This is a genomic window from Micromonospora sp. NPDC049004, assembly GCF_040649315.1.
Lineage (GTDB): Bacteria > Actinomycetota > Actinomycetes > Mycobacteriales > Micromonosporaceae > Micromonospora.
The window spans coordinates 411,097-627,797 of sequence record NZ_JBEZFG010000002.1 but is presented as its reverse complement, the minus strand read 5'-3'; the positions used below and the strand labels follow the sequence as shown (position 1 = coordinate 627,797).

The 216,701-nt window shown below is 72.0% G+C and carries 208 protein-coding genes, 4 tRNA genes, 1 pseudogene and 1 riboswitch; of the genes and pseudogenes, 108 read left to right on the top strand and 105 right to left on the bottom strand.

Annotated features, from left to right (window positions below; all coding sequences use genetic code 11):
• Positions 1-153 precede the first annotated feature (153 nt).
• The 3 genes from dnaJ (at position 154) to AB0B97_RS07700 (ending at position 2,120) form a co-directional block, all read left to right on the top strand.
• On the top strand, positions 154-1,341 hold the full coding sequence (dnaJ, locus tag AB0B97_RS07710) for a molecular chaperone DnaJ (protein WP_234583112.1): 1,188 nt from the start codon (positions 154-156) through the stop codon (positions 1,339-1,341).
• Positions 1,342-1,371: 30 nt separating this feature from the next.
• Positions 1,372-1,812, top strand: a complete 441-nt coding sequence (locus AB0B97_RS07705; RefSeq protein WP_234583207.1) for a helix-turn-helix transcriptional regulator — start codon at positions 1,372-1,374, stop codon at positions 1,810-1,812.
• A 119-nt stretch (positions 1,813-1,931) separates the two neighbouring features.
• A complete protein-coding gene (locus tag AB0B97_RS07700; RefSeq protein ID WP_357491502.1) occupies positions 1,932-2,120 on the top strand; it encodes a hypothetical protein in 189 nt (62 codons plus the stop codon).
• 83 nt (positions 2,121-2,203) lie between these two features.
• Here the strand turns inward: AB0B97_RS07700 and AB0B97_RS07695 are convergent, their stop codons facing one another.
• The 4 genes from AB0B97_RS07695 to AB0B97_RS07680 all read right to left on the bottom strand — a co-directional run bounded on the left by AB0B97_RS07695 (position 2,204) and on the right by AB0B97_RS07680 (position 4,915).
• Positions 2,204-2,635: a hypothetical protein gene (locus tag AB0B97_RS07695; protein WP_234583114.1), complete on the bottom strand. Its 432-nt coding sequence runs from the start codon at positions 2,633-2,635 to the stop codon at positions 2,204-2,206.
• Positions 2,636-2,845: 210 nt separating this feature from the next.
• Complete coding sequence (locus AB0B97_RS07690) at positions 2,846-4,051, bottom strand: cation:proton antiporter (protein ID WP_234583115.1); 1,206 nt, start codon at positions 4,049-4,051, stop codon at positions 2,846-2,848.
• A 5-nt stretch (positions 4,052-4,056) separates the two neighbouring features.
• Positions 4,057-4,557: a TrkA C-terminal domain-containing protein gene (locus AB0B97_RS07685; protein ID WP_234583116.1), complete on the bottom strand. Its 501-nt coding sequence runs from the start codon at positions 4,555-4,557 to the stop codon at positions 4,057-4,059.
• 136 nt (positions 4,558-4,693) lie between these two features.
• On the bottom strand, positions 4,694-4,915 hold the full coding sequence (locus AB0B97_RS07680) for a winged helix-turn-helix domain-containing protein (protein WP_357491499.1): 222 nt from the start codon (positions 4,913-4,915) through the stop codon (positions 4,694-4,696).
• A 277-nt stretch (positions 4,916-5,192) separates the two neighbouring features.
• On the opposite strand from AB0B97_RS07680, the gene AB0B97_RS07675 reads away from it, so the two are divergent.
• Positions 5,193-5,456 carry a hypothetical protein gene (locus AB0B97_RS07675; protein ID WP_357491497.1) on the top strand — a complete coding sequence of 88 codons (264 nt, stop codon included), beginning with the start codon at positions 5,193-5,195 and terminating at the stop codon, positions 5,454-5,456.
• 158 nt (positions 5,457-5,614) lie between these two features.
• On the opposite strand, the gene AB0B97_RS07670 is transcribed toward AB0B97_RS07675, so the two are convergent.
• Positions 5,615-6,751, bottom strand: a complete 1,137-nt coding sequence (locus tag AB0B97_RS07670) for an epoxide hydrolase (RefSeq protein ID WP_357491495.1) — start codon at positions 6,749-6,751, stop codon at positions 5,615-5,617.
• Between the two features lie 84 nt (positions 6,752-6,835).
• On the opposite strand from AB0B97_RS07670, the gene AB0B97_RS07665 reads away from it, so the two are divergent.
• The 9 genes from AB0B97_RS07665 (at position 6,836) to AB0B97_RS07625 (ending at position 15,113) form a co-directional block, all read left to right on the top strand.
• Positions 6,836-7,480, top strand: coding sequence for a helix-turn-helix domain-containing protein (locus tag AB0B97_RS07665; RefSeq protein WP_357491493.1), 645 nt, complete (start codon positions 6,836-6,838; stop codon positions 7,478-7,480).
• 86 nt (positions 7,481-7,566) lie between these two features.
• Entirely contained in the window at positions 7,567-10,158 is a 2,592-nt protein-coding gene (gene clpB / locus AB0B97_RS07660) for an ATP-dependent chaperone ClpB (RefSeq protein ID WP_357491491.1), read from the top strand.
• A 112-nt stretch (positions 10,159-10,270) separates the two neighbouring features.
• Entirely contained in the window at positions 10,271-10,651 is a 381-nt protein-coding gene (locus AB0B97_RS07655; RefSeq protein WP_357491489.1) for a hypothetical protein, read from the top strand.
• Positions 10,652-10,835: 184 nt separating this feature from the next.
• Entirely contained in the window at positions 10,836-11,438 is a 603-nt protein-coding gene (locus AB0B97_RS07650) for a DUF4178 domain-containing protein (RefSeq protein WP_234583122.1), read from the top strand.
• 89 nt (positions 11,439-11,527) lie between these two features.
• Positions 11,528-12,412, top strand: a complete 885-nt coding sequence (locus tag AB0B97_RS07645; protein ID WP_357491487.1) for a hypothetical protein — start codon at positions 11,528-11,530, stop codon at positions 12,410-12,412.
• 72 nt (positions 12,413-12,484) lie between these two features.
• Entirely contained in the window at positions 12,485-13,150 is a 666-nt protein-coding gene (locus tag AB0B97_RS07640; RefSeq protein ID WP_357491485.1) for a hypothetical protein, read from the top strand.
• A 10-nt stretch (positions 13,151-13,160) separates the two neighbouring features.
• Positions 13,161-13,970, top strand: a complete 810-nt coding sequence (locus AB0B97_RS07635; RefSeq protein WP_357491483.1) for an SDR family oxidoreductase — start codon at positions 13,161-13,163, stop codon at positions 13,968-13,970.
• Between the two features lie 168 nt (positions 13,971-14,138).
• Positions 14,139-14,678, top strand: coding sequence for an orotate phosphoribosyltransferase (gene pyrE, locus AB0B97_RS07630; RefSeq protein WP_357491481.1), 540 nt, complete (start codon positions 14,139-14,141; stop codon positions 14,676-14,678).
• Between the two features lie 57 nt (positions 14,679-14,735).
• A complete protein-coding gene (locus AB0B97_RS07625; RefSeq protein WP_007454255.1) occupies positions 14,736-15,113 on the top strand; it encodes a metalloregulator ArsR/SmtB family transcription factor in 378 nt (125 codons plus the stop codon).
• A gap of 169 nt (positions 15,114-15,282) precedes the next feature.
• Here AB0B97_RS07625 and AB0B97_RS07620 read toward each other — a convergent pair whose 3' ends face one another.
• Together AB0B97_RS07620 and AB0B97_RS07615 are read right to left on the bottom strand one after the other, a co-directional pair.
• Positions 15,283-16,104 (bottom strand): VTT domain-containing protein, encoded by an 822-nt coding sequence (locus AB0B97_RS07620; protein ID WP_234583127.1) that lies wholly within the window; start codon positions 16,102-16,104, stop codon positions 15,283-15,285.
• Positions 16,105-16,242: 138 nt separating this feature from the next.
• Positions 16,243-17,799, bottom strand: a complete 1,557-nt coding sequence (locus tag AB0B97_RS07615; protein ID WP_357491478.1) for an LPXTG cell wall anchor domain-containing protein — start codon at positions 17,797-17,799, stop codon at positions 16,243-16,245.
• A gap of 181 nt (positions 17,800-17,980) precedes the next feature.
• Here AB0B97_RS07615 and AB0B97_RS07610 point away from each other — a divergent pair, with 181 nt between their 5' ends.
• Complete coding sequence (locus AB0B97_RS07610) at positions 17,981-18,466, top strand: SigE family RNA polymerase sigma factor (RefSeq protein ID WP_357491476.1); 486 nt, start codon at positions 17,981-17,983, stop codon at positions 18,464-18,466.
• Positions 18,463-19,527, top strand: a complete 1,065-nt coding sequence (locus AB0B97_RS07605; protein WP_357491474.1) for an LCP family protein — start codon at positions 18,463-18,465, stop codon at positions 19,525-19,527. Before AB0B97_RS07610 ends, AB0B97_RS07605 begins: the two co-directional genes overlap by 4 nt.
• Before the next feature lie 4 nt (positions 19,528-19,531).
• Here AB0B97_RS07605 and AB0B97_RS07600 read toward each other — a convergent pair whose 3' ends face one another.
• A complete protein-coding gene (locus AB0B97_RS07600; RefSeq protein WP_234583131.1) occupies positions 19,532-19,744 on the bottom strand; it encodes a hypothetical protein in 213 nt (70 codons plus the stop codon).
• A 122-nt stretch (positions 19,745-19,866) separates the two neighbouring features.
• Here AB0B97_RS07600 and AB0B97_RS07595 point away from each other — a divergent pair, with 122 nt between their 5' ends.
• Positions 19,867-20,250, top strand: coding sequence for a phage holin family protein (locus AB0B97_RS07595; protein WP_357491471.1), 384 nt, complete (start codon positions 19,867-19,869; stop codon positions 20,248-20,250).
• Between the two features lie 136 nt (positions 20,251-20,386).
• Positions 20,387-21,412 (top strand): class II fructose-bisphosphate aldolase, encoded by a 1,026-nt coding sequence (gene fbaA, locus AB0B97_RS07590; protein WP_234583133.1) that lies wholly within the window; start codon positions 20,387-20,389, stop codon positions 21,410-21,412.
• Between the two features lie 50 nt (positions 21,413-21,462).
• On the opposite strand, the gene AB0B97_RS07585 is transcribed toward fbaA, so the two are convergent.
• Entirely contained in the window at positions 21,463-22,656 is a 1,194-nt protein-coding gene (locus AB0B97_RS07585) for a hypothetical protein (RefSeq protein WP_357491469.1), read from the bottom strand.
• A gap of 247 nt (positions 22,657-22,903) precedes the next feature.
• Between AB0B97_RS07585 and AB0B97_RS07580 the strand changes: the two genes are divergently transcribed.
• Positions 22,904-23,332 carry a DUF3151 domain-containing protein gene (locus AB0B97_RS07580; protein WP_234583135.1) on the top strand — a complete coding sequence of 143 codons (429 nt, stop codon included), beginning with the start codon at positions 22,904-22,906 and terminating at the stop codon, positions 23,330-23,332.
• 46 nt (positions 23,333-23,378) lie between these two features.
• Here AB0B97_RS07580 and AB0B97_RS07575 read toward each other — a convergent pair whose 3' ends face one another.
• Positions 23,379-25,748 carry a chromosome partitioning protein gene (locus tag AB0B97_RS07575; RefSeq protein WP_357491467.1) on the bottom strand — a complete coding sequence of 790 codons (2,370 nt, stop codon included), beginning with the start codon at positions 25,746-25,748 and terminating at the stop codon, positions 23,379-23,381.
• 71 nt (positions 25,749-25,819) lie between these two features.
• Complete coding sequence (locus tag AB0B97_RS07570) at positions 25,820-26,890, bottom strand: hypothetical protein (protein ID WP_357491465.1); 1,071 nt, start codon at positions 26,888-26,890, stop codon at positions 25,820-25,822.
• Between the two features lie 124 nt (positions 26,891-27,014).
• Here AB0B97_RS07570 and AB0B97_RS07565 point away from each other — a divergent pair, with 124 nt between their 5' ends.
• From AB0B97_RS07565 to purD, 3 genes are all read left to right on the top strand, one after another.
• Positions 27,015-28,304 (top strand): adenylosuccinate synthase, encoded by a 1,290-nt coding sequence (locus AB0B97_RS07565; protein WP_234583138.1) that lies wholly within the window; start codon positions 27,015-27,017, stop codon positions 28,302-28,304.
• Positions 28,305-28,516: 212 nt separating this feature from the next.
• Positions 28,517-29,446 (top strand): type IV toxin-antitoxin system AbiEi family antitoxin domain-containing protein, encoded by a 930-nt coding sequence (locus AB0B97_RS07560; protein ID WP_357491462.1) that lies wholly within the window; start codon positions 28,517-28,519, stop codon positions 29,444-29,446.
• A 101-nt stretch (positions 29,447-29,547) separates the two neighbouring features.
• Positions 29,548-30,798 carry a phosphoribosylamine--glycine ligase gene (gene purD, locus AB0B97_RS07555; RefSeq protein WP_357491460.1) on the top strand — a complete coding sequence of 417 codons (1,251 nt, stop codon included), beginning with the start codon at positions 29,548-29,550 and terminating at the stop codon, positions 30,796-30,798.
• A 10-nt stretch (positions 30,799-30,808) separates the two neighbouring features.
• On the opposite strand, the gene AB0B97_RS07550 is transcribed toward purD, so the two are convergent.
• The 3 genes from AB0B97_RS07550 to AB0B97_RS07540 all read right to left on the bottom strand — a co-directional run bounded on the left by AB0B97_RS07550 (position 30,809) and on the right by AB0B97_RS07540 (position 34,235).
• On the bottom strand, positions 30,809-32,371 hold the full coding sequence (locus AB0B97_RS07550; RefSeq protein WP_357491458.1) for an AMP-binding protein: 1,563 nt from the start codon (positions 32,369-32,371) through the stop codon (positions 30,809-30,811).
• Between the two features lie 195 nt (positions 32,372-32,566).
• A complete protein-coding gene (locus AB0B97_RS07545; RefSeq protein WP_357491456.1) occupies positions 32,567-33,781 on the bottom strand; it encodes an acyl-CoA dehydrogenase family protein in 1,215 nt (404 codons plus the stop codon).
• 1 nt (position 33,782) lies between these two features.
• On the bottom strand, positions 33,783-34,235 hold the full coding sequence (locus AB0B97_RS07540; RefSeq protein ID WP_234583143.1) for an SCP2 sterol-binding domain-containing protein: 453 nt from the start codon (positions 34,233-34,235) through the stop codon (positions 33,783-33,785).
• Positions 34,236-34,303: 68 nt separating this feature from the next.
• Here AB0B97_RS07540 and AB0B97_RS07535 point away from each other — a divergent pair, with 68 nt between their 5' ends.
• Positions 34,304-34,942 carry a TetR/AcrR family transcriptional regulator gene (locus tag AB0B97_RS07535; RefSeq protein WP_357491454.1) on the top strand — a complete coding sequence of 213 codons (639 nt, stop codon included), beginning with the start codon at positions 34,304-34,306 and terminating at the stop codon, positions 34,940-34,942.
• Here the strand turns inward: AB0B97_RS07535 and AB0B97_RS07530 are convergent.
• Positions 34,917-35,582 (bottom strand): VTT domain-containing protein, encoded by a 666-nt coding sequence (locus AB0B97_RS07530; protein WP_357492083.1) that lies wholly within the window; start codon positions 35,580-35,582, stop codon positions 34,917-34,919. The two genes, AB0B97_RS07535 and AB0B97_RS07530, sit on opposite strands and share 26 nt — an antisense overlap.
• Before the next feature lie 170 nt (positions 35,583-35,752).
• Between AB0B97_RS07530 and AB0B97_RS07525 the strand changes: the two genes are divergently transcribed.
• Both AB0B97_RS07525 and AB0B97_RS07520 read left to right on the top strand, forming a co-directional pair.
• Positions 35,753-36,904, top strand: a complete 1,152-nt coding sequence (locus AB0B97_RS07525; RefSeq protein WP_357491452.1) for a histidine kinase — start codon at positions 35,753-35,755, stop codon at positions 36,902-36,904.
• Complete coding sequence (locus tag AB0B97_RS07520) at positions 36,901-37,542, top strand: response regulator transcription factor (protein WP_357491450.1); 642 nt, start codon at positions 36,901-36,903, stop codon at positions 37,540-37,542. The genes AB0B97_RS07525 and AB0B97_RS07520 overlap by 4 nt, the downstream gene beginning before the upstream one ends.
• Positions 37,543-37,582: 40 nt before the next feature.
• Here AB0B97_RS07520 and AB0B97_RS07515 read toward each other — a convergent pair whose 3' ends face one another.
• Positions 37,583-38,203 (bottom strand): DedA family protein, encoded by a 621-nt coding sequence (locus AB0B97_RS07515; protein ID WP_357491448.1) that lies wholly within the window; start codon positions 38,201-38,203, stop codon positions 37,583-37,585.
• A gap of 59 nt (positions 38,204-38,262) precedes the next feature.
• The gene (locus tag AB0B97_RS07510; protein WP_357491446.1) at positions 38,263-39,234 is read right to left on the bottom strand and encodes an SMP-30/gluconolactonase/LRE family protein; all 972 of its coding nucleotides are present in this window, start codon (positions 39,232-39,234) and stop codon (positions 38,263-38,265) included.
• Between the two features lie 108 nt (positions 39,235-39,342).
• Here AB0B97_RS07510 and AB0B97_RS07505 point away from each other — a divergent pair, with 108 nt between their 5' ends.
• A complete protein-coding gene (locus AB0B97_RS07505) occupies positions 39,343-39,855 on the top strand; it encodes an Lrp/AsnC family transcriptional regulator (RefSeq protein WP_357491444.1) in 513 nt (170 codons plus the stop codon).
• Here AB0B97_RS07505 and AB0B97_RS07500 read toward each other — a convergent pair.
• The 6 genes from AB0B97_RS07500 to AB0B97_RS07475 all read right to left on the bottom strand — a co-directional run bounded on the left by AB0B97_RS07500 (position 39,843) and on the right by AB0B97_RS07475 (position 46,255).
• On the bottom strand, positions 39,843-41,105 hold the full coding sequence (locus AB0B97_RS07500) for an adenylosuccinate synthetase (RefSeq protein WP_357491442.1): 1,263 nt from the start codon (positions 41,103-41,105) through the stop codon (positions 39,843-39,845). The two genes, AB0B97_RS07505 and AB0B97_RS07500, sit on opposite strands and share 13 nt — an antisense overlap.
• Complete coding sequence (locus AB0B97_RS07495; RefSeq protein ID WP_357491440.1) at positions 41,102-42,061, bottom strand: hypothetical protein; 960 nt, start codon at positions 42,059-42,061, stop codon at positions 41,102-41,104. Before AB0B97_RS07495 ends, AB0B97_RS07500 begins: the two co-directional genes overlap by 4 nt.
• Before the next feature lie 9 nt (positions 42,062-42,070).
• On the bottom strand, positions 42,071-43,042 hold the full coding sequence (locus AB0B97_RS07490; RefSeq protein ID WP_357491438.1) for a serine/threonine protein kinase: 972 nt from the start codon (positions 43,040-43,042) through the stop codon (positions 42,071-42,073).
• Positions 43,039-43,791, bottom strand: a complete 753-nt coding sequence (locus tag AB0B97_RS07485) for an NUDIX domain-containing protein (RefSeq protein WP_357491436.1) — start codon at positions 43,789-43,791, stop codon at positions 43,039-43,041. The genes AB0B97_RS07490 and AB0B97_RS07485 overlap by 4 nt, the downstream gene beginning before the upstream one ends.
• An 80-nt stretch (positions 43,792-43,871) precedes the next feature.
• Positions 43,872-44,909, bottom strand: coding sequence for a MaoC/PaaZ C-terminal domain-containing protein (locus tag AB0B97_RS07480; protein WP_357491434.1), 1,038 nt, complete (start codon positions 44,907-44,909; stop codon positions 43,872-43,874).
• Positions 44,909-46,255, bottom strand: coding sequence for a 3-oxoacyl-ACP reductase (locus AB0B97_RS07475; RefSeq protein ID WP_357491432.1), 1,347 nt, complete (start codon positions 46,253-46,255; stop codon positions 44,909-44,911). The genes AB0B97_RS07480 and AB0B97_RS07475 overlap by 1 nt, the downstream gene beginning before the upstream one ends.
• 55 nt (positions 46,256-46,310) lie before the next feature.
• On the opposite strand from AB0B97_RS07475, the gene AB0B97_RS07470 reads away from it, so the two are divergent.
• On the top strand, positions 46,311-47,603 hold the full coding sequence (locus tag AB0B97_RS07470; RefSeq protein ID WP_357491430.1) for an acetyl-CoA C-acetyltransferase: 1,293 nt from the start codon (positions 46,311-46,313) through the stop codon (positions 47,601-47,603).
• A gap of 54 nt (positions 47,604-47,657) precedes the next feature.
• Here the strand turns inward: AB0B97_RS07470 and AB0B97_RS07465 are convergent, their stop codons facing one another.
• Positions 47,658-49,979, bottom strand: a complete 2,322-nt coding sequence (locus AB0B97_RS07465) for a PKD domain-containing protein (RefSeq protein WP_357491428.1) — start codon at positions 49,977-49,979, stop codon at positions 47,658-47,660.
• 173 nt (positions 49,980-50,152) lie between these two features.
• Between AB0B97_RS07465 and purB the strand changes: the two genes are divergently transcribed.
• Positions 50,153-51,577, top strand: a complete 1,425-nt coding sequence (purB, locus tag AB0B97_RS07460; protein ID WP_357491426.1) for an adenylosuccinate lyase — start codon at positions 50,153-50,155, stop codon at positions 51,575-51,577.
• Between the two features lie 103 nt (positions 51,578-51,680).
• Here the strand turns inward: purB and AB0B97_RS07455 are convergent, their stop codons facing one another.
• Both AB0B97_RS07455 and AB0B97_RS07450 read right to left on the bottom strand, forming a co-directional pair.
• Positions 51,681-52,244: a YbjQ family protein gene (locus AB0B97_RS07455; RefSeq protein WP_234583158.1), complete on the bottom strand. Its 564-nt coding sequence runs from the start codon at positions 52,242-52,244 to the stop codon at positions 51,681-51,683.
• A gap of 23 nt (positions 52,245-52,267) precedes the next feature.
• Positions 52,268-52,951, bottom strand: coding sequence for a DUF1986 domain-containing protein (locus AB0B97_RS07450; RefSeq protein ID WP_357491424.1), 684 nt, complete (start codon positions 52,949-52,951; stop codon positions 52,268-52,270).
• A 356-nt stretch (positions 52,952-53,307) separates the two neighbouring features.
• On the opposite strand from AB0B97_RS07450, the gene purS reads away from it, so the two are divergent.
• From purS to AB0B97_RS07430, 4 genes are read left to right on the top strand one after another with little or no spacing between them, the layout of a single operon-like run.
• Positions 53,308-53,571: a phosphoribosylformylglycinamidine synthase subunit PurS gene (gene purS / locus AB0B97_RS07445; RefSeq protein WP_007454310.1), complete on the top strand. Its 264-nt coding sequence runs from the start codon at positions 53,308-53,310 to the stop codon at positions 53,569-53,571.
• Positions 53,568-54,251: a phosphoribosylformylglycinamidine synthase subunit PurQ gene (gene purQ, locus AB0B97_RS07440; protein ID WP_234583160.1), complete on the top strand. Its 684-nt coding sequence runs from the start codon at positions 53,568-53,570 to the stop codon at positions 54,249-54,251. Before purS ends, purQ begins: the two co-directional genes overlap by 4 nt.
• Before the next feature lie 46 nt (positions 54,252-54,297).
• Positions 54,298-56,952, top strand: coding sequence for a phosphoribosylformylglycinamidine synthase subunit PurL (gene purL, locus AB0B97_RS07435; RefSeq protein ID WP_357491422.1), 2,655 nt, complete (start codon positions 54,298-54,300; stop codon positions 56,950-56,952).
• A 4-nt stretch (positions 56,953-56,956) separates the two neighbouring features.
• Positions 56,957-57,712 carry a 2-phosphosulfolactate phosphatase gene (locus AB0B97_RS07430; protein WP_357492081.1) on the top strand — a complete coding sequence of 252 codons (756 nt, stop codon included), beginning with the start codon at positions 56,957-56,959 and terminating at the stop codon, positions 57,710-57,712.
• A gap of 188 nt (positions 57,713-57,900) precedes the next feature.
• On the opposite strand, the gene AB0B97_RS07425 is transcribed toward AB0B97_RS07430, so the two are convergent.
• Positions 57,901-59,943 (bottom strand): hypothetical protein, encoded by a 2,043-nt coding sequence (locus AB0B97_RS07425; protein ID WP_357491420.1) that lies wholly within the window; start codon positions 59,941-59,943, stop codon positions 57,901-57,903.
• A 190-nt stretch (positions 59,944-60,133) separates the two neighbouring features.
• Here AB0B97_RS07425 and AB0B97_RS07420 point away from each other — a divergent pair, with 190 nt between their 5' ends.
• From AB0B97_RS07420 to amcA, 5 genes are all read left to right on the top strand, one after another.
• The gene (locus AB0B97_RS07420) at positions 60,134-60,457 is read left to right on the top strand and encodes a sterol carrier family protein (protein ID WP_357492079.1); all 324 of its coding nucleotides are present in this window, start codon (positions 60,134-60,136) and stop codon (positions 60,455-60,457) included.
• Positions 60,458-60,625: 168 nt separating this feature from the next.
• A complete protein-coding gene (gene purF, locus AB0B97_RS07415; RefSeq protein ID WP_357491418.1) occupies positions 60,626-62,164 on the top strand; it encodes an amidophosphoribosyltransferase in 1,539 nt (512 codons plus the stop codon).
• Positions 62,165-62,225: 61 nt separating this feature from the next.
• Complete coding sequence (gene purM, locus AB0B97_RS07410) at positions 62,226-63,380, top strand: phosphoribosylformylglycinamidine cyclo-ligase (protein ID WP_357491416.1); 1,155 nt, start codon at positions 62,226-62,228, stop codon at positions 63,378-63,380.
• 126 nt (positions 63,381-63,506) lie between these two features.
• Complete coding sequence (gene amcB, locus AB0B97_RS07405; protein WP_357492077.1) at positions 63,507-64,610, top strand: cyclophane-forming radical SAM peptide maturase AmcB; 1,104 nt, start codon at positions 63,507-63,509, stop codon at positions 64,608-64,610.
• Positions 64,579-64,815, top strand: coding sequence for a multiple cyclophane-containing RiPP AmcA (gene amcA, locus AB0B97_RS07400; RefSeq protein ID WP_234583167.1), 237 nt, complete (start codon positions 64,579-64,581; stop codon positions 64,813-64,815). Before amcB ends, amcA begins: the two co-directional genes overlap by 32 nt.
• Positions 64,816-64,959: 144 nt before the next feature.
• Here the strand turns inward: amcA and AB0B97_RS07395 are convergent, their stop codons facing one another.
• Positions 64,960-65,175, bottom strand: a complete 216-nt coding sequence (locus AB0B97_RS07395) for a DUF3073 domain-containing protein (RefSeq protein WP_007454329.1) — start codon at positions 65,173-65,175, stop codon at positions 64,960-64,962.
• A 307-nt stretch (positions 65,176-65,482) separates the two neighbouring features.
• Positions 65,483-66,565, bottom strand: a complete 1,083-nt coding sequence (locus tag AB0B97_RS07390) for a Glu/Leu/Phe/Val dehydrogenase (RefSeq protein WP_357491413.1) — start codon at positions 66,563-66,565, stop codon at positions 65,483-65,485.
• Between the two features lie 196 nt (positions 66,566-66,761).
• Between AB0B97_RS07390 and AB0B97_RS07385 the strand changes: the two genes are divergently transcribed.
• Together AB0B97_RS07385 and AB0B97_RS07380 are read left to right on the top strand one after the other, a co-directional pair.
• A complete protein-coding gene (locus AB0B97_RS07385; RefSeq protein ID WP_234583169.1) occupies positions 66,762-67,601 on the top strand; it encodes a hypothetical protein in 840 nt (279 codons plus the stop codon).
• A 250-nt stretch (positions 67,602-67,851) separates the two neighbouring features.
• On the top strand, positions 67,852-68,061 hold the full coding sequence (locus AB0B97_RS07380) for a BldC family transcriptional regulator (protein WP_007073996.1): 210 nt from the start codon (positions 67,852-67,854) through the stop codon (positions 68,059-68,061).
• Positions 68,062-68,126: 65 nt separating this feature from the next.
• On the opposite strand, the gene AB0B97_RS07375 is transcribed toward AB0B97_RS07380, so the two are convergent.
• Complete coding sequence (locus AB0B97_RS07375) at positions 68,127-68,516, bottom strand: PPOX class F420-dependent oxidoreductase (RefSeq protein ID WP_234583170.1); 390 nt, start codon at positions 68,514-68,516, stop codon at positions 68,127-68,129.
• A 55-nt stretch (positions 68,517-68,571) separates the two neighbouring features.
• Between AB0B97_RS07375 and AB0B97_RS07370 the strand changes: the two genes are divergently transcribed.
• Complete coding sequence (locus AB0B97_RS07370) at positions 68,572-69,351, top strand: class I SAM-dependent methyltransferase (RefSeq protein WP_357491410.1); 780 nt, start codon at positions 68,572-68,574, stop codon at positions 69,349-69,351.
• A 42-nt stretch (positions 69,352-69,393) separates the two neighbouring features.
• Here AB0B97_RS07370 and AB0B97_RS07365 read toward each other — a convergent pair whose 3' ends face one another.
• Positions 69,394-69,696, bottom strand: a complete 303-nt coding sequence (locus tag AB0B97_RS07365) for a hypothetical protein (protein WP_234583172.1) — start codon at positions 69,694-69,696, stop codon at positions 69,394-69,396.
• A gap of 179 nt (positions 69,697-69,875) precedes the next feature.
• On the opposite strand from AB0B97_RS07365, the gene AB0B97_RS07360 reads away from it, so the two are divergent.
• Together AB0B97_RS07360 and AB0B97_RS07355 are read left to right on the top strand one after the other, a co-directional pair.
• Entirely contained in the window at positions 69,876-70,733 is an 858-nt protein-coding gene (locus tag AB0B97_RS07360; protein WP_357491408.1) for a 3-hydroxyacyl-CoA dehydrogenase family protein, read from the top strand.
• A complete protein-coding gene (locus tag AB0B97_RS07355; RefSeq protein ID WP_357491406.1) occupies positions 70,730-71,473 on the top strand; it encodes an enoyl-CoA hydratase/isomerase family protein in 744 nt (247 codons plus the stop codon). The genes AB0B97_RS07360 and AB0B97_RS07355 overlap by 4 nt, the downstream gene beginning before the upstream one ends.
• A 66-nt stretch (positions 71,474-71,539) precedes the next feature.
• Here AB0B97_RS07355 and AB0B97_RS07350 read toward each other — a convergent pair whose 3' ends face one another.
• Positions 71,540-72,883 (bottom strand): ABC transporter substrate-binding protein, encoded by a 1,344-nt coding sequence (locus AB0B97_RS07350; RefSeq protein ID WP_357491404.1) that lies wholly within the window; start codon positions 72,881-72,883, stop codon positions 71,540-71,542.
• 155 nt (positions 72,884-73,038) lie between these two features.
• Here AB0B97_RS07350 and AB0B97_RS07345 point away from each other — a divergent pair, with 155 nt between their 5' ends.
• The gene (locus AB0B97_RS07345; protein ID WP_357491402.1) at positions 73,039-73,428 is read left to right on the top strand and encodes a hypothetical protein; all 390 of its coding nucleotides are present in this window, start codon (positions 73,039-73,041) and stop codon (positions 73,426-73,428) included.
• A 52-nt stretch (positions 73,429-73,480) separates the two neighbouring features.
• Here AB0B97_RS07345 and AB0B97_RS07340 read toward each other — a convergent pair whose 3' ends face one another.
• Positions 73,481-73,942: a hypothetical protein gene (locus tag AB0B97_RS07340; protein WP_357491400.1), complete on the bottom strand. Its 462-nt coding sequence runs from the start codon at positions 73,940-73,942 to the stop codon at positions 73,481-73,483.
• A 126-nt stretch (positions 73,943-74,068) separates the two neighbouring features.
• Between AB0B97_RS07340 and AB0B97_RS07335 the strand changes: the two genes are divergently transcribed.
• A complete protein-coding gene (locus AB0B97_RS07335) occupies positions 74,069-74,773 on the top strand; it encodes a DUF2786 domain-containing protein (protein ID WP_357491398.1) in 705 nt (234 codons plus the stop codon).
• A 90-nt stretch (positions 74,774-74,863) separates the two neighbouring features.
• Here AB0B97_RS07335 and AB0B97_RS07330 read toward each other — a convergent pair whose 3' ends face one another.
• From AB0B97_RS07330 to AB0B97_RS07290, 9 genes are all read right to left on the bottom strand, one after another.
• Positions 74,864-75,385 carry an SRPBCC family protein gene (locus AB0B97_RS07330; protein WP_357492075.1) on the bottom strand — a complete coding sequence of 174 codons (522 nt, stop codon included), beginning with the start codon at positions 75,383-75,385 and terminating at the stop codon, positions 74,864-74,866.
• Between the two features lie 2,002 nt (positions 75,386-77,387).
• Positions 77,388-77,461: transfer RNA gene (locus tag AB0B97_RS07325), tRNA-Phe, on the bottom strand.
• Positions 77,462-77,560: 99 nt separating this feature from the next.
• Positions 77,561-77,634, bottom strand: a tRNA-Asp gene (locus tag AB0B97_RS07320).
• Positions 77,635-77,665: 31 nt separating this feature from the next.
• Positions 77,666-77,738 (bottom strand) — tRNA-Glu (locus AB0B97_RS07315).
• A 150-nt stretch (positions 77,739-77,888) separates the two neighbouring features.
• On the bottom strand, positions 77,889-78,689 hold the full coding sequence (locus AB0B97_RS07310) for a polysaccharide deacetylase family protein (RefSeq protein WP_357491396.1): 801 nt from the start codon (positions 78,687-78,689) through the stop codon (positions 77,889-77,891).
• 74 nt (positions 78,690-78,763) lie between these two features.
• Positions 78,764-79,708 carry a MerR family transcriptional regulator gene (locus AB0B97_RS07305; RefSeq protein ID WP_357492073.1) on the bottom strand — a complete coding sequence of 315 codons (945 nt, stop codon included), beginning with the start codon at positions 79,706-79,708 and terminating at the stop codon, positions 78,764-78,766.
• Entirely contained in the window at positions 79,698-80,318 is a 621-nt protein-coding gene (gene idi, locus AB0B97_RS07300) for an isopentenyl-diphosphate Delta-isomerase (RefSeq protein ID WP_357491394.1), read from the bottom strand. Before idi ends, AB0B97_RS07305 begins: the two co-directional genes overlap by 11 nt.
• Positions 80,315-81,796 (bottom strand): phytoene desaturase family protein, encoded by a 1,482-nt coding sequence (gene crtI, locus AB0B97_RS07295; RefSeq protein WP_357491392.1) that lies wholly within the window; start codon positions 81,794-81,796, stop codon positions 80,315-80,317. The genes idi and crtI overlap by 4 nt, the downstream gene beginning before the upstream one ends.
• Before the next feature lie 28 nt (positions 81,797-81,824).
• On the bottom strand, positions 81,825-82,967 hold the full coding sequence (locus tag AB0B97_RS07290; protein ID WP_234583184.1) for a polyprenyl synthetase family protein: 1,143 nt from the start codon (positions 82,965-82,967) through the stop codon (positions 81,825-81,827).
• Between the two features lie 64 nt (positions 82,968-83,031).
• On the opposite strand from AB0B97_RS07290, the gene AB0B97_RS07285 reads away from it, so the two are divergent.
• Positions 83,032-83,955 (top strand): phytoene/squalene synthase family protein, encoded by a 924-nt coding sequence (locus tag AB0B97_RS07285; RefSeq protein ID WP_234583185.1) that lies wholly within the window; start codon positions 83,032-83,034, stop codon positions 83,953-83,955.
• Positions 83,952-85,274: a deoxyribodipyrimidine photo-lyase gene (locus AB0B97_RS07280; protein WP_357491389.1), complete on the top strand. Its 1,323-nt coding sequence runs from the start codon at positions 83,952-83,954 to the stop codon at positions 85,272-85,274. Before AB0B97_RS07285 ends, AB0B97_RS07280 begins: the two co-directional genes overlap by 4 nt.
• 12 nt (positions 85,275-85,286) lie before the next feature.
• On the opposite strand, the gene AB0B97_RS07275 is transcribed toward AB0B97_RS07280, so the two are convergent.
• Positions 85,287-86,363 carry a serine hydrolase domain-containing protein gene (locus AB0B97_RS07275; protein ID WP_357491387.1) on the bottom strand — a complete coding sequence of 359 codons (1,077 nt, stop codon included), beginning with the start codon at positions 86,361-86,363 and terminating at the stop codon, positions 85,287-85,289.
• 90 nt (positions 86,364-86,453) lie between these two features.
• Between AB0B97_RS07275 and AB0B97_RS07270 the strand changes: the two genes are divergently transcribed.
• The 8 genes from AB0B97_RS07270 to AB0B97_RS07235 all read left to right on the top strand — a co-directional run bounded on the left by AB0B97_RS07270 (position 86,454) and on the right by AB0B97_RS07235 (position 101,398).
• Positions 86,454-87,929: an FAD-dependent oxidoreductase gene (locus AB0B97_RS07270; RefSeq protein ID WP_357491385.1), complete on the top strand. Its 1,476-nt coding sequence runs from the start codon at positions 86,454-86,456 to the stop codon at positions 87,927-87,929.
• A 95-nt stretch (positions 87,930-88,024) separates the two neighbouring features.
• Positions 88,025-89,029, top strand: coding sequence for a LacI family DNA-binding transcriptional regulator (locus AB0B97_RS07265; RefSeq protein WP_357491383.1), 1,005 nt, complete (start codon positions 88,025-88,027; stop codon positions 89,027-89,029).
• A gap of 346 nt (positions 89,030-89,375) precedes the next feature.
• The gene (locus AB0B97_RS07260; RefSeq protein WP_234583190.1) at positions 89,376-90,755 is read left to right on the top strand and encodes an extracellular solute-binding protein; all 1,380 of its coding nucleotides are present in this window, start codon (positions 89,376-89,378) and stop codon (positions 90,753-90,755) included.
• A 129-nt stretch (positions 90,756-90,884) separates the two neighbouring features.
• Positions 90,885-91,793 (top strand): sugar ABC transporter permease, encoded by a 909-nt coding sequence (locus tag AB0B97_RS07255; RefSeq protein ID WP_234583191.1) that lies wholly within the window; start codon positions 90,885-90,887, stop codon positions 91,791-91,793.
• An 11-nt stretch (positions 91,794-91,804) separates the two neighbouring features.
• A complete protein-coding gene (locus tag AB0B97_RS07250; protein ID WP_234583192.1) occupies positions 91,805-92,692 on the top strand; it encodes a carbohydrate ABC transporter permease in 888 nt (295 codons plus the stop codon).
• 142 nt (positions 92,693-92,834) lie between these two features.
• Complete coding sequence (locus tag AB0B97_RS07245; RefSeq protein ID WP_357491381.1) at positions 92,835-94,457, top strand: glycoside hydrolase family 13 protein; 1,623 nt, start codon at positions 92,835-92,837, stop codon at positions 94,455-94,457.
• Positions 94,458-94,603: 146 nt separating this feature from the next.
• Positions 94,604-97,510: a discoidin domain-containing protein gene (locus tag AB0B97_RS07240; protein WP_357491379.1), complete on the top strand. Its 2,907-nt coding sequence runs from the start codon at positions 94,604-94,606 to the stop codon at positions 97,508-97,510.
• 186 nt (positions 97,511-97,696) lie between these two features.
• Positions 97,697-101,398 carry a discoidin domain-containing protein gene (locus AB0B97_RS07235; protein WP_357491377.1) on the top strand — a complete coding sequence of 1,234 codons (3,702 nt, stop codon included), beginning with the start codon at positions 97,697-97,699 and terminating at the stop codon, positions 101,396-101,398.
• Position 101,399: 1 nt separating this feature from the next.
• Here AB0B97_RS07235 and AB0B97_RS07230 read toward each other — a convergent pair whose 3' ends face one another.
• Positions 101,400-102,200 carry a crotonase/enoyl-CoA hydratase family protein gene (locus AB0B97_RS07230; RefSeq protein ID WP_357491376.1) on the bottom strand — a complete coding sequence of 267 codons (801 nt, stop codon included), beginning with the start codon at positions 102,198-102,200 and terminating at the stop codon, positions 101,400-101,402.
• A gap of 197 nt (positions 102,201-102,397) precedes the next feature.
• Here AB0B97_RS07230 and AB0B97_RS07225 point away from each other — a divergent pair, with 197 nt between their 5' ends.
• A complete protein-coding gene (locus AB0B97_RS07225; protein WP_234583197.1) occupies positions 102,398-103,252 on the top strand; it encodes a Rieske 2Fe-2S domain-containing protein in 855 nt (284 codons plus the stop codon).
• A 573-nt stretch (positions 103,253-103,825) separates the two neighbouring features.
• Here AB0B97_RS07225 and AB0B97_RS07220 read toward each other — a convergent pair.
• The 12 genes and pseudogenes from AB0B97_RS07220 to AB0B97_RS07165 all read right to left on the bottom strand — a co-directional run.
• Positions 103,826-104,848: pseudogene (locus tag AB0B97_RS07220) on the bottom strand (LysM peptidoglycan-binding domain-containing protein); the annotation flags it as partial.
• 14 nt (positions 104,849-104,862) lie between these two features.
• Positions 104,863-105,294, bottom strand: a complete 432-nt coding sequence (locus tag AB0B97_RS07215) for a pilus assembly protein TadG-related protein (protein WP_357491374.1) — start codon at positions 105,292-105,294, stop codon at positions 104,863-104,865.
• The gene (locus AB0B97_RS07210; protein ID WP_357491373.1) at positions 105,291-105,758 is read right to left on the bottom strand and encodes a TadE/TadG family type IV pilus assembly protein; all 468 of its coding nucleotides are present in this window, start codon (positions 105,756-105,758) and stop codon (positions 105,291-105,293) included. Before AB0B97_RS07210 ends, AB0B97_RS07215 begins: the two co-directional genes overlap by 4 nt.
• Complete coding sequence (locus AB0B97_RS07205) at positions 105,755-106,201, bottom strand: TadE family protein (protein WP_357491371.1); 447 nt, start codon at positions 106,199-106,201, stop codon at positions 105,755-105,757. Before AB0B97_RS07205 ends, AB0B97_RS07210 begins: the two co-directional genes overlap by 4 nt.
• A gap of 7 nt (positions 106,202-106,208) precedes the next feature.
• Complete coding sequence (locus AB0B97_RS07200) at positions 106,209-106,412, bottom strand: hypothetical protein (protein ID WP_234583202.1); 204 nt, start codon at positions 106,410-106,412, stop codon at positions 106,209-106,211.
• A 25-nt stretch (positions 106,413-106,437) separates the two neighbouring features.
• A complete protein-coding gene (locus AB0B97_RS07195; protein ID WP_234583210.1) occupies positions 106,438-107,307 on the bottom strand; it encodes a type II secretion system F family protein in 870 nt (289 codons plus the stop codon).
• A 37-nt stretch (positions 107,308-107,344) separates the two neighbouring features.
• On the bottom strand, positions 107,345-108,247 hold the full coding sequence (locus AB0B97_RS07190; RefSeq protein ID WP_234583203.1) for a type II secretion system F family protein: 903 nt from the start codon (positions 108,245-108,247) through the stop codon (positions 107,345-107,347).
• A gap of 4 nt (positions 108,248-108,251) precedes the next feature.
• Positions 108,252-109,793 carry an ATPase, T2SS/T4P/T4SS family gene (locus AB0B97_RS07185; RefSeq protein ID WP_357491369.1) on the bottom strand — a complete coding sequence of 514 codons (1,542 nt, stop codon included), beginning with the start codon at positions 109,791-109,793 and terminating at the stop codon, positions 108,252-108,254.
• On the bottom strand, positions 109,783-110,583 hold the full coding sequence (locus tag AB0B97_RS07180) for a ParA family protein (protein ID WP_234583205.1): 801 nt from the start codon (positions 110,581-110,583) through the stop codon (positions 109,783-109,785). The genes AB0B97_RS07185 and AB0B97_RS07180 overlap by 11 nt, the downstream gene beginning before the upstream one ends.
• Before the next feature lie 2 nt (positions 110,584-110,585).
• Entirely contained in the window at positions 110,586-111,245 is a 660-nt protein-coding gene (locus AB0B97_RS07175; protein WP_357491367.1) for an SAF domain-containing protein, read from the bottom strand.
• 46 nt (positions 111,246-111,291) lie between these two features.
• Positions 111,292-112,197 (bottom strand): hypothetical protein, encoded by a 906-nt coding sequence (locus AB0B97_RS07170; RefSeq protein ID WP_357492069.1) that lies wholly within the window; start codon positions 112,195-112,197, stop codon positions 111,292-111,294.
• A gap of 47 nt (positions 112,198-112,244) precedes the next feature.
• Positions 112,245-112,811, bottom strand: a complete 567-nt coding sequence (locus tag AB0B97_RS07165; protein ID WP_357491365.1) for a hypothetical protein — start codon at positions 112,809-112,811, stop codon at positions 112,245-112,247.
• A 696-nt stretch (positions 112,812-113,507) separates the two neighbouring features.
• On the opposite strand from AB0B97_RS07165, the gene AB0B97_RS07160 reads away from it, so the two are divergent.
• Positions 113,508-114,215 (top strand): A24 family peptidase, encoded by a 708-nt coding sequence (locus AB0B97_RS07160; RefSeq protein WP_357492067.1) that lies wholly within the window; start codon positions 113,508-113,510, stop codon positions 114,213-114,215.
• A 174-nt stretch (positions 114,216-114,389) separates the two neighbouring features.
• Here the strand turns inward: AB0B97_RS07160 and AB0B97_RS07155 are convergent, their stop codons facing one another.
• From AB0B97_RS07155 to AB0B97_RS07135, 5 genes are all read right to left on the bottom strand, one after another.
• The gene (locus tag AB0B97_RS07155; protein ID WP_357491363.1) at positions 114,390-115,016 is read right to left on the bottom strand and encodes a phosphatase PAP2 family protein; all 627 of its coding nucleotides are present in this window, start codon (positions 115,014-115,016) and stop codon (positions 114,390-114,392) included.
• A gap of 401 nt (positions 115,017-115,417) precedes the next feature.
• Positions 115,418-116,395 carry a zeta toxin family protein gene (locus tag AB0B97_RS07150; protein WP_357491362.1) on the bottom strand — a complete coding sequence of 326 codons (978 nt, stop codon included), beginning with the start codon at positions 116,393-116,395 and terminating at the stop codon, positions 115,418-115,420.
• Between the two features lie 17 nt (positions 116,396-116,412).
• Positions 116,413-116,685 carry a hypothetical protein gene (locus AB0B97_RS07145; RefSeq protein WP_357491360.1) on the bottom strand — a complete coding sequence of 91 codons (273 nt, stop codon included), beginning with the start codon at positions 116,683-116,685 and terminating at the stop codon, positions 116,413-116,415.
• Between the two features lie 7 nt (positions 116,686-116,692).
• Positions 116,693-117,421, bottom strand: a complete 729-nt coding sequence (locus AB0B97_RS07140) for a histidine phosphatase family protein (protein WP_357491358.1) — start codon at positions 117,419-117,421, stop codon at positions 116,693-116,695.
• 62 nt (positions 117,422-117,483) lie between these two features.
• Positions 117,484-117,948, bottom strand: coding sequence for a hypothetical protein (locus AB0B97_RS07135; protein ID WP_234588520.1), 465 nt, complete (start codon positions 117,946-117,948; stop codon positions 117,484-117,486).
• A gap of 141 nt (positions 117,949-118,089) precedes the next feature.
• Between AB0B97_RS07135 and AB0B97_RS07130 the strand changes: the two genes are divergently transcribed.
• The gene (locus AB0B97_RS07130) at positions 118,090-118,887 is read left to right on the top strand and encodes an SAM-dependent methyltransferase (RefSeq protein WP_357491357.1); all 798 of its coding nucleotides are present in this window, start codon (positions 118,090-118,092) and stop codon (positions 118,885-118,887) included.
• A 72-nt stretch (positions 118,888-118,959) separates the two neighbouring features.
• Positions 118,960-120,123, top strand: a complete 1,164-nt coding sequence (locus tag AB0B97_RS07125) for a low temperature requirement protein A (RefSeq protein ID WP_357491355.1) — start codon at positions 118,960-118,962, stop codon at positions 120,121-120,123.
• Positions 120,124-120,255: 132 nt separating this feature from the next.
• Here AB0B97_RS07125 and AB0B97_RS07120 read toward each other — a convergent pair whose 3' ends face one another.
• The 3 genes from AB0B97_RS07120 to AB0B97_RS07110 form a co-directional block, all read right to left on the bottom strand.
• Positions 120,256-122,277 carry an ABC transporter permease subunit gene (locus AB0B97_RS07120; RefSeq protein WP_357491353.1) on the bottom strand — a complete coding sequence of 674 codons (2,022 nt, stop codon included), beginning with the start codon at positions 122,275-122,277 and terminating at the stop codon, positions 120,256-120,258.
• Positions 122,274-123,704, bottom strand: coding sequence for an extracellular solute-binding protein (locus tag AB0B97_RS07115; RefSeq protein WP_357491352.1), 1,431 nt, complete (start codon positions 123,702-123,704; stop codon positions 122,274-122,276). Before AB0B97_RS07115 ends, AB0B97_RS07120 begins: the two co-directional genes overlap by 4 nt.
• Before the next feature lie 255 nt (positions 123,705-123,959).
• A complete protein-coding gene (locus tag AB0B97_RS07110; RefSeq protein WP_357491350.1) occupies positions 123,960-124,730 on the bottom strand; it encodes an IclR family transcriptional regulator in 771 nt (256 codons plus the stop codon).
• Between the two features lie 217 nt (positions 124,731-124,947).
• On the opposite strand from AB0B97_RS07110, the gene AB0B97_RS07105 reads away from it, so the two are divergent.
• The 7 genes from AB0B97_RS07105 to AB0B97_RS07075 are packed head-to-tail and all read left to right on the top strand — an operon-like array spanning position 124,948 to position 130,557.
• Positions 124,948-125,499: a sigma-70 family RNA polymerase sigma factor gene (locus AB0B97_RS07105; protein WP_357491349.1), complete on the top strand. Its 552-nt coding sequence runs from the start codon at positions 124,948-124,950 to the stop codon at positions 125,497-125,499.
• On the top strand, positions 125,496-126,302 hold the full coding sequence (locus tag AB0B97_RS07100; protein ID WP_357491347.1) for a zf-HC2 domain-containing protein: 807 nt from the start codon (positions 125,496-125,498) through the stop codon (positions 126,300-126,302). Before AB0B97_RS07105 ends, AB0B97_RS07100 begins: the two co-directional genes overlap by 4 nt.
• An 11-nt stretch (positions 126,303-126,313) precedes the next feature.
• Positions 126,314-127,114, top strand: a complete 801-nt coding sequence (locus AB0B97_RS07095) for an ATP-binding cassette domain-containing protein (RefSeq protein ID WP_234588531.1) — start codon at positions 126,314-126,316, stop codon at positions 127,112-127,114.
• Complete coding sequence (locus tag AB0B97_RS07090; protein ID WP_357491346.1) at positions 127,111-128,433, top strand: hypothetical protein; 1,323 nt, start codon at positions 127,111-127,113, stop codon at positions 128,431-128,433. Before AB0B97_RS07095 ends, AB0B97_RS07090 begins: the two co-directional genes overlap by 4 nt.
• On the top strand, positions 128,430-129,002 hold the full coding sequence (locus AB0B97_RS07085) for a hypothetical protein (protein WP_357491344.1): 573 nt from the start codon (positions 128,430-128,432) through the stop codon (positions 129,000-129,002). Before AB0B97_RS07090 ends, AB0B97_RS07085 begins: the two co-directional genes overlap by 4 nt.
• Positions 129,003-129,053: 51 nt before the next feature.
• Positions 129,054-130,256 carry a hypothetical protein gene (locus tag AB0B97_RS07080; protein WP_357491343.1) on the top strand — a complete coding sequence of 401 codons (1,203 nt, stop codon included), beginning with the start codon at positions 129,054-129,056 and terminating at the stop codon, positions 130,254-130,256.
• 16 nt (positions 130,257-130,272) lie between these two features.
• Positions 130,273-130,557 (top strand): hypothetical protein, encoded by a 285-nt coding sequence (locus AB0B97_RS07075; RefSeq protein WP_357491341.1) that lies wholly within the window; start codon positions 130,273-130,275, stop codon positions 130,555-130,557.
• Positions 130,558-130,618: 61 nt separating this feature from the next.
• Here AB0B97_RS07075 and AB0B97_RS07070 read toward each other — a convergent pair whose 3' ends face one another.
• The 3 genes from AB0B97_RS07070 to AB0B97_RS07060 form a co-directional block, all read right to left on the bottom strand.
• Positions 130,619-131,362: a hypothetical protein gene (locus AB0B97_RS07070; RefSeq protein WP_357491339.1), complete on the bottom strand. Its 744-nt coding sequence runs from the start codon at positions 131,360-131,362 to the stop codon at positions 130,619-130,621.
• Between the two features lie 125 nt (positions 131,363-131,487).
• Positions 131,488-131,913, bottom strand: a complete 426-nt coding sequence (locus AB0B97_RS07065) for a nitroreductase/quinone reductase family protein (RefSeq protein ID WP_234588539.1) — start codon at positions 131,911-131,913, stop codon at positions 131,488-131,490.
• Positions 131,910-132,689, bottom strand: coding sequence for a glucose 1-dehydrogenase (locus tag AB0B97_RS07060; protein WP_357491338.1), 780 nt, complete (start codon positions 132,687-132,689; stop codon positions 131,910-131,912). The genes AB0B97_RS07065 and AB0B97_RS07060 overlap by 4 nt, the downstream gene beginning before the upstream one ends.
• Positions 132,690-132,796: 107 nt before the next feature.
• On the opposite strand from AB0B97_RS07060, the gene AB0B97_RS07055 reads away from it, so the two are divergent.
• On the top strand, positions 132,797-133,414 hold the full coding sequence (locus AB0B97_RS07055; protein ID WP_357491336.1) for a TetR/AcrR family transcriptional regulator: 618 nt from the start codon (positions 132,797-132,799) through the stop codon (positions 133,412-133,414).
• Between the two features lie 42 nt (positions 133,415-133,456).
• Here AB0B97_RS07055 and AB0B97_RS07050 read toward each other — a convergent pair.
• Positions 133,457-133,531: transfer RNA gene (locus tag AB0B97_RS07050), tRNA-Lys, on the bottom strand.
• Positions 133,532-133,739: 208 nt separating this feature from the next.
• Here AB0B97_RS07050 and AB0B97_RS07045 point away from each other — a divergent pair.
• Both AB0B97_RS07045 and AB0B97_RS07040 read left to right on the top strand, forming a co-directional pair.
• A complete protein-coding gene (locus AB0B97_RS07045) occupies positions 133,740-134,042 on the top strand; it encodes a hypothetical protein (RefSeq protein ID WP_357491335.1) in 303 nt (100 codons plus the stop codon).
• A gap of 129 nt (positions 134,043-134,171) precedes the next feature.
• Positions 134,172-135,254, top strand: a complete 1,083-nt coding sequence (locus AB0B97_RS07040) for an NAD-dependent epimerase/dehydratase family protein (RefSeq protein WP_357491334.1) — start codon at positions 134,172-134,174, stop codon at positions 135,252-135,254.
• Positions 135,255-135,384: 130 nt separating this feature from the next.
• Here AB0B97_RS07040 and AB0B97_RS07035 read toward each other — a convergent pair whose 3' ends face one another.
• The 7 genes from AB0B97_RS07035 to AB0B97_RS07005 all read right to left on the bottom strand — a co-directional run bounded on the left by AB0B97_RS07035 (position 135,385) and on the right by AB0B97_RS07005 (position 141,449).
• Entirely contained in the window at positions 135,385-136,581 is a 1,197-nt protein-coding gene (locus AB0B97_RS07035; protein ID WP_357492065.1) for a hypothetical protein, read from the bottom strand.
• Positions 136,582-136,685: 104 nt separating this feature from the next.
• Entirely contained in the window at positions 136,686-137,435 is a 750-nt protein-coding gene (locus tag AB0B97_RS07030; protein ID WP_357491332.1) for a ZIP family zinc transporter, read from the bottom strand.
• A 42-nt stretch (positions 137,436-137,477) separates the two neighbouring features.
• Positions 137,478-138,668, bottom strand: a complete 1,191-nt coding sequence (locus AB0B97_RS07025) for a GNAT family N-acetyltransferase (RefSeq protein ID WP_357491330.1) — start codon at positions 138,666-138,668, stop codon at positions 137,478-137,480.
• A gap of 90 nt (positions 138,669-138,758) precedes the next feature.
• On the bottom strand, positions 138,759-139,451 hold the full coding sequence (locus AB0B97_RS07020) for a hypothetical protein (protein WP_357491328.1): 693 nt from the start codon (positions 139,449-139,451) through the stop codon (positions 138,759-138,761).
• Positions 139,448-140,293: an ATP-binding cassette domain-containing protein gene (locus AB0B97_RS07015; protein ID WP_234588551.1), complete on the bottom strand. Its 846-nt coding sequence runs from the start codon at positions 140,291-140,293 to the stop codon at positions 139,448-139,450. Before AB0B97_RS07015 ends, AB0B97_RS07020 begins: the two co-directional genes overlap by 4 nt.
• Positions 140,290-140,628 (bottom strand): PadR family transcriptional regulator, encoded by a 339-nt coding sequence (locus tag AB0B97_RS07010; protein ID WP_357491326.1) that lies wholly within the window; start codon positions 140,626-140,628, stop codon positions 140,290-140,292. The genes AB0B97_RS07015 and AB0B97_RS07010 overlap by 4 nt, the downstream gene beginning before the upstream one ends.
• A 101-nt stretch (positions 140,629-140,729) precedes the next feature.
• Positions 140,730-141,449: a protein phosphatase 2C domain-containing protein gene (locus tag AB0B97_RS07005; RefSeq protein ID WP_234588555.1), complete on the bottom strand. Its 720-nt coding sequence runs from the start codon at positions 141,447-141,449 to the stop codon at positions 140,730-140,732.
• A 62-nt stretch (positions 141,450-141,511) separates the two neighbouring features.
• Between AB0B97_RS07005 and AB0B97_RS07000 the strand changes: the two genes are divergently transcribed.
• Positions 141,512-142,567 carry a LuxR C-terminal-related transcriptional regulator gene (locus AB0B97_RS07000; protein ID WP_357491323.1) on the top strand — a complete coding sequence of 352 codons (1,056 nt, stop codon included), beginning with the start codon at positions 141,512-141,514 and terminating at the stop codon, positions 142,565-142,567.
• A 7-nt stretch (positions 142,568-142,574) separates the two neighbouring features.
• Here AB0B97_RS07000 and AB0B97_RS06995 read toward each other — a convergent pair whose 3' ends face one another.
• A complete protein-coding gene (locus AB0B97_RS06995) occupies positions 142,575-143,135 on the bottom strand; it encodes an XRE family transcriptional regulator (protein WP_234588557.1) in 561 nt (186 codons plus the stop codon).
• Between the two features lie 55 nt (positions 143,136-143,190).
• On the opposite strand from AB0B97_RS06995, the gene AB0B97_RS06990 reads away from it, so the two are divergent.
• A complete protein-coding gene (locus AB0B97_RS06990; protein WP_357491321.1) occupies positions 143,191-144,423 on the top strand; it encodes a benzoate/H(+) symporter BenE family transporter in 1,233 nt (410 codons plus the stop codon).
• Positions 144,424-144,466: 43 nt separating this feature from the next.
• Here the strand turns inward: AB0B97_RS06990 and AB0B97_RS06985 are convergent, their stop codons facing one another.
• The 4 genes from AB0B97_RS06985 to AB0B97_RS06970 form a co-directional block, all read right to left on the bottom strand.
• On the bottom strand, positions 144,467-144,835 hold the full coding sequence (locus AB0B97_RS06985; protein WP_234588559.1) for a hypothetical protein: 369 nt from the start codon (positions 144,833-144,835) through the stop codon (positions 144,467-144,469).
• Positions 144,836-144,914: 79 nt separating this feature from the next.
• Complete coding sequence (locus AB0B97_RS06980; protein WP_357491318.1) at positions 144,915-145,166, bottom strand: hypothetical protein; 252 nt, start codon at positions 145,164-145,166, stop codon at positions 144,915-144,917.
• Between the two features lie 81 nt (positions 145,167-145,247).
• Positions 145,248-145,721 carry a large conductance mechanosensitive channel protein MscL gene (mscL, locus tag AB0B97_RS06975; RefSeq protein ID WP_234588566.1) on the bottom strand — a complete coding sequence of 158 codons (474 nt, stop codon included), beginning with the start codon at positions 145,719-145,721 and terminating at the stop codon, positions 145,248-145,250.
• A gap of 39 nt (positions 145,722-145,760) precedes the next feature.
• Positions 145,761-146,477: an FCD domain-containing protein gene (locus AB0B97_RS06970; RefSeq protein WP_234588561.1), complete on the bottom strand. Its 717-nt coding sequence runs from the start codon at positions 146,475-146,477 to the stop codon at positions 145,761-145,763.
• 176 nt (positions 146,478-146,653) lie between these two features.
• Between AB0B97_RS06970 and AB0B97_RS06965 the strand changes: the two genes are divergently transcribed.
• A complete protein-coding gene (locus AB0B97_RS06965; protein ID WP_357492063.1) occupies positions 146,654-147,805 on the top strand; it encodes an MFS transporter in 1,152 nt (383 codons plus the stop codon).
• A 13-nt stretch (positions 147,806-147,818) separates the two neighbouring features.
• On the opposite strand, the gene AB0B97_RS06960 is transcribed toward AB0B97_RS06965, so the two are convergent.
• Positions 147,819-148,175, bottom strand: coding sequence for an STAS domain-containing protein (locus tag AB0B97_RS06960; RefSeq protein WP_007454464.1), 357 nt, complete (start codon positions 148,173-148,175; stop codon positions 147,819-147,821).
• 165 nt (positions 148,176-148,340) lie between these two features.
• On the opposite strand from AB0B97_RS06960, the gene AB0B97_RS06955 reads away from it, so the two are divergent.
• Genes AB0B97_RS06955 through AB0B97_RS06930 form a run of 6 tightly spaced genes read left to right on the top strand, consistent with a single transcriptional unit; the run spans position 148,341 to position 153,929 of the window.
• Positions 148,341-149,201, top strand: a complete 861-nt coding sequence (locus AB0B97_RS06955; RefSeq protein ID WP_357491316.1) for an STAS domain-containing protein — start codon at positions 148,341-148,343, stop codon at positions 149,199-149,201.
• Positions 149,201-149,611 (top strand): STAS domain-containing protein, encoded by a 411-nt coding sequence (locus tag AB0B97_RS06950; protein WP_234587807.1) that lies wholly within the window; start codon positions 149,201-149,203, stop codon positions 149,609-149,611. The genes AB0B97_RS06955 and AB0B97_RS06950 overlap by 1 nt, the downstream gene beginning before the upstream one ends.
• Entirely contained in the window at positions 149,608-150,027 is a 420-nt protein-coding gene (locus AB0B97_RS06945) for an ATP-binding protein (protein ID WP_234587805.1), read from the top strand. The genes AB0B97_RS06950 and AB0B97_RS06945 overlap by 4 nt, the downstream gene beginning before the upstream one ends.
• Positions 150,015-151,031, top strand: a complete 1,017-nt coding sequence (locus AB0B97_RS06940; protein ID WP_357491313.1) for an ATP-binding SpoIIE family protein phosphatase — start codon at positions 150,015-150,017, stop codon at positions 151,029-151,031. Before AB0B97_RS06945 ends, AB0B97_RS06940 begins: the two co-directional genes overlap by 13 nt.
• Positions 151,028-152,389: an ATP-binding protein gene (locus AB0B97_RS06935; protein WP_357491311.1), complete on the top strand. Its 1,362-nt coding sequence runs from the start codon at positions 151,028-151,030 to the stop codon at positions 152,387-152,389. The genes AB0B97_RS06940 and AB0B97_RS06935 overlap by 4 nt, the downstream gene beginning before the upstream one ends.
• Position 152,390: 1 nt before the next feature.
• Entirely contained in the window at positions 152,391-153,929 is a 1,539-nt protein-coding gene (locus AB0B97_RS06930; RefSeq protein ID WP_234587802.1) for a SpoIIE family protein phosphatase, read from the top strand.
• Positions 153,930-153,966: 37 nt separating this feature from the next.
• Here the strand turns inward: AB0B97_RS06930 and AB0B97_RS06925 are convergent, their stop codons facing one another.
• A complete protein-coding gene (locus AB0B97_RS06925) occupies positions 153,967-154,779 on the bottom strand; it encodes an AraC family transcriptional regulator (protein ID WP_357491309.1) in 813 nt (270 codons plus the stop codon).
• Between the two features lie 31 nt (positions 154,780-154,810).
• Here AB0B97_RS06925 and AB0B97_RS06920 point away from each other — a divergent pair, with 31 nt between their 5' ends.
• The 4 genes from AB0B97_RS06920 to AB0B97_RS06905 all read left to right on the top strand — a co-directional run bounded on the left by AB0B97_RS06920 (position 154,811) and on the right by AB0B97_RS06905 (position 158,307).
• Entirely contained in the window at positions 154,811-155,389 is a 579-nt protein-coding gene (locus AB0B97_RS06920; RefSeq protein ID WP_357491307.1) for a TIGR03086 family metal-binding protein, read from the top strand.
• Between the two features lie 163 nt (positions 155,390-155,552).
• A complete protein-coding gene (locus AB0B97_RS06915) occupies positions 155,553-156,089 on the top strand; it encodes a PadR family transcriptional regulator (protein ID WP_234587799.1) in 537 nt (178 codons plus the stop codon).
• Positions 156,086-156,787: an ABC transporter ATP-binding protein gene (locus tag AB0B97_RS06910; protein ID WP_234587798.1), complete on the top strand. Its 702-nt coding sequence runs from the start codon at positions 156,086-156,088 to the stop codon at positions 156,785-156,787. The genes AB0B97_RS06915 and AB0B97_RS06910 overlap by 4 nt, the downstream gene beginning before the upstream one ends.
• The gene (locus AB0B97_RS06905) at positions 156,784-158,307 is read left to right on the top strand and encodes an FtsX-like permease family protein (protein ID WP_357491304.1); all 1,524 of its coding nucleotides are present in this window, start codon (positions 156,784-156,786) and stop codon (positions 158,305-158,307) included. The genes AB0B97_RS06910 and AB0B97_RS06905 overlap by 4 nt, the downstream gene beginning before the upstream one ends.
• A gap of 35 nt (positions 158,308-158,342) precedes the next feature.
• Here AB0B97_RS06905 and AB0B97_RS06900 read toward each other — a convergent pair whose 3' ends face one another.
• Together AB0B97_RS06900 and AB0B97_RS06895 are read right to left on the bottom strand one after the other, a co-directional pair.
• Positions 158,343-158,528, bottom strand: coding sequence for a hypothetical protein (locus AB0B97_RS06900; RefSeq protein ID WP_357491302.1), 186 nt, complete (start codon positions 158,526-158,528; stop codon positions 158,343-158,345).
• A 153-nt stretch (positions 158,529-158,681) separates the two neighbouring features.
• Positions 158,682-160,778 carry a S9 family peptidase gene (locus AB0B97_RS06895; RefSeq protein WP_357491300.1) on the bottom strand — a complete coding sequence of 699 codons (2,097 nt, stop codon included), beginning with the start codon at positions 160,776-160,778 and terminating at the stop codon, positions 158,682-158,684.
• Between the two features lie 96 nt (positions 160,779-160,874).
• Here AB0B97_RS06895 and AB0B97_RS06890 point away from each other — a divergent pair, with 96 nt between their 5' ends.
• Positions 160,875-162,233 (top strand): FAD-binding oxidoreductase, encoded by a 1,359-nt coding sequence (locus AB0B97_RS06890; RefSeq protein ID WP_357491298.1) that lies wholly within the window; start codon positions 160,875-160,877, stop codon positions 162,231-162,233.
• A gap of 22 nt (positions 162,234-162,255) precedes the next feature.
• Here AB0B97_RS06890 and AB0B97_RS06885 read toward each other — a convergent pair whose 3' ends face one another.
• On the bottom strand, positions 162,256-164,325 hold the full coding sequence (locus tag AB0B97_RS06885; RefSeq protein WP_357491296.1) for a SpoIIE family protein phosphatase: 2,070 nt from the start codon (positions 164,323-164,325) through the stop codon (positions 162,256-162,258).
• Positions 164,326-164,680: 355 nt separating this feature from the next.
• On the opposite strand from AB0B97_RS06885, the gene AB0B97_RS06880 reads away from it, so the two are divergent.
• Together AB0B97_RS06880 and AB0B97_RS06875 are read left to right on the top strand one after the other, a co-directional pair.
• Entirely contained in the window at positions 164,681-169,048 is a 4,368-nt protein-coding gene (locus AB0B97_RS06880) for a HAMP domain-containing protein (protein WP_357491294.1), read from the top strand.
• Positions 169,045-169,599, top strand: coding sequence for a response regulator (locus AB0B97_RS06875; RefSeq protein WP_357491292.1), 555 nt, complete (start codon positions 169,045-169,047; stop codon positions 169,597-169,599). Before AB0B97_RS06880 ends, AB0B97_RS06875 begins: the two co-directional genes overlap by 4 nt.
• 9 nt (positions 169,600-169,608) lie before the next feature.
• On the opposite strand, the gene AB0B97_RS06870 is transcribed toward AB0B97_RS06875, so the two are convergent.
• The gene (locus AB0B97_RS06870; protein ID WP_234587782.1) at positions 169,609-170,106 is read right to left on the bottom strand and encodes a helix-turn-helix domain-containing protein; all 498 of its coding nucleotides are present in this window, start codon (positions 170,104-170,106) and stop codon (positions 169,609-169,611) included.
• 92 nt (positions 170,107-170,198) lie between these two features.
• On the opposite strand from AB0B97_RS06870, the gene AB0B97_RS06865 reads away from it, so the two are divergent.
• Both AB0B97_RS06865 and AB0B97_RS06860 read left to right on the top strand, forming a co-directional pair.
• Positions 170,199-171,095, top strand: coding sequence for an ABC transporter ATP-binding protein (locus AB0B97_RS06865; protein WP_357491289.1), 897 nt, complete (start codon positions 170,199-170,201; stop codon positions 171,093-171,095).
• Positions 171,092-172,705, top strand: coding sequence for an ABC transporter permease (locus AB0B97_RS06860; RefSeq protein WP_357491287.1), 1,614 nt, complete (start codon positions 171,092-171,094; stop codon positions 172,703-172,705). Before AB0B97_RS06865 ends, AB0B97_RS06860 begins: the two co-directional genes overlap by 4 nt.
• A gap of 118 nt (positions 172,706-172,823) precedes the next feature.
• Here AB0B97_RS06860 and AB0B97_RS06855 read toward each other — a convergent pair whose 3' ends face one another.
• Positions 172,824-173,159 (bottom strand): STAS domain-containing protein, encoded by a 336-nt coding sequence (locus AB0B97_RS06855; RefSeq protein WP_007454492.1) that lies wholly within the window; start codon positions 173,157-173,159, stop codon positions 172,824-172,826.
• Between the two features lie 164 nt (positions 173,160-173,323).
• On the opposite strand from AB0B97_RS06855, the gene hemL reads away from it, so the two are divergent.
• From hemL to ccsB, 6 genes are read left to right on the top strand one after another with little or no spacing between them, the layout of a single operon-like run.
• Entirely contained in the window at positions 173,324-174,664 is a 1,341-nt protein-coding gene (hemL, locus tag AB0B97_RS06850) for a glutamate-1-semialdehyde 2,1-aminomutase (RefSeq protein ID WP_357491285.1), read from the top strand.
• 3 nt (positions 174,665-174,667) lie between these two features.
• Positions 174,668-175,315 (top strand): histidine phosphatase family protein, encoded by a 648-nt coding sequence (locus AB0B97_RS06845; protein WP_234587777.1) that lies wholly within the window; start codon positions 174,668-174,670, stop codon positions 175,313-175,315.
• On the top strand, positions 175,315-175,884 hold the full coding sequence (locus AB0B97_RS06840) for a TlpA disulfide reductase family protein (protein WP_234587774.1): 570 nt from the start codon (positions 175,315-175,317) through the stop codon (positions 175,882-175,884). The genes AB0B97_RS06845 and AB0B97_RS06840 overlap by 1 nt, the downstream gene beginning before the upstream one ends.
• The gene (locus AB0B97_RS06835) at positions 175,884-176,711 is read left to right on the top strand and encodes a cytochrome c biogenesis protein CcdA (protein WP_234587772.1); all 828 of its coding nucleotides are present in this window, start codon (positions 175,884-175,886) and stop codon (positions 176,709-176,711) included. The genes AB0B97_RS06840 and AB0B97_RS06835 overlap by 1 nt, the downstream gene beginning before the upstream one ends.
• The gene (locus AB0B97_RS06830; protein WP_234587770.1) at positions 176,711-178,366 is read left to right on the top strand and encodes a cytochrome c biogenesis protein ResB; all 1,656 of its coding nucleotides are present in this window, start codon (positions 176,711-176,713) and stop codon (positions 178,364-178,366) included. The genes AB0B97_RS06835 and AB0B97_RS06830 overlap by 1 nt, the downstream gene beginning before the upstream one ends.
• On the top strand, positions 178,366-179,343 hold the full coding sequence (gene ccsB / locus AB0B97_RS06825; protein WP_357491282.1) for a c-type cytochrome biogenesis protein CcsB: 978 nt from the start codon (positions 178,366-178,368) through the stop codon (positions 179,341-179,343). The genes AB0B97_RS06830 and ccsB overlap by 1 nt, the downstream gene beginning before the upstream one ends.
• Positions 179,344-179,413: 70 nt before the next feature.
• Here the strand turns inward: ccsB and AB0B97_RS06820 are convergent, their stop codons facing one another.
• The 3 genes from AB0B97_RS06820 to AB0B97_RS06810 form a co-directional block, all read right to left on the bottom strand.
• Positions 179,414-180,775 carry a hypothetical protein gene (locus AB0B97_RS06820; protein ID WP_357491280.1) on the bottom strand — a complete coding sequence of 454 codons (1,362 nt, stop codon included), beginning with the start codon at positions 180,773-180,775 and terminating at the stop codon, positions 179,414-179,416.
• A 73-nt stretch (positions 180,776-180,848) separates the two neighbouring features.
• On the bottom strand, positions 180,849-181,124 hold the full coding sequence (locus tag AB0B97_RS06815; protein ID WP_357491278.1) for a hypothetical protein: 276 nt from the start codon (positions 181,122-181,124) through the stop codon (positions 180,849-180,851).
• A gap of 180 nt (positions 181,125-181,304) precedes the next feature.
• The gene (locus AB0B97_RS06810; RefSeq protein WP_357491276.1) at positions 181,305-181,781 is read right to left on the bottom strand and encodes a MarR family winged helix-turn-helix transcriptional regulator; all 477 of its coding nucleotides are present in this window, start codon (positions 181,779-181,781) and stop codon (positions 181,305-181,307) included.
• Positions 181,782-181,855: 74 nt separating this feature from the next.
• Between AB0B97_RS06810 and AB0B97_RS06805 the strand changes: the two genes are divergently transcribed.
• Positions 181,856-182,410 (top strand): carboxymuconolactone decarboxylase family protein, encoded by a 555-nt coding sequence (locus tag AB0B97_RS06805; protein WP_357491274.1) that lies wholly within the window; start codon positions 181,856-181,858, stop codon positions 182,408-182,410.
• Between the two features lie 4 nt (positions 182,411-182,414).
• Here AB0B97_RS06805 and AB0B97_RS06800 read toward each other — a convergent pair whose 3' ends face one another.
• Entirely contained in the window at positions 182,415-183,290 is an 876-nt protein-coding gene (locus AB0B97_RS06800; RefSeq protein ID WP_357491272.1) for an alpha/beta hydrolase, read from the bottom strand.
• Positions 183,291-183,582: 292 nt separating this feature from the next.
• On the opposite strand from AB0B97_RS06800, the gene AB0B97_RS06795 reads away from it, so the two are divergent.
• The gene (locus AB0B97_RS06795; protein WP_357491270.1) at positions 183,583-185,043 is read left to right on the top strand and encodes a menaquinone biosynthesis decarboxylase; all 1,461 of its coding nucleotides are present in this window, start codon (positions 183,583-183,585) and stop codon (positions 185,041-185,043) included.
• The gene (gene mqnP, locus AB0B97_RS06790; protein ID WP_357491268.1) at positions 185,043-185,954 is read left to right on the top strand and encodes a menaquinone biosynthesis prenyltransferase MqnP; all 912 of its coding nucleotides are present in this window, start codon (positions 185,043-185,045) and stop codon (positions 185,952-185,954) included. The genes AB0B97_RS06795 and mqnP overlap by 1 nt, the downstream gene beginning before the upstream one ends.
• On the opposite strand, the gene AB0B97_RS06785 is transcribed toward mqnP, so the two are convergent.
• Positions 185,951-186,913 (bottom strand): terpene synthase, encoded by a 963-nt coding sequence (locus tag AB0B97_RS06785; protein WP_357491266.1) that lies wholly within the window; start codon positions 186,911-186,913, stop codon positions 185,951-185,953. The two genes, mqnP and AB0B97_RS06785, sit on opposite strands and share 4 nt — an antisense overlap.
• A 161-nt stretch (positions 186,914-187,074) precedes the next feature.
• On the opposite strand from AB0B97_RS06785, the gene AB0B97_RS06780 reads away from it, so the two are divergent.
• Positions 187,075-187,704, top strand: a complete 630-nt coding sequence (locus AB0B97_RS06780) for a UbiX family flavin prenyltransferase (protein ID WP_357491264.1) — start codon at positions 187,075-187,077, stop codon at positions 187,702-187,704.
• A gap of 100 nt (positions 187,705-187,804) precedes the next feature.
• Here AB0B97_RS06780 and AB0B97_RS06775 read toward each other — a convergent pair whose 3' ends face one another.
• Positions 187,805-188,071 (bottom strand): BldC family transcriptional regulator, encoded by a 267-nt coding sequence (locus tag AB0B97_RS06775; RefSeq protein ID WP_007454516.1) that lies wholly within the window; start codon positions 188,069-188,071, stop codon positions 187,805-187,807.
• 269 nt (positions 188,072-188,340) lie between these two features.
• Between AB0B97_RS06775 and AB0B97_RS06770 the strand changes: the two genes are divergently transcribed.
• From AB0B97_RS06770 to AB0B97_RS06760, 3 genes are read left to right on the top strand one after another with little or no spacing between them, the layout of a single operon-like run.
• A complete protein-coding gene (locus tag AB0B97_RS06770; RefSeq protein WP_234587753.1) occupies positions 188,341-188,799 on the top strand; it encodes an Lrp/AsnC family transcriptional regulator in 459 nt (152 codons plus the stop codon).
• Between the two features lie 56 nt (positions 188,800-188,855).
• Positions 188,856-189,686 carry an SDR family oxidoreductase gene (locus AB0B97_RS06765; protein WP_357491261.1) on the top strand — a complete coding sequence of 277 codons (831 nt, stop codon included), beginning with the start codon at positions 188,856-188,858 and terminating at the stop codon, positions 189,684-189,686.
• Positions 189,687-189,717: 31 nt separating this feature from the next.
• Positions 189,718-190,809, top strand: a complete 1,092-nt coding sequence (locus tag AB0B97_RS06760; RefSeq protein ID WP_357491259.1) for a PLP-dependent cysteine synthase family protein — start codon at positions 189,718-189,720, stop codon at positions 190,807-190,809.
• A gap of 72 nt (positions 190,810-190,881) precedes the next feature.
• Here AB0B97_RS06760 and AB0B97_RS06755 read toward each other — a convergent pair whose 3' ends face one another.
• The 4 genes from AB0B97_RS06755 to AB0B97_RS06740 form a co-directional block, all read right to left on the bottom strand.
• On the bottom strand, positions 190,882-191,502 hold the full coding sequence (locus tag AB0B97_RS06755) for a putative glycolipid-binding domain-containing protein (RefSeq protein WP_234587810.1): 621 nt from the start codon (positions 191,500-191,502) through the stop codon (positions 190,882-190,884).
• A 108-nt stretch (positions 191,503-191,610) separates the two neighbouring features.
• Entirely contained in the window at positions 191,611-193,449 is a 1,839-nt protein-coding gene (locus AB0B97_RS06750) for a DEAD/DEAH box helicase (RefSeq protein WP_357492060.1), read from the bottom strand.
• A gap of 361 nt (positions 193,450-193,810) precedes the next feature.
• Complete coding sequence (locus AB0B97_RS06745) at positions 193,811-195,577, bottom strand: hypothetical protein (protein WP_357491257.1); 1,767 nt, start codon at positions 195,575-195,577, stop codon at positions 193,811-193,813.
• 112 nt (positions 195,578-195,689) lie between these two features.
• Complete coding sequence (locus AB0B97_RS06740; protein WP_357491255.1) at positions 195,690-197,228, bottom strand: C40 family peptidase; 1,539 nt, start codon at positions 197,226-197,228, stop codon at positions 195,690-195,692.
• 237 nt (positions 197,229-197,465) lie between these two features.
• Between AB0B97_RS06740 and mqnE the strand changes: the two genes are divergently transcribed.
• From mqnE to AB0B97_RS06725, 3 genes are all read left to right on the top strand, one after another.
• Positions 197,466-198,635, top strand: a complete 1,170-nt coding sequence (gene mqnE / locus AB0B97_RS06735) for an aminofutalosine synthase MqnE (protein WP_354853815.1) — start codon at positions 197,466-197,468, stop codon at positions 198,633-198,635.
• 23 nt (positions 198,636-198,658) lie between these two features.
• A complete protein-coding gene (locus AB0B97_RS06730; RefSeq protein WP_357491253.1) occupies positions 198,659-199,096 on the top strand; it encodes a hypothetical protein in 438 nt (145 codons plus the stop codon).
• Between the two features lie 62 nt (positions 199,097-199,158).
• Positions 199,159-199,437, top strand: coding sequence for a DUF4229 domain-containing protein (locus tag AB0B97_RS06725; protein ID WP_357491251.1), 279 nt, complete (start codon positions 199,159-199,161; stop codon positions 199,435-199,437).
• A gap of 109 nt (positions 199,438-199,546) precedes the next feature.
• On the opposite strand, the gene AB0B97_RS06720 is transcribed toward AB0B97_RS06725, so the two are convergent.
• On the bottom strand, positions 199,547-200,884 hold the full coding sequence (locus AB0B97_RS06720; RefSeq protein WP_357491249.1) for a C39 family peptidase: 1,338 nt from the start codon (positions 200,882-200,884) through the stop codon (positions 199,547-199,549).
• 213 nt (positions 200,885-201,097) lie between these two features.
• On the opposite strand from AB0B97_RS06720, the gene AB0B97_RS06715 reads away from it, so the two are divergent.
• From AB0B97_RS06715 to AB0B97_RS06700, 4 genes are all read left to right on the top strand, one after another.
• The gene (locus AB0B97_RS06715; protein ID WP_357491247.1) at positions 201,098-202,975 is read left to right on the top strand and encodes a M14 family metallopeptidase; all 1,878 of its coding nucleotides are present in this window, start codon (positions 201,098-201,100) and stop codon (positions 202,973-202,975) included.
• Positions 202,976-203,151: 176 nt separating this feature from the next.
• Positions 203,152-203,216, top strand: a riboswitch (cobalamin riboswitch).
• Between the two features lie 109 nt (positions 203,217-203,325).
• A complete protein-coding gene (locus tag AB0B97_RS06710) occupies positions 203,326-204,255 on the top strand; it encodes an ABC transporter substrate-binding protein (RefSeq protein WP_357491245.1) in 930 nt (309 codons plus the stop codon).
• 31 nt (positions 204,256-204,286) lie between these two features.
• Positions 204,287-205,384 (top strand): iron ABC transporter permease, encoded by a 1,098-nt coding sequence (locus tag AB0B97_RS06705; protein ID WP_357491243.1) that lies wholly within the window; start codon positions 204,287-204,289, stop codon positions 205,382-205,384.
• Positions 205,385-205,431: 47 nt separating this feature from the next.
• Positions 205,432-206,226 (top strand): ABC transporter ATP-binding protein, encoded by a 795-nt coding sequence (locus AB0B97_RS06700; RefSeq protein ID WP_357492058.1) that lies wholly within the window; start codon positions 205,432-205,434, stop codon positions 206,224-206,226.
• Here the strand turns inward: AB0B97_RS06700 and AB0B97_RS06695 are convergent.
• The 5 genes from AB0B97_RS06695 to AB0B97_RS06675 all read right to left on the bottom strand — a co-directional run bounded on the left by AB0B97_RS06695 (position 206,198) and on the right by AB0B97_RS06675 (position 209,725).
• Complete coding sequence (locus AB0B97_RS06695; protein ID WP_357491241.1) at positions 206,198-206,971, bottom strand: VOC family protein; 774 nt, start codon at positions 206,969-206,971, stop codon at positions 206,198-206,200. The genes AB0B97_RS06700 and AB0B97_RS06695 overlap by 29 nt on opposite strands.
• 93 nt (positions 206,972-207,064) lie before the next feature.
• Positions 207,065-207,802: an ABC transporter permease gene (locus tag AB0B97_RS06690; protein WP_357491239.1), complete on the bottom strand. Its 738-nt coding sequence runs from the start codon at positions 207,800-207,802 to the stop codon at positions 207,065-207,067.
• A gap of 11 nt (positions 207,803-207,813) precedes the next feature.
• Complete coding sequence (locus AB0B97_RS06685; RefSeq protein WP_357491237.1) at positions 207,814-208,767, bottom strand: ABC transporter ATP-binding protein; 954 nt, start codon at positions 208,765-208,767, stop codon at positions 207,814-207,816.
• Positions 208,764-209,090 carry a transcriptional regulator gene (locus tag AB0B97_RS06680; RefSeq protein ID WP_234584813.1) on the bottom strand — a complete coding sequence of 109 codons (327 nt, stop codon included), beginning with the start codon at positions 209,088-209,090 and terminating at the stop codon, positions 208,764-208,766. Before AB0B97_RS06680 ends, AB0B97_RS06685 begins: the two co-directional genes overlap by 4 nt.
• Positions 209,087-209,725 (bottom strand): transporter, encoded by a 639-nt coding sequence (locus tag AB0B97_RS06675; RefSeq protein ID WP_357491235.1) that lies wholly within the window; start codon positions 209,723-209,725, stop codon positions 209,087-209,089. Before AB0B97_RS06675 ends, AB0B97_RS06680 begins: the two co-directional genes overlap by 4 nt.
• Positions 209,726-209,807: 82 nt before the next feature.
• Between AB0B97_RS06675 and AB0B97_RS06670 the strand changes: the two genes are divergently transcribed.
• The gene (locus tag AB0B97_RS06670; RefSeq protein ID WP_357491233.1) at positions 209,808-210,470 is read left to right on the top strand and encodes a hypothetical protein; all 663 of its coding nucleotides are present in this window, start codon (positions 209,808-209,810) and stop codon (positions 210,468-210,470) included.
• A gap of 71 nt (positions 210,471-210,541) precedes the next feature.
• On the opposite strand, the gene AB0B97_RS06665 is transcribed toward AB0B97_RS06670, so the two are convergent.
• A complete protein-coding gene (locus AB0B97_RS06665; protein ID WP_357491231.1) occupies positions 210,542-212,920 on the bottom strand; it encodes an AAA family ATPase in 2,379 nt (792 codons plus the stop codon).
• A gap of 697 nt (positions 212,921-213,617) precedes the next feature.
• Positions 213,618-214,868: a DUF222 domain-containing protein gene (locus tag AB0B97_RS06660; RefSeq protein ID WP_357491229.1), complete on the bottom strand. Its 1,251-nt coding sequence runs from the start codon at positions 214,866-214,868 to the stop codon at positions 213,618-213,620.
• Between the two features lie 353 nt (positions 214,869-215,221).
• Between AB0B97_RS06660 and AB0B97_RS06655 the strand changes: the two genes are divergently transcribed.
• Together AB0B97_RS06655 and AB0B97_RS06650 are read left to right on the top strand one after the other, a co-directional pair.
• Positions 215,222-215,800: a winged helix-turn-helix domain-containing protein gene (locus AB0B97_RS06655; protein ID WP_357491227.1), complete on the top strand. Its 579-nt coding sequence runs from the start codon at positions 215,222-215,224 to the stop codon at positions 215,798-215,800.
• 43 nt (positions 215,801-215,843) lie between these two features.
• Positions 215,844-216,701: MFS transporter (locus AB0B97_RS06650; RefSeq protein ID WP_357491225.1), on the top strand; the 858-nt coding region annotated here is incomplete at its 3' end.

Here is a 216,701-nt window from a genome sequence, read left to right as displayed (position 1 = left end):
GCGGCTACCCGCTCGGTGTGCGGCTGCTGCGCCCCGCGGTGGTCGCGGTCGCGGATCCGCAAGCGCGCTATACTGTCACCGCCCGGTCCCGTCCCCCGCACCGCGGTGGACGGGACGGCCGGGCCACGACTGTCGGAAGGGGGTGGTGGACCGGTGAGTTCGAAGGACTGGCTCGAGAAGGACTTCTACGCCGTGCTCGGCGTGGACAAGGCCGCCTCCGCGGATGACATCAAGAAGGCGTACCGCAAGCTGGCCCGGGAATCGCACCCGGACCACAATCCGGGCGACCCGAAGGCCGAGGAGCGGTTCAAGGCCGTGTCCGAGGCGTACAACGTGCTGTCGGACGCCGGCCGTCGCCGGGAGTACGACGAGATGCGGTCGCTGTTCAGTTCCGGCGCGTTCCGGCGTAACGCCCGGGCGGGCGGCCAGCCGGGCGGGGTGCCGTTCGACGTTTCCGACCTGTTCGGTGGTGGTGCCGGCGGTGGTGGTGACCGCCGCTTCGGCGGGGCCGGCTTCCAGGACCTGTTCAGCTCGATCTTCTCGGGCGGGCAGGCCGGTGGGCAGGCCGCTCCGCGTGGGCCCGCGCGCGGCCGGGACGTGGAGACCGAGGTGGCTCTGGACTTCGGCGACGCGGTGCGCGGGGTGACCCTGCCGCTGACGTTGCGCGCCCCCGGCGTCTGCGACACCTGCCACGGCAACGGCGCCAAGCCCGGCACCCAGCCGCGTACCTGCCCGGTCTGTCACGGGGCCGGGGTCACGACCCGCAACCAGGGGTCGTTCAGCTTCTCCGAGCCGTGCGGCAACTGCCAGGGCGTCGGCACCGTGGTGGAGGAGAAGTGCCCGGAGTGCCACGGCAGCGGCGGGGTCACCAAGACCCGCACGATGAACGTGCGCTTCCCGGCCGGTGTGGCCGACGGGCAGCGCATCAGGCTGGCCGGGCGCGGTGAGCCCGGTGAGCGTGGTGGCCCGGCCGGCGACCTCTTCGTACACGTCAAGGTCCGGCCGGACGAGCTGTTCGGGCGTACCGGAGACGATCTGACGTTGACCGTGCCGGTGACCTTCGCGGAGGCCGTGCTCGGCACGGACCTGCGGGTGCCAACGCTCGACGGCGCGGTGACGCTGCGGGTTCCGCCCGGCACGCCCAGCGGGCGGGTGCTGCGGGCCCGGGGCAAGGGTGTGGTCCGCCGCGACGGGCAGGCGGGTGATCTGCTGGTCACCCTGGACGTGGTGGTGCCGGCCCGGCTGTCGGACGAGGCGCGGGCGGCGCTGGAGGCGTTCGCCGAGCAGAGCCCGCCGGCGGCGCGGGAACATCTCGACGCCCGGGTGCGTCGGGTCGGTTAGTCCGGTGGGATGGACGCGGAGGTGAGCGGGATGTCGGGCGAGTTCCTCGGTTCGGGTGACCCTGCCTACGAGGCCAAGGTGCTCATGATCTCGGTGGCGGCACGGATGGCGGGGATGCACCCGCAGACGCTGCGCCAGTACGACCGGTTGGGGCTGGTGCAGCCCGGCCGGGCTGCCGGCGGTGGCCGTCGGTACAGCGTCCGGGACGTGGTGCTGCTGCGCGAGGTGCAGCGGCTCAGCCAGGACGACGGGATCAACCTGGCCGGCGTCAAGCGGATCATCGGGCTGGAGCGGTTGCTGGAGCAGGCGCAGCAGCGGGTCGCACGGCTGGAGGCGGAGCTGGACGCCGCGTACCGCCGGGTGGCCGAGCTGGAGTCGCTGGCCCGCTTCCCGGGCCAGGATCTGGTACCGACCAACCGCACGTCCACCGCGCTGGTGGTCTGGCGTCCCCGCCGTACACCCGACCGCTGAACCTGCTTCTCGGCCTGGTCCGTGCCGGAATTTCCGGCGCGGGCCAGGCCGTTTCCGTTAGCCTGTCGATACGGGTCCTATCGCCTTAATTCGGGCCTATCGGCGCGGTTGGGGGAGCGATGACGGAACCGGCGAAGAAAGTGGCCCAGCAGACGGAGGACCGGCTGGAAGACCTGGCCGACACCGTCCGGGAGAAGTTCGACAAGGTGACCGAGGGCAGTTTCCGGGACCGCATCAGCGAGGGGCGGTTCGCCGAGCAGTCCGACGGCGACCACCGCCGAGCCGAGACCGAGCGCAAGCAGGACTGATCCGGTAACCGACGTGCGGGCCGGGACCCACGGGGGGTCCCGGCCCGTTCGCCTCTGCTTGCTTGCTTAGCCGGGACGCGGCCTCAGCCGAGGCGGCGGTTCTCGCGGACCAGGCCGCCCTCGCACCAGTCCCGGTAGACGAAGAGATCCGGCCGGGCCAGCAGGACGCGGCCGTTGTGCGCCCAGATCCTCATCAGCTCGTCGCCGTCGCGCTCGGCCTGCTCGACCAGCTTGCGGAAGCGGCGCTTGGGATGGGCCCGGAAGTTCGTCCGGATGCCGTCCGCGGCGTAGATGTAGAGGCAGTGCAGCGCGAAGCGCCGCGCGGGGCAGGTCGGGTCCATCGCCAGCTCGAAGAGCGTCAGCACCAGGCGGTCGCCGGAGACCAGGAGGTCCCAGTCGGGTGGCATGGAGGACAACGGCACCGAATCGGGCTGGTACGCCCAGGCTCGCAACTCCGCCGGCGTCGGATCGACGGGGTTGGCAAAGCCGTGGAACGTCGACTCCTGCACGCTCACCGGCCAACCTTCCGCTCTCGCCCGCGTCTGGCAACGCTGCCTGCGGACCGTGGCTGCTGGGGCGAAACGGTAACCCGCCGCCGGGTGCTGCGGTAGTACCCGCAGGGAGCAATTCGGCATCCGCCGGCCGGCCCGGCCCCGAACGGCCGTTCGGGTGTCCTGGCCAGCGCCGCCACCGCGCCCACCGGGGCGCGGCGGCGGCGCTGAGCGTCAGTCGTGGACCGGCACCGGCTCCCGCCGCTGGGCCGCCGCGCGGTTGCGCAACCACCGCTTGAACCACGGGAAGTCGGGCAGTCGAGCCAGGATCGGCCCGGTCACCACGGTGATCAGGACGTACGTCGCGGCGAGCGCGGCCAACCGCGGCTCGACGCTACCGGCCGCCACCGCGAGCCCGGCGATGACGATCGAGAACTCTCCTCGGGGTACGAGGGCCAGTCCGGCTCGCCAGCGACCGGGTTCGGCGATGCCGACGCGGCGGGCCGCGAGGTAGCCGGTAAGCGTCTTCGTCGCCATGGTGACCACGGCCAGCGCGAGCGCCGGCAGCAGCACCGGCGGGATCTCCCGTGGGTCGGTGACCAGACCGAAGAAGACGAAGAACACCGCGGCGAACAGATCCCGCAGTGGCGAGAGCAGTTCGGTGGCGTGGTGGGCCACCGGACCGGAGAGCGCGATGCCGACCAGGAACGCGCCGACCGCCGCCGACACCTGCAGCTTCGCAGCGATGCCCGCGATCAGCAGGGTCAGGCCGAGTACGCCGAGCAGCAGCGCCTCCGGGTCCTTCGCCGACAGGGCGGACGAGATGAGGTGGCCGTACCGGATGGCGACCACCAGCACGATCAGCACCGTGGCCACCGCGACGGTGAGCGCGATGCCGCCGCCGAGCAGGCCGGTGCCGGCCAGTACGGCGGTGACCAGCGGCAGGTAGAGCGCCATCGCCAGGTCTTCGATCACCAGGACCGAGAGGATCACCGGGGTCTCCCGGTTACCGAGGCGGCCGAGGTCGGCGAGGACCTTGGCGATCACCCCCGAGGAGGAGACCCAGGTGATGCCGCCGAGCACCAGGGCGGCCACCCAGTCCCAGCCGAGCAGCAGGGCGAAGATGGCGCCGGGTAACGCGTTGAGGACGCCGTCGATCAGACCGGCAGGTGCCGCCGAGCGGAGGTTGCCGACGAGCTCGTTGGCCGAGTACTCCAGGCCGAGCATCACCAGCAGCAGGATGACGCCGATCTCGGCGCCGACCGCGAAGAACTCCTCGCTGGCGGCGAGCGGAAGCAGCCCGCCGTGCCCGAAGGCGAGCCCGGCGAGCAGATAGAGGGGGATGGGCGAGAGGCCGACCCGGCGGCTGAGTCGGCCGAGGAGCCCGAGCAGCAGCAGCAGCGCGCCGACTTCGACGAGCAGTGTGGTGGATTCGTGCATCCGCCTCAGCCGTCCGGGTCACTGTCGGCGAGGATGGCGGACACGCCGTCGAGACCCTGACGGGTCCCCACGACGACCACCACGTCACCGGCCGCGAAGCGGAAGGATGGCTCGGGCGACACGTTCACATTGCCGTCGCGCAGCACCGCCACGATCGAGGCGCTGGTGCGGGTGCGAGCCTTGGTGTCACCGAGCATCCGGTTGACGTACCGCGAACCGGCCGGGATGGCGATCTGCTCGGTGAGCAGACCGGCAGCCTGCTCGCGCAGCCCGGACAGCTGACCGAGCATCAGCGACGCGCCGAGGATGTCGGCCAGCGCCTCCGCCTCGTCGTCGGTCAGCGGGATGTCCGCCTGGCAGGAGTCGGGATCATCCGGGTCGTAAAAGACAAGATCACGGCGGCCATTGCGGTGGGAGACCACGCCCAGGCGGCGTCCGGACTCCGTCACCAGATCGTGGCGTACCCCGATCCCCGGTAAGGCGGTCTGCTCGACACGTACTCGCACCCGCCCAGGCTACCGCGAGGTGAACGGCACACAGATCTTGGAAGGTTCCGCCCGGCGCCCTTGATCAACACCAGATCGCCGATATCGCGGTATCCCGGGCGGCGGGACACCCCGGGATCAGCGATCCCGTGTCGATCTACTTGGGGTCGGTGACGTAGGTGCCCTTGCCCTGGTGTCCCTCGATCAGGCCTTCGGCCTGCAGGATCAGCAGGGCCGACCGGACGGGCTCGGCGGACACGCCGTAGTGCGCGGTCATCTCGCGCAGCGAGGGCAACTTGTCACCGGGCGAGTATTCGCCCGAGCTGATCTTGTCGCGGATGTCCTGTGCGATGCGCTGGCGGTCGGAAATTCGGGGCATGGGGCAACTCCTGGTAGGCCCCAAGATCCTCCCATGCGCTCGACCGGTAGGCCAACACTTTGCGTGCTAAGCATGGTCACTGCTTGTCCTGCAATGCTTTGCATTGTATGTTGACCTCACGGACGCTCGGGAGCGGAAAGCCTGGTAGGCAACCGGCCTCCTCGGCCGGGTCGTCCGTGTCACCGCTGGCACGGCCGTGCGCTCCCCTCGGGTGACCGGCCGTGCCAGCGATCCCTGCGAGGAGGACGACGCTCATGCCTGACCTGGTACGACGCTGATGACCGGGCGGTTCGTCATCCACCTGCCGATCTCGGCGCCCGATCTGGCGCGGGCCAAGATGCTGGGTCGGACGGCCGGACGCTCGCTGGCCTTCCTCGTTCGGATCGACCTCGGCGGGATCACCGTCTCCACCGAGGACGATCAAGGGGTTCGGCACTGGGTCTTCTGCGACCGGCGGCTGGATGGTGGTCGTCGCTGCGTGCTCCGGGCTGACCACGAGACGCCCTGCACCGCCCGCCTCCCCCGCCGGGCCGGCGGCTGACGGCGGCCACTGCCGGAGTTGATCGACTCGGTTTCGGCGATATCGGGGTGTCCCGGGGGCCGGATACCCCGTTTTCCAGGACGACGTGTCGATCTACCGGCCGTGCACGCGCCAGCGCCCGCCCCGGAGACGGGCGGGCACTGGCGGCACGGGCCTGGTCAGCGGAGGCTGGCGAAGAACTCGCGGATGTCACCGACCAGCACGTCGGTGGCCTGGTGAGCGGCGTAGTGACCGCCGACGTCGCCGCGTCCATCGACGTCACTCTCGTACGCCGTCCAGCGGACGATGTTCGCGTGGTCCCGTTCGGCGAAGCGGCGGATGGACTGGAAGTCGCCGGGGAACATGGCCAGCGCCGTCGGTGTCGTGGTCGGCTCGGACGGCTGCTGATCGGCGTGCGCGTCCTCCCAGTAGAAGCGGATCGCCGAGGCGGCAGTGCCGGTGAACCAGTAGAGCGCCACGTTGGCCAGGACGAAGTCGTCGTCCAGGCTCTCGTCGAAGAGTTGCGCGTTCCAGGCGAGCAGCCCGACGGGCGAGTCGGCCAGTCCGTACGCCAGGGTCTGCGGCTGCTGGCTGTGCACCTGGTTGAAGGAGAACTTGTTCTCGTAGAACCACTGGAGGTGTCCGAGCGCCGCCTGGTCCGCCTCGGACAGCCCGGCGAACTCGGCCGGGTCGCCGGACGGGAACGAGAAGAGTTGGGTGACGTGCACGCCGAGGACGTGCTCGGTGTCGATGCGGCCCAGCTCCGGCGCGATCATCGAGCCGGCGTCGTTGCCGACCGCGCCGTAGCTGTCGTACCCCAGGCGGTTCATCAGCTCGGCCCAGGCGCGGGCGGTGCGGAAGCGGTTCCAGCCGGCGCTGCGGGTGGGGCCGGAGAAGCCGTAGCCGGGCAGCGACGGGATGACCAGGTGGAAGGCCGGCGCGGCCGGGTCGGTCGGCTCGGTGAGCGGGCCGATCACGTCCAGGTATTCCAGCACCGAGCCCGGCCAGCCGTGGGTGAGCACCAGGGCGGTGGCGTCCGGCCGGGACGACCGGACGTGCAGGAAGTGGATCTGCTCACCGTCGATCTCCGTGACGAACTGCGGGTGGGCGTTCAGCCGGGTCTCGACGGCCCGCCAGTCGAACCCGTCCCGCCACCTGTCGGCGAGCGCGCGCACCCGGCCGGCGCTCATCCCGTACGCGTCGCCGGCGCCGGGCAGCTCGGCCGGCCAGTTCGTGCGACCCAGGCGGGCGGCCAGGTCGTAGAGGGCGCTCTGCGGGATCTCGACGCGGAACGGACGGATCGCGGTGCCGGTCATCTCGAACTCCTTCGGAACGGAATGTTTCGTTCTGCAACGACAGTAGCAGACCGGAACGATCCGTTCCACTGCTATCCTCTGGTCATGTCGACGACGCCCCCCAAGGCCCTGGCCGGTCGCCGTGCCCAGGCCGCCCGCAACGACGAGGTGATCCTCGAAGCCGCCCGCGCGGTCTTCCTCGACGACCCGAAGGCGCCGATCGCCGCCGTCGCGGACCGCGCGGGCGTCGGCATCAGCGCGCTCTATCGGCGGTACGCGGGCAAGGAGGCCCTGCTGCGCCAGCTCTGTCACGACGGGTTGCGCCGCTACATCGCCGTGGCCGAGGAGGCGCTCGCCGAGCCGGACGACTGGACCGCGTTCGCCGGGTTCCTCGCCGCTGTGGTCGACGCCGACGTGCACTCGCTCACCGTCCACCTGGCCGGCACCTTCACGCCGACCGAGGAGATGGGTCGGGACGCGCTGCGCGCCGGCGAGCTGGCCACCGCGCTCGTCGAGCGGGCGCACGCCAGTGGGCGACTGCGGCCCGACGTGGTCGTACAGGACCTGGGGCTGGTGCTGGAGGCGTGCGCGGCGGTGCGCGTACCCGATGCGGAGCGGGCCGCCCAGCTGCGCCGCCGGCAGCTCGCGGTGCTGATCGGCGGCCTGTCGACGACGCCGGACTCCGATCCGCTGCCCGGCCCGCCCCCGGCGGCCGGGGAGTTCGACTGGCGGTGGCGGCTCCGGGAGTGACGGCCGTCACAGCGGTAAGGTTGAGCGGAATACGCTCAACTCTGGTTGTGTCCAACCCAGTGGACAACGCCGATCCGGGGGAGCCCATGAACACCGAGAAACTGACCACCAAGAGCCGCGAAGCCATCACCGGCGCCGTCGCGCTGGCCAACCAGCGTGGCCACGCCACAGTCGAGCCCTGGCACCTCCTGCTGTCCCTGCTGGACACCGACGGCTCGACCGCCGCCGGCCTGCTGCGCGCCGTCGGGGCCGACCCCGCCGAGCTGCGCCGGGCCGCCCAGCGGGCGGTCGACGCCCTGCCGGCCGCGCGGGGCTCCAGCCTCGCCGAGCCCACCCTGGCCCGGGAATTCGTCAACGCCATCGGCGCCGCCGAGCAGATTGCCCGGCCGCTGGGCGACGAGTACACCTCCACCGAGCACCTGCTCGCCGGCCTGGCCCGGGTGGGCGGCGCGGTGTCCGACTCGCTGAAGTCGGCCGGCGCCACCGAGGAAGCCCTGGTCGCCGCCTTCCCGACCGTCCGGGGCGGAGACCGGCGGGTCACCACCGCCGACCCGGAGCAGACCTACCAGGCGCTCACGAAGTACGGCGTCGACCTGACCGCCAGCGCTCGCGACGGCAAGATCGACCCGGTGATCGGCCGGGACTCCGAGATCCGCCGCGTCATCCAGGTGCTCTCCCGGCGTACGAAGAACAACCCGGTGCTGATCGGCGAGCCCGGTGTCGGCAAGACCGCCATCGTCGAGGGCCTCGCCCAGCGGATCGTGGCCGGCGACGTCCCCGAGTCGCTGCGCGACAAGAAGCTGGTCTCGCTGGACCTCGGCGCGATGGTCGCCGGCGCGCAGTACCGCGGCCAGTTCGAGGAGCGGCTGAAGTCCGTCCTGGAGGAGATCAAGAACTCCAACGGGCAGGTCATCACGTTCCTCGACGAGTTGCACACGGTCGTCGGCGCCGGCAAGGGCGAAGGTTCGATGGACGCCGGCAACATGCTCAAGCCGATGCTGGCCCGCGGTGAGCTGCGGATGGTCGGCGCCACCACGCTGGACGAGTACCGCGAGCACATCGAGAAGGACCCGGCGCTGGAGCGGCGCTTCCAGCCGGTGCTGGTCGGCGAGCCGACGATCGAGGACACCATCGGCATCCTGCGTGGGCTCAAGGAGCGCTACGAGGTGCACCACGGCGTCCGGATCACCGACGCCGCGCTGGTCGCCGCCGCGACGCTCTCCGACAGGTACATCACCGACCGGTTCCTGCCGGACAAGGCGATCGACCTGGTCGACGAGTCCGCGTCCCGGCTGCGGATGGAGATCGACTCCCGCCCGGTCGAGGTGGACGAGATCGAGCGGGCGGTCCGTCGGCTGGAGATCGAGGAGATGGCGCTGGCCAAGGAGCCGGACGCCGCGTCCGCCGAGCGCCTGGCGCGGCTGCGCCAGGAGCTGGCCGACAAGCGCGAGCAGCTCACCGTGCTCTCCGAGCGCTGGCAGACCGAGAAGAGCCACATCACCAAGCTCTCCACTGCCAAGGAGGAGTTGGAGCGCCTGGGCGGCGAGGCCGAGCGGGCCGAGCGGGACGGGGAGCTGGAGCGTGCCGCCGAGCTGCGCTACGGCCGGATCCCCGCCCTGAAGGTCGAGCTGAAGCAGGCCGAGGAGGAGCTGGCCCAGCTCCAGGCCGACGGCGCGATGCTCAAGGAGGAGGTCGGCGCGGACGACATCGCCGCGGTGGTCGCCTCGTGGACCGGCATTCCGGCCGGTCGCCTGCTCGAAGGCGAGACGGCGAAGCTGCTGCGGATGGAGGAGTCGCTGGGCGGCCGGGTGGTCGGCCAGGCCGAGGCCGTGGGCGCGGTGTCCGACGCCGTACGCCGGGCACGGGCCGGTGTCGCCGACCCGGACCGCCCGACGGGCAGCTTCCTCTTCCTCGGCCCGACAGGTGTCGGCAAGACGGAGCTGGCCAAGGCGCTCGCCGAGTTCCTCTTCGACGACGAGCGGGCGATGGTCCGCATCGACATGAGCGAGTACGGCGAGAAGCACTCGGTGGCCCGCCTGGTCGGTGCCCCGCCCGGTTACGTGGGCTACGAGGAGGGCGGGCAGCTCACCGAGGCGGTGCGCCGCCGGCCGTACTCGGTGATCCTGCTGGACGAGGTGGAGAAGGCCCACCCCGACGTCTTCGACGTGCTGCTCCAGGTGCTCGACGACGGTCGGCTCACCGATGGTCAGGGCCGCACGGTGGACTTCCGCAACGCGATCCTGATCCTCACCTCCAACCTCGGGTCGTCGGTGATCAGCGATCTGACGCTGGCCGAGGAGCAGCGCCGGGAGGGCGTCCTGGCAGTGGTCCGGTCGCACTTCAAGCCGGAGTTCCTCAACCGGCTGGACGACATCGTGGTCTTCGCCGCGCTGCGTGGGGACGATCTGCGCTCCATCGTGGACATCCAGCTCGACCGGATGCGGCGGCGGTTGGCCGACCGGCGGCTCGGCCTGGAGATCACCGATTCCGCGCGTCAGTGGCTGGCGGAGCACGGCTACGACCCGATCTACGGTGCCCGCCCGCTGCGCCGCCTGGTCCAGACCGCCATCGGCGACCAGTTGGCCAAGGCCCTGCTGAGCGGATCGATCCGAGACGGCAACACGGTCAAGGTAGACCTCACCCCCGCCACCAACACCCTGACGGTAACCCCAGCCTGACCCCGCCCTGATCACGGTGATCAAGAGGTTTGCGTCATCGGAACGTCTTCTCATGACGCAAACCTCTTGATCAACAGGGTGAGAGGTGGGCGGGGAGGGAAAGGGTTGGGGCATGTTCGGGATGCGTAAGGCTTGGGAGCGCGAACTCGGTGCGGCGGTGGACGAGCTGGTCGCCGCCGACACGCTTGCCTTCGGTGGGGTGGGGATCGCCGGCGCGACCCTGCCGGTGACCGAGGCGTACCAGCGCGTCGAGGCCGCGCTCGACGACCACCCCGAGGAGGTACGCCGGCAGCTCGACCGGCTGCTCGCCAAGGGGTCACCCGCCGGTCGGGCGTACGCGGCGACGCTGCTGGAGCGCGTCGACCCGGCGGCGGCCCGAGCGGCGTGGACGTCGCTGCGGGACGACCCCACCGAGTTCACCACCTTCGTCGGGTGCGTCATGGGGCGCTCCACCCTCGGCGACTACGCCACCCAGCGACTCGCGGCGGCGTGACCCGCCCGGGTCGTGCAACCCGGCCCATCCGGCACGGCGGAGTGGCGCGAACCCAGGCATCCACAATGACCACGGCCGGCGACACCCCGGCTGCCGTCGGTAGCTGAGCTTTCGGTCACGACGCGACTCATTTCGGTGCGCGAGGTTGTTACCGTCTGCGCCGACGTACCTGGGGAGGTGGTCGGTGGACGGGTCGCAGGCGTACCTGGTGGCGGCGGTGGTCGTACTCATCGTGGTCGTGCTCGTGATCGTCGTGCGAGCCCGGCGGCGGGCCGCGGCCCGGCCCACCGGGGTGCCACCGGCCGCCCGACCCACCCTCGACGGCGCCAACCGACTGGCGCCGGGTGATCGCGTGCGGATCGGCCAGCGGGAGTACGTCGTGAGCGGCACCATCCGCCTGGTCGAGGGGGACTGGAGCTGGGTGCAGCACCTCCTCGACGACGCCTCCGGCACGCCACACCGGCTCTCCGTCGAAGGCGACGGCGACCCCGAGCTGGAACTTGTGCTCTGGACCGCCCAACCCGGCGCGACCGTCACCCCCGGCGCCCCGACCATCGACCTCGGCGGGCTGCGCTACACCTGGGCCGAGACCGGGCAGGCCCGCTACACCGCCACCGGCGAGACCGGCCTGCCCTCGGCCGGGACCATGCGCTACCACGACTACCAGTCGGGCCCGAACGCCCGGCTCTCCTTCGAGGCGTACGGCGAAGAGGGCTGGCGGGTCGCCCGCGGCGACCTGCTCGACCCCGCCGATCTGGCGATCCGACCCACCGGCGACGGGCGCTGAGCGACCCGACGCGCCCGCCGCCTTCGGCACGGCATGCCGGACTGGCCGGTTGCCGATACGGTGTGGGCCCGATCTAGGGAAGGAGAATCGTGGTCGATTCCCAGAGCACGCCGGCCCGCCAGCGGCCATCCACCGTGACGATTTCCAGCTATCTGCTCTACCTGTTCCTGGCGTGCCAGGTGATCAGTCTCATTGTCACCCTCTCCACCATCGGCAAGACCCGGGACGTGCTCCGCGACGTCTACTCGACCAGTACGGCCGAGGGCGCGGACCAGGTGGCGAACTTCGTCTTCGCGTTCGCCCTCGGCGCCGGCATCCTCGTGCTCCTGCTCGCGGTCGTGCTGGCCGTGCTGGCCATCTTCAACAACCGTGGTAGCAACGGTTCGCGCATCACCACCTGGATCGTCGGCGGCATCATGGTCTGCTGCACGGGTGGCACCGTGCTCAACGGCGCGGGCGGCGGCAGCTTCACCACCGGTGGGAACACCAGCGGCGACATGCCGAGCAGCGAAGAGGTCCAGCGCCGCCTCGAGGAGGCGCTGCCGTCCTGGATCGCCCCGGTCAGCATCACGCTCGGCGTGATCAGCCTGCTCGCGCTGCTGGCGGCGCTCATCCTGCTGGCACTGCCCAAGTCGAACGAGTTCTTCCGCAAGCCCGCCGCGGCCTGGGAGCCCCCGACCCCCGGCACCAGCTACCCGGGCTACCCGCAGGCGTCCGGCCAGCCCGGCTACCCGCAGGCTCCCGGCCAGCCCGGTTACCCGCAGGCTCCCGGCCAGCCCGGTTACCCGGCGGCGCCCGGCCAGCCGGCCCATCCGTCCAGTGGCGAGCCGGGTTACCCGCCCAGTGGCGAGCCGGGCTACCCGTCGACGCCGGGCCAGGCACCCGGGTCGGAGCAGCCGCCGTCCGGCACCGACCGGCCGGACGACACGCCGCCGGCGGACCGCCCCGGCCCGACCCCGCCGTCGACCAGTTGACCGCTGGATAAGCACGACGCCGACGATCCCTCCGAGTAGGTTGCAACCCGACGCCTACCGGAGGGATCCGTCGTGTCGTACCCCCAACCGGCACCGCCCCGCCGGCCCGCCGTGGTCCTGCTGGCCTCGGCCGTGCTGCTGGTGATGGCGGTGGCCGCGCTCGCGTACACCGTCGTGGACCTGGCGGTGCTGGGCCGGACCGTGGACGCGTTCCGGGCTGCCGCTCGGGACACCTCGGCGACCCCGCAGCAGATCGACGACGTGGTGACCCTGCTGCGCGCGTCGGCGGCGCTGACCGCGGTGGTGGCGGCCCTCTCCGCGCCCGTGCTCGCCGGCCTGGCCCTCGGGCTGCTGACGGGCCGGCGGGGCGTACGGGTGGCCACCTGGGTGGTCTGCGGGCTCGGGCTGCTCGCGGGATGCTGCAGCGGGGCGGTGCTCGTCGGCGAGCGGGCCGCGCCGCTGCGGCTGGGCGCCGACGAACAAGCCACCGCCGAGCTGCTCGGCCTCATCTCGGACGCGTACCCGTCCTGGTGGATCCCGCTCAACGCCGGGCTTTCGGTCGGGCAGGCCCTCGGTTACCTTGTGGTAGCAACGCTGCTGACCCTGCCGGCGGCGAACGCCTGGTTCGGTCGACACCGCCCCACGTCACCCACCATGCCGTCCGCCCCACAGGCGTTTCCGCCCGCACCGCACCAGCCCCCGCCGGCGTCCGCCGCGCCCCCGTACCCGCCCAGGTGAGGACCCGCCCGTGACGCTCGATCCCACGACCGCTGAGCGACGGGCCCTGATCACCGGCGCCACGGCCGGCATCGGCGCTGCCTTCGCCCGACGTCTGGCGGCCGACGGTTGGCAGCTGGTGCTGGTCGCCCGGGACGCCGGCCGACTGGGCGAGGTGGCCGCGGAGTTGGGCTCCCGGCACGGTCGTGCCGTGGAGACGTTGTCGGCGGACCTGTCCACCGACGACGGCTGCGCGACAGTCGAGCAGCGGCTGACCTCCGACAGCCCCGTCCACCTGCTCGTCAACAACGCCGGCATCAGCCTGAACAAGCCGTTCCTGCGCTCCACAGCGGAGGACGAGGCGCGGCTGCTCCGGCTCAACGTGCACGCCGTCATGCGACTGACCCTGGCGGCGCTTCGACCGATGACCGAACGGCGCGACGGGGCAGTGATAAATGTCTCTTCGGTTGCGGGTTTTGGCGCGGTGATGCCCGGGTCGACCTACTCGGCCAGCAAGGCGTGGGTCACCAATTTCAGCGAGTCCGTCGGCCAGTCGGCACGCCCATTCGGTGTCCGGGTGATGGCTCTGTGCCCCGGCTACACCCGCACCGAATTCCACGAACGGGCCGGCATCAACATGTCGAAAACGCCTGAGTGGCTGTGGCTGCGAGCCGAGGATGTCGTCGACGACGCCCTACGTGACCTGCGGAAAGGCAAGTTGGTAAGCATCCCGGCATGGAAGTACAAGGTGGCGGTCGCCGGTCTGCGACACGCGCCGATCCGGCTGCTCCAGGCGGTCGCCCGCGACACCCGCAGCCGGATCGGCCGCGACGAGCACTGAACCGTCGGAGCCCGCCAGCGCCGAGAACGCCGTGGTCGGGCGTTGGCGCACCGCCTCCAGATCGGTCGCTGAGCGTAGTCGAACATCGCCAACCGTCGGTTCCTCGCGGGGCTGATCAGGGAGGGCCGTGCACACGCCGTTCAGACTTGCGCAGTAACCTCTATCGCCATGGGGGACCACGACGACCTGCGTAAATTCATTACCGACCTGGCTGTGGTCCACGGACGGGTCGTGCTCTCCTCGGGGCGCGAGGCAGACTGGTACGTCGATTTGCGGCGTGTCACGCTCCATCACCAGGCCGCTCCGTTGGTCGGTCGGGCGCTGCTCGATCTCACCGCCGACTGGGAGTACGAGGCCGTCGGTGGGCTCACCCTGGGCGCGGACCCTGTCGCGCTCTCGATGCTGCACGCCGCCGCTCCGACCGGCCGCGCCCTCGACGCCTTCGTGGTGCGAAAGGCGGGCAAGGCGCACGGTCTGCAGCGACGGATCGAGGGACCGGAGGTGGCCGGCCGCCGAGTGTTGGCGGTGGAGGACACGTCCACAACGGGCGGAAGTGTGTTGACCGCTGTCGAGGCGCTTCATGAGGCCGGAGCCGAAGTCGTGGGCGTGGCGGTTATTGTTGATCGAGGCGCCGGCGACGCGGTGCGAGCCGCCGGATTGCCGTACAGGGCGGCCTATACGTTGGCTGACCTCGGCCTTGTGGCGTAAAAGTTTGCCGATTCGGATCTGCTGATATGCAGGCGGATCGATGCTGCTGGTGGAAGGATGGAATACGTGGGAACTGCGTTGGCCGAAATGACAATGCCTCAGATCTCGCCGCTTGCCGGTGAGCCGATCGAACGTGCCGATGCCGAGCGTCTCGCGGGGGTCCTCAAGGCCCTCGCGGATCCCGCCCGGTTGCGGCTGCTCAGCCTGATCCAGTCGGCCCCCGAGGGCGAGGCGTGCGTCTGTGACTTGACCGCACCGCTCGGCCTCTCCCAGCCGACGGTCAGTCACCACCTGCGTATCCTCACCGAGGCCGGCTTGCTGGAGCGGGAGAAGCGCGGTGTCTGGGCGTACTACCGGCTGGTCCCGAGTGCGATCGCGACGATCGCCGACCTGCTGACCCCGCCGCGTAAGCGGGCCACCAAGAAGGCCCGCTGACATAGGCGCTGCGCACCGTCCCACGCCGGGGCGGTGTCCGGTGGCGAACCAGGGGTGGCGCCACCGGTAGGTGATACCTGCTCGTCCTCGGCCGCACCGCCGGAGGGCGGGCCTGACATGCCGACGGCCGACCCCCTCACCAGGGGGCCGGCCGTCGTCGTACCTGCGATCAGCGCTCCTGGCCGTGCCCCCGACGGTCGTGGTCGTGCGGGTGCTCGTCGTGGTCGAACTTCTCGCGTACCGCGTCGACCGCGCCCGCGGCGCTGGCCGCCGCGACCACCGCTACCGCCTCACCGCGCTTGCGCGCCCGCCGGTCACGCAGGAACTCGAAGAAGATCGGCAGCACCGAGATCAGGATGATCAGGGCGACCACCGGCAGGATGTAGTGGTCGATCTTGTCGCCGATGGCCTTGTAGATCCGGTCGGCCAGCAGGTAGCCGATCAGCAGGATGCCGTCCACCCAGAGCACCGCGCCGACGATGTTCCACATCAGGAACTGCCGGGCCGGCATGCCCAGCGCCCCGGCGACCGGGTTGAGGAACGTCCGCACGATCGGGATGAAGCGCGCGAGCACCACTGCCTTCGCCGGGCCGAACTTCTGGAAGTAGTACTCGGCCTTCTCGACGTACTCCTTCTTGAACAGCCGCGAGTTGGGCCGCTCGAACATCCGTCGGCCGTACCGCGCGCCGAGCCAGTGCCCCAACTGGGCGCCGAGGATCGCGCAGATCGGCCCGCCGATGAGCAGGCCGGCCAGCGAGAGCCGGGTGCCGTCACCGAAGATGGCGTCCGCCACCGGCGAGGCGGCCACGCCAGCGAGGAACAGCAGCGAGTCGCCGGGGAAGAAGAAACCCACCAGCAGGCCGGTCTCGGCGAAGAGGATCACCCAGACGCCCACCAGCCCGAAGGTCTGCAACAGGTCCTTGGGATCGAGCGGGTTCAGGGCGACGCTCTCCGTGAGAGCGCGGGTCTTCTCAGCTGTGTCCACGGCCACAAAGGGTACCGAAGCCCGGTGCCCGTACCGCGCCGGACCGGCCCCCACCACCCGCTGGCCGTAAACGGCGGTGCCCCGCCGACAAGCGTTGTCGGCGGGGCACCCGTGGTACGGGATGGAGCAGATTGTTCGGCTGGATCAGGCGACGAAGCGGGTCCGGCGGCGCTTGGCCACCAGGTAACCGCCCACGCCCGCGACGAGCAGCAGCGCGCCGATGCCGGCGATCAGGCCGGTCGACTGACCGGTGATCGGCAGCGCGCCACCGTCACCGCCACCCTCGCCGCCGCCGTTACCGCCGGCCGCACCCTTGATGGTGAAGGCCGCGGTGTCGTTCTTCGGGTTGAGGTCGGCGATGGTGGACCCCTCGCCTTCCAGGTTGAAGTGCAGCAGGTGAACTGAGCCCGGTGCGCCGGCCAGATTGTCGATGCGCAGCCCGAACTCGAAGACGGCCGCGTCGCCCTTGTGCAGGGTGTCGTACCAGAGGCAGAGGTAGGCGCGCGCGCCCGGATCGCCGTACCAGCCGACCATCTCGCCGTCCTTGAACGGCGAGCACTCGTCCGGCGCGGTCACGACGGTCGCGCCGGCCGGAATGGTGATTTCGGCGGCGGTCGTCAGCTCGCGGGGCGAGTACGTGTTGATGGCAGCCGGGCCGTTGTTGACGAAGCCGACCTTGGTGTTGACGGTCTTGCCTACAGCACCGGCAACCTCGGCCCCGGTGGCGGCAACGTCGGCCCGCTGGTTGCCGGTCACGGTCGCCGTGATCATCGTGACGTTGTTGCTCGGATCCTTGTCGGTCTGCTTGAGCTGACGGGCCTGCGTGGTCGGCGCCGGGACCAGGGTCAGCGCCGCGCCGGTGCCCTTTCGCCATTCGCCGGCCGGGAAGGGGAACTCCGCGAGGAACGCAGCCCAGTCGCCATCGGCGAACCACTCAGCCGAGCCGTACTGCTCGCCCGGTGCCCAGGCGTCCGGTGCGATCTTGAGCACGGACGACGAGTCCAACTGGACGACGGCTTCCGGCTCGATCTTCTGGTCCATCGCGCACTGGGCGAAGTTGGTGCCGAATGCGTAGAGGTAGGAGCAGTTCGAGTGCTGGGCCGCGGTGAGACCGGTGCCCGTCAGCAACAGGACAGCGCCGTTCGTCGTCTTGTCACCGACGTTCGCGACGCGCAGGGGCGCCTTCACGGACGCTCCTGGCGCACCCGAGACCTCAAGGACGTCGTCCGCCTTGAGATCCACGCCCTCGCCCACCTCGATCGTGGACGTGGCAGTGACATTCGCCCTGCCCTTGGAGGCCATGGTCAGGGTGAGGTCAGCCTTCTTGCCCACCGGCGCGGTGTCCTTGGCCTTGACGGTGAGGTCGAGGACATAGTCGATGGTCTCGGCACCCTTGAGATTGCAGGTGATGGTCGTTCCGGTCTGCGAGCAGCCGGCCACCGAGTCGGTCAGGGTGACCGTGGCGAAGTCGGCGACCGCAGAGCGGTCAACAGTGATGGTGAAGTTCTCCGGCAGGGCCTCGGCGAACGCCTGGAGCATGACGGACTTGGCCTCACCGCCGGGGGCGAGGAGGGCGTTGTTCGCGTACAGGAAGACCTCGTTCGAGGGCTCCTCGGCGAGGGCCGGGCTGGCGGAGGCGGCGACGAACGCGCCTGCGACGCCCAGGCCGGCGAGCCAGCGCCGAGTGGAGTGGGTGAGCATCAGGGGGATTCCTCCAGTAGGGGGATTCAGGTGCAGCCTGCGGATCTTAAGGAATCGCTAAGGTTCGCTGTCGCCCCTGATCACCGCTCGGTCGGCAACATGAACCGAAAGGTTGATCAGCGTCGCCGCAACGTTCAGGCCGTCCGCTCCCGTCATCTGAGGCAGGACCCCGGGAGGTGCAGTGACGTACGAGGAGTTCGCGGACACGCGGCTTGCCCCGCTGCTGCGGTACGCGGTGATGCTCACCGGCGATCCGCACCAGGCGCAGGATCTGGTGCAGGAGACGATGGTCCGGGTCCAGCTCAACTGGCGGCGGGTCGTCCGCGCGGACTCGCCCGAGCGGTACGTGCGCCGGATGCTCACCAACCAGTACGTCGACTGGAAACGCGGCTCGTGGATGCGCCGGGTGCTGCTGCGCGGGGAGCCCGACGAGTCCCTGCCGGCGTCGGTCGACCACGCCCAGTCCGCCGTGGACCGGGACCAGATCTGGTCGTGGCTGTCCCGGCTGCCGCGCCGGCAGCGCGCCACTCTCGTGCTGCGCTACTACGAGGACCTACCCGACGCCGAGATCGCCGAAATTCTCGGCTGCGCCGTCGGGACCGTACGTTCGTCCATCTCCCGGGCCCTGGCCACGCTCCGGGCCGAGTATGTGGAGGTTCGCTCATGATCGAGGATGACCTGCGGGCCGCCTTCGCCCGGCACGAGCCGCTGACCCCGCCGACCGGTCCGTTGCGGGCCGCCATCGACCGCCTGGCGATCGGCCGGCGTCGACGCCGTCGCCGCTGGCAGGCCGGTGGCACCGCGCTGGCCCTGCTCGGGGTGCTGGGGCTCGGGGTGCCGCTGTTGACTCCGGAGCGCGCGGGGCCGCCGCCGACCGCCGAGCTGCTCGGTGAGTCGGCTCGGCCGGCACCGTCCGGAGCGCTGAACATCCTGCTGCTCGGCATCGACGGCGACGGGCGGACGGCGGCACGCGCGGACGCGGTCCTGTTGGTGCACATCCCCGCCGACCGCAGCCGCCCCTACCTGGTGTCGCTGCCGCGTGACCTGGGGGTGCCGATTCCGGGCCAGGGAACCGACAAGCTGAACGCCGCGTTCCCGTTCGGCGCCGGTTTCACCCGTCCCGAGCTGACCAAGGGGTACGAGCTGACGCGTCGTACGGTGGCCGAGCTGACCGGGGTCCGGGTGGACGCCGGCGTGGTGCTGACGTACCGCGCGGTGCGCTCGCTTACCGACGCGGTCGGCGGGGTGCCGGTCTGCCTGCCTGAACGGGTTCGCTCCGTCCACACGAAGCGGGTCTTCCCGGCCGGCTGCCAACGTCTCGACGGCGCCGCGTCGGTCGACCTGCTCCGCCAGCGCTACGGTCTGCGAGAGGGAAGTCAGGACCGGGACCGCAACGCCCGGCTCTTCGCCGCCGGGCTGGTCCGCCAGAGCACCGACCAGGGCGTGCTCACCGATCCGGTACGCCTCGCCAAGCTGCTGACCACCGTCGGCCCGGACCTCGTCGTGTCACCCGACCGGGGGGCCCTGCTGGACCTGCTGCGGCTCGCCCCCACGCTGCGATCGGTGGAGCCGGTCGGGTTCGGCCTCCCGGTCGCCTGGCCGACCGGGACGGAGCGCTACCTGCGGACCGACCCGAAGCTCGCGCCGGAGTTCCTGACCGCGCTGCGGGACGACCGGCTCGGCGACTGGACGGCCCGGCACCCGAAGCTGGTCGACGAAGCCCGCTGAGCGGTCAGCGGTAGTCGTCCTCGTCCCCGGTGACCACCCGGGCCTGCTCCATGGCGTCCCAGTCGTCGACCTCCATGCCGCGCTGCGGCTCGACGTCGACGTGGGCCGGGTCGACCACGGTGGCCTGCTCGACCGCGTCGGCCGGCTCCGCCTCGGGGTCGCGTTCGTCGGCGGCGAGGTGGTCGCCGGGGGTGAAGTCCTCATCGGGCTGACCCATGGTCCCTCCCGGGTTCTCGGGGCACGATTCCCACCACCGTACGGGCTGCGTCGACGCGGCGCGCGGAAGCCGAGTCGGCGGAATCAACCCATGACGGCGCGCGCCGATGCCAGGATGGTGCCGTGGGCTTCCTCATCCGACTGGCGATCACCGCTGTCGCGTTGTGGGTGACCACCCTGATCGTGCCCGGCGTCGACGTGCACGGCCGTTCGGGTGGCAACACCGTGCTCACGCTGATCGTGGTGGCGCTCATCTTCGGCGTGATCAACGCGGTGCTCAAGCCGATCATCCGGGTGGTCGGCTGCGTGTTCTACCTGCTGACGCTGGGCCTGTTCGCGCTTGTCGTCAACGCGCTGCTCTTCCTGCTCACCGACCGGATCGCCCGCGGGCTCGACCTGCCGTTCCAGGTGGACGGCTTCTGGCCGGCGTTCTGGGGAGCCATCGTGATGACAGTGGTCACCTGGCTGATCACCGTCATCGTGCCGGACCGTCTGGACACCCGGTGAGCGGCTGACACCCCCCTCGGTTGGTCCTGCCCACCACACCTGCGGGATACTGCCGGGCGGAGGACAGCGCGGTCCGGCGCACAAGTGAACAACAGCGGCCAGCACGGCCGAGAGTGGTAAGTAAGGAGCGCATCACATGCCCATCGCTTCCCCCGAGGCCTACGCGGAGATGCTGGACCGCGCCAAGGCTGGCCGGTACGCGTACCCCGCGATCAACGTGACCTCCTCCCAGACGCTGAACGCGGCGCTCAAGGGCTTCGCCGACGCGGAGAGCGACGGCATCATCCAGGTCTCCACCGGTGGTGCCGAGTACCTGTCCGGTCCCTCGATCAAGGACATGGTCACCGGCGCGGTGGCGTTCGCCGCGTACGCGCACGAGGTGGCCAAGAAGTACCCGGTCAACATCGCGCTGCACACCGACCACTGCCCGAAGGACAAGCTGGACAAGTTCGTCCGGCCGCTGATGGGCATCTCGCAGGAGCGGGTGAAGCGCGGCGAGCAGCCGCTGTACCAGTCGCACATGTGGGACGGGTCGGCCGTGCCGGTCGCCGAGAACCTGCAGATCGCCTCCCAACTCCTCGACGAGGCCGCCAAGGGCAAGATCGTCCTCGAGATCGAGGTTGGCGTCGTCGGTGGCGAGGAGGACGGCGTCGAGAACGCCATCAACGACAAGCTCTACACCACGGTCGAGGACGGCCTGGCCATGGTCGAGGCGCTCGGCCTGGGCGAGAAGGGCCGCTACATGGCGGCGCTGACCTTCGGCAACGTGCACGGCGTCTACAAGCCGGGCAACGTCAAGCTCCGCCCCGAGATCCTCAACCAGATCCAGGAGGCGGTCGGCGCCAAGTACGGCAAGGACAAGCCGCTCAGCCTGGTCTTCCACGGCGGCTCGGGCTCCCTGCTGAGCGAGATCCGCGAGGCTCTCGACTACGGCGTGGTGAAGATGAACATCGACACCGACACGCAGTACGCCTTCACCCGGCCCGTCGCGGACCACATGCTCCGCAACTACGACGGCGTGCTGAAGATCGACGGCGAGGTCGGCAACAAGAAGCAGTACGACCCTCGTACCTGGGGCAAGGCCGCCGAGGCCGGCCTGGCCGCCCGGGTCGTCGAGGCGTGCGAGCACCTGCGCTCCACCGGCACCACGATGTCCAAGTAACGACGTACGCCCGACGGCCGGCTCTCCCCTCGGGGAGCCGGCCGTCGTCGTCAGGTGGTCAACAGGCGGACGGCCTCGTGGACGTCGTCGGTGAGGTGGATCGTCGACGACAGGTCGCCGAACGGCGAGGCGGCCAGCAGCGGACGCAGCAGCGCTTCCACCGGCAACTCCCGCGTCCAGTAGTCACGGTCCAGGAAGATGTACGCGCCGCTGGCCCCATCGGTGCCGTAGTAGGTCTTGGTGGCCGCCTGGAACACCTCCTGCACCGTGCCCGCCCGACCCGGCGCGAAGACGATGCCGCCCCGGGCGAGCCGCAGGATGGTGTCCTCCCGGATCGCGTTCGAGAAGTACTTGGCGATCCGCCCCGCGAACAGGTTCGCCGGCTCGTGCCCGTACAGCCAGGTCGGGATGGCCAGCCCGCCGGCCCGCGCCCACCCGGCGTCCCCGGCGCGCTGGCGGGGCACGCCCGCGTACCGCTGCCGGACCGTCAACGCCGCGGCCGTGTACCGGTGGTGGTCGGTGAAATCGGGCGCGGTGGCCAGCAGGTCGATCGCCGCGGTCAGGTCCGCCGCCGCGTGGTCCGCCAGGTACGCGCCGAGGTTCGCCGCCTCCATCACCCCGGGGCCCCCGCCGGTCACCACCAGCCGGTCGGCCCGCGCCAGCTCCCACCCCAGCACGGCCGCCATCCGGTACGCCGCACTGCCGCGCTGCACGGCGTGACCGCCCATGATGCCGACCACCGACTGCGGCCCGTACCCGCCCAGCCAGGCGCGGGTGGCGTCGGCGAGCGCGTTGTCCACGCCATGGTCGTGCAGCCGCTGACCGAGCGCCTCCTTCACGTCCGGCAGCGCCCCGCCGTGCGCCCGGTAGTGCTCGTACACCCGGGTGTCGTACATCCCGGTGAACCCGCCCTCGGCGAACCCGTCGGCGAGGTCGTCCGGCGTGTAGAGGTGCGACGGCTGGGTCGGGTACGGCAGCCCGGAGAACGGCGGCACCACGTTCGCGCCGCGCCGGACCAGGTCGGCGCCGACCTCCCGGGAGGCGAACCGGCAGCCGACGAAGAGCGTGCCGGTGACCTCGACGCCGGTCAGGTCGGGCACCGGGGTGAGGTCGAGGCGCAGGCCCTGCACGGTCAGCCCGGTCAGGCGGCCGGTGACCAGCTGCCGGTCGAACTCGTCCCGGGTCTGGATCTCGTCGGCGTGCAGGTGGGGCTCGATGACGTCGGTGGGAGGTGGGGTCGGCACCCGGCCATCCTGCCCCTTGGACGAGGCCCGCCAAACCCCGGGCGGGGTGGACGCGACAGGAGCCCGGTGGTCGTGGCCACCGGGCTCCTGCCTAACCGGTTCCTGGGGAGGCTCCGGACCATTAGTTGTAATGGAAAACACCTGGCCGCGGCATAGGCCGCAGGCGTGATGAACTCCTCAGCCGTTCAGCCGAACGCGTCGGCCGACCCGCTCGCGTGTCGCCCTGTCCAGCGGGTTGAATGGGGCGATGCAGAACCTTTTGCCGGAGCCACCGGCCACCCTCCTGCCCGCGAACGACGAGGCCGACGCCGCCCTGGCCGCCGCCCAGGAGGCCGGCACCGACGAGGCGTTCGCCGCGGTGGCGGCCCGCTTCCCGACCTTCAGCGCGGCCTGGGGTGCGCTCGCGGCCCGGGCGTTCGCGGCCGGCGCGGTGGTGACGGGGTACGCGTACGCCCGCACCGGCTACCACCGTGGCCTCGACCAGCTCCGCCGCAACGGCTGGAAGGGCCACGGGCCCGTGCCGTGGTCGCACGAGCCCAACCGGGGCTTCCTCCGCTGCCTGTACGTGCTCTCCCGGGCCGCCGACGAGATCGGCGAGGCCGACGAGGCGGCCCGCTGCGCCCAGTTCCTGCGGGACTGCGACCCGGCTGCGGCGGACGCGCTGGCCAGCAACTGACACCGCCGTCGAAGGCCGGCCCGGAGCCGGGCCGGCCTTCGACGGGCTACAACCCTTCGGCGACAGCGGCGGCGATCTTCAACCAGGCGTCCCGGGTGGCCGAGGAGAGCCCGCCGTACCGGATCGGCTCGCCGCTGTCGATGAGCCGCTCGTACGGCGCCAGCAGCACCGCCCTGGTCCGCGCCGCGAAGTGCTCCTGGATGGCCGGAAGGTCGATTTCCTTGCGCGACGGCGGCATCGACACCACGGTCACCGCCTGCCGGACCAGCCGCTGCCGGCCGCTCTGCTCCAGGTGGTCGAGCATCCGGGCGGCCGTCTCCGCCGAGTCGTTACGGGCCGACATGGTGACCACGAGCTGGTCGGTGGCGTCCATCGACGCCTGCCAGTTCTGCGCCCGCACGTTGTTCCCGGTGTCCACGAAGATCAGCTTGTAGAACCGGCTGACCACCTCGCGGATCTCGGCGAACGCGGCCGCGGTCAGCATCTCGCCACCGGTAGCCGACTCGTCCGAGGCCAGGACGTCGAACATCCCCTCACCCTGCGAGCGGACGTACTGTGATAGGTCACCGACCCGCCCGTGCGCGCCCTGGAACTGCCCGAGGTCGCGCAGCATGTCCCGCACGGTGCGGGAGTGGAAGTCCTGCTGGGCGCGCATGCCGAGCGTGCCCTGGGTCTCGTTGTTGTCCCAGGCCAGCACGTAGCCGCCACGCTTCTGCCCGAACGTCATCGCCAGCAGCAGGATGGCCACCGTCTTGCCGGCGCCGCCCTTCGGGTTCACCACTGTCACCTGCCGCAGCCCACCGAAGTTGCGGCGCACCATCTCGATGTCCCGCTTGAGCTCCTGCTCGTGCCGCCCCGGCGAGAGCCGGACCAGACCGATCTTGTTGACCACCGCGCGTACGCCCATGGTGGCCACCGGGTCGGCGGGCCGTACCTGCCGGCGGCGCGCGAAGTCCTCGGCCGTCGGCGCGGCAGTGGTCTCCGGAGTCCAGGTGGCGTCCGGGTAGCCGGTGGCCGGCACCCGCGCCACCGGGTCGGTCTCCTGGTACTGCTGAGGCGGCGCCGGTGGAACCGCAGCCGCGGCCTGCTGCCAGGGCGGCGGATACCAGCCCGGCGACGGCGGGAACGGCCCCGGCGGCGGGGTCGGCACCGCGCCCTGCTGCGGGGGCTCGACCGGCGCCGGGCCGGCCTGGCCGGGAATCGCCGGCGAGTACGTCTGACCGGCGTACGTCTGGCCGGCGTACGTCTGCCCCGCTCCGGTGCCCTGGTCGACGGCGGGCGGCGGTGGTGGAGGTGGAACGGGCGGCGCGGGAATCGGCGGCGGCGCGACGGTCGCCTGGTCCTCGGTCGACGGGGGTGGGCTGGCCGGACGCTGCGGCGGGTACGCCCAGGGCGACTCGGCCGCCGGCCGTGCCGCCCCGACGGCTGGGCCCTCCTCCCCGGTGCCGGTCGGTCCGCCAGACTGCGCTGCCGGCCCCGCCGCTGTCGAGCCTGCGGTGGTCGGGTCGGTGGTGGCCGGCCCTGCGGTGCTTGGGCCGGCGGTGCTTGGGCCTGCGGTGCTTGGGCCTGCGGCCGGCGGGCCTGCCGTGCCGGGGTCTGTCGTCACCGGCCCTGAGATGGGCGGGCCTGCCGGGGTCGGTCGGTCGGCGGGCGTGGCTGTTGCCGCCGGGCGGTCCAGGGAGAACGGCAGGTCCAGGTCCACGCCGCCCGACGCGGCGGGCGGATCGTTGACCGGACCGGGGACAGGCTCGTCGGCGGACGCCGCTCCGGCTGCGGTGTCTACCGCTCCGGTCGCGGTGCCTGCGGCTGCCGCTGGGGTGCCTGCGGCTCCGGTTGGGGTGGCCGTCGCCTCGGTTGGGGTGGCTCCCGGGCGCGTGCCGGTGGCTGGAGTGCCGGAGGTCGGCGGGAACGTGTCCCTACCCGGCCCGACGAGGGCACCCACCCCCGGCGGTACCGGTGCTGTCGACGGAACGGGAGGCACGGGCGGAGTGGCCGGCGCGGGTGAAGCGGTCGGCGCGGGTGGAGTTGCCGGCGCGTCGGCGGGTGGCCAGCTCGGCTGCGCCGGTGCCCAGCCCGTACGCGCGCCGTTCGGGCCGGTGGCTCCCCAGCCGCTCGGCGGCGGCACCGCCCCGGTCAGGGACGGGTAGTCCGACGGAGACGGCGGTGGCAGGGCCGCCGCCCCCGGCTGCCCGGGAACCGGCGGACGGCCGGTCGGCGGCGCGGCCACCGGCGGCGAGACGGCCGACGACGGCGCGGACGGCGGTGGGCCGCCCCGCTGCTCGGCGACCGCCGCCCACGGCGGCACCACGTCACCCGCGCCCTGCTCGGCCGGATCCGGTGGCCAGAGTGGTTCGATGTCCCGCTCCGGCACCGGCTGCTGGCCGGGCACCTGCGCCCGGTCGGCGTTCTTGTCCATTACGGTTCCTCCCCAGTCCTCCTGCGAGGATAGGCCCACCGGACGACCGGGGCCGGTCGACGCAGTCGGGGTCAGACCACCCAGACCGCCCAGGCACCCGGTTCGATCCACCAGGAGCGCTTGCGGGTCAGCTCACCCTCGACGCCATCGTCGAGGTAGGGCACCTTTCCCTCCCGGGGCAGCACCGACACGGCCCGTCCCCGGGCCCGCCGCACCTCCAGGCGTACCCGCTTGCGTCCCAACGCCGAGCGGACGACCACCGGGACGGCCACCGCGACCTCGACCTGGCCGTCGGCCGGGTCCGGCGCGGCCAGCAGCGCCACGTCGTCGAGCGACGCGTACCCGCCGGCGTTGCCGATCGCGCAGGCCAGCAGCGGTTCGTCGCCGTCGGTGAGGATGGCGTCGTCCACCTCCACCCGGGCCCGCCAGTGCAACGGGCGACCCGCATCATCGGCGGCGCCGAGCAGAGCGCCGTCCAGGGTCACCGAGCCGCCGTCGTTGCGCAGCAGATCCAGCCGGCGTGGCGTGCCGTCCAACACGGCGGCCGCCACGGCCACCGGATCGCGGGGCAGCCCGAGCTGCGCGGCCAGGTCCCGGTGGGTGCCGCCGTGTGCCGGATCGAGAGGGAGTACGGCGACCGGCGGCAGGTCGGGCAGGGTCCGGTCACCGCGCAGGTCAGCCGGACGGCGGCTCGGCGGTGGGGCGTACCGCCGGACGAGCCGGCGCAGCACGGCGCGCAACTGCCCGTCGCTTGCCGTGGCGACGACCAGCCGGGTCTTGCCGTCCGAATCCGGCCAGGTGAGACCGTCCGGGCGGGCCGGACCGTCGAGCTGGGCCAACACCGCGTCGATCTCCGCGTCCGAGCGGGCGGTGACCGTCTGCACCCGGGCGCCCCGGGCGGTCAGGGCATCGGCGCAGGCCAGCACCGGCACCCGGGGTCGATCGGTGGCGCACCGGTCGCCGTCGCCCGACGTCCCGCCGGGGTCGGTGCCGGCGTCGGTCGCCGTGCCACCGGCAGCCCCGTCCGACCCGTTGACGCCGGTGTCGGTCCCGGTCGCGCCGCCGCAGCAGGCCCCGCCGCTGCCACAGCCCCCGGGAGCGTCGCGCTCCGAGGAGAGAGTGAGCAGCACCACGTCGTACACGGAAGGAGCCTCCTGCCTCTCGACGCGACCCCTGCTGGTCGCGCCGTCACTACTTGTTAACCTGACACCCCGGGCTCGCCAACCGGTCGCCACCTGGCACCCGAGCCTTCTGGAGGCGGAAAAGATGCCAGCGATCGTGCTCATCGGCGCTCAGTGGGGCGACGAGGGCAAGGGCAAGGTTACCGACCTGCTGGGTGAGCGGGTCGACTACGTCGTGCGCTACTCCGGCGGCAACAACGCCGGGCACACGGTCATCACCCCGGACGGCCAGAAGTACGCGCTGCACCTGATGCCCTCCGGGGCGCTCTCGCCGAGCGCGATGATCGTCATCGGCAACGGCGTGGTCGTCGACCCGAAGGTGCTGCTCGCCGAGATCGACGGTCTCGCCGAGCGCGGGGTGGACGTGTCCCGGCTGCGGATCTCCGGCGACGCGCACCTCATCATGCCGCACCACCGGGCACTGGACCGGGTGGTCGAGCGGTACCTCGGCTCGTCCCGGATCGGCACCACCGGCCGGGGCATCGGCCCGGCGTACGGCGACAAGGTCGCCCGGATGGGCATTCGACTCCAGGACCTGCTCGACCCGGGCATCCTGCGCAAGAAGCTGGAACTCGCGCTGCGCGAGAAGAACCAGATGCTGTTCAAGGTCTACAACCGCAAGGCGATCGACCTCGAGGCCACCGTCGAGGAGTACCTGGAGTACGCGGAGCGGCTCAAGCCGTACATCGCCGAGACCCGGGCCATGCTCTGGGACGCGCTGGACCGGGGCGAGACGGTGCTGCTGGAGGGCGCCCAGGCGACCATGCTCGACATGGACCACGGCACGTACCCCTTCGTGACGTCGTCCAACCCGACGGCCGGTGGCGCCTGCGTGGGCGCCGGCATCCCGCCGACCGCGATCAACCAGGTGATCGCGGTGAGCAAGGCGTACACCACCCGGGTCGGCTCGGGCCCGTTCCCGACCGAGCTGTTCGACGCCAACGGCGCGCACCTGCGCAAGATCGGCGCGGAGTACGGCACCACCACCGGCCGGGAGCGCCGGTGCGGGTGGTTCGACGCGGTCGTGGCCCGGTACGCCTGCCGCCTCAACGGCGTCACCGACCTGGTCATCACCAAGCTGGACGTGCTCACCGGGCTGCCCAAGGTGCCGATCTGCGTCGGCTACGAGATCAACGGCAAGCGCGTCGACGACATGCCGATGAGCCAGACGGACTTCCACCACGCCACCCCGGTGTACGAGGAGCTCGACGGGTGGTGGGAGGACATCACCAAGGCCCGCACCGTCGACGAGCTGCCGGAGAACGCCCGCCGCTACATCGCCCGCGTAGAGGAACTCTGCAACACGAGGGTGAGCGTCATCGGCGTGGGCCCAGGCCGAGAAGAAAACGTAGTCCAACACCCCCTCCTCCCCTAACCCCAACCCACCCCGGGCCCCCCGCCCCCGCGCCCCCCGGCCTCCCGGCCCCCGCCCCGCCCCGGTGATCATGAAGTTATTGCCACCCGTTCCGGCGTGTCGTGGCAATAACTTCATGATCAACAAAGGCGGGGGCGCCTGGTTATCCACAGGGAAGCGCTGGTTGTCCACAGGGGTGTGTCTGGGGTTCCCCGGTGGGTCAGGGTGGCCGGGTGGATGCCTTGGACGCGGTACGGCGGGTTGCCTCCGCACGGGACGGGATTGTGACGCTCAGGCAGGCGCGAGCCGCCGGTTTCACCACCCACGAAGTGCAACGGCTCTGTCGCGCGGGCCGTTGGCGCGTCGTGGCGCGTGGCAGCTACCTGGTGGACGCCGACCTGTATGACGGGGTGCCCCGACGGGCGCGGATCAGGGCGGCGTTGGAATCCTTTGGGCCGTCGGCCGGCGCAGTGCTCGCAACAGCCGCCGAACTGCACGGGATGGCTGGTCTGAAGGCCACCGATGTGATCCACCTGTCGGTGCCTGGCCCGGTCGCCAGGCCAGCCCGGATCGCTCATCCGGAGGTGGTGGTTCATCAGCTGGTCGTTCCGTCCGGGCAGTTTGTCCGGGTGGACGGGCTCACCGTGACCGAACCGCTCCGGACCCTTGCCGACGTGAGCCTGCGGGTTGATCGTTTCTCGGCGGTGAGTGTGCTGGACTCGGCATTGAACCGTCGGTTGGTGACCGCCGAAGATCTGCTCTCCTTCCCGCGCCTGATCCGCGGGCGGCGTGGCGCGGTCGCGGCACGCGGCTTCCTCAGCGAGGTGGACGGGCGGGCGCAGTCGCCACTCGAGACGCGTGCCCGACTCCGATGCGTCGACGGCAGAGTGCCGCCCGATGCGCTGCAACTTGAGGTGCGTGACGACGACGGCTATCTGCTGGGCATCGGTGATCTCGCGTGGCGTCGCCACCGGATCATCGCCGAGGCCGATGGTCGAGGCCCGCACGGTCTGCCGGAAGCCGTGTTCGCCGACCGGCGACGCCAGAACCGCCTGGTGAACGCCGGCTGGACGGTCCTCCGATTCACCTGGCAGGACACCCTGCGCCCCGATTACATCCCGTGGACGGTCCGCCAGGCAATGGCCGCGGCCCGAGTTTGTTGATCATGAAGTTGTTGCCACGACACGCCGCGACAGCGGGCAATAACTTCATGATCACCGGCGCGATGCGCGGCGGTGGGTGGGGCGGCCAGTAGGATGCCGTCGTGCGGGTTCTCTTGGTGGGTGGTGGTGGGCGGGAGCATGCTCTCGCGCTCGGGTTGGAACGCGATCCGGCTGTTTCGGCGCTGATTGCCGCGCCTGGTAATCCGGGCATCGCCTCGGTTGCCGAGTTGCGGGCCGTCACCGCGACCGACCCGGCCGCTGTCGCCGCGCTGGCCGTGGAGACCGCGGCTGACCTGGTGGTGATCGGGCCGGAGGCGCCGCTGGTCGCCGGTGTCGCCGACGCGGTACGCGCCAAGGGCATCGCCGTGTTCGGCCCGTCGGCCGAGGCCGCCCAGTTGGAGGGCTCCAAGGCGTTCGCCAAGGACGTGATGACCGCCGCCGGTGTGCCGACCGCCCGGGCGTACGTCTGCACGGACGAGGAGACCACCGCGCGGGCGCTTGACGAGTTCGGCGCCCCGTACGTGGTGAAGGACGACGGTCTGGCCGCCGGCAAGGGCGTGGTGGTGACCGACGACCGGTCCGCCGCGTTGGCGCACGCCGCCGAGTGTGGCCGGGTGGTGATCGAGGAGTTCCTCGACGGTCCGGAGGTCAGCCTGTTCGTGGTCACCGACGGTGAGGCGGCGCTGCCGCTGCTGCCCGCACAGGACTTCAAGCGGATCGGCGACGGCGACACCGGCCCGAACACCGGCGGCATGGGCGCGTACGCGCCGCTGCCCTGGGCCCCGCCCGGTCTGGTCGACGACGTCATGCGCGACGTGGTCCACCCCACCCTGGCGGAGTTGCGCCGTCGGGGCACGCCATTCGCGGGCCTGCTCTACGTGGGCCTCGCGATGACCGCCGCCGGTCCTCGGGTGATCGAGTTCAACGCGCGCTTCGGCGACCCGGAGACCCAGGTCGTGCTCGCCCTGCTGGAGACCCCGCTGGGTGGGCTGTTGCACGCGGCGGCCACCGGCACGCTTGCCGAGCACCCGCCGCTGCGCTGGCGCGACGGCGCGGCGGTGACCGTGGTGGTCGCCGCGCAGGGCTACCCGGCCGCGCCGCGCACCGGCGACGTGATCACCGGCGCGGACCGGCCGGGCATCATCCACGCGGGCACCGCCCGCCGGGCGAGCGACGGCGCGTTGCTGTCCGCCGGCGGTCGGGTCCTCTGCGGTACGGCCACCGGCCCCGACCTGGCGAGTGCCCGGGATGCGGCGTACGCGTTGGTGGACGGGGTGGAGTTGGCCGGCTCGCAGCACCGCACCGACATCGCCACCGCCGCGGTCGAGGGTCGGATCACGATCCCGGGCTGAGGCTGGCGCCTCAGCCGTAGTAGCGGCGTAGTTCCCGGGCGAGCACCTTGCCGGTGGCGTTGCGGGGCAGGTACTTCACGAAGACCACGTCGCGGGGTACGGAGAAGCGGGCCAGGTAGCGCCGGACGTACTCGCGGACCGCCTCGGCGTCGAGGGTCTCGCCGGGGTGCAGGGCGAGGAACGCGGCCAGTCGCTGGCCGTACTCGGGATCGGGTACGCCGATCACGGCGGCCTCGCGGACCTGCGGTAGCTGGGCGAGCAGGTCCTCCACCTCGGATGGGAACACGTTCTCGCCGCCGGAGACGATCATGTCGTCGGCCCGACCGTCGACGAAGAGCAACCCGTCGGCGTTGAGCCGGCCGAGGTCGCCGGTGTCGAGCAGGCCGTCGCGGCTCTCCCGGCTGGCGCCGGAGGTGTAGCCCTCGAAGAGCATCTCGTTGCCGACGAAGATGCGGCCGACCTGACCTTTCGGTATCGGCTGGCCGTCGGCGTCGAGGATTTCCAGGCGGGTGCCGTGCGGTGGCCGGCCGGCAGTGGTGGGTGCCTGGCGCAGGTCCGGGGGACCGGCGATGGACGCCCAGGAGACCTCGGTGGAGCCGTAGAGGTTGTAGAGGACGTCTCCGTACACGTCCATGAACTTGGGGGCGAGCCCGCCGGGCAGTGCCGATCCGCTGACCGCGACGACCTTGAGTGCGGGGCGCGGGTCCGGTGGGGGCACTTCCAGCAGCCGTTGGAGCATCACGGGTACGGCGAAGAGGGCGTCGCAGCGGTGTGCCACCAGGGCGGCGAGCGTGGCGGCCGGGTCGAAGCGGCGGTGCAGCACGATGGTGGCCCGCAACGCGAAGCACACCTGCAGGGCGGCGAATCCCCAGGTGTGGAAGATTGGGGCGGCGATCAGCACGCGGTTCTTGGCGTGCAGCGGGATGCGGTCGATGATGGACACGAGTGGCCCGAAACCGCTGGGTGTGGGCCGGCGGGCGCCCTTGGGGGCGCCGGTGGTGCCCGAGGTGAGCACGATGATCCGGCCGTCGCGCTCCGGCGGGCGCAGCTCGCCGGGGAGCGCTCCGGCCACCAGTTCCTCGCGGGCGCGCTCGTCGAGGCGGGGCAGTTCGGCGGGGAGGCCGAGGACCCGTTCGGCGAACTCGTCGTCGTGCACCAGCAGCCGTAGCCGCTGCTCCTCGGCGACGGTGGACAGCTGGGCGGCGGAGAGCCCGGTGTTGACCAGGACCGCGTCGACGCCGAGCAGGGTCGCCGCGACGATGGTCTCGATCAGGCCGTGGTGGTTGCGGCACAGCACGCCGATCCGGTCCCCGGCCTGTACGCCGAGCCCGGACCGCATCGACCGGGCCATCCGTTCGGCCCGGTGCAGGAGCGCCTGGTAGGTCAGCTCGACGCCGTCCTCGTCGATGATCGCCGGTCGGCCGGGGTCTCGGGCGGCTGCCTGGCGTAGTTCGCCGGCGAGACTCCACCCCCAGGTGCGCAAGGCGTTGAGCTGCGAGGCGATTCGGACCGGGCGGCCCGGCGTGAGCAGCCCGCGACGGGTCAGCGTGGCGACGACGAACGGCAGGTCCATGCCGCAGACCTCCTTGGGGTGGTACGCGGACAGGCAGGTGACTCCCGTCCGGCAGGGCGTTCTTCCTTGATCATGCACCCGACGCGGCACCAGGCCCAGCCAGCATCGGCGTGGGGTGACGAAGACGGCACGGATAGGTAGGACGCCGCCCCTGGCCCGGCCGGCGGTCGGGCCAGGGGGTGGCTGACCGGAGGCTCAGCGGATCTGCGTGCCGGAGATCGCCCGGGAGATCACCAGTCGCTGGATCTCGGACGTACCCTCGAAGATGGTGTAGATCTTGGCGTCGCGGTACCAGCGTTCGACGGGGTGGTCGCGCAGGAAGCCGGCCCCGCCGAGCAGCTGCACCGCCTTCTCGGTGACCGACACCGCCACCTCGCCGGCCTTGAGCTTGGACATCGAGCCCTCGCCCGCCGTGAACGGGCGGTTGTTGCGGCCCATCCAGGAGGCCCGCCAGACCAGCAGCCGGGCCGCGTCAATCTCCGTCCGCATGTCGGCAAGCGCGAACGCGACAGCCTGGTTCTCGATGATCGGCCGTCCGAACTGGACCCGGTCCTTCGCGTAGTCCAACGCGTACTCGTAGGCGGCCCGGGCCACGCCGAGCGCCTGCGCGCCGACGGTGGGTCGGGACAGCTCGAAGGTGCGCATCGCGGCCTGCCCGCTGGCCCGTTGCCCGGAGCGGGCGCGGTCCAGGCGTTCCAGCAGGGCGTCGCGTCCGCCGAGCAGGCAGCGGCCGGGTACGCGTACCTCGTCGAGGAAGACGTCGGCGGTGTGGGACGCGCGCAGGCCGAGTTTGCGCAGCTTGCGGGTCGCGGCCAGGCCGGGGGTGCCGGGCGGTACGACGAACGCGGCCTGGCCCCGGGAGCCGAGCGTGGGGTCGACCGAGGCGGTGACCACGTGCACGCCGGCGATGCCGCCGTTGGTGGCGTACGCCTTCTGGCCGTTGAGCACCCACTCGTCGGTGGCCTCGTCGTAGACGGCCCGGGTGCGCATGGCGCCGACGTCGGAGCCGGCCTCGGGCTCGCTGGTGCAGAACGCGGCGACGGCCGGCGAGTCCACGTCGCCGAAGCACTGTGGCACCCACTCGACCATCTGGTCGGGGGTGCCGGCGCCGTAGATGGCGGCGACGGCGAGCGAGGTGCCGAAGATGCTCAGGCCGATGCCGGCGTCACCCCAGAAGAGTTCCTCGCTGGCGATCGGCAGGGAGAGCCCGGTCGGGTCGGCCCAGCAGGTGGCGAGGAACTCGAAGCCGTAGAGGCCGACTTTCGCGGCCTCCTGGATCACCGGCCACGGGGTGTCCTCGCGCTCGTCCCACTCGGCGGCGGCCGGGCGCACGACCTCGGCTGCGAAGCCGTGCACCCAGTCGCGTAGATCCCGCTGTTCCTCGTTCAGGTCAAGCGAGAACTCAGCCATGTCAGGCCTTGGGGATGTCGAACAGGTTGGCGATGTTGGCGGCGAGGCCGAGGTCGCCCTTCGCCTTCAGCTTGCCGGTCATGAACATCATCACCGGGTTGGCGCCACCGGAGACGATCTTCAGGAACTCGACCGGGCCCATGGTGAGGGCCAGCTTCGGGTCGTGCTGCGGAGTCTCGTTCACCTCGCACTTGCCGTCGGCGATGACCACCTCGTAGGTGTCGCTGCCGCCGTCCGGACGACCGGTGATGATCCAGTGGATGACCGCGTTGGTGGAGCCGGCCCGGTCCGCGCGGAACAGCGACGGCATCCGGCCGAACACCTCACCGAGGACCTTGCCGCGCAGGTCACCGGACATCACCTGGGCGATCTTGTCGTCCGGGGTGGACTTGACCAGCTGGGCGAACTCCTTGGGGCCGACGTTGGCGAAGGTGGCCGGGTCGAAGTCAGTCATGAGATGTGCCTTCCGGAAGATTTGGCTACTCGCGCGTAACCCTACGCACGAGTAGGTATGCTCGCAAGGTGTCCAGTGTCCCCGCCTTCAAGCGCCTGCCCCGCGCCGTCCGCGAGCAGCAGATGCTCGACGCGGCAGTGAAGGTCTTCTCCCGGCGCGGCTTCCACGCCGCAAGCATGGACGAGATCGCGGAGGACGCCGGCATCTCCAAGCCCATGGTGTACGCGTACCTCGGGACGAAGGAAGAGCTGTTCGTCGCCTGCCTGCACCGGGAGGGCACCCGGATGATGCAGGCCATCGCCGGCGCCGCCGCCCCCGACCTGCCGGCCGACGAGCGGCTGTGGCGTGGCCTGCGGGCGTTCTTCGGCTTCGTCGGCGCGCACCGCGACGGCTGGGCGGTGCTCTACCGGCAGGCCCGGGGCGAGCAGCCGTTCGCCGGAGAGCTGGCCAGCATGCGGGCCCGGCTGGTCGAGGTGGTCGCCGGGATGCTCGACCACGCGCTGCGCGCCGAGGGCCGCGAGATCGCCGCCATCGACCTGGAGGTCGTCGCGTACGCCCTGGTCGGCGCGACCGAGTCACTTGCCGACTGGCTCGCCGACCACCCGGACGCCGACCCGGAGAAGACGGCCACCCGGATGATGAACGTGGCCTGGCTCGGCGCCGCCCAACTGCTGCACGGCGTCACCTGGCGTCCGCCGGCCGACTGACGGTCCCGACGGAGGCAGCGTCGGTGCCCGGCTCGCCGGCCCGCGCCGCGCGGTGCCGCCCGTGGAGCCAGCGAACCACCTCGACGACCACAGTCACCGTCAGGGCGAGGCCCAGACCGAGCAGGAGGCCACGCAGCGGGTCCTGCTCGAAGGCCAGCCCGCCGACGTAGCCGACCAGCGCCGAGTAGAGCCCCCACGAGCCGGCGGCCAGCGCGTCGAAGGCCAGGAACCGTCGCCGGGGATAACGCACCGCGCCCATGGTGAGGGTGACCGCGGTCCGGCCGCCCGGGATGTAGCGGGCCACGGTGAGGATCAGACCGCCCCGGGTGGCGATCCCCCGCCGGGCCCGGTCGATGGCGGCCCGGCGTCGACCGTCGGACGGCAGCCGGTCGAGCAGTCGCCCTCCACCGCCCCGCCCGATGGCGTACGAGACGTGGTCGCCGACCAGCGCGCCGGCGGCGGCCACCACGATGACCGCCGGCAGGTACGGCGCTCCCGAGGCGGCGAACACCCCGGCCGTGATCACTGCCGTCTCGCTCGGCACGACCGGGAAGAAGCCGTCGAGCACGGCGATCGCGAAGATCGCCAGGTACACCCAGGGCGAGGACATCGTGTCGTGCAGCAGGGCCAGCAGATCCATGATCCCGATGCTCGTGCGGGCGGCGGCCGCTGCCATCGGCCAAGGGTCAGGTGGGCGGCACTACTTAGGTAGCGGCCGGCCCGGACCGCGCGTCGGGGTCATCCCCCACCTCACCCGGGTCCGGCGCCACGGGCCGGTGCGATCGGCCGGTTGAGCCCTAGGCTCGCTGGGTGGCCTCCAGCGCCCTCGCCCTCCGGCGGGTCGTCCACCGGTACGCCCCGCAGATGCTCGCCGTCCTGGTCGCCGCGGCCGTCTGGGCCAGCGCGACAGGTGACATCGGGGTCCGTTCGCCGCTGCCGGGCGCGGTCGTGCTGCTGATCGCGCTGGGCTCGGCGGGGGCGGCCGGCATGATCCGCGCTCGCCGCTGGCCGTTGTTCCTGGCCGCGGCGGTCGGCTGGCTGGTGCTCGCCGCGGCGGCCGCCGGGGTGCTGGCCTCGTACCAGGCGGGTCTGCGGTTACGCGGTCGCCAACTCGCCGGCTACCTCGCCGGTGCGGCACTGGTGCTGACCGGTGGGGTGCTGGTCGGCCTGGCGGTGGGTGGTGTACGCCGGATCACCACCGCCACCAGCGGCAACGTGCTGCTGCTCGCCGCCTGTCTGGTCGGGCTGCCGTTGGTCTTCGGCCTCTGGGTGCGGGCCCGTCAGGACACGCTCGCCGCTCTGCGGGACCGCGCCGAACGGCTGGAACGCGAGCAGGAGGCGCGCGCCGACCGGGTTCGCGCCGAGGAGCGGACCCGGATCGCCCGGGAGATGCACGACGTGGTGGCACACCGGGTCTCGCTGATGGTGGTGCATGCCGGCGCGCTGGAGGTGACCGCCGTGGACCCGGGGACCGTCGAGGCCGCCGCGCTGATCCGGACGACCGGCCGGCAGGCGCTCACCGACCTGCGCGAGGTGCTGGGTGTGCTGCGCCAGACCGACCCGGCGGTGACGCCGGAGCGAGGGCTCGACACCTTGGACGAGTTGATCGGGGAGTCCCGTGCCGCCGGGCTCCGGGTGTCCCGGCAGGACGAGGGCGTGCCGACGGCACTACCCGCGACGCTGGGGCGCACCGCGTACCGGGTGGTTCGCGAGGCGCTGACCAACGTGCGCAAGCACGCGGCCGACGCCGAGACGACGGTCTGTCTGCGCTATCTGCCCGACGGGCTGGAGGTGCTGGTCCGCAACGGCCCGTCCGAGGGGACGTCGGCGCTGCCCGGTGCCGGGCAGGGGCTGCTCGGGCTGCGTGAGCGGGTGGAGTTGCTCGGCGGCCGGTTGGAGGCAGCTCCCGTGGACGGTGGTTTCCTGGTCCGGGCCCTGATCCCGCTGGCGGGTGCGGCGTGATCCGGGTGGTGGTGGTCGACGACGAGCAACTGGTTCGTGCCGGGTTGCGGTTGATCCTGGAGGCCGCCGAGGACATCACCGTCGTCGGCGAGGCGGCCGACGGCGTTGGCGCGCTGGAGAAGGCCAAGCGGTTACGCCCCGACGTGGTGCTGCTCGACGTGCGGATGCCGGGCGTCGACGGGCTGACCGTCGCGCCCGAGGTGGTCGCCGCCGGCCCGAAGGTGATCATGTTGACCACCTTCGACCTCGACGAGTACGTACACCGGGCGCTGCGGGCCGGCGCGGTCGGCTTCCTGCTCAAGGACACCCCGCCCCGCGAGCTGGCCTCCGCCGTCCGGACGGTGGCCGCTGGGAACGCGATGCTCGCCCCGACGGTGACCCGGCGTCTGATCAGCTCGTTCGCCGAGCGTGGTCCGGCCCGCCGGGACGCGGCCCGGGAGCGGTTGGCGCCGCTTACCGAGCGGGAGTTGGCGATCGTCCGGGAGGTGGCGCGGGGGCTCGGCAACGCGGAGATCGCCCGGCGGCTGACGATGAGCGAGGCGACAGTGAAGGCACACGTCAGCCGGGCGCTGGCGAAACTGCACGCGGGCAACCGGGTGCAGCTGGCCATCCTGGTGCACGATGCCGATCTGCTGTGAGGCGTCCCGGGCGGCGACGCAGCGGACGACCGCGTGACTGTCAGCGGCGGGCGGCGGCCCGGCGGTGCGCTCGACGGCGCAGCCAACGGATTCCCTCCAGTCCGAACGTGATGATCAGCGAGACCCCCACACCGACCAGTACGCCCTTCACCGGCTCACGTTCGAAGGCCAGCCCGCCGAAGTAGCCGAGCAGCCCGCAGTACAGCGCCCAGGTGACCGCGCCGATGCTGTCGTACAGCAGGAACGCCCGGCGGGGATAGCGCACCGCGCCCATGGTGAGGGTGACCGCGGTCCGGCCGCCCGGCACGTAGCGGCTGGTGGTCAGGATGACGCCGCCGCGCCGGTCCACGGCCCGGCGGGCCCAGTCGGAGCCGGCCCGCCGCCGGCTGCCGTCGGGCAGCCGGGCCAGCCGGTGTGCCCCGCCGCCGCGACCGATGGCGTAGGAGATGTGGTCGCCGACCAGCGCGCCGACGGCGGCGCTCACGATCACCAGAGTCAGGCTGGGGTGCCCGTCGCTCGCCGCGAGCACCCCGGCGGTGATCACCGCGGCCTCGCCCGGCACCGCGGGGAAGAACGCGTCGACAGCGGTGAGCCCGAAGATCAACAGGTAGACCCACGGCGACGTGACCGTCCCACGGAGGAGGTCGAGCAGGACGTCCATGCCCCCATGCTCGGGGGCTCGGCGGCGGTCGGTGCCGCTTCGCCGACATTGCCGACTGGTCAGCCGAGCGCTGCCACCGTCGCTGTCATGGGCGACGAGGCGTCCGGGGGGAGTTGCGTCGCTGGCGGGTAGTGGGCGCCGTTGAAGGTGACTCGCAGCGTGTACACCGAGGTCCCGGCGGTGACGAACAGGTGGTTGCGCTTCGGGCCGCCGAACGTGAGGTTGGCTGCCGGTTCGGGTAGCAGCAGCTTGCCGATGAGGGTGCCGTCGGGGTCGAAGCAGTGCACGCCGTCCCAGGCTGCCGCCCAGACCCGCCCGACATGGTCGAGACGGAGGCCGTCGAACCGTCCGAAGTCACACTCAGCGAAGATCTTTCCGCCGCCGAGGGTGCCGTCGGCCGTGACGTCGAAGACGCGGATGTGGCTGGGCTCCTGCCGGGTGTCGGCGATGTAGAGCCGCTGCTCGTCGGCAGAGAACGCCAGGCCGTTGGGGCGGGAGAAGTCGTCCGCCACGACGCGTACGTCGCCGGTGGCGGGGTCCAGGCGGAACACGTAGCAGGCCCCGCCGAACTCACTGTCGCCCTTGTTGCCCTCGTAGTCGCCCTGGATGCCGTAGCTGGGGTCGGTGAAAAAGATCGTGCCGTCGGCGCGGACGACCACGTCGTTGGGGCTGTTGAACCGCTTGCCGTGGAACCGGTCGGCGAGCACCGTGACCGTGCCGTCGTGCTCGGTGCGGGTGACCCGCCGGTTGCCCTGCTCGCACGTGACAAGCCGACCCTGACGGTCCACGGTGTTGCCGTTGGCGTAGCCCGAGCCGTGGCGGTAGACACCGACGGCGCCGGTGGTCTCATCCCAGCGCAGCAGTCGGTCGTTGGGGATGTCGCTCCACACCAGGTAGCGGCCCGCCGGGAAGTAGGCCGGCCCTTCCGTCTTACGTGCGCCGCTGTGTAGCCGTTCGACAACGAAGTCGCCGTCGCAGCTGCGAAACCGCTCGTCCAGCAGGCGGAATTCGGCGGGAACAGTGTCGACCATCGCTGCGCCTCCCAAGCGCCGGGGGCTCATTCGGCAGAATGATATCTCTGCCATACTTGATATGGTCAACGGGAATTCCTCCCGAATCATATTCAGTAAGGTGTCCCGGTGGTAGATGACGTCGACCGCGCGCTGATAACGCAGCTTCAGCGCGACGCCACCCAGTCCTACGCGACGCTGGCCAGCGCGGTGGGTCTGTCCGCCGGCTCGGCCCATGAGCGGGTACGCAAGCTGCGCGAACGAGGCGTGATCCGCCGGAGCACCGTAGACGTCGATCCGGCCGCCGTGGGCCGTGGCGTGTCGGCCTTCGTGCTGGTCAGCGCAGACTCCTGGATGGGCGACGCCCCTACCCGGGACGCGCTTGTGGCCATCCCCGAGATCCAGGAGGCGCACATCATCGCCGGTGCGGCGTCCCTGCTGGTGAAGATCCGCACCGCGACCACCGAAGACCTGCAAGCGGCGCTGCGCCGCATCTTCGGCGTCGACGGGGTAACCGGCACCCAGGCCATGGTCGTGCTGGAGACGTTCTTCGAACGCCCGGTGAGCGTGGTCGAGAAGCCCGACAAACCGCGCCCGGTGGATGCGCGACCGCGTCCGGACCCCAGTCGTCAGACCGAGTGAACCAGCGCCGGTGGGGTGAGCAGCGGGCCGTGCGGGACCTTGTCGTCGGCGGTGGGGCCGTGCGAGGTCAGCACCACAGGTGTGCCCAGCTCCGCCCCCACCGCCTCGGCCCAGTCCGCCGGCGGGTCGTCGTACACCGGGCGGGAGCGCAGCAGGCGGTCGGTGAGCGCGGCCTGGCGGTCCAGGTCGCCGGGTGGGCCGGGGTCGAGCCGGTCGGTGGTGTCGTAGCGGCGGCAGATCCGCAGGTCGGGGCCGGCCAGGTCGAGGTGGGTCAGGGCCAGGCCGTCCACGCCCCCGGCCGCGGCGAGGGCGTACCGGTGGGCGACCGCGTCGAAGTGGCCGAACCGGAACCGGCCCTGCCACGGGTTCGTCGGGTTGTGCGGATCGGTCAGCGCCAGGCTCGGGTCCTCGGTCACCAGCGGGCCGGCCCCGTGCCGGGTGGTGACGATCCGCAGCACCCCGAGCCGGGTCAGGTCGCCGGCCCGGCCCGCCTCGGCGAGCAGGCTGTCGACGTTGGCGAACGTGGTGGTGCTCCACGTCGTGTACGGGTGGAAGCCGTGCCACTCGTCGAGCAGCACGCCCTGCGCGCCCTCGAAGACGCAGGTCCCGGCACGCAGCGCCCCGGCCAGCCAGCTCCCGTCGACGATGGCGACCCGCCCGGCGAACCCGGTGAACGCGGGCAGGCAGTCATCGACAGGTGGCGCGTCCAGCGGGCCCAGCTCGGCGGTCAGCCGGTCCCGCAGGGCAGTCAGCCGGCGGCGCAGCTGCGCGGGGCGGTGGCAGTCGGCGACGCGGGGCGCGTCGTCGGGGTGGGCGAGACCGTACGCGACGGCCTCACCCACCCCCAGCCCGCAGGAGCCGTGCCGGTCGGCGCCCCGGGCGATCTCCCGGGCGCGGTTGGCGGCCCGGTGGTACGGGGTGGCGAGCAGCGCGTCGGCGTCGACGGTCAGCCGGTCGAGCGCGTCGGGCACCCCGATCGTGGCGAGATGGTCGGCCTCGGCGGCCAGTGCCAGCGGGTCCACCACGACGTGCCGGGACAGGTGCGTACCGACACCAGGATGGAACGTGCCCGCGCCGAACTGCGCGAACGTGTGGTGCCGCCCGTCGCGCAGCACGACGTTGTGCGCCGCCTGCGCGCCCCCGTTGAAGCGGACCACCGTGTGCACCGGGCGGGTGGCGCAGAGCCAGTCCACGACCGTGCCCTTGCCGGCGTCGCCGAAGCCGAGGTCGACCACCGCCACGTGATTCACAGCCGGGTCACCCCGCCGGTGGTGTCGCGGAACGCCGGCAGCGTCGACATCTCGGCCCGCCGCCCCCGGCCGAGGCGGGCCAGGGCCTTCGAGACGGTGCCGGTGGCGCTGGAGCCGGCGTGGTCCAGGTGGCGAAGGCCCTCGTCCAGGTCGATGGCCTGCTCGCCGAGGCCGATGGTGAGCGCGATGGTCTCGCAGACGGCGTCGAGGTCGTCGAGCACCACGGCGTTCTGCCCGAAGAGGTCCCGCCAGAAGTCGAGCACCTTGGCGTTGCCGGCGTAGTGGCTGCCGGCGGGGAGCAGGTAGTAGGTGTCCCAGCGGCGGGTCACCTCGTCGACGACCTGCCGCAGCGGCACGTCTTCGGCGAGGTTGTCGCCGATCAGCCCGGCCACCTCACGAGCCTTCACCTGCGGGTACGCCAGCTCGTCGCCGATGATGAACAGGTAGCCGCGCCGGCCGCGCTTCTCCCAGTTGTCGGTGACGGTGTGCCGGGCCATGAAGTACAGGGCCAGCTCGTACGACTCGCTCATCTGCCCGCCGCCACCGCCTTCGAGGACGATCCGGCCGAGGTCGTCGTCCATCCGGTTGTCCGACTCGAACTGGCCGACCTGCAACGGAACCCGGTCGCAGGTGGCGTCGCCGATCGCGCCGAACATGATCTGCGGATCGCTGGCGTACCCCTGCCGTTGCAGCAGCCCGAGCAGCTGCGGCAGCTTGGTCTGCAGGGCGCGCGGCACCCTGCGCATGGAGCCGGTCACGTCGAAGAGCACAGCGATGGGCGTCGATCGCGGGTGCTCGTCGGAGTCCCGGCTCTCCCGGCTCGCGTCGCGGGGGTCGAGCGCGGGGTGCACGGTGCGCGCCCCGCTGTCGCTGTAGGAGAAGGCGCTCCGGCCGGTGGACCGGCGGTAGCGGTCGGCGGCGTCGTACACGTCGGTGGACCAGATTCCACTGCCCATGACAGCTCCTTAGGGGGTGAGGGTGAAGGGTCGGAAGGTGCGTGGCCCGTAGAGCCGGTCCAACACCTGGTCGAGTTCGCGCAGCAGTGCCCAGGCGTCGTCCGGTCGGGCGTCCAGGGCCCGCTGTCGGCAACCCTGAACGAAGGCGTGCAGCTCGCGGGGGGCGCGCGGGCCCATCAGCCAGCTCATGCAGCGGCTGGCCATCGCGATGTCGGTGCCCGGGCCGCAGGGCCGCTTGCCGGGGACCTCCTGCGGATACCAGTCCTGGTGGCCGGGCACCATGGCCGGGATCGTGCTGCCGACGGGCGCGGAGAAGCACCAGTCGACAAGCACCACGCCGTGTGCGGCCGGCTCGATCAGCACGTGTCGCGGCAGGACCGCGCCGTGCACCACGCCCGCCCGGTGGGCCAGGCCGAGCACCACCAGCAGCCGCCGCCACATCCAGGCCACGTCCCGGGCGTCCAACCCGTCGGGGTACGCGCGTCGCACCTCGTCGAGGTCGTGCAGGCCCGGCGCGGTGGCGAGCACGGTGATCCGCCGTTCGGCACCGGAGGTGGCGTCGCGGTGCGCGAACTCGTCGACGAGCCGAGGCACGTACGGCAGGTAGCGCGGATCGCCGCGCTCGGCGATGGTGCGCAGGGCGTGCGCCTCGCGGGCCATGAGGTCGTTGTCGGTGGGTCGTCGGGGGAGTTTGAGCAGGCGGTCGTCGCCCACGTCGTAGAGGTCGGCCAGGTCACCCGAGTGAGCAGGCGTGCCGAGGCGATAGTCGCCGAGGACTGTGACCTGCCGGGCCTGCCACCGGGTGGTGACGTGGATGAACGTGTCGAGGGCTTCGGCGCGTACCGCCGGGTCGGCCGGCAGGCGGTCGGGGTGCAGGGCCGCGACCAGCTCGCGGTAGCGGCGGGCCGGCTGGTCGGCGCCGAACAGGTCGGCGTCGGTGCGGGCGGCCGCGACCAGGCCGATGGCCTCGGTGGCCCTCACCGCACGGTCTCCTCGCGGGCGGGGCGCAGCAGCGCCGGGTGCAGCAGGCGGGCGTCGCCGGCCCGGTAGAGCCGTGCGCGTGGGCCGCCTCGGGCACCGCCGCGCTCGGTGCTGGCGCCGGTGCTTTCCACGAAGCCCGGCACGGAGAGCACCTTGCGGTGGAAGTTGCCGGCGTGCAGCGGGTGCCCCCAGACCGTCTCGTAGACGGCGCGCAGCTCGCTGATCGTGAACTCGGCGGCGAGGAAGCGGGTGGCGAGCGGCGTGTACTCCAGCTTGGACCGGGCCCGCTCCAGCGCGTCGTCGATGATGCGGCTGTGGTCGAAGGCGAGCTGCCGGCTGGTCAGCGCGGTCACCGGCAGCCAGATCGCCTCGTCGGCGTCGGTGCCGGCGGCCGGGTCCGGCAGGTCGGGTGCGAACGCGAGGTGGGCGATCGAGACGACCCGCATCCGCGGGTCGCGGTCGGGAGCGCCGTAACTGCCCAACTGCTCCAGGTGTACGCGTCGCAGCGCCTCCCCGCCGAGCCCGGTCTCCTCGGCCAGCTCGCGTCGAGCGCCGGCGGCCAGGTCCTCGTCGGGGCGGACGAAGCCGCCGGGCAGCGCCCAGTGCCCCGCGAAGGGCGCCTCGCCGCGTCGGATCAGCAGCAGGTGCAGCGCGTCGTCGCGGATGGTCAGCGCCACCACGTCGACTGTCACGGCGACCGACGGGTAGGCCCGTGGGTCGTACGCGGCCAGGAAGTCCTGCTCGTTCATCGGGTCTCTCTCATCTTGAGATTATCTCGCTCTGAGAACAACTTAGCGCATGCGAGCACCCCTGCCAAGAGGGGCGCTCGTCAGCGCACGAGACCCGCCAGGTGCGGCCGGCCGCGCGAGTCGTGCAGGGCGAATGCCCCGTCCGGCAGCAGGGTGAAGTTCACCGTGCTCGGCAGCGGTACGGGCAGCTTGAACGCCACCTCGACGGTGCAGGCGTCCGGCAGCCGCGTCTCCAGTGCCGCGAGACAGCGCGCCTTGCTCCACATGCCGTGCGCGATCGGCCGGCGGAAGCCGAACAGCCGCGCCCCGAGCCGGGAGGTGTGGATCGGGTTGTGGTCCCCGGAGACCCGCGCGTACTCGGTGCCCACGCGGGGTTCGACCCGCCAGCGGGCCGTGGCCGTGGGCGCGGGCGGACGCTCGCCCCGATCGCGCCCACCGGGTGTGCGGTCCCGACCCAGGTACGTCGAGACGCCGCGCCACACCTCCTCGCCGTCGACCGAGCCGACCAGCACCACGTCCACCTGCCGCCCCCGGTCGTGCGGACGCAGGTCCTGGGCGAACGTCGTGAAGTCGAGGGCCTCGTCGGCCATGATCGGGCGGTGCGTGGTGATCCGGTTGCCGACGTGCACCACACCGGTCAACGGGATGGGAAAGCCCGGCGCGGTCATCAGTCGCAGGGCCAACGGAAAGCCCAGGACGTGCGGGTAGGTCGCGGGCAGCCGATCGGTGAGCCGGAACCCGCAGACCCGGTCGTAGTCGGCCAGGTGGGCGCGGTCGGTCCGCACCCCGGCCACGGTGAACTCGACCGCCGGCAGGTCCGCCCCGCGCCGCCCACCGAGTCCGGGCAGCGCGCCGAGCGCGGCCCGCCGGTACAGCGCGCCGGGCGCGGGCATCCGGGGCAGTTCGACGCGCTCTCGGCTGCCCGGGCCGGCCGATCCGTGGCCGCTGAGCTCGCTTGTCACCTGGGCCGCCGACGCGCTCAGGTCGTGCGTCCGCTCGTCGGCGTCGAGGGCCTGCGGCCGGCGGATCGCGTCCAGTGTCTCGGACGACAGGATCTCGGTCGGGCCCTCGATCAGCTCGTGGACCGACAGGTCGTCCGGCTCTCTCCGTTCGCCCATCACGCCCCCAGCAGGCTCTGGCCACAGACCCGGACGACGTTGCCGCTGACCGCGCCGCTGGCCGGCCAGGCAAGCCAGCCGATCGTCTCGGCCACGTCCACCGGCAGCCCGCCCTGGGCCAGGCTGTTCATCCGCCGGCCCGCCTCCCGGACCACCAGCGGGATGCGCGCGGTCATCTGCGTCTCGATGAAACCCGGGGCCACCGCGTTGACACTGATCCCCCGGTCACGCAGGGCCGGGGCGAGCGAGTCGACCAGGCCGATCACGCCGGCCTTGCTGGTGGCGTAGTTGGTCTGCCCCCGGTTGCCGGCGATCCCGGCGATCGAGGAGACGCCGATGATCCGCCCACCGGCCGGGATCAGCTCCCGCTCCAGCAGTACGTCGTTGATGCGTTCCTGACTGGACAGGTTGACGTCGATGACCTGGTCCCACCGGTCGGCGTCCATCCGGCCGAGCGTCTTGTCCCGGGTGATGCCGGCGTTGTGCACCACCACGTCGACCCGGCCGTGCCGACTGGCCAGGTGGTCGGCGAGACGGGTCGGCGCGTGCGGCGCGGTCAGGTCGAGTTGGACTGCCGTACCGCCGATGTCGTTCGCCACCGCGGCGAGGGCGTCCCCGGCCGCCGGGATGTCCAGGGCAACCACCTGTGCGCCGTCGCGGGCGAGCACCTTCGCCAACGCCGCGCCGATGCCCCGAGCGGCCCCGGTGACCAGCACGACCTGCCCGTCCAGCGGGCGGTCCCAGTCGGCCGGCGCGCTCGCCCCGCCGGCGCCGACCCGGATGACCTGCCCCGAGACGTACGCGGACCGGCCGGACAGGAGGAACCGCACTGTCGATTCGAGGCCGGTGCCGGTGGCGTCGCGGGTCACCTGGACGAGCTGGGCGGTGGTGCCGCGACCGAACTCCTTGCCGATGCTGCGGACCAGTCCTTCCAGGGCGCGCTGTGCGGTCGCCGCACGCGGCGTCGGGCACTCGCCGGGCGGGGTGCCGAGCACGATCACCCGGCCACTGGGCAGCAGGGCCCGGGCGTGCGGGTGGAAGAAGTCGTAGAGCTGGCGCAGTTGCGTCGAGTCGGTGATCCCGCTGGCGTCGTACACCAGGGCGCCGAAGCGGTCCTGCGCTGCGGCCGTGCCGGTGTCCCGCAGCTCGACCCCGGCGGCGGTCAGGATTGTGGTGACCTGCTCGGCGAGCCGGCCGCCGTCGGCCGCGCCGAGCAGCGCCGGCCCGGGCAGCAGCGGGTCGCCGGGGTGGTGTCGGCGCAGTCGCGGCGGGTCGGGCAGCCCGAGGCGCTTGACCAGCGCGCGGCCGGCGGCCGATTGGACGAAGCTCGCGTACCTGTCGGTCATGGGCGTAGCCTACTGGCGAGTAGGGTTCGAGCAACACTTGTCGAGGAGGCGGATCGTGCAGAGCATCCGGCGGGTCGCGGTCATCGGGGGCAACCGCATCCCCTTCGCCCGTTCCAACTCCCGCTACGCGGACGCGTCAAACGCGGATCTGCTCGGCGCGGCGCTGGACGGTCTGATCGCCCGCTACGGGCTGGCCGGGCAGCGGGTCGGCGAGGTGGTGGCCGGGGCGGTGCTCAAGCACTCCCGCGACTTCAACCTCACCCGCGAGGTGGTGCTCGGGTCCCGGCTCGACCCGCACACCACCGCGTACGACATCCAGCAGGCCTGCGGCACCGGCCTGGAGGCCGCGATCCTCGTCGCCAACAAGATCGCCCTCGGGCAGCTCGACGTCGGCATCGCCGGCGGTGTCGACACGACCTCCGACGCGCCGCTCGCGGTCAACGAGGAGATGCGGCGCACGCTGCTCAAACTCAACTCCGCCCGGACGGTCGGCCAGCGGATGAAGATCGCCGCGAAGCTGCGCCCGCTCCAGCCGTTCAAGCCGGAGATCCCGCGCAACGCCGAACCGCGTACCGGCCTGTCGATGGGGGACCACGCCGCCCAGACCGCGCTGCGCTGGCAGATCGACAGGCGCGCGCAGGACGAGCTGGCCCTGCGCTCGCACCAGCGGTTGGCCGCCGCGTACGACAGGGGTTTCTTCGACGACCTGATGACGCCCTACCTGGGGCTCACCCGCGATCAGAACCTCCGCCCAGACACGAGCGTGGAGAAGCTCGGCACGCTCAAGCCGGTCTTCGGCACCCGCGGGCCGGACGCCGAACACGCCACCATGACCGCAGGCAACTCGTCGCCGCTCACCGACGGCGCGTCCACGGTGCTGCTGGCCAGCGAGGAGTGGGCCGCAGCGCACCACCTGCCGGTGCTGGCCTGGTTCAGCTGGTCCGAGACGGCGGCCGTGGACTTCGTGCACGGCGACGAGGGGCTGCTGATGGCCCCCGCGTACGCGGTGCCCCGGATGCTGGCCCGTGCCGGGCTGACGCTGCAGGACTTCGACTACTACGAGATCCACGAGGCGTTCGCCTCGCAGGTGCTGGCCACCCTCGCCGCCTGGGAGTCGCCGGAGTTCTGCAAGGACCGACTCGGCCTGGACGCGCCGCTGGGCGCGATCGACACCGACCGGCTCAACGTCAACGGCTCGTCGCTGGCCGCCGGGCACCCGTTCGCCGCGACGGGCGGGCGGATCGTGGCGACGCTGGCCAAGCTCCTGGCCGAGAAGGGCGGCGGACGCGGGTTGATCTCGATCTGCGCGGCCGGCGGCCAGGGCGTGACGGCGATCCTGGAGCGCTGACGGGCGACGCCCGCCCGGTTCTGTGCCGGGCGGGCGTCGTGTGTCGTGGACGGCTCAGCCGACTGTGAACTTCTCCCAGATGCCGATGGCCGGGCGATTGGCGATCAGTGGCTTCGACCCGGCGCCGTCTGCGGTGACGTAGCGGCCGTTGACGACGGCCTTGAAGCTCACCGTGCCGTCGCTGTTGCGGGTCATGGTGAACCGCTCCCAGGCGCCGACCGTGGGCCGGTTCGCGATCAGGGGTTTGGTGCCGGCACTCTCGGCCGTGACGAAGCGGTTGTTGGCGCGGGCGAAGAGGCCGACCTGACCGGCGCCGAGGTCGACCACGTCGAACCGCTCCCACGCGCCGGCGGTCGGCCGGTTCGCGATCAGCGGCTTCGCACCTGCGCTCTCGGCCACGACGTAGCGGCCGTTGACGCTGGCCTTCAGAGACCTGTTCGCGTCCGCGACCGGCACCTGGTGGAACTTCTCCCAGGGGCCGATGGCGGGTCGGTTGGCCGACAGGGCGACGGCTCCGCCGGGCTCGGCGGCGACGTACAGCCCGTTACTCGCCTTGAGGCTGACGGTGCCGTCGCTGTTTCGGACGACCGTGAACGCTTCCAGGGTGCCGACCAGCTGGCTGGTGGCGTTCAGCGTTGCCAGGTCGGATGGAGTCTGGGTGACGTAGAGGCCGCTGGCCCGGGACAGGAGGGCGACCTGACCGTTGCCGGCGTCCGCCAGGTCGTACTGCGCGGTCGCCGTCAACCCGACCTGGTTGGGCAGGAGGTTCGGCGCGGTGGTGCCGACGTAGCGGAGGTTGGACAGGGCGAGCAAGCCCACGGTCGCCGTCCGCCGCAGCACGCTCACCTTCTTGGTGCTGCTGCCCGACAGGCCGTCGGCGCCGCTGACGCTGACGGTGACGTCGTAGGTGCCCGGCGTGGCGTACTTGTGTGTGACGCGCGGGCTCGCCTGGCTGACGGAGGTGCCGTCGCCGAATGTGAACTCGTATCGATCGATCGGGACGAAGCCCGGCTGGGAGGCGGAGGCGTCCAGGCTGACCGTGCTCGTGCCGAGGTCCAGGGTCGCCTCGAAGGACGACACCGGATGCTTGGCCGGCTCCGTCGCGCCACGGTCGGCGTACGTGATCGGGCCGGCGCCGGTGTTCGGCACGGCCGGGTCGTCACGACGTGACAGGCCAGCGGTGTCGACTTCCTGGTAGCCGGGTGCCGCTGAGTTCGCCGAGTCGACGTTGTCCTGATTTCTCGTCGTTTCCCGGTCGTGTGCGGCCTGCCCGGAAACGGTGCGGAACCGGGTGAGCCCCATCAGGGTGCCGTTCCAGGAGTAGCTGGGCGCGGACGCGGCCCAGTGCCAGACGTTGTTGTACTCGATCACCGTGCCGGCCGGTGCCTCGTCGTAGACCCCGACCTCGACTCCTACGGGGGCCTGTCGATCGCAGTAGACCTGGGAGAAGGCGCCGTTGTTGCGGAGCACGTTGTTCTGGATCGAGACGCGGGAGGACGCCCCGTCGATCCGGACGCCGCCGAGGCAGCGATCCTGGATGTCGTTGTTCGCGATGGCCGTACCCGTGGCTCCGCGGTTGTGGATGCCGTAACCGATCCCGCCGAGAATTCGGTTGTTGGCCACCACCGTGTCGGAGGCGCCAGGGCCCACCTCGATGGCGGGGCCGGAGAAGCCGCCAACATCGCTGCCGAGGATGGTGTTGCGTGGCCCGTCGACGCGGATGCCCACGCTCCCCTCGGTAGCGGCTTGGATCGGCGTGGCGGACACCAGCACGTCGTCGACGACCACCCCGCTGGTGGCAGCATCCATGGTCAGCCCGCCGGGGAGGGCAGCTCCGGTGGCCCTGACCTCTTCCAGCAGCGCTCCCGTCACGTCGACGAGTCGGATGGCGGGCACCGTCGCGACGGCCGCCATCGTGAACCTGCCGCCCGCGACCAAAATGTTCGAGGCGTTGCGTAGGTCGAGGGCTGGCACGTCGGCCGCCCCGCTGACGTTGAACCCCTCGATGTGGATGTCGTGTTGCCCGTCGACGACCAGGCCGGCGGTCGGCCCGACAAGCGTGACCGACGCCCCGGAGGTCCTGGCGATGAAGGCGATCGACGCCTCCGGCGTGCCGCTGCGGGTGACGGTGACCCGCTCGGCGTAAAGGCCGGCGTCGACGTAGACCGTCGTGCCGGCGGTCACCACGGCAGCGGCAGCACCGATCGTGCAGAACGGCGCTGCTTCGGATCCGGGCCCCTGGTCGGAGCAGTTGGCGGCAGCCTTCTTGACGTAGAAATCCGTTGGTTCGACCGCTTGGGCGGGTCCGCCCGTCGCCAACAGGGTGCCGCCGGTCACCGCGGTCACGGTGAGACCGGCGAGGAGATTCTTGCGCATGCGTGCCCTCTGTCGAGGTGGAGGATCCGGCGTCGCCGGAGTCGGAGGGAAAAGATGATCCACTACCGGTGGGTAGCGCACGATCCTGGGCGACAAAACGGCCACGCGGTCCCACCGGCACCCGTGGTGGCCTCCTGGCCGGCCGGACCGCCGGGTAGGAGAGAATGAGGTACGTGACGACGATCCCGAACGTGCTCGCCAACCGGTACGCCTCGCCCGAGTTGGTCGCCCTCTGGTCACCGGAGGAGAAGGTCCGGATGGAGCGGCGGCTCTGGCTCGCCGTGCTCCGCGCACAGCGCGACCTCGGGGTGCCCGTGCCGGACGGTGTGGTCGAGGCGTACGAGCGGGTGCTCGACCAGGTCGACCTCGCGTCGATCGCCGAGCGGGAGCGGGTCACCCGGCACGACGTGAAGGCCCGCATCGAGGAGTTCAGCGCGCTCGCCGGGCACGAGCACGTGCACAAGGGGATGACCTCCCGCGACCTCACCGAGAACGTCGAGCAGCTTCAGGTGCGCGCCTCGCTGGAGCTGATCCGGGACCGGGTGGTGGCCACCCTCGCGCGGTTGGCGTGGCTGGCGTACGAGCACACCGAGCTGGTGATGACCGGCCGTTCGCACAACGTGGCGGCGCAGGCCACCACGTTGGGCAAGCGCTTCGCGTCGGCGGCTGAGGAGCTGCTCATCGCGTACGAGCGGCTGGAGGAGCTGATCGCCCGCTACCCGCTGCGCGGAATCAAGGGCCCGGTCGGCACGTCCGCCGACCAGCTCGACCTCTTCGACGGCGACGCCGACAAGGTGGCCGAGCTGGAGCGCCGCGTCGCCGAGCACCTGGGCTTCTCGCGGGTGCTGGACAGCGTGGGGCAGGTCTACCCGCGCTCGCTGGACTTCGACGTGCTGGCCGCCCTGGCGCAGACCGCCGCCGCGCCGTCGTCGCTGGCGACCACGATCCGGCTGATGGTCGGTCAGGAGCTGGTCACCGAGGGCTTCAAGCCGGGTCAGGTCGGCTCCAGCGCGATGCCGCACAAGATGAACACCCGTTCGTCGGAGCGGGTGAACGGCTTCGCGGTGATCATCCGGGGTTACCTGTCGATGGTCGGGGAGCTGGCCGGTGACCAGTGGAACGAGGGGGACGTGTCCTGCTCGGTGGTCCGCCGGGTGGCCCTGCCGGACGCGTTCTTCGCCGCCGACGGGCTGTTCCAGACCTTCCTGACCGTGCTCGACGAGTTCGGGGCGTACCCGGCGGTGATCAACCGGGAGTTGGAGCGCTTCCTGCCGTTCCTGGCGACCACCAAGATCCTGGTGGCGGCGGTGCGGCGCGGTGTCGGCCGGGAGGTCGCGCACGAGGTGATCAAGGAGCACGCGGTCGCCGTGGCGCTGGCCATGCGCGAGAAGGGCGCCCCGGAGAACGACCTGTTCGATCGCCTGGCCGCCGACGGCCGCCTGGGCCTGTCCCGAGCCGACATCGACACCCTGGTCGCGGACCGCTCCGCCTTCGTGGGAGCGGCACGATCCCAGGTGGAATCGATAACCCGCCGCATCACCAAGGTCGTGGAAACCCACCCGAACGCGGCAACCTACTCCCCACCTCCCATCCTGTAACCGCGCCGCCTTCCCTTGTTGATCAAGAGGTTTGCGTCATCTTTGATCTCCTGAATGACGCAAACCTCTTGATCCACCGGGCAAGGGCGGGGGCGGGCTGGGGTTACTCGCCGGTGGGGGTTTCTGCGGCTGTTCTCAGGTTGGGGGCGCTCGCCGGTTCGGCGATGCCGCCGAGGGATTCCGCGAAGGCCGGGTCGGTGGCGGTCTCTGCGGCCACCGCCGGCTGGTCGGCCGGCATGACCGGGGACATCGTGGGTACGGCGATGACCGCCGTGCCGTACGCGCAGATCTCCATCCACATCTCACCGCAGTCCCGGCTGTCGAAGCGCATGCCGATCACCGCGTTCGCGCCGAGGCGCAGGGCCTCCTCGCCGAGGCGGGTCACCGAGTCGGTACGCCACCGGGTCAGGTTGTCCGGTGCCATCGGGTCGTACGCGCCACCGCGCAGGTTCTTGACACCCTCGCGGTACGGGTTGCGCGTCCTGGCCATCGATGACACCACCTCACCGAGAATCTGGCGGATCTCGTAGCCGGGCAGTTGCTCTGTCGTCACGACCAGCACGGTTCCGATGCTGTCAGGAGTTGCGCGACCCGATCGTGTGCCGTGTTCACCTGATCGGATGCTGCAAAACGACGCGGCGCGGACGGTCGGCACGCCGCCGACCATCCGCGCCGACCGGGCGCTAACTGTCAGACACCGGCCACCGAGGTGATCCAGGCCCGGTTGTACGCGACACTGCCGTAGTTCTGGATGCTCGACCCGTCGGCGGTGGAGGCCACGCCGACCTGCTGGCCGTTGTAGAACTGTGGCCCGCCCGAGTCGCCCCGCCAGGCGTTGCCGTTGATCCGGGTGCTGCGGATCGCCTGCCCGCCGTACGCGTCGGTGGCACTGTTGCTGGTCACCCGGACGGTGGCGGTCTTGAGCTGGCTGGAGGCGTCGCACCCGCTGTAACAGGTCATGCCCCACCCGTAGATCGAGTTGGTCGAGTTGATCGGCGGGTTGCTGCTGGCCAGGGACACCGCCGAGGTGCTGACGGTGCTGGAGAGCCGCATGAGGGCCAGGTCGTTACGGGTGTAGGTGGCGCTGACGGTGCGGGTGACCCCGCCCGAGGCGCGGTAGACGCTGCCGACCCGGACCGACATCGTGCCGTTGATGCAGTGTCGGGCGGTGAGCACCCACTGCGCGGCGATCACACTGCCCGAGCAGGTGAACGAGCCGTTGCTGAACACCGCGGCCGCCCAGGGGGCGGACGAGACGGTGCCGCCGCCGATGATGGGTTGGGGGCCGGCCGGGGCGGCGGACGCGCCGGACGCGGCGGCGAGGGCGCCGACCAGCGCGGTGCTGATCAGGGCGAGCAGGGGACGAACGCGCATCGGTGGACTCCTTGGAGGGGCTGGGGCCCGGGGTCGCCGGGTGCCCGGTGGCGACAGCGGGAGGTCCCCGCCGCCACTGGCATCGAGCCATGTCGATGTACTCTAGGGCCGACGAGCATCGTTTTCAAGAAGCTCATCGAGATCAACCAATGTAACGATTCGGCTACCCAGCGCGCCGTATATGCCCTGCTGGGGCCGCCTGTCCCGCCCTGCCGGCCGCCCCCGCCGCCGGTTATGTGGATCACTGCCTGAACTGCGCCCGGCCGGTGCGTCCGCGGCGGTATCTGCCAGGTACGCTGGCTGCGCTCGCCCGTTGTGGGTCGGCACCCAACTGCGTACACAGTCAGGAGTGCCCAGTGCCTCGCGTCGTCGTCGACGTCATGCTCAAGCCCGAGATCCTCGATCCGCAGGGCCAGGCCGTCGCAAACGCGCTGCCCCGGCTCGGCGTCAGCGACGTCGCCTCAGTGCGGATCGGCCGGCGCATCGAGATCGACTTCACCGGTGAACCGGACCTGGACCGGGCCCGGGAGATTGCCGACAAGCTGCTCGCCAACCCGGTCATCGAGGACTTCACCGTCCGCCTGGTCGAGACCGACGAGACCGCGGACGCCCGCTCGTGACCGCCCGGGTCGGTGTGGTCACCTTCCCCGGCTCGCTCGACGACGGGGATGCGGCCCGCGCCGTCCGGATCGCCGGCGCCGAGCCCGTCCGGCTCTGGCACGGTGACCCGGATCTGCACGGCGTGGACGCGGTGGTGCTGCCCGGCGGCTTCTCCTACGGTGACTACCTGCGCTGCGGCGCCATCGCCCGGTTCGCCCCGGTGATGGAGACGCTCGTGGACGCCGCCCGGGGTGGCCTGCCGGTGCTCGGCATCTGCAACGGCTTCCAGATCCTCTGCGAGGCGCACCTGCTGCCCGGCGCGCTCACCCGCAACCAGCACCTGCACTTCCGCAACCGGGACCAGGTCCTGCGCGTCGAGTCGGCCGGCACGGCGTGGACCAACGCGTTCCAGCCCGGCCAGGAGATCCTCATCCCGGTGAAGAACGGCGAGGGCTGCTACGTCGCCGACACCGCGACGCTGGACCAGCTCGAAGCCGAGGGGCGGGTCGTCGCGCGCTACGTCGGCGGCAACCCCAACGGGTCGCTTCGCGACATCGCGGCCATCACGAACTCCGCCGGCAACGTCGTCGGCATCATGCCGCACCCCGAGCACGCGGTGGAGGCGCTCACCGGCCCCTCGCTGGACGGCCTGGGCTTCTTCACCTCGGCCCTCAAGCACCTGGTGGGGGCGCCCGCGTGAACGCGAGCAGTCGGTCAGGCGGGCACGAGCGCAGCGAGGAGAGGTCATGACCACCCATCCGGACCCGGTACGGGACACTCCGGAGGCGTACTCCGCCCCGGCGCAGCCGACCGAGCCGCCGGCGCAGCCCGCCGCCCCGTCCCAGCCGGCGACCGCCGACTGGACCGACGGCGTGGACACCGTGCCGCGCGCCGGTGGTACGCCGGGCGAGCTGCAGCCGTACACCGAGCTGGGTCTGCGCGACGACGAGTACGACCGGATCCGGCAGATCCTCGGCCGTCGACCCACCCAGTCCGAGCTGGCGATGTACTCGATCATGTGGAGCGAGCACTGCTCCTACAAGTCGAGCAAGGTGCACCTGCGTCAGTTCGGTGAGAAGGCCCCGCACAGCGACCGGATGCTCGCCGGCATCGGCGAGAACGCCGGCGTGGTGCAGGTCTCCGACGAGCTGGCAGTGACCTTCAAGGTCGAGTCGCACAACCACCCGAGCTTCGTCGAGCCGTACCAGGGCGCGGCGACAGGCGTCGGCGGCATCGTCCGGGACATCCTCGCCATGGGCGCCCGCCCGATCGCCGTGATGGACCCGCTGCGCTTCGGCGCGGCGGACCACCCGGACACCGCCCGGGTGCTGACCGGCGTGGTCGCCGGCGTGGGCGGCTACGGCAACTGCCTCGGCCTGCCCAACATCGGCGGCGAGCTGGTCTTCGACCCGTCCTACCAGGGCAACCCGCTGCTCAACGCGCTCTGCCTGGGTGTGCTGCCGGTCAGCCGGCTGCAGAACAAGGCCGCCGCCGGCCCCGGCAACGTCGTGGTGCTGATGGGCGCCAAGACCGGCCGGGACGGCATCGGCGGCGTGTCGGTGCTGGCCAGCGCCACCTTCGACGAGGGCAGCGAGGCCCGTCGCCCGGCCGTGCAGGTCGGCGACCCGTTCACCGAGAAGCTGCTGATCGAGGCGTGCCTCGAGCTGTACGACGGCCAGATGGTCGTCGGTATCCAGGACCTCGGCGGCGCCGGCCTGACCTGCGCGCTCACCGAGACCGCAGCGGCGGCCGGCACCGGCATGCGGGTCTGGCTGGAGCGGGTGCCGCTGCGCGAGCCCTCGATGGACCCGCACGAGATCCTGGCCAGCGAGTCGCAGGAGCGGATGCTGCTGGTCGTCGAGCCGGACAAGCTCGAAGCGGTGCTCAAGACCTGCGAGAAGTGGGGCGTGCTCGGCACCGCGATCGGTGAGGTCACCGCGCCCGAGCCGGACGGCCGCCCCGGCCGACTGCTGATCACCTGGCGGGACCACCTGGTCGTCGACGTGCCGCCGGGTTCACTCGTCGACGACGGCCCGGTCTACGCCCGGCCGATGCGGGAGCCGGCCGACCTGATCCTGCTCCAGGCAGACCGTGCCGAGACGCTGCCCCGCCCGGCCGACCCGGAGGCGCTGCGCGAGACCGTGCTGCGCATGATCGCGTCGCCGAACCTGGCCGACAAGACCTGGGTCACCGAGCAGTACGACCGCTACGTGCTGGGCAACACGGTGCTCGCGCAGCCGGAGGACGGCGGCGTGATCCGGATCGACGAGCGGACCGGGCTCGGTGTGGCGCTGTCGGTGGACGGCAACGGCCGGTACGCCCGGCTCGACCCGTACAACGGCACCAAGCTGGCCCTGGCCGAGGCGTACCGGAACGTGGCGGTGACCGGCGCGAAGCCGATCGCCGTCACCGACTGCCTCAACTTCGGCTCTCCGGAGGACCCGGGCGTGATGTGGCAGTTCGCCGAGGCCGTGCGCGGCCTCGCGGACGGCTGCCTGGAGCTGGGCATCCCGGTCACCGGCGGCAACGTCAGCTTCTACAACCAGACCGGCGCGGCGGCCATCCACCCGACCCCGGTGGTCGGTGTGCTGGGTGTGCTGGACAACGTGGCGGACCGGGTGCCGATGGGCTTCGTCCCGCGTCCCGGCGGCGAGCACGACCAGCTCTACCTGCTCGGTGAGACGAACGTCGAGCTGTCCGGCTCGGAGTGGGCCTGGGTGACGCACGAGCACCTCGGCGGCATCCCGCCGCAGGTCGACCTGCTCCGCGAGAAGGCGCTGGCCGAACTGCTGGCCGAGGCGGCCCGGGTGGGTCACCTCAGCTCGGCGCACGACCTGTCCGACGGTGGCCTCGCCCAGAGCCTGGTCGAGTCCTGCCTGCGCCGTGGCGTCGGCGCTCGGATCGCGGTGCCGGAGCAGTTCGCCGACGGTTCGATGCCGTTCGTGTACCTGTTCAGCGAGTCCGCCACGCGGGCGCTGGTGTCGGTGCCGCGGGGCCACGACAAGGCGTTCGCGGCGCTCTGCGCCGAGCGGGGGGTGCCGTTCGAGCTGATCGGCGTCACCGACCCGACCGGCGGCGCGCTGGAGGTGCACGGCCAGTTCCGGATCGGCCTGGACGAGCTGCGCGCCGCGCACACCGAGACGCTGCCGCGTCTCTTCGGCGGCGTTGCGGCCGTCGACGTGCCCGCGCCGGCCGCCGGCGTGGCGGGCGCGGTCGAGGCCGTGCCGCTGCCGGGTGCCCCGGCCGAGCCGGTGGACGCGTCGGAGGTGCTCTCCGAGCCGATCGCCTCGGCCGGTCCGTCCCCGCAGACCGGAGCTGTCGACCCGGTCGGGTCGGAGCAGCCGGGCGAGTCGTCCGAGTCTGACCCCGGTGCCGCCGAGCCGTCGCCTGACGAGCGCTGAGGCGTTGACCGCGGCCGTCTACGGCCAGCCCGGGTCAGGCGCCCGCTTCGACTGGGGCCTGACCGGGGCGGCCGAGCTCGGTCGGGTCTGCGCGGCGCTGGTGGTGGTGGACGTCCTCTCGTTCACCACCGCCGTCGAGGTGGCGGTCGCCCGGGGCATGCGGGTGCACCCGTTCCCGTGGGGCGAGCAGGCCGCCGAGTACGCGGTGCGGGTCGGCGCGGTCGCGGCGGTGGGCCGTCGCCGGGTGACAGCCGACCATCCGTGGTCGCTCTCACCCGCCGCGCTGAGCACCGCGCCCGTCGTGGCCGACCTCGTGCTGCCCTCACCCAACGGCTCCGCGATCAGCGCGGCCGCGAGCGCCACCGGCCTGCCGGTCGTCGCGGCGTGCCTGCGTAACGCGCGCGCCGTCGGGCGTTGGCTGCGCCGCCAGGGGTACGGCACGACGGACGCCCCCATCGGCGTCGTCGCCTCGGGTGAGCGGTGGCCGGACGGGTCGCTACGACCGTCGGTCGAGGACCAGCTCGGCGCGGCGAGCGTGCTGGACGCCCTGTCCGGTGTGCCGGGTGGCCTCTCCGTGGAGGCGGCCATGGCGCTCGCCGCGCTGGCCAGCACTCCGGACGTGCCCGCCGCGGTGCGCGGCAGCGTGTCCGGTCGCGAGTTGACCGAGAGCGGCTTCGGCGCCGACGTCGACGTCGCGGTCCGGGTGGGCGTGTCGGACGTCGTACCGGTCCTTCGCCAGGGCGTGTTCTCCGCCGCCTGACCGTCGCGGGTCGCCGGCCCGTGACACGCCCCCGCCCCCTCCCCGGCGATCATGAAGTTATTGCCCACGCGCCCGGCGTGTCGGGGTAATAACTTCATGATCGACAGGGTGTGGTGGGTGGGTGATAGCCGGAACGGCCGCCCGGGGGACCCGGGCGGCCGTTGTCGTATCTGTTGTGGTGGGGTCGTTCAGTCGTCCAGCCAGTCGAGGCGTCGGCCACCCCGCTCGGTGGGCGGCGGGTTGTCCGGCCGGGCCCGGCCGCCCTGCTGCTGTCCGTAGCCGGCCTGGTCGTAGCCCCGGTCGTCGTAGCCGCCGCGTTGCTGCGGGGCTTCCTGTCCGTAGCCGCCCTGGTCGTACCCGCCGGCCTGCTGCTGTCCGTAGCCGGCCTGGTCGTAGCCCCGGTCTTCGTAGCCGCCGCGTTGCTGCGGGGCTTCCTGTCCGTAGCCGCCCTGGTCGTACCCGCCACCCTGCTGCTGGCCGTAGCCGCCCTGGTCGTACGCGCTGGTCGGCTGGCCGTAGCCGCCGGCCGGCTCCGCCGACCGACCGCCGCCGTACGGGGCCGTCGGCTCGGGCTGGCCGTAGCCCGGCGCCTGCTCCGGCTGGTAGACGCCTGTGGCGTACGGGTCGGCCGGAGCCGGGTACTGGGTGCTGTCACCGGTGTACCGGCCGGTCGGCTCGTCGAAACGCTCGCCGTAGCCCGCCCCACCGGCGGGAGCGGGCGGGTAACCCGCGCCACCGGCCGGGGCCGTGTAGTCACGGCTGCCGTAGCCGCCACCGGAGGAAGGCGCGCTGCCGTAGCCGCCACCCGGGGCCGCGGCACCACCGTAGCCCGCCCCCGAGCCGGGTGCCGCGCCGTAGGCGTCCCCCGCCGGGCCGGCGCCGTAGCCGCCCCCCGGCATTGCCGTCGTGCCGTAACCGCCGCCCGAGGAGGGCGCGTTGCCGTAGCCACCACCGGCGCCGTAGCCGCCCGGGGCGGGCTCGTCGCCGTAGCCGGTGCCACCCCAGCCCTGCTGGTCTGCGGCGCCGTAGGGCTGCGCTGGCGCACCGTACGGGTCCGGAGGCACGTCGTCGACCACCGGGCGGTGCATCATCGTCGGCGCCTCGCTGAGCGCCGCGCCACCGACCATTGTCGGGTCGGGACCGCCACCGGCGGGGTTGACCACCCGGGTGCGGTCGTCCGCGCCGTGGAAGGCACCCCGGGCCGCCGGCACAGCGCCGGCCGCACCGGCCGCGCCAGCGGTCGCCGGCTCGTCATCGTCGTCGCCGCTCTCGCGGCGCTTCATCCAGAGCAGCACGATAGTGCCGACACCGGCCGCGACCAGCAGGCCGCCGAGCAGGATGATCAGGTACGACCCGAAGCCGCCGCCGTCGTCCTCGTTGGCGGCGTTCGCCGGGGCGCCCGGGCTGGCCTCCTCGGACGGCTGCTCCTCGCCGTCCTCCTCGGTCGCCTCCTCGGTGGGGACGGCCTCGGCGCTGGCGGACGGCGTGGCGCTGGGCGTCACCTCAACCTTGATCTCCAGGCTGATCCGCTGGCCGGTGATGGACTGCCCCGCGCTGGCGTTGAAGCTCTTGAACGCCTTGATGTTGTCGGAGGACGCGCCGAGGTCGATCCGCCCGGGAGTGATCGGAGCGGAGGTGCTGCCGGTGAAGCGGAAGTTGCCGCTGCCGTCGCTCAGGGCGTCGTAGCGGTGACCCCCGCTGTCCTGAAGGACGACGAAGGCGTTCGGCACCGCGGTGTTGTCGGCCTTCTTGACCACCTTGCCGGAGACCGACTTGACGGTCTGCGTCTGCTGCGGCGTCGGCGGTGCCGCGGCCTTGCCCTTGACGGTCAGCGAGACGTTGGCGGTGTCCGGGCCCGAAGGGGCCTCCACCGCCACCGTGATGTTGGTGGTCGCGTCGCCGGCGTTGTCGTTGGCCGCGATCCGGACCAGCACCGAGCCCTTCGGGCCGCCCAGGCCGCCGCCGGAGAGTTTGACATCGCCACAGCCACTGGCGCAGCTGACGCCGGACGGCAGCCCGGAGAGGCTGACCTTCGCCGACTCGTCGTTGTCACCGCCCGTGATGCGCACGGTGATCGTGGCGTCGCTGCCGGCGTTCACGGTGACCGAGCCGGGGGAGACGTCGACCTCTGCGGCCAGGGCTGGTGTGGCGGGGACGGCGAGCAGAGCGCCGGCAACCAGCGCTACGACCACACCGGCCCGCTGCTTCCAGGCACGTCGGTGTGTTGACACGTCCACCGCCTTCCGGGCTGACTTCCCTTGACCGGCGGGGCGCCGGGCCGGGGATCATCACGGTACGAATACGCCGTCGGCCACTATGCCTTGTCTGACTGGATCGGCGCGACCCAGGGCCAGCGTCGAGTGCTTCACCTGTGCGTCGTATCGTCCCGTCGTGTCCTCTCCGCACAGTAAGTCCGTCGCCGTGGTGGCGGCTTTGTCGGCGCTTGACGAGGGGCGTACGCCCGAACGGCCGGTACTCCGGGAGGCGGTCCGGTCCTTGTTGGCCGTCCTCGCGGAGCGCGCCCCCGGCCGATCGGTGGAGGTGCGCGTCCCACCATACGGTGCGGTCCAGTGCGTTCCCGGTCCTCGACACACCAGGGGAAACCCGCCGAACGTGGTCGAGATGTCGCCGCAGACCTGGTTGGAGTTGGCCGCCGGCCGGATCACGTGGGCCGAGGCGGTCACCGATGGTCGTGTTCAGGTGAGTGGCATTAGGGCGGACCTCTCGGCGTATCTGCCCCTCTAGCTGCACGGATGTCCGGGTGATCGTGACTCTCGGCAGGGAAATCGTGACTATCTGTATTGACGGCGACTCGCGTACACTGTCAGGCGACGACAGTGGTCCCGGCCGAGGAGTGTGGATCCGCACCGTGATCCCCGCCAGGCCGGTCCAGACCAGCATGAGGGAGCGGTAGTGCCCCGAGGCGACGGCCGGCTGAGCCACGACCTTGACCCCCAACGACCCGGCCCCCAGGACGCCTGCGGCGTCTTCGGTGTCTGGGCCCCCGGTGAAGAGGTCGCCAATCTGACCTACTTCGGCCTCTACGCCCTGCAGCACCGGGGCCAGGAGGCCGCAGGCATCGCGGTGAGCGATGGCTCGGGCGTGGTGGTCTACAAGGATCTCGGCCTGGTGGCCCAGGTCTTCGACGAACCCACCCTGGCCAGCCTGCGTGGCCACCTGGCGATCGGGCACGCCCGATACTCCACGACCGGCGCCTCCAACTGGGAGAACGCCCAGCCGACCATCCGGTCGACCAGTTCCGGCACGACAATCGCGTTGGCCCACAACGGCAACCTGGTCAACACCGCCGAGCTGGAGAAGGAGGTCGCCGAGCGCGGCCTCGTCGCGGACGGTTCGACGAACGACACCTCGCTGGTGACCATGCTGCTGGCCAGCCATCCGGACCTGTCCGTCGAGGCGGCCGCGCTCAAGGTCCTGCCGCAGCTGCGCGGGGCGTTCAGCTTCGTCTTCATGGACGAGTCGACGCTGTACGCGGCCCGCGACGCGCACGGTGTGCGCCCGCTGGTGCTCGGCCGGCTGGAGCGTGGCTGGGTGGTGGCGAGCGAGACCGCCGCGCTGGACATCGTCGGCGCCAGCGTGGTGCGCGAGGTCGAGCCCGGTGAGCTGATCGCGATCGACGAGGAGGGGCTGCGCTCCACCCGGTTCGCGTCGCCGGAGCCGAAGGGCTGCCTCTTCGAGTACGTCTACATCGCCCGCCCGGACGCGACCATCGCCGGGCGCAACGTGCACGCGGCGCGGGTGCAGATCGGCCGTCAGCTGGCCAAGGAGCACCCGGTGGAGGCCGATCTGGTCATCCCGGTGCCCGAGTCCGGCACGCCGGCCGCGATCGGTTACGCGGAGGCGTCCGGGATCACCTACGGCGCGGGCCTGATGAAGAACCCGTACGTGGGCCGCACCTTCATCCAGCCGTCGCAGACCCTGCGCCAGCTGGGCATCCGCCTCAAGCTCAACCCCCTGCGCCAGAACGTGCGCGGCAAGCGGCTGGTGGTCGTGGACGACTCGATCGTGCGCGGCAACACGCAGCGGGCCATCGTGCGGATGCTGCGCGAGGCGGGGGCGCTGGAGGTGCACGTCCGGATCTCCTCCCCGCCGGTCAGCTGGCCGTGCTTCTACGGCATCGACTTCGCCACTCGGGCGGAGCTGCTGGCCAACGGGTTGGACAACGACGGCATCCGGCGTTCCATCGGCGCCGACACGCTGGGTTACGTCTCGCTTCCTGGCCTGATCGCCGCGACCGAGCAGCCGAAGACCCGGCTGTGTCGGGCGTGTTTCGATGGGGAGTACCCGATCGAGCTGCCGGCCGGCAACCTGATCGGCAAGCACGTCCTCGAAGGGGTGGGCCGCCGGGTCGCCAACGCGACGCCGAAAGCCCCGGACAGCTTCGGCCCGCTCGTCGCCACTCCGGGCGGCGTGACCGCAAACCGCCCGTAGCACCAACCGGCGCGGCCCGGCCACCGCCGGCGCGGCACCGAGAACCACAAAGGGGAGAACCGTGACGCACGTGTCCGAGCGCAGCGGCGCAGGAAGCAGCCCGACCGGCGCTGGCGGCGACCACCAGCCGTGGACGGGCGGTGCGGGCCGTCAGGCCCGTAAACGCTCGGTCTCGTACGCCGACGCCGGGGTCTCCATCGACGCGGGCGACCGTGCGGTGGAGCTGCTCAAGTCGAAGGTGCGCCAGACCCGTCGCCCCGAGGTGCTGGGTGACCTCGGCGGCTTCGCCGGCCTGTTCCGGCTGGACACGAAGAAGTACAAGAGCCCGATCCTGGCGTCGTCGACCGACGGTGTGGGCACCAAGCTGGTGATCGCCCAGCAGATGGACATCCACGACACGGTCGGCATCGACCTGGTCGCGATGGTCGTCGACGACCTGGTGGCCTGCGGTGCCGAGCCGCTGTTCCTGCTCGACTACATCGCCACCGGCGAGGTCGTTCCGGACAAGGTGGCTGAGATCGGCGCGGGCATCGCCGACGGCTGCCGGTACGCGGGCTGCGCGCTGCTGGGCGGGGAGACCGCCGAGCACCCCGGTGTGCTGCGCCCGGACGAGTACGACATCTCCGCCACCGGCGTGGGCGTGGTCGAGGAAGCCGACATCCTCAGCCCCGAGCGGGTCGAGGTGGGCGACGCGGTGATCGCCATGCGCTCCTCCGGCCTGCACTCCAACGGCTACTCCCTGGTCCGGCACGTGCTGCTGGGCGCGGCCCGGATGCGTCTGGACATCGTGATCGACGACTTCGGTCGGCAGCGGACCCTGGGTGAGGAGCTGCTCACCCCGACCAAGATCTACGCGAAGGACTGCCTCAAGCTGATCGCCGAGGCCGAGGTGCGGACGCTGTCCCACATCACCGGCGGCGGCATCCCCGGCAACCTGGTCCGGGTGCTGCCGGAGCACGTCGACGCGGTGGTCAACCGGTCCACCTGGAAGCCGCAGCCGATCTTCGACCTGATCCAGTCGAAGGGCCGGATCGACGACCACGACATGGAGTCGACCTTCAACATGGGTGTCGGCATGTTCGCGATCGTCTCGGCCGAGGACGCCGACCGTGCGCTGGCCACCCTGACCGGCCGTGGGGTCGAGGCATGGCAGGCCGGCGAGATCATCGAGGGCACGGGCAACGTGCAGATGGTCGGTCAGCACACTCGCGGATGATCACGTTCCGGTGATCGTACGGGCACCTGATCAGGGCTTCACCCGAGTGGCCAGTGCCGCCTAGCCTGAAGGGCTCAGGCTGGGCGGAGGAGGGTGATGGCTGCCGCGGGACTGTCGTTCAGCGGGATGCGCGGTCTGGCCGCGGTCCCGTCGTACGTCGTCATGCAGCCGACCACCCTCTGCAACCTCGACTGCGCGTACTGCTACCTGCCGTTTCGGGCCGCTGACCGGCGGATGTCGGTGCCGGTGGCCGAGGCGGTGGCGGCGGCGGTCAACCCGTGGGCGGCGGCCGGCCGCTTCTCCGTCGTGTGGCACGGCGGCGAGCCGCTGGCCGCCGGCCGGGAGCACCTGGCCGCCCTGATCGCGCCCTTCGGGCCCGAGGTCGAGCACCACGTGCAGACGAACGCCACGCTGATCGACGACGAGTGGTGCGCCTTCTTCGCCCGCCACGAGGTGCGGGTGAGCGTGAGCGTGGACGGGCCCGCCGAGCGCAATGGCGACCGGGTCAACCGTGGCGGTCAGCCGGCGTACGAGAAGATCCTGCGTGGTGTGGCGGCGCTGCGCCGCCACGGGCTGCCCTTCTCGGCGCTGGCCGTGGTGTCCCGGCCGGCGCCGGGGCTCGCCGCCGAGCTGTACGACTACTTCCTCGGGCTGGGCTGCGACGTGCTGGGCATCAACATCGAGGAGACCGAGGGGGTCAACACCCGCGACAACAGCCATGACGCGGCGGCGGTGACGGCGTTCTGGGCCGAGTTGGTGTCGGCCTGGCGCAAGGAGCCGCGGATCCACCTGCGCGAGGTCGAGTGGTCGCTGCGGTACGCGGCTGCGGTGCTCGACGGCGCGGCGGACGGCGTGTTGCCCCGTCGGCTGGACCCGATCCCGACCATCGGGCACGACGGCTCGGTGACCGTGCTCTCCCCGGAGCTGGCCGGCTTCACCGATCCGCACTACGGCGACTTCAGCAGTGGGAACGTGCTGGCCACCCCGCTGGCCCGGATCCTGACGGACGCGGCGTCGACGCCCTGGGTGGGTGAGTTCCTGACGGGCGTGGAGGCGTGCCGGGCGTCGTGCCCGTACTTCGGCTTCTGTGGCGGCGGTCATGCCGCCAACCGTTACTTCGAGCTGGGGCGTTTTGACGGTACGGAGACCGAGCACTGCCGCAACAGCAAGATCCGCCTATTGGAGGGAGTGTTGGAGCATGCCCGAGACCACCAGTCACCGGCGGCCTGAGCGCGAAGCGGACGACCCCCCGGACGGAGTGACCGAACGGGTGCGGGAGGCCGCCCCCGGGCTCGTCGCGCTGCTTCAGGAGGCCGAGGACGCGCGGCGGCTGCGGGCGGAGGTGTCGGGCGGAGACGGCGTCAGCGCGGTCTGCGCCTGGAACCACTTCGAGAACATCCCGACCTTCTACAACTGGAACAACCGCCCGCGCTGAGGCCGGCCGTGATCAGGGGCCTGTCGGCCGGCCGGAGTTGACCTCCGGCCAGGGCAGGCCCCTGATGATCGGCACCGGTCTCGCTCCCGATGGGCACATGCGTGAGCACGCGGGGGTTACCGCGTGCTCAGCTGCGTCGAGAGGTCAGCGGGTCGGTCGGACCCAGGGATCCGGGTCGTCGTCCGCGTGATTCTCATCATCGTCGTCGACGAACTCTTTAGAGTCGTCGTCGAAGTGGTGCTCAGACTTACCAGCACCCGCCAGTTCGCGCTGCAAGGCGGTGAGGTCGGTGTTCGGGGAGTGGTACTTCAACTCCCGGGCCACCTTCGTCTGCTTGGCCTTAGCACGGCCGCGCCCCATGGCTCGACCCCCTCGCACAGAATGCGGGGCAGCCCGAAGGCGGGCCCCGATGACGTCAGGCATCTCTCGTGGCTCTTACGGTACATGGGGATGCCATCGTTCGGCACCTCGGGTTACCGTCAGCCGGCTCTGCGCGTCGCGGCGATCCGGCCGTCACCCAGTGTACCTGGTAAGGAGCGGAACGAGGAGCACCCGTGACACCGGACAAAACACGCCAAACTTGACCTGGGCTCAGCTTACCGAGCCGGACCGGCGTGGGAGGCCCGGAGGCGGATCCTGGTCGATCCGCCTCCGACTCCGAAAGGGATCAGCGCAGGTGGATCGTGCGCAGGCGACCGACCTCGGCCATCCGCCGCTCGGCCAGCCGGTCCGCGGCGACCGCCGGCGGCACGCCCTCGGCGTCCGCCAGGTGCAGGATCTCGCGGGTGGTGTCGTAGATCCCGGTGGCCCGCAGCTTCGCCCGCTCGAAGTTGAAGCCCTCGATCTCGTCGGCCACCTGGATCACGCCGCCGGCGTTGACCACGTAGTCGGGGGTGTAGAGGATGCCCCGGTCGGCCAGCAGCTTCTCGATGCCCGGGTGCGCGAGCTGGTTGTTCGCCGCCCCGGTCACCACCTTCGCGCGCAGCGCCGGCACCGAGTCGTCGTTCAGAGCGCCGCCCAGCGCGCACGGGGCGTACACGTCGATGTCCGCCGCGACCAGCGCGGTGGCGTCGTCCACCAGGCTGACCTCCGGGTGGTTCGCGCGCACCCAGGCCAGGGCCTTCGGGTTGACGTCGGTGGCGACCACCTCCGCGCCGTCCTCCAGCAGGTGCCCGGTCAGGTACTTGCCGACCTTGCCGAGGCCCGCCACGCCGACGCGCCGGCCACGCAGGCTCGGCGTGCCCCAGACGTGCTCGGCGGCGGCCCGCATCCCCTGGAAGACACCCCATGCGGTCAGGATCGAGGAGTCACCGGCGCCGCCGTGCTCCACGCTGCGGCCGGTCACGTACCGGGTCTCGCGGGCGATGATGTCCATGTCGGCCACGTAGGTGCCGACGTCGCAGGCGGTGTAGTAACGGCCGGCCAGCGACTCCACGAAGCGGCCGTACGCGCGCAGCAGCGCCTCGCTCTTGATCTGCTCCGGGTCGCCCCAGATGACGGCCTTGCCGCCGCCCAGGTCCAGCCCGGCGAGCGCGTTCTTGTACGCCATCCCGCGGGACAGGTCGAGCACGTCGGCGAGCGCGTCGTCCTCGCTGTCGTACGGGTAGAAGCGGGTGCCGCCGAGCGCCGGCCCCAGCGCGGTGGAGTAGATCCCGATGATCGCCTTGAGGCCGCTCTGCTTGTCCTGGCAGAAGACGACCTGTTCGTGACCTGTCGATATCGCGTCGTCGGTGCTCGCGAATACGCCCATGACTGGCTCCTGAAGGTGGTGTGCGTTCCTTGTGGGACGCGGACCTGGTGGACCCCGGCGGGGATGCTGCCGGTGCGGTCGAGCCTAGTATCGGCCGCCGTACGGCCGCCCGACGTGCCCGGCGTCATCCCACGTTGCGGCGCGTGTGGTCCGGCCGCTGGGCCCGTACGGGTGCGGTTCGTGGGAGGATCGCGCGGTGCCGTCGCTCTTCGCTTCATACCTGCGCGTGTACGAGCCGCTGACCGCCTTCGACCGGGACCGGCAGAGCTACTGGCGCCGCTACGTCTCGGAAGGGCGGGCGGTCGCCCCGGTCGAGGGCCCCGGCCGCCAGCGGACGGCGGTGATCGAAGCGCTGGGCGCGGGCTGGACCAGGCTGCCGGACCTGCCCGAGGAGGCGTACGTCCTGGAGACGGACGACGGCCTGCTGGTCTGCCCCTGGAACCTGCGCATCCGGGTCGCCGAGGCGGCGCTCAACGCCCGGGACGGGGTGCCCTCGGTGCTCGCCGACGCGTTCGTGCCGCCGGTGCTCGCCGGGCAGGCCAGGGCGGTCGTCGACGACTGGCGCAGCGGTGCCCGGGTGCTGGAGCACGGGGTGCCCCGGGTGCACGAGCAGATCGCCACCTGGGGTGTGCCGCTGCGGTGGTTCGTGCTCTTCGACCCGGCGGAACGGGACCTGGTCACCGAACCGGGCCGGCGGGCGCTGCGCTACCGGACGGAGATCTCCAAGGCCCGTCGCCGATCGTCGCGGGCGCTGTCGGTGCTGCGTAAGTCGGTGGGCGAGGCGCCGATCACCGAGGCGGTGGAGGAGGCGGCCCGCTGGCTGGAGGAGTTCCACCCGCGCTCGGTGGTGGAGCTGGACTACGGCGGCCTGGTCGCCCTGCTCTCCGACGAGACCCTCGCCGCGGACGACTCGCCGGAGCTGGTCGCCGGTGGCCTCGCGGGGCTGTCGCGCGGCGAGGCCGAGGAGGCGTCCGCCGCGTACGACAAGTTGGTGGCCCGGTGGCGTGCCGTACAGCTGCTGGAACGGTGCAACTGAGGCATTTCGCCCTAGGAGCGCTCCCAAGGCGAGGTTCCCTCGTAGTTGACGCATCACGAACCGTGATCATGAGTCCGAATAAGGTAGTTTCTGCCGTGTAAAAGTCGTAAAAATCGGGCATGGTTCATCCGTCCGTCTAGGGACCTTCATCCGTTCGGCCCATGTCGGACATCGGGGACTAGCCGGACCATGGGAGACGCGTCGGCCGGCGGGACCCCGGCCGATGTCTATACATGTGGAGGAGTGACCGATGGCATCGCGAACGCACGAACCAGAGCCGCTACTCACACCGGCCGAGGTGGCGTCGATGTTCCGTGTCGACCCGAAGACGGTGACCCGGTGGGCGAAGGCGGGCAAGCTCAGTGCCATCCGCACCCTGGGTGGCCACCGTCGATACCGCGAGTCGGAGGTCAGGGCGCTGCTGCAGGGTCAGATCCCGCAGCAGCGGCAGGGCGACTGAGCCGGCACGAGTTTTTTCCGACAAAGGGCGGTGGATCTCGATCCACCGCCCTTTGTCGTGCCGCCTCAGCGTTGCCCCTCGGTAAGCGTGACCCGGATGCCGACGGTGCCGCCCTCGCCGCGGCGCAGCCGGCTGCCGAGCAGGCTGAGGCGGCCGATCAGCCGGTACTTGTGCTTGAGCAGGTCGCGGACCCGGCCCGTGTCGCGGCCACCGTAGAGGGTCGCGTGGGCGGGCACCTCCGCCCCGTGCGGCCGGCCCCGGACGTCGCACGGGGCCACTGTCACCTCGCCGTTGTGGCGGATCCGCTTCACCTTCCCCGAGTCGGCCCGGGTCCAGACGGCCAACGCGTCCCCGTCGCGGACCGCCCAGACCGGGGTCGGCACCGCCCGACCGTCCTTGCGGAAGGTCGTGAGCAGGAGGTACTTCTCGGCCGACAGCCGGTCCAGCGTGGTCACGCCGCCCAGGATACGGCCGCTGCGGGCCACTGAGTGGCCAGATAGCGTGAACGTCGTGACGGGGGAGCCTCTAATCGGTGACGTGGTCGGCGAACTGCTGCGGGACGCGCTCGCCGTGGCAACCGGGGTCGGGCCCCGGCCCATGGTCGGCGGGCGGCTGCCCCGGCCGGTCATCGAGATCATCGAACGGGACGACGGCCTGATCAACGGGGCTCCGGCCGCGCACTACCTCGACGGGCCAGCCGACTGGCAGCCGTACGACCATCGGGCCGTCGACCGGGCGCGGGGCGAGACGCTGGACGTCGGCACCGGGGCCGGTCGGATCGCGCTGCTGCTCCAGGAGCGCGGCGTACCGGTCACCGGGCTGGACACGTCGGCGGGCGCGCTCGCGGTGAGCGGGCGTCGCGGCGTACGGCGGCTGGTGCACGGCACGGTGGACACGCACGTCGCCGACGGCCAGCGGTACGACACGTTCCTGCTGCTTGGCAACAACCTCGGGCTGTTCGAGGGGCGGGAACGGGCACCAAGGTTCCTGGCCGCGCTCGCCGCGCTGGCCCGACCGGGAGCGCAGATCATCGCGCACGGCACCAACCCGTACGGCACCCGCGACCCGCTGCACACCGGCTATCACGAGCGCAACCGCCGCCGTGGCCGGCTCGGTGGCCAGCTGCGCCTGCGGCTGCGCTACCGGGAGCTGGGCACCGAGTGGTTCGACTATCTGGTCTGCTCGCCCGACGAGTTCGCCGAGCTGGTGCACGGCAGCAACTGGCGGCTGACCGATGTGGACGAGCGCGACGCCCCCTACTACCTGGCCACCCTCCGCCTCGCCGGCTGACCGGCGAAGGGCCCCTCGTCGACGAGGAGCCCTTCGCGCGGATCAGACCTGGACGGTCGGGGGCAGGTTCTCGGGCGGGAGGCCGCCATCGCCGTCGACCACCTCGTCGGGGGTGCCGTCCTCGTCGATGTCGACCATGGTGATGTCCACCTTGCCGTCACCGTCGGTGTCGAACTGGAACAGGTCGGCCTTGCCGTCGCCGTCGGTGTCCACCACCCACACGTCGGTCTTGCCGTCGTTGTTGGTGTCGGCGCGCAGCAGGTCGACCCGCTCGTCGCCCCGGGTCTCCACGGTCTCGGAGTCGGTGCTCTCCCCGGTGGTGACGCTCTCCGGTGCCTGGCTCATCTCGATGCGGTCCTTCCCTCTGGGTTGACGGGCCGTACGTACCCGATCGCGCGCTCCCCCACGCATGGACGCGGTCGTCGTGCTGTCTAGGGTCGCACCATGAGCGAGCGGAGCGGGCCGAGGACCCGGGCCGGCGTGGCGGGGACCCCGCGCGCCACCGGGACGGACAGGGAGGCGTGATGAACGATCGTTTCGTGGTCGTCGGTGCGGGCACTATGGGGCTCGGCATCGCGTACGTGGCGGCCGGCGCCGGGCACACCGTCGAGCTGGTCGAGGTGGACCAGGCACGGGGCGCGACAGCGCTGACCCGGCTCGCCGACCTGTGGGAGCGGGCGGTGCAGCGCGGCAAGCTGACGGCCGACGAGGCCGCCGCGAACCGGGAGAGGGTGACGCTGCGTCCGAGCCTCGCCGAGGTCGCCGCCGCCCCGGCGGTGCTCGTGGAGGCGGTGCCCGAGCGGCTCGACCTCAAGCGGACGGTGCTGCGGGACGCCGCCGCGCTGAGCCCGGCCCTGCTCGCGAGCAACACGTCGAGCATCTCCATCGGCGAGTTGGCCGCTGGCCTGGACGCGCCCGAGCGCTTCCTCGGCCTGCACTTCTTCAACCCGGTCTGGGCGATGGCGCTGCTGGAGATCGTGGTCGGCCCGGCGACCGCCGAGGAGACCACCGCGGCGGCCGTCGCGCTCGCCGGCCGGCTCGGCAAGGACCCCGTCGTCGTACGCGACCTGCCCGGCTTCGCCACCTCCCGGCTCGGGGTCACCCTCGGGCTGGAGGCGATCCGGATGGTCGCCGATCAGGTGGCCAGCCCGGCCGACATCGACAAGGCGATGGTGCTGGGCTACCGGCACCCGATCGGGCCGCTGGAACTCACCGACCTGGTCGGCCTGGACGTGCGACTGGACATCGCCCGCACCCTTCAGGCCGCGTACGGGGACCGCTTCGCGCCGCCGCCGTTGCTCGAGGAGATGGTGGCCGCCGGCCGGCTGGGCAAGAAGTCCGGGCAGGGCTTCTACACGTGGGACGGCGGTGTGAAGCGGTGAGCGGTCTGCGGATCGAGGAGCTGCCGGATCGGCTCGTGGTGACGCTGGCCCGGCCGGAGAAGCGCAACGCCATCGACGCCGACCTGATCGCCGAGCTGCACCAGGTCTGCGCCGAGCTGGAGGCGCACCCCCGACTGCTGCTGTTGACCGGGGGCGCGGAGGGCATCTTCGCCGGTGGCGCCGATATCGGTCAGCTCCGCGAACGGGGCCGTACGGACGCGCTGGCCGCGATCAACTCGGCGGCCTTCGCCCGGATCAGGGCGCTGCCGATGCCGAGCGTGGCCGCCGTCGACGGGCCGGCGTTGGGCGGTGGCGCGGAGCTGGCGTACGCCTGCGATCTGCGGGTGTGCACGGCCCGGGCGGTCTTCGGCCAGCCGGAGGTGCGGTTGGGCATTCTGGCCGGCGCCGGCGCGACCCACCGGCTGCCCGCCCTCATCGGCGAGGGCCGGGCCAAGGAGCTGCTGTTCACGGGCCGGCGGGTGGACGCCGCCGAGGCGCTGCGCATCGGTCTGGTGAACCGGGTGGTGGACGAGCCCGGCGACCTGCTGACGGTGGCACACGGGCTGCTGGACGAGATGGCGCAGGGCTCCCCGCTGGCGTTGCGGCTCACCAAACTGGCGGTGGACGCGCCCGCCGCCGCACATCCGCAGCTCGACCTGGTCAGCCAGGCGGTGCTCTTCGAGGACGAGGAGAAGCACCGCCGCATGACCGAGTTCCTGGAGCGCCGCCGAGCCCGCTGAGGCACGAACGCAGGACGGCCGCACCGGCTCGGAAGCCGGTGCGGCCGTCGCGGTCCGCGGTGGTGCTCAGTGCCGGATCTGCACCCCGGTGTCGGCGAGGGCCCGGATCACCTGGGCCGACTCACCGAAACCGATGATGAGAACGGCGTCCGCGCCGAATTCCTTGATCTCCTTCGCGCCGCCGGTGAAGTCCACCGGCGCCGCCGAGGCGTCGGCCGGCGGGTCGTACGTGAGCAGCTTGAGTCGGTCGCCGGCGATGCCGGCCTTCTCCAGCTCGTCACGGACGGTGGCCTGGAGGCCCTCACCGTAGGAGTCCTTACGGGCGACGATGACGATCTTCTGCGACCCGTCGCGGAGGATCACGTCGGCAAGCGCCCGACCCTGCAGGCTGTCCGGCGGGGCGGTCCGGAAGTAGAGGCCCTTGTCCTCGACGTCGGTCAGGCTGGCGTCGGTGTTCGACGGCGAGAAGAGGATCTTGCCGGCCTTGACCACGTCCGGCAGCACCTCCCGGGAGATTCCCGAGCCGCCGGCGCCGATGATGATGCTGACCCCGTCCGCCACATGCTTGGCGACGGTCGCCTTGGCCACCGTCGTGCTGGTGCCGTCGTCGCCGTCCTTCCACGTCACCGGCTTGCCCAGGGCGCCGCCCGCGGCGTTGACCTCCCGGATCGCCAGCGCCGCGCCGGCCGCCATCGGCGGGTAGGCGATCGCCAGGTCACCGGTCTTCGGCAGCAGGCCGCCCACGATCAGCGGCTGCTGGGCGTCGGCGTCACCGGGTCGGGCCTTCTTCGCCTTCGGCGGCGTCTTGGTGCTCGCCGCGGACTCGGCGCCCGCGCCGACGAACTCGGTCTTACCGTCGTTGATCTGCTGGCCGTCGAAGGTCAGCGTGGCGTAGCTCGCGGTGGCCGGCTCACCCTTGTCGGTGAAACCGGCGCGGGTCAGCGAGACGCTGCGGTACTCGATGTCCTGCCCGGCCCGGGCCAACGTCAGGCAGGCGGCAGGGGTCTCGCACCGCTGACCGTTGTTGGTGACGCCGACGATCTGCTTGGCGATGGCGGCCGGGTCGGTGCTGCCGGCCAGTTGGGCGGCGAGCACACCGATCACCACAGCGTCGTACGTCTCGGCGGCGTAGAGGTAGTCCGTCAGAGCCGGATCGACGGACCGTAGCCGGCTCTTGAAGTCGTCGGGCAGCGGGGTGAGCGGCGTCGTCCCCTTCATCCCATCGACCAGAGCGGCGCGTTCCTTCAACTCCGCTGGGTAGGAGTTGAGCATGTTGCCGTCCGTGCCGTAGAGGCGCACCTGTTGGGCGCTTCCCTCCTCGGCCTTGTCATCCCCGCAAGCGCTTGTGGCGAGCAGGATCGTCGCGCAGGCGGCCAGTGTGGCCACCCGCGAGCGGCGTGATACGAGCATGGTCGTCCTTCCTCCGGCGAAGGTCCGCTGCGCACATTAGCGTGCCCACGCCGGCGGCGGGACCGTGGAGGTGGCGAAATGCGCAGGTCGCTCGCGTTGAACACGCAGAGTGACGGAAATGCCTGGCCTTGACCCTCCGTCCTACTGTGCGCTGGGTGACGGACCTACCACAGCAGACGTTCGACGACGCGACCGCCGTGCTCCGCTCGGCGCTGGCCGGCGATGGGGAAGCGGTGACAGGTGCGTTCGACGCGGTCGTCGACCGGGCCGGCCTGCCCGGCGCGTACGGGGTCGCCTGGTGCCTGGCGGCGACGATGGTCGGTGACGCCGCGCCGAGCACCGGATGCGCGCTGGAATTCCCGGACATCGAGCAGGCGGACTACGACACCCGCTGGGTGGCACGCTTCGTGAGCGCGTACGCCAACCAGGACGTGCCGACCGGGGAGGCGCTGTTCGGTGCGGCCGCGGCCGACGGGCTGCTCTCCGACTGCCTGCTCACGCTCGCCGGCTCGACGATCGCCACCCTGCGCAGCCGCGCCGGCTGACCGCGCTCTGCGGGGCGCGGCCCCCGTCGGGTGCCGCGCCCGCACGGGCCGCTCAGAAGGCGTGGTACGCGACGAGCGGCTCGTACTCGTAGCGGACGTTCTCGAAGCGGACCCGGAAATTGACGCCGTCCCGGACGTTTGTCGCCACGGTGACCCAGCCGGAGTTGGCCGGCAGGTAGGTCCAGTAGTTGCAGTTGCCGGTCTTGTCGATGAAGATCACGCAGGCGTCGGTGCCGTACGGGCTGGCGTTACGTACGTTGATGTCGCGGCACCGGGTTGTGGTGCGGTACGGGCCGGCCTGGCCGCCGTAGCCGCCGGTCTGGAAGAAGGAGCGGACCGCCCCGCCGTAACACGTGGCGAGCGGAGCGAAGAGGTTCGGCCCCGAGGTGAAGTCGGTGGAATCGGCGCTCTGGGCGGTCGGTGCGGCGGCCTGAGCGGCCTGAGCGGGTGCGCCGCTAGCGAGCAGGGCGGCGGCCGTGGCGACGGCGAGCAGGCGGGCGGTCGGGGATGACATGCGTGCCTCCGGAAACAGGTGGATGACCGTCCGTATAGGACGGTCGAGCTGATCGTGACGATGATACTGATCGATCAATGCGACCGTGGCCCCAGATCGTCCGCCGTGTGTGATAGCTCTGGGTGCATGTCCGAGGCCATGCTCAGCAAGGTGCGCAAGCTGCTCGCCCAGGCCGAGGACCCGGCCTGCACACCCGCCGAGTCGGCGGCCTTCACCGCCAAGGCGACCGAGTTGATCGCCCGCTACGGCGTCGACAGGGCGTTGCTCGCCGTCCGGGACCCGACCACCGACCCGGTCGGCGACCGGGTGCTCGACATCGTCGCCCCGTACGCCCGGGACAAGGTGGGCCTGCTCGCCGCGGTCGCGGAGCCACTGCGCTGCCGCTGCGTCCGTCGCCGGCAGGGCAACGGGTTCGCGGTGCACCTGTTCGGCTTCGCCAGCGACCTGGAACGGGTGGACCTGCTCTTCACCTCACTGCTCGTGCAGGCCGCACACGGCCTGGCCGCCACCGCGGTGCCCGCGGACGACCATCCGGCCGCCTTCCGACGGTCCTGGCTCGCCGGCTTCGCGGAAGTGATCGGCGGCCGGCTCTGGGCGGCCGAGACGGCGGCGGCCGGCGAGTCGGGCGGCCCGTCGGTGGCGCTGGTGCTGGCCGACCGCTCCGACCGGGTGCAGCGACGGCTCACCGAGGAGTACCCGAGACTGCGAACCGCACCGGCACGCCGGCTCGGCGGCACGGGCTTCGGCTCCGGGGCGGAGGCCGGAAACCGCGCACACCTGGGCGGTCGGGACCTGGACGGCAGCCGGGCCGGTCGGCAACTCGGCCGCTGACCGCTCAGGCGGCCTGGTGGCCGCGCGACTGCTCAGGCGGTTGTGGTGGCCGCGTGACCGCTCAGGCGGTTGTGTGGGCCGCGCGACTGATCAGGCGGTGCCTTGGCCGCGTGACACGGTGGCGAGATAGCGGGTGAGCAACTCGTGCCAGCCCGCAGTCAACGCCTTGCGGTACCCCTCGGCCGCCTCACCGTGCCGATCGAAGTGCCGGTGCTCCAGCTCGACCCGCGTCCGTTCGGGCCCGTCGGGAAGGAACAGCACCTCGACCTCGCTCGCCTTCGCCGGGTCCGGCACCGGCACCCGGTCCGGGCCGAGCTGCCAGGCGAAGACCAGCCGCCGGGGCGGGTCCCACGTGAGCACGCGTCCCCAGTCGGCGCGGAAGCCGTACGGGCCGATCTCGTAGAGCATCCCGCCGGCCCGCGGCTCCATGCCCAGCTCGGCGAGGGCCTCCGGACCGGACCACGTGTACTCGGTGACCCACCAGTCAGTCAGCTCATCGGTGAAGACCGCGAACGCCCGCTCGGCGGAACCCGGGACGAGGAGGCTGCACCGCAAGGAGAACCGCTCCAGGTCCTGCCGGATGTCGGCCGGATCAGCCATCCCCTGTCCCATAGGCCCGGACCATACCGGCTGATGCCTCGGTGTGCAGCTTCGCGAGGTGCCCGGTTCCAGACAGTGGGTTGCCGAGTCGTCACGGACGGGATGCCCCGCCGGAAAGCGGGTAACCGCGCCGAACGGCCCGGACGACGGGTCGGCGTACGGGGGCGGGAGAGTATGAGCGAGAACGCGCAGCAGCGGAATCCGGACCGGGACGTCGACGCCGGGGACCCGGACGTCCTGCTCGACATCCCGAAGGTGTCGGTCGACTCGATCCGACTGGTCGTCGACGGGCTGGACGCCGACATCTCGCTGCGCGCCCGGCTGGCCAACCTGCTCCAGCTCGATGCCGGCGTACGGGTCCACCTGCAGGGCGTCGAGCTGGACATCGACGGGGTGCACGCCGAGGCTCAGCTCCGGGTACGCCTGGAGCAGCTGGTGACACTCCTGGGCCGGGCACTCGACACGATCGACAACAACCCGCAGGTCATCGAATCCCTGGCCCGGGCGGGCAGCGGCGCGCTCGACGACGTCAACCGCAGCACCCAGCAGTTGGCCGCCGGCGCCGCCGAGGTCACCGCCCTGGCACAGCACTCCGGCGTACGCGACGAGCTGGCCCGCCAGGCGGGTGCGGCAGGCGAGTTGGGCGACCAGACGCGAGCACGACCCGCCCGCCCGGCCGAGCCGCGCCCAACAGAGTCCCGGCCGGCGGAGTCCCGGCCGGCGGAGTCCCGGCCCACGGAGTCCCGGCCGGCGGAGTCCCGGCCGGCGGAGTCCCGGCCCACGGAGTCCCGGCCGGCGGAGTCCCGGCCGGCGGAGTCGCGGCCGGCGGAGTCGCGCGCATCGGAAGGTCAACAGCCGGAGTCGCACCGGGCGGAAGGTCAGCCGCCGGAGTCTCGGTTGGAGGGCCGGTGGCCCGTGGATCGGGCCTCCGCGCAGGCGCACCCCACCTCCGCGGGGCAGGGGTCCACGGGGCAGCAGCCGCCCGAGGGTCAGGACCGGCAGCAACCGGGGGGTGGTCCGGGAGGAGACCGACCCGCTCCGGCTGCTTCGCCTCCCGGAAAGCCCGCCGATCAGCCGGGTGGCTCGCCGACCGCCGGTTCTGGGGAGTCCCGGGCGTCCGGCGGCGGAAATCAGGGCGGCCAGGACGGCGGTGGTGGCAAGCCCGCCGGCCAGGCCGCTGGCGGCCAGGGTGCCGGTGGCCGGGGTGCCGGTGGCCGGGGTGGTGGTGGCCAGGGTGGCGGCGGTCAGGCCGGTGGTGGCCAGGGTGGCGGCGGTGATCAGGGCCGTAGGCAAGGCGGAGCCGGTCAGGCCGAGAGTGGCAACGGTGGCGATGGCCGGGGTGCGGATGGCCAAGGCGGTGGAGGCCAAGGCGGCCAGGGCGGTGGCGGCCAGGGCGGTGGCGGCCAGGGCGGTGGCGGCCGAGGCGGCCAGGGCGGTGGAGGCCAAGGCGGCCAGGGCGGTGGTGGTGGCCAGGATCGCGGCTGGCAGGCCGGCGGTGACCAGCAGGGTGGCGGTGGTGTTTCGAGTGGGGCGCATGCCGCAGCTCAGAGTGCGGCGCAACTCGCCGAGCAGGCGGGAGAGACCTTGCGGCAGGCCGGGCGCAGCGTGTGGGAGGCGATCCAGAGCGGGATGGCCCAGCACCGCCAACAGGGCCGCCACGACCAGTGATCATCGTCTCGGTGCGGCCGACGCGCTTGATCGACTCGGGTTCGGCGATATCGGGGTATCCCGGTGGCCGCGATACCCCAACTTCGGCGAAAGCGAGTCGATCAACGGCCAGGCCGGGCGATCAAGGGGCCAGGCGGGACGGTCGCGGGCCAGGCCGGGCCATCGGGGCGGGCCGGGCCGTCGCGGGGCAGGCCGGGCGATCGCGGGCCAGGCAAGCCGATCGCGGGCCCAGGCCGGGCGATCGAGGGCCAGGCCGGGCGATCGTGGGGCCAGGATGCGGCGGGAAAGCAGAACGCCGACCGCGTCTCCGCTGGTCGGCGCTCCTGTAGCCCGGCGAAAGGCTATGTGGCCAGGGGCGGGGTCGAACCGCCGACCTTCCGATTTTCAGTCGGACGCTCGTACCAACTGAGCTACCTGGCCGCGTTGCTCGGCTCATGCTACCCGCCAACCGGATGAACCGCTGGCAGGGTCACCTGCTCCGATACGCAGAACGCCGCGCGAGGCGCGGCGTCAGCGCTGCGGTCCTGACGGGACTTGAACCCGCGACCTCCGCCTTGACAGGGCGGCGAGCACTCCAACTGCTCCACAGGACCTAGCTTGTGTTGCTCCGGCTTGCGCCGGTCGTGCCCCCAACGGGATTCGAACCCGTGCTACCGCCTTGAAAGGGCGGCGTCCTGGGCCGCTAGACGATGAGGGCGGCCCCGCCATCATTGCACATTCGCAACTTCAAGCGGACTTGCTCCCATCCGGCCCCGCCGGAGGCTTGGAAAGCATACGTGATGCCGGGCTGGTCGACAAAACCGGTATCGCCGGGACCGTTGTGCACCGCATAACCGCAGGTCAGGGCCTATCTAGCGAGTCGGGTGATGCCGAAGCGGTGCTTCAGGTCGGCGATCATGTGCGGGCAGGCGGCGAGCGTCGCGGCCCGGTTTCCGCCCCCGTCGTGCAGCAGCACGATGGATCCGGGGCGTGCCGCGTTGTGGACCCGCTTGGCGATCGTGGCGGCGGTCGGCTTGTCCCAGTCCTGCGGGTCGACGGCCCAGTGCAGCGGGCGCATGCCGAGTTCCTTCGCCACGGCCAGAACCTCAGGTGTCCACCGGCCACCGGGTTGGCGGTAGAAGGACACCGGTGTGCCGGGAGACGCCGCCTGGATGGCCTTGTTGGTGCGGACCAGGTCGGCCTTGATGTCTGCCACCGGTCGGCGGGCGAGGTCGAGGTCGTGCCGCCAACTGTGGTTGCAGAGCTGATGCCCCTCCCGGACGATCCGCCGGATCAGTTCCGGGTGCCGCTGGGCTTCGAGGCCTACGACGCAGAAGGTGGCCGTCACGTGGGCCGACCGCAGTTGGTCGAGCACCTTCGGGGTCCAGGCCGGGCTGGGCCCGTCGTCGAAGGTCAACGCCACAGGCTTTACGCCGGTGGTGCGCCGCAGCCCGGCTGGGAGCTTCGGCGGCAGCGGTCGCAGGGGCGGCTTCGGCGGCTTGGTGTGGGTGGCGGTCGGCGACGGTGTGGGCGTCGTCGGCGCGGGCGGGGCGGTCGACTCGACGGGTGGCGACCCGGCTGCGGCGTGGATGGTGCTGTCTGGCTGAGCGCAACCGGACAAGACCAGCACCACGGCGAGGACGGACGCCAGGGCGGCGCGGGCTTGCATCTGTTCGCTCCCGGGGGTCGGGGCAGGCGGACGTCCCGACGGTAGTGGAAGCGGGTGGGGGACCGACAGGCCGGTCACGCCTCCCGGGACTGGTCCAGGGAGTCACGGACCGCCATCGCGAGCGAGACCGCCTCGGCCAGGTCGACCGGCCGGACCACCCCGGCGGGCAGGGTGTCGGCCCGCCAGCCGGGGCCGGCGGCGAGGATCAGCAGCGGGCGGCGGGGCGCGGCGAGCAGCGCGCTGAGCTGGGTCGGGTCGGCCGTGGCCCGGGTGTGTGACCAGAGCACGACGGCGGCCGGGCCGGTGCGGTTGACCGCCTCGACGAGGGCGGCCACCGGCACGCGGGCACCCAGCATCCGGTAGCTCACCCCGGCCTCGGCGAGCGCGGCGGCCAACGCTTCCAGGGGGAGGGTGTGCTGCTCCTCGTCGGCGCAGGAGAGCAGGATCCGGGCGGGGCCGCTGGGCGCGTTGGCCTGGCTGGCTGCCGCGAACGCCTCCGACACGCATCGGGAGACCAGGTGTTCGACCTCGATCAGGCCGGCGGTGGCGGCGTGCCGGTCGCCGATGCCGGCGAGCACGGGGCGCAGCAGGGTCTCCCAGGTGGCGACGACGCCGCTGGCGGCGATCGTGTGCGCGATGGTCTCGTTGATCGCCGCGGCGTCCAGGCGCATGGCGGCGCGGGCCAGGCCCCGGGCGGCCGGGCCGGCGCGGCCCACTCCGATGGCGCCCCCGCCGTCGCGCCCGGGCGGGCGGATCCGGCTGCGGGTGACGGTGTCCGCGGGCGTCCGGTCCGGTGCCTGCCGTGCCCACCGGGCCGCCTCGGCAGGGCTCACGCCCTCGGCGGTCAAGCGCCGCATGGTTTCGAGGCGAGCCAGGTCGGCGGGGGTGTACCGGCGGTGGTGGCCGGGCACGTGCTCGCTGGGCCCGAGCCCGTAGCGCTGGTGCCAGGTGCGCAGCGTGGTGACCGCGACCCCCAGCCGTCGCGCGACGGCGCCCGCGCTCAGCGCCTCATCGGCCACCCGGCCGCTCCGCCGCGTCATCCGCCGACGATCCGGCCGGGTTCATGGTCGAGCCGGGGGCGCCCGACGGGGTGCCCGAGGGGCGCAGCAGTCGGTTCACCACCCCGCCCAGCCAGGGTGCGTACGACCGGGGGTCGCGGTCGAGTTCGGCCTCCAGGGCGGCCGGGTCGGCCCAGCGCAGCTCGGCCACCTCGTCCGGGTCGGGTCGCAGCGGGGCGGCGGGCAGGAACTCGCCGCGCAGGACGTGGTCGTACTCGAACTCGACGCGGCCGGAGGTCGGGTCCTCGGCGTAGTAGACGTAGACGCCTACCTCGGTCAGCTCGACCGGGCCGGTGCCCAGCTCCTCCTTGAGCCGCCGGTTGGCCGCCTCGGTCAGCGATTCGCCGGGTCGCGGATGGCCGCAGCAGGAGTTGGCCCAGCGCAGCGGGAAGCGGGTCTTGACCGCGGCCCGTCGTTGCAGCAGCACCTGGCCGTCCGGGTCGATCAGCAGCACCGAGAAGGCCCGGTGCAGCTGCCCCGGTGGCTGGTGGGCGGCGGCGACCGTGGTGTCCCCGCGGGCCTGCCCGGCGTCGTCGACCAGCTCGACGAGGTGGTCCTCGCGGCTCGTCATCGGCCTTCTCCGGTGATCCGGCCGGCGGCCAGTTTGCCGGAGATCAGCACCATCGGTACGCCCACGCCCGGCTGGGTGCCGGAGCCGACGAAGACCACGTTCGACAGGTCGCGGTGCAGGTTCGACGGGCGGAACGGCCCGGTCTGGAAGAGGGTGTGCGCGGCGGCGAACGGGGTGCCGGCGGCCATCCCCTGTTCTGCCCACTCGGCGGGGGTGATCGCCCGCAGCACCTCGACGCCGGCGCCGAAGCCGACGTACCCGCGCTCCTCCAGGGTGCCGATCAGTTGGTCGCCGTAGCGCTTGGTCAGGTCGCCGCGCCACTCGAACGGCGCCCGGTCGAGGTTGGGCACCGGCGCGAGCACGTAGTAGGTGTGCCGGTCCGGTGGGGCCACCGACGGGTCGGTCCGGCTGGGGTTGGTCACCAGCAGCGACGGATCGGTCATCAGCTCGCCCCTGCGGATGACCTCATCGAAGGTGCCCTTCCACGCGCGTCCGAAGTGGATGTTGTGGTGGGCGATCTTCGCATATCCCTGTCGTGAGCCGACGTGCAGGACGACGCAGGAGGGTGAGTAGGTGAGGCGTCGCGCGGGCGCGGCGGGGAGCAGGTCCCGGTAGGCGACCGGCAGGTCCGGGTTGAGCACCACGACGTCCGCGGGCACGAGCTCGCCGTCGGCGGTGAGTACGCCGGTGGCCCGCCCGTTCGCGGTCTGCACCTGGGTCACCGTCGTGTCGTACCGGATCTGCACGCCGTGCTTCTCGGCCGCGCCGGCCATCGCCCGGGAGACCGCGTGGATGCCCCCGCGGGGGAAGTAGACGCCGGCCACCGAGTCGAGGTACGCGATGACCGCGTAGATGGCGAGCGCGTCGTGCGGGGCGAGCCCGGCGTACATCGCCTGGAAGGAGAAGATCCGCTGGGTACGCGGGTCCCGGAAGAACTGGTTGATCTTCGTCTGGAGGCGGCGGAAGGCCCCGCCGGTGAGCAGCTTGAGCAGGTTGCCGGTGATGAGGTCGGTGGGCGCGTCCAGGTTGCGCTCGATGAAGTCGGCCCGCTCCAGTCGCCACAGCTCCCGGGCGTAGTCGACGAAGCGCAGGTAGCCGTCGGCCTCCCGGGGCCCGCAGACCCGGGAGATCTCGGCCGCCATCCGGGTGGTGTCGGTGAGCACGTCGAGGGTCGAGCCGTCCGGGTAGTACGCCCGGTAGGCCGGGTCGAGCGGGGTCAGGTCCAGCCAGTCGCGCAGCTCCTCGCCGACCGCGCCGAGCGCCTCGGCGATGAGGTCGGGCATGGTGAGCACGGTCGGGCCGGTGTCGAACTCGTACCCCTCCACGGAGAGTCGGCCCGCGCGTCCGCCGGGGACCGGCTCGCGCTCCAGCACCGTCACCTGTCGGCCGCTGCCGGCCAGGTGCAGCGCGCAGGCCAGCCCACCGAGCCCGGCGCCGACGACCACCACCCGGTCCGTCCGTCCCGTCACCGTCCGCACGTGACCACCTCCTCGTCAGAATCGCTCATCAGGCCCGCCGGCTGGTGGCGGCGGTGGCCAACCCGGTCAGCGCGGTACGCGCCGTCCGGTCCACGGGTGCGCTGTCGAGCGCGGCCAGGGCGTCGCCGACCCGCTCGGCGATCATCCGCTCCACGCGGGCCACCGCGCCGGTCTCGGCGACCAGGTCAGCGAGCCGGTCGACCGGCTGACCGTCGGCCTGCTCCAGGGCCCGGAGCTGGCCGGGCGTGGCCAGTTGCCGCGCCAGCATGAGCAGCGTGGTCGGCTTGCCGGTGCGCAGGTCGTCGCCGGCCGGCTTGCCGGTAGCCGCCGGGTCGCCGTAGACGCCGAGCAGGTCGTCGCGGAGCTGGAAGGCCTCGCCGACGGCCAGGCCGTAGCGGGTGTACGCGGCGACCAGCGCGGTGTCGGTGGTGACCCCGGCCAGGAAGGCGCCGAAGAGCAGCGGTCGCTGCACCGTGTAGCTGGCGGTCTTGTAGCGGGCCACGCGCAGCGCCCGGTCGACCGACCAGCTGGTCGGGTCGTTCTCGCCGAGCACGTCCAGGTACTGCCCGGCGACGGTTTCAACGCGCATCTGGTCGTAGCAGCGGCGGACCTCGAACAGGCGGGCCGGGGTGATGGTGGCGCGGGCGAGCAGCTTGTCGGCCCAGACCATGCAGAGGTCGCCGATGAGCACGGCGGCCGCCTCGCCGAACCGGCCCGGGTCGCCCCGGTGGCCGGCGGCGACGTGCTGCGCGGCGAGCGCGACGTGCGCGGTGGGCCGGCCGCGGCGGGTGGTGGAGGCGTCCATCACGTCGTCGTGCACCAGCGCGAACGTGTGCAGCAGTTCGAGGGCGGCCAGCGCGGGCAGGACCGGTGGGAGGGGCTCGGTGCCGCCGACCGCCCCGCGCCAGCCCCAGTAGGCGAACGTGGACCGGATCCGCTTGCCGCCGACCAGCACGGCCTCGCGCGCGGCGGACGCGAAGCCGCCCATGGCCGCGTCGATCTCGGTGAGTGCGTCGACCTCGGCGGTGAGGAAGGTGGAGAGGGTCTCGTCGACCGCCGTGATCAGGTCCTGGGTGTACGCGGCCAGGACGGCGCGGACCGGATCGTCCCTGTCGCCCGGCCCGGTCGGCGCCATACGGGTCGCGTTGCCCGCTACTGCGTCGTTGGCCATGTTGGCGAGCGTACCCTAGGGTACGAGTTGCGTCGATTGGTGCGTCGATAATTGAGGAGGGCCGGTGGACACGGATCTCACCGCTGCCTACGAGCGCTGCCGTGAGCTGCACAAACGTCACGGGCGTACCTACTATCTCGCCACCCGGTTGCTTCCCGCGTGGAAACGACGACATGTACACGCCCTCTACGGCTTCACGCGATACGCCGACGAGATCGTCGACCGCACCGAGGACCTGCCACCGGCCGAGCGAGCCGCCCGGCTCGACGACTGGGCCAGCCGCTTCGTGGCGGGTCTGCACGGTGCGCCGGTCGACGACCCGCTGCTGCCGGCAGTGCTGCACACGATCGCCATCTTCGACCTCGACCGCGACGACTTTGCGTCGTTTCTGAAGAGCATGGCGATGGACCTGACCGTCACGTCGTACGCGACGTACGACCACCTGCTCGACTACATGGAGGGCTCGGCGGCGGTCATCGGCACCATGATGCTGCCGATTCTGGGCAGCACCGATCCGGCGGCCGCCCGCGAGCCGGCCCGCCAGCTCGGCTTCGCCTTCCAGCTCACCAACTTCATCCGCGACGTCGCCGAGGACCTTGACCGGGGTCGCACCTACCTCCCCGACGAGGATCTGGCGAAGTTCGGCGTCACCCGCGAAGACCTGGCCGAGGCCAGCGCCCGCGGGCGCGGAACGTCCCGGACGCGCGAGCTGATCGAGTACGAGGTGACCCGGGCCCAGGCGCACTACGCCGCCGCCGCGCCCGGCATCACCATGCTCGCGCCGGCGTCGCAGGCGTGCATGCGCACCGCGTACGCGCTCTACGGCGGCATCCTCGACGAGGTGGCCGCGCAGGACTACGACGTCTTCACCCGCCGGGCCCTGGTGCCGCAACGGCGGCGGATGGCGGTGGCCGCCCGCGCCCTGCTCACCTCGACGGGTACCCCGGTCACGATCCCCGGGCCGACGGTCCAGCCGGCGGCCCGGTGACGGCGGGCACCGCGATCGTGCTCTTCACCCGCGACCTGCGGGTGCACGACCACCCGGCGCTGGCCACCACCTGCGCGGCGTTCGACCGGGTGGTGCCGCTGTACGTGCTCGACCCGGCTCTGGCCGGGCTGTCGGCCAACCGCACCCGGTTCCTGCACCAGGCGCTCGCCGACCTGCGCGACGCGCTGCGTGAGCGCGGCGGCGACCTGGTGGTGCGGCGCGGTGACCCGGTGGCCGAGACGATCCGGTTGGCCGGCGAGGTCGGCGCGACAGCTGTGGCGCTCTCCGCCGACGTCAGCCGCTGCGCCCGTCGCCGGGAGCGGCGACTGGGCGCCGAGTGTGAGCGGCACCGGTTGCGCCTGCGGCTCTTTCCGGGCCTGACTGTCGTCGAACCGGGTGCGTTGCGACCCGGCGGCGGCGACCACTACCGGGTGTTCAGCCCGTACCACCGGGCGTGGTCGGCCGCGCGGTGGCGCGACGAGTTGGCCGCACCCCGCCGGATCGCGCTGCCCGACGGGATGCGCGTGGGTCGGTTGCCGGCACCGCCGGCCGGGGAGTCGCCGGACGCGGCGGTCGGCGGCGAGCGGCCGGCCCGACAGCGGCTCACCGAGTGGCTGCCCGAGCTGGGCCGGTACGACGACAAGCACGACGACATGGCCGGCGACGACACCTCCCGACTCAGCCCGTACCTGCGCTTCGGCTGCGTGTCCCCGCTGTCGGTGGCCAACCGTGCCGGCGACCGGTCCGGGCCCTTCGTCCGGCAGGTCTGCTGGCGCGACTTCTACTACCAGGTCACCGCCGCGTTTCCGGAGATCTCGACGGCCGCCTACCGGCGGGGCGCCACGGAGGAGTGGCGCTACGACGACGACGCCCTGTCGGCCTGGGCCGAGGGTCGGACCGGAATGCCGATCGTGGACGCCGGGATGCGGCAGATGCGGGCGCAGGGTTGGCAGCACAACCGGGCGCGGCTGATCACCGCCGGCTATCTCACCAAGCACCTGGGGCAGGACTGGCGGGCCGGCGTGAAGGTCTTCTTCCGCTGGCTGCTCGACGGGGACGTGGCCAACAACTCGGGCAACTGGCAGTGGGTCGCCGGCACCGGCAACGACACCAAGCCGTACCGGGGGTTCAACCCGGTCCGGCAGGCCGAGCGGTACGACCCGGCCGGCGACTACGTGCGCCGCTGGGTGCCGGAGCTGTCGCAGGTGCCGGGCAAGGCCATCCACCAGCCGTGGAAGCTGCCCGACGACGTCCGCCGCACGGCGGACTACCCGCCGCCGTTGTCCGTGCCCGGCACCGATCCGGTCTGGCTGCGGTGAGGCGTCGGTGCGTCAGAGCACCGAGTGCAGGGCCTCGGCCAGCTCGTCGACCCGGTCGTGTTCCGCGAGCTGCGCCGTGACGTACGCGAGGGCGTAGCCGCGTTCCGGGTCGGCCCACGCGCTGCTGCCACCGAGCCCACCCATGCCCCAGCTGCCGTCCGGCTCCCACTGCATACCCAGCGTCCACCGGACCCGGCGCTCCAGCACCAGGTCCGGTCCGTCGTACTGGACCCGGGTGGCCTCGTCGACGAGGCCGGGGCTGAAGAGCCGTACGCCGTCCAGGACGCCACCGGCCAGCAGGCCGGCGTAGAGCCGACCCAGGCCGGCGGCGGAGGCGTGCAGGTTGACCGCCGGCATCTCGGCGCCCCGCCACAGGGTGCTGTTCAGCACGGCGAGGTCCAGCCCGCCCGCCGGGTTGCCCATCGCCCGGGCTCGCAGTGAGCCGGGCTCGCCGAGCTTCCGGCTCGGCCACTGTGGGTCGCCGTAGCGCAGGTCCGCGCACCGCCGCTGGTCGGTCGCGGTCAGCCCGAAGCCGAGGTCGAGCCGCCACGGGCCGGCGATCTCGTCGGCCAGGAAGCGGCCCACGCCGCGGCCGTCGACCCGACGGACCAGCTCGCCCACCAGGTGGCCGTACGTCCAGGCGTGCTCTCCGGCCAGCGACCCGGGCAGCCACTCGGGGTCGGCGGCGGCCAGGTCGCCCGCGAGCAGCGCCCAGTCGGTGATGGCGGCCGCCGGCCGGGGCACCGGAAAGGCCGGCAGCCCGGCGGTGTGTGACAACACCTGCCGCACGGTGGCCGGGGTGCGGAATTCCGGCCAGTACCTCTCGACGGGCGAGTCGAGGTCGACCTGCCCCCGGTCGACGAGCAGCAGCAGACACAGCGCGGCCACCGGCTTGCTGACCGAGTAGACGTTGACCAGCGTGTCCGGCCGCCACGGTCGGCCGGACGGCCCGTCGGCGGTCCGGGAGCCGCCGACCAGGTCGAGCACCGGCTGACCGTCGTACCAGACGGTCAGGCCGGCGCCGGACTCCCGGCCGGAGGCGAGCAGGTCGTGGAAGCAGTCCCGGACGGGGTCGAAGCGTGCAGGCATCGGATCACCGTAGGCGGTCCGACGGGGTGGGAGTGCCGACTTTTCCGGACCCCGGTGGTCGGGGTGGGGCCGCTGGGGGATGCTGTTCCGATGGCGGAGCCGGAGCTGGTGGATGTGGTCGTGGTGGGGCTCGGGGTCGGCGGCGAGGAGGTGGCCGGGCGGCTCGCCGAGGCCGGCCTCACAGTGGTCGGCGTCGAACGGGACCTCGTCGGCGGCGAGTGTCCGTACTGGGGCTGCATCCCGAGCAAGATGATGATCCGGGCCGCGAACGCGCTGGCCGAGGCGCGTCGTGTCGACGGGCTCGCGGGCACGGCGCAGGTCCGGCCGGACTGGGCGTCGGTGGCGAAGCGGATCCGCGAGGAGGCCACCGACAGCTGGGACGACAGGGTCGCGGTCGAGCGGTTCACCGGCAAGGGCGGCCGGTTCGTCCGGGGCAGTGGCCGGCTCGACGGCCCGGGTCGGGTCCAAGTCGGTGACCAGGTGTTCCAGGCCCGGCACGGTGTCGTCCTGGGCACCGGCACCCGGCCCTCGGTGCCGCCGCTCGACGGCCTGGCCGACACGCCGTACTGGACCAACCACCAGGCGATCGAGGTCGAGCACCTGCCCGAGTCGCTGCTGGTGCTGGGCGGGGGCGCGATCGGGCTGGAGCTGGCCCAGGTCTTCGCGCGCTTCGGCGTCCGCGTCACGGTGGTGGAGGCGCTGGATCGGGTGCTGGCCGTCGAGGAGCCCGAGGCGTCCGAGGTGGCCGCCGCAGCGTTGCGCGCCGACGGCGTCGAGATCCACACCGGTGTACGGGCGGAACGGGTCGAGCACGACGGTGACCGTTTCACGCTGCGCGGCGGCGGTGGGGCGGAGTTCACCGCCGAGCGGCTGCTCGTGGTGACCGGCCGCCGGGCGCACCTGGAGGAGTTGGGGCTGGACACGGTCGGTGTGGACGCCACCCAGCGCTACCTGCCGGTGGACGACCGGCTGCACGTCACCGACGGCATCTGGGCGGTGGGCGACCTGACCGGCGAGGGGGCGTTCACCCACATCGCCATGTACCAGGCGGGGATCGTCGTGGCCGATCTGCTGGCCCACGCCCGGGAGGCGAAGGCGGGGGCCGACGCCAGCGGGACCGCCAGCGTCGTCGGCGGCGCGATGGGCGCTTCCAGTTCGCTGGCCGCGAGCGGGTCGAGTGGTTCGGCCGGCACCGTGCCGCGCGCCGACTACCGCGCTCTGCCCCGGGTGACCTTCACCGATCCCGAGGTCGGGGCCGTCGGGCTGACCGAGCAGCAGGCCCGCGAGCGCGGTATCAACGTGCAGGTCGGGTTCACCAAGCTGGGCAGCTCGACCCGTGGCTGGATCCACCAGGTCGGTGACGAGGGTTTCATCAAGCTCATCGCGGATGCCGACCAGGGCGTGCTGATCGGCGCGACGTCGGTCGGCCCGGCCGGTGGCGAGGTGCTGTCCGCGCTGGTGGTGGCGGTGCACGCGGCGGTGCCGTTGAGCCAACTGCGACACATGATCTACGCGTACCCGACCTTCCACCGCGCCATCGAGGACGCGCTGCGCAACCTGTCCTGACGGCGCTGAACGGTGACGAGGCACAACAGCGTGACAGCAAAATCCGACCATTCTACTGTTCATTTCTTTCATTCAGGTGACGTACGATTGCGGCCGTGACCAAGCGGTTGACTGAAGTTGCCAAGAAGGCGGGCGTCAGCGAGGCCACCGTCAGCCGGGTGCTCAACGGCCGGGACGGGGTCTCCGAGACGACCCGGACGGCGGTGCTGACCGCGCTGGACGTGCTCGGCTACGAGCGGCCGACCAAGCTGCGCGGGGAGCGGGCCCGGCTGGTCGGGCTGGTGCTGCCCGAGCTGCAGAACCCGATCTTCCCGGCGCTCGCCGAGGTGGTCACCGGGACCCTTGCCCAGCGGGGCTACACCCCGGCGCTCTGCGCCCGCACCATCGGTGGCGTGTCCGAGATGGACTACGTGGAGATGCTCCTCGACCACCAGGTCTCTGGCGTGATCTTCGCGGGTGGCTCGTACGCGCTCGCCGACGCCAAGCACGACCACTACCGGCGGCTCACCGATCGGGGCCTTCCCGTGGTCCTGGTTAACGCCGGTGTGGACGAGTTGGGCTTTCCCCGGGTCTCCACCGATGACGCGGTGGCGGTGGAGCAGGCGTACGGACACCTGCGTTCGCTCGGCCACGAGCGGATCGGGATGGTGCTCGGCCCCGAGGGGCACGTGCCGTCCCGTCGCAAGCTGGACGCCATGGTCCAGGCCGCGGGTTGGGGCGACGCCGAGCGGGAGTGCGTCGAGCGATCCAGCTTCTCGATGGAGGGCGCGCGGGTCGCCGCGACGAAACTGGTCGAGCGCGGCGTGACCGGCATCATCTGCGCGAGCGACGTGCTGGCCCTGGGCACCATCCGAGCCGCCCGGCGGTTGGGTCGCGCGGTGCCGGCGGACATCTCGGTGGTGGGCTTCGACGACTCGGCGTTCATGACCTGCACCGACCCGCCGCTGACCACCGTGCGGCAGCCGATCGAGACGATGGGGCAGGCCGCGGTGGACCTGCTGGTCACCCAGATCGAGGGTGCCGGCGTCCTGCAGGACGAGCTGCTGTTCGAGCCGGAGCTGGTGGTTCGCGGCTCCACGGCGCCCGCGCCCGGCCGCTGAGCGTGCCCCTGTCGTACTAGACCGACCGCCCACCGGCCGTCGACCGCTTCCCGCGGTCGGCGGCCGGTTTTTCGTGGTCGTCCGCAGCGCGGCGATCACTGCCGGATCACCCGTGGACCAGAGCGGCCGGAAAGCCATCAAACCCGGCGCAAAACACGTCACTGTCGGTGTCTGCCGTAACTATGTCGTGTCTTTTCAAAACCCCGTCGACACCTTGCTGAAATGAGTCGCCCTCGTTACAGTGACTCCACTCACACCTGGCTCCGGCGCAGCTACAGGGCGTCAGGTCGCATCACCGCAGATCAGCGCATCTCATGGAGACACCCGTTCCCGAAGGGATGGACAGATGTCCGTACCGCAATACCGAAGGGCTGCGGCGCTGGCGCTCGTGGCCGGCCTGGGGTTCAGCCTCACGGCATGCTCCACGAAGAGCGACGACAAGGACACGACCGCCGGCGGCAAGGTCACCATCACCGTCGACTGCCAGCCGGTCGGCGCCCAGAAAGAGCTGTTGAAGAACTGGAACGACGACGTCGTCGAGTTCCAGAAGCAGAACCCGGACATCGTCGTCAAGAGCGTGAGCGTCGGCGAGCAGTGCAACAACCCGCCGGACTTCACCGCCCGCCTCGCCGGCGGCACGGTGACCGACGTGTTCTACGGGTACATGACCGATCTCCAGCAGGTGCTCGACTCCGGCCAGGCGATGGACATCACCGGTGTCGTCAACAAGGACACGATCCCCACCTGGGACAGCGTCGACCCGGCGCTCAAGGAGGCCTTCACCGACGGCGGCAAGCTGTACGCCGTCCCGGTGAAGAACTACTCGATGGGCCTGGTCTACAACAAGGTCCTGTTCGAAAAGGCCGGGCTCGACGTCAACAACCCGCCCAAGACCTGGGCCGACGTCCGGGCCGCCGCCAAGAAGATCTCCGCCCTCGGCAACGGCATCGCCGGCTACTCCGAGTACAGCGCCGGCAACACCGGCGGCTGGCACTTCACCTCGCTGCTCTACTCGCAGGGCGGCCAGGTGCTGACCCCGGACGGCAAGAAGGCCGACTTCAACAACGCGATGGGCAAGCAGGTCCTGCAGAACATCAAGGACATGCGGTACGGCGACAACAGCATGGGCTCCCGCCAGCTGCTCCAGTGGGGTGACCTGCTGACCAACGCCGGCGCGGGCAAGGTCGGCATGTTCATCGGCGCCCCGGACGCCACCCAGGCGATCGTCAGCCAGTTCCAGGGCAAGTTCCAGGACTGGGCGATGGCTCCGCTGCCCGGCCAGGACGGTCCGGCGAAGGGCACGCTCGGCGGCGGCGAGGGCTACTTCTTCAAGAAGGACCTCTCTCCGGAGCAGGTCAAGGCCGGTCTGAAGTGGATCGCCTACCAGAAGCTCACGCCGGGCAAGGGTCAGTTCGACTACGTCCGGGCCAAGCCGCAGAACTACCCGGTGGGTCTGCCCCAGCCGTTGCTGTTCGCCAACGGCAGCGACGCGCAGAAGCAGGAACTCGAACTGCGTAAGGCGAACGCGAACGTCGACACCGCGAACTTCGCGATCTTCGAGGCGACCCCGGTGCCGATCAAGGGTGAGCCCCGCAACGCGCAGGCGATCTACGCGGTCCTCGACGCCGCGATGTCCGGGGTGCTGACGAACCCGAACGCGAACATCGACGCGCTGCTCAAGACGGCCGAAGAGAAGGTCAACCAGCTCCTGGCCGCCGAGAGCTGACCGGCAGGTGTGGGGGCCGGTCAGCCGGCCCCCACACCCGGCGCCGCACCGTCCGCGTCACTGACTTCCGCAGGAGTTGCCTTGGCGATCACCGCCGTCCCCCAGGCCCCCAGGAAACCGGGTCGCCCGATGTCGCCGTACGCGACAGGGCCGCAGCGCACGAGCCTCGGCCGCAAGGTACGGGACAACCTCACCGGGCACGCGTTCCTGATCGGCGCCGTGCTCTGCTTCGTGGTCTTCTCCTGGTACCCGATGGTCCGCGGCATCGTCATGAGCTTCCAGCGGACCAGGCGTGGCGAGACGACCTGGGTGGGCTGGGACAACTACTCCCGTCTCATCGCCGACCCCAGCTTCTGGCCCGCCTGGAAGAACACGCTCTACTTCACGGTGCTCGCGCTCGTGCTCGGCTACGCGGTGCCGTTCTTCGTGGCGATCCTGCTCAACGAGTTCCGCCACGCCAAGGGATACCTGCGGGTCCTGGTCTACCTGCCGGTCATGCTGCCGCCGGCCTCGGCGCTGTTCCTCTTCAAGTTCTACGCGTACGACCCCAGCGAGGCGGGGCTGTTCAACGCGATCCTGAAGGCACTGCACCTGCCCACGTCGCAGTGGATGCAGTCGCCGGAGATGACCATGCCGGCGATGGTGATCGCGTCCACCTGGATGAACATGGGCGGCGCGGTGCTGATCTACCTGGCGTCGTTGCAGAACATTCCCGGTGAGCTGTACGAGGCGGCGGAGCTCGACGGCGCGGGGATCTGGCGGCGGATCCGCCACGTCACGATCCCGCAGACCCGGCTGATCCTCGCGCTCCTGGCGATGCTGCAGATCGTCGCCACGATGCAGCTCTTCATCGAGCCGCTGATCCTCGCCAACGGCGCGGGCGCCGAGGATTCCGCGACCTCGGTGGCGTACCTCATCTACCAGCACGGGTTCTTCCAGAACGACCTCAACGGCGCCGCCGCGCTGGGCGTGATCATGCTCGTGGTGCTGGCCGGCTTCTCCGCCGTCTACGTGCGACTGACTGCGAAACAGGACTAGGACGGCGGCCAATGGCACAGGATTCCGGTACCCGGACCCTCATCTCCCACTCCCAGCTGAGCCGGGGGCGCGGCAAGGTCATCTACTGGACGCTGCTCGTGGTCGTCGTCGCGGGTTTCACGCTCGTCTTCCTCGGGCCCCTCTACTGGATGGTCACCGGCGCGCTCAAGTCCGGCCAGGAGATCGCGCAGACCCCGCCGTCGCTGTTCCCGAAGGACCCGCAGCCGCAGAACTACATCGACGCGTGGAACAACCTGGCCCTGGCCAAGCTGCTGTTCAACACGTTCTACTACGCCATCGGGGCCGTGCTGTTCCAACTCGTCCTCGACAGCGCCGCCGCGTACTCCCTGTCGAAGCTCCGGCCGATCTTCGGCAACACGATCCTCGCCCTGATGCTGGGCACCCTGATGATCCCGGCGATGGTCCTCATCGTTCCGCAGTACGTGACGGTGCTCGACCTGCCGATCCTGCACATCAACCTGCTCGACTCGCCGTTCGCGATCTGGCTGCCGATGGTCGCGAACGCCTTCAACATCTTCCTGTTGAAGCGGTTCTTCGACTCGATCCCGGAGGAGTTGATGGCCGCCGCCCTGATGGACGGGGCGTCGTCGCTGCGCACGCTCTGGTCGATCATCCTGCCGCTGTCGCGTCCCATTCTCGGCGTCGTCTCGATCTTCGCCGTGACCGCGGTCTGGAAGGACTTCCTCTGGCCGAAGCTGGTCATGCCGTCGCCCGAGACCCGGACGGTGAGTGTCGGCATCTACACCTTCGCCGGTGGTACGCCGATGAACGTGGTGATCGCCGCGTCGGTCATCGCCGCCATCCCGACTGTCATCATCTTCCTGATCTTCCAACGGAACATCATGTCCGGTCTGACCACGGGCGGCATCAAGGGATAGCCCACGACCGCATCTACCCGCGCGACGAACGACGACAGTTCGTCCCGACACATATCTCCCTGCGGCGAACCCGCCGACGTACTGACGCAGAAAGCAGGTGCTCGTGTCCACAGCTGACAGAAGTCCGTGGTGGCGTGGAGCCGTGATCTACCAGGTGTATCCCCGCAGCTTCGCCGACGGCAACGGCGACGGCATCGGTGACATCGCCGGCATCCGGTCCCGGTTGAACCACCTGTCCGCGCTCGGCGTCGACGCGATCTGGTTCAGCCCCTGGTACCCGTCGCCGATGGCCGACGCCGGGTACGACGTGTCCGACTACCGCGACATCGATCCGGTCTTCGGCACGCTCGCCGAGGTGGAGGCGCTGATCGCGGAGGCGCACGACCTCGGCATCCGGACGATCGTCGACGTGGTGCCCAACCACTGCTCCGACGCGCACCCGTGGTTCCAGGCCGCGCTGGCCGGCGGCCCGGGAGCGCCCGAACGGGACCTGTTCTGGTTCCGTCCCGGCCGGGGCCCGAACGGTGACCAGCGGCCCACCGACTGGGTCGGCGAGTTCGGCGGCGAGACCTGGACCCGCACCACCAACCCGGACGGCACGCCCGGTGACTGGTACCTGCACCTGTTCGCGCCCCAGCAGCCGGACTTCAACTGGGAGCACCCCCGGGTGCGGGCCGAATTCGAGGACATCCTGCGGTTCTGGTTCGACCGGGGCGTCGACGGCATCCGGATCGACTCCGCCGGTCTGCTGGTGAAGGACGGGACGCTGCCCGAGGTCGAGCCGGACCGGCCGCACCCGTTCCACGACCTGGACGGGGTGCACGACATCTACCGGGGCTGGCGTCGCGTCGCCGACGAGTACGCCGACCGGGCGCTGATCGGTGAGGTGTGGCTGCCGGACCGGCAGCGGTTCGCCAACTACCTGCGCCCCGACGAGCTGCACGCGGCGTTCAACTTCGACTTCCTCGGTTGCGCGTGGGACGCCTCGGCGCTGCGCGAGAGTGTCGACGGGACGCTCAGCGCGCACGCGCCGGTCAACGCGCCGGCCACCTGGGTGCTCTCCAACCACGACGTGACGCGGCACGTCACCCGCTACGGCCGGGCGGACACCACGTTCAGCTTCGCTGCCAAGCGCGAGGGGATCCCCACCGACCTGGAGCTGGGCACCCGCCGGGCCCGGGCCGCCGCGCTGCTGTCCCTGTCGCTGCCCGGCGCCGCCTACGTCTATCAGGGCGAGGAGCTGGGGCTCTGGGAGGTCGAGGACATCCCGTACGCGCTGCGGCAGGACCCGATGTGGGAACGCTCCGGTCGGATCGACCCCGGTCGCGACGGCTGCCGCGTGCCGCTGCCCTGGGCCGGTGACGAGCCGCCGTTCGAGTTCAGCCCCGAGGGTGCCGCCGCGCCGTGGCTGCCCCAGCCGGCCGACTGGAAGGACCGCACGGCGCTGGCGCAGACCGGCGACGCGGCCTCGATGCTGGAGCTGTACCGGGCGGCGATCCACCTCCGGCGGGCCGAGGCGGCGCTCGGCGACGGTGAGCTGACGTGGCTGCCCGCCCCGGACGGGGTGCTGGCGTTCAGCCGCGGCGGTGGCTTCCGCTGCCTGGTCAACCTCACCGACGGTGCGGTGCCGCTGCCCGCCGACGGGGAGTTGCTGCTGGCCAGCGGCCCTCTCGACGACGGTCTGCTGCCGTCGGACACGGCCGTCTGGCTGCGTACCCCCGAAGAGGTGGACGGACCGCGCGCGGACGCCGCCGCCCTGACCTGATCCGACCGACGTGGTGCCGGCGGTCCCGTCCCGACCGCCGGCACCGCACCACCCGCGCACCGCGCCCGAGGAGGGAGTACGAGGGACCGCCACGCCGCACCGACACGGGGGACCTGGCCTGCCTGACGAAAGGGAGAGCGCAGCTCATGGCCGACCACACCACCGCCACCCCGCACCACCTCCGACACCCGGTGCGAGCCGGGCTGGCCGCGATAGCCGCCACCCTGCTCGCCGCCACCTCGCTGACCGCCCTCGCGGTCACCGGCAGCGCCACCCCGGCCTCGGCGGCGGGGTTGTCCCCCTTCGACATCTCCGGCCGTGGGGCCACCGTCCCGTTTCTCGAACAGGAAGCCGAGAAGGCCGTCCACAACGGCACGAAGATCGGCCCGGACCGGCGCTACGGCACGCTGCCGTCGGAGGCGTCCGGCCGCGAGGCGGTCACCCTCGACGCCGTCGGCGAGTACGTCGAGTTCACGCTCACCGCCCCGGCCAACGCGGTCACCTTCCGGCACAGCCTGCCGGACAGCCCCTCCGGCACCGGCCGGGACGCCGCCCTCGACCTGCGGGCCAACGGCACGCTGCTGAAGTTGGTGCCGGTAACGTCGAGGTACGGCTGGTACTACGGCGGATACCCGTTCAACAACAACCCGGGCGACACGAACCCGCACCACTTCTACGACGAGACCCGGACGATGTTCGGCACCACCTACCCGGCCGGTACGAAGATCCGGTTCCAGGTCTCCTCGACCGCCCAGTCGCCGTCCTTCACGATCGACCTGGCGGACTTCGAGCTGGTCGCTCCGGCGATCGCCAAACCCTCCGGTGTCATCGACGTGGTCACCGATTTCGGCGCCGACCCGAGCGGCGCGACCGATTCGACAGCGAAGTTCCAGGCCGCGGTCGACGCCGGAAAGGCCCAGGGCCGCGCCGTCTGGATCCCGACCGGCACGTTCACCCTCTGGGACCACGTGGTGGTCGACGGGGTGACCCTGCGCGGCGCGGGCCCGTGGTATTCGGTGCTCGGCGGGCGGCACCCCACCGACCGCAAGCGGGCTGCCGGCATCTACGGCAAGTACGTCCCCGGCGGCGGCTACACGGGTGAGATCCGGTCGCACGAGGCCGGCGGGCCGAGCCGCAACGTCACGCTGCGGGACTTCGCCATCATCGGCGACATCCGCGAACGGGTGGACGAGGACCAGGTCAACGCCCTGGGCGGGGCGATGACCAACTCGGTGGTGGACAACCTGTGGCTGGAGAACACCAAGGTCGGCGCCTGGATGGACGGCCCGATGGACAACTTCACCATCCGCAACAGCCGGATCCTGGACCAGACCGCGGACGGGGTGAACTTCCACACCGGCGTCACCAACTCGACGGTGACCAACACGTTCGTGCGCAACACCGGCGACGACGCCCTGGCGATGTGGGCGCAGAGCGTGCCGAACGTCAACAACTCGTTCACGCACAACACCATCGGCGTGACGCTGCTGGCGAACCACCTGGTCAGCTACGGCGGCCGGGACATCAAGATCACCGACAACGTGACTGCCGACTCGCTCACCAACGGCGGTGGCATCCACGTCGCCAACCGCTACCCGGGCGTGCAGGGTGACACCGCGGTCCGGGGCACCTGGACGATCGCCCGGAACACGCTGATCCGCAACGGCAACTCGGACTACAACTGGAACTTCGGCGTCGGGGCGATCTGGTTCTCCGCCCTCAACGAGGCGTTCAGCCAGGCCACCATCAACATCACCGACACCGACATCCTGGACAGCTCGTACGCCGCGCTGCACTGGATCGAGGGCCAGACCAGCGGGATCAACCTCACCAACGTACGGATCGACGGCGCCGGCACGTACGCGCTCCAGGTGCAGGCGCCCAGTCAGGTGTCGTTCACGAACGTGCGGGCCACCAACATCGCGCAGAGCAACCCGATGCACAACTGCGTGGGCGGCGGCTTCCAGATCACCCAGGGCTCCGGCAACTCGGGCTGGTACACGTCGACCCCGTACTGCGGCCCGTGGCCGGAGCCGCAGTGGGGTGGCGGCCCCAGCACCCCGCCGACCACCGGCCCCACCACCCCGCCACCGACCACCGCACCCCCGACCACGCCGCCCCCGACCACGCCGCCGCCCACCGGCGGGAACCTGGCGCTGAACCGGTCGACGACCGCGACCAGCACCAACCAGAGCTACACGGCGGGCAACGCCGTCGACGGCAACGCGGCCACCTACTGGGAGAGCGCCAACAACGCCTTCCCGCAGTCGATCACCGTGGACCTGGGTGCGGTCCGCTCGGTCGACCGGGTGGTGCTCAAGCTGCCCGCCGGCTGGGAGCAGCGCACCGAGACGCTGTCGGTGCTGGGCTCCACCGACGGCTCGTCGTACGCCACGCTGGCGTCGTCCGCCGGTCAGGTCTTCGCCCCGGGCACGGGCAACACCGTGTCGATTCCGCTGCCCTCCGGTGACCGCCGCTACGTCCGGGTCACCGTCACCGGCAACACCGGCTGGCCGGCCGCCCAGCTCAGCGAGGTCGAGGTGTACGGGGGAACCGCCACCACGCCGCCGCCGACCACCGCACCCCCGACGACGGCCCCGCCGACCACCGCCCCGCCGACGACGCCCCCGCCCAGTGGCAACCTCGCCGCCGGACGGTCGATCACCGAGACCAGCCACTCCGACGTGTACGCCGCGCCCAACGCGGTGGACGGCAACGCCAACACCTACTGGGAGAGCGCCAACAACGCCTTCCCGCAGTCGCTGACGGTGGACCTGGGCGCCACCCGTTCGGTGTCCCGGGTCGTGCTGAAGCTGCCGCCGTCGTCCGCGTGGCAGACCCGTACGCAGACCCTGTCGGTGCTCGGCTCCACGAACGGCTCGACCTTCAGCACCCTGAAGTCGTCCGCCGGCTACACCTTCAACCCGGCCAGCGGCAACACGGTCACCGTGACCTTCACGGCGACCAGCCAGCGGTACCTGCGGCTGACCGTCACCGGCAACACCGGCTGGCCCGCCGGCCAGCTCAGCGAGTTCGAGGTCTACTCCAGCTAGGCCGACGGCCCCCGCCCGAGCGGGGCGGGGGCCACCGGTCGGGAGCCCGGCGCAGCGCGGCGCCGGCCCGCCCACACCCGTCCCGCACCGCACCGTCCCCCACCTGTCGCGGCACGACGGGCGTACCCCTGCACCCGTCACCGGGCAACGCACCCCACACCACCCCCGAAAGAGGTGTAGCCACCGATGTCCAGAAACGGCACCACCCGAGGCACCCCGCGAACCGGCTCGCCCGGTTCCGCCCACCCGGGCGGCCGAGCGCCGGCCCGCCGACGGCTGCTCGCCGGCGCGCTCGCCGGACTGCTCCTCGCCGCCGTTCCCGCCGTCACCCCCGCGACCGCGGCACCGGCAGCGACGCCCGCCTCCGCCCCGGCGGGCTCCGCCCGCGCGGCCCTGCTCGCCGGGCTCTCGGCCACCATGAGCGCCAGCAGCTACAACCAGAACTACGTGGCGGGCAACGCCAACGACGGCAACGCCACGACCTACTGGGAGAGCGCCAACAACGCCTTCCCGCAGTGGATCCAGGCCGACCTGGGCGCCACCGTCAGCGTGGACCGGGTGGTGCTCAAGCTGCCGCCCTCGTCGGACTGGCAGACCCGTACGCAGACGCTGTCGATCCTCGGCTCCACCAACGGCTCGACCTTCAGCACCCTGAAGGCGTCCGGCGGCTACACCTTCAACCCGAGCACCGGCAACACCGCGACCGTCAGCTTCACCGCGGCCAGCACCCGCTACGTGCGGGTGCAGGTCACCGGCAACACCGGCTGGCCGGCCGCGCAGTTCTCCGAGGTGGAGGTGTACGGCGCCAGCGGCAGCACCGACACCCAGGCGCCGAGCGCCCCCGGCAACCTGGCGTACACCCAGCCCGCCAGCGGGCAGATCCGGCTCACCTGGTCGGCGTCGAGCGACAACGTCGGGGTGACCGGCTACGACGTCTACGCCAACGGCGCGCTGCGCGGCAGCGTCAGCGGCTCGACGCTGACGTACACCGACAGCCAGGCGGACACCGCCACGGTCTCGTACTACGTGCGGGCCAAGGACGCGGCCGGCAACCAGTCGTCGAACAGCAACACGGTGACCCGTACCGGCACCGGCAACCCGACCGGGACCAACCTGGCGGTCGGCAAGCCGATCACCGCGTCCGGCTTCGTGCACACGTTCGTGGCGACGAACGCCAACGACAACAACGTGGCCACCTACTGGGAGGGCAACGGCAACCCGAGCACGCTGACCGTGCAGCTCGGTGCGAACGCCAGCCTCAGCCAGGTCGTGTTGAAGCTCAACCCGGACTCGGCGTGGGGCACGCGTACCCAGAACATCACAGTCCTCGGCCGGGACCAGGGCTCGTCGACCTTCACCACGCTCGTCGGCGCGACGAACTACACCTTCAACCCGGGCAGCGGCAACACGGTGACCATCCCGGTCTCCGCGACCGCCGCCGACGTGCGGCTCTCGATCGCCTCGAACACCGGCGCCCCGGCCGGCCAGGTGGCCGAGTTCCAGGTCTTCGGCACTGCCGCGCCGAACCCGGACCTCACCGTGACGGGCATGTCGTTCAGCCCGTCCGCGCCCGTGGAGACCAGCACCGTCACGCTCTCCGCGACCGTGCGGAACGCCGGCTCGGCGGCCTCCGCCGCGACCACCGTCAACTTCTACCTGGGCTCCACGCGGGTCGGCACCGCGTCGGTCGGTGGCCTCGCGGCCGGCGCGTCGACCACCGTCAGCGCCAGCATCGGCACCCGCGACGCGGGCAGCTACCCGCTCAGCGCGAAGGTCGACGAGTCGAACACCGTCGTCGAGACCGACGACACCAACAACAGCTACACCAACCCCAGCCCGCTGGTGGTCAGCGCGGTCGCCACCAGTGACCTGGTCTCCTCGGCGGTCGCCTGGTCGCCGGGTAACCCGTCGGCCGGCAACACCGTCACGTTCTCCGTGTCGATCCGCAACGCCGGCAGCGTGGCGTCCGCGTCCGGCGCGCACGGCATCACCCTCACCGTGCTCAACGAGTCCGGCACGGTCGTGCGTACGCTGACGGGCTCGTACTCCGGTGTGATCAACGCCGGGGCCACCGTCGGCCCAATCAACCTGGGCACCTGGACCGCCGCGAACGGCAAGTACACCGTCCGGGTCGTGCTCGCCGCCGACAGTAACGAGCTGCCGGTCAAGCAGACCAACAACAGCAGCGACCGTCCGCTCTTCGTCGGGCGCGGCGCCAACATGCCGTACGACATGTACGAGGCCGAGGACGGCGTGGTCGGCGGCGGCGCGGCCGTCGTGGGCCCGAACCGGACCGTCGGCGACCTGGCCGGTGAGGCGTCCGGCCGGCGGGCGGTGACCCTCAACTCGACCGGCAGCTACGTCGAGTTCACCACCCGGGCCAGCACCAACACGCTGGTCACCCGCTTCTCCATCCCGGACGCGTCCGGCGGCGGGGGCATCAACTCGACGCTCAACATCTACGTCAACGGCACCTTCCACAAGGCCATCGACCTGACGTCCCGCTACGCCTGGCTGTACGGAAACGAAACCAGCCCGGGCAACTCGCCGAGCGCGGGCGGACCGCGGCACATCTACGACGAAGCCAACGTCATGCTCAACTCGACAGTGCCGGCCGGCAGCAAGATCCGCCTCCAGAAGGACGCGGCCAACACCACCAACTACGCGATCGACTTCATCAACACCGAGCAGGTCTCGCCGATCGCGAACCCGGACTCGGCCCGCTACGTGACGCCGGCCGGCTTCACCCACCAGGACGTGCAGAACGCCCTGGACCGGGTGCGGATGGACACCACCGGCAACCTGATCGGGGTGTATCTGCCCGCCGGCAACTACTCCACCTCGTCGAAGTTCCAGGTGTACGGCAAGGCGGTCAAGGTGACCGGCGCCGGGCCCTGGTACACCCGGTTCAACGCCCCCTCCGGCCAGGACAACACCGACATCGGCTTCCGGGCCGAGAACTCGGCGGCCGGATCGTCGTTCGCGAACTTCGCCTACTTCGGCAACTACACCTCGCGCATCGACGGCCCGGGCAAGGTGTTCGACTTCGCCAACGTGTCGAACATCGTGATCGACAACATCTGGGCCGAGCACCAGGTCTGCCTCTACTGGGGCGCCAACACCGACTACATGACGATCAAGAACTCGCGGATCCGCAACCTGTTCGCCGACGGCATCAACATGACCAACGGCAGCACCAACAACCTGGTCAGCAACAACGACGCCCGGGCCACCGGCGATGACAGCTTCGCGCTGTTCTCGGCGATCGACGCGGGCGGCGCGGACATGCGGGACAACATCTACGAGAACCTGTCGTCGACCCTGACCTGGCGGGCCGCCGGTGTGGCCGTCTACGGCGGCTACGGCAACACGTTCCGCAACATCTACATCGCGGACACGCTCGTCTACTCCGGCATCACCATCAGCTCGCTCGACTTCGGCTACCCGATGAACGGCTTCGGCGCGAGCCCGCCGACCCGTTTCGAGAACATCTCGATCGTCCGGGCCGGTGGGCACTTCTGGGGCGCGCAGACCTTCCCGGCGATCTGGGTCTTCTCCGCCTCGAAGGTGTTCCAGGGCATCAGGGTCAGCGACGTGGACATCGTCGACCCGACCTACAGCGGCATCATGTTCCAGACCAACTACGTCGGTGGGCAGCCGCAGTTCCCGGTCACCGACACGGTCTTCACCAACATTTCGATCAGCGGCGCCCGCAAGAGCGGTGACGCCTACGACGCGAAGTCCGGCTTCGGTATCTGGGTGAACGAGATGCCCGAGTCCGGGCAGGGGCCGGCCGTCGGGTCGGTGACCTTCAACAACCTGCAGTTGAGCAACAACGCGGTGGACATCCGCAACACCACGTCGACCTTCACCATCAACCGCAACTGAGCTAGCCGGTAGCCGACGCCGTCGGGGGGTCCCACCCTCCCGGCGGCGTCGTGCCGTGCCGGCCCTCGCCCGCGGCGAACCGGGCCGCGCCGGCCGCCGCGTCGGTGGCCAGCGAATCCATCCCGTACGCCAGTTCGGTCGCCAGCGCCTCGGCCTCGGGACGTCCAGCGCCGGCCAGCACGGCCGCCCGGTCGTTGCGCAGGCAGGTCTGGGGATGCCTGGCGATCGCCGCGGCCAGCTCCTCGGCCGCCGCCCGCGCCTGGCCCGGCGGCACCACCCGGTTGACCAACCCCATGGCGTACGCCTCGTCGGCCGGCACCGCCCGCCCGGTGAGGATCAGGTCCATCGCGCGGCTCTCCCCGATCAACCGGGGCAGCCGGACCGTCCCGCCGTCGATGAGCGGCACTCCCCAGCGACGGCAGAACACCCCGAGCGTGGCGTCGGACTCGGCGACCCGCAGGTCGCACCAGAGCGCCAGCTCCAGGCCGCCGGCCACCGCGTACCCGGAGATCGCCGCGATCACCGGCTTGCTGAGCGCCATGCGGGTCGGACCCATCGGGCCGTCTCCCTCCGGCTCGACCCGATTGCCGCTGGGCGTGCCGATCGCCTTGAGGTCGGCGCCCGAGCAGAACGTGCCACCGGCACCCCAGAGCACGGCCACCGCCGCCGTCGGGTCGGCCTCAAAGGCCCGAAAGGCATCCGCCAGGGCCCGCGCGGTAGGCCCGTCCACAGCGTTCCGAGCCTCCGGACGATCCACGACCACCGTGCTGACGGCCCCCACCCGCTCCACCCGCACACCCATCCCCCCAGCATCCCCCCGAACCTCCCATCCCCGCACCCGCCCTCCCGCCCCGTCGATCTTGCACTTTCGGTCGGCGGATCGCGGCTTGTGCCCTGGTTCGTCGGGACAGAAAGTGCAAGATCGGCGCGTACGGGGGACGCGGCAGGTTTGTCGCCGGTGGTCGGTTTGTGATGGCGATCGCCGGGAAGTCGGTACCTGTGCGAGCGCTATTGACGAAAGTTGAGCAGGACTCCCGGCTGGACCGCACGGGAGACCGTCTGCAGAAGGTGGTTCTCGGGACGCTGCGTCCGCGGCGGCTGCGGGACCTGCTGCACGGCGTGACGTTGGGGCATCCGCTGCATCCGGCGATGGTGCAGGTGCCGGTCGGCGCGTGGATCAGCGCCGCCGTGCTGGACCTGATGCCGGGGCAGCGCCGGCCGGCCACCGTGCTGGTCGGCCTGGGCACCGTCAGCGCGCTGCCGGCGGCGGTCGCCGGTCTGAACGACTGGGCGGCGCTCTCCCGGGACCAGCGCCGGGTCGGCCTGGTGCACGCCGCCGCGAACACCGTCGGCGTGGGCCTCTACGCCGGCTCGTTGGCGGCGCGGCTGTCCGGGCGGCACGGTGTCGGTCGGGCGCTCGGTTTCCTCGGCCTCTCCGCCGTGAGCCTCGGCGCGTACATCGGAGGCCACCTGGCGTACAAGCAGGGCGCCCAGGTCAACCAGAGCGTGTCCGAGCTGCACCGGATGAGCGACGGCTGGCACTCACTTGCCGACATGGCCACCCTGCCGCAGCGCACACTGATCACCCGGGAGGTCGACGACGACATCTCGGTGATCCTCTACCGCCACGGTGACGAGGTCACCGTGATGCTGGAGCGCTGCCCGCACCAGAGCGGACCGCTCGGCGAGGGCGAGGTCCAGGAGATCGACGGCCACGCCTGCGTGGTCTGTCCGTGGCACGGCAGCGCTTTCCGGCTCAACGGCGGCGAGGTCGTGCAGGGGCCCTCCGGCAACGACCAGCAGATCCTGCCGACCCGGATCCAGGACGGCGTCCTGCAGACCCGCCTGCCCTGACACGCTCCGCTGAGCGTGGCCGGACGGCGTCGGTGTTCCCGCGCGCCGTCGGGCTGGTGTGGCCCTCATCGAATGCCGTCGGCGTCTCCGCGCGGTCGGGCTGGTGTTGCTGTCATTGGATGCCGTCGGCATCTCCGCGCCGCCGGAGCGGTGTTGGTCTCGGCTGACATACCTCAGAGTCATAGATATACCTCTGAGGTATGTCGCTCTTCAGGCCGCGTGCCGCCGTGTGGCCGGTCAGCTTCGTCGGTGTCGACCGGTCGATGGCTCGTCCGGCACGGCATCCCAGCCGGACCCGTCGGCACCCAATCCGTGCTGGTCACGGCCGGTCCAGCCGGCCTGACCCGTCGAGCCCGCCGGGCCAGCCCAGCCCCCCTCGCCGGTCCGGGCCGGCACGCCGCTGGGGGCCGGGCCTCCGGTCGGCGGTGCCGTGCTCTCGGTGGCGGCTGCCGCACGGCTGGCGGCCCACGCGGCGCCGCTGCTCCGACGACCACTGCGGGAGCTGCCGCTGCTCCGACTCGCGCCGCGTCGGGGTGCGCGGGCAGCCGCGGCCATCCGGGGGGCGGCACCGGCGGTGGCGGGGCGGCGGCGCAGCCCGAGAACCGCGCCGATCTGTGCACCCACGATGCTCGCCACGGCCAGCACGGCGGAGACCGCGAGCGGTCGGTTCACCCGGTCGGTGGTTCCGGCCCGAGCCGCGCCGACTGTCATCGGGGGTACCTGACCTGTCGACTCCGTACCGCCGGGGGGCGCCTGTTTCGCCCGCTCCGGCGCGGTCCGCTCGGGCGCCGGTCGCTGAGCCGGCGGCTTGGGCGCGGCGGGCCGGCCGACGAGTTTGCCTGTGGCGTGCGTGCGGGCGCCCTGGTCGGCGGCCTCCGTCGGCAGCCGGAGCAGTTGGCCGGGGCGAATCCGGTCCGGGTCGTCCAGCCGGTTCAGCTTGGCGAGCTGTCGATAGTCGCCGAACTCGTCGAGGTACCGCTCGGCCACCTCGCCGAGGTAGTCGCCCCGCGCCACGCGGTACACCGGCGCCGCCTGGTCACCGGCGTTCGGCCCACCCGGCGCGACCAGCCCGAGCGGCCCGCTGCCCGTCGTCGCGAGCGGCCCGCTACCGGCCATCCCGAGCGCCCCACCGTCGGGCAGCCGGGCGGCGCTGCTCGAAGCGCTCGACTGGGCGTACGCCGGACCGGTGTAGACCGCCGCGGCGCTGGCGGCGGCCGGGCTGGCGGCGAGGATCAGCGCGACCGAACCGACAAGCGCGGCGGCGGCCTTCTGCTGGCGGCTCATCCCCGGCAACTTCGGCGCCGGCCTGTGAAGAATCTGCGCACCCAGCTCCACCACCACGGAGAAGGCGAATGTGGCCCAGCCGAACCAGCCGGCCAGCGCCAGGGCCCGCAGGAAGAGCTGCCCGTCGTCGCGGCTGGTCAGGACGGTGCCCACCTCGGCGAGGGTGGGCAGATGGTCGGGCAGGGGATTGCCCGCGAAGGCGAGCAGCGCGACCGGCGCACCCGCCACCAGCGCGAAGAGCACGACGAGCGCGCCGACGCCGGTGAGGACGCGTCCGGTCCGCCGTACGACGGACCGACCCGATGCGGACATGGCGGCCTTCCTTCCTACGGTCCTGCGGTGATGGCCCGCGCGGTCGCCTCACCGGTGACGGTGACCCGGTCGGCGAAGCCGAACAGCCCGAGCATCGAGCGTCGGTAGGTGATCGTGACGCGTACCCGGACGACTGTCTCCCCGGCGATCTGCGGGAAGCTCACGGTGTGGCCGGTGGTGCCGGCGGCGGAGAGGTAGTTGGCGACCGCGACGCGGGCCTGCGGCTGGTCGATCCGCGTCGGCCCGCCCTCGATCGCGGTGGCCCGGTCGATGGCCTGCCCGCCCGCGCGGGCCGCCTCGGCGGCCAGGTTGTCGGCGCGTTGCAGCGTGCGCAGCTGGCCGGCGCCGTCGAACGAGAGCCCCACGATGGCCAGTACGCCGACCATCGCCACCGCCAGGAAGATGCTGACCCGGCCGTGGTCGCCGGAGATCGTCCGGTCGTTCATCCCCGACTCCGGTAGCGGTCCAGTGGTGAGGTGAAGCTGGCCTCGATGCGGTTCTCGCTGGGCATGCCCGGCACGGCGTTCAGCCGTAGATCCTGGAAGGACACCCGGCACTCGACCGTGACGGTGACCGTCGCGTTCTCGCCGAGCGCGCTGCCGTACGCGTCCTTGAAGCTGGTGATCTTGCCGCCGACCGAACCCTCGAAATTCAGGGTCGGTGTGTCGGCGCAATTGAGCCCATGCCAGTCCAACTGCTGCTGGGCCGCGTTGCGCGCTTCCTTCTCGCCGTCGGTCGCGTTGCGGGAGATCGAGGCGGCACGGGCCGCGTCGTGCGCTGCGGCATCGACGGCCTCCGCCGCCACCGCACTGCGTCCGGCCACTCCGGCCAGCACCATCAGCGCGATGAACGCGGGCGCGAGCACCGCCACCTCGATGGAGACCGAGCCCCGCTCGGCGGGCCGGTTCACGGCGGGGTCACCCGCTCCACCGTCCCGTGCGCGGTCTGCTCCACCTCGAAGTCCACGCCGGGCACCACGGACAGGGACCGGCCGGTCACCGTGCAGGTCACCTCGACATCGGTGGTCACACAGCTCGGGCCGCCGGCCTTGTTCCAGCCCAGCAGCCAGCCGCCGGTGCTGGACAGGAACCGGTTGGCGCTTGCCGTCCCGGCACCGTCGGACGCGTTGTAGAGCCGCTGGGCGTTGACCCCGCTCTGGGCGGCGTTCAACGCCGTCGAACGGGCCAGGAAGACGGCCGAGACCTGGAGCGAGGCGAACAGCAGCACCAGGATCAGCGGCATCACCACGGCCAGCTCCACCGGGTTGGCGCCCTGCTCCCGGTCGCCGGCCACGAGGCGACACCGGGCGGCGTGAACCGCCCGGCGCCACCTTGCGAACGCGGCTCGGCGCATCTGCCGGCTACTTCGGGTTCGTGTGGCTCGGGATGGCCTTCATCCAGTCGTTGGCCTTGCCGAGGGCCAGGCCGGTGACGATTGTCGCCACGAAGACCAGACCGAAGATGATCACGGCGGTCGGTACCGGGCTGTCGCCCCGCTCGCCGTCGCGCCGCAGCTCGGCGAAGCGCGTCGTCACCACGACGTGCAGGTAGGTGAGGATGGACATGGCGTACTCCTTCTCGGGGGTCGGATCAGACACGGGCGATGAACGGATAGACGACGAAGCCGAGCAGCACGAAGACGAGAAGTGCGCCCGGGATGTCGAGTCGGCTGGTCACGCCCTCGGCGCGGGCCAGGTTGTCGGTGCGGATCTGGTCGCGTAGCGAGTCGGCCCGGCTGCGCAGCGTCTCGTGCACCTGCGCACCCTCGCTGCCGGAGGAGCGCATGATCGCGCCGACGTCGCCCAGCTCCGGGATGCCGATCTTGTCGGCGAGGTCACGCAGCTCGTCCCAGGGCGCGTGCATCTGCATCTGGGCGATCCGCAGCGACTCCTGCAGCCTGTCGAACACCCAGCCGTCACAGACCGCGGCGGCCCGCTCCAGCGACTGCACCGGCCCGTGCGCGGCGGAGAGCTGCAGCGCCACCAGATCCAGGTACGTGCAGACGGCCTGGCGGAACTCGTCGCGGGCGGCGTCCGCCTTGGCCAGCACCGAGCGGTGCGCCAGCAGAGCGGCGATCAGCGCCATGCCGAGGCCACCCAGCACCGGTACGACAAGCGGCAGCGAGACGCCGAGCACGAACAGCGCCACCCCGAGCAGCGTCGGCGTGGCCAGTCCGATGAGCGCGGACAGCAGCACCGACAGCGCGTACTGCTCGGGGGTCTGGCCGATCAGGGCGAGCTGCCGGTGCGGTGGTCGCAACCAGCGGGACAGCCCGGTCAGCCAGTCCAGCCGACGGGAGGCGGGAGCGGCCACCCGCCCGGTGCCCGGCGGCTGGTGCAGGCGGCGCAGCGCCGGCCCGAGCGCGGGGGTCGCCGGCACCAGCTCCCGGATCACCAGGAACAGGCCCAACCCGATCGCCGCTCCACCAGACACGGCGACGCCGAGGAGCCAGTTGACGATCACCGCAGGCTCCTTCCGGGGACGGTGGCACTCGCGCTCACGCGATCACCTCCTGCGGGTCGGGCGCCGGCAGGAACCGGGCCGGCCGCTGCGGCTGGCTCATCGACCGCACCCAGGCCAGCAGGCCGATGAAGGCGGCACCGAGAGCGGCCATCACCACCTGACCCGTCGGTGTGCCGTACGGCGTGATGTATTCGGTGTTGACCAGCCCGTACGCCAGCGTCGCGAGCGTCATCCCGGTCAGGAAGCGGACCGCGAACCGGGGCTGGGTGCGCTTGGCCTCGATCTCCCGGCGGGTCGCCACCTCCGCGGCCGCCGCGCCGGCGATCGAGCCCAGCACGTCGCCCAGCCGCTCACCCCGGTCGGTGAGGTGCAGGATCAGCGCCGCCACGACCTGGTCGCACACCGGGTCGCCGATCTCGTCGGCGAACGCCAGCAGCGCGGAACGGGCCAGCCAGCCGGCCTGCAACCGGGCGGCGAGCAGCCGTACCTCGTCCTCGATGCCGGGTGGCACGCTGCCGATCGTGCTGATGATCGCCTGTTGGAGGCCCTGGCCCGTACCGGAGACGTCCTTGAGCCGGCGGGTCCACTCGCCGACGGCCTCGATCCGGGCGATCGCCCGCTGCTCGGCCTTGCCCACGGCGAACAGCCACGGCGTGCCGGGCACCGCCACCGCCACCAGCAGGCCCACCACCGGCAGCCCGGTCAGCAGGAACGCCAACGCCCCGGCGACCACAGCGGTGAGCAGCAGCGCCTGGTAGGCCCGCCGCTCGGCAGGTGTGGCGCCGGAGCCACGCCAGAGGCGGCTCAGCCCGGGCCCTGCTCCCGGGGCGGGCCCGGCGGGCCGACGGCTGCCCACCAGCGCGACGACAGCCAGCAGCAGTCCGGCCACACAGGCGGCCCCGGAGACCACCGCGATCAACTCCAGGCTGTTCCCCATCAGGTCACCGCCGGGCCAGTCGGGTCTGTCGGGGACGCCGCCAGGCACCCGTACCGGCCTCGATCCAGCGGGTCAGCAGCCGGGAGTCGTACCCCACCCGCAGCAACTGGTCGCGGACCCGCTCCGGGAGGTGCCGGGGGACGGCGCGGCCGTCCGGCCCGGGACCGAAGACGGTGGTGGTGGTGATCCGTCCGGCCTCACCGGCCCCGATCACCTCCTCCACGTGCGAGACGAACCGGTGCTTACGGCCGCCGATCGCGCTCTCGTCCTCGACGGTGACGTAGACGATCAGATCGAGGGCGTTGCCGGCCATCCGGCGGGCCTGGTCGACTGTCATCTCCCGGCCGTGCGCCAGCGCCAGCTCGACGATCCGTTCACCCACCCCGGCCGCGGTACGGGCGTGAATGGTGCACATCGAGCCCCGGCTGGTGGTCATGGCCTGGAGCATCGGCACGATCTCCCGGGACCGGACCTCGCCCACGATGATCCGCAGCACGCCCATCCGCAGCGACAGCGGGATGAGGTCGGCGATCGTCACCTCACCCGCCGGCCGGCCGTCGAAGCCGCGCTCGCCGTGCCCCTCCCGCGCCTCGAAGCTCATCACCGCCCGGTGCCGCTCCCGGCGACGGGCCGGCAACAACTCCCGGCTCTCCTCCAGCAGCACGTACGGCTCGTCGGGCGGGATCTCGTTCATCAGCGCCCGGATGATCGTGGTCTTCCCGGCGCCGGCCAGCCCGGCGACCATGATGTTCAACCCGGCGCGCATCGCCGCACGCAGGAAGTCGCGCAGCAGCGGGTCGATCATCTCGTCCAGGTCACCCCGGGCGCCGGCCACGTCGTCCAGGCTCACGTCCAGGGTGTTGTGCTTGCGGATCACCGCGTACGGCCGGTGGCTGACCAGGAACACCGCGGCCAGTCGGCTGCCGTCGGGCAGTTGCAGGTCCAGGGTCGGCTTCACGGTGGACAGTGACCGTTCGGTCGCGCCGGCCCGCCGCGCCGCCGCCTGAAGGATCTCCACCAGTTCGGCGTCGCTGTCGGCGATCGGCTCGGCCCAGTCCACCCCACCGCCGTGCCGGGTGATGCGCACGACGTCGCAGCCGAGGATGTGCACCTCCTCGATGGTGTCGTCGACCAGCAGGGTCTGCAGCCGGCCCAGCCCCACCAGCTCGGCGGTCACCTGGTCGAGCAGCAGGCGCTCCTCGCCGGCGGCCATCGGCGTTCCGGCGCGACGGACCGCGTCCGCGTACTCGGCGACCACGGTGACGGCCAGCCGGGCCCGCTCGGTGTCCTCCTCGTCGACAGTGAACTCCCGGCCGCGCTGCCACAGGGTGAGCCGTTCGGTGAGTTCCCGGCGCAGCTCCCGGACCACCTGGAAGTCCATCCGGGGTCGGGGTGCCACCTCCGGCGGCGGCGTGGCCGTGGGCATCGGCTGCGGCGCCGCAGCCGACTGGTGGTGCCGGCCGTTCGGTGGGGCCAGCGGCGGCGCGGTGGACGTCGCGGCCGGCGGCTGCTGACGCGGGTCGGTGGAGACGGGCTCAAACCGCATCCGGCACCCCCTGCTGCACCGGCCAGGCCAGCCGCGCCCGCCGGCGTTCCAGCAGCGCGCCGACCGGCACCTCCAGCGCGGCGGCCGCGCGCAGCAGCGGCCGTCCGGACCGCACGGTCCCACCGAGGGCCAGCACCCCTGCGGTACGCGGGTCGTGCGGCAGCCGGGCGATCACCGGCAGTTTCAGTCCGCGGCTGATCTCCGCGCGCCCGTGCCCGTCGCCGACCAGCAGCAGCCGCAGGGTGCCCGGCGGCACCCGGTGTTCGGCGAAGTCCCGCTCGATCGCGGTGACCACCGCCCGGGTGCCAGACAGGTCGGGCAGGTGGGCCCGGGTCACCAGCAGCACCACCGAAGCGGCCCGCAGCAGTGGCCACGGTGGGCCGGTGACGTGCAGCCGGCCGCAGTCGACGAGCACGTCGTAGCCGGGGGTACCCCGGTCCAGGGCGTTGAAGTAGTCGGCGAAGCGCTGCCAGAGCGGGGTGACGCTGCCGGCCTGCGCCGGATCGACCAACCCGGGCAGCAGCAGCCGTTCCCGGCGCGGCGCGTCCAGGTCGACCAGCTGGGACCAGAACGCGGTCTCCAGGTTGCCGTCGCGCAGCTCCCCGACGGCCAGCTCGCCGATGCCGCGCGGCCCGTCCAGCTGACCACCCAGGTAGCCGGCGAGGACCGACCCGCCGGCCGGGTCGCACTCGGCCAGGACCAGCCGGCGGTGCCAGGTCAGGGCACAGGCCAACGCCGAGGTGGTCACGCCGGGCGAACCCTTCGCGGACACCAACGCGATGATCGCCATGTTCAGGCCGCCTCGGTCAGCACGACCGCGATCCGCTCCTGGGCGGCCAACGCCACCACTGCGGGTACGTCCCGGATGAGCAGCGCCAGGTACAGCACCTTCTCGTCGTCCGTCGGGCTGACCATGTCGATGACTGTGGCCGCGAACCGGGTGCCCGCGCCGGCCGCCGCCCCGGTGGCGTTCTCGTCCGGGGTGCTGACCAGCAGCACCTTGTCGCCGGGGTGCAGTGCGCGGGCCGGCACCTGGGCGGTCTTCAGGCCGAGCGCGATCTGCTGCTGACCCGGGCCGAGCAGCGGGTCGTCGGTGACCTGCCCGAGGGTGAGCAGGGTGCCGGGCACCAGCGCCACGGCGGCACGCTTGCCGACCACCTCGTTCAGCCGTGCCGCAGGCACCGGGTGCAACCCCTGGCCGCCGGCGACCTGCACGGTGATCAGATCGGCGGCGCTGACCTCCCGACCGACCTCCACCGGACGGGCCACCGCGAGGTAGCTGCCGGTGGCCCGGACCGAGGTGACCGCGAACGCCGCACCCAGCCCACCGAGGGCGATCAGGAGTACGGCGAGACCCAGCAGCCCTGGGCGGACGCGGCGCTGCCGGACCACCTTGGGCGGGCTGACCGGCGCGTCCACCGGCCCGGTCGAGTTACGCGTTGCCAGACTCACCGTTCGATCTCCATTCCCGACTGTGTGGCTCGCAGAACCGGCTCACTCACCTGGTCACCACCTGGAGTTCCTTGATCTGGACCGGCACGGTGCCGCTGGTCCGGGTCTGCGGGATCGGGTCACCCTCGTCGCCGTCGTCGGTCCACCAGCGCACCGTCCAGTACGTGGTAGCGCCCACCCGGTAGGTGCCGGCCTTCGGATAGCCGTGGTCGTAGCCGCAGTCCGGGGAGGTGCGGCCGGCCCGCTTGCCCTTCGGGTCGTACGGAGTGCCGGCCTTGGTGCAGGTGACCGTGTCGCCGTTGCCCATGCTCCAGACGATCCGGTCGACCTTGGCCTCGATGGAGACCGTCAGCCCGCGGTCGGACGCGGAGGCGCGCAGCGGCCCGAAGTAGCTGGCGCTCGGGGTGGCCCACATCCAGACCGGCAGGCCGACCAGGCCGGGGCCGATGTCCTTGCGGGGTGCCACCTTGAGTCGTGCCGGCAGCAGCTTGATCGACGCGAGAGCCCGCCGGGCCAGTTCCTCCGGGTCCGGCGGAGCGCCGAAGCCGGGCGGTGGCCCGTCGCGCAGCACCGTGTCCTGTGCGCCGAGATCGCCGCCGTTGCAGGTCTGCACGTACCACTGCTGACCCTCGGGTGCCGGCTTCTGCGGCGAGGCGAGCTTGTAGTAGCACCCGTCACCGTTGTTGAACCAGCCCAGCAGGTCGTCGTAGCAGGGGATCGTCCGCCCGCCCCACTGGCAGACACCGCCGCCCCCACCGCCGCCGGAGTCGCCCCCGCCGCCGTTGTCGCCTCCGCCTCCGGGGCCGCCCGGCGTGCCGGGCTCGTCGTCCCAGACGTTGCAGTCCGGTTGGCCGGGTGGACATTCGGCCCCCGGGTCGGCGCGGTGGGCCGCGACGGCCGGCAGGGACGCGCCGGCCACCAGCAGCAGCGCCAGACCGGCCCCCGCGATCATCCGCCGGGCCGCGCCGACCTCGCCGGCGCGGGCTCCCCGCACCCGGGTCAGCACGGCTGGTCCGGGTGCGCCGAGCCGGAGCTGATCAGCCAGCGACCGTCGGGGTAGCGGGTGGCGGTGGCGGTGGCCAGATGTCTGCCGCCACCGCTGCCCGGGACCACGCGCTGGTCCTTGGTGTAGATCAGCCGGTAGCCGGTCGCGTCCAGGCAGTCCTGGATCTCCACGGTTGCCGGATCTGAGTCCAGGCTGACGGCGGTCACGCTGGGATCGGACGCCAACGTCCCGGTACGCATCGCGCCGTGCTCCTTTGCGTCGCGAATGGACAATTGCACCCGGGTCAGCAGCGGATCAGCGAGAAACCGGGACAGTTCCGGCGCGTGTGGATCGCTGCGCCGACTCGCCGTCCGCGATGCCGCGAGATAACCGGAGTACGCCTCGAGCGCCGCCTTTTCGGCAGCTTCCCGTTCGACGCCCGAATCGGCCCGCACCCCGTCGCCCCGCGCCGTCGCCGGCGGGTCGACCGCCTCCTGCCCGCTGCCGCAGGCGGTGACCGGCACCGCCGCCACGACCGCCAGCAGGCAGATTGCCGCTCGCCTGAGCTGCCGTCCGCGCACCGCTGAACCCTCCTCGTGATCGCCCGACGTGCGACGAAGCACCGCCGCCGGGCATGCGGAAGCGCGCCCGGATCAGTGCCTTCCGGAGCTGTTCATTGCGCTTCTGCATTCACCGTTACGGATCTTCTACAAATGCAAGGTCCCGTGTCGTCCGGTCATTGAGGTGAGGCTTGCGTCACACCCAAGGGGCGAGCATAGGCTGACGCTCGCCGATGCAACAGAGGCAATTCAAGTGAACACTCTGAGTGATGATGGGTGGTGGTGGCGGGTGTCCGTGCTGCACTGCGGACGATTGCCGGTCGAGGGGCCGCCGATGGTCCGGCCTCGCCGGCCGGGGTTGGTCCGCCGCATCCCCCGGGTCAGTCCTGAGAGTGGGACATCGTGCATCCATCCCGGCATCTGGACGGCACCCCGGAGCGGCGGACGGGCTGCCCCGACCGGCACGCCGCCGAGCCTGCCCTCCGGCGGGAGGGTGGTCGTGCGACGACTGGCAAGCGTCGGTTTCCGCGCCATCCGCTACACCCGAGCGAGCGTTCAGTCACGATCCGTGTTCACCTTTACGAGGGGTGGCCGGCGTTCGGCGTGGTCCACGTGGCGCTGACCGGCCCCCCAGCGGCGGCACCCGGCCGGCGGAACCCGACCGATCAGGCAACTGGGCCGGTCTCGGGAACTGGCCACCCTCGGCTCGCGACCGGGCTGGCGATCGTGGCGGTCAGTCCGCTGCTGCGGTTGGCCATCGTGCGCTACGCCGTACCCTCGGGCACCCCCAGCCGGACCGGCTGCGACGCGTGCGGCGCGGCGGTCGGCCTGACCCGGCCGTGGCCGGCGCTCGGCCCCTTCGGCAGGTGCGGCAGGTGCCGGGCCCGGGTCGGCCCGCCGCCCGCCACTGTCGAGCTGGCCGCGCTCGCCGCCGTGGCGCTGCTGGCGCTGGTCGGCCCGTCGGGCGGGGGTCTGCCGGCGCTGGCGTGGTGGCTCGCGTGGACCGTGCCGGCGGTCCTCGTCGACCTGGCCGTGCACCGGCTGCCCGACCGGCTCACCCTGCCGGCGGCGGCCGGAACCTGGCTGCTGCTCGGCGCGGCCGCGCTCGCCGACACCGACGCGGGCCCCTGGCTACGGGCCGTCGCCTCCGGCGCGGGGCTGGCGCTGTTCTTCGCCGTCAGCACACTGCTGCTCGGCCGCCGGGGCTTCGGCCTGGGCGACGCCAAACTGGCGCTCAGCGTGGGAGCGCTGCTCGGCTGGTACGGCCTGCCCGTCCTGCTCCTCGGGCTGCTGCTCGCGTTCGGGCTGTCCGCGCTGGTGAGTGTGGGACTGCTGGTCGCCCGACGGGCCCGGTGGGGCACGCACCTGCCGTTCGGCCCGTTCCTGCTGCTCGGCACGGTGGCCGCCCTCCTCCTGACCTCCTGACACGCGGCCCCGCCGCCAGCGGCTCGCAAGATCGTGCTCGATCCAGGATGTAGTGGCCTCCCGCGCGACCGAGGCCACTAGAACCAGGATCGAGCACGATCTTGTGGGCGAGGCGCGTGGCGCTCCGCGCGGGCGGCGCCCCGCGCGGAGGGCACGTGCCGTTGGGTGGCGGGGTCAGGGGCGGGGTCGGCTGGCGAGGTCCGGTATCGGGCGGCGGGCATCGGCGCGACGGCGCAGCGCCTCGGCGGTCGGGCGGGCCAGAAGCGGGGTCGCCACCATGGCGACCAGGGCGCCGAGCAGCAGGCCGGCGGCCACGTCGTGCGGGTAGTGCACGCCCACGAAGACCCGGGAGAAGGCGGCCAGTACGGCCAGCGGCAGCGCGACCAGCCCGAGCCGTCGGGAGAGCAGCAGTGTGGTGATCGCCAGCGCGCCGGCAATTGTGGCGTGGTTGCTGGGGAACGACCAGTCGCCGGGTGGTGGGCAGGTGCCGGCGATGATCGCCCGGCCCACCGTCCGGCACGGCCGGTCCTCGTCCACCACTGTCTTGAGCCATTCGCTGCCCGCGTACGCCAGGAGGGTCGGCAGCGGCGCGACCAGGGCGAGTGCCCGGTCGTGCGGGCCGCCGACCAGGCGGCGCACCGCGGCCGCCACCAGCAGCGCGCCGAGCAGCAGGATCACCCCCTCGGTGGCGTGCCCGACGAACCACTGCACCGGGGTCGGGGTGCCGGCTGCCGCGTCGACGATGTCGCGGTACCACTCGGCGCTGATCTCTGGAACGTCCGTGCTGCCGTTGGCGGCCATGAATCACCTCACTAGACGTTCATACCTCGTTCATCTGGGAGACACCCTAGGAACGCGGCAGCGGGCGGCGCCGCAGTCGAAGGTCGAGACGGCCACACGACTTTCGTCCAGCGATCGCACAGGCGCCTCTGCTTGGCTGGTGAGAGTCCCTCGGCACCCACCGGCGACGGGCCGGTCACCCGGCCGATGCCGCCGGTGCCCGACCCCGGGCCCGAGCCGACGTCGCCGCCGGGCCGCCGCCCCACCCGCCGCTCGGCCGACTGACCGGCCGAGGCCGGCTCAGGTCGCCCTCGCCGACTACGGACCGGCCTCAACTTGAGGATCAGGAGCTGGTTACGCCGAGTTGTCTAAAGGCCGGGCGCCCTTGTTTCCACACGGCAGGCTCGATGGCCGACGGGTCGTCACCGGCCCAGGTCGCGTTGGCTAGGGGCTGAGCGGTCAATGGCAGGACCCGGCCTGGTAACCCCCGGAGCATCGGTCCTGCCTCGAATCGCCTGCCGGGTACTGCCGTACATAGCCAGGGCAGCCCGCCGGGCGCGGGCGCCGGCGGGCGTTGTCAGCAGCGGTGCCGCTGCCGTGTCGATCGCATCGAGGACTGGATGCCAGCGGGGATCGATGGCGCTACGTAGCCGGTGAGAGTTGTCGAGGTACCAGGCCCGCTCGGTGGGCGTCCAGGGGCGCTGGCGTTCGGCGCTGATGGCGGCCGTGAGCGCAGGAGAGCGTTGCCAAGCGGCGGCGGTGCTGGTGTTGGCGTAGACGACCTCGCCATTGCGTCGAAACGCGAAGGCGACGTGCGCCAAGTCTTGGGTGTCGACGGCGTGTGCACCGCGGATGACGCCGCGGTAGCACTCGTCGTGAACGGCGGTGTCGATCAGTCGGCCGCGGCCGACTGCCTCGACCTCGCTCCAGTACCGGTGCAGGATCCCCAGGCGGCTGAGGGCCTCGGGGACCGCGACGATGGCGACCTCGACGCGGTAGCCGGCGTCGTGGAACCGGCGGGCGATGTCCTCGAACTCGCTCTCATAGCGCATGGCCGACTCGAGGACGACGTGGCAGCGGTTGTCGATGGCGTACTGCTGGGCCTTGCCCCACCAGCGTTCCCCGTCCGGTCGCACCTTCGCGCTGGCCGTGGCTTCGTCCTCGGCCTGCCAGCGGTGGAAGCTGGGGTGCATCGGGTTGTAGAAGTCCATGTTGATGTTGATGAAGGCACTGCCCGCGCCCAGCGCTCGCTTCACCATCGCGGTGACCGCCGTCTTGCCCGCGCCGGTCTGTCCTCCCACGAGGACCACCACCGGCCGCTGCTGGGATGGGGCGCCGGTGAGGAACATCGGGACGATCTGCTCGCGGAAGATCCGCTCGTTGGCGTCCTCGGAGAGCACGCCGTCAGGGAACTCGGTCAACGGCGTGCCTGACGCAGCACGGCGACGCACTCCTCACGGAGCCGGGCGATCTTGTCGATGTCGGCGGGATCGAGATCCCGTAGGGCCCCCGCGAGACGGCTCTGAGACGCGATGACCTGCTCCAGGGAGCCCTGGTCACCGCCGGCCTGCTCCAGCTCGTAGCGGCGAGCGGACTGGGCCGCGAGGGCCTGGGCGATCAGGTCCCGGGTGACCTGGTGATCGTGGAGCTGCTCCGGTGTCAACGACGACGGGGTGAGGCTCCCCAACACCGACTCATCATTTCCCGACGAAGGCATGCTCGTCCCTTCCTGGCTCAAGGTGCGGGGTCGCGGCGAATTCCACCAGCGTGAGACCGCCGGCGGTGCCGTCGTACCGGGTGATCGACGTGTTCGCGACCGGAGTCGTCGCGACGATGGCAGCGATCTCGTCGAACCCGAGACCTTCGATGAGGTGGCGCATCACCACGACCACGGCGTCGTGGGCCACGAGCAGGACGCGCCGGCCCGCGTGCTGGGTGTTCAGGTCCGCCAGCACGGCCGCCAGGCGTCGAGCGATGTCGGCGAACGACTCACCACCAGGAGGCTGGTAGGAGAACTCGCCTTCGGCCGCGAGCCGGGCTGCCTCCGCGGGGAACCGTTGAGCGATCATGGCGGGGGTCAGTAGCTCCAGGTCGCCCATGAGCCGATCGCAGAGACGGTGATCGACGACGGCGAGGGGATAGTCGGCACCCGACTGCGCCGCGGTTTCCGCCGCTCGTGACCAGGTCTGCCGAGCGCGGACATAGGGGGAACAGACGACGACTTGGGGCCGGCGGTGACTGGGTAGAGCGGCGAGCCAGTGACCGAGTCGGGTGGCCTGCCCCCATCCCAGCGACGACAGCTCGATGTCGGCATCTCGCCCGGTCAGACCATGATCGGTCAGCCCTCGTGCGTGTGCATCGGCGAAGGCGACGTTAGCCAGGCTCTGCCCGTGTCGGATGAGGGTCAGCTCAGCGACGGTGTCCATGTCTCCATTCTTCATAGTGGGCGCCACGGGTCCGTTGTAGGCGCGGGTCTGCCGGTTGGCGCTCAGGTCGGCGCGGGTCCGCCCGCCATGCGCTCGCGCACGGCCTCCAGCGCCTCGAAGGCGTACGCCCAGTTGTGGCACTTGAAGCTGCGCAGGCCGTCGATCGCGGTGTGGCAGTCGGCGCAGCGCACCCCGGCGATGGCCTCCGGCACCTCGGTGTTGACGTACCGGTGTTCGCCGAGGATGACCGTGGCGATCATGTTCTTGTCGTGCAGGCCGGTGAGGGCCGACGAGACGATGTCGTACCAGGTGATCCGCCGGCCGCACTTCGGGCAGTCCGGTTCGTCGCCGCTGACCCACAGCGGGGCGCCGATGGTGCGTGCCGGCATTCCCAGCAGCTTCTCCAGACGCCGGACGTCCGACTCCGGTGTGGTCCACCGGTGCCGGCCGGGCAGCGACGCGGGCGAGTCGTACACGGCGCGGAACAGGTCGTGGTCGACCCGCACGGTTTCCCGCTGACCGGTCATCGCGTCCCCCTCGGTGATTCGGTGCCCCCACCGTGGTCGGCACTGACCAGGGGTGCAGCCGGATCAACGACACGAGGGGTCAGCGGGTCGTCGCCCCGGCTGCTAGACATCGAGATCCGACCGCGGCGAAGGGACCCCCTCGTGACCGACCAGCCGGCACCCGACACCACCGACGTCACCGCCCGACCCAACGTCGCCCGGATGTACGACTACTTCCTGGGTGGCAGCAACAACTTCGCCGCCGACCGCGCCGCAGCCGAGCGGGTGTTGGAGATCTTCCCGGGCACCGGGCTCGCCGCGCAGACCAACCGGCACTTCCTGCGCCGGGCCGTCCGGTACGCCGCCGGGCAGGGCGTCCACCAGTTCCTGGACATCGGGGCGGGTCTGCCCACCCAGGGGACCGTGCACGAGGTGGTGCGGGCCGTGGCGCCGGACGCCCGGGTGGTCTACGTCGACTACGACGAGGTGGCCGTCGCGTACGCCCGGCGGTTGTTGACGGACGTGCCCGGCACGGCCGTCGTGCAGGGTGACCTGCGGCGGCCGGACGACCTGCTGGCCCACCCGCAGGTGCGGGCCACGCTCGACCTGGACCGCCCGGTGGCCGTGCTGCTGCTCGCGGTGCTGCACTTCGTGCCGGACGACGACGACCCGTGGGCCGCGGTCGCCCGGCTGCGCGACGCCACAGTGCCCGGCAGCCACCTGGTGCTGTCGCACCTGACGCTGGACGGCGTCCCGCCGGAGGTGGCCGAGCGTGGGCAGGCCGTCTACCGCGCCAGCAGCGCCCCGCTGGTGCCCCGCCCCCACGCCGAGACGTTGCGCTTCTTCGACGGGTACGACCTGGTGGAGCCCGGCCTGGTCGAGACCACCCGGTGGCGGCCGGACGCCGAGCCGGAGGCCGGGGACGCACACGGCTACGCGGGGGTCGGTGTCCGCCGCTGACGCGTTTTCGCCTCCGGTGCCGGGCCTCGGGTGGTACGACGGATCCAGCGCCTGCCACCGGGAGGAGCGCCGATGGCGAGCAGGCCCGAGCGGCTGTTGCGGGGAAGCGACGCGCCGTTGAGCGCCTCGTTCCTGGAGCTCTTCTTCGACCTGGCGTTCGTGCTCGCCCTCAGCCAGTCGGCAGTGCACCTGCTGAACGACCTCACGCTGGCCGGCGCCCTGCGCACCGCCCTGCTGCTGGCCGGCGTCTGGTGGATCTGGGTGACCACCACCTGGAGCGCCGACTGGTACGACCCGGAGTCCCCGGCGATCCGCGTGGTGCTGGTCGCCGCCACGCTGGGCAGCCTGCTGGCCGGGGTGGCGACCCCGCAGGCGCTCGGGGAGCGGGGGGTGCTCTTCGCCGGCGCGTACGTCGCGGTCCACCTCGTCCGGGGTGTGGTCACCGCCTCGATGCTGCGCGGTCATCCCCGGCAGCGCCGGGCGCTGCGGATCCTCTGCTGGTACGCGGCCACCGCAGTACCGTGGCTGGCGGGCGCGTTCCTGCCGCAGTGGCGGGTGCCGCTCTGGGTGCTCGCCCTCGCGATCGACGTGACCGGCCCACGGCTCGGCTGGCCCACGCCGAGGTTGGGTCGCGCCCGTCAGCAGGAGTTGCGCCTCGCTGGAGCGCACTTCGCCGAGCGCTACCAGCAGATCATGATCATCGCGCTCGGCGAACTCGTCCTGGCCGCCGGGCTCTCGTACGCCGGCACCCGCCTGGATCTCGCCGAGACCGTCGCCTTCCTGCTGGTCTTCGTCACGGCCGTGCTGATCGGGCTGCTCTACGTGACCCCCGCGGGCCGGCACCTGGGCTCGGCCATCGAGCACGCCGATCCGTCCCGGCTCGGTGTCGTCACCGGTTACCTGCACCTCGTGATGATCGCCGGCATTGTGGTGACGGCCGTCGGAGCCGAGCTGAGCATCGCCCACCCCTCCGAGGTCGGTGACCTGGCGGCTGTCGCGGCCATCCTGGGCGGCCCCACACTGTTCCTCGTCGGCCGGATCCTGTTCTCGCTGGCCATCCACCGGCGGTTGTCCTGGCCTCGGGTCGGCGCGCTGCTCGTGCTGGCCGGCGCGGCGGCCGCCCTGCGGCTGCCGCTGCTAATGATCAGCGCGGTTGCCACCGCCGTGGTGCTCGTGGTGGCGGTCCTGGACCACGCCGCTCTCTTCACCTACCGCCGGCGCGGGTCGACTGACTGACGGCAGGCGAAAGACAGTCGGCTGGCGGGCGGCGTGCCGTAGCGGAATCTGCCGTGCCGGGCCGCTGGTGCCCGATCGGCACCAGCGGCCCGTCCGGACCACGCCACGCGACGGGTTCGGCGTCCACGTGCGTCAGCCCTTCACCGCGCCGGCGGTGAGCCCTTCGGTGAGGAAGCGCTGCCCGAGGGCGTACATGACGACCACGGGGATGCTGACGAGCAGCGACGCCGCGGCGAGTTGTCCCTGGGGCACGACATCTCCGGCGATCATCGACTGCATCCCCACCGGCAGCGTCTTGTACTCGTCCTTCGTGATGAACACGAAAGCGAACAGGAACTCGTTCCAGGCGTTGGTCAGGGTGAAGAGCGCGACCGCCAGCAGCCCCGGCTTGGCCAGGGGCAGCACCACCCGGCCGAACGCCTGGATGCGGCTGCACCCGTCGACGAGCGCGGCCTCCTCCAGCTCGACGGGGATCGACGAGAAGTACCCGACCAGCAGCCAGGTGGCGAACGGCAGCGTGAACGTCGGGTACGTGACCACCAGCGACCACAACGAGTCGGTGAGCCGCGCGCCGATGAGCATCTGGTAGAGCGGGATGAACAGCAGTGCGCCCGGCATCACGTAGGTGAGCAGGACCGTGACGGTGAAGCCCTGCGCGCCCCGGAACCGCAGCCGGGCCAGCGCGTATCCCGCGAGGGCCGCGCAGACCAGCGCCACCGCCGTGGACGCCGCGGACACCAGGAGGGTGTTGAGGTACCAGCGGCCGAACGGCTGGTTGGCGAAGAGCGCGGTGAACTGCTCGGTGGTCCAGGGTGTCGGCCACAGGTCGTCCGTCCGCATCACGACCTGGCCCTCGGACTTGAAGGCCGTGACCCCGATCCAGTACAGCGGACCCAGCACGAAGAAGAGCAGCCCGGCCAGCGCGACCCAGGAGCCCAGGCCCGACACCGTCGAGGATGCCCGGCGACCGCCGCGCGACTGGAGGGTCGAGACCACGCGGCCGACCGCCGCCGCGATCAGCAGGATCACCCCGAGGATCACCGCCGCCTTCCAGAAGATCTGCGGCGAAGCCCAGAGCAGCAGGCCGGTGACCACCGCGGTGATCATCCACGGCAGGGCCTTGCGCGCCCGCGTACCGACCCGCAGCGCCGCGCGTCGTGCCCGGGGCAGGTTCGCTCCCGAGTCCTGACGCAGCAGCCGGACCAGGAGGAACACCAGCCCGCCGATGACCGGCAGCATGATGAGCGTGACCGCCGCACCGGCGCCGTACTGCAACTGCAGAATCGCCTTCGAGTACGCGACGAGCACGTACGGCGCTGTCACGTCACCCGGGCCGCCCTGGGTCAGCAGCCAGACCAGGTCGAAGTTGTTGAACGTCCAGATCGACGACAGGGTCACCGTCACGGTGATCACGTGACGCAGTCCGGGCAGCGTCACGTTGACGAACCGCTGCATCGACGAGGCACCGTCGATTGTCGCCGCCTCGTACAGGTCCGCCGGGATGGCCTTCAACCCGGCCAGGAAGCACACGGTGAAGAACGGCACCCCCTTCCAGACGTTCACGAGGATCACCGACGGCATGGCCAGCTCCGGGTCGGACAGCCAGCCCGCCGGCCAGCTGTCGACCAGGTGCAGGTCGACCAGCAGCGGTCCGATCCCGGTGGCGGTGAGCAGGTTGTTGACGCTGCCGAAGATCGGGTCGAGCAGCGCGCGCCAACTGAACGCCGTCACCACGGTCGGCACCACCCACGGCACCAGGAGCAACCCCGCCAGCACCGCCCGCCCGCGGCGCCGGTGGTGCAGCAGCAGGGCCGCGGCCAGCCCGAGCACGACCTTGAAGATCTCGGCGTACGCGGTGAAGACGAACGAGTTCACCACGCCCGTGTGGAACTGGCCGTCGTCGACGAGGTGCAGGTAGTTGTCCAGGCCGACGAAAACGGTGTCCTGCCCGTGTCGTTCCGTGGTGCTGGTGATGATCGACCGAGCGATCGGCACGAGGACGAGCCCGCCGACCAGTACGGCCATCGGGGCGAGGAACAGCGCGGCCAGTCGCCAGTCACGCCCCAGCCGCCGCTGGACCGCCGTGAGGGAGCCGGGTCCCGGCGGCGGGGAGACCCTCGCCGCCGGAACCCGCGCGGGACGGACCGACCTCACTGCGGCAGCCCCTGCTGGTTGAAGATCTGCACCATCTTCGCGTGGGCCGCCTTCACGGCCTGCGCCGGCGCGGTGCCCTGCACGACCTGCTGCATCATGTCGGTGAGGACGTACGCCGAGCCGACGGCCTGCTGGCCGGCGCTGGCCTTCTGCGGGAAGGTCAGGCCGTTCTTGGTGTTCAGCGGCAGTTTCAGTTCGGTGATCCTGCGGAGCATCGGGAACGCCGGGTCACCGCTGGTGAAGAACGGGTCGGCGTCCCAGACCTTCTCCCAGGCGGGCATCACCAGGCCGGGCGCCTCCTTCGCCACGCCGAGCAGCGCGGGCGCGCTGACCAGGTACTGCGCGAGGAGCTTGGCGAGCTGAGGGTTCTTGGCGCCCTTGAAGACGACGAAGCCCTGCGACTGGCCGAGCAGCAGGGGATTGTTGGTCGCCGGCCCGATGCAGTCGGAGAACACGTGGGTGTTGGCGTGCACCGGGTTCTTCTTGGTCCGGGAGTCCGCGTAGACGCTGAACTGGTTGCGGGTGTAGCCGAGGATCCCGGCGAGCCAGTTCTCGTTGTTGCTGGTGTCGGTCCAGCTCGCGATCCCCGGCGGCAGCATCGGCTTGTACTTGGGATTGGTGTAGATGTCGCCGAGGAAGGTCACCGCCTGCACCGTCTCGGGGGAGTCGAACGTGACCTTCCGGGCGTCGTTGGAGGCGATCGACCCGCCGTACGCGTTGATCAGCGCCTCGATCATGCCGTTGCCGTCACCGGACCGGTTGACCGTCATGCCCCAGCCGAACCGCCGCTTGCCCGGATCGGAGATCTCCAGGCACAGGTCCCGCAGCTCCTCCCAGCTGTAGATGTCCTTCGGGGTGATGCCCTTGTCCTGCATCCAGTCCTTTCGCAGGAACGATCCGATCCCGATGAAGTGGTACGGGATCGCGAACCACCTGCCGTCGAAGACGCAGAAGTTCTTGGCCTCGGCGCAGGGTTCGCCGTACTTGGCGGTCAGCGCCTGGACGACGTCCGTCACGTCCTCCAGGTCGCCCAGCGACTGGAACTGCGCGACGAACCGTGAGTCGGTCATGAACGCCAGGTCGCGCGCCACCCCACCCTTGACCTCGGCGTCGATCTTGGCCACCACGTCACCGGCGTCGGCCTGGACCAGACTGTTCTCGATCTTCGTGCCGGTGGTGTCGGCGAACTTCTTGATCGAGCTGTCGAGGGCCTCGTTCGCAGCCGTCGAGTACAGCTTCTGGGACAGCATCCCCATCGAGGAGCCCTTCATCGACGACGCGGCGTCGATCAGCTCCTGTGGAACGTCCGGTTGCACCTTGCTGGGTGATTCGGAGCTGCCCCCACACGCGGCCAGGCCGGTCGCGCCGAGCACTCCCACCCCCACCCCCAGAAAGCCGCGCCGAGACCACGCCGACTTTTCCTCCATGGAACTTCGCCTCCTTCGTTTCCCCGCGCACGGCGGCACGCCGAAGGCTCGCCTGGCGAACGCCGTGATGGTTGTGTGTTCCAGTTGGGTTTCTGTGGCGGCGACCACCTGCGGTCGCCCGTCGAGAAGGGACCACCGCCGTTCGAGATTTCGAACTAGGTTCGATATACCGGATCGAGTGGACGCGACGCTAGAGCAGCTTGGTGAGTTATGTCAATGTTTCGATGTTGTTTCGAGCCGAAAGCGGGAGGTCGGCTATCGAGACTGGGCCCGGTAGCCCATGCGAGCCGACAGCGCAGCAGCGCCGTCCCGAACCAGCCCGGTCCACTCCACCTGCACCTCAGGCGTCCAGCGAATGATCGGCGCGGACAGGCTCATCGCGGCGATGGTGGCACCGGAGTGGTCCCGGATCGCCGCCGCGACGCAGCGCATCGCGCTGTCCGACTCGCCGACGTCTACCGCGACGCCGTCCGCCCGGACACGTTCCAGGTGCTCACGCAGCAGCTCCGGGTCGGTGATACTGGCCGGCGTCATCCCCGGCAGAGGATCCTTCAACAGGACGCCGTCCAGGTCCGCCTGATCGAGGGCCGACAGCAGCACCTTGCCGACCGCCGTGCAGTGGGCCGGCAGGCGCAGCCCGACACCGGACACCATCCGCACGGGGTGCGTGCTGTCGAACTTGACGAGGTAGATGACATCGGCGCCGTCGAGCACCGCCACATGAACCGCCTCGTCACACTTGGCGGCCACGTCCCGCGCGACCCCCTGCGCCTCGCGTACCAGATCAAGCCGGCCCGCGAACGCCGCGCCCAGCTGGAACAGCGGCATGCCGAGCCGGTACTGCACCGGCTGGCCCGGTACGGAGATCAGATACGAGCGGGCCTCGAGGGTGACGAGCAACTCGTGGACTGTGGTGCGGGGCAGGTCGAGTCGCTCCATCACCTGACGGGCCGACAGCTGGGGGCAGTCCAGGAACAGTTCGAGGACGTCAAGCGCGCGGATGACTGCCGGTACCACACGGGGCATGTCGAAAGTCCCTTCGCAGTGCCGGACTCGTGCCAACGATCTCCACACGGACCAGCACCCGAAGAGGATAACTACGTCAACTCCGAGCGCGCCACGAACGTGGCTGGACAGTAAGGGAGGCCGGGCACGCTCACGTGCCCAGACCGCCGCCGAGGTTGGTGACGGCGGTCACACCGGTGCGTGACCCGATCGCGAGGAGGTCGTCGTCTTACCTGTTGTGAGACGAAGCCTGGACGCGGCCGACGAGCAGGAACTCGTACGCCGCGTGGCCCGCGGTGACCGGCGGGCCTTCGACGAGCTCTACCGGCGTACCGCACCGTGGCTGGAGGTGCGGCTGCGGCGTCGGTGCGCCGACCCGGACGTGGTCGCCGACGTCCTCCAGGAGACCTACCTGACCATCTGGCGGGCGGCCGGCAGCTTCGCCGGCGACCAGGCCAGCGGCAGCGCCGTCGGCTGGCTGTGGACCATCGCCGCGCACCGCCTGGTCGACGCGTTCCGGCGTCGCTCCCGGCAGGCCCGGACGCCGCAGGTGCACCCGGCCGAGACGGTCGTGCCCGCCGCCGAGGACGAGGTGCTCGCCGGCCGCGTCGGGCAGGAACTCGAACAGGCCCTCGCCGTACTGCCGCCCGAGGTCCGCGCGGTGCTCCGCGCCACAGTCCTCGACGGCTTCACCGTCCGCGAGACGTCGGTGCTGCTGGGCGTACCCGAGAACACCGTCAAGTCCCGGATCCGCCGCGCCCGGATCGTCCTGCGGGAGGCCCTGTCATGACCACGCATCCCACCCTGAACGACATCGACCGCTACGCCGACGGCGATCCCGGCCTCGACGAGGCGACCGTCTGGTCGATCGAGGTGCACCTGGAGAGCTGCGCCGACTGCCGCGCGCGCCTGGCCGGCAGCACCACCGCCGAGTCGCGCGCCCTGGTCGCCGAGGTCGCGGCAGCCGTCGACCGTGGGATCGCCGCCGGCCCCGCCCCACGATCAAGGGCATTTTTCCGTACGCCGGTGCGCCAGCGCTGGTTCGTGGCGGCGCTGCTGCCGTGGGTCGCCATGACCGCCGGCGTGCTCGGCAGCGCGGCCCTGCTCACGTACTTCCTGGCCGAGTTGCCGTCGATCGTGTTGCTGCTCGCGCCCCTGGCGCCGCTGCCCGGGGTCGCGGCTGCCTGGAGCAGACGCGGCGACCCGGCCTGGGAGCTGATCGTCGGCACCCCCTCGGCCGGTCTGACGATGCTGCTGCGCCGTACCGCAGTGGTGCTCGTCCTCGTCATCCCGGTCCTCGCCGCGTTCGCCGTCCTCGGCGCCAGCCGTGCGAACCTCGCGCTGATGCTGCTGCCGTGCCTGGCCTTCACCGCCGCCACGCTGCTGCTCGGCTCCCTCGTCGGCGTCCACCGCGCCGCGATCGGCCTGATGGTGGCCTGGGCCGCCGCCGTGGTCGCGCCCAGCCTCGCCACCGCCGAACTGCCGGTGCTCCTGCAACCGGCGGCCACCGGTGGGTGGGCCGTCGTCACTGTCGTGCTGGCCGCCCTGACCCTCCTGCGCGCCAACAGCTTCCGGCGCCTCACCTCGTTCTGAAGGGAACCACCATGCGAGCGGTGAGTACGGTCGAGACGGCCGCCACCATCCACCCCTGGGCCATCCACGCCGAGGCGCTGAAGGTACGAGCCGGCCGCCACCTGGCCGTCGACGGGCTCGACCTGAGCCTGGGCACCGGCGTGCACGGCCTGCTGGGGCGCAACGGCGCGGGCAAGACGACGTTGATGCGTGCCCTCGCCACGGTGCTCAAGCCGGCCGGAGGTCGGCTCACCCTGCTCGGCAGTTCCGTCGACGGCCGCGCCGACCTGCGCCAGGCCCGGCGCGCGCTGGGCTACCTGCCGCAGCACTTCGGCTACTACCCGCGGTTCACCGTGCGCGAGTTCGTGTCGTACCTGGCCTGGTTGAAGGAGATGCCGAAGCCCGACATCCCGGCGGCCACACAGCGGGCGATCGACCGCGTAGGGCTCAGCGCCAAGGCCGACGCCCGTCTGCGGACACTCTCCGGCGGGATGCTGCGCCGGGCCGGCGTCGCCCAGGCCATCGTCAACGACCCGCAGGTGCTGCTGCTGGACGAGCCGACCGTCGGCCTCGACCCCGAGCAGCGCCTCGACCTGCGCGAGTTGCTGCGCGACCTGGGTACTGACGCCTGCGTACTGGTCTCCACCCACCTCGTCGAGGACGTGGTAGCCGCCTGCACCGAGGTTGTGCTGATCAACGAGGGCCGGCTGGTGTGGCAGGGCACCCCCGCCGCGCTGGCCGAGCAGGGCGACGAACACCACCCGGGCGACAGCCCCGCCGAACGCGGCTACTCCGCTCTGCTCCGCCGCCACCTCGCGGAGGCCGCCCGATGAGCGTCCTGGGGATCGAACTGCGGCGCTCCGCCGCGGCCGGCGCCGCCCTGATCACGTTGACGGTCGGCGTCGCCGCCCTCTACACCGCCCCGGGACGCTGGTCGCAGGGCTGGATGTCCCTCGCGCTGACGGTGAAGGAGTACATGATCCTGCTGTGGCCGATCGCCCTGGCCGCCGGAGCGTGGCAGGGCCGCCGCGAGCACCGGGCCAAGGTCGGCGAACTGTTCGCCACCACACCCCGGTCCCGTGCCCGCCGGATGCTGCCGGTCCTCGTCGCGATGGGGGCGTCGGCCGGGCTCGCCTTCCTGCTCGTGATCGCCGCAGGCGGCCTGCGGATCGCCTCGACCGCCGCCTACTTCCCGCCGGACGTCGTCGCCATCACGCTTGTCGGCGCGCTCTCCCTCGTCGCGGCGGCCTGGCTCGGCCTGGGCATCGGGCGGCTGCTGCCCACTCTGGTGACCGCTCCCGTGCTCGCCGTGGCCGGCGTGCTGCTGGTCTTCTTCACCGCGATCATGCGACCGGACTGGCTGGGCGCGATCCTGTCGCCCGCCTACGGCAGCAGCCCGTTCTACCCGTTCCAGACCATCGACCCACGGGTCACCGCCGTGCTCGCCCTCTTCATGGGCGGGCTCGCGCTGACCGGCGTACTCCTGCTGGTCGCCGGTGGCCGGCGGGCCTCGATCGCCGCCGCGTTGCCGGTGCTGCTCGGCTTCGGCGTCGCGGCGGCGATCGTCCCCCGCGACGAGGCAGCGCTCGTCGCGCCGGTCGACCCCGTCGCCCGCGAACTCGTCTGCACCGACGACGCGCCGAAGGTCTGCGTCACCCGCGTCAACGCGAACGTGCTGGACGCGCTGACCCCACTCGCCCGCCAGGGCCTGGCCGTCCTCGCGCAAATGCCGGATGCCCCCACGCAGGTGTACGAGGACCGGCGGGCCTACCTCATCGAGGACGCGCCCGCCCGCGACACCGACATCGTCACGATCGTCATCCGGATCGACGATCACGGCGGCCTGGCCCACCCCGACGCCGTGGTCCCCGAGATGGTCTTCGGCCTGGGCACCGGGTACGGCAACCCGGAATGCGAGCGCAACGGCGCTGTCGAACGGGCGGCCGCCTACCACCTGCTCGGCCGCGAGCCGGTCTCCGACGTCGGCGTCATCCCCGAGATGATCGAGGAAGAACCGCAGCTCAACGCCGAGGCGGTCGCCCTGTGGCAGGGCCTGCAGAAGCTACCCGCACCGGAGGCGATGTCCCGCGTGACTGCGGTACGCGACGCGATCCTGGCCTGCCAGGACCCCACCGGACTGCTGTCGCGATGACACTGCACCTGCGCGCGCGACGCGTACCCCTGGCGCTGGCCGCCTCCGTCGGCGCCGCCGCCCTGATCTGGGCGCTGTGGCTGACCCTCGCCAAGGAACGCGACGCCATCCTCCTGCTCGTCGTGCTGACGGTCATGCTGATGGTGGCGGTCCTGTCGACCACGCTGGCCGCCCCCGACGAAGACCTGGAACGCACCGCCGCACTGCACTGGCCGTGGCGCCGAGCCGTGCATCTGCTGGCCGCGCTGGCGCTCGTACTCGGCGTGCTGCTCGCCACCCAGCTCACCGGCGCCCGGTTCGGCCCCGCCGCGCTGGTGGTCCGCGACTCCGCCGGCCTGCTGGGCCTGACCGCCCTCTGCGCGGCGGTCGTGGGCGCGGCCCGCGCCTGGTTCGTCCCCATGGGCTGGGCTGTCGTCGCGGCCCTGTTCCCCCAGCCGGGCACGTGGGGGGCGCTGGCCACCTGGCCGGGGCAACCCCACACCAGCCGGCCGGCGGCGACGGTCGCGGCCGTCCTGGCAGTGGCGGGCCTTCTGGCGTACGCGCTGCGGGGAGCCGCCCGACCCGAGTGACGGCGTGCGCGAGCATGGCGATCTGTGGTTGTCAGGTGACACCATGTGGTCATGATGGGTGCGTCCTCTATGGAGATCCTCGGGCTGGTTCGTCGGCTCCGGGTCGGGACACGCGGTCTGGGTCGGGTGCAGGTGGCGGCCGTCGAACTGGACGATTTCGTCACGTCCTACCGGGACTCGCCCGCCCTGCTCCTCGCCGTGGCGCGCGCCTTCGTCGCCGTGCTGGACGAAGCCGACGTCCCGCACGATCGGTTGTGCCAGATCGAGTCGCTGGTCGAAGCGCTCGCCGCTCACCTGGGCGCGGCTCTCGCGGTCGAGGAGAGGGTCGCCCCGCAACCGCCGAAATGGCTCGACGTCGCATCGCCCGCACACGGTCACGTCAACGTCTCCGGGGTCCTCACCGCGTTCAGCAAGGGGCACGTGACGACCGCCGACTCCGCCACAGTCGTCACGGCCAACAACTGCACGCTTGAGGCCGAGGACCACTACCACGTACGCCGGGTGTCGCTCGACTGCCGCAGCCTCTACGAGGACACGAAGGCGATGGCTGCCTTCGTTCGGGCGATGCACGACCCGTCGCCCGACAACACCGCACAGCTGCTGGCCCGACTGGAAGGCATCATCGGCCCGCGGCGTCCCGTGGGGCCGCAGCAGTATCGCCATCGCCTGCCCGCCGCCGTCGCCACGCACACGGCCCGCGCCGCCGTCGTCGCAATGGGCACGGGCTCGACCGCGCACACCGAAACCAACTACCACATCCGCGAGACTGTGGTTCCCCTCGCCGAGCTGCTGTTGCTACGGCCGGACCTCATTGCCGCCCTGGCGGTACGCCGTGACGGTGACACCCTGGCAGGGCCGCTCCTGGCGGCACTCGGCACGGTCGAGGACCCGGTCCTGCTGCGCAACGCGAGGAGCCTCCCCTCTGTCGGGACCTCGGTGTCACACTCCCTCGGCGGTACGCGCGTCCGCCTGGCGAGCGCCGTGATGGTCGGCTACGGCAACACGCTGACCGCCACCAGCACGGTGAAGCGCGGCCAGTTGGGGCACACCAACCTCAACCGGTTCGACAGAACCCTGGCGAAGAGCAGCAAGGCGCAGCGCGAGAGGGCGAAGCTGCACTCGCCGCAGACCGCGCCATTCCCCCGTCGGGCTTCCATGCCCGACGACGTCTCGCGCGGGCGAGGCCCGCAGTCCTGCCAGCCTGACAAGGGCCCGAAGCGGCGCCCCCGCCCGTCTGGGCCAGGCCCCATCTGAGGAAGAGAGGTTTCCTGTGAAGCTGCTCGTCGCGGTCGTCTTCGTGGTGGCGCTTGTCGCCGCCGGCATCTTCTTCCTCAACCAGGGTCTGAGTCGCGCCAACCAGTTCGCGGGAATCGGATCCTTTCTGCTCGCCCTGCTCGTCGCGGGCTCCACGGCGATGAACGCCGTCCGCCGGCCGTCCACCAGGGAGCCCGAGACCGTGACGAAGGACGGCAACACGGCGACCAACTCCGGTGTGGTGTCGATGGGGCCGAACGCCGTCCACCACACCGTGATCAAGAAGCCCCGGTGGCGGTGACCCACCTGGACGGGCTGTTTGCGGCCGCGTCCGGCAGGGCTGGTTGCGTCGCCGCTGCCGGCTAGGGTCCGGTCGACTGGTATCTGCGGAGCGCGGCTTCGGCGACCTGGATCAGCAGCTCGTCGTCGCCAGGTCTGTTGCCCTCCTCCTGGATCGCTACCAGGGCGGTTCCGACATGGATGAGCAGGACGTCGCACTTGAGGACGTCGGTGCCCGACGTCGCCGTGCAGTTGAGGTGGACACTGTCGTCGCCCAACTGGGGTCCGGGCGTCAAGGCGAATCGGTGGATGGCATTGTCGCCCTGACCGGAGAGCGCAACCGTGGGGCAGCGGTCGACGAAGGTGCGCAGGCCCGCCATCGCCCGTCGGGCACCGTCATCGGGGTAGGTGCGGAGGACTTCCGTGCCCACCCAGAGGTCATCGGGACCGGTGTCATAGCTGAGGGTGGCCGCGGCGGTCGCCGACGGAGCCCCGGTCAGCCGGCGGGCGGACAGCAGGGGGATCATCTCGCGCGAACAGGGCGCGTCACCGGCCGAGGGGCCATCTCCCGCGTCCGAGGCCATGACCGTCGCGATGTCCACGGAGAATCCCGGCGGCAGCGACTCCGTACCCACCAGGCGCGCGGACAGCGTCGGCGAGTACCCGGCACCGCCCGTCGCTGGAACGGGGGAGGGTGGCGTGGTCGCCGCCGCTGGCTTCGTTCCGCTCGCCGACGGATTGGCCGCGGGAGCGGTCGACGGAGCGCACGCCGCCGCCATGCATACGGCCACCACCGCGACCGACCTACGCAGCACCACAATGAGCACGGACCCGACTCCACCTCTCGCGGGACGCGTCAAGCTACCAGCGATGGGCCGGCCGAGCCGTCCCGGGCCATCGAGCTGACGGGGGTTGGCGAGTCGACGCGGGCGACATCTCGTGACGTGCGCCCTCAGTCGAAGTCGATGCGCATCAGTCTGCTGTTTGCCCAGTCCTCCAGCCGTGTCGGTCGTATGGTGCCGGGGTCGTGGGGCTGGTTGAGGTCGTCGACGATGGCGGCGAGGACCGCCGCTCGTTCGGCCGGGTCGGTGACCGGCGTGGCGTGGGCCGCCAGGTCGGCAGTGACGCCGTTCTTCAGGTGGAAGGTGAAGGCGGGGTTCGCGCGCAGGTTCGCGTGCCAGCCGGTGGCCCCTCCGCCCGCGCCGCTACAGAGGTAGGTGGCGCCGTGGGCGCGGTAGAAGAAGATTTCGATGCGACGGGGCCGTCCGGTGCGCCGCCCGGTGGTGGTGATGTCCACGACCCGTTCGCGGGTGCCGGCCGCTGGCGTGATCTCGATGGCTCGTCTGATCTCCGGTGGCAGGTGCGAAAGCGATGTCATGCGGCCTCGTTCTTCACGGCGGGCCCGAGGAGGAGCCCGCCGTCGACGATGTGTTCGGCACCGGTGATGAAGGCGGCGTCAGGCGAGGCCAGGAACAGCAGCGTCGCCGTGATGTCGGCGGGTTGCCCGAGCCGGGGAACCGCGAACGGCTCGGGTGTGTAGAAGTCGGCGATCGGGGCGTCGGCACCGGCCGCTGGCTCGGTGATGAACGCGGTGGCGACGACACCGGGGTGGATGGTGTTGACGCGGATGTTGTCGCGGCCGAGTTCGAGGGCGGCGGTCCGGGTGAGCCCACGGACGGCCCACTTGCTGGCGACGTAGGGCGCGTAGAAGGCGGTGCCGCCGGTGCCCATCGTGGAGGCGATGTTGACGATCACCCCGCCGCCCGCTCGTCGCAGCGCTGGTGCGGCGGCCCTGATGCCGAGGAACGTGCCAGTGAGGTTGATGTCGAGGATGCGGGTCCACGTGGCCGGATCGGTGGACTCGATCAGGGCCGGCGGGTTCTGCACCCCGGCGTTGTTGACCAGGATGGTGAGCGCGCCGAACGCTTCCTCGATCGCCGCGACGGCGTCGGCCCACGACGTCTCGTCGGAGACGTCGAGGCGTACGAAAAGGGCTTTGTCCCCCAGGTCGGCGGCGAGGGCGGCGCCGCGCTCGGCGTCGATGTCGCCGACGACGACGTTGGCGCCCTCGGCGTGGAAGGCGCGGACGTGACTCGCGCCCTGGCCTCCGATGCCGCCGGTGACGAGAACTGTCTGAGCGGTGAAGCGGGACATGCGGTCCTCCGAAGCGAAGCCAATGGTGAGTCGTTTGACTCGCCATGCCCCCACCGTATGTCGCCGCTAATGGTGAGTCAACCCACTCACCTCGCTATGATGGCCGCATGACGACCTATCACCAGCGGGTGGCTCAGCAGAAGCGCGCGCTGATCGTGCAGGCCGCCACGCAGCTGTTCCTCGAACTGGGCTACGACCGGGCGTCGCTGGCGCGCATCGCCGAGGAGGCCGGGGTGTCGAAGGCGACGCTGTTCAAACAGTTCCCGACGAAGGCGGCGCTGTTCGACGCCATAGTCGTCGACTCCTGGGCCGGCGAGGATGACGCCGAAGTGCCGTCCGTGGGTGACCTGACAGCCGGCCTGACCGCGCTCGGACGCCATTACGCCGCGCTGTTGGGCCGGCCCGGGATGGTGGATCTGTTCCGCATCGTCATCGCCGAGCTGCCCCGCTTTCCCGAACTGGCCAAGGCGCACTTCGCAGAAGGCAAGCTGCCGTACTTCGAGACGGTGCGCACCTACCTCATGGCCGAGCGCGACGCGGGGACGGCCGACATCGCGGATCCGCAGATGGCCGCCACGCAGTTCCTTGGGATGATCTCCAACTACGTGTTCTGGCCGAGCCTGCTGGTCCCGGGCTGGACCGTCACCCCGCAGCGCGTGAGCGCGGTGGTGGACGACGCCGTCCGTACCATGGCTGCGCGATACGGCCGCCAAGAAGACCGGTAGAGCGGCGGCTCGCCCTACAAGAGCCATTGAGCTGCCGCTGAATGGTGGGCCGCCAGGGACTCGAACCCTGAACCTATGGATTAAAAGTCCACAGCTCTGCCATTGAGCTAGCGGCCCGCGCGCTCAGGTTACCTGACAGTCAGCGATGCCGGCTTGCGGCTTCCGGGCGGCCGTCGATGCCTGGTGAGGCCAGTTGATCGACACCAGATCGGCGTTGTGGCGGTGTGCCGCCTGGCGGATACCGCCAGGTCGGGGAGGTGGAGTGGATCACGCCGGCCGTACGGCGTCGTGCATGGCGGGGGACGGCTGGGGAACGGGTACGGACATGAGCGCGAGCGGCAGCCCGGCGGTGGCGGCTTCCGGGGAGGTGATCGGGCCGGACGGCGTACGTCAGCCGGGCGGGGAGGTGCACGCGTGGCTGCCCGGCCAGAACCAGACCGTCTGCGGTCTGGCGCTCAGCCGGACCCGGCTGCGCCGCTTTCCGCATGTGCGCTTCGACTATCTGGGCAGCGACGTGCTCACCGAGGCGGACGCGGTGGGCTGGATCTGCCCGCGTTGCCTGGCTGCCACCCTCGGTCGCCGCGGCAAGGAGAAGCACGGCTGGGTCCGCGACTCGCCGCGCCCTTGATCCACTCGGGTTCACGGAAGTCGGGCTGTCCCGCCCGGGTCGATACCCAGGGATGCAGGAAGCCGTGTCGATCAAGGGTGCGGCGCGCGACTGCGGTTGACCGGCTGCTGGACGGGTACGGGGTCGGACATGCGGATCGTGGTGGTGGGGGCGAGTGGCAACGTCGGCACGGCGGTGCTGCGGCGGCTGCGCCGGGAGCTCGGCGTGGAGCTGGCCGGGGTGGTCCGGCGGTTGCCCGGCCCGGATTCCGGTACGCCGTACGACCAGGTGGAGTGGCACTCCTGCGACATCGGTGCGCCGGGCGCGGCGGGCCAGCTCGCCGAGGTGTTCGCGGGAGCGGACGCGGTGGTGCACCTGGCCTGGCAGATCCAGCCCAGTCACGACCAGCGGGTGCTGCGCCGGACGAACGTCGACGGCAGCCGGGCGGTGTTCGAGGCGGTGGCGCGGGCCGGGGTGCCCGCCCTGGTGTACGCCTCGTCGGTCGGCACGTACGCGCCCGGCCCGAAGGACCACCCGATCAGCGAGCGGTGGCCGGCCACCGGCGTCTCCGGCTCGTCGTACAGCGAGCACAAGGCCGAGGTCGAGGCGCTGCTGGACGGGCTGGAGCGGGAGCACCCGACGCTGCGGGTGGTTCGCCTGCGGCCCGGTCTGATCTTCCAGCGGGACGCCGGCACGGAGATCACCCGCTATTTTCTCGGCCCCTTGGCGCCGGTACGGCTGCTGCGCTTCGGCCGGATACCGCTGGTGCCGACCAACCGGCGGCTGCGGATGCAGGCGGTCCACGCCGACGATGTGGCTGACGCGTACGCCAGGGCTGTTCTTGGTGATGCGCGCGGCGCGTTCAACGTCGCCGCGGACCCGGTGCTGACCCCGGAGCTGGTGGCTCGGCACTTCCACGGCTGGACGGTGCCGGTCGCCGCTCCGGTGCTGCGGGTGGCGGCGGCGCTGACCTGGCGGGCCCGGTTGCAGCCGGTGGACGCGGGCTGGGTCGAGTTGGGCCTGAACGCGCCGCTGATGTCCAGCGAGCGGGCCGAGACGGAGCTGGGTTGGGTACCCAAGATCGATGCTCTGACCGCGCTCAAGGAGTTGGTCGCCGGCATGGCCGGTGGCGACCACACGGCGAGCCCGCCGCTCTCCGCGGCGCGGACCCTGCCCGGTCGCCCCGCCGGCCTCCTGCACGCCCACCCGCCAGGCGAGAAGAACCCCTACTGACGCGGTGATCAAGAGCTTCGCGTCAGAAAACCCGCCCGGGATGACCCAAACCTCTTGATCACCCGCAGCGGGCGCCGGGCGGTCAGCCGGCGGCCGGCCGGCGGGCGGTGGGCGGCAGGGGGGTCAGGGGTCAGGCGGGTTTGGGGCCGATCACCTCGGGGTTGCGGGCGCCCAGGAAGAAGATGCCGCGGTAGCCGGGGGTCTCGAACTTGCCGCTGGGATTGCGGCGCAACGGGGAGTTTTCGATCTTCATCGTGCCGGTGCGGTTGTTGCTCACGAAGAAGATCGCGCCGCCGCCCTCGTTGGCCTTGTTGTTCTCGATGACGGTGCCGGCGATCCGTACGGTGAACTCGTTACCGTCGCAGTAGATCGCGCCGCCGCTGCCGCCGCCGGGCGTGCCGGACTTGGCCGGGTTGGCGCCGCTGCCGATCGCCTCGTTGTTCCGCAGCAGGCTGTTCAGCACCACCCAGGACACGCCGATGCTGCTCAGCGCCCCTCCGTTCGAGCAGGAACCGCCGTCGAAGGTGCTGCTCACGACGTACACCGGCTTGTTCTCGTACTGGCTCAGCACTCGGACTGCCGCGCCCCCCAGGTCGGGGCCGGTACGGTCGCAGCGGTTGTGGACGAAGCGCGAGTTAACCACCTTGAACCGCCCGCCGCGGACGAAGATCGCGCCCCCGCCGCCGCCCTCGGTCCGGTCGCCGGTGGAGTTGCCGTCGGCGAAGGTCAGGTTCTGCACGGTGAGCTGTGGGTGGTCCTGGTTCTGGCAGTGCGAGGTGGTGAAGCCCTGGGCCTCGTCGCAGGTGTTCATGTAGAGGATGCGGCGCTGCCCCTGGCCGCTCAGCGTGACCCGGCCGCCGCCGTCGAGCACGATCTTCGGCCCGTTGGCGTTGCGGACCTTCGCGGTGGCGGCCATCTTGATCGTCACGGGGGCCGGTCCACAGTTGAACGTGATGACGCCCCCGGCGGCCACGGCCTTCACCACCGCCGCCGAGGTGCAGCTCGCCGGGGTGCCGGTGCCGATGGTGCGGGTCGGCTTCGACGTGTCCACCGCGCGGGCCTCGGTCGGCACGCTGGCGTGGCCGTTCGTGTTGCCGGCCGCCAGCGCCTTGGCGGCCGGGGCGGTCGGCTTCGGGCTCGCGCTGGCTCCGGGGCCGCCGAGACCGTCCCGGCCCGCCGGTGCGACACCCTGGTCGCCAGTCGCGAGGGCGTCCGGCGTGGCCTGCGGGGTGGCCGACGTGCCGGCCGGAGCCGGATCGGTGGACCCGCAGGCGGGCAGGGTAGCGGTGGCGACACCGAGGACGAGCAGAGCGGCAAGCGACGTCATGCGCACCCGGGTGATGCTAGGAGCCGCGACGGCGTCACCACTAATCCGCCGTGCCGGTTTAATGCCCCGCTAAGCCACGCCGGGCATCGGGACCACCGGGGCGCTCACGCGTGGGAGAGCGCGAAGGCCGTCAGGAAACCGGCGACCGTGATGAGGCCGACCAGCAGGTGGGCGTTCTCGAACGCCTCCGGGACCATGGTGTCGGTGATCATGGCGAGGATCGCGCCGGCAGCCAGGGCGGTGATGGCGGCCAGCACCTCCGGCGGTGCGCCGCCCAGCAGGGTGTTGCCGACCAGCGCCGCCACGCCGCTGATCAGCGCGATCCCGGTCCACAGCAGGAAGACGTACCGCCGGGTGCGGCCCGCCTGACGCATGCCTGCCGCGCTGGACAGCCCCTCCGGGACGTTGCTGAGGAACACCGCCGCCACAGTGACCAGGCTGACCGTGCCGCCGGCGAGCAGGCTGGCGCCGATCACCACCGATTCCGGTACGCCGTCCAGCAGCGCCCCGACCGCGATCGCCGACCCCGAGCCGGGCTGCTCGCCCTCGGACGGCTGCTGGTCCCCCGAGCGCTTGCGGTGCCGCGCGCCGTGTCGGGCGAGACCCACGTTGGCCAGGGTGTAGGCGGTCGCGCCACCCGCCGCGCCGAGCACGGTGGGCAGCATCCCGCCCTGCTCGTGGGCCACCTCGATCAGCTCGTACGAGACGGCCGAGATCAGCACCCCCGCGCCGAACGCCATGATCGACGCGGTGATCCGCTGCGGCACCCGGGCGAAGAAGCCGACCGCCGCCCCGATCAGCAGAGCCGACCCGGCCAGCAATCCCCAACCACCCGCCTGCAACCACTCCGGCATTCCGGGGACCGTACCCGCCGGAGCGAGGTCGGCAAACCGCGCTCAGAAGTCGGCGAAGAGGTACGGCACCCGGCGTCCGAAGATGTCGCGCAGCTCGGTGGCGGCGTCCGCCGGTACGTCGCCCAGCCCTCGCAGCGGCAGCTCGGCCGGGTCCAGCACCCCGTACGCCAGGGCGGACAGCCCGGCCGCGGTCAGCGTGGCCGTCGGCGTGCGGCCGTCGTCGTCGGCGACCAGTTCCAACGCGCCTGTCGTACCGTCGAGCAGGTGGGTGCCGGCCAGCCACCGGTCCCCGGTCAGTTCGATCCGGACCCGGCCCGGGCCGACGGGCAGCCCGTGCAGCGCGTCCAGCGACAGCAGCCGGGCCATCGGGGCGGACGAGCCCGGCCGGCCCACCCGCGCCTCGACGTGCACGTCCAGATCGGTCAGCCACAGCTCCGGCAGCTCGTCCGGCGGGACCTGGACGGTGACCCGCTCGACCTGGTCGACGTGCCTGGCGAAGAACTGCAGCAGCAGCGTACGGGCGAGGGGGTCGCTGGCGAGCAGTTCGTTGCCGTGCAGCGTGCCGCCGTGCTCGTCGATCCGGTACGTGACCGCGCCGGTGACCTCGCCGTCCACCTTGGCGGTGAGCAACCAGTGCTCGTCGCGGTCCCGCAGGCCGGCCGCCCGGTGGTCGGGGAACACCGAGAAGCCGTGCCGGGTCTGCAGGCAGCGCTCGGTGAACGCCCGCCACGTTGGATAACCGGCGGCGATCCGCTCCCAGCCCACCTCGCCGGGCAGCTCGGCGCGGAGGAGTGCGCCCAGGTCGGCCGGGGAGAAGGCGACCGTACGCGGCTTGGGCAGCCCGACGTAGCCGAACCGGGCGTAGAAGCTGGGCCGGAACGGGTAGAGCGCGCTGAGCACGTGCCCCTCGTCGCGCATCTCGTCGAGGAGCTGGTGCAGCAGCTTGCGGACGTGCCCCTGCCGGCGGGCCAGCGGGTGGGTGGCCACCCCGGCGACACCGGCCATCGGCAGCACCACCCCGCGCAGGTTCTGCCGCATCGGAATGGCCGAGACGGCCGCCAGCGTGGTGCCGTCCTCCTCCACGATCAGCGTCCGGTTGCCCTGGTTGTAGGGCAGGTAGTCGCGGAACTCCTCCACCCGGGCGGCACTGAGCGGCGATGCCTCGAAGGCGTACGCGGCCAGCGGAAAACTCGTCGTGAGACGTTCGTCGGCGGTCACCCGTCGGATGGTCATCCGCCTATCTCAACCCGCCGGCCGGGTGACAGCAACCGGATTGGCACGATCCGTGGGCGACCGCGGCCCGACCCGCTGTGCCGACGCCCCTCAGCCGACCGGCAGGTGCCGCAGGTGTCGACGGCGGCGCAGCCGGACGGTGGCCACGGAGGCCACACCGAGGGCGAGCAGAGCGGTGACGACGATGCCGTGCACCACTCCCCGGGCGAGGTAACCGCCGTCGGTGTGGTCCACCGACCAGGTCGCGATCTCCCGGCTCGACCAGAACGGCGTCAGCTTCGCCCCCGATCCGGCCGGGTCGATCAGCATCTGCACCGTCACCACGGTGAGCAGCAGGAGCGTCCCCTCAAGTTCGCGGGGCAACAGCGCGCCGATCAGCATCCCGAACGGCGCGGCCACCCCGACGGAGCAGAGCAGCGCCGCGGCCAGACCGCCGTACCGCAGATCCGCGCCGTCGAGCATGGGGAGCAGGAAGAACGGTACGGAGATGACCAGGCCGACCGTCCACAGACCGAGCATCCGACCCAGATAGAGGTGATGCGGCCGATAGCCGGCCAACCGCAGCCTCGGCTCCAGCTCCCGCGCGGCGGTGGTGGCGAACAGCGCGGCGGTGCTCACCGCCCAGCCCACGCCGAGCAGCAGCGAGCGGACGGACTGCCCGAGGTAGGCGTCCCGCCGGATCAGGTAGAACGTCAACGGCATCAACAACAACAGCAGGAGTACGCCCCGACGCCGCAGCAGTTCCCGCAGGGTCATCTCGGCGACTGTGACGAGCCGGTTCACGGGTGGCCTCCCTGGACGCCGGGCGTGCGCCACCCGGACTGTTGCGCCGGGGTCAGGTCGAGCACGGTGTCCACCCGGTCGAGTTGGTTGAGCAGGTGCGTCACCACGACGATCGCCGTGCCCGCGTCGCGTAGCGCGCGGAGCTGGTCCCAGAAGTTGACGTAGGTGCCCTGGTCGAAGCCCTGGTACGGCTCGTCGAGCAGCAGCACGTCCGGGTTGCTGAGCGCGGACATCGTCAGGTTGAGCTTCTGACGGGTACCGCCGGAGAGATGTCGGGCCTGCACGGCGCCGCCCGCCTCCCAGCCCAGCTGTCGGGCCGCCGCCCGGCCGGCGCGGCGGGCCGGCCCTCTGGCGACGCCCTGGCCGGCGCCGACCAGGACGAAGTGCTCGTCGGGCAGCAGGAAGTCGGCGGTGCCACCGGACTGGGGGCAGTAGCCGAGCTGCCCGGAGACCGTCACCTCGCCGCTGTCGGGTGAGATCAGCCCGGCGCAGATCCGCAGGAAGGTGCTCTTGCCGCAGCCGTTCGCGCCGACGACGGCGGCGATCTGTCCGGCCCGGACGGTAAGTGTCGCGTCGCGCAGCACGGTCTGCCGGCCGTACCGTTTGGTGATGCCCCTCGCGTGCAGCCGCACCGGCCCGGGCCGTGGCCCGGGGGCGGTACCGATGCTCTCGACGATCGCGTTCGCGTAGTCCTGGGGCGGGCCGAAGACGACCCAGGGGTTCCCGCCCCCCTCACGCAGGTGTGTGGCGGCCTCGGCGACCACGTGCCGGGCGGCGTCGGCCGCGACCCGGCGCTGGTGCAGTTCCGCCGTGAGCGCGCGTAGCCAGTCGTCGGAGTTCACCGGGCGACCCCCTTCGTGACGATGTCGTTCACCGGCCGGACGAAGGTGAGCCAGGCGGTGCCGCCCTGGCGCAGCGCGGAGTGCCCGTCGTCGGTGAGCCGGTAGTACTTGCGGGCCGGCCCGGCGGTGCCTTCCCGCCACTGGGCCGTCACCAGGCCGGTCTTCTGCAGGCGCAGCAGAACGGGATAGAGCGTGCCGCCCTGGATCGGCCCGACGCCCGCCGCGTCGAGCGCCTGGGCGAGCTGGTAGCCGTAGGACTCGCGTTCGGCCAGCAGGGCCAGTACGCAGATGTCGAGCACCCCCCGCAGCCACTGCCCGCGCCGGTCCGATTCCACAGGCCGGACACTAGCGGTGCCAGCTAGATGGCACAACTACCTAGTAGCTCCGACGGAATCCGCGCGGCCGGTCCGGGGGCCTTCCGGGCAGCTCGCGTGGGTCAGCGGGTCGTGACGTCGGAGACGACGACTGTGACGTTGTCCGGGGCGCCGGCGTGGTGGGCGAGCTTCACCAACTGCTCGCCGCACTGCTGGCGGTCGGCGTACATGCCCAGCGTCGTCGCGATGGCCTCGTCCTCGACGTAGTCGGAGAGCCCGTCGCTGCACAGCAGCAGCCGGTCGCCGGGGACCACAGTGAGCACGCCGACGGCCGGCGGGGTGTCGGCGCCCTGCACGGCCCGGGTCACCAGGGACCGCTGCGGGTGGTGCCGGGCCTGCTCGGGGGAGAGCGTGCCCTGGTCGACGAGCGCCTGCACGAACGTGTCGTCCCGGGTGAGCTGGGTCAGCTCCCCGTCGCGCAGCAGGTAGCAGCGGGAGTCGCCGACCTGGGCCAGCACCAGCGTCTCGGTGGCCAGCAGCGCGGCGGTGAGCGTGGTGCCCATCCCCTCGCGGGCCGGGTCGACGGTGATCGCGGCGTGGATGCGCTGGTTGGCGGTGCTGACCACGGCACGGAGGGCGTCGGCGGCCTCGTCCGGGTCGGTGGGCGGGGCCAGCTCGTCCAGGATCCGGATCACGATCTCGCTCGCCACCTCGCCCGCGGGCAGTCCGCCCATGCCGTCGGCGACGGCGATCAGGCGGTCACCGGCGAGGGCGGAGTCCTCGTTGTTGGTGCGGACCAGGCCGATGTCGTTGAGGATGACCGAGCGGAGGATCAGCGTCATGGTGTCAGCTTGCCAAGAACACCCTGCCTTCGTCTCTACGCACTACTGCGTAGGGTTGAGAAATGATGCCGGTGTCCATGGTCGGACGCGTCGGCGAGCTCGCCGAGCTCGACCGGGCATGGTCCGCCGTGGCGGCCGTACGCCGCTCGTCGCCCGCCGTCGCGGTGCTCACCGGAGCGGCAGGGGTGGGCAAGAGTCTGCTGGTCGCGGCCGCTGTGGACGCCTTCGCGCCGCGTCCCGCGCTGATCCTCTCCGGTGCCGCCCGGGTGCACGGCCCGGCCCCGTACGACTGGCTGGCGGCGGTGCTCACCGGTCGGGACACCAGCCGGCTCGGCCTGCCGTCGGACGCGCTGGCCTGGTTGGCCCAGCAGCCCACCGCACCCCGCGAGCGGTACGCGCCGGGCACCCTGCTCCGCCTCGCCGTGCGGACCGTCCAGTTGCTGGTCGGCGCCGGCCCGGCCGTGCTGGTCGTGGATGACCTGCACGCGCTCGACCCGGCCAGCGTCAACCTGGTCGGGGAGCTGGCCACAGTCACCGACCTGCCCGCCCTGCTCGTGGTGGCCAGCCGACCGCCGACCGACGCGGTGGCACCGGACCTCACCCGCCGCGCGTTGGCCCGCCTCAGCGGCGTGCGCGGCGCAGTCCGGCAACATCTTGGCCCGCTGCGCCCGGCCGAGGTCGCCGAGGTGCTGACCCAGGTGTACGCGGGCAGCAACCCGTCCGGTCGGCTGGTCACCTCGCTCTGGCGGTGCACCGGCGGCAACCCGTACGCGCTTACCGAACTGCTGGCCGCGCACGCGTCGGAGGGGCCGGAGGCGTTGCTGCGGCGGCTGCCCGGTCCGCGTCAGCCGACCGCGCCGCGCGCTCCGGCGGCCGCGGCCGATCCGGTCGTCGACGTGCCGCTCGACCCGGAGCTGACCGCCCGCGAGGTCGAGGTGCTGGGCTGCCTGGTCGCCGGGATGTCCAACAAGCAGGTGGCGAAGGCGCTGGGCATCTCGGTGCGTACGGTCACCGTGCACGTGTCGAACCTGCTGCGCAAGACCGGCTCGGTGTCGCGTACCGAGGTGGCGCTCTGGGCGGTCCGGCACCGGCTGCCGGTGCCGGCGCCGGTGGACTGAGTCGGGTTCAGCGGCGCGGGTAGCGCAGCAGCAGGCTCGCGGCGACCTCGTCGTCGCCCACCGCCGCGTAGCTGTGCGGCACGTCGGAGACCCAGCGCAGGTGCCCGCCGGCCGGGGCGGTCAGTGGCGCGTCGGCCGGGCCGGCCCGCAGTACGCCGGCGAACACGGTGATGTGTTCGGTGACGCCCGGTTGATGGGCGGGGGAGATCTGCACGATGCCGGGCGCGACGCGCATCCGGTACAGCTCGTAGGTCGCGTCGGTGTCGTCGAACACCTCCAGCAGGGTGGCGGTGACAGCGGTGCCGTGCACGGTGGGCTCGGCGGCCGGCTCGGCCAGCAGCGCGGTGAACGGCACGCCGAGCTGCGCGGTGACCGCCCAGAGCGTCTCCAGCGTCGGGTTGCGGGTGCCGTTCTCCAGGCCGGAGAGGGTGGCCTTTCCGACGCCGGCGAGCCGCGCCAGTGTGGACAGCGAGATCCCCCGCTCCTCGCGCAGGGCACGGACGCGCCGGCCGACGACTGCGGGATCCACGTCGAGGCCCGGACGGCGGGCTGGTGGTGGCTGCGGCACCCGGCTATCGTGCTACACACTGTCGTTCCGTAAACGGAACACTTGGGGGGTCGGGATGGCGGGACGGGCGCAACCGGTGCTGGCCGGCGTCGTGACCGCGCTGGTCGGCTTCGCCAGCTCGTTCACAGTCGTGCTGGCCGGGCTCCGCGCGGCGGGCGCGTCGGACGCGCAGGCAGCCTCCGGCCTGCTCGCTCTCTGCGTGGCGTGCGGGCTCGCCGCCGCCTGGCTGGGCTGGCGGCACCGGATCCCGATGAGCGTGGCCTGGTCGACGCCCGGCGCTGCGCTGTTGGTGGCGACCGGGCCGCCGACGGGCGGTTGGCCGGTCGCGGTGGGCGCCTTCCTCGTCTCCGGAGCGCTGATCGTCGCGGCCGGGCTCTTCCCACCGCTGGGCCGGGCGGTGGCCGCGATCCCCAAGCCGGTGGCCGGCGCGATGCTCGCCGGAGTGCTGCTGCCCCTGTGCACCGCCCCGGTCCGCGCGCTCGTCGAGCTGCCCCGGGTGGCCGGCCCGGTGGTGCTCGGCTGGCTGCTGCTGCACCGGTTCGCCCGTCGTTGGGCCGTGCCGGGCGCGCTGCTGGTGGCCGTGGTGGCGATCGCCCTGACCGCGCCGCCGGCCGGACTGAGCGGTGCCACGCTGACCCCGTCGCTCGCCCTGACCGCGCCCGCCTGGAACGCGTCCGCTCTGGTCGGGCTCGCCCTCCCGCTGTTTCTGGTCACGATGGCGGCGCAGAACGTGCCCGGCATGGCGGTGCTGGTCGGCTACGGCTACCGGCCGCCGTTCGGCGCGGCGCTGCGGGCCACGGGTCTGGCCAGCCTGCTGGCCGCCCCGGCCGGCGGGCACGCGGTGAACCTCGCGGCGATCACCGCCGCGCTGGCCGCCGGCCCCGACGCCCATCCGGAGCCGGAGCGCCGATGGGTCGCCTCGGTCACCGCCGGGCTCGGGCTGGCCCTGCTCGGGCTGGGCGCCGGCGTGGCCACGGCCCTGGTCGCTGTCGCGCCGCCGATCCTCATCGAGGCGGTCGCCGGTCTGGCCCTGCTGGGCGCGCTCGCCACGGCGCTCGCCGCGGCGGTGACCGACCCGGCGACCAGGGAGGCCGCCGTGGTCACCTTCGTGGTGACGGCCTCCGGTGTGACGCTGATCGGCGTGGGCGGCGCGTTCTGGGGGTTGGTCGCCGGCTGCCTGATGCTGCTGCTCTTCCACCGCCGCCCAGCCGCGCCCGTCCCGCCCGCCCCGGAGGCCCGCCCTGATCAACTCGGGTTCGTGGAAGGCGGGGTGTCCGGGCTGCGGTGACGCCCCGGGTTTGCGGAAACCCGAGTTGATCAGGGCGACCGGGTCACTCCTCGGGCGGCAGGTCGGCCACGCCGACCGAGAGGCGTACCCGGCCCTCGGCGACGGCGGCGATCCGGTCGGCCGGCACGTAGACGGCACCGACCGGCGAGTCGGTGGAGACCTTCAGGTAGCCGGTGTGCAGCAGCCGCGCCGCCAGGTCGGCCGGAACGTCCGGCTCCTCGACAGCCGTCGCCTCGATCAGCTCGTCCAGGCTGCTGCCCGGGTCCGCGGTCGGTGTCTGCACGGTCACCGCGTTGGGGTCGCCCCGCTGAACGAGGTCCACGGTGCCGACCTCGGTGCCGGCGGAGTCGATCACCGACATCCCGGTGGTGATCCGCGAGATGGTCGCCTGCTGCTCGTCCTGCTGGTCCATCCCTCAGCGGTTCCCGGGGCGGAACGCCGCTAAACGCCGTCGCCGCCCCGCCGGCGGCTCAGCCCACCCGCCCGCCCGCTCAGCTGTTCGGGAGCGTCCAGCCGCCCGGTGGGCGCGGGGACAGTTCCCGCCAGGTGTCCGAGCCGTCGAGCAGCGCCCGGACCGTCTCCTCGGCCTCGTCGGCGCTGCCGTACTCGTAGAACCGGGAAATGCCCTCGGCGCCGCCGGCCCGCTGCTCGACGTGCCAGCGGTCGGCGTCCACCCGCAGGAAGACGTCCCGCCGGGCCAGCCGCCCCCATTTCCCGTTCCACCAGTGCTTTCGCTGCTCCATGGCCGGACTCTATCGAACACACGTACGAGAAGGCGCGGCCCCTGCGGGATTCCCGCAGGGGCCGATGTGCATCCGTTCGGGTCAGCGCGGCGCCGGCGGTTCGGTGCGGCGGCCCAGCACGTCGTCCAGCGCCCCGCGCTGCTGGCCGGGGGTGGTGTGGCCGGCGGAGACGAGCGCGTCCCGGATCTCGGTGAGCAGCTTGACCTCCTCGCTGGGCGCGGAGGGCGGCGGCTCCTCGCCCCGCTTGCGCCGCTCGGCCAGCCGGTTCATCGGGTAGACGACCAGGAAGTAGAGCGCAGCGGCGGTGAGCAGGAAGGTGATCACCGCGTTGACGAAGGCGATCCAGTCGAACGCGATGCCGCGGAACTCGGGTGCCGTCCCGGCGAGACCCTTGTCGCTGCCGGTGATGAGCAGCACGATCACCCGGATCAGCGGTTCGAGGAACGACTTGGTGAGCTGGGTGACCACGCCGGTGAACGCGGCGCCGATGACGACACCGACCGCCAGGTCGACGACGTTGCCGCGCATGATGAAATCTTTGAAGCCCTTGAGCATCCGTACTCCCGAGGTGTCCGGTTTTCCGTCCGGCACAACCTATGCCCCGGCGGCGGGCTCCAGAAAAGCGCCGGCTTCGATCGCCGCCCGGCCCGCGTCGCCGGCCCGGATCGCCTCGATCAGCCGGGTGTGGTCGACGTAGCGCTCGGGCGTGAGCGCGCCGCCCATCGCCTGGGCGACGGTGCTGCGCAGGGCGGTGCCGACCGAGGCGTACAGCTCGGCGAGCATGGTGTTGTGCGCGGCGGCGACCACCGCGACGTGCAGGGCCGCGTCGGCCTCGACGAACGCGTCGACCCGGCCGCCGCGCCAGGCCGCCTCGCGCTCGGCGAGCGCGCCGTCGAGGGCCACCAGGTCCTCCGGTGTACGCCGCAACGCGGCGAGCCGGGCCGCCTCCACCTCGAACGCGCGCCGGACCTCGATGACCTCGGTCATCCGGTCGTCGCCCAGTCGGCGGGCCACCACCGGCGCCAGCTCGTCGGTGGACACCACGTACGTGCCGGAGCCCTGCCGGCACTCCAGCACCCCGGCGTGCACGAGGGCGCGGACCGCCTCGCGGACCGTGTTGCGCCCGACGCCCAGCGTGGCGACCAGTTGCGGCTCGGTGGGGATGCGCCCGCCGATCGGCCACTCGCCGCCCAGGATCCGGGCCCGGAGCTGCTCGATGGTCTGCCGCACGCGGTGCCCGCGAGGCGGCACGGCGGGCTGGTCGCGAGGCGGCGCCGACGGCGCGGAGGGGGAATCGACCGACGGTGGCACTGGTTACATCACCGGCCCTAAATTCATCCCATGATTGTAGGTTAGAGGTCATGACCCCGCCACCCATCGCCGCTCCGGCCCCGCCCGCTCCCGCCGCCGTCGACACCCGCCCGACGCGCGACTCCGCGGGCCGGCGGACCCACCCGGCGACCGGTGGCGCGCTCGTGCTGGTCGGGATGCTGCTGGTCGCGCTCAACCTGCGCACCGCGGTAACCAGCCTCGGCGCCCTGCTCGACGAGATCCGCGACGGGCTGGGGCTCTCCGGCACCATGGCCGGTCTGGTCACCACCCTGCCGACCATCGCGTTCGCCGGCCTCGGCGCGCTCACCCCGTGGCTGGTCCGCCGGGTCGCGCCGGCCCGGGTGCTGGTGGTCGCCATGATCGTCCTGGCCGCCGGTCAGGTGCTCCGGGCGGCCACCGACTCGGCCTGGATCTTCGTGTTCACCAGCGCGCTGGCCCTGGCCGGCATCGCGGTCGCCAACATCCTGCTGCCGATGCTCGTCAAGCAGCACTTCGGCCACCGGACCGGCCTCGTCACCGGGGCGTACACGATGGCGTTGACCCTGGGCACGACGGTGGCCGCGGCCAGCGCGGTGCCGATCGCGCACGCCTTCGGCTCCTGGCGGGCCGGGCTGGGCGTCTGGGCCGTGCTGGCCGCGGTGGCCGTACTCCCGTGGGTGCCGCTGGCGCTGCGGACCCGGGCGGGCGCGCGGCGCGCGACGCCGACGGCGGCCGTCGCCGCGCCGACGCGGATCCGCCCGGCGCGGACCCGGCTGGGCTGGGCCATGGCGGTCTACTTCGGGGCGCAGTCACTCAGCGGGTACGCGATCATGGGCTGGCTGGCCCAGCTCTTCCGCGATGCCGGCTACCGGCCGGAGTCGGCCGGGCTGCTGCTCGCCGGGGTGACCGCGCTCGGCGTGCCGATCGCGCTGCTGATGCCCACCCTCGCCGGCCGGCTCGCCACCCTGCGTCCGCTGGTGCTCGGCCTGACCGCCGCCTCGACGCTGGCCTACCTGGGGCTGGCACTGGCCCCGCACGGCGCCGCACTGCTCTGGGTGGCCCTGCTGGCGATCGGCCAGGGCGCGTTCCCGATGATCCTCACCACGATCGGCCTGCGTGCGCGCACCGCCGAGGGAACCGTCGCGCTCTCCGCGTTCGCGCAGAGCACCGGCTACGTGATCGCCGCCCTCGGCCCGCTGATGGTCGGCATCCTCTACGAGGTCACCGGCGGCTGGACGGCACCGATCGGATTCCTGCTGGCCGCACTCGCCGTGCAGACGACGGCGGGCATGGCGATCGCCCGTCCCCGCTACGTCGAGGACGAGTAGGTCGCAACAGCGATCAGGAGGACGCCGGGGTGGGTTCGCCGGCGACGGCCTCATCAACCGTCGGGTAGGTGTGCAGCACCTCGACGAGCCCGCTCACCTCGAGGATGCGCAGCACCCCGCGCTGCGGAGCGGCCAACCGCACCACACCGCCGGCCTCGTCACAGCTGTTCTTGGCACGAACGAACACCGACAGACCGGTCGAGTCGCAGAACGAGACGTCCGCCAGGTCGAACACCAGCCGGTTACGGCCCTTGTCGAGCAGGTCGGTGATCTGATCCTGCAACTGCGGTGCGGTTGCCATGTCCAGCTCGCCCGCGACCGACACGACGACCACGTCGCCGCGTTGTTCCGTATGCACCGTCAGGGACATTCGCCAGACCTCCTGTTATCGGGGGAACGGTATCCCACGAACGCGATCCGACGAAGAACGGGAGCCGGCACCCGGTGGCCATCATCATTCCATTGCTACGGAGCAAGTAGTTGCCCAGACCCCGGTGATAGAGTCCGGCCGGTCCAGGTCGAGGGGGGTTTCACGATGGCGTTGAACGCCGAGGAAAGTGGTCGGCTCGCCGCGCTGCTGGGTGGGCATGCCGAGCAGGTCACGCAGCGGTGGACCGACATCGTCGCGAGCTCGCTGCGGGGCCGGCTGAGTCACGCCGAGCTGCGCCGGCAGGTCGAGGACCTGCACCGTGCCATCGTCGGCGCGGGTGAGCAGGGCGCGATCGACCTGTCCGCCGAGCACGCCGCAGAACTGCGCGCCGCGCTCTCCGAACTGTCCCGGGGCAGGGCCCGACAGGGCTTCTCCGCCACCGAGACGACGATCAGCATCTTCGCGCTCAAGGACGTGCTGGCCGACCTGGTGCAGGGGTCCGGCACCGCCGACGCGCTGCACGACTACGTCGCCTTCTCCAAGCTGGTCGACGAGCTGGGCCTGTTCACCTTCGAGAGCTTCGTCCGCACCCGCGAGAGCCTGATCGCCGACCAGGCCGAGCAGCTGCTCGAACTCTCCACCCCGGTGGTCAAGCTCTGGGAGGGTGTGGTTGCCGTCCCGCTGGTCGGCACGCTGGACTCGGCCCGCGCCCAGGTGGTCATGGAGCGGCTGCTGCAGACCCTGGTCGACACCGGCTCCCCGTACGCGATCATCGACATCACCGGCGTCCCCGCCGTGGACACCCAGGTCGCCCAGCACATCCTGAAGACAGTGGTGGCCGCCCGGCTGATGGGCGCCGACTGCATCATCTCCGGCATCCGTCCGCAGATCGCGCAGACGATCGTGGCGCTCGGCATCGAGTTCGGTGACATCGCCACCAAGGCGAGCCTGGCCGACGCGCTGCGGCACGTGCTGCGGCTCAACGGGGTGGAGACCGCCCGTCGCCAACCACGCCGGGACGTCTGATGGAACGCGTACCGATCCTCAAGATCGGTGACATCCTGCTCGTCTCCATCCAGCTCGACATGTCCGACCAGACGGCGGTCCAGCTCCAGGAGGACCTCGCCGAGCGGATCGTGGCCACCGGCTGCCACGGCGTCATCATCGACATCACCGCGCTGGACATCGTCGACTCGTTCGTCGGGCGGATGCTCTCCACCATCGCGTCGATCTCCAAGGTTCTCGACGCGGAGACGGTGGTGGTCGGCATGCGACCCGCCGTCGCCATCACCCTTGTCGAACTGGGGCTGTCACTGAACGGCATCCGTACCGCGCTGAACGTCGAGCGCGGCATGGAGCTGATCGCGGCGGCCCGCGCCGACGAGCTCGACCACCAGCTCGACGACGATCCGGACGCCGAGACGGCCACGCCGTGACCACGGGCGTCGACCTGGGCCAGCCGCAGGCACAGGCGGTCCGCAGCGATGAGGACGTCGTCCGCGTCCGGCAACTGGTCCGCACGGTGGCGGTCGCCGTCAAGCTGTCGCTCGTCGACCAGACCAAGGTGGTCACCGCGGCGAGCGAGCTGGCCCGCAACACCCTGGTGTACGGCGGCGGCGGCACCGTGGAGGTGACGACGGTGGAGAACGGTCGTCGCAAGGGCGTCCGGATCGTCTTCGCCGACTCCGGCCCCGGCATCGCCGACCTCGACCTGGCCCTGACCGACGGCTACACCACCGGCGGTGGCCTCGGCCTCGGGCTCAGTGGGTCGCGCCGGCTGGTCGACGAGTTCGAGATCGACACGTCGGCGGAGACCGGCACGCGCATCACGGTGACCAAGTGGTCGCGGTGAACGGGGACCCGGTCACCGACAGCGGCATCTGGTTCCGGGTGGAGGCCGGCAGCACCGCCAGCGCCGTACGACGCGCAGCGGAACGCCTCGGCGAGCAGATCGAGATGGGTGCGGCGCGCATCGCTGACCTGGCCATCGTCGCCGCCGAGTTGACCAGCAACCTCGTCAAGCACGCCGACAACGGTGTCCTGCTGCTCCGGCCGGTCCGCCGCGCCGGGCAGGCCGGCGTGGAGTTGGTGGCGATCGACTCCGGGCCCGGCATGGCCGACCTCGCCGTCTCGTCCCGCGACGGGCACTCCACCACCGGCACGCTCGGCATCGGCCTGGGCGCCATCGTGCGGCAGGCGAGCTGGTTCGACGGGTACTCCGTGCCCGGTCAGGGCACCGTCCTCGCCGTGCAGGTCTGGCCGGCCGAACCGGCCCAACTCTCCTGGGCCGGCGCCCTCACCCGGCCCATTAGCGGCGAGACGGTCAGCGGCGACGGGTACGCCGTCCGCCTCGCCGACGGCCGCCACCAGGTCCTCGTCAGCGACGGGCTGGGGCACGGCCCGCTGGCCGCCGCCGCCACCGAGGCGGCGCTCGCGGCCTTCCGCGACGCCCCGGCCAGCCCGCCGGCAGCGGTGGTCAGCCACCTGCACCGGAGCATGTCGCACACCCGCGGCGCCGCGCTCGCGGTCGCCGAACTGGCGGCCGACGTGCTGCACTACGCCGGCCTGGGCAACATCACCGGCGTGATCGTCGAGGGCGACGGCAAGCGCCGGGGGCTGGTGTCGCTGCCCGGCATCGCCGGGCACCAGCGGCCGACGGTCCGGGGCTACGAGTACCCGTTCAGCCCCGGCGCCCGGCTGGTGATGCACAGCGACGGCGTGGTCGACCGCTGGCGGTTGACCGACTACCCGGGTCTCGCCGAACGATCACCGCTGGTGATGGCGGCGGCCCTGCTGCGCGACGCCGGCGTGCGACGCGACGACGCCTGCGTTCTGGTCGCGAGGTCGTGGACATGAGCGCGGAGCCGGCCGCGCCGCCGCTGCTGCAGATGGCGCTGCGGGTCGAGCAGGACATCTTCGTCATCCGCCAGCGGGGCCGCGAGGTGGCCAACGTGGTGGGCCTCGAACACCAGGACCAGGTCCGGATCGCCACCGCGCTCAGCGAGGTCGCCCGGGACCTGCTGCGGACGACAGGCGGCGCGGACGTCGCGTTCCACATCGACGCGGGACCCGACGGCAGGTTCCACCTCCGCGCGGACCTGGCCCCGGTGACCCCGCTGCCCGACGGCCGGTACGAGCCGCAGTCGGGTGCGGTGTCCCGCCTGGTCGACTCACTCAGCGTGTCGACCGCCGAGGGGGTTACGGTCGTACGGATGTCCCGAAGAGTCCCGGCCAACGCGCCGACGCCGACTCCGGAGCGGCTGGCCGAGTTCCGTGCGGAGCTGGGCCGCACCGCCCCGGCCAGCGCGCTGGACGAGCTGACCGTGCAGAACGGCCAGCTCATCGCGGCACTCGACGAGGTACGCAGCCAGCGCGACGAGCTGGCCGTGCTGAACGAGGAGCTGGCCGAGACCAACCGGGGTGTGCTGGCGCTCTACAACCAGCTCACCGAGGAGCTGGAGGAGACCAACCGGGGCGTGGTCGCTCTCTACGCCGAGCTGGACGAGAAGTCGGCCCAACTGCGCGCCGCGAGCGAGTCGAAGAGCCGCTTTCTGGCCAACGTGAGCCACGAGCTGCGCGCCCCGGTCACCGCGATCATCGGGTTGGGGCGGCTGCTCGCCGACTCCTCCTCCGACCCGCTCACCGCCGAACAGGCCCGCCAGGTGGGCCTCATCCGCTCGTCGGCGGAGGACCTGCTCGGGCTGGTCAACGAACTGCTGGATCTCGCCAAGGCCGAGTCGGGCCGGATCGAGCCGGACTGGGCGGACGTGGATCTGCGCCCGGTCTTCGGCCAACTGCGCGGCACCATGCGGGCGCTGGCCACCCGGCCGGGGGTGGAGCTCACCGTGGAGGAGCCGACCGCGCCGGCCGTGCTCCGCACCGACGAGGTGCTGCTCGGCCAGGTGCTGCGCAACCTGCTGCACAACGGGTTGAAGTTCACCGCGAGCGGCGAGGTGCGGCTGCGCGCCTGGCACCGCGACGACAGGTGGAACTTCGAGGTCAGTGACACCGGGCCGGGCATCGCGCCCGAGCTGCACGATCGGATCTTCGAGGAGTTCTACCAGGTGCCGGGGGCGACCCGGGTCGGCGGCACCGGCCTCGGCCTGCCGTACGCCCGGCGGCTGGTGACCCTGCTCGGGGGCACGTTGGAGCTGGCCAGCGAGCCCGGCCGGGGCAGCACGTTCACCGTCTCCCTGCCCACCGGCGGAGCGTGACGTGGACGGCGGCCCGGCGACAGTCCTGGTGGTCGATGACAGTCGCACCAAGCGTTACCTGCTGGTCAGTTGGCTGACCCGGGCCGGGTACACGGTCCTCGAAGCGGAGAGCGGCACCGAGGCGCTCGCCCGGGTCGAGACGGAGCGGATCGACCTGGTGGTGCTCGACGTCCGGCTGCCCGACCTGAGCGGCTACGAGGTGTGCGAGCGGATCAAGGCGAACCAGCCGGCGATGCCGGTGATCCACGTCTCCGCGCACGCTGTCGATGTCGCCGACCGCGCCCAGGGGCTGACCCGGGGAGCGGACGCGTACCTGGCCGAGCCGATCGAGCCCGAGGAGCTGATCGCCACCACCCGGGCGGTCCTGCGCTACTACCGGGCCCGCCAGCGTGCCGAACTGCTCGCCGAGCGGCTGCTGGGCCTCGCCGACACGACAGTAGCGGTGCACGCCGCGTCGACCTTCGCACGGCTGCTCGAGGTCGCGGCGGAGGGCGCCGCGCAGATCTTCAAGAGCCCCGCCGCCGTGATCGCCGAGACGTTCGACGGTGACTGCATCGCCGGCATCTGCGCCGGCCCCGGCGCCGAGGCCGCCATCGTGCCGTGGGTCGTCGACGACACCGGGGTGCCCACCGGCGCCACGGTCCGGGTGGAGTCCCCGGCGAACTGGGGGCTGCTCACCTGGCCGGCGGACGACTCGGTGACGGTGGCCGCCGCTCGACTGCGGGAGGACCGGGCACCGCTGTACGTGGTGGTCCCCACCGCCACCCAGACCGCCCGAACGCCGGTCCTCGTGCAGCTGGCCCAGGCCGTGGCCGCGGCGGTCGAGGCCCAGCGCTCCTTCGACGAGGAGCACCGCATCGCCGTCACCCTCCAGCGCAGCCTGCTCCCGCGCAGCCTGCCCACGGTGACCGGACTCGATTTCGCGGTGCGCTACGAGCCCGCCAGCGCGCAGACCGAGGTGGGTGGCGACTTCTACGAGCTGGTGATGCTCGACGGGCACCTCCTGCTGGCGATCGGCGACGTGGCCGGCCACTCGCTGCACGCGGCCACCGTGATGGCCGAGCTGCGGCACGCGGTGCGGGCGTACGCCGTCGAGGGGCACCAGCCAGGCGAGATCCTGCACCGGGTCAACGAGCTGATGCGCACCCTGCTGCCGAACGAACTGGCCACGCTCTGCGTCCTGCTGCTACACCCGCCGAGCGGGCGGGTCCGGCTGGCCAGCGCCGGACACCTGCCGCCGCTGCTCAACCAGAACGGCACGGTCGAGTTCGTGCAGCACTCGGCGCCGCTGCTCGGCGTCCGCGCGCCCCGACCGGCCGACCTGGAGTTCGTCCTGCCGGCCGGCGCCACCCTGGTGTTCTACACCGACGGGCTGATCGAGCGCCGGGACGCCACGATCGACGAGGGGCTGGCCGCGCTCGCGGCGGTCGCCACCACCGTGGACGAGAACCTGGACGACTTCTGTGCCCGCCTGCTGGTGGAACTGGCCCCGGCCAAGATCCAGGACGACGTCGCAGTGGTCGTCCTGCGCCGTCGCTGAGCACGGCGACGGCTGTCCGGTGGTCGCTGCGCGCGGCTCAGTGCACCGAGCGGGCGTACGCGGCGGGTGACACTCCGGCGACTGCGGTGAAGTCGCGGACCAGGTGGGCCTGGTCGCTGTAGCCGAGGGTGGCGGCGAGGCCCGCCCAGTCGAGGGGAGCCCCCGCGGCCTGCTCGACGGCCTCCTGGAGGCGGTAGCGCCGGATCACCCACTTCGGGCCGACCCCCACGCGCTCGGTGAAGAGCCGCTGGAGCCGGCGGACCGGAACGCCGTGCCGCGCGGCGAAGTCGTCGACGCGCAGCACCGTACGGTCGGCCCGGATGGACTCGGCCAGCCGGACGGCCTCCGCCGCGGCCGGGTCCGCGTCGGGCGCCCACGCGGTGAGCGCCGCGTCGAGCGCGCGACAGCGGTCGGTGTCGGTGCCCGCGCAGACGGGATGGGCGGGACGGGTCAGCCGGCCGGCGGGCAGCGGCAGCCGACGGCCGGTCAGCTCGGCCACGGGCCGACGCCAGAACGGGTGGAAGCCACCGGGACGGAACTGGATCCCGCAGACCCGGCCGGTGCCGGTGAGCGTGATCCGGAACAGGTCGCGGCCCACCCCGGCCACCTCGCCGGTCTCCGCCGCGTCGCCGGCGTCGCCGTCGCCGTCGCTGCGGAACACCACGTTCACGGCGGGGTGCGGCACGACCCGTTGCTCGAACGGCGCGCTCAACGTCCAGTCGATCAACCAGTAGTGCTCGACCCATCCGCGCAGCGGTTCGGCCGGCAGGTGCCGCCGGAAGCGGACCTCGCGCAGCAACCGCGCCGGGTCGAGAATGCCCCGGCTGTCGCCGCGCGGTCGCTGTCGCATTTCTTCAAGACCACCCTCATACGCTGGCCGTATGGCCACTCAGACTAGCGATCTGCTGGCGGCTGCCGCGCCGCGAACCGTCGACGTCGTACGCGGTATCGCGGACGACCAGCTCGACAGCCCCACGCCGTGCCGCGACTACGTGGTCCGGGATCTGCTCAACCACCTGTTCGAGGTGGTGGTGAACTTCCAGGACCTGGCCGAGAAGAGACCGGTGGAGTGGGCCGAGAAACCCGATCACCTGGACGACGGCTGGCGGGACCGGTTCGCTGTCGAGACCGACCGCCTGATCGCCGCCTGGTCGGACCCGTCCACGCTGGAGGGCGTGTCGCCGGGCATGGGCCTGCCGCAGACCGTCGTCGGCGGCATGGCGCTGCTGGACCTGACCGTGCACGGCTGGGATCTCGCCGTGGCGACCGGCCAGCCCTATCAGCCCGCCCCGGAGGCGGTGACCGAGCTGCACGCCCTGGTCGAGCGGTTGGGCCCGACCGCCCGCAAGATGGGCGTCTTCGCCGACCCCACCCCGACGCCACCCACCTCCACGACTGCCGACCTGGACCACCTCCTGACCCAGACCGGCCGAACCCCCACCTGGCCCCAAGCCCACTAACCCCGGGTCCACCCACCCCTTTCGCCCCGGTGATCAAGAGGTTTGCGTCATCAGCGGGGCCGGATCTGACCCGAACCTCTTGATCACCAGGGGTCAGGGTCCGGAGGGGGCGGGGCGGGAGGGGTGGTTGACGTTGGTATTCGCTGGGTGAATAGTGGGCGGGGTGTCCACGCCGCATGTGCTGCTCGGGTTGCTCGCTGGGGGCAGCCGGCACGGGTATGAGCTCAAGCGTGCGCATGACCAGCGGTTGCCGCGGGCTCGGCCGTTGGCCTTCGGGCAGGTCTACGCCACCCTCGGCCGCCTGGAACGGGACGGTCTGGTGGCCACCGCGGGTCAGGACCGCGCCTCCGGGCCCGACCGCACGACGTACGAACTGACCGACGAGGGTCGCTCCACGCTGGACCACTGGCTGTCCGCTGTGGAACCACCGATGCCGTACGTGGCCAGCACGCTCTTCGCCAAGGTGGTGGTGGCGCTGCTGGTCGCCGACGTCGACCGGGCGCGGTCGTACCTGGTGTCCCAGCGCGCGGCGCACACCGCACGGCTGCGGGAGCTGACGGCGGTCAAGACCGACCCGGCCGCCACCCTCAACGACGTGGTCGCGGCCGACTTCGCGATCGCCCATCTCGACGCGGACCTGCGGTGGCTGCACACCACCCTGGGCCGGGTCGCCGACTGGCACCGGGAGGTGCACGCGTGACGCAACTCCAGGCTCGCGGCGTGGTTCGGGCGTACGGCCCGACGCCCGCCCTGCGTGGTGTGACGCTCGACGTGGCCGAGGGCGAGATCGTCGCGGTCACCGGTCCGAGTGGCTGCGGCAAGTCGACCCTGCTGCACTGCCTGGCCGGGATCCTCCGGCCCGACGCGGGCGAGGTCACCTGGCGTGGCCACCGGATCGACACCTGGTCGGAGGCGGCCCGGTCCCGGCTGCGGCGCACCGAGTTCGGCGTGCTGTTCCAGTTCGGGCAGCTGGTCGCCGAGCTGACCGCGGCCGAGAACGTGGCCCTGCCCCTGCTCCTCGCCGGCACGGGGCGGCGAGAGGCACGGACGGCGGCCATCACCTGGCTGGAACGGTTCGGGGTGGCCGACCTGGCCGACCTCCGGCCGGGTGAGATGTCCGGCGGTCAGCAGCAGCGGTGCGCCACGGCCCGGGCGCTGGTCACCGAACCGTGGGTGCTCTTCGCCGACGAGCCGACCGGCGCGCTGGACACGCTCACCGGCGAGCAGGTGCTCACCCAGCTGGTCCGGCTCGCCCGCGAGCAGCGCACGGCCGTCGTGCTGGTCACGCACGAGCCCCGGATCGCCGCGTACGCCGATCGGGAGATCGTGCTGCGCGACGGCCTGGTGGACCACACCGGCCTGGGGCTCGACGTGCCGTTGGCGGGCGGCTCCCGGTGAGGCCGGCGACGCTGGTGCGGCTCGCGCTGGCCGGCAACCGGACCGACACGGCACGGGTGGTGCTGACCGCGCTCAGTGCGCTGCTGGCGGCGCTGGCCGGGCTCGCGGCGCTCACCGTGCTGGCCATCCAGAAGCCGGCCGGCGACGCCTGGGCGCAGTCCGAGCAGTACCGCAACGCGCTGCTGCGTGAGCCGGGGCTGCGCGGGGGGACGGCGTTCGCGTTGCTGATGCTGGCCGTGCCGGTGCTGGCGCTGGCCGGTCAGTGCGCCCGGCTCGGGGCGCCGGCCCGGGACCGGCGACTCGCCGCGCTCCGGCTGGCCGGCGCCACCCCCGGTCAGGTCACCCGCCTGGCGGTGCTGGAGACCGGCCTGGCCAGCCTGCTCGGCACCCTCGCCGGGTTGGGCGTCTACCTGGCCGGCCGCGAGCTGCTGCATCGCCCGGACGAGCACGGTCGGCTGGCCCTGCCCACCGACGTGCTGCCGTCGGCCGGCGCGGCTGTCGCGGTGGTGCTGGGTCTGCCGGTGGTCGCGGCGCTGGCCACCGCCCTGATGCTGCGGACGGTCACGACCAGCCCGCTCGGGATCAGTCGCAAGGCCGCCCGGGAGCGGGGTCCACGCCCCTGGGCCGGGCTGCTGATCGGCCTGGGGCTGGCCTGCTTCGTCGCCGTACGCCCGGTGCTGTCCTGGGTCGACGGGAACCGCTTGGTGCTGGGCTGGCTGGTGCCGCTGCTGTTCCTGGTGGGCGGGCTCACCGCGATGATCGGGGTGGTCATCGGCACCGGTTGGATCTCGCACACCTGCGGACGGTTGCTGCGCCGGCACGCCCGGGGCGCGTCGGCGCTGCTCGCCGCGGGTCGGCTGATGGCGGACCCGTGGGCGGGCAGCCGGACGTTCGCCGCGTTGCTGGCCGCCGTGATCTTCGGTGCCGGCGCGGCGGCGCAGCGCGCCTACTTCGTCGCGCAGGACGAGGCGGAACGGGAACAGAACCGGCTCGCCGGGGTGGACGCGGGCACCAACCCCTTCTACCTGTCGACGATGAATCTGGTCGACGCCGCGGTGGCCGTGGCGGTGCTGATCGCGGCGGGTGGCCTGATCGTCGCGCTGGTCGAGGGGATCGTGGCCCGCCGACGCGCCTACGCCGCGCTGGTCGCCACCGGCGTGCCCCGCAGCACGCTCAGCGCATCGGTTGCCTGGCAGGCGCTCACCCCGGCCGTGCCGGCGATCCTGCTGGCGCTCACCGTGGGCCTGCTGCTCGGCCGGGGGCTCTTTCGCAACATCACCACGAGCGGGTCGTCGGTTGCGGTCTGCGACGCCGGCGCGGCGCTCTGCGACGATCCGGCCACCCGCGACCAGTACACGCGGATCGTGCAGACACCTGGGGTGGAGCGGGCGATCGCCGTACCCCTGGAACAGCTGGCCTGGCTCGGCGCCGGCGCCCTGGCGGCGGTGCTGGTGACGGTCGGCGTCGGCCTGCTCTTCCTCCGGGTGAGCACGGCGGTGGACGAGCTGCGGACGGCCTGACCCGGCTGGCCCGCCGTGGCCGTCGTCGGGCGGCGTCAGGGGCTGAGCAGGCCGGCGGAGAGCGCGACAAGCGTGCCGACGACGGCCGAGCAGCAGCACACCAGAAGGCCGGCGACCACGGCGAGGATCAGCCAGACGCGACGGTCCCGGGCGAGGACCGCGATGCTCGGCCGGCGGACCTCGTCGGCCGACCCGCCGTCATTCTCCGTTGCCCTGGTCACGCCGGAAGTCTAGGCCGTGACCACTTCGGCTCGGCCCGGACGACGCCTGACCGGTCATGATCGCGCTCGATCCTGGAAACAGTGGCCTCCCGAGCCGTCGAGGGGACTACTTCCAGGATCGAGCGCGATCATGCCAACGTGCGGCGGGGCCGGTCAGGCGCGACCGAGGCGGTCCAGGACCCAGGCGTTGATGAACGCCTCCTCGCGCCAGGCGTCGTAGCGACCGCTCGGGCCACCGTGCCCGGCACCCATCTCGGTCTTGAGCAGGTAGTCGCCCTGCGGCGCGGTCGCCCGCAGCCGCGCGATCCACTTCGCCGGCTCGGAGTAGAGCACGCGCGTGTCGTTGAGGCTGGTCACCGCGAGGATCGCCGGGTAGTCCACCGCCGCGACGTTCTCGTACGGCGTGTACGACTTCATGTACGCGTAGACCTCGGGGTCGTCGAGGGGGTTGCCCCACTCCTCCCACTCGGTGACGGTCAGCGGCAGCGACGGGTCGAGGATCGACGTGAGCGCGTCCACGAACGGCACCTGCGCCACGATCCCCGCGAACGCGTCCGGCGCGAGGTTGGCGACCGCGCCCATCAGCAGGCCGCCGGCCGAGGCGCCCCGGGCGACCAGCCGGTCGCTGGCCGTCCAGCCGGCCTTGACGAGGTGCCGGGCGCAGGCGACGAAGTCGGTGAAGGTGTTCTTCTTGGCCAGCATCTTGCCCTGGTCGTACCAGCGCCGGCCCAGCTCGCCACCGCCACGGATGTGCGCCACCGCGAAGACCACGCCCCGGTCCAGCAGGGACAGGCGGGCCACCGAGAACCATGGGTCCATGCTGGCCTCGTACGAGCCGTAGCCGTACAGCTCGCACGGCGCCGAGCCGTCCCGGGGCGTACCGACCCGACAGACCAGCGAGATCGGCACCCGCGTGCCGTCGTCGGCGAGCGCCCAGTCGCGGTGCTGCTCGTACTCGGCCGGGTCGTACGGCCGACCGTCCGGCCCGGGCAGCACGGGCTTCTGCTTGCGCAGCACCATCTGCCGGGTGACCAGGTCGAAGTCGTACACCGAGTCGGGGGTGACCAGCGAGGAGTAGCGCAGCCGGATCTGCCCCGTGCGGTACTCCGGGTTGGCGTCCAACCCCACGCTGTAGAGCGGCTCGGGGAAGTCGATGTCGTACGAGTCGTCGCTGCCGACCGGCAGCACCCGCAGGCCGGTGAGCCCGTCGGTGCGCAGCGACACCACCAGGTGGTTGGCGAACGCGTCGACCGCCTCCAGGCGGGTGCCGGGGGTGTGCTCGATCAGCGGCACCCAGTCGCCCGGGACGTCCGCCGAGGTGAACGCCAGCGCGAAGTCCTCCGCGCCGTCGTTGTGCAGGATCAGGAAGCGGTGGCCGTGGTGCTCCACGGCGTACTCGACACCCTGCCGGCGGGGCGCGATCACGGCCGGCGCCCCGGTGGGGTTGCCGGCCGGGATCACCAGCACCTCGCTGGTGATCTTGCTGTGGATGTCGATGAGGATGAACTTCTCCGACCGGGTCAGCTCGACGCCTACCCAGAACCGCTCGTCGTCCTCCTGGTGGACCACGACGTCGTCGGCGGCGGCTGAGCCGATGGTGTGCCGCCAGACCTTGTTCGGCCGCCAGGCGTCGTCGACGGTCACGTAGAACAGCACCGAGGCGTCGGCCGACCAGGCGGTGCCGTAGAACGTGTCGGGCACCTCGTCCGGCAGCAGCTCGCCGGTGCTCAGGTCCTTCACGCGCAGGGTGAACCGCTCGTCACCGGAGAAGTCGGTCGAGTACGCCAACCAGCGCCCGTCCGGGCTGACGTCGAACGCGCCAAGCGAGAAGAAGTCGTGCCCCTCGGCCAGCAGGTTGCCGTCGAGCAGCACCTCCTCACCGTCGAGCGGTGCGCCGTCCGCGCTGACCGGCGGGTCGGTCTCGCCGTCACGGACCGCGCGTCGGCAGTGCACCCCGTACTGCTGCCCCTCGATCGTCCGGGTGTAGTACCAGTGCCCGCCCTTGCGGGTGGGCACGGACAGGTCCGTCTCCCGGGTCCGCTGACGGGTCTCCTCGAACAGCTCACCCCGCAGGGCGGCCAGGTGCGCGGTGCGCTCCTCGGTGAACGCGTTCTCGGCGGTCAGGTAGGCGATCGTCTCCGGGTCGTCCTTGGCGGCGAGCCAGGCGTACTCGTCGACGACCGTGTCGCCGTGGTGGGTGCGCTCGGTGGGCACCCGCTTCGCCGCGGGCGGGGCAGTCTCGGTGGTCACGGCGGCCACGTTACCGGCCGGCTCACCCTGCGTGCCGGACCAGTGGCATCCCGAAGGCCATCACCACGGCTTTCGAACACATGTACGATAGCCGGCATGGCGGCAGCAGCGAGTTCCCTCGGTCGGTCCGGAGCCCTCGAGATCACCCGGCGACTGACGGCGATCTGCGGTCCGCCGTTCGCCCGACTCGCCGGCCCGGCCGACGAGGTTGCCGGGCGTCCGGCCCGCTGGGTGGCGGTGCCCGGTGGCCCGCACGCCGCAGCCGAGGTGCTGCGGCTGGCCGCCGTGCACGACCTGGCGGTGGTGCCCCGAGGCGCCGGCACGAAGATCGACTGGGGTGCCACCCCCACACAGGTCGACATCATGCTCGACACCGGCCGGCTGGCGGGTATCGGCCACGAGCCGGTGGGCGCTCCGGTGGCCGAGGTGGGTGCGGGCACCCCGCTGCGGGCGGTGCAGGCCACTCTGGAGCGCACCGGGCAGCGGCTCGCGATGGACGCCCCGTCGCCGGGCGCGACGCTGGGCGGGGTGCTCGCGGCCGGGGAGGCCGGGCCGCTCCGGCACCGCCACGGCAGCCCGTGCGACCAGCTCCTCGGCGTCCGCTACCTGGGCGCCGACGGTGAATTGGTGAGCGCCGGTGGTGGCGCACCGGGGCTCGACCTGGCCCGCCTGCTCTGCGGCTCGCAGGGCGCCCTCGGCGTGCTCGTCTCGGCGAGCCTGCGGGTGCAGCCGGTGCCGGCCACCCGGCTCTGGGTGTCGCGTCCGGTGTGGACGCCGTTGGAGGTCCACGACCTGGTCCGGGTGATTCTCGCCGCCCGACTCGAGCCGGCGGCCATCGAGCTGGACCTGCCCGGCGGGCCGCCCCGGCCGCGCACCGCCTACCCGCCCGGCCATCCCGCCGCCACCGCCCGCGAGCGCCACCCGTCGATGTCCGGCCGGCCCAGCGCCCCGTCCCGGGCGGGCAGCCTGGTCGTGCTGCTGGAGGGTGGCCCGGCCGAGGTCACCGAGCGCGCTGAGCGGCTGGTCGGGCTGCTGCACGGCGAGGCGACGGTCGCCCACTCCGCCCCGCCGTGGTGGCGGCGTTACCCGTTCGCGCCCGGCGACACGGCGCTGCGCCTGGAGGTGCCGATCAGCGATCTCCACGCCGCCGTCTACGCGCTGCGGGACGCGGCCGGCGCCCCGGTGCCGGTGCGGGGCTCGGCCGGGATGGGCGTGGTGCACGCAGCCCTGCCCGGCGCGGTGGCACCCGACCGGGTGGCGTCCATCCTGGCCGCGGTCCGTGGCGTGCTGCTGGCCCGGCAGGGTCGCTGCGTGGTCGTCTCCGCCCCCGCGGCGGTGCGCCAGGCCGTCGACCTGTGGGGCGAGCTGGCCGGCCTGGCCCGGCTCCGGGCCGCCAAGGAACACCTCGACCCGGAGCACCGCCTCGCCCCCGGCCGCCTCCCCGGCGGCCTGTGACCCGGGATCGGGCGTGTCGGCGTCAGGCCGCGTCGTTGCGCAGCACCAGCACGGCGATGTCGTCCCGGGGCGGCTCGACCGAGAAGTTGATCGCGGCGGCGCGTAGGCGGGCGGCGACCACGTCGGCCGAGTAGCCGGCCAACGGCGCTGCCGCGTCCCGCAGCCGGTCGGTGCCGAACAGCTCCCGGCCGCGCCGCCGCTCGGTGACCCCGTCGGTGTAGAAGATCAGCGAGTCACCCGGAGCGAGGGTGATCTCCGCGGTCGGCGAGGTGATCGTGTCGAGCAGGCCCAGCGCCGTGCCGCCGGTGCCGACGAACCGGGCGCCGCCTCCACCGGCCAGCAGCACCGGCCGGTCGTGCCCCGCGAGGTGCAGGGAGACGTCCAGGCGGTCACCGTCACCCGGCCCGACCGCCGCCAGGGCCAGCGTGCAGTACCGGCCGCCACCCCGCTCGACAAGCGTCTCGTTGAGCCGGGCCAGCGCCTCCGGCAGCGGCTTGCCGTCGCCGACCAGCACCCGGATCACGTCGCGGACCAGTCCGGTGACCGCCGCCGCCTGGACGCCCTTGCCCGAGACGTCCCCGATCACCACGAGCCAGCGCCCGTCGGGCAGCGGCACCACGTCGTAGAAGTCGCCACCCACCTCGGCGTCGTCGCCGGTCGGCACGTACTCGGCGGCGAAGCCGATGCCGTCCACCACGGGCAGGACGGGCGGCAGCAGGGAGTGCTGGAGTGTCTGCGCGACCCGTCGGCGCTCGGCGTGGATGCGGGCGTTCTCGATCGCCAGCGCGGCCCGCCGGGCCACGTCCTCCAGCACCGCCACCTCGTCCGGGTCGTGCCGGTGCCGTTGGTGCCGGCCCACCGCCAGGGTCCCGAGCCGCTGGCCGCGGGCGATCAGCGGGACCGCGAAACCCTCCATCGGCCCGCCCAGCGGGATCTGCGCCGCGCTGCGGGTCGCCTCGCGCAGCCGGGCCTGGATGGAGTCCTGGCCGGTCTCGGCCAGCACCTTGTGCAGTTGCGGCAGCATCGACTCGTCGGCGTGGCTGGCCGCCGCCAGCCGCAGCCGGCCCCACTCGTCGGTGGTGTGCACCGCGCACCACTGGCCGAGGCGGGGCACCACCAACTGCGGGATCAGCGCCATGGTCAGCTCGACGTCCAGCGACTGGGCCAGCAGTTCGCTCGCCTCGGCCAGGAACGTCAACCACGCCTGGCGGCGTACGTCCGCCCGGCGCAGCCGGTCGTTCTCCAGGTGCAGCGACAGGCGCTCGGCGGTGAGCACCGCCAGCGGTCGGGCGTACGCCGACGGCGCGGCGTCCAGCTCCAGCTCCCCGGCGTACGGGCGGTGCACAGTCAGCGGCACCCGGAGCAGCTCGCTGTCGGGGCGGGGCTGCCGGCCGAAACGGGCCAGCAACTGTCGCCCCTGACCGTCGCCCCGGTCCAGTCGGATCGCGCCGCCGGCCGCGCCGACCATCTCGGCGACCCGGCTGAGCAGGCTGGCGGCGAAGTCGGGCAGCGGGTCGTCCGCGTACACGTCGGGGGCGGTCTGCATGAGTTCGCTCATCGCGCCGGCGCTCGGCGCCGAGCTGTCGACGGCCTCGGGGTTGCCGGCCATCGACGTGCCGCCGGAGCTGGCCCCGGCCACCGGCTCGGCGCCGGGACGGTCCAACCGGAACCAGACGCCCTTGCCGGTGGGCAGGTACGTGGTGCCCCAGCGGCTCGCGAAGTGGTCGACGAGGAGCAGTCCGCGACCGCGTACGGAAACCTCGTTGATCTCGGTCGCGTCGTTGCGGGTGCCGACGGTCAGCTCGTCGTTGCCCGAGCTGGGCGCGAAGTCGGAGACGGTCACGGAGAGCCCGACGCCGTCCGCGACGACCTCGATGTCCAGTTCGGTGCCGGCGTGCTCGACGGCGTTGGTGGTCAGCTCGGTGGTGAGCAGCAGCGCCTCGTTGACCAGGTCGTCCAGGTGCGCCTCGGCGAGGACGGAGCGGACGACCGCGCGGGCGGCGGCGGGCGTACGGCGGTCGGCGGGCAGGCGGACACGCCGGACGGCCCCGCTTTCGGCCCCGGCCGTCGCGGCCCCCGCCTCGGCTGACACCCCCGTATCCTCCACCGTTCCCCCGTCGGGTGCCAAGCCGATGCGCGATCGGCGGGGCGGGCCTCGGTCGGCGGAGTGCGGCGGGTGCGTGTCGGCGGGCTGGGCGCGAAAGGCCCGCACCGGTGACGACGGGGCCTGGCAGCGTCCCGCCAACTCGGGGTCGGCCACGCGATCCCTCCGGTGATCAGCGCCACTCGGCGAGGTCTGTGCCGGGTTGGGCGTCGCCGGGGGGATCGCGGAGGCCACCAGGGCCGATCGGCGGGTCGCGCACCCTGGCACTACGGCGCGCGCGGGCACAATATGGGGTGCCGGTGTGTCCGTACGGGCACGGGCCCCCCGAGCTGAGCGAGGAATGATGACCACGGCGAAGCAGTCGGTCGCGGATCCGTCCGCGCCCGACCACGAGGCGCTCCTCGGTGAGTTGACCGAGGCGCTGCGACGGATCGGTCGCGGCGACCTGAAGGTCCGGCTGCCCCGCCGTGCCGGCAAGGCCGGCGAGGTGGCGGACGCCTTCAACGAGGTGGTTTCGCTCCAGGAGCGGCAGTACCTGGACCTGCGGCGGATCAGCCGGATCGTCGGTCGGGACGGCCGGCTCACCGAGCGACTCGACGACGAGGGGCTGGACGGCTCCTGGGCGGAGGGGCAGCGGGCGATCAACTCGCTGATCGACGACCTGGGCCGGCCCACCACCGAGATCGCCCGGGTGATCGTGGCGGTCGCGGACGGCGACCTGTCCCAGCACATGGCGTTGGAGATCGACGGTCGGCCGCTGCGCGGTGAGTACCTGCGCATCGGGCGCACCGTGAACACGATGGTCGACCAGCTTTCGTCGTTCTCCAACGAGGTGACCCGGGTGGCCCGTGAGGTGGGCACCGAGGGCAAGCTGGGCGGCCAGGCCGACGTCCGGGGCGTCGCCGGCACCTGGAAGGACCTCACCGACTCGGTGAACACCATGGCGTCGAACCTGACCGGCCAGGTGCGATCGATCTCGCAGGTGGCGACGGCGGTGGCCAAGGGCGACCTGTCGCAGAAGATCACGGTCGGCGCGCGCGGTGAGGTCGCCGAGCTGGCCGCCACGATGAACTACCTCACCGACACGCTGCGGCTCTTCGCCGAGCAGGTGACCCGGGTGGCCCGCGAGGTGGGCACCGAGGGCAAGCTGGGCGGCCAGGCCGAGGTGCCGAACGTGGCCGGCACCTGGAAGGACCTGACCGACAGCGTCAACTCGATGGCGTCGAACCTGACCGCCCAGGTCCGCAACATCGCGCAGGTCTCCACGGCTGTCGCGCGCGGTGACCTCTCCCAGAAGATCACCGTGGCGGCGCAGGGCGAGATCCTGGAGCTGAAGGACACCGTCAACACGATGGTGGACCAGTTGTCGTCGTTCGCCGACGAGGTGACGCGGGTCGCCCGTGAGGTGGGCATCGAGGGCAAGCTCGGTGGTCAGGCGCAGGTGCGCGGCGTCTCCGGCACCTGGCGGGACCTCACCGAGAACGTCAACCAGCTCGCCGGCAACCTGACCAGCCAGGTCCGCAACATCTCCCAGGTCTCCACCGCGGTGGCGAAGGGTGACCTGTCGCAGAAGATCACCGTCGACGCCCAGGGCGAGATCCTGGAGCTGAAGAACACCGTCAACACGATGGTGGACCAGTTGTCGTCGTTCGCCGACGAGGTGACGCGGGTGGCCCGTGAAGTGGGCACCGAGGGCAACCTGGGCGGTCAGGCGCAGGTGAAGGGTGTCTCCGGCACCTGGCGGGATCTGACCGACAACGTGAACTCGATGGCGTCGAACCTGACCAGCCAGGTCCGCAACATCGCCTCGGTGACCACGGCGGTGGCCAAGGGTGACCTGTCGCAGAAGATCACGGTGGACGCGCGGGGCGAGATCCTGGAGTTGAAGTCGACCGTCAACACGATGGTGGATCAGCTGTCGTCGTTCGCCGACGAGGTGACGCGGGTCGCGCGTGAGGTGGGCACCGAGGGCAAGCTCGGCGGCCAGGCGCAGGTGCGCGGGGTCGCCGGCACCTGGCGGGACCTGACCGACAACGTGAACTCGATGGCGTCGAACCTGACCGCCCAGGTGCGCAACATCGCGCAGGTCTCCACGGCGGTGGCGAAGGGTGACCTGTCGCAGAAGATCACGGTGGACGCGCGGGGCGAGATCCTGGAGCTGAAGTCGACCGTCAACACGATGGTGGATCAGTTGTCGTCGTTCGCCGACGAGGTGACCCGGGTGGCCCGTGAGGTGGGCACCGAGGGCAAGCTGGGCGGCCAGGCGCAGGTCAAGGGCGTCTCCGGCACCTGGCGGGACCTGACCGACAACGTGAACTCCATGGCGTCGAACCTGACCAGCCAGGTCCGCAACATCGCCTCGGTGACCACGGCCGTGGCGAAGGGTGACCTGAGCCAGAAGATCACCGTCGACGCGCAGGGCGAGATCCTGGAACTCAAGTCGACTGTCAACACGATGGTCGACCAGTTGTCGTCGTTCGCCGACGAGGTGACCCGGGTGGCCCGCGAGGTCGGCATCGAGGGCAAGCTGGGCGGTCAGGCCCAGGTGAAGGGTGTCTCCGGCACCTGGCGCGACCTCACCGAGAACGTCAACCAGCTCGCCTCGACCCTGACCACCCAGCTGCGGGCCATCGCCCAGGTGTCCACGTCGGTGACCCGGGGCGACCTGACCCAGCGGATCGCGGTCAAGGCGCAGGGCGAGGTCGCGGAGCTGAAGGACAACATCAACCAGATGATCGTCACCCTCCGGGAGACGACCAAGAAGAACGCCGAGCAGGGCTGGCTGGACTCCAACCTGGCCCGCATCGGTGGGCTCCTGCAGGGCCAGCGGGACCTGGGCGAGGTCTGCCGCATGATCATGATGGAGGTGACCCCGCTGGTCGACGCCCAGCTCGGCGCCTTCTTCCTGGCCGACGACACCGACGGCAGCATGCGGCTGCGGTTGACCTCGTCGTACGGGTACGTGGCGCGCGGGCACGACGTCACCTTCGGCCCGGGTGAGGGGTTGGTCGGTCAGACCGCCCTCTCGCGCCGGACGATCCGGGTCAGCGCCTCCCCGAACAGCCGCCTCACGCTGCGCTCCGGCCTGGCCGAGACACCCCCGTCCGACCTGGTGGTGCTCCCCGTGCTGTTCGAGGGGGAGCTGCTCGGGGTGATCGAGTTCGCCAGCGTGGCCGCGTTCTCCGAGCTGCACCTGTCGTTCCTGGAGCGGCTGGTGCTCACCATCGGCATCGCGGTCAACACCATTCAGGCCAACCGGCGTACGGAGGAGCTGCTGGCCCAGTCGCAGCGCCTCGCGCACGAGTTGCAGGAGCAGTCGGCGGAGTTGCAGCGCACCAACGCCGAGCTGGAGGAGAAGGCCACCCTGCTCTCCGAGCAGAAGGGCAACATCGAGACCAAGAACCGGGAGATCGAGCTGGCCCGGCTGGGCCTGGAGGAGAAGGCGCAGCAGCTCACGCGGGCTTCGGCGTACAAGTCGGAGTTCCTGGCCAACATGAGCCACGAGCTGCGTACGCCGCTGAACTCGCTGCTGCTGCTGGCCCGGCTGCTGGCCGAGAACTCGGAGCAGAACCTCAACCCGAAGCAGATCGAGTTCGCCCGGACCATCCACAGCGCCGGTTCGGACCTGCTCTCGCTGATCGACGACATCCTGGACCTGTCCAAGATCGAGGCCGGCCGGATGGACGTCGAGCCCACCGAGATCCGCTTCGCGGAGATCCGTGGCTACGTGGAGCAGGCGTTCGCGCCGCAGGCCGAGGAGAAGCACCTCGACTTCCAGGTACGGGTCAGCAAGGATCTGCCGCCGGCGTTGGTCACCGACGCGCAGCGGTTGCAGCAGATCCTGCGCAACCTGCTCTCCAACGCGGTGAAGTTCACCGACAACGGCGCGGTGACGTTGCGGATCGCCCCGGCGGCCGAGAACGCGGTCTTCGACGTGCCGGCGCTCACCAACGCCCAGCAGGTGATCGCGTTCACGGTGATCGACACCGGCATCGGCATCTCCGACGACAAACTGTCGATCATCTTCGAGGCGTTCCAGCAGGCGGACGGCACGACCAGCCGTCGCTATGGCGGCACCGGCCTGGGGCTGTCGATCAGCCGTGACCTGGCCCGGCTGATCGGCGGCACCATCACGGTGTCGTCGGCGCCCGGACAGGGTTCGACGTTCACGTTGTTCGTGCCGCAGGTCCTCGCTCCGGACGCGGTGGTCGCGCCCCAGGCGCCGTCACCGCAGCGCGCCGGCCTGCCGTCGTCGCTGCTGATGCCGCCGCTGGAGCTGCTGCCGGCGCGGCCCGAGGCACCGGCCACCCGTCAGCTGGACGGCGCCACAGTGCTGATCGTGGACGACGACGTCCGCAACGTCTTCGCTCTGACCAGCGCGTTGGAGCTGCACGGCATGACCGTGCTGTACTCGGACAACGGGGCGGACGGCGTCCGCCTGCTGGCCGAGCACCCGGAGGTGGACATCGTGCTGATGGACGCCATGATGCCGGACCAGGACGGATACGAGACGACCCGCCAGATTCGCCGTAACCACCGGTTCGCCGATCTTCCGGTCGTCTTCCTGACCGCCAAGGCGATGCCGGGTGACCGCGAGTCCGCGCTGGCGGCCGGCGGAAGCGACTACATCACCAAGCCGGTCGACCTGGACGACCTGATCGAGCTGATGTCGTCCTGGATCAGCGGCGGCCGGACCGAGGAGACTTCGTGACCCAGATGGCCAAGGCGCTGCTCGTGGACGACCGCCGCGAGAATCTGATGGCACTGGAGGCGATCCTGCAGGGCCTTCCGGTGCAGTCGGTGGCCGTGGAGAGCGGCGAGGCGGCGCTCAAGCAGCTGTTGGTGGACGACTTCGCGGTGATCCTGTTGGACGCGCAGATGCCGGACATGGACGGCTTCGAGACGGCCAGCCACATCAAGCGGCGGGAGCGCACCCGGCACGTGCCGATCATCTTCCTCACCGCCGCCGACCGGGACGCCCAGCTCGCGCTCCGGGGCTACCAGGTGGGCGCGGTGGACTACCTGACGAAGCCGTTCGACCCGTGGGTGCTGCGGGCCAAGGTGTCGGTCTTCGTCGAGCTGTGGGTGAAGACCCGGCAGTTGGCCGCCCAGTCGGACCTGGTGCGCGAGCGTGACACGCAGTGGCGGCGGCTCACCGACGCGGTCGACGAGGCGACCACCCTGCTCCGCTCCGACGACGAGGAGTCGCAGAGGCGTGCGGTGGAGCTGCTTGAGCAGGCCCGCTGGGGCAGCTCCGCCTGACCGGGCCGGTCAGCCCTCGCCGGGGCGCAGATGGCCGGTCTGGGCCCGGCGGACCCGCCAGCGTTCGCCCAGCGAGTCAATTTCCTCCTGGACGAAGATGAAGAAGTCGCGCATCTCGGCGACCCGTTCGCCGGCCGGTGTCTCGGGGCCGTTGAGGGCGGCTACTCCGCCCTCGGCTACGTCGATGAACGTCTTGTAGATCGCGGTCTTGGTGATGGTCCCCTCGTACCAGGGGTTCTCCGGCATCCGGTAGCGATCGCGGCGGGACCGGGGGACGGGCTCGCGGATCAGCATGCCGAACTGGGTGAGATAGCGGACCGCGCCGCTGACCGCCGCCGCGCTGACGCCGAGCCGCTCGCCGATCTCGGCGGCGGTCAGGGGGTCGTCGGCGCTCATCACGGTGAACAACACCCGGGCGGCCATCCGTGGGAAGCCGACCTCGGCGAACGTGAGGGCCATCCGTTCGACGAAGAGGTGCACGGGGTCGTGGCCGTCGTCGGCTGCCATGGCGGTCCCTCCCTGCGCGGTTCGTGGGCACCGATGGTGCCCCGACTCTCACTGTCTTCACAACTTTGTGAAACGAGTGTAGCTTCCGATATATGGAAACTCCGATTGAGGTGTCCGGCCTGGTCAAGACCTTCGGCCGGACCCGGGCGCTGGACGGTCTGGACCTGACCGTCCGCGCCGGCGAGGTGCACGGCTTCCTCGGCCCGAACGGCGCCGGCAAGTCGACGGCCATCCGGGCCCTGCTCGGGCTGCTGCGGACGGACGCGGGGGACGTCCGACTGCTCGGCGGCGACCCGTGGCGCGACGCGGTGGCCCTGCACCGCCGGCTGGCGTACGTGCCGGGCGACGTGACGCTCTGGCCCAACCTCTCCGGGGGCGAGGTCATCGACCTGCTCGGCCGGATGCGCGGCGGCCTCGACCCGGCCCGCCGAGCCGAACTGCTCGACTCCTTCGAGCTGGACCCCCGCAAGAAGGGCCGGGCGTACTCCAAGGGCAACCGGCAGAAGGTCGGCCTGGTGGCCGCCCTCGCGTCGGATGTCGAACTGCTCATCCTGGACGAGCCGACCTCCGGCCTGGACCCGCTCATGGAGGAGGTCTTCCAGCACTGGGTGCGCCGGGCCAGGACCGACGGTCGCACGGTGCTGCTCTCCAGCCACATCCTGGCCGAGGTGGAGGCGCTCTGTGACCGGGTGACGATCATCCGCAACGGGCGGGACGTGGAAACCGGCACCCTGAGCGAGCTGCGGCACCTACGACGCACCTCGATCGAGGCCGAAGTGACCGGGTCGGTGGACGGCCTGGGTCAGCTCGGCGGCGTACACGACCTGCGGGTGGACGGGCAGCGGGTGCGCTTCGACGTGGAGGACGCCGCGCTGGACGCCGCGCTGCGCCGGCTTACCGAGATCGGCGTACGCAGCCTGACCAGCCAGCCGCCGACGCTGGAGGAGCTGTTCCTGCGGCACTACCAGGCCGAGCAGGTGCGGTCATGAGCGCCTTCACCGGCACCCGGCACCTGGTGCGGCTGATCCTGCGGCGGGACCGGGTCGTGCTGCCGATCTGGATCCTCCTGCTCGCCGTGCTGCCGGCCAGCTACGCCAGCGCGTACGCCGAGCTGTACCAGACCGCCGACGAGCGGGCCGCGTACCTGGCCAACACGGCGAGCAACCCGTCGATCGTCGCGTTGCTCGGCCCGGTGTTCGGCGACAGCATCGGCGCGCTCACCGTCCAGCGGGCCGGCATGCTGGTGCTGGTCGCCGCGTTGGCCAGCCTGCTGACGGTGGTGCGGCACACCCGCACCGAGGAGGAGGCCGGCCGGCGGGAACTGCTCGGCGCGACGGTCCTCGGCCGGTACGCGGGTCTGACCGCGGCGCTGCTGGTGACGTACGCCGCGAATGTGCTTCTCGGTCTGCTCATCGCCGGCGGCCTGGTCGCCGCGGGTCTGCCCGGTGCGGGTTCGCTGATCTTCGGTGCCGGCCTGGCGCTCACCGGCGTCGCCTTCGCCACTGTCGGCGGTCTGGCCGCGCAGCTCACCGAGAGTGCCGGCGGGGCGCGCGGCATCGGCCTGGGCGCGCTCGGGTTGGCCTTCGTGCTGCGGCTGGCGGGCGACGCCGGAGGGTCCGGCGGCGCCGGTGGAAAGGCCGAGTGGCTGAGCTGGGTCTCGCCGCTGGGCTGGGCGCCCCGGGTGCGGGCCTTCGCCGGTGAGCGCTGGTGGGTGCTCCTGCTGCCGGTGCTGTTCGCCGCGGTGGTCGCGCTCGTCGCGTACCCGATCTCGGTGCGCCGCGACCTCGGCGCGGGGGTGCTGCCGCCACGACTCGGCCCGGCCACCGCGGGTCCGCGGCTGGCCGGTCCGTTCGGCCTGGCCTGGCGGCTGCACCGGGGCCAGTTGCTCGGCTGGACGCTCGGCTTCGGGCTGCTCGGTCTGGTGCTGGGTGGCGCCGCCGACGCGGCTGCCGACGCGGTGCAGGGCAACCAGCAGGTCGCCGACATCCTGGCCCGGTTGGGCGGCACGGCGACGCTTGCCGAGGCGTACCTCGGGAGTTCGTTGAGCCTGACCGCGTTGGCCGCGGCCGGGTACGGCATCCAGGCCGCGCTGCGGGCGCGGGCCGAGGAGACCGCCGGGCGGGCCGAGCCGCTGCTCGCCACGGCGGTGAGCCGGTCCCGCTGGCTGGCGGCGCACCTGCTCTTCGCGCTGCTCGGCCCGGTGGTGGTGCTGGCCATGGCGGGGCTCGCGACCGGGCTGTCGTACGGTCTCAGCGTGGGCGACGTCGGTGGTGAGCTGCTCCGGCTGCTCGGCGTCGGGCTGGCCCAGGTGCCGGCGGTGTGGGTGCTCGCCGGGCTCGCCGCGCTGCTGGTGGGCTGGCTGCCCCGGTTCTCCTCGGCAGCCTGGGCGGTGCTCGCCGGCTGCCTGCTGCTCGGTCAGATCGGGGCGGTGCTGAAGCTGAGCCAGTGGGCGCTGGACGTCTCCCCGTTCACGCACACCCCCCAGGTCCTGGGCGACAACTGGACGGCCACCCCCCTGGTGGCCCTCACGGTGATCACCGCAGCCCTCCTGGCCCTGGCCCTGCGCACCTTCCAAACCCGCGACATCCCCACCCAGTAACCGACCCCCGGCCCCGACCCGCGTTGATCATGAAGTTATTGCCGACAAATGGGACAGAATTTGCCAATAACTTCATGGTCAACCCCGGGAACCGGCGGGAGGTGGGGCCGGGTGGGGGTCAGCCGGTTGGTTGGTCGTTGCGGATCATCAGGGCGCTGCGCAGGCCGGTGATGTCCAGGACGCGGATCAGGAAGTCGCCGACGTGGGTGAGCATCAGCAGGCTCTGCGCGTGACTGGCCTTGCGGCTGAGCACCACGAGCGTGCCCAGGCCCTGCGAGTCGCAGAAGGTGACGCCGCCGAGATCGAGCACGATCCGCGGGGGCGGATCGGCCAGCACCTCGTTGACGACGGTGCTGAGCTGGGCGGCCGTGAGCATGTCGATCTCACCGGCCAGGCGCAGCACTGCTTCGTCGCCCGTCCGGTGTAGCGTGATGGACAGTTCGGCACGATCCACCCGGTCAGCCTAGCGCGATCCAGCTGACCCGGCCTGTTGAGGCCGCGAGCCGCCGGCCGGCAGGTGTCGGGGCTGGTGACGGGCGCCGGCAGCGGGTGAGCCTGGTAACCCCGGCCCGGGGTGGCTGCTGGTTGACCGTCCGTCGCTGACACAATGGCGGCATCGTGACCGACATCGTTTCCGCCGGAAGAGGCCGTTACCCGGCCGACGCGCCGGCTTCCGAGGCCCTGTTCGACCGCGCCCGCGCCATCGTGCCGGGCGGGGTCAACTCCCCCGTGCGCGCCTTCCAGGCGGTCGGCGGCACCCCACGTTTCATGGTCCGTGGCGAGGGCCCGTGGCTGTACGACGCCGACGGTCGCCGCTACGTCGACCTGGTCTGCTCGTGGGGTCCGCTGATCCTCGGGCACGCCCACCCGGAGGTGGTGGAGGCCGTGCAGGCCGCCGCCGCCCGGGGCACCAGCTTCGGCACGCCCACCCCGGGTGAGGTGGAGCTGGCCGCCGAGATCGTCGACCGGACGCCGGTTGAGCAGGTACGCCTGGTCAACTCCGGTACCGAGGCCACCATGTCGGCGATCCGGCTGGCTCGCGGCTTCACCGGCCGTTCCAAGATCGTCAAGTTCGCCGGTTGCTACCACGGCCATGTCGACGCGCTGCTCGCCTCCGCCGGCTCCGGCGTGGCGACCCTGGGCCTGCCCGACTCGCCCGGCGTGACCGGCGCGGCGGCCAGCGAGACGATCGTGCTGCCGTACAACGACATCCGGGCCGTCGAGGAGGCGTTCGCCGCCGAGGGCCCGCACATCGCCGCGGTGATCACCGAGGCCGCCGCCGGCAACATGGGCGTGGTCGCCCCCCGCGACGGGTTCAACCAGCAGCTAGCCCGGATCGCGCACGCGCACGGCGCCCTGCTGGTGGTCGACGAGGTGATGACCGGGTTCCGGGTCTCCCGCGCCGGGTGGCACGGCCTCGACCCCTCCGACGCCGACCTGTGGACGTACGGCAAGGTCATGGGTGGTGGCCTGCCCGCCGCGGCCTTCGGTGGCCGCGCGGACATCATGGCGCGGCTGGCCCCGGCCGGCCCGGTCTACCAGGCCGGCACGCTCTCCGGTAACCCCCTCGCGTGCGCCGCCGGCCTGGCCACGCTGCGTCTCGCCGACGACGCGCTGTACCAGCGCCTCGACGACACGGCCGCCGTCGTGGGCAAGCTCGCGTCCGACGCGCTGGCCGCCGCCGGGGTCCCGCACCGGCTGTCGTACGCGGGCAGCATGTTCTCGATCTTCTTCACCGACGCCGATGTGGTCGACTACGACAGCGCCCGCACCCAGCAGGTGCCGGCGTTCAAGGCGTTCTTCCACGCGATGCTCGCCGCCGGCGTCTACCTGCCGCCGAGCGCGTTCGAGTCGTGGTTCGTGTCGGCGGCGCTCGACGACGCCGCTCTGGAGCACATCGCCGCAGCGCTGCCCACGGCGGCGAACGCGGCGGCGGCGGCTGGTCACGGGGGGTCGTAAACGGTGAGCAAGACGGTGGTCCACGTGCTCCGGCACGGCGAGGTGCACAACCCCGACCAGATCCTGTACGGGCGGCTGCCCGGTTTCCGCCTGTCCGAGCTGGGCGTGCAGATGGCCAAGGCCGCCGCGCAGGGGTTGGCCGATCGGGAGATCGTGCACGTGGTGGCCAGTCCGCTGGAGCGCGCCCAGCAGACCGCCGAGCCGATCGCCGCCCAGTTCGGGCTGCCGGTCGGGGTGGACGAGCGGCTGATCGAGAGCGCCAACTGGTTCGAGGGCAAGAAGGTCTCCCCGGGTGACGGGTCGTTCCGCGACCCGCGCAACTGGTGGGTGCTGCGCGACCCGGTGACGCCGTCCTGGGGTGAGGCGTACCGGGTGATCGCCGAGCGGATGTTCGCCGCCGTGCACGCCGCCCGGGTCGCCGCCGAGGGCCGCGAGGCCGTGCTGGTGTCGCACCAGCTCCCGATCTGGACGCTGCGCCGCCACGTCGAACGCAAGCGGCTGTGGCACGACCCGCGCAAGCGGCAGTGCGGGCTGGCGAGCCTCACCTCGTTCCACTTCGACGGCGCGAAGGTGGTCGGCATCGGCTACAGCGAGCCGGCCGCGCACCTCATCGCCCTCTCCGCGACAGCCCGGACGGCCAAGGGGGCCTGATGACCGCCCGGAGGTGGACCGCGGGTCTGCTCGCCACCGTCGCAGCGGTGGCGCTGGTCGGCTGCACGTCGTCGAAGGGGCAGGAGAAGACCTGCTCAACCACCTCCGACGGCATCATCGAGTGCGCACCGGACCAGCGTTCGGCCCCTCCGAAACTCGCCGGTGAGCTGCTCACCGGCGGCACCTACGACGTCAACCAGGCCCGCGGCCAGGTCGTGGTGGTCAACTTCTGGGGCTCCTGGTGCGCGCCGTGCCGCGCCGAGGCCGACGACCTGGAAGCCACCTACCAGGCCACCAAGGGCTCCGGGGTGAGCTTCCTCGGCATCAACGTGCAGGACCAGCGGGACAAGGCCAAGGCGTTCGAGGAGGGCCGGGTCACCTATCCGAGCCTCTTCGACCCGTCCAGCCGTCTGGCACTCGACCTGGACATCCCGCCGAACACCGTCCCGGCGACAGTGGTGCTCGACCGGGAGGGCCGGGTCGCGGTGGTGATCCGCGCCGCCGTCAAGCAGGAGGGCCTGCAACCGATCGTCGAGCGGGTCGCGGCCGAGAAGCCGGCGCCGAACTGATGGGTGAGACCTTCAAGGAGTTGGCCCAGAGCGGGCCGCTGGTGCTCGCGATCGGCGCGGCGGCGCTCGCCGGGCTGGTCAGCTTCCTCTCCCCGTGCGTGCTCCCGCTGGTCCCCGGCTACCTGTCGTACGTCACCGGCCTGGCCGGCGCCGACCTGGAGGGCCGCCGCCCGGTGACAGCTCCCGCGCCCGCCGAGACGACCGGCGGGGGTGTCGCGGTCCGGGAGCGGACGGCGCCGTCGGCGGCGGTCAAGGGTCGGGTGCTCGCCGGCACCCTGCTCTTCATCGCCGGCTTCACTGTCGTCTTCGTCGCCACCGCGATCCTGTTCGCCGGCATCGGTCGGGTCTTCTTCGACTACAAGCGCGAACTCCAGATCGGCATCGGCGCGCTGATCATCGTGCTCGGCCTGGGCTACCTCGGCATGATCCCCGCCCTGCAACGTGAGTTCCGGATCTCCCGGCTGCCGTCCGCCGGCCTGCTCGGCGCACCCGTGTTCGGTGCGGTCTTCGCGCTCAGCTGGGTGCCGTGCACCGGTCCGACCCTCGGCGCGGTGATGGGCATGGCCGCCACCAGTGGTCAGAGCGACCGCGCGGTGGTGCTCGCCGTGGCGTACTGCCTCGGGTTGGGGATACCGTTCGTCGTCTTCGGGCTGGGCTTCCAGCGCCTGCTCGGAGTCTTCCGTGCCATCCGGCGCAACAGCCGCTGGGTCACCCGGGTCGGCGGCGCCCTGCTCATCCTGATCGGCCTGGCGCTGGTCACCGGCGGATGGCAGAGCTTCGTGATCTGGTTGCAGACCACCGTCGGGGTGGGCGAGGTGAGCATCTGATGACTGTCGTCGACGACCGACCGGAGGCCGAGGCCCCGGCGCCCCGGCGCCGGCCCAACCGGCTGCTGGCCCTGCTGCGCAACTCGTGGCGGCAGCTCACCAGCATGCGTACGGCGCTGATCCTGCTCTTCCTGCTGGCCATCGCCGCGATTCCCGGTTCGGTGCTGCCGCAGCGGGGGATCAGCCCGGAGAAGGTCAACCAGTACTTCGTCGACCACCCGGACTGGGCCCCCCGACTGGACCGGATCGGCGCGTTCCAGGTCTTCGGTTCGGTCTGGTTCTCCGCGATCTACCTGCTGCTGTTCACGTCGCTGATCGGCTGCATCACGCCCCGGCTGCGCGACCACGTCCGGGCGCTCCGGTCCCGGCCACCTGTCGCGCCGAAGCAGCTGGCGCGGCTGCCGCAACACGCCGTACTGCAGGCCCCGGCCGGTGGCGCGGCCGCCGTCGCCGAGGTGTTGCGCAAGCGACGCTGGCGGGTCGAGGTCCGCGGCGACGAGGTCTCCGCCGAGAAGGGCTATCTCAAGGAGACCGGCAACCTGCTGTTCCACACCTCGCTGATCGCGGTGCTGATCGGTGTCGCGCTCGGCTCGTGGTACGGCTGGAGCGGCAACCGCCTGCTCGTGGCCGGCGCGGACAACGCGTTCTGCAACACCCGCCAGCAGTACGCCGAGGCCAAGCTCGGCCCCCGCGTCGACAGCGGGGACCTGCCCCGCTTCTGCCTGCGGCTGGACGACTTCCAGGCCCGGTTCCTGCCGTCCGGCCAGCCGGAGTTCTTCAATGCCCGGGTGACCGTCGACGGTCCGGACGAGCCGACCCGTAGCGCGGACTTCTCGGTGAACTCGCCACTGCGACTCGCCGACGCGAGCGTCTACCTGCTCGGCCACGGGTACGCCCCGGTGATCCGCTACACCGACCGGTTCGGCAACAGCCAGGTCAGTGACGAGCCGTTCCTGACCACCGGCGACATGGGCCTGACCAGCGAGGGACTGGCGGCCTTCCCGGACGCGAACGTCGACCCGGCCACCGGCAAGCGGACCCCTGGTGAGCAGATGGCGTTCACCGGCATCTACCTGCCCACCGCGCCGCAGCAGGCCCCGTTCGTCCGCTCGGAGTACCCGACCGAGCGCAACCCGGCGCTGAACCTGGTCGCCTACCGGGGCAACCTCGGCCTGGACGCCGGCATCCCCGGCTCGGTCTACCAGCTCGACCAGCGGCAGGTGCGCAACGGCAAGGTCAAGGAGATCGGCAGCAAGCTGCTGCGCAAGGGCGAGAAGTGGACGCTGGATGACGGCACGACAGTCGAGTTCCTGGGCACCGAGCGGTACGTGACGCTCTCCGTCCGGCACGACCCGGGCTCGACGCCGCTGCTGGTGAGCTGCGGCGCGCTGCTGGTCGGGCTGATGGGCTCGCTGTTCGGCCGGCGCCGCCGGGTGTTCTTCCGGGTGGCACCGGCCGACCCGGCGAATGGATCTCCGACGGGCGGTAGTAGCTTGATGGAGGCCGGTGGGTTGCCACGCACCGACTATCCAGGGTTCGCCGACGAGTTCGCCCAGCTCGTCACCGCTGTGAGCGGTGCCGACGGGGCTGCCGAGCGGGCCGGCACCGACGCTGACTCCAGCGACCGGGCCGGTGTGCGAGAAGGGACCGAGTGATGTCCGCGCTCTCCGACAATCTGGTGACCTTCGCGATCCTGACGTACCTGATCGCGATGATCAGTCACGCCGTCGAGTACGCGCTGGGCAACGCGCGTACCCGGGTCGCCGTGGCGTCGCCCGCCCGCGAGCTGGTGGGGGCGGGGGTCGGCGGTGGCGGCGGCGTCCTCCCGGAGCCGCCCGCGCCGGTCCCACCGACTGCCGACGGCGCGGCGCGTCGGGCCCGGATCGCCGGCCTGGTCGCGGTGGCTGCCACCGCGCTGGCCGCCGTGCTGCACCTCGCGGCGCTGGTCACGCGGGGTCTGGCCGCCGACCGGATGCCCTGGGGCAACATGTACGAGTTCGTGCTCACGGTGACGTTCATCGGGGTCGCGGCCTGGCTCGTGGTGCTCTGGAAGCGGCCGTCGCTGCGCAAGCTCGGGCTGTTCCTGACCCTGGTGATGGTGCTGCTGGTGGCCACCGCCGAGCTGGTCCTGTACGTGCCGATCGTGCCGCTGGTGCCAGCCCTGAACTCGTACTGGTTCGTCATCCACGTCTCGACGATCGTCTTCGCGTCCGGCATCTTCCTGCTCGGCGCGGTGCCGGCGGTCGGCTTCCTGATGCGCAACGGGTACGAGCAGGGCAAGCGGAGCTTCCCGTACACCCTGGCGAAGCGGCTGCCGCCCGCGGTCAGTCTGGAACGGCTCACCTTCACGCTGCACGCGTTCGCGTTCCCGATCTTCACGTTCGCGGTCATCGCCGGCGCGATCTGGGCCGAGGCGGCCTGGGGCCGGCCGTGGGGCTGGGACCCGAAGGAGACCTGGGCGTTCATCTCCTGGGTCGTCTACGCCGGCTACCTGCACGCTCGCGCCACGCCCAGCGTGAAGCGCAACGTGGCCACCTGGATCGCGGTGCTCGGCTTCCTCACCATGCTGATGAACCTGTTCGGCGTGAACATCTTCTTCACCGGCCTGCACTCGTACGGCGGGCTGAACTGACAGCTGTCGACGACGCGCGGGCCGGCCACGGATTCGTCCGTGACCGGCCCGCCGTCTTTCGGTGCCCTGGTCAGCTCACGGTCACCGGGGCGATGTCGTTGCTCGGGTCGTCGTCCACGCGCGGGTAACGCTGGTACGGCTGGACCTCGCCGGGTGTACCGGAGAGGCTGTCGATGCGCAGGTCGAACGCGACGGTACGGCTCGTCCCGGCCGGGAACACGGACCCCGGCCCGTTGCAGTACCAGGTCGTCGGGGCGTCCCCGGCGCTCTCCTCGTCCCCGTTGAGCCAGCAGCCCGACGGGTTGCCGAGCACTGTGGTGCCGGCCGGCGGCACGAAGAGGAAGGCGCCGACGCCGTCACCCGAGTTGGTGGCGTCCGGGACACCGGGGCCCTCGTTGCGCAGGCCCACCGTGACCCGCACGGTGTCACCGACGGCCCCGGTGACTGTCGCGCCCTGGGCGACGATGTCGAAGGCGCCCTGGACCTTGCGCAGGTAGGTCTGCCCGCCAGCGCCGGTCACCTCGACCGGGATCACGTCGAGCGGCCGTCCGACGGCCCGCAGCCGCAGCGCCTGGTCGGCCTCGCGGTGCGCGAGTTTCACACCGCTCGGCAGCGGCCCGGCGGTGGTCAGCGGCTCCACGATCTGCGTGATCCGCTTGTCGCCGAGGGTGGCCGGGCCGACCGTGGTGGCAAGCCCGCCGCGCAGCTCGTGCCGCTGACCCGGCGCGAAGGTGCCCCGCACGGTGCAGACGGCCACTGTGGCGAGCACCCGGTCGGTGCCGTACCGGCAGTTGCGGTAGCTGGCGGGCGTCAGACCCACCGGGAAGCGCATGGTGAGCCGCAGGTCCACGGTCGGCTGGTCGCCGGCGTTGACCACGACCACCGGGACCTGGCGCGTGTCGCCCACCTCGACGCCCGAGACGTACTCGTCGACCATGTCGAGCAGGGCGGGCCCGGACCGCACGGTGATCGTCGCCTGCTGGGCGTACGCCTCGGTCTGCTCGCCGAACGCGGTGTAGTCGAGCGTGCCTGTCGCGCCGTCGGCGGCGCCGGGAGCGGCCCGGAACACCACCGGCACGGTGCCGGTGAGCGTGCCGAACTCGTCGACGGCCGTCGGGGGCATCGGGCAGGTCGTCGAGGTGCCCGCGGTGACGCACCCGGCGGGGAAGCTGGCGGTGGCCACGCCGGCCAGACCGGCTAGGTCGATGCTCACCCGGGGCTCGGTGGCGCCGGTGCTGGTCAGGGTCAGCGAGACCGTCCGGGCGGGAGCGCCGGGACCGCCCACCGTCACGTCTTCCAGCCAGGCGTTGACCCAGCCGGGGTCGTCGACCGCGAGGGCGGGTGCTGCCGTCGCACCGACCCCCGCGGCGGTCACGACCAGCGCGGTGAGCCCGCGCAGGAGCCGGCCACGCGTAACGCGCACAGATCTCATCGATCTCCTTGGTGAGGGTGAGCCGGTCGGAAGAGGCCGGAGTTGCTGCCGCCCCGACCGGGCACCCCTGATCCTAGAGATCACCTGTGACAGTTCTCGATCCGTCGATCGGTGCGCGACCACCGTCGAAACGGGCCCCGCCGCGCGGCTGCGACCCGGGTCGCCAGAGGCGCAACGCCCGCTCGACCTGGATGGTGACCTGATAGGACACCTCGGGCAGGTCGGCCAGCTCGATCCGCTCGCCCCGCAGCGCCACCTGCGCGTGCAGCTCCCGGGCGATGGTGTCGCGCAGCTCGACCAGCAGGGGCGACAACCCGTCCGGATCGCCGACCACGTACGCGTCCGACATGCCTCCAGCCTGCGCTGCGGTTCGGCCGTTGCGCCACGAACGGTGAGATGTGTCCGCAGGGCTTGACCCGCCTTGATCCACACCACATCGGGGAGGTGGGGGTGTCACGCCGCCGGCAAACCGCCACCTCGCCGATGTGGTGTCGATCAAGGGCCGCAGCGCCGGCGATCCGGGGTGGGGTCAGCCGCCGAACCAGCCCGGCACGTCGAGGCGGAACCAGTTGGCCGAGGCCATCGTGCGCAGGTCGTCCTCCAGGGCGGCGACGCGCTCCTCGCCCAGCGCCTCGGCCCACTTCTCGCGCAGCCGGTCGAAGGTCTCCGCCGAGCGGCGTAGCCCGTCGGCGCCGTGTTCGGTCACCCGGACCAGCCGGCGGCGGGCGTCGGACGGATCGTCGACCCGTTCCAGGTAGCCGACGGCTACCAGCCGGTCGACCGTCTTGCCGGCGGCCTGCTTGGAGATGCCCAGCCGTTGGCCCAGCTCGGTGGCCGTGGTGCCGTGCACCCCGACGGCCTGCAACACGAAGCCGTGCAACGGGCGCAGCTCGGGGTGCCCCTGCCGGGCCAGTTCGGCGTGCAGGTCGTCGATCAGGGTGCGGAAACCGGCCAGCAGCAACAGCGGGAGCTGGAATCCGGGCCGGGCGGGATCAGAGGTTGCCATGTTCGACAACCACGTTTACTATTTCGTCAACCACGTTGACCATCTTACGGCGTACGCCGTGGAAGCAGGTAACCATGTCCGTCTTCACCGTCCACACCGCCGAGACCGCACCGACCGCAGCCCGCCGGACCGTCGAGAGCGTGCGCGGCCGGTTCGGCTGGCTTCCCACCGGGGTGGGGCTGATGGCCGAGTCGCCGCAGCTGCTCAACGGCTTCCTCGCCGCCAGCGCCGGATTCGAGCAGACCAGCCTCGCGCCCGTGGAGCGGGAGGTGGTCATCCTGACCGTCTCCACCTCCCACGAATGCCACTTCTGCGTGGCTCTGCACAGCGGCAAGATCACTGAGCTCGGCGCGAGCGCCGCGCTGATCACCGCGCTCCGCGCCGGCGCGGAGCTGCCCGAGCCGCGGCTGGAGGCGCTGCGCCAGTTCACGCTTGCCGTGCTCACGCACCACGGCGCGGTGCCCGACGAGGAGCTGGAGGCCTTCCTGGCCGCCGGCTACCAGCCCCGGCAGGCGCTGGACGTGGTGCTGGGCGTCGGGGCGTACACCATGTCGACCTTCGCCAACCGGCTCACCCGCGCACCGCTCGACCCGCCGCTGGCCGCCCACGCCTGGACGCCCGCCGCCTGACCGGTCATTTCGCGCCGAGGAAGTCGCGCAGCAGGGCCAGCATCTCGTCCGGGCGTTCCTCGTACAGCCAGTGCCCGCAGTCGTCGATCACCTCGCCGCGGACCGTGTCGGCGTACCGGCGGACCTGCTCGGCGACCTGTCCGCCGAGGCTGGCCGACGCGCCGACGGCCAGCACCGGCATCGTCAGCTTCGTGGCCCGGTACGCCGCGTTGTCGACGATGTCCTGATCGAACGCCCGGAAGTAGGCGAAGCTGGCCCGCAGGTGCGCCGGGTCGCGCAGGTGGCGGGCGAACTCCTCGATGTCGGGCGCGGCGATGCTGCCCTTGCGCACCATCAGGGCATCGGTGAACCGGTCCACCCAGAGCGACTCGCGCCCCCGGACCAGCTCCTCCGCGAGCCCGTTGCCGATCGAGAAGAAGCCGAAGTTCCACACCCCCGGCCCGGCGGCGGTGAGCGCGGGGAACGTGTAGATGCTCTCGTCGGGGATCGGCGCCTCGGTGAGCGCCAGCCGGCTCACCCGCTCCGGATGGGCGGCGGCGTACGCGTACGCCACCATCGTCCCGAGGTCGTGCCCGACCACCCGCAGGTCACCGGTCAGGCCGAGCTGGTCGAGCAGTCCGTGCAGGTCGGCGGCGACGGTCTTCTTGTCGTAGCCGCCGGCTGGGGCGTCGCTGGCCCCGAAGCCGCGCAGGTCGGGCGCGACCACGTCGAAGGAGCGCCCCAGCTCGGGCAGCAGGTGCCGCCACATGTGCGAACACTGCGGATAGCCGTGCAGCAGCACCAGTGGCGGGCCGCTGCCGCCCCGGACGTAGTTCAGGGTGATCTCGCCGACCCGTGCCCGTTGCTCGGTGAACCCCGCCGGCACCGTTTCGCCGCCCATCGCTGCCTCCATCCGCCGGCAGCCCGGCTACCCGCTCAACCGCCCGCCACGCCCGGGAGATGTGGGTTGATCCACTCGCCTTTCTTGAAGTCGGGGCATCCGGGCAGCAGGGACACCCCGACTTCATGGATCCCGAGTGGATCTTGCGGTGGTGACCCGCCGAAGCGGGCGGTACGGCAGGGTCGATGCTCGCTGGTCGAGCCGATCTTGGATCGCCGCCGACCCGGGCCGTCGCGGGTGTCACAGCACCCGCTGTGGGTCGCCCCGGACCCGGTGCGGGAGACTGGGCGTCATGGCGGCTCGTGGCTTCCCGTACACCGATCTCAAGGACTTTCTCGCGGCGCTGGAGCGCGCGGGGGAGCTGCGCCGGGTCGACGTGCCCGTCGACCCGACCCTGGAGATCAGCGAGGTGGTCACCCGGACGGTGCGGGCCGGCGGGCCGGCGCTGCTCTTCGAACACCCCACCCGGGGCGAGATGCCGGTCGCGATCAACCTGTTCGGCACCGAGAAGCGGATGGCGATGGCCCTCGGCGTCGACTCGCTGGACGAGATCGGCGAGCGGATCGGCGCGATGATCAAGCCGGAGCTGCCGGTCGGTTGGTCCGGCATCCGCGAAGGCCTCGGCAAGGTCATGCAGCTCAAGTCGCTGCCCCCACGCAAGGTCAAGACCGCGCCCTGCCAGGAGGTCGTCTACCGGGGCGACGCCGTCGACCTGGGCCGCCTGCCGGGGCTGCAGGTCTGGCCCGGCGACGGCGGGATCTTCCACAACTACGGGCTGACCCACACCAAGCACCCGGAGACCGGCAAGCGCAACCTGGGCCTCTACCGGCTCCAGCAGCACGGCCGCAACACCCTCGGCATGCACTGGCAGATCCACAAGGACTCCACCGCGCACCACGCGGTCGCCGAGCGGCTCGGCCAGCGCCTGCCGGTCGCGATCGCGATCGGCTGCGACCCCGTCGTCTCGTACGCGGCCAGCGCGCCGCTGCCCGGCGACATCGACGAATACCTGTTCGCCGGGTTCCTGCGCGGCGAACGGGTGGAGATGGTCGACTGCCTCACCGTCCCGTTGCAGGTGCCGGCGCACGCGCAGATCGTCCTGGAGGGCTACCTGGAGCCCGGCGAGCGACTGCCCGAGGGGCCGTTCGGCGACCACACCGGCTACTACACGCCCGTCGAGCCGTTCCCGGTGCTGCACATCGAAGCGATGACCATGCAGCGCGACCCGGTCTACCACTCGATCGTCACCTCGAAGCCGCCGCAGGAGGACCACGGCCTCGGCAAGGCCACCGAGCGGATCTTCCAGCCGCTGCTCAAGCTGATGATCCCGGACATCGTCGACTACGACCTGCCGGCCGCCGGGGTGTTCCACAACTGCGCGATCGTCTCCATCCGCAAGCGCTACCCGAAGCACGCGCAGAAGGTCATGAACGCGATCTGGGGCGCGCACCTCATGTCGCTCACCAAGCTGATCGTGATCGTCGACGAGGACTGCGACGTGCACGACTACAACGAGGTCGCCTTCCGCGCGTTCGGCAACGTCGACTACGCCCGTGACCTGCTGCTGACCGAGGGGCCGGTGGACCACCTCGACCACTCGTCGTACCAGCAGTTCTGGGGCGGCAAGGCAGGCGTCGACGCGACCCGCAAGCTGCCCACCGAGGGCTACACCCGAGGCTGGCCGGAGGAGATGACCATGGCCCCGGAAGTCGCGGCCCTGGTCGACAAGCGCTGGAAGGAGTACGGGATCTGATGGCCGTCCTCGACGCACCCGTGGAGAAGCCGGGCCGGGTCAAGTCCTTCCTCAAGCTCGTCGCGATCGAGCACTCGGTGTTCGCGCTGCCGTTCGCGTACCTGTCGGCGCTGACCGCCATGCAGGTGAACGGCGGGCACGTGCGGTGGCTCGACCTGCTGCTGATCACCGTCGCGATGGTCGGCGCGCGGACGTTCGCGATGGCCGCCAACCGGATCCTCGACCGGCGCATCGACGCCCGGAACCCGCGTACCGCCGGACGGGAACTGGTCACCGGGGCCGTGAGCGTGCGCACGGCCTGGACCGGCGCGGCCGTCGCGCTCGTGGTGTTCCTCGTCGCCGCCGCGCTGCTCAACCCCCTCTGCCTGGTGCTGGCGCCGCTCGCCGTGGTGCCGCTGGTCGTCTACCCGTACGGCAAGCGGTTCACCAACTGGCCGCACGCCATCCTCGCGATCGCCCAGGCGGTCGGCCCGGTCGGCGCCTGGCTCGCGGTCACCGGCACCCTGGACGGCTCCTGGCCGGCCTGGCTGCTCGGCGCGGCGGTCGGCCTGTGGATCGGCGGCTTCGACCTGATCTACGCCTGCCAGGACTCCGAGATCGACCAGGAGATCGGCGTGCACAGCGTGCCCGCCCGGTACGGCCGGCGCTTCGCCCTGCACGCCTCCACCGTGGCGCACGTGGTGACGTTCGCGCTGTTCATCTGGTTCGGCGCGCTGGTCGGCTTCGGCTGGCTCTGGTGGATCGGGCTGGCGTTGACAGCTGTCGCGTTCGGCTACCAGCACCTGGTGGTCAGCCCGACCGACCTCAGCAAGGTCAACCGGGCGTTCTTCACCGCCAACGGCTTCGTCGGCATCGCGCTGTTCGTGTTCGCCCTGCTCGACCTGGTGATCCGCCTCGACCTGCGCGGCTAGGCGTTGGTCGGGTAGCGGGCGCTCTCCAGCGTCCAGTCGATGGTGCCGCGCACCGCGTACGCGACCCCGTCGAGATGGTCGGTGACCGCCTCGTCCAACGCCGGCCCGAACGACGGCACGGCGGCGCGCAGCGCCACGAACTGTCGCATCGACTCCCGCCAGCGCTCGGCCACCCGGTCGACCGCCTCCGCCGCCGACACGCCCTGCTCGGCCTGCGTGGCCAGGACCAGGTTGTGCCCGCCCGAGGTGGCCCGGTCCCGGTCCAGCGAGGCGACGTCGTTGTACCAGGAGAGCAGGTCGTTGCCGGTGCGCGCGATCTGCCGCAGCAGCGGGTGGTGGTAGACCGGGTCGGGCAGCGGTCGGCCGCTGACGAACTCCACCAGCGGGTACGACACCTCCGCCGCCGACGTTTCCCGGCGCAGCTCGACGTACTCGCCGACGCTGGGCCGGCGGCCGGCCTCCTTGTTGACCGCCTCCCGCCAGGTGCCGTCGAGGTGCCGGGCCACCGCGTCGGCGAAGCGCAGGCGCCACCGGGCCGGCATCCGTCGGCGCGGCTCCCGCCAGGCCAGCACCAGCAGCCGCCGCAGCGGACCGGTCAGGCCGCCGTGCCGCAGCCGGGGGCCGTCGTGCAGCAGTGCCAGCGTGCCGTCGCGCAGCGCCCGGATCTGCGCCGGATCGAGCCGGTTCGGCCCGTCGCACGCGTCGTCGACGAGGAAGAACCAGGTGAAGAGAGCGGTCAGCACCCGCAGGTCGGCTTCGCTGGCGTCCGGGTAGAGCCGCCCCGCGTACCGTGCGAAGCCGCCCCGGGCCAGCCGGTGCAGGGCGGCGTCGTCCAGCGGCAGACCCAGCTCGGGCAACAGACCGAGCAGCCACTGTTGGACCCGGTCCGCGTGCGGTGAGAGCCGGGCAGGAATCGGGCACTCGGCGCGCAGCGCCCAGAGGACCTCGCCGGTCGTCACCCCTGCCTCCCGCGCGATCTGCTTCCGGCGCGAATCGCCACCGGCAGCATGTCAGGTCGCCGGGACGAGCAGATACCCGCCCGGACATCTCGGACGGCTCGCGTCGAGGAGATCGCGGGGGTGCCCACCGGCGTGCGACGCCGACCAGGCAGGCTGAGGGCATGCGGGAACCATGGGTGGTCGGAGTCTCCGGAGCCTCCGGCACGCCGTACGCGGCGGCCGTCGTCGGCGGGCTCCTCGACGCGGGCGAGCCGGTGGACCTCATCGTGTCCCGGGCGGCACGGCTCACCGTGCTCGACGAGACCGGACGGTCGTTCCGCGACGCGCACTGGGCCGAGGACCTCGCCGCCTGGCTCGGCCGGGACCTGACCGACGCGGACGTGCGGCACTGGCCGGCGGGTGACCTGGCGGCCGGGCCCAGCAGCGGCTCCTACCGGGTACGTGGAATGGCAGTGGTGCCCGCGAGCACGGCAGCCTGCGCGGGCATCGCGATAGGGCTCTCCAAGGACCTGCTGCAACGCGCCGCCGAGGTCAATCTCAAGGAGCGTCGACCGGTGGTGGTGGTGCCCCGGGAGACGCCGGTGACCCGCAGTCACCTGGAGCATCTCATCGCGTTGCACGACGCCGGCGCCGTGGTGCTGCCGGCCAGCCCCGGCTTCTACGGCGCGGGCGCGGCGGCCAGCGCGCAGCAACTTGTCGACTTCGTGGCCGGCAAGGTGCTGGACGCTCTCGGCGTGCCACACACCCTGTTCCGCCGCTGGTCCGGCGAGCTGGGCGCGGCCCGGCGCTGAGCCGTCGGCTCAGCCCGTTCGGCCCGGACGCCGCACGGGTCGTCGCAGCGGGACGCGGACCGGACTGGTGTCCGGTCCGCCTGACGTTGTCCGCACCAGTTCAGTACATGCCGGCGTTGGCCGGACCCGGCCCGGTGGAGGCAGCCGGACCCACGTTGCGTGGCTTTCCGACCTCGTCCACCTCGTCCAGCATGCCCTCCCCCTCAAGCAGGGCCCGCACCTCGGATTCCCGAAACCGGCGATGCCCGCCTGGAGTCCGGATGCTTCCTATCCGGCCGGCCGCCGCCCATCTCGTCACAGTTTTCGGGTCCACCCGAAACAGCGCGGCGACCTCACCCGGTGTCAGCAGGCGATCTCCAGTGTCCACAGCCCCCTCCTCGCGTCGACGAAGCCCCTGGCTGAACACACTGCCCCCGGCTGGTGCGAGCCCAGAGCCGTCATGAGGGACGTATGGCAATTACAGCACCAGGGACCTGGCCTGTCCGCCAAACGCGAAAAATGCACTGACTGGGAAGTTAGTAAATGGTACTGGTGCAACCCCTACCTAGACCGTCAGTTTATGAACAGTTACTCACTGTTCTGACCAACGGATGCCGAAGGCATCGCGTTACGCCCAACCCGTTAAGGTCACTCTCCGTGGACGCCATCGACCTGAGCCTCGTCGACCTGCTGCGGGGCAATGCCCGCCTCTCGTACGCCGAGCTTGCCCGGCAGGTGGGCCTCTCCGCCCCCGCCGTGCACGAACGCGTCGGCAAGCTGGAGAGCAGCGGCGTGGTCCGGGGCTACCGCGCGGACGTCGAACCCGAGGCGATCGGGCTGGGCGTCACGGCGCTCATCGGCATCGTCGAGGACTCCGGCGCGGACTCCGACGACATGCTGGAGTCGCTGCGGGTGCTGCCCGAGATCGAGTCCTGCTACTTCATGGCCGGCGTCGAGTCGTTCCTGCTCAAGGCCCGGGTCGGCACGATCGCCGAGCTGGAGCAGCTCATCGTGCGGCTGAACCGGACCCCCGGGGTCGCCTCCACGCGCACCGCCATCGCCCTCTCCACCAAGTGGGAGAACCGCCCCCAGGCGGTCGGCCCGCAGCCCGCCTGACCCTGCTGCGCCACGTACCCCTGGTGTCGTGCCGCGCACGGCGGTAGCGTGCGCCGATGACCTCGCCGGAACGCGGCGCCGCAGTGGTGACCGGGGCCGCCGGCGGCCTGGGCCGCGCCGTCGCCGCCGCGCTGCACGCCGACGGCTGGTCGGTGCTGCTCACCGACCTCGACCCGGCCGCGGCGGCAGCAGCCGCCGTGCCGTTCGGTGGCTGGTCGGCCGCACTGGACGTCCGCGACGAGGCCGCGTGCGCCGAGATCGCGGCGCACGCCGCGAGCCGGGGCGGCCTCGGCCTCTGGGTCAACAACGCCGGCATCCTGGTCACCGGCCCCTCCTGGGAGCACGACGGGCCGACCCGCCGCCGCGTGCTCGACGTCAACGCGCTCGGCGCCATGAACGGCACACTCGCCGCGCTGGCGGTCATGCGCGGCCAGGGCCACGGCCACGTCCTGAACATCGTCTCGCTGGCCGGGCTCATCGCCGCACCCGGCGAGACGGTGTACGCCGCCAGCAAGCACGCACTGCTGGCATTCAGCCTCGGCACCCTGTCCGACCTGCGGATGGCCGGGTACCGGCGGGTGCACGTCTCCTGCCTCTGCCCGGACGGCATCTGGACCCCGATGCTGCACGACCGGCTGGACGATCCGGGCGCGCTGGCCTCGTTCACCGGGTCGATGCTGACCCCGCAGCGGGTGGCCGCCCGGGCGGCCCGGCTGGCCCGCCGGCCCCGCCCGGTGGTCAGCCTGCCCCGCTGGCGGGGCGCTCAGGTCCGGCTCCTGGACGCCCTGCCCCGACTCGCCGTCGGACTGAATCCTCTCGTTGAGGCCGTGGGTCGGGCCGGGCAACGCCGACAGTCACGCCGGTCGACGCCTCCGGACCGCGGCTGAACGCCGCCGGCCTGCTTGCTAGGTTTCCCGCGTGACTCATCTCGACCGGTGCGACGAGGCCAGCCGCAGCTGGGTGACCGAGGCGATCGCCGCCGTCGAGGCGGACGCGAACCGCTCGGCCGACACCCACCTGCTGCCGTTCCCCCTGCCCCGGGCCTGGGGAATCGACCTCTACCTCAAGGACGAGTCGTCCCACCCGACCGGCTCGCTGAAGCACCGGCTGGCCCGTTCGCTGTTCCTCTACGGCCTCTGCAACGGTTGGATCGGGCCGCGCACCACGATCGTCGAGGCGTCCTCCGGCTCCACGGCGGTCTCCGAGGCGTACTTCGCCCGGATGCTCGGGCTGCCGTTCATCGCCGTGATGCCCGCCTCCACCTCGCCCGAAAAGATCACGCAGATCGAGTTCCAGGGCGGCCGCTGCCACCTGGTGGACGACCCGGCGAGCGTCGTGGTCGAGGCCCGCTGGCTGGCCGAGGACTCCGGCGGCCACTTCATGGACCAGTTCACGTACGCCGAGCGGGCCACCGACTGGCGGGGCAACAACAACATCGCCGAGTCGATCTACGCGCAGCTGGGGCTGGAACGCCACCCCATCCCGGCGTGGGTCGTCGTGGGCGCCGGCACCGGGGGCACCAGCGCCACCATCGGCCGGTACGCCCGCTACCGCCGCCTGGCCACCAAGCTCTGCGTCGTCGACCCGGAGAACTCCGCCTTCTATCCGGCCTGGCTGGCCGCCGACTGGTCGGTACGCACCGGCAGGGGCTCCCGCATCGAGGGGATCGGCCGGCCCACCGTCGAGGCATCCTTCCTGCCATCGGTCGTGGACCGAATGGTCCAGGTGCCGGACGCCGCCTCGCTGGCCGCGATGCGCGCCGGCTCGGCGGTGCTCGGCCGGCGGGTGGGCGGCTCCACCGGCACCAACCTGTGGGGCGCGTTCGGCCTGATCGCCGAGATGCTCGCTGAGGGCCGGACCGGCTCGGTGGTCAGCCTGATCTGCGACGCCGGTGACCGGTACGCCGACACGTACTACTCCGACGACTGGGTGGCCGCCCAGGGGCTCGATCTGGCACCCCATGCCGCGACCATCGAGCGCTTCCTGACCAGCGGCGCCTGGCCCGCCTGAGCAGCGCGTTCCCGCCCGCAGGTCGCGCGGGCGCTGGTCTGCGAGCGGGCCCGATCTGGGCTGTCGGCCCGGTCACCGTGGGTCGATGCGCTCCGCCAGGCCGGGGTAGCGCACCACGTAGCCGTCGGCGTCCAGGTCGATGTCCGCCGTGAAGGTGCCGCTGGCGAACCGGACCCGGCCCGGCCCGAGCCCCGTGTAGATCTGCTCGGCCGGCACCACCTCCAGGCCGGGCAGCAGCACCCACGCGACGGTGATCCGGCGCGGCATGTCGGCCGGCCCGCTGGTCAGCCCGAGCCGGCGCACCGGCACGGCGTTGAACAGCGGCGAACCGCTCAGGTCGACGTCGAGCGCCTCGGCCAGGCGATCCGGGTCGTCGGTGCCCGGCAGGCCGGACCGGGGATGCCCGGCCCTGGTCAGCGCCGCGTCCAGGTCGCCCTGCTCGGCGGTGGTCACCCGCCACCGGGACGCCGCCCGCTCCAACGTCACCCGGCGCAACCAGCCCGACCCCTCGGCCTCGACCTCGACCCGGGCGGTGCTCCAGTCGGGCGCCGTGGCCAGCCGGTAGCGGGCGGTGAACGGAATCGGGTCCACGGCGAGGAGCGTGCCCCGCGCCGCCAACCCGTCGCCGTCGGTGAACAGAGCCTGCTCACTGCCGGCGGTGTCCGTCCGGGACCAGAAGATCGACTTCGCCATGGTCGCCATGAGCCGGACGTTACGCGACCGGACCGACATCGGCCACGGCATGCGAGAACGCCGCCGCGAAGCGTGCGCTCCGCGACGGCGTTCCGGTGGATCAGTGGATCAGTGGGTACGCGCCGCCGGCCGGCCGCCGCCGAAACCGCGACGGTCGTCGCGCGGCCGGTCGTCCCGACCGCGGCCCTCGGAGCGGTAACCACCCCGGGTGTCCCGGTCGGCGAAACGCCGCTCACCGGCCGGCCGGTCACCCCGGTCAGCCTGCGGCCGGTCGCCGAAGCGCCGCTCGCCGGTCGGCCGGTCGCCGTACTGCCGCTCGCCGGTGGGCCGGTCGCCGTAGCGGCGCTCGCCCTGCGGCCGGTCGCCGTACTGCCGGTCGCCCTGCGGCCGGTCGCTGAAGCGGCGCTCGCCGGTGGGCCGGTCGCCGTACTGCCGGTCGCCCTGCGGGCGGTCGCCGAAGCGGCGCTCGCCCTGCGGCCGGTCGCCGTACTGCCGGTCGCCCTGCGGGCGGTCGCTGAAGCGGCGCTCGCCGGTGGGCCGGTCGCCGTAACCCCGGCTGTCCCGATCGGCGTAGCGGCGCTCGCCGGTCGGTCGGTCGCCGTACTGCCGGTCGCCGGTGGGTCGGTCGCCGTAACGGCGTTCGCCCTGCGGACGGTCGCCGTAGCGGCGCTCGCCACTCGGCCGGTCGCCGAAGCGGCGCGGGCCCCCGGAACGGTCGTCGAAGCGGCGTGCGCCGCCGGAGCGGTCACCGAAGCCGCGAGGCTCCGCCTCCAGGCGAACCGGGACGCCGCTGGGCTCGCGGGCACCGATCAGCTCGGCCAGCGCCGGGTCGCCGAGCCGGACGCGGGTCTCGGCCGGCTCCACGCCGGCCTTCTCCAGCATGGCGAGGGTGGTACGACGCTGCTTGGGCAGCACCAGTGTGGCGACCGCGCCGGACTCGCCGGCCCGGGCGGTACGGCCGGCGCGGTGCAGGTAGTCCTTCGGGTCCTTCGGGGGGTCGACGTGCAGCACCAGGGTGACCCCGTCGACGTGGATGCCACGGGCCGCCACATCCGTGGCGACCAGGACGTTCATCCGGCCCTCACGGAACTCGGCAAGGGTCTTGGTCCGCATCCGCTGGGTCTTGCCCCCGTGCAGCCCACCGGCCCGTACGCCGACCGCCGCGAGCTGCTCGACGAGCCGGTCCACACCCAGCTGGGTGCGGGCGAAGACCATGGTCCGCCCGTCGCGAGCGGCGATCGACGCGGCCACCGGGAACTTCTCGTGCGGCGGGATCAGGAGCATGTGGTGATCCATGGTGGACACCGACGCGGTGGACGGCGCGGTGGAGTGGGTCACCGGGTCGTTCATGAACCGCTTGACCAGCGCGTCGACGTCACCGTCGAGGGTGGCCGAGAAGAGCAGCCGCTGACCGTTGGCCGGCGTCTTCGCCAGCAGTTCGGTCACCTCGGGCAGGAAGCCCATGTCGGCCATCTGGTCGGCCTCGTCGAGCACCGTCACCTCGACGTCGTCGAGCTGGCAGATGCCCCGCTCGATGAGGTCGCCGAGCCGACCCGGGGTCGCCACGATGATCTCCACGCCGCGCCGCAGCGCGTCGATCTGGCGGTCGTACGGAACACCGCCGACGGCGGTCTTGAGGAAGATGCCGACGGACTTGCCCAGCGGCACCAGGGCGTCGTTGACCTGCATGGCCAGCTCGCGGGTGGGCACCAGGACCAGGGCGCGCGGACGCATCGGCCGGGCCCGGTTGCGGTTGGCCAGCCGGGCGATCATCGGCAGACCGAAGGCGAGCGTCTTACCCGAACCGGTCTGCCCGCGGCCCAGCACGTCGCGGCCGGCGAGCGCGTCCGGAACGGTGGCCCGCTGGATCTCGAACGGGCTGGTGATGCCCTGCTGCGCCAGCGCGCGGACCAGCGGCTCGGGCAGGCCGAGAGCGGCGAAGGTCATCGGCTCGGTTGTCTCGGTCGGCTCGGCCTGCGCGGTCGCTGCCGGCGCGGTGCCGGCCTCGCTCGGGGCGACGTCGAGCTGCTCCCGGGCGGTGTCGGCCGCCGGGACTGAGTTGAAAACGGACGTAACGGTGCTGGGGTCAGCAGAGGTGGTCAACAAATGCCTTTCGAGCGGGGCGCATCTTCGCGATGGCCTGCCGCGGCTGTGCCGCCGGATCGCCCGCAAGATCGCCCAGGGGCGCGCACCACGCGCGCCGGGTCAGTGATCTCGACCAGTGTACGGCGGTTCGGCGAAGCCGCCAGCCGGTTGACCGACGGTAGTGGGCGGACTCACGGAAGCGCGAACCCGCCCGGTCGCCGGATCAGCCGTTGAGTACGCCGCCCACCAGGCCGTCCAGGGCGTCGTTCGCGAGCAGGACTACCAGCACGCTGATCCCCACCAGCAGCGCCAACGCGGCGATCAGGACGATCACCACCCGGGTGTTTCGCGACCGCTCGGCCGGCGTGTCCGACCAACCCTGGGCAAGGATGTGCCCGGTCAGCGAGCCGGAATTCTCCACCGCCGCGTTGGCCGGCAGGGCGATCGTGGCGAACCCCGGGCCCTCACCGCCGCCGTAGACGGTGCCCGCCAGGTCGGTGCCGCCGTCGCGCCTTGCGGCGGGCGGGCCCGCCGGCGCGTCCCGCCGGGCAGCGCCGCCCGGCGGCGTGGTCGTCCGGTAACCCGTGCCACCGGCCGCCGGCGTGCCGGCGGTGGACGGTGGCCAGCTCGGCAACGCGGGCGCGGGCACCACAGGTGGGGCCGAGACGGGCACCTCCGCCCGGGTGCTGCTCGTGGCCTCCGACGCCCGCGCGCCGCTCGGGGCGGAGGACGCGGCCCCCGACGTCCAGGCACTGCTCGGGGCCGACGACGCGGCACCCGACGTCCGTGCGCTGCTGGGGGCCGACCAGGCGGCCTCCGACGTCCGCGCGCCGCCTGGTGCCGGCGGTGCGGCATCCGGTGACGGCTGTGCCGCGGTCGGGGCGGCGTGCGGGGCGCTGACGGTTCGCGGTGCGGCGTCGGTCATGGACGGCCAGGCAGCCGGCGGCGCGGAGACCGGGGCGGTGGCCCGTACGCCCGGCGTGCCGATCGTCGCCGGGGGCGGCGGGAACGGTGGCGCCGGCATCGGACCGGGCGGCGGCGGTGGCGCGGGCACCGGCGGGCCGGACGGGGGCATCGGAGGCCCGGGGACGGGTGGTGTCGGCGGGCCCGGCATGGGCGGCAGCGGCGAGGGCGGCGGCACTGGTGGCCCGGGCACGGGCGGCACCGGGTCCGGCGGCGGCGTGGGGGAGGGGCCCGGGGTCGGCGACGGACCGGGCGGGTACGGACCCGGACTCGGCGCGGGCTCCGGGTCACCCGGCCCGGGGGGCGTCGGTTCCGGGGTCGGCGGCTCGGGAGGCTGCACCGGCTCGGGGGGCTGCACCGGCTCCGGAGGCTCGGTATTGACCGGCGCCGACCGGTAGACGGCGGACGTGCTGGCCCGGGAGTCCGGCGTGCCCTCGCTGCCGGCCACGACCCGGCTGTTGCCCGGCACCGTGGCGCTGGCGCGCGCCGGAGCCGTCGAGGCGGCCCGCTGGCCGGGCAGCGGGACACCTACCGGGCTGGCCGAGCCGGTCGCCCGGTAGGTGGTCGCGCTGGCCGGAGCGCTCGCCGGGAGATCGCCGGGCAGCGCTCCGACGGTCGCGACGCTCGCGCGGGCCCGCACCGGGGCCGCGACGATCGAGCCAGGGGCAGCGTCGTCCGGCGTCGGCTGCTCGACGTCCGCCTCGCTGGGCTGAGCGGTGGCAGCGTCGTCGGCGGGAGCGCCGCCGGTGCCGGTGTCGTTCGCGGCGTCGTCCTCTGGCGGGTCGGCCTTCGCGTCGCCGGGCGCGGCCTTCGCGTGGGATGCGTTGTCCGCCGCATCCGCGTCGCCGGGGGCGGCCTTCGCGTGGGGCGCGGCGGCCTCCGCGTCGTCTGCGGCGGCCTTCGCGTCGGGCGCGGTTGCCTGCGCGGGGGCCCGCCCGTCGAGCGTGGCGGGGGCTTCGCCGTCGAGCGGGCCGGCCTCCGTCAGTGCGGAGTCGACACTCTCCGCCGGATCTCTCTGCTCGGCCATCTCCGCCCTCCGCGCCACGCTCGCACCCGGCCCGTGACATCGGACCGGATGTGCCTGGTTGTCACCGTGCCACAGATCGCCCCGGGCGGACAGCCGGAGCCCGTGTGGCGGCTCAGCCAGCGGTGCTCGGGCTGTTCGTCGGGCCGTCGGTGGACGTCCCGCTGCGGCTGGTGGACGGCGTGGCGCTGGCGGAGGCCGACGCGCTGGCCGGTGGCGTGGTGGGTGGCGGCGGCGGGGTCTGCGGGGTGTTGGTCGGGCCGCCCGTCGGGGGCGGCGTGCTGCCGGTCGGCTTCGGGGTCGGGGTGCCGGTGGGCTTGGGTGTGGCCGTCCCGGTCGGCTTGGGCGTCGGCTTGGTGGTCGGCGTCGGCTTCGCGGTGGGGGTCGGCTTGGTGGGCGGGGTCGGCTTGGTGGTGGGGGGCGGCGGAAGGGGCACGTTCGGGGTCGGCACCGCGCCGATCACCCGGGTCGCGGCGTAGAGCCGGGACCAGCCGACCACCGAGATCTTGACCACGTCGCCGGTCGTGGGCGCCTGCACCATCTTGCCGTTGCCGATGTACATGCCGACGTGGTGGATCGTGGTCCAGCTGCTGCCGGAGGCGAAGAAGAGCAGGTCGCCGGGGAGCAGTGCGCTCTGCGGCACGGTGCGGGAACGGGTGGCCGCGTACTGGTCGCGGGAGACCCGGGGCAGGTCGAAGTAGTCGGCGCCCGGGGACCGGTACGCCGCCCACATCAGACCGGAGCAGTCGAACTCGTCCGGCCCCTCCTCCGACCACTTGTACGGGTCGCCGAGCTGGGCGAGCGCGTACCGGACGGCGGCGAGCGCCCGCGGGTGCGCGGACATCCCGCTGGTGTTCTGGCCGGCGACGTAGCCCGCGCCCAGCTGCTGCTCGGTGGCCTCCTGCTGACGCTCGATCTCGATCAGCTGGGCGGCGTTGTCCCTGCGCAGTTTGAGCAGGCCGGCCTCGGCGGTGCGCAGCGCCTTCTCGCCGGTGGCGAACTCGGCCTCGGCGGCGTCGACGGCGGCCTTGGCCCTGGTGTGCTCCTGGTAGGCGGACTGCTCGTTGGCGCGGGCCCGGGACAGCTCGCCGGCCACGGCGGTGGTCGCGCCCTCGACCTTCTCGCCACGGTTGATCCGCTGGAGCCGGCTCAACCCCTGGATGTCGTTGGCGAAGTCACCGGGCGGCAGGGCGGCGGCTGCCTTGACCGCGTCCGAGGCGGCCGCGTCGGCTGCCTGCTGGGCGCGGAGGAGGGCGTCCTGCGTGGTCGCCAGCACCTTGCCGGCGGCGGCGAGCTGGGCCTGCGCGTCGGTGCGTTTCTGCCGGGTCAGCAGGAGTTGGTCGCCGAGCAGGCCGACCTGGCTCTCAGCGGCGGCGATCTGGGCGGCCAGCGGGCCGGCGCCGATGTTGACCACCGGTGGGGTGGGGATGCCGGCGACGGGCGGGCTGCCGGGCAACTGCGGCGCCCCGATCGACGGCGGGCGGGCGCCGGTGTCCGGCACCGTCGCGGGCACGGCCGGATCGGCGTACGCGGGAGTGGCCAGCACGGCGGCGGCGATCGCGCCGAGCAGGGCTGCCCAGAGCTTCGGTCGCAGCACCGGCGAGATCACCGGGCTCCGTCGTCGCTGCCGCCGCCCGCGCCCGCTGTCGACCATTCCACTCCCCGTCCGGTGCTCGGCGCCGCGCTCGGTGGGCGCGGCCGTCGGGACGGTACCAGTGTGTGAGTTCCGCCCCACCTTGTCTTACCGCACGATGGCAGTGATGTCGATGCATCGGTGGGTTACGGGAGGCTGAGAGTCCGGTGAAGTGGATCGCTGCCGCCGACCGTGCCGCCGGGGCCACCGGAACGCCGACGTACCCTCGGGAGGGACCGCAGGTGGAAGGGACGTGCCATGGACGCCGGACTCAAGCGTGAGCTCGAAGCGAAGGTGTACGCCGGTGAGCGGCTGAGCCGCGAGGACGGCATCGCCCTCTACGACAGCGACGACCTGACCTGGTTGGGGCGGCTCGCGCACCACAAGCGCACCGAGCTCAACGGCGAACGGGTGATGTTCAACGTCAACCGTCACCTCAACCTCACCAACGTGTGTTCGGCGTCGTGTGCGTACTGCTCGTTCCAGCGCAAGCCGGGCGAGAAGGACGCGTACACGATGCGCATCGACGAGGCTGTCCGCAAGGCCAAGGAGATGGAGGATGAGCAGCTCACCGAGCTGCACATCGTCAACGGTCTGCACCCGACGCTGCCGTGGCGCTACTACCCCAAGGTGCTGCGCGAGCTGAAGGCGGCGCTGCCGAACGTCAAGCTCAAGTGCTTCACGGCGACCGAGGTCCAGTGGTTCGAGAAGATCAGCGGCCTGAGCGCCGACGAGATCCTCGACGAGCTGATGGACGCCGGTCTGGAGTCGCTGACCGGCGGTGGCGCGGAGATCTTCGACTGGGAGGTCCGGCAGCACATCGTCGACCACGCCTGCCACTGGGAGGACTGGTCGCGCATCCACGCCCTGGCGCACCGCAAGGGCATGAAGACCCCGGCGACCATGCTGTACGGCCACATCGAGGAGCCCCGGCACCGCGTCGACCACGTGCTGCGGCTGCGTGAGTTGCAGGACGAGACGGGCGGCTTCGCGGTCTTCATCCCGCTGCGCTACCAGCACGACTTCGTGGACTCGGCGGACGGCAAGATCCGTAACCGGATTCAGGCGCGCACCACGATGGCCTCGCCGGCCGAGTCGCTGAAGACGTTCGCCGTGTCCCGGCTGCTCTTCGACAACGTGCCGCACCTGAAGAACTTCTGGGTGATGCACGGTCTCTCGGTGGCCCAGCTCTCGTTGAACTTCGGTGTGGACGACCTGGATGGCTCGGTGGTCGAATACAAGATCACGCACGACGCCGACTCGTACGGCACCCCGAACACCATGCACCGCGACGACCTGCTGCACCTGATCTGGGATGCCGGGTTCCAGCCGGTCGAGCGGGACACCCGCTACAACGTGGTCCGGGAGTACGACAAGGCGCCGTCGCTGGCCGAGCGCCGCGCCGAGCCGCAGCAGGTCTGGGCCTGAGGCACCACGTACCCTCGCAGTCGATGACCGAGCAGCGTGGATCCGAGCAGCAGGGTGGGTTTCCCCGTCGGGACGCCGAGGGGCGCGTGCGTACCCTGGGCGACCTGCTCGGGGTGTGCCTGGCCGGCCTGGTCATCGGCGTGTTGGCGCTCGTGCTGTTCGAGTGGGCGTTCGCCTCGTTCGGTGCCGGCGACTTTGGCCACACCAACGGTTGGCTGGCGGTGATCCTGCCGGCCTGGCTGTTCTGGGACGACTTCCGGGCCTGGGACTTCGGCGCGGCCCGGGTGGCGGCGGCGTTCGTCGCGTTGGCGGTCGCGGTGCTCGTGGGGCTGCTGGTCGCCGGGCTGGCTGCCGGGTTCCCGCCGTTGCTGTCCGGGGCGTTGGGGGCGGCGGCGTTCACCGTGGCGTACGCGCTGGTCTGGTTTCCCGGCGTCCGTTGGCTGGCCCGCCGGACCGGCTGACCCGACCAGGTTGACTCTTCCGCCGGCACCGGCGGCTGACGGAGAGAACGGAAGTGGTGCAGGTGAGCGCGGCGGTCAAGTACACGCTGGGCCGGATCGGGCTGTTCGTCGCCGTGCTGGCGGGTCTCTGGCTGGTCGACATGAACGTGTTTTTGAAGCTGATGCTGGCGCTGGTCTTCTCCGCCGCCCTCTCCTTCTTCCTGTTGCGCGGCTGGCGCGACGAGATGGCCGGGGAGATGGCCAGTGCCGCCGAACGCCGCCGCACCGAGAAGGAACGCCTCCGCGCGGCCCTGGCCGGCGACGACGACCAGCCCGACGAGGCGGAGCGCCAGCAGCCGTAGGACCCCACCCCACCCCCCCCCCCCCCCGACAACCAGCGTCGATCATGAAGTTATTGCCGCGACACGCCGGGCGGTCGGGCAATAACTTCATGATCGACGGCGTCTGGGCTTACCAGTTGGTGGAGCCGGGGACCTTGGGCCAGGGCTTTGACAGGGGCTTGATCAGGTACGCGATGCCACCGGAGCCGCCGGAGACTCCGCCGGTGGCGTTGGTGCGCTTGGTCCGCAGCCAGATCTGCTCGAACTGCGCCCGCTTGTAGACGTTGCGCACGACGTCGTTGCTGGACGACGCGGGGTCGTTGACGATGACGTCACCGTCGGCGGTGAAGCCGACCACCACGAACAGGTGCCCGGAGGTGCCGTAGTTCGCCCCGTCCAGCTCGCTGGCGAGGAAGGACTGGCTGGTCACCACGGGGATGCCGGCGGCGATGAAGCGCTCCAGCTCGTCCAGCGAGTGCAGCCGGGTCACCCGACCCTCCAGGCCGGGGTAGCTGGCCGCGTACGCGGTGTTGAACGGCCAGTTGCCGGCGCCGTCGTACGCGTAGTCGAAGGTCATCCGGGCGGCGTGGTTGACCGTCGGGTCCGGGTAGGTCGGGTCCACCCAGGAGGTGTCGGCCTCCGAGGGCTTGCGCCCCCAGTACTCGACGACCATCTCCGTGGAGGTGGGCGAGCACCAGGCCTCGCCCCCGCCGTCGTACTCGGGGTAGTGGCCCTTGTGGACGTTCTGCGAGTAGCGCGGCACCGGCAGCTCGACACCCCAGGCGATGTGCCCGGCGCTCGGCGGCACGGTGAACCGGTCCGGCACGGTGGAGCTCATCGCGCCGAGCATCCGCACCACCGGCGCGGCGGTCTGCCCCGGCGCGCGGTAGAGGGTCAGCCGCAGCTGGTACGACCGCAGCAGCACCCCGGCGTCGGCGTCGTCGATGCTGAAGGTGTCGGTCCAGATCGTCGACCAGGGGTCACCCTGCTTGTTGACACTGGTCCGCTTGATGTCGGTGTCGCCGGAGGCCCAGCGGCCCATGACGTACCACGGGGTCTGGTCGCCGCTGGTGTAGCTGCCCTGCATCTCCACCTGGATCCAGGTGCCGGCGGGGGTCTCCGCGTTCCAGGAGGCGATCAGCTCGGTCGCGTCGAAGCCGATCCGGGTCACCGGCGAGGTCCAGGTGCCGTACTCCCAGGTGCGGGTGGTGCCGGTGTGCGGGTCGGCGTACTCGATGGTGCCGGCCGGGCGGGCCAGGGTGACGCCCGCCCGCGCGCCGGGCACGACGCGGGTGCCGTCCCGGCTACCCCGGTGCCAGTCGGCGGGGCCGGACCAGTCCTGGAAGGTGATCTGCTCGTCGTGGGTGGGGGCAGGCGGCCGGGCCGCCGTCGCGGGGGTCGCGGTGGCGAGCAGGGTGAGCGCGCTGACGCCGGCGAGGGCGGCCGCGTGCAGGCGGGAGGAGGCCATGGGTGCTCCGCGGGTGTCGAGTGGGGGCATCGTCGCTGGTCAGTGTTCCGCTTGGAGGGAAGTTTCGCCAGATGTTCAGCGGCAGAAAATCTTTGCCGCAGCGATGGTCAACCTGGGATGCACAAGGCAGCGATCAATATTGATATGACCATGTGACTGATGGTGAAGTGTGCTTCACCGAGCGGGACATCCCGCCCTCCGAGGAGGTAGTCCATGACCCTGGGCAGACCCCACCCTCTCCGTCGCCTCCTGGTGCTCGCCGTCGTCACCGGGCTGGGAATCGTCACCGTCGCCGCCGGACCGGTCGCCGCCCAACCGGCGCCGGACCGCACCGCTGAGCCCGTCGCCGCCGGCTACCGGGTGCTCGGGCCCCGGACCCTCGCCGACCGCAACGCGGTGGCCCGCACCGGGGCCGCCATCGACTACTCCGAACACGGCGTCCTGCACGTCTCGGCCACCGCCGGCGAGGCCGCCGCCATCGGCAAGCTCGGCTTCCGGCTGGAACCGCTCGCCCCACCACCGAACGCCGAACGCGGCGCCGGTGAGATGGGCACGCTGGCGTTCCCGCCCGCCGACTCCAACTACCACGACTACGCGGAACTGACCGCCGTCGTGAACCAGGCCGTCGCCGACCACCCGGCCATCGCCCGCAAGATCAGCATTGGTACGTCGTACGAGGGTCGCGACCTGATGGCCGTGAAGATCTCCGACAACGTCGGCACCGACGAGAACGAGCCGGAGATCCTGTTCAACGCCCAACAGCACGCGCGCGAGCACCTGACCGTCGAGATGGCGATCTACCTGCTCAACCTCTTCACCGACAGCTACGGCAGCGACTCCCGGATCACCAACATCGTCAACAGCCGGGAGATCTGGATCGTGCCGACGGTCAACCCGGACGGCAGCGAGTACGACATCGCCACCGGCTCGTACCGGTCCTGGCGCAAGAACCGGCAGCCCAACAGCGGTTCGTCGAACGTCGGCACCGACCTGAACCGCAACTGGGGCTACAACTGGGGCTGCTGCGGCGGCTCCTCCGGGTCGACGTCGTCGGAGACCTACCGCGGCCCGTCCGCGTTCTCCGCACCCGAGACGCAGGCGCTGCGCAACTTCGTCAACAGTCGCGTCGTCGGCGGCACCCAGCAGATCAAGGCCAACATCGACTTCCACACCTACTCGGAGCTGGTGCTCTGGCCGTACGGCTACACGACCGCGAACACCGCCACCGGGATGAGCGCCGACCAGTACAACACCTTCGCCACCATCGGCCAGCAGATGGCGGCCACCAACAACTACACCCCGGAGCAGTCCAGCGACCTCTACATCACCGACGGGGACAGCCTCGACTGGATGTGGGCCACCCACAACATCTGGGCGTACACGTTCGAGATGTACCCCGGCTCGTCCGGCGGCGGCGGCTTCTACCCGCCCGACGAGGTGATCACCGCGCAGACCACCCGCAACCGGGAGGCGGTGCTGCTGCTCAGCGAGTACGCCGACTGCCCGTACCGGGCCATCGGCAAGCAGTCGCAGTACTGCGGCGGTGGCGGCGGGACCACGGTCTGGTCGGACACCTTCGAGACCGCCACCGGCTGGACGATCAACCCGGCCGGCACCGACACCGCGACCCTCGGGGTCTTCGAACGGGGTGCCGCCCAGGCCACCACGTCCTCCGGCGCCAAGCAGCTCACCCCGTACGCCGGATCCAACGACCTGGTGACCGGCCGGCTCGCGGGCTCGGCGGCGGGTGACTACGACCTCGACGGTGGGGTGACCAGCGCCCGGTCCCCGGCGGTGACCCTGCCGTCGTCCGGCACGCTGACCCTCTCGCTGGCCTGGTACCTGGCCCACGGCTCGAACGCCTCGTCGGCCGACTACCTGCGGGTGAGCGTGGTGCACAACGGCGGCACCACGGCCCTGCTCACCCAGGCCGGCGCGGCCGCCAACCGCAACGGGACCTGGGCGGTGGCGAACCTCAACCTCACCCCGTACGCCGGTCAGTCCGTGCGGATCCTCGTCGAGGCGGCGGACGCCTCCGGCGCGAGCCTCGTGGAGGCGGCTGTGGACAACGTCACCATCACCGCCTCCTGATCGGGTGGGGCCCCGCTCCGCCCCCGGCGGGGCCCCGCCACCCGCTCCCGAGCCTCAGATCCGGGACAAATGCCGCTCCTGCGACCGCACACCGATCGACGAGTGTTGATCAACACTTGATCGATCCGGCACGTCCCGGCGGTGCGCTACCGTCTTACCGACCACTCCGCAGCGAAGCCGGTGTGAAACCGGCGCTGTCCCGCAACTGTGATGCCCCGCCCGACGGCGGGGACGAGCCAGGTCGCCTGCGGAGGGGTCGCGACACGCGCTCTCGAGGAAGGGCGCCTCGTGGGCGGGCGTACGAGTCCTGTCGGCGAAGCACCACACTCCTCGACCGACAGGAGGCCCCCATGTCCAGACGTACCCCCCGGCTCCTCGCCGCGACCCTCGCGGTCGCCGCGCTCGCCCTCGGCGCCTGCGCCGAGAAGACCGACGACAAGCCGAGCGCGGGCACCGCCGCCGCCAGCTACCCGGTGACGGTCGGCGCGCTGACCCTCGACAAGCGTCCCGAGAAGATCGTGTCGCTCTCGCCCAGCGCCACCGAGATGCTCTTCGCGATCGGTGCCGGCCCGCAGGTGACCGCGGTCGACGACCAGTCCAATCACCCGGCCGACGCGCCCAAGACGGACCTGTCCGGCTTCCAGCCCAACGCCGAGGCGATCGCCGGCAAGAACCCTGACCTGGTGGTGCTCTCCAACGACATCAACAAGATCGTCGACCAGCTCGGCAAGCTGAAGATCCCGGTGTATCTGACCCCGGCGGCCAGCACGCTTGACGACTCGTACCGGCAGATCACCGAGCTGGGCACCCTGACCGGGCACGCCGACCAGGCCACCGACGTCGCCGGCCGGATGAAGGACGACATCGCCAAGCTGGTCAAGGACCTGCCGCAGCGCACCGAGAAGCTCACCTACTACCACGAGTTGGGCCCGGAGCTGTACAGCGCGACCAGCAAGACCTTCATCGGCTCGCTCTACGGGCTGGTCGGCCTGACCAACATCGCCGACGCGGCGGACGCCGACGGCAAGAACGGCGGCTACCCGCAGCTGTCCCAGGAGTTCATCGTCAAGGCCGACCCGGACTTCGTGTTCCTGGCCGACTCCAAGTGCTGCCAGCAGAACGGCGACTCGGTCAAGGCCCGCAGCGGCTGGTCCGGGATCACCGCAGTGAAGAACAACCAGGTCGTCGCGCTGGACGATGACATCGCCTCCCGGTGGGGCCCGCGGGTCGTGGACCTGCTCCGGGTGATCATCGACGCGGTCGCCAAGGTGCCCGCGTGACGGTCGTCCGTCAGTGACCGGAACGTCGCAGATGACCGCTGGAGCACCCGCCACCCGGCCGGCCGGTACGCCTCGCGCGTCCCGGCCCGCCGGGCTGCGCAAAGGCTGGGTGGTCGCCGGCGTCCTCGCGGTGCTCGTCGCGCTCCTCGCCGGGGTGTCGCTCGGGCCGGTAAGCCTCCCGCCGGGCAGCGTCGCCGCCGAGTTGCTCAACCTGATCCCCGGGGTGCACCTCGACAGCGGGCTGAGCGAGCGGGAGATCGCCATCATCACCGAACTGCGGCTGCCCCGGGTCGTGCTGGGCCTCCTCGTCGGCGGCCTGCTCGCCCTGGCCGGCGGCTGCTACCAGGGTGTGTTCCGCAACCCGCTGGCCGACCCGTACCTGCTCGGCGTCGCCGCCGGCGCGGGCCTCGCGGTCACCGCGGTGATCGCCCTCGGCGGCGCCGGTCGGCAGGGGGCGATCTCCGGGCTGCCGCTGACCATCCCGCTGGCCGCGTTCGTCGGCTCGTTGCTCGCCGTGACGATGACCTACCTGCTCGGCGCGGCCGGCGGGCGGAGCAGGTCCCCGGCGATGCTGATCCTGGCCGGCGTCGCGGTCTCCGCCTTCCTCTCCGCCGGGCAGACGTACCTGCTCCAGCGGCACTCCGACAGCATCCAGCCGGTCTACTCCTGGCTGCTCGGCCGGCTGGCCACCGCCGGCTGGCACGACGTGCTGCTGGTGCTGCCGTACGCCGCCCTGACCACGGTGGTGGTGCTGCTGCACCGCCGCGAGCTGGACGTCCTCGCGGTCGGCGACGACGAGGCGAGGAGCCTCGGCCTGCACCCGCAGCGCTCCCGCTACCTGCTGATCGCCGCAGCGTCGCTGGGCACCGCCGCGGCGGTCTCCGCGACGGGGCTCATCGGCTTCGTCGGCATCATCGTGCCGCACACCGTCCGGCTGCTCGCCGGGTCGAGCTACCGCGTGATCCTGCCGCTGTCACTGCTGTTCGGGGCCGCTTTCCTGGCCCTGACCGACGTGGTGGCCCGTACCGCCGCCGCCCCGGCCGAGGTGCCCATCGGCGTGGTCACCGCACTGCTCGGCGGCCCGTTCTTCGTCCTCGTGCTGCGCACCGCCCGACGGGTGCTCACGTGAGCCCCGATCCCGGGCCGGCGGGCGTGCCGGCTCCCGGGCCGGCCGGCGTGCCGGCCGTCGAGGTGCGGGGTCTGCACGTCAGTCTGGACGGCACGCCGATCCTCACCGGCGTCGACCTCACCGTCGCGGCCGGCGAGTGGGTCACCGTGATCGGCCCGAACGGCGCCGGCAAATCCACCCTGCTGCGTGCCGTCGGCGGCCTGCTGCCCGCGCCGGAGGCCATCACCCTGTTCGGTACGCCGAGCACCGCGCTGCGCCGCCGCGACCGCGCCCGGGTGGTGGCGACGGTGACACAGTCCCCGGTGGTGCCGCCCGGCATGTCGGTGCTGGACTACGTGCTGCTCGGCCGCACCCCCTACATCCCGCCGCTGGGTCGGGAGTCGACAGCGGACATCGCCGCCGTGCAGGAGGTGCTGGACCGCCTGGACCTCACCGGCTTTCACCGCCGCGAGCTGGCAACCCTCTCCGGGGGCGAACGACAGCGGGTCTTCCTCGCCCGCGCGCTCGCCCAGGGCGCGACGCTGCTGCTGCTCGACGAGCCGACCAGCGCGCTGGACATCGGTCACCAGCAGGAGGTGCTGGAGCTGGTCGACCAGCTGCGTCGCGCGCACGGTCTGACGGTGCTCGCCACCATGCACGATCTCTCCCTGGCCGGGGAGTACGCGGACCGGATGGTGCTGCTGGCCGGCGGTCGGGTGGTGGCGACCGGGACGCCGCACGAGGTGCTGACCGAACACCTCCTCGCCACCCACTACCGGGCCAGCGTCCGGGTGGTCCCCGGCACCAACGGCCCGCTGGTGGTTCCCGTCCGCCCTAACTCCCGTCGTCACCCAGGTCGATGACCGAGAAGAGTGCGCCCTGGGGATCGCGGAGGGCGGCGAACCGGCCGGTCGGGATGTCGCGGGGTGGCACGAGGATGGTTCCGCCGAGTTCGGCGGCGCGGGCGGCGGCGGCGTCCGCGTCGGTCACCGCGAAGTACACCGTCCAGTACGCCGGGAGGTCGGCCGGGAAGTCGTCGGCGAGCGGCGGCATCATTCCGGCGACGATCCGCGCGCCGAGCCGCCACCCGGTGTACGTCATGCCGCCGACCGGCTGCTCGTCCGGCTGCCACCCGAACACCAGCTCGTAGAAGACCTTCGCCCCGTCCGGGTCGGGGGTGACCAGTTCGTTCCAGCTCATCGCGCCGGGCACGTTGAACGCCTCGGCGCCGGGCATCGCCAGTGGCTGCCAGACGCTGAACGTGGCGCCCGCCGGGTCGGCGAACACCGCCATCCTGCCCCGGTCGAAGACCTCGAACGGCGGCACCACTACCTGCCCACCGGCGCGTTCGACCCGCCCGGCGGCCAGTTCCGCGTCGTCGGTGGCGATGTACGTTGACCAGATCGGCACCTGGTCGGGAATGGCCGGCGGGCCGACACCGGCCACCGGCCGGCCGTCGAGCAGGAAGACGGTGTAGCCGCCGGCCTCGGGCTCCGGTGTCACCCGTCCGGTCCAGCCGAAGAGTTCGGGGTAGAAGCGGCGCGCGTCGGTCAGGTCCGGGGTTGCCAGGTCGGCCCAGCACGGCGTACCCGGCGGGACGGTGCTCACGTCAGACCCCTCTCGGCCGGCGGCCACGGGCGGCCCCCCTGCCGGAATCCTGGCACCGTCCCGCCGTCGTACGGGGCGGAAACGGACGAATCGTCAGCTGAACCGGCGACCCTCGTCCCGTCGGTACGCCCAGGCGGCGAGTGAGGCGAGCAGCGCGACCCAGACGCCGAGCATGATCAGCGCCAGCGGCTCGACCGGGTAGTCCCCGACCGCCGACCACATGAGTTCGGCCGCGCCCCGGGTGGGCAGGTACGGCGCGATCGTCTCGATGAACCCGGGCGCGTCTCCCGGTGCGGAGAGCAGCCCACCGCCGAACGCGAGCGGCAGGAAGACGACCTGCGCCACCACGACCGCCGCCTTGCTGGGCAGCGAGTAGCCGATGGCGAGCCCCATCAGCGTGAACGGCACCGAGATGACGGCAACCGTCACGGCGGTCACCAGGAACGCCAGCGGGGTGATCCGGGCCGGGGTCAGCGTCGCGCCGATCACCACGACCGGGATCAGCGAGAGGTACGTCAGCGCGAGACCGGCCAGCACCCGACCCGCGAAGCGCGGCGCGGGTCCGGCCGGCAGAGTCCGCGTGTACGGGTTCCACGGCTGGTCGCGGTCCTCGGCGACGCCGACGCCGTACTGAAAGATGTTGGCGCTCATCACCGAGAAGGTGATCATCGACGCGGTGGCGAAGGTGGCGCCGACCGGGTCGTCACCGGTGAACGGCACCACGAAGAAGATCATGGCGGCGGCGGGGAAGAAAGCGCTGCCGACGACGGCCACCGGGATCCGGATGATCTCCAGAAGTTGGTAGCGGGCGTGGACCAGGGCGAGCTGCACGGTGCGCCTCCTCAGCGGGTGGTGGGTCGGCCGCCGGCAGCGGCGGGGGCGGGGTCTTCGGGGGCGGGCTGCGCGGCGACGTGGGCCTGCTCCTGGCTGCCCGTCCCGCTGGTGATGGCGAGGAACGCCTCCTCCAGCGAGGTGGGCCGCACCTCCAGGTCGGTGAACGCCGCCCGGGAGCCGACCAGCGCCCGGACCAGCTCGTCGGCGTCGGTGGTGAGCAGGTGCAGTCGTCCGTCGACCCGTTCGGCGCGTACGACGCCGGGCAGTTCGGGCAGCTCATCGGCGACCAGGCTGACCCGGCGTACGCCGACGATGCCGCGCACGGCCTCCACGGTGTCGTCGGCGAGCACCCGGCCCTGCCCGATCACCACCACGCGGTGGGCGAGCGCCTCCACCTCCTCCAGGTAGTGGCTGCTCAGCAGGACGGTTCCGCCGTCGGAGTGGAACGCGCGGATCGCGTCCCACAGGGTGTGCCGGGCCTCGACGTCCAGGCCGGTGGTCGGCTCGTCGAGCAGTACGAGCCGGGGTCGGCCGACGAACGCCAGCGCCACGGCCAGCCGGCGACGCTGGCCGCCGGAGAGCCCGCCGGTCTGCCGCCGGGCGAGGTCGCCGAGGCCGAAGCGGTCGAGCAGCTCACCCCGGGGCACCGGGTCGGGGTAGTGCGCGGAGACGAAGTCGACGACCTCGCCGACCCGCAGCGTGCCCGGCAGACCGGTCTCCTGCGGGGTGACGCCGATCTGCCGCCGCGACGCCGGGTCGCGGGGGTCGCGCCCGAACAACTCGACACGGCCCGAACTGGGCCGACGCAGACCGACCAGCAGATTCATCAGGGTGCTCTTGCCGGCGCCGTTGGGGCCGAGCAGGCCGACGAGCTCGCCGGCCCGGACCTCCAGGTCGACGCGGTCGAGGGCGAGGACGTCGCCGTACCGGCGGCTGGCCTGGTCGGCGCGGGCGAGGGTCATGACTGCTCCTTCGACGGGGTGGGGCCGAGCTGGGAGGGATCGAGCAGGGTGCGGATGGCTTCGGTGTACTCCTCGAACGCCAGCCGGCCCCGCCGGCTGAGCCGGATCAGGGTGGCCGGGGTACGTCCACGATGGGTCTTGCTAATCTCGACGTACCCGGCGTCCTCCAGCTTTCGCAGGTGGACGGAGAGGTTGCCGGCGGTCATCGCGAGCAGTTCCTGGAGTCGGGGAAAGGTGATCCGGTCCCCGTCGCCGAGCGCGGAGAGCGCGGCGACGACCCGCAGCCGCGCCTGGGCGTGGATGACCGGATCGAGGTCGGTCATGGCAGGCGTCGCTGTCGCAGCCGGGCGATGGTTCCGGCGACCAGGATCCCGGCCCCGCCGGCCACCGAGATGACGAGGGCGTGCCAGCCCGGCCCGGCGATCGCGCCGACCACGTTGATCACGCTGATCCAGACGCCCAGCCGGAAGAGGTCCCGGTCCAGCCAGATCGCGCCGCCCGCCATGTGCAACGCCCCGGTCAACCCCACGGCGGCGGCGGACCAGAGCAGCCCCGCCAGGTCGTGCGGCAGGTGTTCCGAGACCCGGCCGACCGCCGCGTACACGCTCACCGACCCCAGGGCCCAGGCCCACCCGTACCACCGGCCGCGCCGGGCCGAGTCCCCGGTCACCTGGCCGTACGCCCGCGCGCCGGCCACAGCCTGGATCGCGCCGGCGGCCACCAGCAGGGCGAAGAGCGCGGTCAGGGGCAGCCAGTCGGGCAACCGGACCAGCACCCGCCCGTCCGGGGAGTAGCGCAGGAAGAACAGCCCGAAGCCGACCAGCCACGCCACGCCCCACGGCCAGTAGATGAGCCGGGCGTCGGGTTCCAGCCGGGAGACCGTGGCCGCCCGCTGGTCGCGGATCAGTTGGAGTGCCGTCGCGGCGTCAGCGGGCGGTCGATCGTCGTCGTGTTCCACGCAAACAACTTTACGACGCAAAGTCGAAGCCGTGTGCCCCGCTCCCGTGGCGGGTACCCGACAGCGGCGCGGAGTGCCTACGGTGAGGAGTCGACTGTGGCTGACCCGTCGCACAGGACAGAGGAGGGCCGGCATCAATTACCAGGAACGGCTGACCGACCTCGTCGAGCCGGACGAACAGTTGCTCGCCGTCGCGAAGGCCGAGATCGCCCAAGGCGTCGGGCCAGCCGATCCGCCCGCCGCCGATCCGCCCGCCGTTGACCGCCCAGCCTCCTCCCGTGCCGCCGGCGTTGTCTCCGGGGTCCTGCTCAACCTGCTCGTACCGCTGCTGTCCTTTTCGGCGGGCGACCGGATCGTCGACCGCGTGGCCTTCGGGGTCGCCGGCCGGGGCGTCCCCGGCTCGGCCGCCTCCACCCTGCGGTTCGCCCGGCGGCCGGTGCCCCCGGTGACCTCGATCGAGGACACCGTCCTCGCGGTCACCGACCGGCGGCTGCTCGTGTGCGCGTCCGGGCCGATGACAATCTGGTCGAGCCGGGCCGACGACGAGCGGGCCGCCGCCGCAACCCGGATCGTCTGGTCCGTGCCCCGGCCGGCGGTGGCCGACGCCCGGGTGGGTTGGCACCGGCTCAACCCGAAGCGGCTGCGGATCGAGTTCACCGACGGCTCGTGGCTGGCGTTCACGGTGCCGATCGCCGAGCACGGCAAGCCACTGCGCGAGATCGCCGCCGCGCTGACCGGCCGCTGACCCGCCCGACCCGCCGCGAGCACCGGCGAGCTGGCCGTGGCCCGCGCCAACGCCGCCGGGGACAGCGCGGTCTACAGCGGCGCCGGCTCCAGTGGCGCGGCCTGCGCCGGCGTCTGCGGCGGCGCGGTCAGCAGTGGCGCGGGCAGCGGTTCGCTGTGCAGCACCGAGAGGCGGGACACCGCGCGGGTGAGCACCACGTACAGCCGGTGCAGCCCGCGTGGCTCGGCCGCGACGATCGCGGCCGGCTCGACCACCACCACGTGGTCGTACTCCAGACCCTTGACCAGCGTCGCGGGCACCACTGTGACCCGCTCCGCGGCGGTGACGTCGTCGGCGGTCGCGGTGGCCACGCCCGCGGCGGCCAGCGCCGCGCGCAGCTCGTCGACCGCGTCGTCCGCGGCGATCACACCTACCGAACCGTCGTGCGCGAGCGCCGTCCGCACCTCGGCCACCGTCGCGGCGGTCAGATCGGCCACGGTACGCACATCCAGGCCGCCGTCGTGACGCAGCGACTCGGCCGGCGGTACGTCCACCGCCAGCGCCGGCAGCAGCAGGTTGGCGAACGCGACCACCGCGGCGGGCACCCGGAAACCGACAGTCAACGGCACCACCACGGCGTCCGGCTTGCCCAGGTGGGTCAGGGACTCCCGCCAGTCGGTCGCCGCCCACGGCGCGGTGCCCTGCGCGAGGTCACCGAGCAGGGTGACCGAGCCGTGCTCACTGCGGCGGGCGATGGCCCGACACTGCATGGGGGAGAGATCCTGAGCCTCGTCCACCACCACGTGCCCGAACCCGGAGGGGCGCTCCAGCAGCCCGGCAGCCTCGTCGACAAGCACCGCGTCGGCGGCGGTCCAGCGGGCGGCCTTCGGCGTACGGGCCGGCTTCGCCCAGACCAGCTGCGCCTGCTCGGCGTCGCTGAGCAACCCGTCCGCAGCCGTGGCGAGTCGGGCCGGGTCGGAGAGCAGACCGTGTACCAGCCCCTCCGGGGTGAGCGCCGGCCAGACCGCGTCCAGGAAGTCCACCACCGGCCGGCACCGGCTCATCCGGCGCAGCCACGCGTCGCTGGGCGACTCCGCTCGCCGTGCCTCGGCCTGCCGTTGCAGGAGACTCACCACGCGCGCCCGCACCCGCTCCCGGCCGGTGCCGTACGGCAGCCCCTCCCGACGGGTCTCCTCGACGATCCGGTGCAGCGGCTCCAAGCCGATCCGCCACCGGAACGAACCGTCCGACACGGTGATCGAGTCGGTCGGCGTACCGATCCGTGTCTGCACCGCGCGCCGCAGGACGCTCGCCATCCGCGCGTCGTGCTTGAGCGCCGCCACGGCCGGCGCCTCCACCGCCCGCACCGGCACCCGTGAAATCAACTCCTCCACGGTGGCCTGCTCGACCTCGACCTCACCGAGCGCCGGCAGCACCGCCGCGATGTACGACAGGAACGCCCTGTTCGGCCCGACGATCAGCACGCCCGCCCGCCGCAACCGCTCCCGGTGCAGATAGAGCAGGTACGCGGCCCGATGCAGGCCGACAGCCGTCTTGCCGGTGCCCGGCGCCCCCTGCACGCAGATCGAGTCGGCCAGGTCGGCCCGGACCAGCTCGTCCTGCTCCGGCTGAATCGTGGCGACGATGTCGCGCATCGGCCCGACGCGCGGTCGCTCGATCTCGGAGGTGAGGATCCGACTGGCCGTGCCCAGTTCCTCGCCCCGGTCCAGCCGCTCATCCTCGAAACTGGTCAACACCCCGTTGCTGAACCCGAACCGCCGCCGGACCGCCACTCCCTGCGGATCGCGCGCGCTGGCCCGGTAGAACGACCGGGAAACCGGTGCCCGCCAGTCCAGCACCAGCGGCTCGCCGTGCTCGTCGGTGACATGCCGCCGCCCCACGTGATACCGCCGACCATAATGATCGCCGCTGCCGCTGCCTTCGCGGCCACTGCTTCCGCGGCCGCTGCCTCCGCTGCCTCCGCTGCCTCCGCTGCCGCTGCGTCCGGTGCTGCCTCCGCTGCCTCCGCTGCCGCTGCGTCCGGTGCTGCCTTCGCTGCCGCTGCCTCCGCTTGCCTCGCCGGCGCTGGTCGTGGTCGTGCTGCTGGTGGCGGTGCCTGCGCTGGTGGTGGCTGCGTTGGTCGTGGTGGCGTTGGTCGTGGTGGCGTTGGTCGTGGTGGCGCTGGTCGTGGGTCCGGTGGCCGTCTTGTCGTCGCTCGTGGTTCCACCGAAGTCGAGGCGGCCGAAGAACAGCGGCGTGGTGGGGTCGTCGGCCAGTTCGGCCACCCGGCGGGCCAGCGTACGGCCGAGCATCTCCGCCGCGTACGGGTCGCCGGCCACCTGGTCGCCGGTCGAGAAGAGGGCTTCGGCCCGCTCCCGCATCCGGCGCAGCGCCGCGCGCGAGGTGGCCAGATGGGCGCGTTCGGCGACCAGATCCGTTTCGGGGTGGGTGTCCAGGTCAGGTGCGGGCATGCTGACGTCCCATCGTTCACATCTGCTGCGCGCTCGCGTGTCCGGTGGCGGATGGCCGCCCGCCCGGCGCGGTGACGTCCGTTCCGGTGCAGCTCACCTCGGCCGTCAAGCGGGCTGCAACCCTACGCCCTCCCGAGGGCCCCTTCCACCGAATTACCGACCAGACCACCCGTTCGCGTTGGCGTGGCGCAGAACGACGTAGCGCCGGGCGCGCACTGCCCGGGCCTGGTGCTGGTCTCGTCGGTCTTCGTCTGGCTGTCGGTGCGGAGCGACGCAGGATCATCGCGTGCGGTTGCCCTGGTGTTGCGGGCGCTGCCTCGCGGGGGTATCCACGGGCCGGTGTTGGGCAGGTAGGCAGGGCGGGTCGACCTGGGCCGGGCCGGCCGGGCCTATCCGCAAAGTAGCGCCACGCGCTCCCGAGCCGGGCCGGGGTCCGACGTGGGCCGGGCCGGCCGGGCCTATCCGCAAAGTAGCGCCAGGCGCACCCGAGCGGGGCCGGGGTCCGACGTGGGCCGGGCCGGCCGGTCCTATCCGCGAGGGAGCGCCGGGCGCACCCGGGCCGGGCCGGCGTCCGACGTGGGCCGGGCCAGCCGGGCGGGCCGGTGCGTCGGGGGGCCTGGCTAGGCGTGGGCGAACGGGCCGCCGGGGCTTGGTCGCTGGTCTCGGCCGGTTTCGCGATGAGTGAGCTTGGCCGGTCTCAGCAGCGCCGGTGGTAGAGGTTGCGCCGTGGGGTGCGGAGCGGGTCCATCCAGTCGGGCGGGAGGAATTCGGCCTGGCCGTCCGGCGCGATGCGGACGATCCAGTCACCCTGGTGAAGGAGCCGGTGATGGTGGCCGCACAGCAGGACCGCGTTGCCCAGCGTCGTCGTGCCGCCGTCGGCCCAGTGGCGGACGTGGTGGCCGTCGCACCAACGGGATGGCCGGTCGCAGCCGGGGAAGGCGCAGCCACCGTCGCGTAGCACCAGCGCGCGCCGCAGTGGGCCGGTGAAGAGTCGGCGTTGACGCCCGACGTCCAGGATCTGGCTGTTGCCGCCCAACACGGCCGGGAGGACCGAGGAGTCGCAGGCCAGGCGTCGGACCGCGCCCGGTGTGAGGCGCACCCCGGTTTCCAGGGTGCCTGCGCGTACGCCGTTGACCAGCGCGTCCAGTGACATGGTGACCACCAGTTGCGGGCGGTCCCCACCGTTGTCGGGCAGGTCGCCGGTGCGCAGTGCCAGCCGGCAGATCTCACCGAGTGCGTCCGCCCGGCGTTGACCGGGACTGCGCTCGTCGTGCTCACCGGCCGGGGCGCAGAGCGGATCGATGGCCTCGCGCAGCAGGCTCGCGGTTTCGGTGTCGAGGGTGCCGCTCAGACGTATCTGACCATTTTGCTGGTCGGAGAGGGTGACGTGCCGGCGGGCCTCGGCTCGCTCGGTGGCTCGCTTGAGAGCTGCCAGCTCTGCCTGGTCGGCCACGTCGGGCGCGACGTGTGCGAGGACGCGCTCCCCGAGGCGGCTCAGGGTGGCCGGGTCGAACCGATCGGCCCACGTGATCAGCAGCTCGGTGGCTTTGTCGGCCACCTCCGGCCCGGCCTCGACGGGCAGGGCGGCGATGGTCTCCGCCAGCACCCGGCCCTGCTCCACGGTGATGGTGCCGGCGTGCACGGCAGCGCGGACCGCTGGTGGCGCGGCGTCGAGGGTGGCCGCGAGCTGAACGAGCTGGCGGGCGGACCGGCTGGAGAGCCGAAGGCGATCCCGCAACCAGACCGCGGTGGACGAGGCGCCTTCGGCGACGGCCAGACCTCGGGCGTCCAGCTCGCGCACCAGACCGAGCTGGACGGCGGCCAATCGCTGCGCCACCTGGTGAGCTGCGTCGAGCGAGGCGAGCAGTTCGTTGTCGGGGAGGGCCCACGCCGCAGCCTCGACGCAGTCGTCGACGGCACCGCTCGCCTGTGCCAACGCCCCCAACATGAAGCCACGATAGAACAGGTGTACGACAACTTTGCGCCGCCGGATGACTCTCCCGCCCGGCTCAGCCAATTCGCCAATACGGGGTGCGCGGCTCCCGGCGGCGACAACCTGGCAGCCGGTTCCCGGGTGAAATGAGCGAACCCGGGCTCGGGGACGCGCAGGCGGGCCGCCGATGCTGAGCGCCTCCGCCACCGCCAACCTGCGGTATCGACGCAGCCCGCGACCCCGGTTCGACCTTCGGGGCGGTCGGCCGGCTGTCGGATGATCGCGGCACGGTGCCTGCGCCGGGCGTCCGACGTGGCGGGATGTGCGGGGTGATGGCGGGTCGGGTGGGCGGCCGGGATCATGGAGGCATGACCGAGGCCCGTCCCGAGCCGCTTCGGATGGTCAGTGACCCGCAGGTGATGCGGGCGCTGGCCCATCCGGCCCGGATCGCGATCATGGAGTATCTCCACAGCCATATCGATGGCAGCACCGCCACCGAGTGTGCGGAGATCGTCAGGCTGTCACCGAGCGCGACCAGTTATCACCTGCGGGCGTTGGCGAAGTTCGGCTTGGTGGAGCAGGCGCCGAGCCGAGGGGACGCCCGGGAACGGGTGTGGCGCACGTCGAACCCCAGCCTCATGGTCGACGCGGGCCGCGAGGCCGGGCCCGAGGCGCGGGCCGCGGAACAGGCCCTGGTGGAGGCGCATGCGGCGCGCGCCATGGAGCGGACCCGGGACTGGTTGCGCCGCGCCGGGGATGAACCTCCTGAGTGGTACGACGCGGCGCTGTTCAACGAGGCGCTGCTCGTGCTCACGGCGGAGGAGTTGGCCGCCCTCAACGAAGCGGTCCTGGCGCTGCTGAGGCCGTACTACCCGCGGCACCGCACGGAGGTGCCGCCGGACGCGCGCTCCGTCGCCGTGCAGTACCGGACGGTGCCGCTGGCATAGACGGGGGTTGTGCTGACCAGTTGTGAAGGATTATTTTCGAAGTATGTCCTTCACAACTGGTCCGCCGCGCTGGTCCGACGTGTGGCTCGCCGCCTCGGCTCGTGGAATCACGATCTGTGGCGACTTCCTCGCCGCCACCGCGCTCGCCCTCGCCCTCCAGGGTTCCGGAGCTGGCGGGCTCGCCGTGTCGGGGCTGCTGCTCGCGGCCACCCTGCCCCTGGTGGTGCTGGCACCGCTCGCCGGCCGGCTCGCCGACCGGGTCGACAGCCGTACCCTGCTGGTGACCGTCGGGCTGGCCCAGGCCGCGATCTGCACGTTGCTCGCCGTCGTCACCCACCCGGTTCTGGTGGTGGGGCTCGTCGCGCTGCTCGCCTGCGGGCTCGCGGTGACGCAGCCCTGCCTGGCGGCGCTGCTCCCGGCGATGGTCCGCCCGGCCGACCTGCCCCGCGCCAGTGCGATCAGTCAGACCGCTGTCTCTCTCGGCGCACTCGGCGGCCCGGTGCTGGCTGGCCTGCTGGTGGGGCAGTTCGGCACCCGCGTACCGCTGCTGGTCGACGCCGCGACCTACCTGGCACTGGTGGCGGCCGGCCTGCTGCTGCGGACCCGACGCGGTGGTCGCCAGACCGCCGCCGGGCCGACCGCCCCCGTGCCGACCGCCGCCGCCGGACCGCGCGCTGCTGGACCGCGCGCTGCTGGGCCGAGTGCTGCTGGGCCGGCCGCTGCCGAACCGTGCGCTGCCGAACCGACCGCTGCCGGCTCGGGAACGCCGACCATAGGCCCGGAGGCGCAGGCCGGTCCGACCGAGACCGGTCCGACCGAGACCGGTCCGACCGAGACCGGTCCGACCGAGACCGGTCCGACCGAGACCGGTCCGACCGAGACCGGTCCGACCGAGACCGGT

What these genes read in the sequence shown, in the direction of transcription:
- pyrE (WP_357491481.1), top strand. Translation starts at nt 14,139, where the DNA reads ATGGGGGACCACGACGACCTGCGTAAATTCATTACCGACCTGGCTGTG.
- AB0B97_RS07185 (WP_357491369.1), bottom strand. Translation starts at nt 109,793, where the DNA reads ATGCGGTTTGAGCCCGTCTCCACCGACCCGCGTCAGCAGCCGCCGGCC.
- AB0B97_RS07330 (WP_357492075.1), bottom strand. Translation starts at nt 75,385, where the DNA reads ATGGGACAGGGGATGGCTGATCCGGCCGACATCCGGCAGGACCTGGAG.
- AB0B97_RS07615 (WP_357491478.1), bottom strand. Translation starts at nt 17,799, where the DNA reads ATGCTCACCCACTCCACTCGGCGCTGGCTCGCCGGCCTGGGCGTCGCA.
- AB0B97_RS06920 (WP_357491307.1), top strand. Translation starts at nt 154,811, where the DNA reads ATGGCCACTCAGACTAGCGATCTGCTGGCGGCTGCCGCGCCGCGAACC.
- AB0B97_RS07380 (WP_007073996.1), top strand. Translation starts at nt 67,852, where the DNA reads ATGGCATCGCGAACGCACGAACCAGAGCCGCTACTCACACCGGCCGAG.
- AB0B97_RS06955 (WP_357491316.1), top strand. Translation starts at nt 148,341, where the DNA reads ATGGCGTTGAACGCCGAGGAAAGTGGTCGGCTCGCCGCGCTGCTGGGT.
- AB0B97_RS06835 (WP_234587772.1), top strand. Translation starts at nt 175,884, where the DNA reads ATGGGTGAGACCTTCAAGGAGTTGGCCCAGAGCGGGCCGCTGGTGCTC.
- AB0B97_RS06715 (WP_357491247.1), top strand. Translation starts at nt 201,098, where the DNA reads ATGACCCTGGGCAGACCCCACCCTCTCCGTCGCCTCCTGGTGCTCGCC.
- AB0B97_RS07215 (WP_357491374.1), bottom strand. Translation starts at nt 105,294, where the DNA reads ATGAACGACCGGACGATCTCCGGCGACCACGGCCGGGTCAGCATCTTC.
- mqnE (WP_354853815.1), top strand. Translation starts at nt 197,466, where the DNA reads ATGGACGCCGGACTCAAGCGTGAGCTCGAAGCGAAGGTGTACGCCGGT.
- AB0B97_RS07035 (WP_357492065.1), bottom strand. Translation starts at nt 136,581, where the DNA reads ATGACGTCGCTTGCCGCTCTGCTCGTCCTCGGTGTCGCCACCGCTACC.
- AB0B97_RS07205 (WP_357491371.1), bottom strand. Translation starts at nt 106,201, where the DNA reads ATGCGCCGAGCCGCGTTCGCAAGGTGGCGCCGGGCGGTTCACGCCGCC.
- AB0B97_RS07465 (WP_357491428.1), bottom strand. Translation starts at nt 49,979, where the DNA reads ATGCGCAAGAATCTCCTCGCCGGTCTCACCGTGACCGCGGTGACCGGC.
- AB0B97_RS07600 (WP_234583131.1), bottom strand. Translation starts at nt 19,744, where the DNA reads ATGGGTCAGCCCGATGAGGACTTCACCCCCGGCGACCACCTCGCCGCC.
- AB0B97_RS07255 (WP_234583191.1), top strand. Translation starts at nt 90,885, where the DNA reads ATGTCGCCGTACGCGACAGGGCCGCAGCGCACGAGCCTCGGCCGCAAG.
- AB0B97_RS06870 (WP_234587782.1), bottom strand. Translation starts at nt 170,106, where the DNA reads ATGGCAGCCGACGACGGCCACGACCCCGTGCACCTCTTCGTCGAACGG.
- AB0B97_RS07270 (WP_357491385.1), top strand. Translation starts at nt 86,454, where the DNA reads ATGGCGGAGCCGGAGCTGGTGGATGTGGTCGTGGTGGGGCTCGGGGTC.
- AB0B97_RS07025 (WP_357491330.1), bottom strand. Translation starts at nt 138,668, where the DNA reads ATGACCATCCGACGGGTGACCGCCGACGAACGTCTCACGACGAGTTTT.
- ccsB (WP_357491282.1), top strand. Translation starts at nt 178,366, where the DNA reads ATGTCCGCGCTCTCCGACAATCTGGTGACCTTCGCGATCCTGACGTAC.
- AB0B97_RS06795 (WP_357491270.1), top strand. Translation starts at nt 183,583, where the DNA reads ATGGCGGCTCGTGGCTTCCCGTACACCGATCTCAAGGACTTTCTCGCG.
- AB0B97_RS06730 (WP_357491253.1), top strand. Translation starts at nt 198,659, where the DNA reads ATGACCGAGCAGCGTGGATCCGAGCAGCAGGGTGGGTTTCCCCGTCGG.
- AB0B97_RS06865 (WP_357491289.1), top strand. Translation starts at nt 170,199, where the DNA reads ATGGAAACTCCGATTGAGGTGTCCGGCCTGGTCAAGACCTTCGGCCGG.
- AB0B97_RS07450 (WP_357491424.1), bottom strand. Translation starts at nt 52,951, where the DNA reads ATGCGCGTTCGTCCCCTGCTCGCCCTGATCAGCACCGCGCTGGTCGGC.
- AB0B97_RS07310 (WP_357491396.1), bottom strand. Translation starts at nt 78,689, where the DNA reads ATGCAAGCCCGCGCCGCCCTGGCGTCCGTCCTCGCCGTGGTGCTGGTC.
- AB0B97_RS07085 (WP_357491344.1), top strand. Translation starts at nt 128,430, where the DNA reads ATGACACTGCACCTGCGCGCGCGACGCGTACCCCTGGCGCTGGCCGCC.
- amcB (WP_357492077.1), top strand. Translation starts at nt 63,507, where the DNA reads ATGCGCGGTCTGGCCGCGGTCCCGTCGTACGTCGTCATGCAGCCGACC.
- AB0B97_RS06720 (WP_357491249.1), bottom strand. Translation starts at nt 200,884, where the DNA reads ATGGCCTCCTCCCGCCTGCACGCGGCCGCCCTCGCCGGCGTCAGCGCG.
- AB0B97_RS06750 (WP_357492060.1), bottom strand. Translation starts at nt 193,449, where the DNA reads ATGACCTTCGCCGCTCTCGGCCTGCCCGAGCCGCTGGTCCGCGCGCTG.
- purL (WP_357491422.1), top strand. Translation starts at nt 54,298, where the DNA reads ATGACCACCCATCCGGACCCGGTACGGGACACTCCGGAGGCGTACTCC.
- AB0B97_RS07510 (WP_357491446.1), bottom strand. Translation starts at nt 39,234, where the DNA reads ATGGTCGACACTGTTCCCGCCGAATTCCGCCTGCTGGACGAGCGGTTT.
- AB0B97_RS07365 (WP_234583172.1), bottom strand. Translation starts at nt 69,696, where the DNA reads ATGAGCCAGGCACCGGAGAGCGTCACCACCGGGGAGAGCACCGACTCC.
- AB0B97_RS07575 (WP_357491467.1), bottom strand. Translation starts at nt 25,748, where the DNA reads ATGGACAAGAACGCCGACCGGGCGCAGGTGCCCGGCCAGCAGCCGGTG.
- AB0B97_RS06990 (WP_357491321.1), top strand. Translation starts at nt 143,191, where the DNA reads ATGGCGGGACGGGCGCAACCGGTGCTGGCCGGCGTCGTGACCGCGCTG.
- AB0B97_RS07100 (WP_357491347.1), top strand. Translation starts at nt 125,496, where the DNA reads ATGACCACGCATCCCACCCTGAACGACATCGACCGCTACGCCGACGGC.
- AB0B97_RS06680 (WP_234584813.1), bottom strand. Translation starts at nt 209,090, where the DNA reads ATGACCGACCTCGATCCGGTCATCCACGCCCAGGCGCGGCTGCGGGTC.
- AB0B97_RS06830 (WP_234587770.1), top strand. Translation starts at nt 176,711, where the DNA reads ATGACTGTCGTCGACGACCGACCGGAGGCCGAGGCCCCGGCGCCCCGG.
- AB0B97_RS06800 (WP_357491272.1), bottom strand. Translation starts at nt 183,290, where the DNA reads ATGGGCGGCGAAACGGTGCCGGCGGGGTTCACCGAGCAACGGGCACGG.
- AB0B97_RS07655 (WP_357491489.1), top strand. Translation starts at nt 10,271, where the DNA reads ATGTTCGGGATGCGTAAGGCTTGGGAGCGCGAACTCGGTGCGGCGGTG.
- AB0B97_RS07235 (WP_357491377.1), top strand. Translation starts at nt 97,697, where the DNA reads ATGTCCAGAAACGGCACCACCCGAGGCACCCCGCGAACCGGCTCGCCC.
- AB0B97_RS06860 (WP_357491287.1), top strand. Translation starts at nt 171,092, where the DNA reads ATGAGCGCCTTCACCGGCACCCGGCACCTGGTGCGGCTGATCCTGCGG.
- AB0B97_RS07495 (WP_357491440.1), bottom strand. Translation starts at nt 42,061, where the DNA reads ATGGGCAGTGGAATCTGGTCCACCGACGTGTACGACGCCGCCGACCGC.
- AB0B97_RS07095 (WP_234588531.1), top strand. Translation starts at nt 126,314, where the DNA reads ATGCGAGCGGTGAGTACGGTCGAGACGGCCGCCACCATCCACCCCTGG.
- AB0B97_RS07625 (WP_007454255.1), top strand. Translation starts at nt 14,736, where the DNA reads ATGGAATACGTGGGAACTGCGTTGGCCGAAATGACAATGCCTCAGATC.
- AB0B97_RS06810 (WP_357491276.1), bottom strand. Translation starts at nt 181,781, where the DNA reads ATGGCAACCTCTGATCCCGCCCGGCCCGGATTCCAGCTCCCGCTGTTG.
- AB0B97_RS07670 (WP_357491495.1), bottom strand. Translation starts at nt 6,751, where the DNA reads ATGACCGGCACCGCGATCCGTCCGTTCCGCGTCGAGATCCCGCAGAGC.
- AB0B97_RS06710 (WP_357491245.1), top strand. Translation starts at nt 203,326, where the DNA reads ATGTCCAGACGTACCCCCCGGCTCCTCGCCGCGACCCTCGCGGTCGCC.
- AB0B97_RS06740 (WP_357491255.1), bottom strand. Translation starts at nt 197,228, where the DNA reads ATGGTCGACAGCGGGCGCGGGCGGCGGCAGCGACGACGGAGCCCGGTG.
- AB0B97_RS06880 (WP_357491294.1), top strand. Translation starts at nt 164,681, where the DNA reads ATGACCACGGCGAAGCAGTCGGTCGCGGATCCGTCCGCGCCCGACCAC.
- AB0B97_RS07140 (WP_357491358.1), bottom strand. Translation starts at nt 117,421, where the DNA reads ATGGACACCGTCGCTGAGCTGACCCTCATCCGACACGGGCAGAGCCTG.
- AB0B97_RS06840 (WP_234587774.1), top strand. Translation starts at nt 175,315, where the DNA reads ATGACCGCCCGGAGGTGGACCGCGGGTCTGCTCGCCACCGTCGCAGCG.
- AB0B97_RS06780 (WP_357491264.1), top strand. Translation starts at nt 187,075, where the DNA reads ATGCGGGAACCATGGGTGGTCGGAGTCTCCGGAGCCTCCGGCACGCCG.
- AB0B97_RS06745 (WP_357491257.1), bottom strand. Translation starts at nt 195,577, where the DNA reads ATGGCCGAGCAGAGAGATCCGGCGGAGAGTGTCGACTCCGCACTGACG.
- AB0B97_RS07540 (WP_234583143.1), bottom strand. Translation starts at nt 34,235, where the DNA reads ATGACTGACTTCGACCCGGCCACCTTCGCCAACGTCGGCCCCAAGGAG.
- AB0B97_RS06980 (WP_357491318.1), bottom strand. Translation starts at nt 145,166, where the DNA reads ATGGAGCAGCGAAAGCACTGGTGGAACGGGAAATGGGGGCGGCTGGCC.
- AB0B97_RS07680 (WP_357491499.1), bottom strand. Translation starts at nt 4,915, where the DNA reads ATGCCCCGAATTTCCGACCGCCAGCGCATCGCACAGGACATCCGCGAC.
- AB0B97_RS06685 (WP_357491237.1), bottom strand. Translation starts at nt 208,767, where the DNA reads ATGACCCTCGCCCGCGCCGACCAGGCCAGCCGCCGGTACGGCGACGTC.
- AB0B97_RS07335 (WP_357491398.1), top strand. Translation starts at nt 74,069, where the DNA reads ATGTCCGAGGCCATGCTCAGCAAGGTGCGCAAGCTGCTCGCCCAGGCC.
- AB0B97_RS07480 (WP_357491434.1), bottom strand. Translation starts at nt 44,909, where the DNA reads ATGGGCGAACGGAGAGAGCCGGACGACCTGTCGGTCCACGAGCTGATC.
- AB0B97_RS07700 (WP_357491502.1), top strand. Translation starts at nt 1,932, where the DNA reads ATGACGGAACCGGCGAAGAAAGTGGCCCAGCAGACGGAGGACCGGCTG.
- AB0B97_RS06755 (WP_234587810.1), bottom strand. Translation starts at nt 191,502, where the DNA reads ATGGCGAAGTCGATCTTCTGGTCCCGGACGGACACCGCCGGCAGTGAG.
- AB0B97_RS07125 (WP_357491355.1), top strand. Translation starts at nt 118,960, where the DNA reads ATGGCGAGCAGGCCCGAGCGGCTGTTGCGGGGAAGCGACGCGCCGTTG.
- clpB (WP_357491491.1), top strand. Translation starts at nt 7,567, where the DNA reads ATGAACACCGAGAAACTGACCACCAAGAGCCGCGAAGCCATCACCGGC.
- AB0B97_RS07665 (WP_357491493.1), top strand. Translation starts at nt 6,836, where the DNA reads ATGTCGACGACGCCCCCCAAGGCCCTGGCCGGTCGCCGTGCCCAGGCC.
- AB0B97_RS06805 (WP_357491274.1), top strand. Translation starts at nt 181,856, where the DNA reads ATGTCCGTCTTCACCGTCCACACCGCCGAGACCGCACCGACCGCAGCC.
- AB0B97_RS07260 (WP_234583190.1), top strand. Translation starts at nt 89,376, where the DNA reads ATGTCCGTACCGCAATACCGAAGGGCTGCGGCGCTGGCGCTCGTGGCC.
- AB0B97_RS07580 (WP_234583135.1), top strand. Translation starts at nt 22,904, where the DNA reads ATGCAGAACCTTTTGCCGGAGCCACCGGCCACCCTCCTGCCCGCGAAC.
- AB0B97_RS07475 (WP_357491432.1), bottom strand. Translation starts at nt 46,255, where the DNA reads ATGACCGACAGGTACGCGAGCTTCGTCCAATCGGCCGCCGGCCGCGCG.
- AB0B97_RS07045 (WP_357491335.1), top strand. Translation starts at nt 133,740, where the DNA reads ATGAGCGCGAGCGGCAGCCCGGCGGTGGCGGCTTCCGGGGAGGTGATC.
- AB0B97_RS07545 (WP_357491456.1), bottom strand. Translation starts at nt 33,781, where the DNA reads ATGGCTGAGTTCTCGCTTGACCTGAACGAGGAACAGCGGGATCTACGC.
- AB0B97_RS07030 (WP_357491332.1), bottom strand. Translation starts at nt 137,435, where the DNA reads ATGCCGGAGTGGTTGCAGGCGGGTGGTTGGGGATTGCTGGCCGGGTCG.
- AB0B97_RS06985 (WP_234588559.1), bottom strand. Translation starts at nt 144,835, where the DNA reads ATGGACCAGCAGGACGAGCAGCAGGCGACCATCTCGCGGATCACCACC.
- AB0B97_RS07170 (WP_357492069.1), bottom strand. Translation starts at nt 112,197, where the DNA reads ATGATCGCGGGGGCCGGTCTGGCGCTGCTGCTGGTGGCCGGCGCGTCC.
- AB0B97_RS07275 (WP_357491387.1), bottom strand. Translation starts at nt 86,363, where the DNA reads ATGCCTGCACGCTTCGACCCCGTCCGGGACTGCTTCCACGACCTGCTC.
- AB0B97_RS07690 (WP_234583115.1), bottom strand. Translation starts at nt 4,051, where the DNA reads ATGCACGAATCCACCACACTGCTCGTCGAAGTCGGCGCGCTGCTGCTG.
- AB0B97_RS06950 (WP_234587807.1), top strand. Translation starts at nt 149,201, where the DNA reads ATGGAACGCGTACCGATCCTCAAGATCGGTGACATCCTGCTCGTCTCC.
- AB0B97_RS07350 (WP_357491404.1), bottom strand. Translation starts at nt 72,883, where the DNA reads ATGCTCGTATCACGCCGCTCGCGGGTGGCCACACTGGCCGCCTGCGCG.
- AB0B97_RS06660 (WP_357491229.1), bottom strand. Translation starts at nt 214,868, where the DNA reads ATGTTGGGGGCGTTGGCACAGGCGAGCGGTGCCGTCGACGACTGCGTC.
- AB0B97_RS06965 (WP_357492063.1), top strand. Translation starts at nt 146,654, where the DNA reads ATGCTGCTGGTCGCGCTCAACCTGCGCACCGCGGTAACCAGCCTCGGC.
- mqnP (WP_357491268.1), top strand. Translation starts at nt 185,043, where the DNA reads ATGGCCGTCCTCGACGCACCCGTGGAGAAGCCGGGCCGGGTCAAGTCC.
- AB0B97_RS07180 (WP_234583205.1), bottom strand. Translation starts at nt 110,583, where the DNA reads ATGGCGATCATCGCGTTGGTGTCCGCGAAGGGTTCGCCCGGCGTGACC.
- AB0B97_RS07190 (WP_234583203.1), bottom strand. Translation starts at nt 108,247, where the DNA reads ATGGGGAACAGCCTGGAGTTGATCGCGGTGGTCTCCGGGGCCGCCTGT.
- fbaA (WP_234583133.1), top strand. Translation starts at nt 20,387, where the DNA reads ATGCCCATCGCTTCCCCCGAGGCCTACGCGGAGATGCTGGACCGCGCC.
- AB0B97_RS07090 (WP_357491346.1), top strand. Translation starts at nt 127,111, where the DNA reads ATGAGCGTCCTGGGGATCGAACTGCGGCGCTCCGCCGCGGCCGGCGCC.
- AB0B97_RS07565 (WP_234583138.1), top strand. Translation starts at nt 27,015, where the DNA reads ATGCCAGCGATCGTGCTCATCGGCGCTCAGTGGGGCGACGAGGGCAAG.
- AB0B97_RS06820 (WP_357491280.1), bottom strand. Translation starts at nt 180,775, where the DNA reads ATGAGATCTGTGCGCGTTACGCGTGGCCGGCTCCTGCGCGGGCTCACC.
- AB0B97_RS07110 (WP_357491350.1), bottom strand. Translation starts at nt 124,730, where the DNA reads ATGCCCCGTGTGGTACCGGCAGTCATCCGCGCGCTTGACGTCCTCGAA.
- amcA (WP_234583167.1), top strand. Translation starts at nt 64,579, where the DNA reads ATGCCCGAGACCACCAGTCACCGGCGGCCTGAGCGCGAAGCGGACGAC.
- AB0B97_RS07135 (WP_234588520.1), bottom strand. Translation starts at nt 117,948, where the DNA reads ATGACCGGTCAGCGGGAAACCGTGCGGGTCGACCACGACCTGTTCCGC.
- AB0B97_RS07200 (WP_234583202.1), bottom strand. Translation starts at nt 106,412, where the DNA reads ATGTCCATCCTCACCTACCTGCACGTCGTGGTGACGACGCGCTTCGCC.
- AB0B97_RS07390 (WP_357491413.1), bottom strand. Translation starts at nt 66,565, where the DNA reads ATGGGCGTATTCGCGAGCACCGACGACGCGATATCGACAGGTCACGAA.
- idi (WP_357491394.1), bottom strand. Translation starts at nt 80,318, where the DNA reads ATGACGAGCCGCGAGGACCACCTCGTCGAGCTGGTCGACGACGCCGGG.
- AB0B97_RS07605 (WP_357491474.1), top strand. Translation starts at nt 18,463, where the DNA reads ATGATCGAGGATGACCTGCGGGCCGCCTTCGCCCGGCACGAGCCGCTG.
- AB0B97_RS07230 (WP_357491376.1), bottom strand. Translation starts at nt 102,200, where the DNA reads ATGGGTGTGCGGGTGGAGCGGGTGGGGGCCGTCAGCACGGTGGTCGTG.
- AB0B97_RS06665 (WP_357491231.1), bottom strand. Translation starts at nt 212,920, where the DNA reads ATGCCCGCACCTGACCTGGACACCCACCCCGAAACGGATCTGGTCGCC.
- AB0B97_RS06815 (WP_357491278.1), bottom strand. Translation starts at nt 181,124, where the DNA reads ATGTCGGACGCGTACGTGGTCGGCGATCCGGACGGGTTGTCGCCCCTG.
- AB0B97_RS07485 (WP_357491436.1), bottom strand. Translation starts at nt 43,791, where the DNA reads ATGAACGAGCAGGACTTCCTGGCCGCGTACGACCCACGGGCCTACCCG.
- AB0B97_RS06925 (WP_357491309.1), bottom strand. Translation starts at nt 154,779, where the DNA reads ATGCGACAGCGACCGCGCGGCGACAGCCGGGGCATTCTCGACCCGGCG.
- AB0B97_RS06890 (WP_357491298.1), top strand. Translation starts at nt 160,875, where the DNA reads ATGGCGGCAGCAGCGAGTTCCCTCGGTCGGTCCGGAGCCCTCGAGATC.
- AB0B97_RS07705 (WP_234583207.1), top strand. Translation starts at nt 1,372, where the DNA reads ATGTCGGGCGAGTTCCTCGGTTCGGGTGACCCTGCCTACGAGGCCAAG.
- AB0B97_RS07065 (WP_234588539.1), bottom strand. Translation starts at nt 131,913, where the DNA reads ATGACATCGCTTTCGCACCTGCCACCGGAGATCAGACGAGCCATCGAG.
- AB0B97_RS07060 (WP_357491338.1), bottom strand. Translation starts at nt 132,689, where the DNA reads ATGTCCCGCTTCACCGCTCAGACAGTTCTCGTCACCGGCGGCATCGGA.
- AB0B97_RS06960 (WP_007454464.1), bottom strand. Translation starts at nt 148,175, where the DNA reads ATGTCCCTGACGGTGCATACGGAACAACGCGGCGACGTGGTCGTCGTG.
- AB0B97_RS07240 (WP_357491379.1), top strand. Translation starts at nt 94,604, where the DNA reads ATGGCCGACCACACCACCGCCACCCCGCACCACCTCCGACACCCGGTG.
- AB0B97_RS07080 (WP_357491343.1), top strand. Translation starts at nt 129,054, where the DNA reads ATGATGGGTGCGTCCTCTATGGAGATCCTCGGGCTGGTTCGTCGGCTC.
- AB0B97_RS07675 (WP_357491497.1), top strand. Translation starts at nt 5,193, where the DNA reads ATGACCGGGCGGTTCGTCATCCACCTGCCGATCTCGGCGCCCGATCTG.
- AB0B97_RS07005 (WP_234588555.1), bottom strand. Translation starts at nt 141,449, where the DNA reads ATGACGCTGATCCTCCGCTCGGTCATCCTCAACGACATCGGCCTGGTC.
- AB0B97_RS06705 (WP_357491243.1), top strand. Translation starts at nt 204,287, where the DNA reads ATGACCGCTGGAGCACCCGCCACCCGGCCGGCCGGTACGCCTCGCGCG.
- AB0B97_RS07455 (WP_234583158.1), bottom strand. Translation starts at nt 52,244, where the DNA reads ATGGTCGGCGGCGTGCCGACCGTCCGCGCCGCGTCGTTTTGCAGCATC.
- mscL (WP_234588566.1), bottom strand. Translation starts at nt 145,721, where the DNA reads ATGCTCAAGGGCTTCAAAGATTTCATCATGCGCGGCAACGTCGTCGAC.
- AB0B97_RS06935 (WP_357491311.1), top strand. Translation starts at nt 151,028, where the DNA reads ATGAGCGCGGAGCCGGCCGCGCCGCCGCTGCTGCAGATGGCGCTGCGG.
- AB0B97_RS07395 (WP_007454329.1), bottom strand. Translation starts at nt 65,175, where the DNA reads ATGGGGCGCGGCCGTGCTAAGGCCAAGCAGACGAAGGTGGCCCGGGAG.
- AB0B97_RS07290 (WP_234583184.1), bottom strand. Translation starts at nt 82,967, where the DNA reads ATGGCCAACGACGCAGTAGCGGGCAACGCGACCCGTATGGCGCCGACC.
- AB0B97_RS07250 (WP_234583192.1), top strand. Translation starts at nt 91,805, where the DNA reads ATGGCACAGGATTCCGGTACCCGGACCCTCATCTCCCACTCCCAGCTG.
- AB0B97_RS06765 (WP_357491261.1), top strand. Translation starts at nt 188,856, where the DNA reads ATGACCTCGCCGGAACGCGGCGCCGCAGTGGTGACCGGGGCCGCCGGC.
- AB0B97_RS07515 (WP_357491448.1), bottom strand. Translation starts at nt 38,203, where the DNA reads ATGGACGTCCTGCTCGACCTCCTCCGTGGGACGGTCACGTCGCCGTGG.
- AB0B97_RS06655 (WP_357491227.1), top strand. Translation starts at nt 215,222, where the DNA reads ATGACCGAGGCCCGTCCCGAGCCGCTTCGGATGGTCAGTGACCCGCAG.
- AB0B97_RS07360 (WP_357491408.1), top strand. Translation starts at nt 69,876, where the DNA reads ATGAACGATCGTTTCGTGGTCGTCGGTGCGGGCACTATGGGGCTCGGC.
- AB0B97_RS07155 (WP_357491363.1), bottom strand. Translation starts at nt 115,016, where the DNA reads ATGGCCGCCAACGGCAGCACGGACGTTCCAGAGATCAGCGCCGAGTGG.
- AB0B97_RS07115 (WP_357491352.1), bottom strand. Translation starts at nt 123,704, where the DNA reads ATGGAGGAAAAGTCGGCGTGGTCTCGGCGCGGCTTTCTGGGGGTGGGG.
- AB0B97_RS07040 (WP_357491334.1), top strand. Translation starts at nt 134,172, where the DNA reads ATGCGGATCGTGGTGGTGGGGGCGAGTGGCAACGTCGGCACGGCGGTG.
- AB0B97_RS07550 (WP_357491458.1), bottom strand. Translation starts at nt 32,371, where the DNA reads ATGGACCTGCCGTTCGTCGTCGCCACGCTGACCCGTCGCGGGCTGCTC.
- AB0B97_RS07000 (WP_357491323.1), top strand. Translation starts at nt 141,512, where the DNA reads ATGATGCCGGTGTCCATGGTCGGACGCGTCGGCGAGCTCGCCGAGCTC.
- AB0B97_RS07340 (WP_357491400.1), bottom strand. Translation starts at nt 73,942, where the DNA reads ATGTCATCCCCGACCGCCCGCCTGCTCGCCGTCGCCACGGCCGCCGCC.
- AB0B97_RS07055 (WP_357491336.1), top strand. Translation starts at nt 132,797, where the DNA reads ATGACGACCTATCACCAGCGGGTGGCTCAGCAGAAGCGCGCGCTGATC.
- AB0B97_RS07530 (WP_357492083.1), bottom strand. Translation starts at nt 35,582, where the DNA reads ATGGATCTGCTGGCCCTGCTGCACGACACGATGTCCTCGCCCTGGGTG.